Raw genomic sequence first — 230,686 nt, 5'->3', positions numbered from 1 at the left:
TTTGAACTTTGGCACGTTAAGGCCTTTGGCAATTTCCTGCAATTCAGGCAGTTTTTTTGCTTTTAAATCTGAAATTTCAAACATTAAGTATGATATAAATTATACGTTCTAGTATTGGTAAGAAGTGAATTGTTATCTGAGTATTACTAGGGAAAGATTTCCCAAAAGGTAAGTGTAATAACTAATAATCTCACAATATTACGAATTATTTTGCTTGTGACACTGTTTTTTTTCAAAAAGACGTGTATTTTTGTACGGCAAAATGGTATTTAAATAATGATTCAGAGAATACAGACTGTTTATTTATTGATAGTTACCCTAATTACCGGAATACTGCCTTTTTGGGTAAATCTGTGGTCAGATGCGGAAGGGAACGAAATTTTTGCGAAAAATGACCTTTTTATATCAGGTGCATTTTATGTTTCCGCATTGCTTGCGCTTGTTGCTATAGTATTGTTTAAAAATAGAAAAAATCAATTTGTGGTAAACAGGTTGAATATGATATTGAATCTTTTTTTACTAGGATTTTTCGTTTACCGATCGCTAAACTTATCCGGAGAGATCTCGGTCTCGGAGAAGGGTATTGGGATGCTCATTCCTATTATTTCTATCGTTTTCTTGGTTCTTGCAAATAGGGCCATTAAGAAGGATGAGGATCTTGTGAAATCTGTTGATCGTCTACGATAAGCCTAACATCTTAGTAGTATTAGTGCGTAAAACCCGGAGTAGTTACCGGGTTTTTTTATGCTTTTATTTCTAGGAAATATCTACTGTTTTTTGAGTGTATCACAAAAGTATCGCAAGATGCTTAAATGCTGTGATAGACTTTTCATACTTTCTTGAATTCTTCGTGATACCCCCTTTCTATGTTTGTCCCAAGAAACAAAAGAGCTATCGATAGTCGATTGCAACACGGTTTCAAAAACGATAAACAATTTAAATTTTACGATTATGAAAAACAGAAAATTTTCTTTTGCACTAGTAGCTTTTGCCATGACAGCCTTAGTAGTAAGTTGTTCAGATGATGATGTAGAAACTGTAACCGTTACCGAAACTGTTACTGAAACAGAAACGGTTGAAGTAGATTCATCATTACCTGTTGGTGATTTAACCGTAGCGAGTAGTGGAAACTTAACTGCTGAAAGTGGTACACCAACAGAAGGGCTTGTAGAATTAGGAAAGGATACGAACGATACGGACTTTGTTCATTTTGCTGACGATTTTATGACGGAATTGGGTACAGGTACGGTTGGTATATTTTTGTCTACCTCAGAAACTTTTACTGCTGACCCTGCAAACGGAAACCCTGATTTAATGCTAATTGGCAACGTACAGGGTAATGGTGAGATGTACATTAAATTAGATGCTACTCCAGATGCTAAATATACTCATATCATTTTATGGTGTGCTACTGCCAATATTCCTTTTGGAAATGTACAATTACAGTAATTAAAATTTTATAGCCTTTGGGAATAGAAACACATGATTCTGTTTTTCTATGTCTCCCAAAGGCTTTTTTCTTTTTTAGGTATTCGGTTTAATACCAAATAATACCTATTAGTAAAGTAACGGAATTATGAAAAAAAATAAATATATTATCCTCTTGCTGTGCTGTTTTGGAGCACATTTTTTACAAGCACAAAGTGGATGGACACGAGAAGCGAAAGGATTTTATGTGCAAGCTACCGCATCTTACTTTTCCTCTAGCGATTATTATACTACAGAGGGTCGGTTGGCAGATCAAGGTAGTACCTTTAATAGTAGTGGGTTATTGCTATATGGCGAATACGGTATCTCAGACCGATTTACGGCTTTAGTGGACGTGCCTATTGTGCGGTTGAATAGCTTTAGTACTACCGAAACAGTTGGTGGGGTAGGAAATATTCAATTAGCTGTAAAGTATAAACTACTGAAGAATTTTCCCTTGTCTTTGCAGGTAGCTTTAGATATTCCTAGTAATAGCGGTGAGAATTTTGCGCAATCTAAGAGTGCAGATGATTTTGGTCAGTTCAATGAAATTAACCTTCCGCTATCAGATGGAGAGTTTAATGTTTGGACAACTTTAGCTGCTTCTCATGGTTTTGCAAACGGAAAGACATATGCCTCTGCATTTACCAGTGTAAATTTTAGAACAGAATCTTTTAGCAACCAACTTCAGGTTGGGGCAGAAGTAGGTCATTTATTCTTCGATAAGTTGTATTTAATAGGGAAATTGAAAATTCAGGAAAAATTATCTTCAGAAACCAACAATCAAAGTGGTTCTTTCCTGTATGGCGAAGGCACGACTTTTACCAATTTTGGAATTACATCTATGTATAAGCTAACGGACCATTTAAATTTGGTAGCCAATTATTCTGATTATTCGGGTTTTTTAGTGGAGCGCAAAAATATATACGACGGAGGTACCTTCTCTTTGGGACTTTCGTTAGAGTATTAATAGAGAAAAATGAGGGCGGCCAATAGAATTGCTGCCCTATATTTTTATCTTTTTCCAAGTTCTACAACTTCTAAATCTTTTATTTCCTTTCCGTCTATAACAAAACGAAGCATGGTCCTTACCTGGTGAAAACCGTGTTTGCCACAAGCGCCAGGGTTCATATGTAGCACGCCCAATTTTTTATCCATCATAACTTTAAGGATATGGGAATGTCCGGATATAAATAATTTAGGAGGATTCGCTCTGATAATATCTCGGGTTCTTACATTGTATTTAGGGGGGTAGCCACCAATGTGGGTCATAAAAACTTCAACACCTTCACAGAAAAAACGGTCGTTTAGGGGAAATTCTTTTTGAATCACATGGTCATCAATATTTCCATACACAGCTCTTAAAGGTTTTATTTTTTGAAGTGTATCGGTTATTTCCAAAGTGCCAATATCACCCGCATGCCATATTTCATCCGCTTGACGGGCATACTTTAAAATAGTGTCGTCCATGTGTGAATGGGTATCGGAAAGTAATAGGATTTTGGTCATCTAATTGGGAAGAAATTATGTTGTGAGATTTAACCTTATCAATAATTTTTAAGGCCTTGTTCTGTTTGCTTAAAGAGAAGTATCTTTGAGCTTCACAAAATTAAAGGTTTCAGTTGAGATATTTCGTTGAATTTTCATACTTGGGTAAAGACTATCATGGTTGGCAGAACCAACCTAACGCCATTACCGTGCAGGAAGTTCTAGAAAAAGCTTTTTCCACTTTGTTGCGTATGCCGGTAGCATTAACGGGAGCGGGAAGGACGGATGCAGGTGTTCATGCCAAGCAAATGTTCGCCCATTTTAACGTTGATGAAATTCAAGATTTAGATCAGTTCGTATATAGATTGAATTCCCTATTGCCAGAAGCCATTGCGGTGCATGATGTTTTTCTGGTAAACTCTGATGCCCATGCACGGTTTGATGCGGAAGAACGTACTTATGAATATTGGGTGTTGCAATATAAGAACCCGTTTTTAGGTGATTTTGCACATTACATAAAACACACCTTGAATGTTGTGGCAATGAACGAAGCTGCACGTTTACTTCTTCAGTATAATGATTTTGAATGTTTTTCAAAAACGCATACAGATGTAAAGACGTATTTATGCGATGTGAAAAAGGCGGTTTGGGAGTTAAAAGAAGATAGACTTGTCTTTACCATAACTGCAGACCGGTTCCTAAGAAATATGGTGCGTGCCGTGGTAGGTACTTTGCTAGATGTAGGCACAGGTAAAATAAAAGTGGACGATGTTAAATCAATCATAAATAGCAAGAACAGAAGTAATGCGGGGCCATCGGTACCGGCAAAAGGGCTATATTTGACTTCTGTTTTATACCCCAAAAAGAGTATTGAAAAGCATGGATAAAGATTCGGGAAAAGCATTTGATATGCGTTTGTTTAAGCGTCTTTTGGCGCATACGCGTCCGTATCGAACCACCTTTTATGGGGTTGCCCTTGCGGCAATCCTTTTATCGGGCTTTGCAGTGATGACTCCAATAATCGTCCAGAAGATTATTGATGATGCGATTAAATTAGGGAATGAGGAGAAGTTATTAATCCTAACCTTGGCAATGGCCGGTGTTCTCTTAGGGCAGGTTATTTGTCAACTTTTGTTCAATTATTACGCCAACTGGTTGGGTGAATCGGTTATTAAGGATATTCGCATCAAGCTATTTCAGCATATGCTAGGCTTTAGGATGAAGTATTTTGATAACTCTTCATTAGGTGTATTGGTTACTCGTGCAGTTGCGGATATGCAACGAATAGGTGAGATTTTCAGCCAAGGTTTTTTTGTTATCGTCGCAGATTTGCTAAAAATGCTGGTTGCTGCTGTGGTAATGTTAGTAATGAACTGGCGTTTGGCACTTATCGTTTTTGCCATTCTACCATTAATACTTTATGCAACTCGCCTATTTCAAAAGGCTATGAAAGTTGCTTTTGCGGAGGTAAGAGCGCAAGTTTCCAATCTTAATTCATTTGTACAGGAGCGGATTACGGGTATGAAAATCGTACAATTGTTTACCCGTGAGAAAATTGAAAGTGAGAAATTTAGAGTTATTAATGAGAAGCACCAGAATGCTTGGTTAAAAACGGTGTGGTACAACTCCATTTTCTTTCCGATTGCAGAAATTTCTTCATCCATTGCCGTGGGGCTTATTGTTTGGTATGGTGGGCTGCAGAATGTTTCTAATCTTTCTAAAGAGGAATTGGGTACGTTGTTCGCTTTTATACTGTTGATAGATATGCTTTTTCGTCCTTTACGGCAAATCGCAGATAAGTTCAATACGCTACAAATGGGGATGGTAGCGGCAAACAGGGTTTTTAAAATTTTGGATACGCAGAGCAATATTCAAGATTTAGGAACAGTGGTTAAAGACGATGTTAAGGGAGATATTGCTTTTAAAGATGTACGCTTCGGGTACTTGGAAGATGAAGAAGTGCTTCATGGTGTTTCTTTTGAGGTGAAAGCAGGGGAGACCGTAGCTATTGTTGGTGCTACTGGTGCCGGAAAGTCTACTATCATTAATTTATTGAATCGGTTTTACGAGATTAATTCAGGTTCTATCTTAGTTGATGATGTAGATATTAAAGATTTTAGTTTGACTTCGTTGCGATCTCAGATTGCCGTTGTACTCCAAGATGTATTTCTTTTTGCTGATACAATTGAGAATAATATTTCTTTAAAGAGCGATGCTATTAGTCTTGAACAAATTGAAGCGGCGGCCAAAGAGATCGGGGTAGATGAGTTTATTACCAGTCTTCCGGGCAGTTATCTTTATAATGTAAAAGAAAGGGGTATAATGCTGTCTAGTGGGCAACGCCAACTAATTGCGTTCTTGCGCGCCTATGTAAGCAATCCAAGTATTTTAGTTTTAGATGAGGCAACATCATCTGTGGATACCTATTCCGAGCAGTTGATACAAAGGGCAACTGAGAAAATTACAGAAGGTAGAACTTCTATTATTATTGCCCACCGTTTGGCTACCATAAAGAAAGCGGATAAGATTATCGTGATGGATGCCGGAAAAATAGTTGAAACGGGAACACATAAGCAACTGTTGAAAAAAGGAGGGTATTACAGTAGCCTTTATGAGGCTCAGTTTCTTTCTGAGGAAGTGGCTTAATCTATTAAATCATCTTTAATAATAGAACTTAATTCATCCATACTGCCAAAATCGATGAATCTCCCACTTTTAATATACGAGATATTTCCTGTTTCTTCACTAACTACTAATGCTAAGGCATCAGTTTTTTCGGAAATACCAACGGCAGCTCTATGACGAAGACCAAAACGCAATGGTATGTTACGTTCATTGGAAACGGGTAAAATTACCCTAGTTGCAACCACATAGTTGTTTTCTATGACTGCAGCGCCATCGTGCAACGGGCTGTTCTTATAAAAGATGCTTTCTAAAATAGGTTTGTTTACTTCAATATGCATTTTGTCCCCAGAAGATTTGATGTAGTCCAAAGAGTTATTTCGTTCTAAAACAATTAAGGCACCTGTTTTAGTGGAACTCATTTTTTTGCAAGCGGAGATAATGGCATCAACATCCATACTTACTGTAACACCGTCTTGTTTCAAAAACTTAAAATGTTTTATGAAGTTTCTTTTATTGGCAAAGTTGGTAGATCCAATCATTAAAAGAAATTTTCTAATTTCTTGTTGAAAAACAATAATCAAGGCAATAAGGCCTACTTGCATAAAGGCACCCACCAGGCTACTGATCATTTCCATGCCCAGTAGTTCCGTAAGTTTCCAAAAACCCCAAACAATAACGATACCGATAAAAATATTAATAGCTACAGAGCCGCGTACTAATTTGTAGATATAGTATAGCAGTATGGCTACCAGAATAATATCTAGTATATCGGTAATCTTAAATTCAAGAAAATTCAGAAAATCCAATTCGGAGGTGTTTTTGTAAAATTAATGAAAACCATACACTTTTAACAAGGCATTAATTCTTCTGCAAGTTTAACACATTCATACGCTTCTTTAACGTCATGAACCCTTAAAATATTGGCGCCTTTCATTAATGCTGCCATATGAAGTGCCGTTGTGCCGTTTAAGGCCCTCTCTGCATCGGTTTTAAGTACTTTGTAAATCATGGATTTTCTACTTACACCAATTAAAATAGGGTGGTCTAAGTTCTTAAAAAGCTCAAGTTTTTGTAGAATTTCATAATTCTGCTCCGTGGTTTTGGCAAAACCAAAGCCTGGGTCTACCATAATATCTACAATTCCTAGGGCTTTGGCAGCGGAAATTCGCTCTGAAAAATACTGTATCACATCTATTAAAAGGTTGTTGTAGTCTGTTTGTTGCTGCATATTTTGCGGCGTGCCTTTCATGTGCATCATAATATAGGGCGCGTGATGTTTGGCAACGGTAGAAAGCATGTTTTTATCTAATTTTCCTGCAGAAATATCATTTATAATGGCTGCACCTGCATCAAGACAAGCGGAAGCCACTTTGCTTCTGAAGGTATCTATAGATAGAATGATTTCTGGAAAATGTTTTAGTAATAGTTTGGTAAGGGGGGTCATGCGACTTAATTCTTCCTCTTCTGTAACATGGTCGGCACCGGGTCTAGAACTGTAGCCGCCAACATCAATAAAGGTGGCTCCGTCATTCAACATTTTTTCGACTTGCTTTAAAATTGCAGTTTCATTTTGATATTTTCCACCGTCAAAAAACGAGTCCGGAGTATGGTTTAAAATGCCCATTACTTTTGGAATAGATAGGTCTATGAGGTTGCCTTTACAATTTAGAGTCATATGTGGTAAAGTTGAAGCCGTATCCCTTGATTAACCAAGTTTAAAACACGAACTTTGAATAATTCAAAATTTTGAGTGAAATTTACGCAAATTAGAAGGGATAGCCATGCAAAAGACATCCGAAGAATATGATGAGGTAATCAAAACTTGTAGAGACCTCTTTGAAAAGAAAATGAAAGACTACGGCAGCGCTTGGCGAATCTTAAGGCTTCCCTCATTAACGGATCAGATTTTTATTAAAGCGCAACGCATCCGAAGTTTACAAGAAAACGAAATACGTAAGGTAGATGAAGGCGAACGTTCCGAGTTCATTGGGATTATTAACTATTCTATAATGGCACTTATTCAATTAGAGAAAGGTATTGCCGATCAGCCAGATCTTTCCGTAGAAGAGGCCGTATCTCTTTTTGATAAACATGCAACAACCACCAAAACACTTATGGAGAATAAAAACCATGACTATGGTGAGGCTTGGCGAGATATGCGGGTCAGTTCTTTGACAGACTTAATTTTGCAAAAGCTTTTACGCGTTAAGCAAATAGAGGATAATAAAGGTAAAACTTTAGTAAGCGAAGGTATTGATGCTAATTATCAAGATATGGTCAATTATGCAATTTTTGCAATGATTCATCTTGGTGTAACCTCTAAATCATAATATGAAATATCTTGTTGGCATTAGCCGAGTATTTGTAGGTATACTTTTTATCATCAGCGGTTTTATAAAACTGAATGACCCTGTAGGTTTCTCTTTTAAGTTAGAAGAATATTTTAGTTCAGGAGTTCTTGACCTTCCATTTTTTGAACCCCATGCTTTAGCAATTTCTATTTTTGTAGTGATTTTTGAAGTACTTCTGGGGGTAATGCTTTTGGTGGGTTTTAGAGTAAAGTTTACCGTATGGAGCTTACTGTTAATGATTATTGGTTTTACGTTTCTAACATTTTATTCGGCGTATTTTAATAAGGTTACAGATTGCGGCTGTTTTGGGGATGCAATTAAACTTACACCATGGGAATCGTTTACAAAAGATATTATTCTTCTGGTTTTTATCATTATTCTTTTTAAGGGCAGACAGTTTATTACCCCTATTATTGGTGCCAATGCTAAAAGAATTGCAACGCTCGCATCATTAGTGCTTTGTATAGGATACTGTGTTTATGTGTTAAATCACTTACCTGTTATTGACTTTAGGCCCTATAAAATTGGAGCTAATATTACTGAAGGTATGACTGTGCCAGATGATGCACCTAAGCCGATTTATGATTATGCATGGCGGTTTAAGGTTGGGGGAGAGGATAAAATAATTGTAACCCAAGGAGATTATCCGCAGGTAGATGGTGATTTTATTGATGTGGAAACTACAGAAGTACAAAAGGGCTATGAGCCGCCTATTCATGATTTTACCATAGAGCAGGAGGGAGTTAATTTTGCAGATTCACTACTGCAAGAACCTAAGTTGGTAATGATAATAGCGTATGACCTTCATAAGACAAACAGAGACACCTATTCTGAGGTTAAGAAAGTGACGGATAAGGCTATTAAAAAAGGTTACAGGGTAATTGGCATGTCTGCCTCTAATGATGAGTTAAAAGCAGCTTTAATAAAGGATTATAAGCTTAATTTTGAATTTTATTTTACAGATGAGACAGCATTAAAAACTATTGTCCGATCTAATCCTGGTGCATTGGTTTTGGAAAAAGGAACTATAAAACAAAAAGTACATTACAATGATTTAGACGAGTTGATTTTTGATTAATTTTTTAAGTCGACGATTTTAAATTGAACCCCATAGATAACGCAAAAACACTTTAAAAATGAGAAGTAAAATTGTTGCAGGAAACTGGAAAATGAATAAAAACTTGGCTGAAACAGAAGCTTTGTTGACTGAATTGGCGGCTAAATTGCCTGATACACAAGCTGAAGTTATGGTTGCCCCAACGTATGTAAACTTGGCCTCTGCTGTTAAAACTTTAGATTCTTCGGTAATTGAAGTTATTGCTCAGAATATGCATTTTGCTGAAAACGGTGCCTATACAGGTGAGATTTCTGCAGATATGTTGTTAAGTATCGATATTAATACAGCAATAATAGGTCACTCCGAAAGAAGAGCTTACTTTGGTGAAACCGATGAAATATTGGCTAAAAAAGTTGTGACTGCATTGGGTAAAAACATTCGTGTAATGTTTTGTTTTGGTGAAGAACTTGAGGATAGAAAATCAGATAATCATTTTAAGGTAGTAGAAAGTCAATTGAAAAACGCACTTTTCTCTTTAGAGGCTTCTGATTGGAGTAAAATAGTTTTGGCTTATGAGCCAGTTTGGGCTATTGGTACGGGAGAAACAGCTTCGCCCGAACAAGCGCAAGAAATGCATGCTTTTATTCGTAAAACAATTACAGAAGCTTATGACGCGACTATCGCCAATAATGTTTCTATTCTATACGGAGGTAGTGTAAAACCTGCTAATGCAGTAGAGATTTTTGGTAAGCCAGATGTAGACGGTGGTCTTATTGGTGGTGCCTCATTGGTTGCAGATGATTTTGTAGCTATTATAAAGGCAATCTAATTAGAGATATAGTATGAGTTGATAAACCCTTTCCGTATATATGGAAAGGGTTTTCATTTAAGAGTGAAATTGCGATTAGTAAAGTGAAGAAAGTCTATTGAGGTTTTCGTAAGTACAGGAAGATAAACACGACCAAGAATCCGTTCAAAAAAAGGAAAATGTCGAATACCATATATATTGAGTATAATTTTACCGTAGTCCCGTTGCAACCTGGTTCAGATATTTTAATAGCGGAACTTGGTGAGGTAGGTTTTGAGAGTTTCGTTGAGAATGAGGAAGGGGTGTTAGCCTATATCCAAAAGGGTGATTGGAACGAGAATATTTTGGAGTCCGTAGAGATTTTGGATAATGAATTGTTTAAAGTTGAATTTTCAATAAAGGAAATAGAACAAGAAAATTGGAATGCCACTTGGGAAGAGAATTTTGAGGCTATTCAAGTAGCTGATAAGTGTGTGGTTCGTGCTCCATTTCATGAAAAGCCCAATGTGCAATATGATATAGTTATTGAGCCAAAAATGAGTTTTGGTACAGGACATCATGAGACCACACATATGATGCTTCAGTTTATTCTTGAAAATGACTTTGACGGAAAAGATGTTTTGGATATGGGAAGTGGCACCGGAGTCTTGGCGATTTTAACCGCTATGAAAAATGCCAAACATATTGATGCTATTGATATTGATAATTGGTGCTATTTAAATGCAAAGGAAAACGTAGAACGTAATGAATGTGACCATATTTCTGTGTTTGAAGGAGATGCTTCGTTATTGGGAGAACGAAAATATGATACTATAATAGCAAATATCAATAGGAATATTCTATTGGCAGACATTCCTGTTTATGCTGAAAATCTGAAAGAAAACGGAACTCTTTTTTTAAGCGGTTTTTACGAAGAAGACATTCCATTAATATCAGAAACCTGTGTAAAGTCAGGATTAAAATTTGAAAAAAATCTGCAAAAAAATAATTGGGTTGCGGTAAAATACGTATTTTAGAGAGGTATACTATTTTAAATTGATTGTATGAGTTTCAAAGAAAAAGTATCGGAAGAGCTACTGTTAGAGGAAGAAGTAGTAAAACAAAACGAAATTGTTGTTTTTAACGATGATGTAAATACTTTTGACCATGTTATAGAAACCTTGGTTGATGTATGTGATCATACACCCGTTCAAGCAGAACAATGTTCGCTAATTGTTCATTATAATGGTAAGTGTACTGTAAAAACAGGCGAGTATAAAGACTTAGAGCCCCGTTGCGGTAAATTACTTGAAGCAGGACTGAGTGCAGAAATCGTTTAGTTTTATTTTATGGGGTGCCTGTATTAATGGGGTAGCTTATTTCTGAGCAACCCGTAAACAAAAGTACCTAAAGTAGCCGCTGCTATTACTATAAGCATGCTAAAAACACCTGTTCCCAACAAAATATACATTGGTCCTGGGCAAGCACCTGCTAGCGCCCATCCTAAACCAAAAATAGTTCCTCCTAATATATAGCGAACAAAACTTTTATCTTTTGAAGGAAGGTCAATTTCATTACCTTCAATGCTTTTTACTCTAAACTTTTTAATTGCCCATATAGAGATAGCGCCCAGCACTACTGCGGAGCCAATTATACCGTACATATGAAACGATTGAAATTTGAACATTTCGTATATTCTATACCAAGAAACCGCTTCTGATTTAATGAGTACAATACCAAAAAATATACCTACGAATAAGAATTTTAGAAATTTCATATTTAAAAAATTAAGGGGAGTAAGAAGTGTGTCATTATAAGTCCACCAACGAAAAAACCAATTACGGCTATTAAAGAAGGTAATTGTAAGTTGCTCAATCCTGTTATAGCATGACCGGAAGTGCATCCGCCTGCATAGCGCGTACCGAAACCGACAAGAAATCCTGCAACTATTAATAGGGTTAACCCTTTTAGAGATAGCGCATTGCTCCAATCGTAAATTTCTCCTGGTAGTAAGGTCTCTCCTGCGTTTTCAAAGCCCATTTCTTTTAAGTCTAGTACGGTCTGTGGGTTAAGGTCTATTGCAGAACCGTCAGAAAGAAACGTAACGGCAATAAATCCTCCAATAATTGCACCAAGTACTACAGTAAGATTCCAGCGTTGCGCTTTCCAATCAAACTTGAAAAAATCATAGTATTTTCCTGCTCCACCAATACTACAAAACGTTCTTAGATTTGAAGACATGCCAAAAGTTTTTCCAAAATAGATTAGAAAAACCATAACTAATGTAATCAATGGGCCAGAAACGTACCATGGCCAGGGTTGAAGTATGCTGTTCATATTAAAAATTTGTACAAATGTAAAGGTAATCGGCCTAGTGAATGTAATAGATGTTACATAGTGAGATTCTGGTATTGCAACAGCTGTTAGTATTTAATTTAAAAAATAAAACCCCTTAAAACGTGTGTTTCAAGGGGTTTGGAAGTGATCCTGACAAGATTCGAACTTGTAACCTTCTGATTCGTAGTCAGATGCGCTATCCAGTTGCGCCACAGGACCAATAAAAATGCTTTAGTTAGATTTTTTCTGAATGAAAATAAAAAGGAGCTATTTGTAACGACCTTTTTATCTAACGGGGTGCAAATATATTTCTTTTTACATTTACGGCAAAATATAAGTTACATATTAAATGGATTTAAAAACCTTTATTAGAGATATTGACAATTTCCCGAAGGAAGGAGTCGTCTTTAAAGATATAACTCCGCTGTTGGCAAATGCCCAAGCTATGCAATATACATTGGATAAACTTCTTGAAATGGTGGGTGATGTTTCTATAGATAAAGTAGTAGGAATGGAAAGCCGCGGATTTTTTTTCGCACCTCTTTTGGCGCAAAAACTAAATGCCGGATTTGTTCCTGTACGTAAGCCAAACAAATTACCTGCAGCAAAAACCAGTCAGACTTATGATTTGGAATACGGTACCGATACCTTAGAGATTCATAGCGATGCAATTCTCGCTGGCGAAAAAGTACTGGTTCATGATGATGTGCTGGCTACAGGTGGCACAGCAAAAGCTACATGCGATTTAATAAAGCGTCTGGGTGGTGAAATAGTTCAGTGTAATTTTTTAATTGAACTCGACTTTTTAAACGGAAGCCATAAATTAGGTGATATTCCTACAAGAGCTCTTTTGAATTATTAGTCTAAAGCCCGGGTGGTAACAAAATAGCGCCAGCCAATTAAAGCCATCTGAAGTTTTGAAGCTTTAGAAAGGTCTAGCCTTTTTTTGGAAAAGGAGGGGAGTAGTAATTGGTTTACTTTGGCAAGAAATTTAAAAAATGCTTTTTTCATCTGCTAGTTTATCTCATCTACTAACTTATTGAAAATAAAGTAAAAGACCGTCATATGACGGTCTTTTTTGTATATAGGCCTATATGATTTAACTTATGCTATTATCGTGATCAGCGACACTAGGAGTAGTAATAGAATTTTAGCAAGTGTAATCATAATGAGGGTTTTTAGGGTTAATAGATAGTTGATAATAATCGATTATCCAATCAAGATAATTAAAAGAAACACTCATTTCCTAGTGGTTTAATAAGAATTATTCAATTTAAATACGATTATATAAGTTTAATAATGGATATACTTGTTAATTTAAAAATATTTTCTTCGGTATAGTTTATTATTGTAACTTAAAATTGTCATTAACGTATTAATATGTAACATCTGAAGGAGCTTTTTGATAGGCCTTTTCTTTTTTAAGTATATGTTTGGTCAAGAATAGGTGCTTTTTGGTTAAATCCATTCTCTATAGGTGTATTTTTTGTAACCGTAAGTATGGTGTCAACTAGGTTAAAAAGCTGGTCTTATGTTAAAATGTTCCTATATCTTTGTCCTTTAATTTTCTGAAAAATATACATGCAGAACCTTCTTTTTATTGTTTTGGGCCTAATTCTTTTAATTGCAGGCGGTAATTGGCTTTTGAAATCGGCCGTTGCGCTTTCTCTCAGGTTAAATATCCCTAAAATAGTTATTGGTATGACGGTGGTGTCGTTTGCTACCTCTGCTCCGGAATTAATTGTAAGCATAAAAGCTGCTTTAGACGGTTTTCCAGATTTGGCATTGGGAAATGTAGTTGGGTCAAATATTGCAAACCTTGGTTTGGTATTGGGGGTAACAGTTCTTTTGGGAGCCATAGATGTGCGTAAAACTTTTTATACTACAGATTGGCCGGTTATGATGGCTGCCTCTTTGCTTTTCTTTTCTTTTCTTTTCTTTGATGGTGAGTTGCAACAGTATGAAGGTGTTATTATGGTAGTGGCCTTATTTACTTTTTTGGTCTATCTGCTTCGTTTTCAAAAACAAGCCGTTGTAGATGAAGCTCCTGAAGATGATGAACCTTTGCCATTGTATAAATTAGTATTGTTTTTAGGTCTTGGTGGTACGGCCCTTTGGGGTGGTTCAGAATTACTGATAAATGGAGCTGTAGGTTTAGCTACACTATATGGTGTTAGTGAGCGTATAATTGCTGTGACCGTGGTTTCGGTAGGTACGAGTATACCAGAATTGGCTGCATCTGTAATTGCAGTAATTAAAAAGGAGAAAGCTATTTCTCTCGGTAATTTAATTGGTTCTAACATTTTTAATTTATTGGCAGTTCTAGGTATTACATCTATTATTACACCTATTAAAGTGGTAGATGAGGGGTTGTTGAGTAACGATATTTTTTGGATGTTGGGTATTTCTTTTCTTATACTTCCTCTTGTGTTTATTCCTAAAGGTCTTCGTTTAGGTTGGCGAGATGGTATTATTCTATTGGGTATTTATGTCGCTTTTGTTTATTTGACAGTGACTTAGGTTTTATGTATTGTTTCTAGTGCTGTTTACAATTCCCTTAAGTTATCCTTATACAAGCATATTGATATAGTAACTTTATTTAACGCTTGGCTAATATGTGTTTTGTTGTTTTAGTGTCAACTTAAAAACCACTAAAATGAAGAAAATGACTTTTTTGCCAATAGCAGGTTTATCTCTGTTAACCTTATTCACTTCTTGTGATAAATTAGATGATTTTATCGGAGGAGGTCATCATGAAGAAGAAATAAAAAGACCATTGGTTATAGCGCATAGAGGTGCGCAGTCCATTTATCCTGAGCACACGTTAGAGGCGTATGCAAAAGCTATTGAAATGGGTGCGGATTATATTGAGCCCGACTTGGTAATGACAAAGGATAGCTTCTTGGTGGCGCGTCATGAGCCATTTATTTCAGGTACCACTAACGTTGCGGACGTACCCGAATTTGCCGACTTAAAAACCACTAAAAATCTGGATGGTAAAGAAATTACAGATTGGTTTGTTTCTGATTTTACTTTGGAGCAAATCAAAAAATTAAAAGCTAAACAAGCGCGTTCTGATCGTTCGGATAATTTTGATGGTATGTTTCAAATTCCAACAATTGAGGAAATCATCGCCTTGGCAAAATCAAGAAAAACAATAAATGGTAATGATGTAGGTCTTTATCCAGAAATGAAGCATCCATATTTTCATAATGAAATGGGTTTTGCAATTGAGGATGCATTATTAACGGTCTTGTCTAGAGCTGGAATGAACTCGTATGAGTCACCTGTGTTCGTGCAGTGTTTTGAAGTTGCTCCATTGCAGTATATCAATTCAAAGTCTGATGTTAAATTGGTGCAGCTAATTTCAACTTATAATGTAAATGCGGATGGGACTTTAGATTTTAATGTACCAGAAGGCGATTTCATTTCTTACGCAGCACCATTTGATTTTTATGCTAATGGAGATGACAGAACATATGAGTATTTTTCTACGGATGCAGGTATGCGTTTCGTATCATCTTATGCAGAAGGCATTGGTCCGTGGAAACCTTTTGTTATTTCTTTTACCAAGGATGAAAGTGGAACTATCGCGGTGCTGCCAAAAACCGACTTTGTAGTTTTGGCTCACAAGTATGAGTTGCAGGTGCATCCTTATACTTTTAGAAATGAAGATGAGAAATGGAGTAATGGTAATCCAGAAGCTGAGTATCACCTTTTCTTTGATGCAGGTGTGGATGGTGTTTTTACTGATTATACGGATGATGCTGTAAATGCCATACATACGTGGGAGGGAGCTAAGAAAAAGTAAATCTTATTAAGTTTTTTAAACTGAATATAAAAAAACGCCCGAACCAATTGGTTCGGGCGTTTTACATTATGTCAACAACAAAAAATTCTATTTTAATTAAATCTTAGCAGATTTAACTGTTTTGATAATTCTACCGGCAATCTTGTATGGATCACCGTTAGAAGCAGGTCTTCTGTCTTCTAACCAACCTTTCCATCCTTGCTCTACTGTAATAATCGGAATACGGATAGAGGCACCTCTATCAGAAATACCAAAACTAAAGTCGTTTATTGAAGCAGTTTCGTGCTCACCGGTTAAACGTTGGTCGTTAAATTCACCGTAAACAGCAATGTGTTCTTTTACTACTGGACGGAAAGCTTCACATATTTTCTCATATGTTGCTTTGTCACCACATGTTCTTAAAACTTCGTTAGAGAAGTTAGCATGCATACCAGAACCGTTCCAGTCCATGTCTTTTCCTAATGGCTTAGGATGGTACTCAATGTAGTAACCGTGTTGTTCTGTTAATCTATCTAAAAGGTATCTGGCAATCCAGATTTCATCTCCTGCTTTTTTAGCACCTTTAGCAAACAATTGAAATTCCCATTGTCCAGAAGCAACCTCTTGGTTAATTCCTTCAAAGTTCAATCCAGCATCAATACAAAGGTCAGCGTGCTCTTCTACGATATCTCTACCGTGAGTATTTTTACCACCTACTGAACAGTAGTACATTCCTTGTGGAGCAGGGTAGCCACCAATAGGGAAACCTAAAGGAAGTTGAGTAGCAGTATCCATAATAAAGTATTCTTGCTCAAAACCGAACCAGAAATCGTTGTCATCATCATCAATAGTAGCTCTTCCGTTTGAAACGTGCGGAGTACCATCAGCATTCATAACTTCGGTCATTACTAAGTAAGCATCTCTACGTGCAGGGTCAGGGTAAATAGCAACTGGTTTTAACAAGCAATCTGAAGATCCGCCTTCTGCTTGTCTTGTTGAACTTCCATCAAAAGACCACATATCACAATCTTCTAATTTTCCGCCAAAATCATTTACGACTTTAGTCTTGCTACGCATGTTCTGTGTAGGGAAATATCCATCCAACCAGATGTACTCTAATTTTGTTTTGCTCATAATTACGGTAATTAATTTAAATTTAAAGACAAACAAAAATATGTTTTTTGTTGAATTATACTAATTTTTAGGGGGGTAAATGTGGAAAAATTGAGTATTATTTACGATAGCCCTAAATTTAACAGGGTATTTTGTGGTAAGTTGATTATTTTAAGTTTTTATTATTAAATCGGTAATCCTTATTTTAGCCGCACAAAATAAAGTATGAATATGTCTAGACAGCGATTTGATGCTATTGCCGAGAGCAGAAAGAGAGAACGCATAAGTGTTGATGAAAAGGGCCGTAGGTCAGAACTTTATGCAAACAATGTGTTCAATAATGAACGAATGTTGCAGTACCTTACCAAAGATGCTTTGGCTAGTGTACAGGGGGCGATTTTTTCCGGATCAAAAATTGATAGAAAGATTGCAGATCAGGTAGCTGAATCTATGAAATCTTGGGCTATTGAAATGGGGGCTACGCATTATACGCACTGGTTTCAGCCTCTTACAGGGGCTACCGCCGAGAAGCATGATGCCTTTTTTGATTTGATGCCTGATGGTAGGGCTCTGGAGAAATTTGGAGGCGGACAATTGGTGCAGCAAGAGCCGGATGCATCTAGTTTTCCTAGTGGTGGAATACGTAATACTTTTGAGGCGCGAGGGTACACGGCATGGGATCCAACAAGTCCTGCTTTTGTGTATGATACCACATTATGTATACCTACCGTATTTGTTTCGTATACCGGCGAAGCTTTAGATAACAAGGCACCTTTATTACGAGCTTTGAGTGCGGTTGATGAAGCGGCGACGGCGGTTGCCAAGTTTTTTGATAAAACTGTGGTGAAAGTAAATGCAACTTTAGGTTGGGAGCAAGAATATTTTTTGGTGGATAAAGAACTTGCTGCTTCGCGTATAGATATTAGTTTAACGGGGCGTACTTTGGTGGGGCATTCCGCAGCAAAAGGGCAGCAATTAGATGATCATTATTTTGGGGTGATTCCGCTAAGGGCTATTAATTTTATGAAGGATTTAGAAGTGGAGTGTATGCTTCTAGGTATTCCGGTAAAGACTAGACATAATGAGGTGGCGCCCAATCAATTTGAGTTGGCTCCCGTTTTTGAGGAAGCCAATTTGGCTGTAGATCACAACCTTCTTCTAATGGATGTTATGGATCGTATTGCAGATAAACATCACCTTAAAGTTCTTTTTCATGAAAAACCATTTGCTGAAATTAATGGTTCGGGCAAACATAATAACTGGTCTTTAGCTACGGATACTGGTGTTAATTTGTTGAGTCCGGGTTCTACGCCTATGAAGAACCTTCAGTTTTTGACATTTTTTATTAATACCATAAAAGCTGTAGATAGGTATGAAGAGTTGTTGAGGTCTTCCATAGCATCTGCTAGCAATGATCATAGGTTAGGTGCTAATGAAGCACCGCCGGCAATTTTATCCATATTTGTGGGTAAGCAATTAGGTAGTGTATTAGATGAGTTGGAAGGTGTGTCTAAGGGGAAATTATCACCTGAGGAAAAAACGGAACTCAAACTTAACGTTGTTGGTAAAATTCCTGAAATTTTATTAGATAACACGGATCGTAATCGTACTTCGCCATTTGCGTTTACCGGAAATAAGTTTGAAATGCGGGGGGTCGGTTCAAAGACAAATTGCGCCAAGCCAATGACTATTCTAAATACAATTGTGGCCAAGCAGTTGCAAGAATTTAAAAAGGAAGTTGATGCACTGGTAGATAAAAAAAGCCTTAAGAAAGATGAAGCTGTTTTTAATGTGCTGCGAGAATATATCAAAACGTCAAAGCGCATTCGTTTTGATGGTGACGGGTATAGTGATGAGTGGGAGAAAGAAGCTAAGAGAAGAAAATTAAGCAACAATAAGAATACGCCACAGGCCCTGCAAATTTTGACTTCAAAAGAAAGCTTAGATCTTTTTGAGTCTATGGGGGTTATGAGTGAAAAAGAGGTTGCGGCAAGACAAGAGGTAGAGTTGGATGCTTATATTTTGCATATTCAGATAGAAGGCAGGGTGTTTAATGAGTTGGTGTACAATCATATTATTCCGTCTGTTATAGAATATCAAAATATGTTGATTAAAAATGTTCTTGGCTTAAAGGAGATATATGGTGCTGCCCACAGGAAATTGACGGATGGCCAATCTGGAATTATAGAGCAAATTGCGGAGCATATCACAGAGCTTAAAAAACAGACAGACGCTATGACGGATGCAAGAAGAAAGGCTAATAAACTTACTGATACACATAAGAAAGCTTTTGCATATAGTGATAATGTAAAGCCATATTTTGATGAAATACGGATGCATTGTGATAAATTAGAGCGATTGGTTGATAATCGTTTTTGGCCACTGACCAAGTATCGGGAGTTGTTGTCCATTAAATAAATTTAGGCCTCGTTTTTACGGGGCCTTTTTTGTAAAATCTATTCAATTTAAGAACTTTTAGAAAGTTTTTTTTGTCAAGCGATGATTATTCGGTGAATACCTTATTTTTGCCAAAAAGCCGTTATAATGAGTTCGTCTACTAGTGAAAGATACAGCCAAAGAGGAGTTTCCGCCTCAAAAGAAGATGTGCACAATGCAATTAAGAATATTGATAAAGGACTCTTTCCTAAGGCGTTCTGTAAAATTGTGCCGGATTATTTAACGAACGATGATGCGTATTGTTTGGTAATGCACGCAGATGGTGCTGGCACCAAATCATCATTGGCTTATATGTACTGGAAAGAAACAGGTGATATTTCTGTGTGGAAAGGTATAGCTCAAGATGCGCTTATTATGAACATAGATGATCTTATCTGTGTGGGTGCTACTGATAATATTATGCTTTCTTCTACTATAGGGCGTAATAAAAACTTAATTCCAGGTGAGGTAATATCCGAAATCATAAACGGTACTGAAGAGCTTATAAATGATTTGGCGGAGCATGGTCTAACCATCCGTTCTACAGGTGGTGAAACAGCAGATGTTGGGGATTTGGTACGTACTATAATTGTAGATTCTACGGTAACAGCTCGCTTAAAGAAAAAGGACGTTATAGATAATGCTAATATTAAGGCAGGAGATGTAATAGTTGGTTTAGCATCGTTCGGTCAAGCTACTTATGAGAAAGAATATAACGGAGGTATGGGCAGTAATGGACTTACTTCTGCCAGACATGATGTTTTTTCAAAGTATCTAGCTGAAAAATACCCGGAGAGCTTTGATGCTTCCGTACCTGAGGATTTAGTGTATTCCGGCAGTACAAAATTAACGGATAAAATTGATGAAAATGTACCATTGGATGCTGGTAAGTTGGTGTTGTCTCCAACTAGAACCTATGCGCCAATTGTAAAGAAAATTTTGAATAAATATACCTCTGAAGATATTCATGGAATGGTGCATTGTAGTGGCGGTGCCCAGACTAAAATCCTTCATTTTGTAGATGAACTTCATATTATAAAAGATAATCTTTTTCCTGTTCCTCCTCTTTTTAAATTGATTCAAGAACAATCGGGTACGGATTGGAAAGAAATGTATCAGGTGTTTAACTGTGGTCATCGTCTTGAGATTTATACTAATGAGAGTGTGGCCAAAGATTTAATCGCTATTTCAGAAAGTTTTGGTGTAGATGCCCGGATTGTAGGTAGGGTAGAAGCTAGTACTTCTAAGAAACTGACTATCCAGAGTACTTATGGTAAGTTTGTTTATTAAGGTATACGAATCGTTTCAATACTTCGTTGTCTATAGTAAACAGTAGTACTATGGAAAGAAAACACTTTTTGAAAACCTTAGGAGCTAGTGCTGCATTTGCTCTTGCTTTTCCATGTTTGCATGGTTGTTCTAGTGACAATGAGGATGAAATTGAGGGTGAAGGCAACACTCCCGTACCTACCGGAATTGATTTTACTTTAGATTTAGAAGCTTCAGAAAATGCAAAACTTGCAGAGAACGGCGGGTTTATATTGAAAAATTTAGTCGTTGTAGCTAGGAATTCGGAAGGAGAATTTGTTGCAGCTAGTCAAGTTTGTAGTCATCAAGGCTATGAAGAAGTGCGTTTTGTTGATTTGGATGGTGGTATCTTTTATTGTGATGTACACGGGTCTCGTTTTGAGCAAAACGGAACGCCAATCAATAAGGTAGATGGGGCAACAGCAAAAACATTGAAGATTTTTAAAACCGAATTAAACGGTAATATGTTACGCGTATTTGAATAAATGGCATTGATTTTGTCTAAGACATAGTATGAAAAAGTTTTACTTCTTGGTATTTATGATAATTGCAACGTCGCTTTCTGCCCAAAAATGGGAAGATAGCTACCAAGATGCCGTGGCTCTTACAAAAAAGGAAAACAAGAATTTGCTACTTGTTTTTGCGGGCTCGGATTGGTGTGGACCTTGTATAAAGTTAGATAAGACCATATGGCAATCAGAAGATTTTAAAAAATTTGCAGAGACCGATTTGGTTCTTTATAAAGCAGATTTTCCAAGAAAAAAAGCGAATAAACTTAATCAGGAGCTTATAGCTCAAAACAATGATTTAGCGGAAAGGTATAATTCAAAAGGTCATTTTCCTTTAGTTGTTCTGTTGAATGAAGATGAGAAGGTTATTGGAAAAACGGGTTATCTAAAGCTTTCCCCCGCAGAATATATAACACACTTAAAATCTATGTTTGAGTGAGACAGGTGATTTACATACTTACTTTTCTCTTCTTTTCTAGTGGTTTTGCTCAAGAAAAGAAACTTGTAACTGTCCATAAGGCTATGGAGCTTATGGGTACACGGTTTGATGTTACTGTGGTGTCTAGTAATGAGGATTTAGGGTATATAAATATTGAAGAGGCTACAGCAGAGATTCAGAGAATCGAAAATATGATTTCGGCATGGAATCCGGATTCAGAAACTTCATTAATAAATTTAAACGCTGGTGTAAAGCCTGTAAAAGTGAGTCAAGAGTTGTTTATGCTCATTGAAAGGGCGAAGCAGATTTCTGAAATCACTGATGGTGCTTTTGATATTTCTTTTGCTTCCATGGATAATATTTGGAGGTTTGATGGTTCCATGACTGAATTTCCTCCCTATGAAGCGGTTCGTGAATCTGTGAAAAATGTAGGTTACGAAAACATAATTTTGGATCCGTTGGAGAAAACCGTTTACCTGAGTAAAAAGGGAATGAAAATATCCTTTGGAGCTATAGGTAAAGGCTATGCAGCAGATAAGGCCAAGGAGCTTTTAGTGTCTAAACAGGTGCTTGGTGGTATAATTAATGCTGCTGGTGATCTTACAACATGGGGGACGAAAGCAACCGGCGAAAAGTGGTTGATTGGTATAGCAAACCCATTAAGCGATGAGAAGATTTTTTCTTGGCTACCTATTGTTGAGTCTTCCGTAGCCACATCTGGGAATTCTGAAAAATTCGTCATTTTTGATGGGCTTAAATATTCTCATATTTTAGATCCTAGAACGGGCTACCCTTCTTTAGGGATTAATAGTGTTTCAATTTTTGCAAAAAGTGCAGAGTTATGTGACGCCTTGGCTACAGCAGTTTATATAATGGGTAAAGAAGAAGGGCTTGCTTTAATAAACCAGTTAGGTGGTACTGAAGTTATTTTGGTAGATGCCGCTAATAAGGTCTATACGAGCAGTGGTATTCTGTTGGATGAATTGCCTAAAGATTAATTGCTTCACAACTATATATTTCTAAAATATAAAGAAGATGTTATTTGTATTCAGATGAGATAAGCTTTTCATCAAAATGAACGAATATCAATAAATGTACAAATTTGTCGTAAATTCGCATCACAAGTGATGCAAGATAATGATAGATAAACTTAATATAGTAAAGCAGCGTTTTGATGAGGTTTCTGACCTTATTATTCAACCGGATATTATTTCGGACCAGAAGCGCTATGTAGGATTAACCAAAGAATATTCCGATTTAAAAGAGCTTGTTGCAAAACGTGAAATCTACGTTGAGCTTATGGATAACATTCAAGAGGCTGAAGAAATTATAGCTGATGGTAGTGATGCCGAGATGGTAGAAATGGCCAAAATGCAATTAGATGAGGCAAAGGGAGGTCTTCCGCAGCTAGAAGAAGAAATAAAGTTAATGCTCATACCAAAGGACCCTGAAGATGCCAAAGATGTGGTTGTTGAAATCAGGGCCGGTACGGGTGGTGACGAGGCTAGTATATTTGCAGGAGATCTATTTCGTATGTATACCAAGTATTGCGAAGGTAAAGGTTGGAAAACCAATGTTATAGATTTAAGTGAGGGAACTAGTGGTGGTTATAAAGAAATTCAGTTTGAAGTTACCGGTAAGGACGTATACGGAACTCTAAAATTTGAGGCTGGTGTACACCGTGTGCAACGTGTGCCACAGACAGAAACTCAGGGTAGGGTTCATACTAGTGCCGCAACGGTAATGGTGCTTCCCGAAGCCGAAGATTTTGATGTACAGATTGAACCTAAAGATGTCCGAATAGATTTTTTCTGTTCTTCGGGACCAGGGGGTCAGTCGGTAAACACTACGTACTCTGCAGTGCGTCTTACGCATATTCCAACAGGATTGGTAGCGCAGTGTCAAGATCAAAAATCTCAGCATAAGAACAAAGACAAGGCTTTTAGGGTATTACGTTCGAGATTGTATGATCTTGAGCTTGCCAAAAAACAAGAAGAAGACGCTGCAAAACGTAATTCTCAGGTAAGTAGTGGTGACCGTTCCGCAAAGATTAGGACATACAATTATCCGCAAGGGCGTGTTACCGATCATCGTATTGGATTAACGCTTTACGATTTGCAAAATATTATTGATGGTGATATTCAAAAAATTATAGAAGAACTTAGTTTTGTAGAAAATACTGAAAAACTGAAAGAAGCTTCTGAGATTTTTTAACGGACAGCCTTTTTTTTAGAAGCATAACTTTATAGCCGTAGCGTTTCTATGACCACTGAACAACTTGTTGCCCAAATTAGAAAGAAAAAATCATTTCTATGCATCGGTCTTGACACCGATTTGGAAAAAATCCCACCTCATTTGTTAGCCGAGGAAGACCCCATATTTGCCTTTAATAAAGCGATTATTGATGCTACGCATGATGTTTGTGTGTCCTACAAACCTAATATCGCTTTTTATGAAGCATATGGTATTAAAGGGTGGCAATCATTGGAGAAGACCATTAAGTATATAAACAGTAAGTATCCGGAGATTTTTACCATTGCAGATGCTAAACGTGGGGATATAGGAAATACTTCTACGCGTTACGCAAAGGCGTTCTTTGAAGACATGGAGTTTGATTCTGTTACGATTGCTCCGTATATGGGAAAGGATTCTGTTGAGCCGTTTTTAGCTTTTGAAAATAAACATACGATTCTCTTGGCACTAACATCAAATATTGGTGCTTTTGACTATCAGACAAAGTTGGTAGATGGCAAAGAGTTGTATAAAACGGTTTTGGAAACTTCTAAGACCTATGAAAACTCTAAAAATCTAATGTACGTAGTAGGCGCAACAAAAGCGGAGTACCTAAAAGATATCCGAAAAATTATTCCTGAAAGCTTTTTGTTGGTGCCAGGAGTTGGCGCGCAAGGAGGAAGTTTAAAAGATGTCTGTGAAAATGGAATGAACGAAAACGTAGGTCTTCTTATAAATTCGTCGCGAGGAATTATATATGCCTCAACGGGTTCGGACTTTGCAGATGCAGCAAGACACAAGGCTATAGAGCTACAACGTCAAATGGCCGAACTTTTATAATTTCTGAAGAAATTATTTCATCATATTTTCTAAAACTCTCTGAATCTTCTCAGCTTTTTGCTCGAAAAATTCTACCAATTTAGTATCGGCGTATTTCATATCGTTAGCTTTCCCTAAGAAAGTTTGATACTGGTGTTCTAAAAGTGATATCGCGTTTCTGTTTGAAGCGATTGAGGTAACTGTACCTACCTTGCAATATTGATTTTCCATAGTATTAAAATGCTTTGTTACAAATATACGGACAGAAATACGCTTTGGATCTCAATAATCGCTGTATATGGCAAAAATTAAGTTGAATTGATGATTTATTAACAATTCATAAATGGAATGCTTGCGAATCTCTTTTTGTAGTTGTTAATAACTCCTTTTTTCTTGTGGTTTTGTCAAATCCATTTCGTTAAAACAATAAGATATTAACAATCCTTTTTAGGTGGTGTAGGGGTTTGGAAATCAGATTCTTAGTTTTTGCTTGTTTTTCTTGAATTTTTCGTTTTAAGATGTTGTTGTGGATTATATTTTTTGCTCAAACTAAAAATGGATCAAAAGATTTAATACATTGCAAGATTCCTTAATGGAAAAAACGAGAGAACACTTTGCTGAATTACGTAACATATTTACATCAAGAATCAGATTCTTGGGTCACCTTTGTGCATGGAGCTGGAGGCAGCTCTTCTATTTGGTACAAACAACTAAGGGAATTTAGAAAACACTTTAACGTTTTGCTTCTAGACCTTAGAGGTCATGGTGATTCTCAACCTGGCTTAAAAGATGCCTTTAATGATAAATATACTTTTGATTATATAACAGAAGATATCTTAGAGGTGTTGGATTTTCTTAAAATTCAAAAATCTCACTTTATAGGTATTTCTTTGGGTACTGTTCTTATCAGAAATTTAGCAGAGCAATATCCCGAACGAGTGGAAAGCATGGTGTTGGGCGGCGCTATTATTAGGTTGGATATGCGCTTTAGAATTTTAATGGGCTTTGGTGGTCTGTTCAAGTCGTTAGTGCCTTATATATGGTTGTATAAGCTATTTACTTTTGCTATTATGCCAGATGGTAATCATAAAGAATCTAGATTGCTTTTTGTTAGAGAGGCAAAAAAGATGTACCAGAAAGAGTTTGTGCGTTGGTATAAAATGGGTTCACAAATTAATAGATTATTGCGCTTTTTTAGAGCGGGAGATATCAATATTCCAACCTTATATGTAATGGGTGGAGAGGATTATCTTTTTCTTCCATCTGTTAAGAAAATGGTCCAGAAACAAACACAATCTAGTTTATTGACTATAGAACATTGTGGTCATGTGGTGAATGTAGAACAACCACAATTGTTTAACCGCTTTGTCATTGATTTTGTTTCTGATGTAAATAGAGGGTAATTACTTCTTTCTATACTAAACCGAAGCGCTACAAAATTTTCTGATCTTAAATCCTTTCTACCTTAAAGGAAAACAAAAAAACCGGTGCTCCCACCGGTTTTAAACTAACTAACTCAAAAATTACTAACTCAAAAAATTCAGTATCATAATCTCTAATTTTTAACAATCAACAAGGTCTTAGAGATTTGTAGTTTGTAAAGACTACTTATGAATTTAACGGGTTAATTTTCAAGTTATTGTAGGATTTGTGTAAAATATTTTTCATTAGTCTTGTAAGCTAAAAACACGCTTTAAAAGGTCTGTTGTTCTTGATGCTGTATTGTTCCTTATTTCCTTTTCTTCTACGGCAATCATAGTGTAAACTCCGTTAAGTGCTTCTTGAGTAACGTAGTCCGTTAAATCAGGATTTACTTTTTTGGTCAGGGGTATATTATTGTATTTGGTAATAAGGTTGCTCCAGATTTTATCAGCCCCTACTTTGCTAAAAGAATTTTTAATTACCGGGTTGAATTTTGCGTAAAGTTGTGTTTGGGTAGCTGAGGTTAAATATTGTGTAGCTGCATTGTCATTACCTAATAAAATGTTCTTTGCATCATTAAAAGTAATCCCTTTGACTGCATCAACAAAAATAGGGGTAGCTTCACCTACGGCATCTTCGGCAGCTCGGTTTAAAACTTTAAGACCTTCATCGGCTAGGCTACCGAGACCTATGTCTCTAAGGGTTTTGTCTACTTTTTGAAGTTCTTCTGGTAGTAATATTTTTACGGCTTCGTTCTTTAAGAATCCATCTTCTTGAGTAAGTTTGCTCACTTGGCTTTGAATACCCTTGTCCAGGGCTTGTCTTAATCCGGCGGCAATTTGGTCATTGCCTAGTCCTGCTTCGCCCTGCGGTAATTGGTTAACGACCTGTTGAAGTTCGTGGCATGACGTTAGGCTCAATGCGAAAAATAATATGATAAGTTTTTTCATAGTCTTGTTTTAGGGTTTGTATCATGAAAGATATGGGGATATCTTACTCAATAATTTATAGTTAATGGTATTAATACTATAGGAATTCGCTTTAAATATATATTACGAAAAAATCACGGTCTTATTGTTGTAAACCATGGTCTTTCTAAGGATGTGTAGTTTTATAGCTCTTGACAATACTATTTTTTCTAAATCCCGACCTTTCGCAATAAAGTCTTTGATGCTGTGTGCATGGGTTACAGTGGTAACATCTTGCTCTATAATAGGGCCTGCATCTAATTCTTCGGTAACATAATGACTGGTGGCACCTATAATCTTAACGCCGCGTTTATAAGCTGCGTGGTACGGTTTGGCACCAGCAAATGCCGGTAAGAATGAGTGGTGAATGTTGATTATGCGATTAGGAAAGTTACTTATAATTTTAGGGCTAACAATCTGCATATATCTGGCTAAAACAATAAAGTCAACACCGTATTCTTTTAGGAGTCCTAATTGTTTTTCCTCGGCTTCAGCTTTGGTATCCTTGGTTACCGGAATGTGGTAATACGGAATGTTAAACTGATCGGAAATAAATTTAAGATCGGGGTGGTTACTGATAATGAACGGAATTTCAACATCAAGTTCATTTGAGTTAAACCTGCTTAAAATATCGTAAAGACAATGATTGTATTTAGATACAAATAAAGCCATTTTGGGTTTTATACCCGCTTCGTGCATGCTCCACTGCATATTATATCTATCAGCTAATTGATGCTGAAACTCTTGTTTAAAGCTATCGGTAGAAAAAGTGGGATTTTCAAAATCACTGTCCAATCGCATAAAAAACACGTTGGTTTCTTTATCAACATGTTGGTCTAGGTAAACGATATTCCCTTTATGTTGGTGTATAAAGTTAGTGGTAACACTTATGATTCCCGCTTGATCGGGGCAATGAATAAGAATTGTTGTTTTCAAAGTCAATAGTTTAAAATCCAAAATTAAAACTTTAAACTAACAATTTTAGTATAACCTAAATTTTAAAACAAAATGAATGACAAGAAGTTTAATTAAAATAATTGGCCCCTCCATCAGGAAAAGAGCTTCTCCATTTTTTAAAAGAACGTCTAAAACTTTTTATTTCCGTTCTCAGGAGATTTAGGTATTCCTTTTCTTTTACGCCATCATTTTCTAAACCATTGCAATAGGAGTTAATGTTGCGTATCATTATATTAATGAAACTAGCACTCTTCATGCGCTCTATATGGCACCCGCTTATTTCTGCGGATGCAATTTTTTTTGGAATAAGTATAGCATCTGTCAACAAGGAGTCTGCAATGCTATCTCTGTGGCTATTAGATTGATAGAGTTTTAAAAGGTCTTTGTTCAAGGAAACGTACGACGCAATTTCTCTGCTCATATGGCAAAGTTCTAAGGCTTTTTTGTAGACCGGTAAGGTACGAAGGTTCTTGTAAGACATTTTTCTTTCGCTAACAATTAGGATTAATAAAGTTACGGCCAGTTTTGAAGTTTTACCTTTAGAATCAATAGCTATTTTGTATTTTAGCTTTGGATAATAAGCTATTTTTAAAATTAAGGCTCGAAAATGAATATAGATGATTTAAACTGGAAAATACTCAAACGTCTTCAGGCAAATGCACGTGAAACCTTTGCGGATATAGGAAGACAAGTAGGGCTTACAGCGCCTGCTGTGGCGGAGCGAATAAAGAAGATGGAGGACCTAGGAATTATAGAAGGCTATATTACTAAAGTTTCTCACGCCAAGACAGGTCATCACTTAAAAGCAATTATAACTTTACGGGCTTTTATGGGGAAATTAAAGCCATTTTTAGAGACTGTAAAAACATATAAGGAGGTGGTAAACTGTTATCGTATTACTGGAAATGAGAATATTGTTATGGAAGTAGTTTTAAGGGATCAGTTCCATTTAGAGCGGTTTATAGATAAACTTATTCAGTACGGGGAGACACGCACGCATATTATACTTTCTAATGTGGTGTCTAGCGCTCCCATAGGTAAGGATACCTTTTAAAAACAGAAGCGGATTAACAATTACATAACCGGTATATTATAAAAGAAGTGCTAAAAACCAATGAAGAGTTTCTTATATTTAGCATTCCGGTTTTCCGGAGTCAGACTATAGAAAATGAAAATAATAAGTGTTTTACTGGTGCTATTGTCCTCCTATGGGCTGTGGGGTCAAATTAGTGTTGATGATACCAGCTATTCGGTAGAGGAGTTGGTGAAAGATGTCCTGATCAATAGTAATTGTGCAGAAACAACTAATTATACTTCAAAAACCGGTTTAGAAGAAGGTCTGAACGGTATAGGCTATTTTAAGGCCAATGACTCTGGTTTCCCTTTTGAAGAAGGAATTGTTCTTAGTACAGGACGAGCCAAATTAGCCGAAGGTCCTAATAATGATATTCATGATGGAGGGAGTGAAAATTGGCCGGGAGATGCTGATTTGAGGTCTATAACGGGTTCAGATGCACTTTATAATGCTTCTTATATACAATTTGATTTTGTTCCCCATACCAATCACATCAGCTTTAATTTCTTATTCGCATCAGAAGAATATCAGGAAAATTTTCAATGTACATTTGGAGATGTTTTTGCCTTTATATTGACGGATGCGCAAGGTATTTCTACAAATTTGGCGGTAATTCCCAATAATAAGTTGCCTGTTAGCGTAACTACTATCAGGCCTGGAGTAGAAGGAGAGTGTGGTGCTAGAAACATTACTTATTTTGATAAGATAAACGGACTTGGTTCGGCCATATCTTTTCATGGGCAAACCACTAGTTTAACGGCAGAATCTCCTGTAGTGCCCAACAGTTCATATACTATTAAGTTGGTCATTGCGGATAATAGGGATTCAAAAGTAGATTCAGCTGTTTTTTTAGAAGCGGGTAGTTTTTTGTTAGGGTATGATTTAGGCGAAAATAGGACTGTTGCCAGCGGAAACCCAGCTTGCATTAACGAGACTATAGCTTTGGATGCAACCGTAGAAGGTGTTACGGATTACAAGTGGTATAAAAATGATGTTGAAATTACAGATTGGTCAGGGGTTTCCCAGGTAGCTGTTACGGAAAGTGGTGCTTATAGCGTAGAGCTTGTTTTTTCCGAATCGTGTGTGGCTACCGGAACATTGGAAGCTGAATTTATTCCCGCTCCGGTAATTGATGCTGAGCCGGATTCATTGTTTTTCTGTGATGTTGATGCCAATGGTAACGAGGTGGTAGATTTAACGGTTAACGGCCAATATATTCTAGGAGGGCAGGATATTAATGTGTATCAAGTTACTTATTATTTGTCTCTAGAAGAAGCTGAAGCCTTTGAGAATGCCATTGAAAATCCGGAAACCTATGAGCTGAAAAAGGCAAAAGAAACTGTCTATGCAAGGATATCCTCTGGAAACAGTTGTTATGAAGTTACTGCGTTTGAGGTGAGTTTGTTAGGACTTGATTTTCAAACGGAGTTGCAAGAGGAGTACATTCTTTGTTTAGGAGCTAATGCGGAAACTTTGGAACCATTACCGGTTTTAAGTACAGGTCTTTCGCCGGCCATTTATAAATTTACTTGGTATAGGGAAAGTGTTTCAGCAGACAATTTAATAGTAGGCGCAACGGATGCTTCATATACAGCAAGTGAAGAAGGAACTTATGTGGTAAGTCTTCAGAATATTGAATTGGGGTGTGAATTTCCTTTATATACACAGGTAGTTACTTCGCCGCAAGCAGAGGTTTTTGAAGTGGTGTTTATTTCTGATCCTTTTACGGATAATAATATAGTAGATATTACTGCTGAAGGGCAAGGGAGCTACCTTTATAGTGTTGATGATTCTAATTTTTCTTCGGAACATAGGTTCGAAAATTTAAGTCCGGGAGAGCACGTGGCATATATTACGGATATTCATAATTGTAGTGTTCTTTCCAAGGAATTTATGGTAGTGGATTATCCCAAGTTTTTTACGCCTAATGGAGATGGAGTAAATGATGTGTGGTCTATCGTTGGGTTTCCCCAGATTGAAGACCCAGCTGTTAGTATTTATAACCAATATGGAGCGCTGCTCCATCAATTAAACGGAAATTTTGGATGGGATGGTACTTTTAATGGAAAGAATGCCCCTTCCAGTGATTATTGGTTTAAAGTAGAGTATACCAAAGACGGGGGCAGAAAAGAGTTTAAGGGTCATTTCTCCTTAAAAAGATGACAGAATTTCTTTATGTTTCAATAGGTCTTGCTCTATTGTTATATGTTGTTTTGCCCAGTTTTCTATATAAAATGTATAAAAACATGAATTTTATATAGGAGTAAGCGCTCTAATTGTTAATTTTAATTCATGGATTTGGATAAAATAAATGAGTACGCTCAGATTGCCACAGATAAGGCTGTTTTCTACGTGCCTCGAATTTTCTTAGCAGGACTCATTTTATGGATTGGCTTTAAGCTTGCCAAGAAAATAGTAGAGCTTGTTAGAAAAGCTTTGGAGAAAACCGGGTTTTCGGAAACTTTACGCCCGTTTTTATCGTCTATAGTAGGGGTGTTGTTAAAAGGAACGGTTCTTTTTGTTATAGCAACTGTTCTAGGTGCAGATCTCACAGGGCTTTTTGCAATATTGGCAGCTGCTGCTTTTGCGGTAGGTATGGCCCTACAGGGTAGCTTGGGTAATTTTGCTTCTGGTATTTTAATATTGACTCTAAAACCTTTTAAGGTAAGTGATTGGATTCAAGTAGATGATAAGTTCGGTAGAGTGGTAGAAATTGGTATTTTTAGTACAGATGTCCTTACGCCAGGTAATAAAATATTGATTATTCCTAATTCAATGATTACTGAGTCTGTGGTAACTAACTATTCAGAAAAAGGGATGATTAGGTTAGAGTTAGAAGTGACTATGCCTTATGAAGAAAGTTTTCCAAAGGTAAAGCAGGTCCTAAGAGATGCTTTAAGTGAAGTTGAAAAAATACTACCAGAACCGGCTCCTGAAATTGGGATTTTAGATTTTGATTCTCATAACGTACAGCTTATTGTGCGGCCATTTGTTTTGCCAGATGATTTTTGGGAAGTAACCTTTAATGCCAACAAGTCTATTAAAAAGGCCTTTAGCGCTCATGATATTAGAGTGGCTTACTCAGAAGGTGTAGAAATAGGTAAAATAGGAGAATAGGTATATCTTTCTTTATAACTATGATACTTACAGGTAACAAAGATCTTTCAATACCTGTCTTTTGGCTAGATTTTTGATGATTCAATTTTTATGAAAAGAATACTACTATTACTGGCCTTTAGTGCTACGTTTATTGGTTCTGCCCAAAATATCACCTTAAAAAAAGGTGTAGTAATTGATTCGCTCGTGGTTAATGATACCATTCCAGAAACGTTTTCACTATATCTTCCCAAGAAATTTGACGTTTCAAAAACATGGCCTGTAGTGTTTGTTTTTGATATGAACGGCAGGGGAAGGCAAGCTCTGGCAATGGTTAGTGCTGCTGCAGAAGAACAAGGGTATGTGCTTGCTGCCTCTAATAATATTAGTGATACATTGTCTATTGCTAAAAATATTCTGATTACAAGTAGAATGTTTAATACGGTAACCACTATGTTGCCTATTAGAAAGAATGGCATATATACTAGTGGTTTTTCTGCCGGAGGAAGATTTTCTACATTGGTTCCTGCTTTTATAAAGGGTGTTGAAGGGGTAATTGCTTGTGGTGCATCAGTAGCAAATATAGAGGTGCTTACCAGTAGGAATCCATTCCATTATATTGGCGTTGTGGGCGATGAGGATTTTACATATCCTGAAATGCTTACTATAGAGAAGATTTTAAGTAGATTGAAATTTCCTAATCAGTTATTGGTGTTTGATGGAGGGCACGAATGGCCCAATACAGAAAATCTTAGTAAAGCACTGAAAATTTTGACTTTAGCGGCTATGGCTAAAGGGTATGTGCCAAGAGATGAGGCATATATAGATGTAAGCTATACGGAAGATTTTGTTACGGTAAATAGGTTGTATTCGGAAAATAAACCTTTGTTGGCAGATAGTTGGTTGGAAGAAATGTCTGAAATTTATCAGCCTTATGTGGCTTTAGATTCTATAAAAACAAGTAGAAAAACTTTGAGGAAAAGCCGATTATTTAGAGAGCAAAACAGAACTCAGAATTCACTAAATTTAAAAGAGAGTTTAATTAAGGAGGAGTATAATTATTATTTAGAGGAGGATATTATCACTTATAATTATAACAATTTAGGGTGGTGGAAATATCAAATGGAAGAACTTCAGAAATTCCAAAAGAGTCCTGAGGTGCTTCAGCAAAAATTGGGTAAACGTTTGGAAGGATATGTGAAGGCATTGGTTTCTGATAATGTAGATGTGTTAAGCGCAGAAACTCCTGTGGACGGTGAGGCTCTAAATTTTTTATGGATGTTGAAAACCGTTATTGAGCCGGATAATTTTGACAGTTATCTTAAAATAATATCATATACGGCCAAAACGGATGATTACGGAACAGCCCTTTTTTACTTAGAAGAACTTTTGGAAAAGGGGTATGCTAACCGTAGTGAACTTTACGCATTAGAGAATACGGCTTTGCTGCGTATAACGCCAGAATTTAATGAATTGGTTGAAAAATATTTGAAAGAAGCGCGTTATACCATTATTGAGGAATAGTAATTATTAGTCTATAGTAAGGTGCGGAATTTCCTTTAAGTCCCAATCTATGACCAAACCTTTGGCCAAGGCATCTGCCACTTTTTTTCCGTATAAATGCTCGCATAGATATAGGGCGGCTTCAAAACTTTTGGCACCTCCTGCTGAGGTTATGTATTTTTCATCATGAACAAATAGCACACTATCCGCTACTTTTAAATCGGGGAACATTTTTTTGTAGGTATCAATATCACTAGGAAATGTGGTAGAGACTTTTCCTTTAAGTACTCCCGCTTTGGCTAAAACAAAGGCACCATCACAATGGCTTGTCATAAATAAGGCAGTACTATCTGTTTTTCGGACAAAATCTAGCATAACACTATCCTTTAAATCGGTATCTAAATGGTGTTCTGCACTGGGTATTACTAAAATATCTATTGGTGGTAGGTCATCTTTGGTATAATCAAAATCCGGTAATAGGCGTAGGCCTTCAAAAGTAGTAATGGGTTCTAAAGTGTTGGCAACCGTAAATGTATTCATGGCCTTTATGTTTTTGCGAAACTTGGTATGTTGAAAAATATCAAAGGGAGCCGTAAGTTCTGTATTGAAAGTTCCATCCATAATTAGAAATGCCACATTATATCTATCAGGTGAAATTTCAGGAGTCATTCTTTTTGAACTGCGCGTAGACTTTGGCTGCTCTTTTGGTAGGTTGCACGAAAAGAAAAGGCTTAGGGCGAGTAGTATTGGGTAAAGTTTATTCATTTTTTATATTTAAGGTTGAAATGTACAATGGGTTGGTGAAGAGGAATCACTTTATATTGTATTTTTGTGATAAAAATTGATTTTATGCGAGTTCTTATTTTGATTTTCTTCTTTACTATTTTGGGGTGTAAGACTGATAAAAAATATCATGATGCACCAGAGGAAAAAGAGGTGGTTGCTGAGACTAGTGCTCTACAGGCTATTTTAGATTATCAAAAGGAAAAAAATGAAGAGTTTAGGGATCCTGAAACTTCGCCATTGCCGGACCGTTACCGGAAGAATTTTGAAACGTTAGATTTCTTTGCTCCGGACACCACATATGTAATAACCGCTAAATTTGTTCGAACGCCTGAGGCATTGCCTTTTTTGATGCCAAGTACTACTGGTGATTCTTCAGAAGAAACCGTTTATGGTATTGCCCATTTTACTCTTAAAGGAAAGAACCGGCAACTAGAGGTGTATCAAAATAAAGAATTGATGCAGCAAGAGAAATATAGGGATTATCTGTTTCTGCCTTTTACAGATGATACCAACGGAAAACAAACCTATACAGGTGGCAGGTATATAGATTTAACCATACCTGACGGAGATACTATAGTTATTGACTTTAATACGGCGTATAATCCATATTGTGCTTATAATAAAAAGTTTTCATGCCCTATTGTACCTAGTGTTAATAATTTAGATACAGAGATACTTGCAGGAGTTAAAGCTTTTGAGCCTATTAAAAACTGAAAAACCCCAACGTATAACGTTGGGGTCTTTACTTGAATTAGCTTAACTTAAATTATAAACACTTAACCATTATAATTCTGTTTTAGAAAGAGTAGACCGCAGCCAACACAAAAGAAGAAAGACCTCCAATTGGGTTTCCATCATTGTCAATGAATACTTCTTCCGAAGCACTATCTAATCTCAATTCTGGTTTGATGATTAAATCACCAATAGTAGCGCTTCCTGTTAAAGTAACAGCAAAAACACTTGCATCTCCGTCAGCATCAGTTCCACCAACAGCTCCAAAGAAATCAGTTTCAGCAAAATATTCACCTCTTAAACCTATAGAAAAAGTATCCGAAGTCGCTAACTGTGGGTAAACTGCCACACCTGCAAAGCTACCAACACCGTCATCTTCGTCACCATCAAAATAAGCGGCGTTCAATCCTAGGAAGAAAGTGTCAGAAAGATCAAAACCACCTGTGAAATCTACTTCGTAAGAACCGTTATCAATTAAAAGGTTCAAGTATTGACCGCTGTAGCCTAATTGAGCTCCCCAAGCGTACTGTCCTGTTGGGTTAAATTCAGTAAGGTCTGTTGGGTTCATAACGGCTAACATTAAACTGAAATCATCAGACAATGCAAAATCGGCTTTTAAACCCGTGTGTGAAAACGGACCATAAGAGAACAGGTAAGAGGTACTGTAGTTGAAGTTGGCAACCGGAGAAATAACCTCGTAACCTAAGAAAGTATTGAAGTTACCAAAAGTTAAGGTTACGGCATCAGATACATTCCAGTAAGCATATAATTGGTTAACAATGTTTCCGGTAGAAGAATACATTGGAGAAGCAAAAATAGCATCCGTTCCTCTTGGGCCAAAAACTAAATCGGCAACAAAACCAACTTTTTCACCTTCGTAAGCACCAATAACGTTGGCCATACCCAAAGCAAATCCTGGTAGGTTAGCGAATGAACTTCCCGGAGCCTGAGCATCTACTCCGTTAGGAGCATTTAAGTTTGCTCGGTAATACGCATCAACTGAACCGCTAAAAGAAAACTTAGGTTTTGACTCTTCTTCCTCTTCCTGTGCAACAACAACAGTTGCAGAGAAAAGTAGTATTGCTAGGAAAAATAGATTTTTTACGTATTTTGTATTTGTAATCGCTTTCATTTTAATTTTATTTAGTTATCCCTGTTTGGAATGATTTAATTGAAATTTGTTAAGATTTTGAAAGTGTTATATAACGGAGCGTTCTGCAAAACGCTCCGTTTCTAATTAATATACTTAGTCGTTTATGAAATCTGGATAAGCATCCATACCATGTTCGTGAATGTCAAGACCTTCAATCTCTTCTTCTTTACTTACTCTAAGTCCCATTACCGCTTTTAGGGTTCCTAGGATAATGAAAGTACAAACTACACAGAAGACACCTACTATTAGCACACCGTATAACTGTACCATGAATTGCTCACCACCAGCTTTTGCGCCGAAGATTCCTACTGCTAAAGTTCCCCAAATACCACAGATCAAGTGAACTGTAACAGCACCAACTGGGTCATCTAATTTTAATTTATCAATTAAAGCTACACCTAACACAATAATAAGGCCAGCTAAAAATCCAATTATAATTGCTTCGTTAGGAGACATAAGGTCTGCACCTGCAGTAATACCTACTAAACCACCTAAGATACCGTTAAGGAACATAGTTAAATCTAAGTTCTTGTATAGTATAGTTGATAGGATGAAAGCTCCGAAACCACCTGCAGCGGCAGCTAAACTAGTAGTTACTAATACTAGAGAAGTTAATTCTGGGTCAGCTGATAGTACAGAACCACCGTTAAAACCAAACCATCCTAACCAAAGGATAAGAACACCTGCAGTTGCCAATGGTATGTTGTGTCCTGGTATTGCTTTAGGTTTACCGTTTTCGTCAAATTTACCAATACGTGAACCTAACAAAAAGATAGCTACTAATGCAGCCCAACCTCCTACAGAGTGAACTAAAGTAGAACCTGCGAAATCATAAAAACCCCATGAGTCTAAGAAACCGCCACCCCATTTCCAAGCACCTACTATAGGATAAACAAGACCTACATAGATTACTGTGAATATCATGAATGCGCCAATTTTGATACGTTCCGCTACGGCACCAGATACAATAGTTGCTGCTGTTGCTGCGAACATACCTTGAAATAAGAAGTCTGTCCACCAAGTGTATCCGCCATCTGCGTAGTCTGGTGTCATTCCGTTTTCAGGAGCTGCTATACCAAAACCGGCAAAACCGAATATTCCTGAAGATCCTTCTTCAAAACCAGGGTACATCATGTTAAAGCCCCATGCGTAGTAAAGTAAAAGACCACCTGTTATAATAAAGATGTTCTTGAATAATATGTTTATTGTGTTTTTTTGTCTAGTCAGGCCAATTTCTAAAAAGGCGAATCCGGTGTGCATGAAGAATACCAAGGCGGTAGCCAACATCATCCAAACGTTATTTGCTGTAAATAATCCTGCGTCCATTTTATATAAAGTTTAGTTATTGGTTTTTTTTAGTTGATTCCAGCTTGTCCGCTTTCTTTTGTTCGTATTCTATATGCGTCAAGAATTTCTGAAACAAATATTTTTCCATCTCCCACATTACCGGTATAAGCCGCTTCTAGAATGGTATCTACTGTACGCTGAACAAACTCATCGGATACTACTATAGATAGGTATCTTCTTTGAATGTCGCTTGTGCTGTAAGAGATTCCTCTATAGACGTGACCTTGTTTTTCGTTCCCTACTCCGGTTACATCCCAGTAACTGAAGAAGTTGACCTCTATCTGATGTAACGCTTTTTTAACGTCATCAAATTTCGATTTTCTAATGATTGCCTCGATTTGTTTCATAATAATTGTATTAATTAGAGAAACAAATGTATGTTAAAATAATTAACACCCTAAAAAATTTGGGGTGTATGTGGTAATTTTTATATTTATAGGAATTATACCCCCTATTTTTTTAGGGTATCTTAATTAAATTAATGGAAAATGTATTTTTCCCTGATTGGAAATCGAATAATCTGATGGAAAATTGAAAAAAATGGCTAAAAAATGCCATAAGGTTAGATTATCTTAAGCTGAAGACTTAAAATGTTGAAGTTTTGATAGATTGTGAAAAAAGCAAATAATGGCCTTACAGTAGCCTGGAAAGATAAAGTCCTAGAGCAACAGCTAAAATACCGACCACTATACTCGCTATTAGATAGGTAAAGAAACCTATAAATTCTCCTGAAGTCAGAAGTGAGTGTTTTTCAAAAGCAAAAGTAGAAAACGTAGTGAAGCCTCCGCAAAAACCTGTTGCGAATAAAAGCGTCTGGTTTGGAGATAAGTAATTAGTTTTAATTGAAAGGCCTAAAATAAATCCAATCAATAAGCAGCCAACAACATTGACCAAAAACGTGCCTAAAAAGAAATGTTGAAAATGATTGTTAAGGGATTTAGAAACTAGATAGCGAAGTATGCTACCTATGCCACCTCCAAAGAATACAAGTAACAATTGTTTCATCTGCGCAAATTACGTAAATAATTTGTCAGCGTGGTAGTGCTTTCTGCGGATACTTGTTAAACGGCCTTCTTATATTTAGAAGAAATATTGTTTAGTGAAAGAATCTTGGATGATGCGTTTTTAGTTGCACCCTCTTCAGATTTCTTTGCTTCATTAGATATTCCGCTTAGGCTAAATACCATAAACAAAGCATTTGCTCCGATCAAAATTAAAAGTATTGTGAAAAAAGTCATCATGTTTTTACCCCTTTGGAATACATAACGCAAAATTACGCTTATTGTTATGTTATACGCGAAGAAATTACTTTTGGTCGTGAAAAATGATGTTTTTATCGAGACTGTAAAATTTGTCTTAATTTTTAAGGAAATGCTTGATAAAAAGTAGGATAATTACGAAAGACATGAATAGAAGTCCTACCCATTTCACCCCTTTGTAGTTTTTTGCATGTAGTTTTTTGTCTTTTTTGTAAGATAAAAAGATAATAACGATAAAACAGATAGCAAAAAGCGCGGCAAAAACGATTTGTCCGGTCGTGAACATATTCTTTATTTTTGTGCAAAATTACGCTATTATTGGCAGAAAATATTTCTAAATCAATACAACTATATATGAAAAACAAAATAAGTGCGGTAGAACTCTTTCATAACTCTTTTGGGCTTGGGGTATCAGAAACTATGCAAGCAGATTTAGGTGAAGCCAAGAACTTGCTTCGGTTTAATTTAATGGATGAAGAGAATAATGAATATTTAGAGGCTGCAAAAAATGATGACCTAGTGGAGGTAGCAGATGCCTTGGGCGATATGCTTTACATATTATGTGGAACTATACTTGAGCATGGTATGCAGCATAAGATAGAAGAAGTCTTTAATGAAATACAACGTAGTAATATGAGTAAGTTGGGTGCAGATGGTAAGCCAATTTATCGTGAGGACGGCAAGGTGTTAAAGGGCCCTAATTATTTTAAGCCTAATATTTCTGAGATTCTAAAAGGATAATTTAAAATGTGTAAACATAAAAACGGTCGCTAAATTTTAGCGACCGTTTTTGTAACCTTAATATATATTCTTTAAAAATGTGAATGCATTTTATAGACCAACACGCCATCCAAATGGGTCTTCGGAGCGGTTGTATTGAATATCGGTAATGTCTTTCTTTATTTGAGAAGCGTAACTATCTTCAAGTTCTGGCAAATCATAATCTACGTCTCTATAGCCAAATGCTGAAATAGGAGAAACAACAGCGGCAGTCCCTGCTCCGAACATTTCTTTTAGGCTTCCGTTTTTGGCTGCCTCAACAACTTCGGTAACAGTAATTTTCCGTACTTCGGTCGCAATGCCTTTTTTCTCTGCTAGCTGTAAAATACTTTTCCGTGTGATACCATCTAATATACGATCACTGGTAGGACCTGTAATCAAAGTGTCATTGATGCGGATAAAAATATTCATGGCACCAGCTTCCTCAATGTATTCGTGACTGTGGTCATCCGTCCAGATAACCTGGTTGTAACCTTTTTCTACTGCTAACTGAGTAGGGTAGAATTGGCCGGCGTAATTACCACCTGTTTTTGCGTATCCCACGCCACCATTAGCAGAACGAGAATATTTCTCTTCAATAAGAACTTTTACCTTACCTGAAAAATATGCGCCGGATGGTGCAAGGCAGATCATAAATTTGTAGGCATTGGCAGGTGAGGCATGAAAACCGTTGCCCGATGCAAACATAAATGGTCTAATATACATAGAGCTCCCTTCGGTCTGAGGAATCCATTTATCTTCTACCTCCAACAAAGTCTTTAAACCTTCCATGAAAAATTCTTCTGGAATTTCTGGAATAGACATACGTTTTGCGGATATGTTCAATCTTTTGTGATTGTCCAATGGTCTAAAAAGCCATACTTTTTCATCCGTGTCTTTATAAGCTTTCATTCCTTCAAAAATAGATTGCCCATAATGGAATATTTTAGCGGAAGGGTCAAGGCTAATAGGTTGGTAGGGAACTACTTTTGGAGTTTCCCAAGCGCCATTTTTATAATCACAGACCAGCATATGATCGGTAAATACACTCCCAAAAGCGAGATTGTTGAAGTCTACTTGATCAATCTTTGATTCTTTTACCTTTTCGATGCTGATTTTTTGCATGGTCGAGTTCATAACTTTTTGAATTAAAGGATTAAAATTAACGATTTATCCTTATCTGTTCTTCTTTTTTCGTTGAAAAATGACCAGTTTTGCAGTACTTATCTAATTTTTATCGGAAATGCGTCTATTTAACAATTTACTTGCGGTTTTTATGGTGGTTTTGGCCTGCAGAGGGCAAGAAACCCAAAAGGTAACTTATGATGGTGTAGACTATCAAGTTATAGGTGGGGATATAGCAGCAGACAGTGCTATAACCGATGTTGAAATGACACATGAATTTAAAGATATGGTCGTTCAGGATACATTGCGCACAAAATTTAAGGCCGTAGTAACAGATGTTTGTAAAGTTAAAGGCTGTTGGATGAAGTTGCAGTTGGGCGATGGTCAGGAGGCTATGGTGCGTTTTAAGGATTATGGGTTTTTTATGCCAAGTGATATTACTGGAAAAGAAGTCATTGTAAACGGGTATGCTTTTGTAGAATCTATGAGTGTGGAAGATCAGAAGCACTATACCAAAGATGGTGGCAAAACGGAATCTGAAATTGCTAAAATAACTGAGCCCAAGAAAACATACGGTTTTGAAGCGGACGGAGTTTTGATAGAAAATAAATAGTTTGGAGAGAAAGATTATTACCACCGGAGATGGTTCAAAGACTATTCAGATTTCTGATTGGGACGAGCAGTACCACTCAAAACATGGAGCGGTACAAGAGGCGTATCACGTATTCATTAAACACGGCCTTTCTCTTTTTTCTGGTAGAGATGTAAATATTCTGGAAATAGGTTTCGGTACCGGGCTCAATACGCTCATTACGTATATTGAGTCCAAAAAGAATTCCACCAAAGTTGGGTATAGGGGGGTGGATGCTTATCCTGTTTCTGACGAAGAGCTAGAACAGCTAAATTATATTTCAGAATTAAAAGCTGAGGTGTTTACTAATGATTTCCAAAAAATGCATAGCTCTCCGTGGGAAAGTGATATCCAAATTTCAGATGATTTCGTCTTGAGAAAAGAAAAGAAATTTTTTGCTGATATTACGGATGAAAATATTTTTGACCTCGTTTATTTTGATGCTTTTGGAGCACGGGTTCAGCCAGAATTATGGACGGAAGAAATCTTTTCCATAATGTACCGTGCCATGAAGAAAGATGGGGTTTTGGTTACTTATGCGGCAAAAGGAAGTGTAAGAAGGGCAATGTTAGCTGTAGGGTTTAAGGTTGAACGTCTTCCGGGACCTCCTGGAAAAAGAGAGATGTTACGGGCTAGAAAGTAACTTTTTGTTCTAAAAAAAAGTTAATAAATAACGGGTTATCGGTGTTTCTTAACATATGAGCACGCTTTAGTGTTAAATCCGAATTAAATGATAGTCAGCTAGTTTGCAAAAGCTATACCTTTGAATCATGAGAATACTGATTACAGGGGCAACAGGTCTGGTAGGCAGTGCGATTGTAGAGCAATGCCATAAGAATGATATTGCTGTAAATTACCTTACTACTAGTAAAAGTAAAATTACTTCAGAGCCCAAATTTCAAGGTTATTATTGGAATCCAGATAAAGGCGAAATAGATTTAGAGTGTTTTAATGGAGTTTCTGCTATTATAAATTTGGCAGGTGCTACTATTTCTAAAAGATGGACTTCTAGCTATAAGAAGAAGATTGTATCAAGCAGGGTTAATTCTTTGCGCACGTTACACACGGCCTTAGGAAAGGTAGATTCTAATGAGATCACTTCTTTTGTTTCTGCATCGGCTATTGGTAGATATCCGCATTCTTTGAGTAAGTTCTATACGGAGGAAGAAACGGAGATAGATGATAGTTTTTTAGGCGAGGTTGTTGATGTTTGGGAGAGTGAAACGGATAAATTCAGCAGTTTTGGATTTAATGTAGCCAAGGTGCGAATAGGATTGGTAATGTCGTGCCAAGGAGGTGCGCTACCCGAAATGGCAAAGCCGATAAAAAATTATGTTGGAGCGGCATTTGGTAGCGGTCAACAGTGGCAATCTTGGGTTCATATTTCAGATTTGGCACGGATTTTTGTATTCGTTGTAGCGTATAATTTAGAAGGAGTGTATAATGGGGTAGGTCCTAACCCTGTTACTAATACAAAGTTAATAAAAGAAATAGCCAAAGTTCTTGATAGGCCGGTTGTGTTACCTAATATACCACAATTGGTAATGAAGATAATTTTGGGTAAAATGTCTTATCTACTCTTTGCTAGCCAACGTGTAAGTTGTAAAAAGATAGAAGAAGAAGGGTTTAATTTTGTCTACCCAAATGTCTGTGTGGCTTTGGAGGCTATATATAGTAGCAAGGAGTGTTCTAAATCATCTGGTTTAGGAGCTTTGTCCAAAGAGTATGTTTCATAAATTACAAGTAATTTTTTAAGTACAAATAGAACATCCGCTATCTGCGGATGTTTTTTTTTTTTTTTTTGATAAATAAGTTTACTCGATAATTAAGATTAAATGCTCCGAGGTAGTCTACTAATCTAACGGATTGTTGTTTGCGAAATATAAGTAGGTTCACTATGGTTTCTTTTTTTGATGACATTTTGACATTTTTAAAGAAATGGCAGTACTTTTGCCAAGCTAAACACGAGAATTCAAATTGTATCACAATGAGCGATAAACAAAATACAGAAGAGTTTGATGAGGTATTGGATCAAGACCAAACCGAGACAACCTCTGAAAACAATATAGAGCAAGAAGAGCTAAGTGTAGAGGAACAGTTAAGGGAAGACCTTGCTAAGGAAAAGGATAAATTTCTTAGGTTGTTTGCTGAGTTCGAAAACTTCAAAAGAAGAACTTCAAAAGAGCGTATGGAATTGTTTAAAACGGCGGGACAAGAAATTATGGTTTCTATGTTGCCGGTTTTAGATGATTTTGAGCGTGCTCTAAAAGAGATGTCCAAGTCAGAGGATAAAGAAATGTTTAAAGGAGTGGAGCTTATCCGTGTTAAATTCCGCGAGACCTTAAAAAATAAGGGATTAGAAGAAGTAGGTGCGGAAGCAGGTGATGTTTTTGATGCTGATATACACGAAGCTATTACACAAATACCGGCCCCTAGTAAAAAACTCAAAGGCAAAATTGTAGATGTAGTTGAGAAAGGGTTTAAGCTTGGCGATAAAATCATTCGTCATCCAAAAGTGGTTGTAGGAAACTAAAAATCAAGAATGAAGGAAGATTATTATGAGGTACTTGGTATTAGCAAAAGTGCCAGCGCAGCGGAAATAAAGAAAGCCTATAGAAAAAAGGCGTTGGAGCATCACCCGGATAAAAATCCTGGTGACTCCAAGGCTGAAGAGTTGTTTAAAAAATCTGCGGAGGCGTATGAGGTTTTAAGCAATCCTGACAAAAAAGCACGTTATGATCAGTTTGGGCATGGCGCTTTTGACGGTTCTGGTGGTTTCGGCGGTGGCGGCGGAATGAACATGGATGATATCTTTAGTCAGTTTGGAGACATTTTCGGCAGCGCCTTTGGCGGTGGCGGTGGTGGAGGCTTCGGTGGTTTTGGCGGAGGCGGCTTCGGTGGCGGAGGCCAACGCAGAGTCAAAGGAAGTAATTTGCGTATTCGCGTAAAATTGACCCTGGAAGAAGTTGCTAATGGCGTTGAGAAAAAAATAAAAGTCAGAAGAAAAATTCAAGCCAGTGGTGTTACGTATACTACGTGTGCAACTTGTGGCGGTAGAGGTCAGGTAACTAAGATTACCAATACAATTCTTGGTCGTATGCAAACCGCAGCTACATGTAGTACTTGTGGTGGTAGTGGGCAGGTTTTAGATAAAAAACCTAGCGATGCAGATGCGCAAGGATTGAAGGTTTCTGAAGAAACTGTAGCCATTAATATTCCAGCAGGTGTAGAAGATGGTATGCAGTTAAAAGTGCCTAATAAAGGTAATGATGCTCCTGGTAACGGAGTGCCAGGAGATTTATTGGTAGCTATAGAAACTTTGGATCATGATACCTTAAAACGTGAAGGTGATAACCTTCACTATGATTTATATATTAGTTTCTCTGAAGCTGTTTTGGGTACATCAAAAGAAATTGATGCTGTTGGTGGTAAGGTTCGTATTAAATTAGAATCGGGTATTCAATCTGGTAAAATATTAAGACTAAGAGGTAAAGGTATCTCAAGCATTAACGGGTATGGTAGCGGAGATTTATTAGTTCATGTAAACGTTTGGACTCCAAAAGAGTTGAATAAAGAACAGAAAGAGTTTTTTGAGCGAATGCAGAACAATGAAAACTTTGTGCCAAAACCTGAGAAATCTGATAAGTCTTTCTTTGAAAAAGTAAAAGATATGTTCTCATAGTTCATATTTATTACGTTTTAAATAAAAAACGTATATTTGATTTAATATTGGATTACCAATATTAATTTTCTTTTTCATAGCAATTTTTTTCCCATCCTTATTTGTTTAAGGGTGGGTTTTGTTTTTAAGGATATATTGGCAATGCCTTGTAAGGACAAAAAACTATCTTTGACAAAATTGCTTTCATGAATAACATTTTGGTCACTAAGGAAGTCACCAAACAATTTGGGGAATACACTGCTCTAGATAAGGTTTCGTTAGAGATTCCTGAGAATAGTATTTACGGACTTCTTGGTCCAAATGGTGCAGGGAAGACTACACTTATTCGTATCATAAATCAAATTACATTCCCAGATAGAGGAGAGGTTTTGTTTGATGGAAAACCTCTAAAAGCAGAGCATGTAGCCCAAATTGGGTATTTGCCTGAGGAGCGCGGTCTTTATAAGAGCATGAAGGTGGGTGAGCAGGCTCTTTATTTGGCGCAATTAAAAGGATTGTCTAAAGCCGAGGCAAAAAAACGATTGAAATTTTGGTTTGAGCGTTTGGAAATAGGCGATTGGTGGAATAAGAAAATTCAAGAACTCTCAAAAGGTATGGCGCAAAAAATACAGTTCATTGTAACTGTTTTGCACGAACCAAAACTTTTGATTTTTGACGAACCCTTTAGTGGGTTCGATCCCATTAATGCCAATATTATTAAAGACGAAATTCTTAAACTAAAAGAGAATGGAACTTCAATTATATTTTCTACCCATAGGATGGAGTCTGTAGAAGAGCTTTGTGAGTATATAGCATTGATTCATCGCTCAGAAAAAATATTGGACGGTAAGCTATCGGATATTAAGAAGGCTTACAAGAATAATATTTTTAAAGTAGGATTACAGACGGAGAATGCAGAAATGCTTTTGAAAGAGTTAACAGATAAATTCACCATAAATACATCACTATTTGATCCGGAGGATAATCAGTTGAACCTTACGCTTCAGCTTCCTACTAATGATTCAAGAGAGGTGCTGACTTATTTGTCATCCAAAGCAAACATTAATCATTTTGTAGAGACGGTTCCGTCTACAAGTGAAATTTTTATACAAACAGTACAAAGTAAAAGTAAAGCCGTAGATGAATAAGTTATCGCTTATTATAAAAAGGGAATATTTGGCCAAAGTGCGCAATAAGTCCTTTGTAATAATGACATTTTTGAGTCCTATTCTTATGGTTGCTATGGTGGTGCTTGTTGCATATTTAGCCAAAGTGAATGATAATGAGTCTAGGGTTATAGGTATATTGAATGAAAGTGATTATTTTTCTAATGACTTTGTTCCTAGTGAAACCACAACATTTGTAGATTTTACGGATGTTACTCTGGAAGAGGCAAAAGATTCTATTGCCAGCTTGGGTTTTGATGGTCTTTTGTATTTACCCAATGACACTAATTTAAAAACAGTAACCGAGAATTCTTTTTTTTATACAAAAGATGCACCACCTACGCAGGTAGTTGAGCGTTTGGAAAATACCATTCAAGAACGATTGCGTCAAGAACGATTGCATGAAATGGGAATAACAGCTGCAGATTTCGCAAAGATGGATACCCATTTTGAGATGAAAACGGCAACTTTTTCAGGAGAGACCAATCTTAAAGGAATAAACGAAATTAAAGCGTTTATTGGCGGTGGTTTTGGTTATTTGATCATGATGTTCATAATCATTTATGGTGGTTTTGTAATGCGTAGTGTTATAGAGGAAAAAACCAGTAGAATTATAGAAGTGATTATTTCTTCCGTTAAACCGTTTCAACTTATGTTGGGAAAAATCATTGGAACCTCGTTGGCGGGAATCACACAATTTGCTATTTGGATTGTTTCTGCAAGCATTCTTTTATTCATATCGTTTGCTGTTTTTGATATTGATCCCTCTACAATGAATGAAGGTGCTTCAATTGCACCCGCTATGGGGCCTGGTTTGCCATCTGTAGATCAGACAATGCAATTATATGCTCAAGAACTTTTTAAGATTCCGTGGGTGATGCTCATTACTTTTTTTCTCATTTATTTTATATTGGGGTATTTAATTTATAGTTCAATTTATGCGGCAATAGGTGCTGCAGTAGATAATGAAACAGATACCCAGCAATTTATATTCCCTATTATTCTGCCATTAATGCTGGCTATTTATGTTGGCTTCTTTTCAGTTTTCAGCAATCCTCATGGGCCTATTGCAGTTGGGTTTTCTTTATTTCCTTTAACCTCGCCAATTGTTATGCTTATGCGTCTGCCAGGAGGTATCGGAGAAGGTGGTGTGCCGGTTTGGGAGTTGGCCACATCTATTATCCTATTAATCGTTACTTTTATAGGTATCGTATGGCTGGCAGCTAAAATTTATAGAGTAGGTATTCTTATGTACGGTAAGAAACCAACCTATAAGGAATTGTTCAGGTGGTTAAGATATTGAGCATGATTCAAGACACGCAAAGTAAAGTAGAAGAAATAATAGAAGTGGATATTTGGGGAGGGATTAAAGATTTTCTTAATCTAGGACTTAAATATGGAGAAGGAGAGAATACCATAAACATTACCATTGGTCTCCTTTTGCTACTAACGGTTGCTTTTTTATTAACCGGTGTAGTACTTAAGTGGTTCCGTACACTTATAACCAGGCGCATGGCCAGTGATGATCAGCTTAAATTCGTTAGCGTCTTTAAGTTTATTAGGTATGTAGTGTATATGGTCGTTATTCTTTTGACCATGAGTGCAGCAGGTATAGATATAACACTTCTTCTCACAGCTTCAGCGGCACTTTTTGTTGGTTTAGGGCTAGCGCTTCAAGAACTTTTTCAAGATGTTATAGGAGGTATTTTTATTATCATAGATAAATCGCTTCATGTTGGTGATATAATTGAAGTAGATAATAAAGTAGGAAAGGTCTTTGAAATTAAATTAAGGACAACCCGTGCAATTACCAGAGATGATAAAGTTATCATTATTCCTAATCACAAATTCATCAGTGATATAATATATAATTACACCCAAAACCATAAAACTACAAGGGAGCAAATAAAGATTGGAATTGCATACGGCAGCAATGTTGTTTTGGCTACTAAAATCTTAGAAGATATTGCGGCAGGGCAAAAGGGCTTATTAAAAAGTCCTAAACCATTTGTGATTTTTGAAGATTTTGGAGATTCTGCACTGTTATTTTCCTTGAATTTTTATACAGCCGATAGTTTTAATGTCCCCAAAATTAAGAGTGAAATGCGTTACAAATTAGACGCCGAGTTTAGAAAGAGTAATATTTCTATACCTTTTCCGCAAAGAGATATACATATTATTCAACAAAAGCCGTTTCAACATAGTAATGCAACTAATACCGAAGCGAATTAGGGTGAATAGTAAAAAATGTAGTGCCCGTATTGTTTTTTTCCTTTTATGGTCTTTTGTTGGTTTTAGCCAGACACCAGATATTGTAAGGTTAGAGTACATGATGATGCCAAGAAATAATTCTAATGCTGAGCTATCTAGAATGAAGCTATTGGTAAACGTGCCAATAAAGATAAAAGATTCTAATAACTTAGTTATTGGAGCGGAATATAACCGTTTGGCTTATAATTTAGAAAAAGAGCTTCCGTTTAGTGATGCTGGTCTAAAACAGTTTCATGTGGTAGATGTCAATATGGCGTACGTGTGGAAATTTAATCCTAATTGGCGTTTTATAGGTGTAATTACGCCTCGCTTGTCATCCACATTAGCAAACCCTTTGGAGAATGGAGATTTCTCGGTAAACTCTACTATCGGTTTTCTAAAGGAGAAAAAGAAGGTAGCTAAGCCTAGTATAATGGTTATTGGTCTTGCCTATAATTCTACTGTAGCACTGCGGGTGCCCATACCAATTTTTTACTATGAACAACGCTTTCATAAAAACTGGAGTTATGTGGTAGGTATTCCTAAGACCGGAATGAAATATCATTTAAAAGAAAAGCATCAGTTTCAGGCGGAATTTATTTTTGATGGCTATTACGTTAATTTGCAGAATAATATTGTACTGCCAAATACTGTAAGTGCTTCTTCCGTATCATCATCGGCAGCATTGGTTACGGTGGGTTATCAATATAAGTTGGCGGCTAATACATTTCTTTATGCTTACGCCGGTCATACGGTCTTTCAAGATGGAGTGTTGAGAGATGAAGATAGAAATGATATTTTTACATTAAATGACAATCCTAGTTTTTACTTTAGAACAGGATTTAGAATAGGACTTTAAAAATCAAGATACTATGCCCAAAATACTAGTAATTGAAGACGAAGCAGCAATTAGACGTGTGCTGGTAAAGATTCTTTCTGAAGAAAGTGATAGTTACCAGTTGGAAGAAGCGGAAGACGGTCTTAAGGGGCTAGAAGCTGTTAAAAATAATGATTACGATCTTGTGCTTTGCGACATAAAAATGCCAAAGATGGATGGTGTAGAAGTACTTGAAGCTGCGCGAAAAATTAAACCTGAAACTCCGTTTATAATGATTTCCGGCCACGGAGATTTAGATACGGCTGTAAATACCATGCGACTTGGAGCGTTCGATTATATTTCAAAACCACCGGATCTTAATAGGTTATTGACTACCGTTCGTAACGCAGTAGATCGTAAGGTACTAGTTGTAGAGAATAAGAAGCTGAAGAAAAAGGTGAGCAAGAATTATGAGATGATAGGTAATAGCCAAGAGATTACCGTCATACAAGATATGATTGAAAAAGTTGCTCCTACAGATGCTCGTGTGCTTATTACGGGCTCAAATGGTACCGGCAAAGAGTTGGTGGCACATTGGGTTCATGAGAAAAGCCAGCGAAGTGCCGCTCCTTTTATTGAGGTGAATTGTGCGGCAATCCCATCAGAATTAATAGAAAGCGAACTTTTTGGTCATGTAAAAGGGGCATTTACATCTGCAGTTAGGGATCGTGCTGGTAAATTTGAAGCTGCCAATAAGGGAACTATTTTTCTTGATGAAATAGGAGATATGAGCCTTTCTGCCCAAGCTAAGGTGCTTAGAGCACTTCAAGAAAGCAAGATTTCTCGTGTAGGTACGGATAAGGACATTAAAGTGGATGTTCGCGTTATTGCGGCAACAAACAAGAATCTTAAAAAGGAAATAGAAGAAGGTAATTTCCGAGAGGATTTATACCATAGATTGGCCGTAATATTAATACAAGTGCCAGCCTTAAATGATAGACGAGATGATATTCCGTTGTTGATAGAACACTTTGCCAAAAAGATAGCTTCGGAACAAGGTATTGCTCCCAAGACGTTTTCGGCGAAAGCCATCAAGCTTTTAAAAAGTTATGATTGGACGGGAAATATTAGAGAGCTCAGGAACGTTGTGGAACGTTTAATAATTTTAGGAGGAAAAGAAGTTACAGAAGAAGATGTAAAACTCTTTGCTAGTAAGTAAAAGGTACCTTTCGGTCTTTAGAAAATGTTTTTATACTTAATGAGAGAACAATAAGGGCTGAGTCGTGCAGATTACAATCGGTTATCGTCAATAGCAACGGTTCAGTTGGGGTTGGCTTATTTTATATGTGGGCACACTTATTTTTGAGCAATTATAGAATGTACTATTTTTAGAACGCTTGGTTCGTATTAGTTTTTACAATTTTTTAGACGTTCAAGGGCTTTAGCGGTAATCTCTTTGGTCTTTAGGTTATAGTATTTTTTACTTTCTGATAGGTGCGGCTTTAAAAGTTCTTGCTCGCAATTTTCGTAGATATTCTGCGCAAAAGCTTTGGCCTCTATGCAATCTACTGTATTAATAACTTTGTCCAATGAGTTTTTATACTTTAATAAAGAGTTGTCTATTTTCTCTTGTATTTTGGTATTGTCTAGAAAGGCCATAATATGCTCTGGTTCAGGGCTAGCAACATTCATAACTAAATTATTAGATCCGTATATGCTACCATGCTCATCATGATTGGCAATGGCTTGTAGACTTTCTACGCTGAATTGAAGAGCTTTGTTTAATAAAATTCTAGCCCCAGCAATAGAAGTGGCTTTAGTGGCATTCTTTAAGTACTCAATATTTTCCATTGCACTATCTAAGGCATATTCACAACCACAATCTTCAATTTGAGCTTTGGATTTTTCAAGTGCATTTAAGGCCTTAAATGTATAAAACCTAGCCATTTGCAAATCTTTCATAGAAAGTGCTTTCTTGGTTTGATTTTTAACGTAGCCTATGTTAGAGTTAGCATAGTCACAATCCTGAACCGCTCCAAAGGAGAAAGAATAGGAAAAAATAAATGTAAATAGTATAAAGTAAAATAACTTCATTTAGTAAGTTTTGATGCCGTAAAATTTGGGATTATTACAATGTAAAGTTAAGTACATCAGTGCATTAAGATGTAGTTTTTTCGATGGACGACTCGCTTCATTATGTATTTTGGATAAACCGGACAGTTCTGTTGCTAAACGGTCAATTTTTTTAACATTCGCAACCGTTCAACGGTAAAATAGTTTTATATTCAGCCTATGTACAGAAAAGAAATAACCTCATTTAGGGTCAATTCGGACATTGAACTTTCAAAATGTCCCACCAAAGAAGATTTTGGTGCTACCGATAAACAGTTGAAAAAGGATTTAGAAAACATCCGTGAAGAGTTAGGTGACTTTCAGGATACCCTTTACGCACATGGAAAATATAGTGTGCTAATTTGTATTCAGGGTATGGATACTGCGGGTAAGGACAGTCTAATTCGTGAAGTATTTAAAGATTTTAATGCACGTGGTGTTGTAGTGCATAGTTTTAAGGTACCAACAGAACTAGAATTAGGTCATGATTATTTATGGCGTCATTATATTGCGTTACCGGCCAAAGGAAAGTTTGGTGTATTCAATAGGACTCATTATGAAAATGTTCTGGTCACCCGTGTACATCCTGAATATATAATGGGTGAACATATACCGGGAATTCATTCAACTGCGGATATAGATCAGAAATTCTGGGATAAACGCTTTGAGCAAATCAACAATTTTGAGCGTCACATTGCCGAGAACGGAACAATCATATTCAAATTTTTTCTTCATTTATCAAAAGAAGAGCAGCGTTTACGATTATTAAGACGATTGGCATTAAAACGCAAAAATTGGAAGTTCTCTCCTGGTGACCTGAAAGAACGCAAGCTCTGGGATACGTATCAAAAATGTTATGAAGAAGCTATTAATGAAACGTCAAAACCGCATGCGCCATGGTATGTAGTACCAGCAGATAATAAAAAGGCAGCTCGTGTTATTGTGGCTTCTGTATTACTTGAAGAACTTAAAAAGTACAAGGATATTAAGGAGCCTGAGCTTGATGACAAAATAAAGGCCAACTTAGAAATGTATAAAGAACAATTGGAAAAAGAAGCAGAATGAAGAAAGTAATCCTACTCTTATTGAGTATAGGTCTAAGCATAAATGTGTATGCCCAAAGTGAAGATGAACAACAATTAAAAAAAATATATGATTTAGCACTTACAGATAGCAAGGCTTATGATTGGCTTAATTATCTCTCCAATCAAATAGGCGGGCGGTTATCGGGTAGCGTTCAAGCTCAATTGGCAGTCGATTATACCAAAAAGCAATTAGATTCTTTGGGTCTTGATCGTGTATATCTACAACCGGTAATGGTGCCAAAATGGGTGCGTGGAACACCAGAGTTTGCCTATTTTGAAACAAGTCCAGGACTTTCTACGAACGTTCCTATTTGTGCATTGGGTGGCTCTGTAGCAACTCCCTTAGGAGGATTGAAGGCTGAAGTCATTGAGGTACAAGGTGTTGAAGACTTAGAGAGGTTGGGTAACGGAAAAATCGAGGGTAAAATTGTTTTCTATAACAGACCTATGGATCCAACTCTGATCAGCACGTTTGCGTCATATACGGGTTGCGTGGATCAGCGTTATTCTGGTGCAGAAGAGGCTGCCAAATATGGGGCTGTTGGTGTTATTGTTAGATCAATGAATTTACGGTTAGATGATTATCCGCATACAGGTTCTATGGGGTACGGAAATACACCGGTTTCAGAGAGAATTCCTGCTGCAGCCATTAGTACTAAAGGAGCAGAACTATTAAGTACAACTTTAAAATTGAATGCTGATATTCAGTTTTATTTCAAGCAAAATTGCAAACAGTTTGATGATGTTGAATCTTTTAATGTCATTGGCGAAATTAAGGGGAGTGAGTTTCCAAACGAGATAATGGTTGTAGGAGGCCACCTTGACTCTTGGGACTTGGGTGATGGCTCCCATGATGATGGAGCCGGTTGCGTACAAAGTATGGATGTGCTTCGTTTGTTAAAAAAAACTGGGTATAAGCCAAAAAGAACTATTCGTGCTGTCTTGTTCATGAACGAAGAAAACGGTTTAAGAGGAGGTAATAAGTATGCTGAAGTGGCTAGTAATAAAAAAGAAAATCATGTTTTTGCCCTGGAGAGTGATGCGGGAGGTTTTACACCCCGCGGATTCTCTTTTGATTGTTCGGAGGAAAATTTGAAACAAGTACATAGCTGGAAAGGTCTTTTTGAACCTTACTATATTCACCTTTTTGAAAAGGGGTATAGTGGGGCAGATATTCGTCCTTTAAAAAATAGTGATATGGTTTTGGCAGGACTTAGACCAGATTCGCAAAGGTATTTTGTGCATCACCATGCCGAGAATGATACGTTTGAGCATGTAAATAAACGGGAGTTGGAACTAGGTGCGGCAAGTATGGCTAGTCTGGTTTATTTGTTTGATAAATATGGAATTGTAAAGTAGGTATTGAGAACTGCTTTAAAATGGGCAAAGAGTCTTTTCTTGCAGAGAGAAGACTCTTTTTTTTACTTCTAAACTGGGATTTTAGAGTTAGTTGGAGCGGAGGTTTGCAACTAAGATTTCCGAACAAATTTGTTTATCTTTGCCCCTCATTAAAAAAATGAAAAATGCAAGACGGAATCTACGCAAAATTCAATACGGACAAAGGTGAGATATTAGTAAAACTTACTCATGATAAAACTCCGGGTACGGTAGGTAACTTTGTTGCCCTTGCCGAAGGAAAACAAGATAATACTGCAAAAGCTGCAGGAGAGCCTTATTATGATGGATTAAAATTCCATAGGGTAATTCCAGATTTTATGGTACAGGGCGGATGTCCTCAAGGTACAGGTACGGGTGATGCCGGATATAAGTTTGATGATGAATTTCATCCAGATCTTAACCACTCGGAACCAGGCGTACTTTCTATGGCAAATGCTGGTCCTGGTACCAATGGGAGCCAGTTCTTTATAACTCATGTACCAACACCATGGTTAGATAATAAGCATACCGTTTTTGGTAAGGTAGAAAGTGGTCAAGATGTAGTAGATGCTATTGCTCAAGGAGACCAGATAAAGAATGTTGAAATTGTTCGTGTTGGTGATGAGGCCCAAAAATGGGATGCTCTAGCTAGCTTCACAAAATTCAAAAGTTCTAAAGAAGAGCGTCTTGCCGAAGAAAAAGCGAAGCAAGCGGCAGAATTAGATAAAATTGCAGCCGGTTTTGATGAGACGGAAAGTGGTCTTAGATATAAAATGATTCAAAAGGGAAGTGGCGCACAGGCAGAAAAAGGCCAAACTGTATCAGTTCATTATGAAGGTTCTTTATTGAGCGGTCAGGTTTTTGATTCTTCATACAAGCGCAATCAACCAATTGATTTTCAATTAGGTGTTGGTCAAGTAATTCCAGGTTGGGATGAAGGTATTCAACTCTTACAGGTAGGAGATAAGGCAAGACTGGTTATTCCATCTAATTTAGGATATGGTAGTGCTGGTGCAGGCGGAGTAATTCCTCCAAATGCCACATTATTATTTGATGTTGAATTGATGGGAGTAAAATAAATTATACATTTTTAGAATGTGGAGAAGCCTTAACAATACTGTTAGGGCTTTTTTTATTCAGCAATATGTATGTTGAAATTGGTAGAGATTGCAGTAAATTTTCATTCAAAAAGACAAAAGCAATCCAGAGCAGGGTGGTTTGGGCCACTCGGCTAAAGAATTAATAGTCTACTTCTGCCCAACAGTATTTATCGGGAGTTCTTAGCTCTATCTGTGCTCACAATTAGCAAAACAATATTTACTACGAGCAATACGAAAACAATACCAAAAAAAGTAAGCATATTCTATTGTTTGGTTAATTGGGGAAAACCTAGTTTTTTACTAGACGCAAAAAAGTAAAAAGGGTTGCGTCAAAAGCTCAATAGTAAATGTACGAAAAATAGTACATAATTGTATTTTGTCTTACGCTAATTAAAAAAAAGCCCCGTTACCAATGGTAACGGGGCTTTTATATAAAAAAAGTTTATGCGTCTTTCTTAGTCTACTACTTTCACATTTACCGCGTTCAATCCTTTTTTACCTTGTTGTAGCTCAAATTCTACAACGTCACCTTCACGAATTTCATCGATCAAACCAGAAATGTGTACAAAGTGATCTTCGCTTGAACCATCTTCAGTGATAAATCCGTAACCTTTAGAATCATTGAAGAATTTTACTGTTCCTTTACTCATAATACAAAAAAATTAAATTAAATTATGGCGCAAATATAACTATAAAAAATTAAATCAATGATTTTTACTAAGTTATCTTTACTTTATCAGAGAGTTATGTGAGCAGTTTTTACTCTTAACCTAACTTGTCTAACCGCTTTTGTGTGAGTTTTTTAGCGGTTTTGTCTTAGTTCTAGATTGATTGTTTTCTACACATACAGGCAAAGCAGCTACTTTTAAAGTTACAGACTAGTAATTTTATGTTGTAAGAATTTTAGAATTAAAAAGAGCCATCTATTGTGTGCGAAATAGATGGCTTTATAGTCGTTTATGAAGATTTTACAAAGTAGGGTCTGGTGTCATGCGTAAATAAGGTTTTACCTCTTTAACGCCTTTACTGAATATGGTCTTAGCATCTTCCGTAGAAATTGCTGGGCTCACTACAACATCTTCGCCATTTTTCCAGTTAGCTGGTGTTGCTACTTTGTGATTAGCTGTAAGTTGCAGAGAATCTATAACTCGTAGTAATTCGTAAAAATTACGTCCTGTAGAAGCCGGGTAGGTCAACATTAACTTTACCGTTCTATCCGGTGCAATAATGAAAACTGAGCGTACGGTTAAAGTACTGTCTGCTTTTGGGTGTATCATGTCATACAGGTCGGAAACCTTGCGGTCTTCATCTGCTATGATCGGAAATTCTACATTAGTTTTTTGAACCTCGTTAATATCCTTTATCCACTCAACATGAGATGCAGCACCATCAACACTTAACGCAATCATTTTTACATTGCGCTTATCAAATTCGCCTTTAAATTGTGCGGCTGTACCTAATTCTGTGGTACAAACTGGCGTGAAATCTGCAGGGTGAGAAAAAAGAATTCCCCAGCTATCACCTAAATAATCATATAAATTAATTTCTCCTATAGAGCTTTCTGCTGTAAAGTTAGGGGCTTTATCGCCCAATCGTATTGTTGCCATTGTATTCTATTTTTAGATTTGAAATTGTAATCCTATAAAAATAGTAGATTAGTCTAGTACAACCTTACGTTTATGGTTAAAAATGTATTAAAGTTTCCTATTTTTAATCCATGGAAAATAAAGAATTGGAGCGATTGAAATATCCGACAGGAAAATTTGAAAAACCTAATCAAATAACCCATGAGCAAATCCAAGAATGGATTCATGTGCTTGAGATGATTCCTAAAGAATTAGAGAACTTAGTTAAGGATTTAACCGATGAGCAATTAGAGACACCCTACCGGCCTGGTGGGTGGACGGTAAGGCAAACTATCCATCATATATCAGACAGTCATCATAACAGTTACATCCGTTTTAAATGGGCTCTTACAGAGGATAATCCAGTTATAAAGGCGTATGATGAAAAAGCTTGGGCAGAGCTTTTTGATACTAAAACTGCGCCTATACAATTGTCTTTAGATCACCTTAAAGCCGTTCACGGTAAGTTGGTTCATTTGCTAAACGGGCTTTCTAATGTTCAACTAAAGATGACGTTTACACATCCCAGTGGAAATGTTCACGTGCCGTTAGATGAGAATATTGGTCACTATGCTTGGCATGGAAGACATCACTTTGCTCAAATTTTAAATTTAATTGAAAGAAAGGGCTGGTAGTATTACTTTTTCCATTTGATGTTACAACCAATACTGGGTTTTTGATTCTCGTCTATTTTTTTGTTTTGTAAGAGTGCATTAATGGCGTTACGTAAATCTTTTCCTGTTACCGGTATGCCGTTTCCTGGTCTGGAATCATCTAGTTGACCGCGATATGCTAGTTGTAGATTGGCATCGAATAAATAAAAATCTGGTGTACAGGCTGCGTCATATTTTTTGCCTACTTCCTGTGTCTCATCATATAAATAAGGGAAAGTATAACCTTCCTCTACAGCTGTCTGTTTCATAAGATGCGGCGCATCTTGCGGATAATTTTCAACATCGTTACTGGAAATAGCAACAAACCCTATCTCTTTAGCTTCGTAATCTTTTGCTAATTTGGCAAGTTGCGGGTTTATGTGTTTCACAAAAGGGCAGTGGTTGCAAATAAAAGCAATTACAGTTCCTTTATTACCCTTTAATTCGTTAAGATTTACGTGTTCTTCAGTTCGAGTATTCAATAAATTAAAATCTGGGGCAGTTGTGCCAAGCGGAAGCATATTACTGAGTGTTCTTGCCATTTTTTGTGTTGTGTTTAGGAATTAAAGTTATAAAAAGTATTTTGAGTGTCTTTGCTAAACCATAATCTATTTTTACCTTCAACTTTTGTAATAAGATTAATCGCATTAAGAATACTATGGACGAGACTATAAATTGGCAAGATTTTGCAAAAATAGATATGCGTGTCGGGACGGTTTTAAAAGTAGATGATTTTCCAGAAGCAAGAAACCCTGCATACCAACTTCATATTAATTTTGGTGAAGAAATAGGAATTAAGAAAACGTCTGCGCAGGTAACTACCCTATATACCAAAGAACAGCTTTTAGGAACGCAAGTTGTGGCGGTCGTAAATTTTCCTAAAAAACAAATAGCTAACTTTATGAGTGAATGTCTTATATTGGGCGCTGTCAATGGCAAGGATGTGGAGCTTTTACAACCAAAAGCAATTGTTGCCAACGGACTGAAAATATCATAATTGCTTGACCGAAAACTTACTAGATAGCGTACCCCTTAATTTTGACGCCCAAGCGCAATGGGTATTGAATATTTCACTTGCTTTGGTAATGTTCGGGATTGCCCTAGACATTTCTATAGCAGATTTTAAAGGACTTTTTCAAAACCCCAAGCCTATATTTACGGGGCTTTTCAGTCAATTTTTTCTGTTGCCTCTTCTAACTTTTTTATTAGTGTTATGTATTGAGCCTATACCTAGTATTGCCTTGGGAATGGTTATGGTAGCTGCTTGTCCGGGTGGGAATGTATCAAATTTTGTATCTCATATGGCAGGCGCAAATACAGCTTTGTCTGTAAGTTTAACGGCAGCAGCAACTTTGTTAGCCATTGTTTTTACACCTTTAAATCTTCAGTTTTGGGGAAGTTTGTATCCACCAACAAATCAAATTTTAAAAGAAGTGGCTTTATCTCCTTGGCAGATGATTCAATTGGTTTCCTTGTTATTGGGTTTTCCTTTGGTTTTAGGCATATGGGTAAACCACCTGAAACCTCGTTTGGCAAAAAAAATGGGTAAAGTTCTTAAAGTTGTTTCATTGGTCTTTTTTATACTATTGGTATTTTTGGCCTTGTATAACAACCGCGTTGTATTTTATGATTATGTAATGTATGTTTTCTGGATTGTTGTCCTACATAATATATTGGCTTTTTTAACGGGATTTTCATTTGCCAAATTAATGGGTTTATCTAAAAGAAATATACGTTCCATTACTATAGAAACGGGTATCCAAAATTCTGGGCTAGGTTTGCTTTTAATTTTTTCTTTTTTTGACGGCCTAGGCGGAATGGCATTATTGGCTGCTTTCTGGGGAGTCTGGCACTTAGTATCAGGTCTCACACTTGCTGCTTTTTGGAGTTATAAACCAATTAAAACCGAAACACTGACTTGAAGAATATAGGCTATCAATTATTGAAAACCTGGATTAAGACGGGATTACATCTTTATTACGGGAAAATACAAGTTTCAGGGCTGGATAATGTACCTAAGGACAAGCCTGTACTTTTTTTACCAAACCACCAAAGTGCACTGTTAGATGTGTTATTGATTGCGGTAGATTGTAATCGTAAACCATTCTTCTTAACACGTTCGGATGTGTTTACGAAGCCTAGCCTAAAGAAGTTTTTTGCCTATCTAAGAATGATTCCTATTTATAGAATTAGAGATGGGAGGGAGGCCTTAAAAAACAACCAAGCTGTATTTGATCAATGTGCCGAAATTTTTGGGAATGGACATGCTATCGTAATGTTTCCGGAAGCTAACCATAATATTAAACGTCGTGTGAGGCCTTTAAGTAAGGGGTTTACCCGTATTCTTTTCAATGCTGTGGATAGATTGCCGGATACGGATATTCATATTGTTCCCGTGGGTCTTAATTATAGAAGTAATTCTGGTTTTCCTGATCGGGTGGCCATCTATTTTGATGAGAGTATTGTGGTAAATACCCTGTATGATGCCAATGATGTTCAAGGGTCGGTCAATACGGTAAAAGGGATGGTTTCTGACAGGCTAAAGCATCTAACAACACATATAGAAGATGAGAATAACTACGATTCTATTTCAGGACAACTGAATGCTTTGAACGCAGATTTTCTAAATCCGTTTGAAACCAATAAAACCATTGAAACTCTCAATACATCTGTAGCTGCTGATGGTATTATTAAGAAAAAAGAAGGACTCCGGTCACTGACAAAAGCAATATTTGAGCTAGTAAATTTTCCGTTACTTATAGTATGGCGTAAATGGGCAAAACCTAAAGTTTGGGAACCAGAATTTATGGGAACCCTTCGTTTTGGGTTTGCGTTGCTAGCGTACCCTGTGTATTATGCCTTACTCTTTACTGTAGTTACGTTATTAAGTGATAGCCTTGTAGGAGTGATAGTTGTACTGACTTTATTTCTTTACAATTGCCTTTATGTTCGTAGCAATTAAATTAGAGGCTTAAGGACGAATTTGTAGAAATAAAAAACGACCCTGAAAAGGGTCGTTTTAATATAGTTTTATCTGTTTTTAAATATCGTCAAAACTAACATCGGTAAAATTACCTGTTTCAGTAGATTTTAATTCGCCGTTTGTAGTTGTTACTTCCTCTTCTTTCTTAAAGTCTTTTTGGTGGCGTTCAGAGATAACTTCAGCGCCTTTCTCATCAATTATAAAATTCATCATTTCCTCTACGTTGTCTTTAAAGGCTTCAAAATCTTCCTTATAAAGGTAGATTTTATGTTTTTTGTAATGGAAAGAACCATCGTCATGAGTAAATTTTTTGCTCTCGGTGATGGTTAGATAGTAATCGCCTGCCTTGGTACTTCGTACATCAAAGAAATACGTGCGCCTACCTGCCCGTAAAACTTTGGAATGAATTTCCTCCTGGTCCATTGAATCTTTTTCGTTCATCGCGTTTATAGTGTAGTTAATAGTTGTTAATCTTTCAAAAATGTAAAAAAAAAGCCAATACGGCAACAATTTTTCAGTTTTCTTTCTCTGACAGTTGTGTGTAGTACAAATCTTTGTAATATCCTTCAACACTGTTTAAATCAGTGTGGTTACCTTCTTGAAGAAGTTCCCCATTGGAGAGGACCAATACTTTATCAGCATTTTTTGCAGATGAAACCCTATGACTAACTATAAGTGTGGTGCGGTTTTTGGAGGCTTTTTTAAGGTTGTTCAAAATTTCTTCTTCGGTTTCCGTATCTACGGCAGACAGGCAATCGTCAAAAAGATATACTTCTGGTTTTTTTAATAAAGCCCTAGCAATGGACACTCTTTGTTTTTGCCCACCACTAAGAGTAATTCCCCTTTCGCCAAGAACAGTTTCATATTCTTTTTGAAAACCTATTATATTTTCATGTACTACCGCATTCTTTGCAGCCTCTGTAACTTCATCATCTGAGGCATTTTCTTTCCCGAACTTAATATTGTTTTTAATGGAATCCGAGAATAAGAAAGCATCCTGTGGTACAGCACCAATGGCTTTTCTTAAGCTATCAATATTCAACTCTTTAATTGGAGTGCCATCTATTAATATTTCTCCGGAAGTTACATCATACAATCTGGCAATAAGATCTAAGATGGTAGACTTTCCAGAACCGGTTTTACCAAGAATAGCAACAGTTTCACCTTCGTTTATAGTAAATGAGATATTCTTAAGGGCTGTAATTTCTGTATCCTCATAGGTAAAGGTTACATTCTTAAATTCTATTTTACCCTTAATTGGTGTTTCTTCAAGAACGGTATTCTTAATATCTGGAGTTTCATTTAAAAATTCGTTGATTCGTTTTTGTGAAGCTTCGGCACGTTGTACAATAGAGGTTAACCAGCCAATAATAGCCACTGGCCACGTAAGCATATTTACATAAAGGACAAATTCAGCAATAACACCAGAAGATGCTATTTCTCCATTTATATACTGTTTCCCGCCAATGTAGATAACAAAAATGTTACTGATGCCTATAAGTAATATCATAAGAGGAAAAAACCAAGCGTTCACCTTGGCCAAATCCATACTCTTATCTTTTCCCTCTACAGCCAAAGCACTCAAATCGCTATTGGTTTGAGGTTCTAAAGCGTATGCTTTAATTACGGAAACCCCAGAAAATACTTCTTGAGTAAACGTAGAAAGGTTAGAAAGGTATTGTTGTACAATAGTGCTGCGTTCATGTATTACCTTACTTATGTAATAGATAAGAACTGATAAAATAGGTAGAGGAATTAACGTGTATGCTGCCAATGTAGGAGCAGTCATAAACATAATGGGGATGATACAGGCAAATAAAGTGATGGTATTGATTCCATACATTAAAGCAGGCCCCGCATACATACGAACTTGATTAACGTCTTCACTAATACGGTTCATGAGATCTCCCGTTCTATTTTTCTTGTAGAAATTTAAACTAAGAAATTGGTAATGATCAAATATTTCATTTTTAAGGTCATATTCAATATATCTAGAGACATTGATTATGGTCTGGCGCATGAGAAAGGTAAAGAAGCCAGATAGAAGTGCAGCACCTACAATTATTAAAATATATTCTAGGAGAAGACCTTTGGCGGCTGATTCTTCAACCTGCCCATCCATAAATTTTTCGATTACTGTTATCGATTCTTTTACATATCTGGGCATGACCAGTTGCAGCACACGCGCAATAATTGTTATGAACAACCCGGTCAATAATTTGGACCAATATTTTTTGAAGTATTTATTTAGGTGTGCAAGTTCCTTCATGAAGGGTATATACTATAGCTATAGTTAATTGGTCAAAGATAGGGGTTTGGGTATAAACCATATGTTATAAATACCATAAGATGTGGAGTAATTACAAATTAATATCAAATATATACGGCAAACCTGAAACGTTAAATTTACGGTAAGTTTTTATATTTTAAATCCTTCAAGAAGCTTAAAAACAGGGCCTTGCGAGAGTGTTTAGGGATTAAAGTGAAATGTTGTTGGTGTTTCACCGTTTTGTATAGTAGTCTTTTGGGCTTTATTCTTATTTTTGCGTCGTGAAAGTCAAACCAATACTATTCCAAAAAAGTTCTTTAAAATGCTAACACGAAGACATATACGGGTAAAAGTAATGCAATGTATTTATGCCATTACCCAATCTAAAGACGAATCTTTAGAGAAACAAGAAAAATTTCTACGGTTTAGCATAGATAATATGTATACCCTTTATCTTTTAATGCTGAGCTTGATGATAGAGATTCAGCAAAGAGGGTCGGACCAATTAAGGATTTCTTCAAAAAAGTATTTGGCTACGGCTTCGGATAACTTTCCGGACCAGGCAAAGTTTGTTAACAACAAGCTATTGCTTCAATTGGTACATAATGAACCATTAAAAGCAGAGCTCAAAAAGAGAAAGCTAGACAATTGGTATTTGAACGAAGAGTATGTGAAGATTATTTACAACAACATCGTTAAAAGTACTGCCTACCAAGAGTATATGTCTGTAGAAGGCAGTACCTATGCAAAAGACAAAGAGCTCATCATTACTTTGTTCAGAGAGGTTATTGCACCAGATGAAAAAATCTATGACTATTTTGAAGATAACAACCTTACTTGGGTAGACGATATTCCTATTGTAAATACTTATATCCTAAAACAGTTTAAAAAGGTGAATCAAGATCAATCTACTTCTTTCTTTTTACCTCGTTTGGTTAAGGATAAAGAAGATATGGAGTTTGCAAAAAAGCTACTTAGAAAAACTTTGTTGAAAGACGGGGAGCTTACTAAAGAAATAGAAGGTAAAACTCCAAATTGGGATAAAGACCGAATAGCGGATATGGATGCCATTTTATTAAAAATGGCCATTTGTGAGTTATTGAACTTTCCATCTATACCAGAAAAGGTAACTATTAACGAATTTTTAGAGATTGCGAAAGAATATTCTACTCCCAAAAGCAGTATTTTTATCAATGGTATTCTAGATAATTTAGTAAAAGAATACAAAAAGGAAGGAAAGCTTAACAAAATGGGCAGAGGGCTCATTTAAAATAAATGATTAATTTTACCCCAAATTAAAGTTATAGATATGAGAAAAACATTTTTTGCCCTAAGTATATGTTCGCTTTTAGCGTTCGTTTCGTGTAAAGAAAATGCATCAAGTAAAGTGAAATCAGATAATGTTACGGAGGCTGCTGTGCGCGATGAAGCTGGTAAACAAATTCCCGTTATGGTTTTTGAGAAAGCAGAACATGATTTTGGTACTATAGAGCAGGGTACTCCTCAAGAAACTATTTTTGCGTTTACAAACACTGGTAATGCACCTTTGATCATTACAAATGCAACCAGTTCTTGTGGTTGTACGGTACCTAACCCACCAAAAGACCCTATCGCACCAGGTGAAACAGGTGAGTTGGTTGTTAAGTTTAACGGATCAGGTCAAAACCAAGTAACTAAAACTATTACAGTAAACGCTAATACTGAAAAAGGTACAGAGCAATTACGTATTAAAGCATTTGTTAATCCTAAAGGAGCAGCTCCAGTAGGACCAACAAAATAATAACAGATCAGACACTAAAAACATGGGTGATATAGGACAGTTTCTTCCAATGATATTGATTTTTGTGGTTGCGTATTTCTTTATGATACGCCCCCAAATGAAACGTCAGAAGGACGAAAAAAAATTCGCAGCTGAATTAAAAAGAGGCGATAGGGTAATTACAAAAAGTGGTTTGCACGGTAAAATCATGGACTTAAATGACAATGATTTTTCTTGCATATTAGAAACCATGGCAGGTAAGTTAAAGTTTGATCGTTCTTCCATTTCAATGGAAATGAGCAAAAAACTAAATGCTCCCGAAAAGAAGTAAAAATACATTTTAAGTATATGAAAAACACCGCTATTTAATAGCGGTGTTTTTTTTGGTCTTGTGCTACCCTAAATTAGTATATTCATGTTCTCAATTAAACAACTTGAACAATGTACCATAATAGAAGAAACTTTATCAAAAAAAGTTCATTGGCCTTGGCAGGCTCAAGTGCCGCATTTTTATTCCCTATGGAATTATTGGCCACCTTGCGTAAAAAAGTAGGTCCTAATGATCAAATTAATGTAGGACTTATTGGTTGCAAAGGTATGGGGTTTAGTGACCTTACCTCAATGCTTAAAATTAGCGAGATTAGTGTAATGGCGCTGTGCGATGTAGATGAAGCTGTATTAAAAGCTAGAACTGCAGATCTTGAAAAAGCAGGGATTAAAAAACCTATGTGGTACCGTGATTATCGAAAATTATTGGAAAACAAAGATATTGATGTAGTAATTATAGGTACGCCGGATCATTGGCACTGTTTACAATTGACCGATGCACTTACGGCAGGTAAAGACGTGTATTGCGAGAAGCCGATAGCAAACTCTATTCAGGAGGCAAATATCATGTTAAACTATGCGAGTTCTAGTGATCGTATGGTTCAAGTAGGTCAGTGGCAGCGTAGTCAGCCTCACTTTGTAGATGCCATTAATTTTGTGCATTCCGGAAAACTGGGAAGCATTAGACTGGCAAAAGCATGGGCTTATCAAGGTTGGATGAAACCGGTTCCGGTTGTTGCGGATTCAGCTGCTCCGGAAGGAGTAGATTATAAAATGTGGCTTGGTCCGGCACCTGAACGAGCTTTTAATGCAAATCGGTTCCATTTTAATTTTCGCTGGTTTTGGGATTATGCAGGTGGATTAATGACTGATTGGGGCGTGCATTTATTGGATTACGCTTTATACGGAATGAAAGCAGGAAACCCAAAATCGGTAATGGCGCTGGGCGGAAAGTTTGCGTACCCAAATGATGCTTCCGAAACTCCGGATACATTACAAACGGTTTTTGAATATGATAAATTTTCAATCCTTTGGGAGCACGCCACAGGAATTGACGGCGGAAATTATGGACGTAACCACGGTATCGCTTTTATAGGTAACAATGGCACCCTAGTAGTAGATCGCAACGGTTGGGAAGTAATACCAGAAGAAGAGTTTGCAGGTTGGGGTAAAAAGGGAACACCAAAAATAAAAGCTGTTTCATACAATAAAGGCGAAGCAAGCGGACTCGATCTACATACGGCAAACTTTATTGACGCTGTAAAAAGCCGGGACAACTCCAAACTAAACGCACCTATAAAAGTAGGTTACGATGCTGCTATGGTATCGCATATGGGTAATGTTGCTTTTAAAACCGGCAATCGTATCTATTGGGATGACGCTACAGGAAAATTTAAGGAAGAAGAAGCGAACAAATTAATTACCGCCAACTACCAAAACGGCTGGAAACTACCTATGCTTTAAAAATGTAATGCTCCCAAACCTATATTAAACAGGGCTTTGGGAGCTTTTTTTTACCGATATGCGTCGTTCAATCCTTTACCTTCAACAATCATTGGTAAGATTTTCTCTAGACGACTTAGCTTTGTTTTTTCGCGTTTTGCATTTGCAATGTATTCTGCGTATTCTTTTTGTTTGTAGAAAGATAATTCTTTAAAAGAATCTTTAGCTTTCAGTTGAGTTCTAAACGCCTCTTCTAGCTCAATAGGAAGTACCACATTGGTAACCTTCTTTTTTGGACTTTTAATTAATTCAATGCCTTTTTTCTGGTTTTCTATGGCCTCATTAATATATGCTGAAACTTTCATGGCATTGATATCGTCTTCGGAATAAAACTTCCAATGGCGCATGGCTTGGGTTTTCCCCTCTTGGGCATTTTCTAATAGGTTTTCGGAATCGCTTAAAAAGACACCGTTAAAAAACCAGATTCCAAAATGTTTTTTGAACTTACAGATAGCAAGAACATTCTTCTCATTAATAGTGTATGTTGGAATGCTCCATTTGTAAGTTTCTACCAACTCGGTTTGTAACGCCAATTTGCGTAACTGTGCAATACCATTTTTAAAATGATGTTCATTGCCATAATAGGCTGCTACCTTTTCGGATGCATCCATGAACTTGGTTTTTTTAGAGTTTCTTTCCTAAAGATAAGGATTTGACACTATTCTGCCTTTTTTGCCGCCAGTTCACATATTTTAATGATTACCTCAGTAGCCTTTATCATGCTTTCCACAGGAACATATTCATATTTTCCGTGAAAATTGTGTCCGCCTGCAAAGATATTAGGGCAAGGTAGCCCCATATAGCTCAGTTGTGAACCATCCGTTCCGCCGCGTATAGGTTTTATGATAGGAGTAACACGCATGGCCTCCATAGCTTCTTTAACTAATTCTACAATATGAAAAACAGGTTCAACCTTTTCGCGCATGTTAAAATACTGGTCTTTTAGTTCTAGGCTAATACAGTCTCCATGAATAGCATTCAATTTTTCCGCAATATCACGGAGCAGCTGTTTTCTGTTTTCAAAGTAAGACTTGTCGTGATCACGAATGATCATTTCAAACTCGGCATGCTCAATTTCGCCTTGTATATGGTGAACGTGAAAAAAACCTTCCCTGCCCGAAGTGTTTTGTGGGGTTTCTTCAGGAGGTAAAATTTCAAGAAATTCGCTGGCGATACTTATGGCATTTACCATTTTGTTTTTAGCATAGCCGGGATGTACACTTTTACCTTTAATAACAACCTTGGCACTGGCTGCATTAAAATTTTCGTATTCAAGTTCGCCAACTTGGCTTCCATCCATAGTATAAGCCCAGTCTGCGCCAAACTTCTCAACATCAAAATGATGAGCACCACGACCAATTTCTTCATCTGGCGTAAAACCTACTCTAATTTTACCATGTTTTATTTCCGGATGGTTGATAAGGTATTCCATTGCCGTGATAATTTCGGTAATCCCGGCCTTATCATCGGCACCAAGAAGGGTAGTGCCATCTGTAGTAATCAAGGTTTGACCTTTATACTGTAATAAATCCTCAAAATAATCAGGAGAGAGTATGATGTTCTCCATGTGGTTCAGGACAATATCCTTACCATCATAATTCTCAATAATCTGTGGATTCACATTTGTTCCAGAAAAATCGGGAGAAGTATCAAAATGAGAAATAAACCCGATGGTCGGCACATCAATGTTAATGTTGCTGGGCAATGTTGCGGTGATGTAAGCCTTGTTGTCAATAGAAACTTCTTCCATTCCTATTTCCAGTAATTCTTCAACCAGTAAATCTGCTAAATACCATTGTTTTTCAGTACTCGGGGTCGTTTTTGAATTGGGGTCGCTTTGCGTGTCTATTTTGACATACTTTAAAAAGCGATTAATGATATTTTGCATCAGCTTATTTTTAAATCAAAAGTACAAAATTGGGCTTATTAGAAACAAAAGAACCTTTTTTTAAGATTATCTTTTTACTGATTTTCCTACGTTAAAAATAAAAAATACTTAACTTCTCGTTGAATTAACTCAAACTCATGATTATGAAAAAGCAGTATTTTTTATGCTATGCACTCTTTTTGAGTGTTATAGGAATTGCCAGTGCCCAAATATCAGGTACGGTTTTAGATGAAGATGGTGGCCCTCTCCCGGGAGCTTCAGTCGTAATAAAAGGAACGACTACAGGTTCCACGACAGATTTTGACGGTTTATTTTCGATTGATGCGGAAGTAGGCGACAAATTGGTCATCTCTTACATTGGTTATGAAACCAAAGAAGTAACCGCTGCAGCAGGGGGAATGAGTGTGCAACTCTCATCTGGTGTAGCTCTGTCAGAGGTAATTATTGTAGGTTCTCGTAATCCCAACAGAACGGCTACTGAAAGTACGGTTCCGGTAGATGTGATTAGTATGAAGGAACTGAATAGTGTTGCGCCTCAGGTGAACCTGAATCAGATATTAAATTATGTAGCACCTTCCTTCACATCAAATACCCAGACCATTTCAGATGGTACGGATCACGTAGATCCTGCTTCTTTGCGTGGTTTAGGTCCTGATCAGGTATTAGTGCTGATTAATGGAAAAAGAAGGCATACGTCTTCTTTGATCAATGTAAACGGAACTTTTGGACGAGGTAGCGTTGGTACGGATTTAAATGCCATACCCGCAGCAGCAATACAACGTATAGAAGTATTACGGGATGGTGCAGCGGCGCAATATGGTTCTGATGCTATTGCAGGGGTAATTAATATTGTATTGAATAAAAGTGTAAATGAATTAAATACTACCGTTACAACAGGTGCTAATTTCTCTAAGAATGCCAATGATCAAACTGGTGGTGTAGATGGTGCTACTACCAACATTGCGGCAAGTTATGGGGTTCCTTTGGGGGTAAACGGAGGTTTCTTGAATCTTTCCGGTGATTTTGATGTTCGCCAAGCTTATGGTAGAATGAATGAATGGGAAGGTGAAGTTTTTAATCAATATAACGTGGTTGAGCGTTTTGCCGGTAACGATGGTTACAATTTGACTAATTTGTTGGATGATGACGTAACGGATGTTATTCAATACGCAAATCAAGCAGGGATAAACTTGAACGGAGCAACTACAAAAGCTCAGCTTCAGCCTATTTTATCTGCGGATGCTACAGATGCAGAACTTGCGGCTAGAGGGCAGCAACGTAGCGATTACAATATGAGAGTTGGACAATCCGCATTACGCGGTGGACGAATCTTTGCAAACTTTTCTTTGCCTTTAGATGATAATGGAACTGAAGTATACTCCTTTGCAGGAATCAGCTCTAGAACTGGTAATTCTGCAGGTTTTTATCGTCTGCCGAATCAAAGTAGAACTTTTACCCCAGCTTATAATGATGGATTTCTACCTGAAATTAATTCAACTATTAAAGACAGATCATTATCTGTTGGTATAAAAGGAAAAATTAATGAATGGGATGTTGATTTGAGCAACACCTACGGAAAGAACTCTTTCCTTTACACCATTGGAAACACATTTAACGCATCTATGCAAAATGCATCACCCACTATTTTTGATGCAGGTGGTTTTTCTTTTGCACAGAATACAGCAAATTTAGACGTCACTCGCTTTTTTGAAGATGCCATGTCTGGTTTGAATGTTGCTTTTGGAGCTGAGTATCGTGTAGAGAATTATGACATCGTTCAAGGGGAAGAGGCTTCGTATTCACAATATACTGCAGATGGTCAGCGTATCACTTTAGCTTCGCAACAGCCAGCACAAGACTTTTTTGGTAACGGAAGGCCTGGGGGGTCACAGGTTTTTCCAGGATTTAGTCCTGGTAATGAACTATCTCGTGGTCGTAGCAGCGTTGCAGGTTATATAGATATAGAGGCAGATTTCTCGGAGAGATTCTTAGCGAGTTTCGCTACACGTTTTGAGGATTATAGCGATTTTGGTTCAACCATCAACTTTAAATTGGCGACTCGTTATAAAATTTCTGATAATTTAAACATTAGAGGTGCAGCCAATACGGGTTTTAGGGCTCCTTCTTTACATCAGATCAACTTCAACTCTACATCAACTATTTTTGATCAGAATGGTGATCCTCAAGAAGTGGGAACTTTTGCAAATGACAGTCGTGCGGCTAAACTTTTGGGCATTCCAGAATTAAAAGAAGAAACTTCCAGTAGTGTTAGCCTAGGGCTTACAGCAAAGATTCCTGATGCTAATTTGACGATTACTGTTGATGGCTATTATGTTGAAATTAATGATAGGGTAGTCTATACAGGTCAGTTTGAAGGTCCTGGCACAGGAACGGAATTGGACAATCTATTGAGTCAGGCTAACGCAACTGCCGCTTCTTTCTTTGCAAATGCCATTAACACAGAATCTCGTGGATTGGATTTAGTTATTACGCACCAGGCAACTTTAAGTGATAAGTGGAGATTGAAATCCGATCTAGCGGGTACGTTTTCAAAAACCAACCAAATAGGAGATATTAATTCTTCCGAAGTATTGGAAAATGCTGGTCTGGTAGATACGTATTTTCCAGAGGATAGTAGAGTATATTTAGAGGAGGCCGTACCCCGTACAAAGCTTAATCTTTCTAATAGTCTTACGTCTGACAAATGGATTATGTTTTTGAGAAACGTATATTTTGGTGAAGTAACCGAAGCTACTACGGTTGTGGAAAATCAACAAGTTTTTGGTACTAAAATCGTTACAGACCTTTCTATTGGGTACAAAGCAACAGATGCTTTGACCTTGACTTTGGGAGCTAACAACTTATTAGATATCTACCCAGATAGAGCAGAAGAGCAGTTTGGTAATAGAAGCTCAGGACGTTTTGATTGGTCGCGTAGAGCTCAACAATTTGGTATTGGCGGTAGGTTTTTGTTTGCTAGAGTGAATTTTACCCTAAAGTAAAAGATTAGAAATATATAAGAATAAACAGAAAGACTGTCCGAAAGGGCAGTCTTTTTTTGTAATAAGGATGTCATACACAGAGGAAATATAATTTTTCACTTAAATTACTGTTTATATAAACGGAATCGAATTTTAAACAAGATTGTATGTTTCGTAAGTTGTATGGTTTGATAGTGTTTTTGATGTTGTTTTCGGTGGGAAATGCCCAAAATTGCACATTGGATATTGGTGGAAAAAACAATGAGACCATCAAAACTATTTTTCAATTAAACGAGGAGCAGGTAGGAATCATGGAAGCGCTGCAGGGTGAGTTAGCGGTCACAACAAAAAGTTTAGAAGAGCAGATAGAGAAATTATTAGCGCAGCATCCGCAGAGTACTGAAGAAGATCTTATTAAATTGGCAGAAAAGTATAAGGCATTGCAACAACAATTGGTTCAAGTGGCTTATGATAGTGACAAGCAACTTTTGTCCGTTTTTAATATGAAGCAGTACGAGCGTTATCTTCAGCTTTGTAACGAAGCCATACGTATACCAATAAAAGTAGTTCCCAAAACGTACGAAACTCCAATAAAGGAAGAATAAGCGTTAGTAATTTACTATTCAATTTTTTACATCCATTTCAAATTTTAAAAATAGTAGGAAGTAGTTTCTATACTAGGGGTAAGTTTGTATTTTTGCGCAAACACAACCACGTTCATGTATAAGACCTTCCTTCAGCCATTACTTTTCTCGCTAGACGCGGAAAAAGCCCATCATGTTACTTTTTCTTTAGTTCGTTTTCTTTGTAAAATCGGTTTTTCAGGAATTTTTAGAGCTATCTACAAAATAGAAGACCCCCGTTTGGAAAAGGAAGTTTTTGGTATAAAGTTTAAAAACCCTGTAGGTCTGGCCGCTGGTTTTGATAAGGATGCCAAACTGTACAATGAACTATCTAATTTCGGGTTCGGATTTGTTGAGATAGGCACACTTACGCCCAAGCCACAACCTGGAAATCCAAAGACAAGATTGTTTAGGTTAAAGCCAGATCAGGCCATAGTGAACCGAATGGGCTTTAATAATATGGGGGTACAAGACGCCGTGGAGCGCTTAAAGAAAGAACATAAAGTGCTTATAGGGGGTAATATTGGTAAGAACAAGGTAACGCCTAATGAAGATGCCGTTTCCGATTATCTTATCTGTTTTAATGCCCTTTTTGACCATGTGGACTACTTTGTAGTTAACGTGAGTTCTCCCAATACACCTGGACTTCGGGAGCTTCAAGATAAAGAACCGCTTACGGCTCTTTTATTAGAGTTGAAAAAAGAAAACACAAGCTTGGCCTCGCAGAAGCAACAAAAAGAAAAGCCCATTCTTCTAAAAATAGCTCCTGACTTAACGGACGACCAATTATTGGATATTATTGCTATCGTAGACGATACTAAAATTGACGGTGTTATCGCTACCAATACAACTATTGAGCGTAAAGATTTAAAATCTGAAGAATCACTAACCAAAGAAATGGGCGGACTAAGCGGAAAACCATTGACCAATAGAAGTACAGAGGTAATCCGTTTCTTGGCAGATAAAAGCAATAAAGCTTTCCCGATCATTGGAGTAGGAGGCATACACTCAAAAAAAGATGCACTAGAAAAGTTAGAAGCGGGAGCAGATCTAATTCAGTTGTATACGGGTTTTATTTACGAAGGGCCGGGTTTGATAAAGAGGATTAATAAGGCTATTTTGAAGGGGTAGAGCAACAAGGTACGTTTGTACAACTGTTGCCAATATAATTAGAAATTTGTAATTGGTTCGTAATTGGTGTATATTTACACCAAATAAATTTACTCTCATGGCAAGACAGAGCATTTCATTTACACAACCAAATGATGAGTGGTTAAAATCACAGGTTGACACCCAGGAATATTCCAGTAAAAGTGAACTCGTTAACGATTTAATTAGACAGGCAAGAAAGCAGCAAATAGAAATAGACTGGATTAAGGCTAAATTAGATAAAGCCGAGAATAGTGGATTCTCCAATGATAGCAAGGAACAAATTTTAGCGCAAGCCAAGTCATAATTAATGTCTGATTATAGACTAAGCAACGCTGCAAAAGATGACTTGATACGAATTCATCGATATGGAGTAAAAAAGTTTGGAATGGTCCAAGCTGACAAATACTTTGATTCTTTTTTTGAGTACTTCAACATCATTGCTCAAAGTCCCTATTCATTCGAAGCAGTTGATTTTATAAAAAAGGGATATAAGCGGTGTGTATGTGGTGCCGATAGTATTTACTATAAAATTAATGGTAACACCGTAGAAATAATTGCAATTATCGGCAGACAGGATTTAAAAAATATACTTTAAGCTTATAGGCTAAAATGCTGTTGTCCGAACTATCACTAAATAATTCGGTTTTTGGACGAAAAAGTAACAAGGCATTCCTGATTATCTGGGTAGACAGCATACATTAGGAAAAAGACGCTTATTTGAATCAGTAGACAAGTTGGATGAGTCGTTAAGTAAAAATATATTTGGAACAGATGTAAGGCATCCAGCTAAGTGTTTCGTAGGAATTCCAAAAGAGTAGAAGGATGAGCAATTGGAAATTGCGAGAAATGCAATTAGAATTGATGAGAAAATTGTTTTTGAGAATTATAAGCTTTTGATTAGAACCGGAAGGCGAATTTTTAAAAATCCAACAATATTGTAGTATTATTAAAAAAGATATTCAAGTCAAATCGATGCATAATATTTAAAAAAAATATGCATTTAGTTTGTCATGACAAAAGAATTAGATTCTATAAAAAGCTGTATAAAATCAAAAACAAGTGCTATTTAGCCCAATAATCCATCACCAAAACACCGCCTAAATGAGGTCCTAAAACTTCCCCAAAAGCCTTATGGTCTGGGTGGGGTAAGTAAATAGCGCGGTCTTCTTCGCTATTAAAAGTCAGGAAAAAACAGTGGGTGAAACCATCATTTAGCCCTTCGGGGCTATTGTTCAGTCCCCATTCGTAACCTACTATTTGCGGAATTTTAGAAGGTAATGCAGTAAATGCATCCTCAACTTTTTTAATGTCTTCTTTAGAAGTTTCGGGTTTGAATTTAAATAATACTACATGGCGTAACAAGCTGTCTTTTTGCATGGAAGTTTTGTGTATTAGTGGCTTGGAGTTATTTCTACTTTCAAAAGCTACTAAAAGCAATGCTACCAAAACGAGGCTTAAGCTGAATGTAATGTAACTCTGTTTCATGTTGTATATTTTTGTGATGCAACTACTCTCATGGTCAAACCTAAGGGGAATTGCGACCAACTAAAAATTCAGGATACAAATGCATATCATTTTATTCATGCCTGAATTTAGGACAAGATATAAAAAAGAGTAGTTACTTTGGTGCGCACACGAAAGTTTCCAGAGCAATTTTTTGTGATATAAGATTTCAAATAAAAACAAAACAGAATTTCATTACAGTGAATTACGAAACACTCTACACTTTTATGTTGGCTACTGTGGCTTTGTCTATGTCGCCTGGTCCGGATAACATTTATGTATTAATGCAGAGTTTAGTTAATGGTAAAAAATATGGCTTAGCAACTACTGCAGGTCTTATTTCGGGATGTTTGGTACATACCAGTTTGCTTGCTTTTGGTGTCTCTGTCATTATTAAGGAGAGTGAAACCCTGTTTTTTGGAATTAAACTGCTAGGAGCTTTGTATCTCTTTTATCTGGCCTTTAAAGTCTTTAAAAGCAGTGGTAATTTGGAACTAACGGAAGGAGCCGTACCTAAAAAAGGACTTTGGGAGTTGTTTAAGCAAGGTTTTATCATGAACGTTCTTAACCCTAAGGTTACTATTTTTTTCTTGGCATTTTTTCCCGGGTTTCTGTTTAGTGAAGAGATGAGTACCACAATTCAGTTTTATGTCTTGGGGTTACTTTTTATGTTTATATCTTCTATTGTTTTCAGTTTAATAGCTATTCTATCCGGGAGTATTTCGGTGTATTTTAAAGAGAGCTCCAAGGTTGGAGTTTATCTAAAATGGCTTCAAATCATTGTGTTTATTGGTATTGCGGTCTATATCTTAGTATCGGATAATTAATGCTAATTTTGAGTAGGTTTATGAGCCTAGTTGAAACTTACTTAAAATGATGGAAAAGGTAAAGGTTATAGAATGTCCTAGGGATGCCATGCAAGGCATCAAACCTTTTATTCCTACCCATGAAAAGGTAAAATACATTCAATCGCTCTTAGGTTGTGGTTTCGATACTATAGATTTTGGGAGTTTTGTTTCACCAAGGGCAATTCCGCAAATGGTAGATACCGCTGAGGTGCTGTCAAAACTCGACCTATCAAAAACAAAAAGTAAACTCTTAAGTATTGTAGCAAACGTGAGGGGCGCGGAAGACGCGTGCAAACATCCGGAAATACAGTACCTAGGATATCCGTTTTCTATTTCCGAGAATTTTCAGATGCGGAATACCCATAAAACCATTGACCAATCCGTAGAAATTCTTCAAGAAATATTGAACATTGCAGATGCTTCTGGTAAAGAGGTCGTTACCTATATTTCTATGGGTTTCGGTAATCCTTATGGTGACCCCTGGGATGTAGATATTGTTGGGGAATGGACAGAAAAGTTAAGTGGAATGGGTGCTAAAATTTTATCACTTTCGGATACCGTAGGTACTTCCACACCAGAGGTGATAGAATATCTTTTTTCACAATTGATTCCTAGATATCCAGAAATAGAATTCGGGGCCCATTTACATACAACACCTGCCAAATGGCATGAGAAGGTAGATGCTGCATATAAATCAGGTTGCCGTAGGTTTGATGGCGCCGTTCAAGGTTTCGGCGGCTGCCCAATGGCTAAAGATGAGCTTACCGGTAATATGCCTACCGAGAAAATGCTTTCCTACTTCACAACAGAAAAAGCAGATTCAGGTGTTAATTGGATGGTTTTTGAGGCTGCCTACAATAAGGCTACAGAGTTATTTTCTACATATCATTAATTGTCTTTGTCACCACACATTTCATTTAAATAACTGTCTAAGTTTAGTTGAAACAGCGTACCGTCTACCAAATCTTGAACAGCACTCAATTCTTTTTGATTCATAGCTAAAGTAATTTGTGGGGCAGGTGTATCTAGAAGTAGTGACCTACAAGTATCATGTTGTTGGCAATCTATACACGGACTATTACTTTTCATGGTACACTCAATATTTCTTTTAAATTGTACCAGTTCGTTCTGGCTTAAAAGTAGGCCGGTATCCCTAAAAACAATCTGCACCTTTTTTTGGTCTTTAGCGGTGGGGCGTTTCCATTGAAATGCTACGCCAAATGGGTTGTGGTAAATGGGATTAATATCTTCCATAGTGTGGTTCTTAATGTATTTGAGGTTTAATAATAGTTCTCAAGCAGAGTTGTAATGCTTATTCAAAAGTAATATTTTTATTTAGATTAATTATAAATAGTGTAATTATTTCAATTATTGTATAACCAGAAACGGTGTTATCTTTCTTTTTTTACTCTCTCTTACCATCACTATTATTTAGATTTAATAAAAATAATTTTGCGTAGCTAAATCACATGTCTTAGTTTTGCGCTCTATTTAAATCAAGTCTAAATAAATTTCAAACTATATAATGAAAACAGTCCTTTATACATTAGCTATTAGCTCCGTAGTTTTTCTTGCATCTTGTAGTTCAGATGATGATGTTTCAGAAATGAATGAAGATAATATCATGATTAATAATCCTACAAACTATTCTTTTGAGCGAAACGGAGAGAATACAGTAAGCTTTAGTGGGCAAACTACTCGCATATTAATGGCTCAGGAGCTTTTGGGAGGTTTTACAACAAATACGAATACAGCAGAGTCACTGCAAGCAATGTATGCTCATGAAGAAGGGGCAGCAGATTTTGAAGATGCAGATTTAAATACTTCCGATAAAAGTCTACGCAGTAAAACAGCTGCTTCTGTAGATTATTTTTCTACAAATGCTACGGACCAAGCGCTTATTCGTGCTGATTTTGAATCTTGGATAGATGGTCAAGTAAATGAAGTTTTTGCAAATTGGGATGTAACTGCTGAGGCGGGTATTGCAGGTCAATTAGCGGATGGTGAGAAAACACGCTATGTAAATGCTCAAGGTTTAGAATACAACCAATTGTTCGCGAAAGGATTGTTAGGAGCTTTAATGACCGATCAGGCCTTGAACAATTATTTGAGTACAGCAGTGTTGGACGAAGGTTCTAGCCGCGCAGATAATGATGCAGGTACGGTATTAGAGGGTAAGTCATATACGAACATGGAACACAAGTGGGATGAAGCTTATGGTTATGTTTACGGACTTAATGCCGACGCTTCAAATCCAAATGCCGATTTAGGTGCAGATAAATTTCTGAACGAATACATAGGTAAGCTAGAAGAAGATACAGATTTTGCCGGAATTGCAGATGAGATATTTCAGGCATTTAAATTAGGTCGTGCTGCAATTGTTGCTGGTGACTATGATGTTCGTGATGCTCAGGCCGAAATCATTAGAGGGAAAATATCTCAGGTAATTGCTGTTAGAGGAATTTACTATTTACAACAAGCCAAAGCAACTTTAGCTGCGGAAACACCTAACTACGGTAGTGCATTTCATGCGCTTTCTGAAGCCTATGGTTTTATCTATAGCTTACGTTTTACCCGCCAACCGGGTACGGATGGAGCTTACTTTTCTAAAGAGGATTCCAATGAGCTTTTAGAAGAATTGATGGAGGACGGTGTAAACGGACTATGGGACGTTACAGCGGAAACTATTGACGAAATTTCTGAAGATATTGCAGAAGAATTCGATTTTACTGTAGTCCAGGCAGGTGAATAGTCTTACCTGTATAAAGAATTAAAACTTAAGTGTTGAAAAAAAGCAGCTTCTGTTAGGATATAACAGGCTGCTTTTTATATTTTTGCTTACTTAGAATAAATAAAAATAAGGTATGAGAAGGTTTTTTGCCGTTGTAGTTGTGGCAACAATGATTTGGGCTTGTAGTTCTGATGGAGGTACGGACCCAACTGATGATGGAACGGTAGACCCGGAACCGAAACCTGTAAGTTTTGAACGAGGACCTATGCTGGCCAATTGGGCAGACAACATCATCATTCCCTCGTATAAAGCATTTTCGGGTGAAATGACTGATTTGCAAACCTCTTTTGACACTTTTAAAGGTGATTCTAATGAAGCTAATTTTATAGCCTTAAGAGCCTCATGGTTGTCCGCTTATAAAATGTGGCAAAGAGTTTCAATGTTTGAAATAGGGCCTGCCGAAACAGTTGGTCTTCGGTTAAATATGAATATTTATCCTGCAGCTTCTGATAAAATAGACGGCTTTTTAATTTCAGGTACTTATGATTTGGCATTGGCATCTAATAGAGATGCCAAAGGTTTTCCTGCCTTAGACTATATAATTAATGGTTTGGGAGAAACAGATGAGGCTATTTTAGAAAAGTATAACGGAGCTGAAAAAGAAAATTTAATTGCTTATACAGGTAATGTTATTGCAGATATGGTAACGTTAACAGCAGGTGTATTGGCGGAATGGGAATCAGGTTATAGAGCTACTTTTGTAACCAATGATGGTGCTTCTTCAACGGCTTCTGTGGATCGTTTTATAAACGACTATGTTTTTTATTACGAGAAATTTTTGAGAGCGGGCAAAATGGGAATTCCAGTAGGAGCCTTTTCGGAAACCGTACTTCCTCAGAATGTAGAGGCGTATTATAAAGGCGATGTTTCGAATGAGTTGTTTTTAGAAGGTTTAGATGCTGTTCAGGATTTTTTTAATGGTGTACACTACGGGAAAAGCACTTCTGGTGAAAGTTTGGGTTCTTATTTAGATGCCTTGAACACTGTTAAAGATGGTGATGATTTAAAGAAGTTAATAAACGACCAGTTTGATTTAGCTAGAACAAAGGTTGCTGCATTAGCACCTTTTCGTGAAGAAATAGAAAATAGTGTGCCTCCAACCAATATGTTGTTGGCCTATGATGAAGTACAGCGTATTGTACCCTTGTTAAAAGTAGATATGGTTTCTGCCATGAGCGTAAGTATTGATTTTGTTGATGCCGATGGTGACTAGAAAATGAACCGTTTTATTAACAAACATATATCAGCCCCAATAGAGGCCGCCCCTTTGGCGGTCTTTCGCATTTTATTTGGTGTGATGATGTTGTTGAGTATTATAAGGTTTTGGAGCTACGGATGGATAGAGAAATTATACATTCAGCCTAAGTTTTTCTTCTCATATTATGGTTTTGAATGGGTGAAGCCTTTAGGTGTTTATACGTATCTCATATTTATTATTTGTGGCCTGTCTGCCATCTTTGTGGCTTTAGGGTATAAGTACAAATTGGCAATACTAACTTTTTTTATCAGTTTCACCTATATAGAGTTGATGGATAAGACCACCTATCTCAATCACTACTATTTTATAAGTCTACTTAGTTTTTTGATGATTTTTTTACCTGCCAATGCTTATTTTTCTTTGGATGCAAAATATCATCCTAAAAAAGCATTCCAGAAGATTCCTGCTTGGACTATTAACGGTATTAAACTCCTGTTGGGAATAGTATATTTTTATGCAGGTTTAGCTAAACTAAATTCTGATTGGCTTTTAAAAGCCATGCCTTTAAAAATCTGGTTACCTTCTAAATTTGATACACCACTTCTAGGTCAGTTTTTGCATGAAGAATGGGTGCAGTATGCTTTTAGTTGGTTTGGCGCTGGTTATGATTTGGCAATTCCTTTCTTGTTATTGTATAAAAAAACACGGCCGTATGCCTTTGTAGTCGTGGTTGTTTTTCATGTAATGACACGAGTGTTATTTCCTATAGGGATGTTTCCGTATGTCATGATTATCTCTACATTAATATTTTTTGATTCCTCATTACATCATAAGCTTTTAGGGTATTTGAGCAGTCTTTTACATATACCTAAGAATTTATTTGATAATGGTCGAAGCCTGGTAAATCCTTCAACCTTTAAAACAAACGCTAAACGGGTTGTAGTCACATTATTTTTTGCGATTCAATTACTCATGCCATGGCGGTATTTGGTGTATCCGGGAGAATTGTTCTGGACCGAAGAAGGGTATCGGTTTTCTTGGCGAGTTATGCTGATGGAAAAATCAGGTTACGCTCAATTTAAAGTGGTAAGTAAAGATAGCGGAAGGTGGTTTTACGTAGATAATTCTGATTTTTTGACGCCTTTTCAGGAAAAGCAAATGTCCTTTCAACCCGATTTTATCCTGGAATATGCGCATTATTTAAAAGAGCATTTTGAAAGGGACGGACATAAAAACGTACAAATATTCGTAGATAGCCGCGTGGCCTTAAACGGACGGTTAAGTACAACATATATAGACCCAGAAGTAGACCTCGGCCAAGTGCAGGAGTCATTCGAACACAAAAAATGGATAATACCTTTTACTGATGAAATTAAAGGAATTTAGTATTGTATGCTTTATGTTCTTAGCATCGTTTTCTGCGGTTGCGCAGCTTACCATCTCAGGTATAGTAACAGATGATAAGGGTAACGCTGTTGAAGATGCAGAAGTATATTTAAAAGAACTTCAGTTGTTACGAACAGCCAGTTCGGATGGTAGTTTTGAGTTTGCCAACATTCCAGGCGGTAAATATACTGTTGTGGTGTTTGCCTTTGAATATGAAGTCTACGAAAAGGAATTGACTTTTGATACGACCTTCAATCTCAATATTCAACTTCAGCGCATACAGTCGCAAGCGCTTTCAGAGGTTGTTTTAACCGAACGGCGAGAGAAAGTATTTGCCTTAAAACAACTTAAAAAGGTAGAAGGAACGGCCATTTACGCCGGTAAAAAGACAGAGGTGGTTTTATTGGAAGGCTTAACGGGAAACCTTGCGGCCAATAATGCAAGACAAATTTACAGTCAGGTTGTTGGTCTTAATATTTATGACAATGGCGATGCTGGTTTACAGTTAAATATTGGAGGTAGGGGATTGGACCCTAACAGAACGGCCAATTTCAACACCCGCCAGAACGGTTATGATATTAGTGCTGATGTTTTAGGCTACCCAGAAAGCTATTATACTCCACCGGCAGAAGCGCTAGAGGAAATTCAAGTTATTCGTGGGGCTGCTTCCTTACAATATGGTACTCAATTTGGTGGTTTGATTAATTTTAAATTCAAAAAACCGAATCCAAATAAGGAGATAGAGCTCGTTTCCCGCCAAACCGTTGGTTCGTATGATTTGTTTACGAGCTTCAACAGTTTAAGTGGTACAGTGGGTAAATTTAGCTATTACACCTATTTTAACTATAAGGATGGTAATGGCTTTAGACCCAATTCAAACTTTAATAGCAAGAACTATTTTACGCATTTAGGTTATGAAATTTCCGATAGGACAAAAGTAACTTTTGAAACGACCTTCATGCATTATTTGGCCAAACAACCCGGTGGTCTTACAGATGCTCAGTTCTATGAAGACCCTACTTTTAGCAATCGTGATAGAAACTGGTTTGAAGTAGATTGGCGTTTGTACTCGTTACGGCTAGACCACGCTTTTTCGGATAAAACGGACTTTAGTCTAAATGTGTTTGGCCTAAATGCTTCTCGTAGAGCATTAGGATTTAGAACCAACAGGGTATCACAAGAAGATATTATTACCGAACCTAGGGAACTGTTGGTAGATGATTTTAGTAATTGGGGAGCAGAGGCAAGGGTATTAACCAGGTACAACTTGGCGGGCACCGAATCTGCACTTTTGTTAGGTTCTAAAATTTACAAAACGAATAATGACCAAAGACAAGGTCCTGGCTCTGCAGCTGATGATGCAGATTTTTCTTTTGCGGATGCCAACTTTCCAAATTATGAGAGACAATCTGAATTCAATTTTCCGAATTTTAATGTCGCTTTTTTTGGTGAAAACATCTTCAATCTTTCGGATAGATTTGCTGTAACTCCCGGTTTTAGATTAGAACATATTAAAACCGAAAGTATAGGTAGCTACCGCGAAATCACTTTAGATTTAGCCGATAATCCTTTATCGAATAGAGAAATACAAGATGATAATGTTTTTGAGCGAACCTTTTTACTGTTGGGTTTAGGGGCAACGTATAAAGTGTCACCAAGTGTTGAGCTATATGGCAATTTTTCCCAGAATTATAGGTCTGTAACTTTTAGTGATATTCGTGTGGTAAATCCTTCTTTTGAAGTAGACCCGAACATATCCGATGAAGATGGGTTTACGGCCGATTTTGGTGCTCGGGGAAGATTTAAAGATGTTCTTTCTTATGATGTTAGCGTATACGGCCTGTATTATGACAATCGCTTAGGGGAAATCTTAAAGGAAGAAACTCAGGTGAATGCAGTGGGCGAAGAAGTATCCACCGGAAGATTGTTAAGGGCAAGGGGAAATATAGGAACCGCTTTTATATATGGTCTAGAAAGTTTTGCAAATTGGAGTATAAAAGAAACCTTCTTTCCGCAATCGGAAAAGGTGAAGCTAAATTATTTCGCCAATTTGGCTTTGACACAATCCGAGTATCTTTCTTCCGAAAGAAACAATGTAGAAGGTAGTGAAGTAGAATTTATACCCAAAGTAAACCTAAAAACAGGTTTAAACTTTGGGTATGGCAACTTGCTGGGCAGTTTACAGTACACCTATTTTGACAAACAGTTTACGGATGCTACCAATGCATTACAAGATGTAAGTGATAACCAACGAGGTATTGAAGGAGAAATACCTGCTTATGACATTTTGGATTTCTCGCTTTCCTACACCTATAAAAATTGGAAGTTGGAAGCGGGTGTCAATAACCTTTTAGATAATTCATATTTTACGCGTCGGGCTACGGGCTATCCCGGGCCGGGTATTATTCCGTCTGAACCGAGAACATTTTATACAACGCTTCAGGTTAAATTATAAATACGTTCTAAGGATAAAATTCGCTGATGTTCATGTGATTTTATTTTTGGTTTTTATATCCATTTAAAACAAAGGATACAGAAGTAGTTTTTTGATGTGGATTAGAGATATTCTTCAGAAGAATGTGAGTGATTTCTGTAGGTTTCCATTTGGTCGTAATCGAACCTTGATAATAAGGTGATAACCAATTAATTTTACTACATTTGCACGCAATTAAATCTTTAATTGCTATGGAAGCCCACCTGAATAAAATTGTTGGAGAAGGTCTCACTTATGATGACGTACTCTTAGTCCCTGCCTTTTCTGAAGTACTCCCAAGAGAAGTAAATATTCAAACTAAATTTACACGTAACATTACTATAAACGTACCGGTCGTTTCGGCTGCTATGGATACGGTTACGGAATCTCGTATGGCTATTGCCATTGCGCAAGAAGGAGGTATTGGTGTACTTCACAAAAATATGACCATTGAGCAGCAAGCGGTAAAAGTGCGCAAAGTAAAGCGTGCGGAAAGTGGTATGATCATTGATCCTGTTACTCTACCGTTAGACTCTTTTGTTCGTGATGCAAAAGCCAATATGAAAGAATTTAGTATTGGTGGAATTCCTATTGTTGATGGTGAAGGTAAATTAATTGGTATTGTTACCAATAGGGACCTTCGTTTTGAGAAAAATAACGACCGTCCAATTTCTGAGGTAATGACTACCAAGAATTTGGTAACGGTTGGGGAAGGCACCTCATTGGCACAGGCCGAAGATATTCTACAAGAGAATAAAATTGAAAAACTTCCTGTAGTTGATAAGAATTACAAATTGGTAGGTCTTATTACTTTTAGGGATATCACCAAACTAACACAAAAACCTATAGCAAATAAGGATACATACGGAAGACTTCGTGTGGCTGCAGCTATAGGTGTTACACCGGATGCAGTAGATAGGGCAGAAGCTTTAGTTAATGCTGGTGTAGATGCAGTTGTTATTGATACGGCGCACGGTCATACCAAAGGTGTGGTAGCAATTCTAAAAGCGGTTAAAAAGAAGTTTCCAGATTTAGATGTTATTGTAGGTAATATAGCCACGGGCGAGGCAGCCAAATATTTGGTTGAAGCTGGTGCAGATGCCGTAAAAGTAGGTATTGGACCCGGTTCTATTTGTACAACTCGTGTGGTTGCCGGTGTTGGTTTTCCTCAGTTTTCTGCGGTACTAGAAGTATCTGCCGCCATAAAAGGTACAGGTGTTCCGGTAATTGCCGATGGAGGAATCCGCTATACAGGCGACATTCCAAAAGCGATAGCTGCTGGTGCTGATACGGTTATGTTAGGTTCTCTTTTAGCGGGTACGAAAGAATCTCCGGGGGAAACTATCATTTATGAAGGCCGAAAATTTAAGTCGTACCGCGGTATGGGTTCTGTTGAGGCTATGAAAGAAGGTAGTAAAGACCGTTATTTCCAAGATGTAGAAGATGATATTAAAAAACTGGTTCCAGAAGGAATTGTTGGTCGTGTTCCATACAAAGGAGAACTTTACGAAAGTATTCACCAATTTGTTGGTGGTCTTCGTGCAGGTATGGGGTACTGTGGTGCAAAAGACATCAATGCCTTAAAAGAAAATGGTCGTTTTGTTAAGATTACCTCCAGCGGTATCAATGAAAGCCATCCGCATGATGTAACTATTACAAAAGAATCGCCTAACTACAGTAGGTAGGTGTTGACTTCAAATAATATAAAAGAGCCCTCATATAGGGCTCTTTTTTTGCTCTTAACTTTCTTATTTAGTCAAACTCTAGTCGATTTTGACTGAATCTTCTTTTTCGTTCAAAGTATGTATTCGGTAAAGGTCATCAGAAGCTTGTTTCAATTTGCTTAGAAGTGTAGGTTTTAAATTGGGGTTCTCCTTTATATACTCATTGAGTATGGTGTAGGCCTTGGCTGAAGTATGTTTGCCTATGGTATTGTTCAACCATCCCTTAGGAAAGAAAATATCCCCTGTTTTTTGAATTTCCGTTAACAGGTCAAGACTTGCTCTTAAGTTGGTAAGGCTCGTATTTGCACGTAACGGATGATTAAGGTTGCTTAGAGCGTGTAAAACCCAAGATTCTTTTTGTCTATTTTTTTCGTCATGGAGAGATGCAAAGAATTTGTTTCTAACCGTTATATCATTCGATAGGGAAGGGAGCAAGTAATCTAGCTCGGCCTGCTTATCCGGGTTGGTCAAATCTCGTCTGGCTTCCTTTAAAATATTTTCATAATCCGAATGATTGTAAAGTGCTAAACTCATGGCCATTTTGGTATAATCATCTTGATTCAGCTTTAAATCTGAAATGACCCTATCTTTGTTCCAGACCGCAAACAATTGCTTTTTGGAAGCATCAGTATACGCAATGGAGCGAAATGTAGAAAATAGTGTTTTCTTAATGTTTGAAGGTAAGTCTGATTGTAGTTGCTTCCATAGTTGCTTGGCAGGTAAGGGCTGATACAGGTCTCTTTCAGCTGGTGAAAGGTATTTCCAAAAAAGCTGGGATATATATCCGGATAGCAAATTGGATAAGAGTTCGTTTTTTTCTGTTTTTAAACTATGACGATAGAACTCAAGAACAGTAGCTGGTTTGATATTTCCATTTAAACAGTTCTCAAATGTGTTGATATATATGGAGCCACGGGCAACATCATTTTTAATTTCAGGAAGAGTATCACCCATCGCATTATGCATCGGAAAAACTCCATAGCCCATTCCGTTGGAGTTATAAACCATAGCTAAAGGTTTGGGCTTGCCCAACGCATCGTGTAGTTCTACACTGCTGCTCTTCATATCTACGTTCAGATTTATTACACTGTCTTTGTAGACCATGGTCAGGTCAAAGGTTTGTGGCCATACATGGTAGCTATTGTCTTCTGCAGTTTGACTTATTTTAAAAGAAGAGATATTCTCCTTATCATCATATATTATTTGCTCATGAAATATGGGCCGTCCGGCATTGTTTACCCAAACTTCACTCCACTTTTCAATGTCAAAATCCGTGTTGTTCGCAAAAATAGTTATAAGGTCTGTCCATGTAGCATTACCATTGCTATAAGTCTTAATGTACTCTTGAACCCCTTTCCGAAAGGCTTTCTCACCTAAAACATGTTCTAATTGGCGCATCATTATTGGCGCTTTGCTGTAAATAATACTTCCGTAAAGTGAGCCTGCATTGTTTAAGTTTTCTAATTCCTGACGAATAGGATTAGTGCCTTTTGTTCTATCCTCACCATAGGCTCTTGGGTAATGGGTGGTCATAAAAGAGAGGTCATGGTTGACTTGTGGAAAGGCTGGATTAGCAATCTTATCGGCCATAAAATTGGCAAATACTTCCTTCATCCAAACATCGTTGAACCAATCCATAGTCACTAAATCACCAAACCACATATGACTGGTTTCGTGGGCTATCAATTTTAATCTTCTTAGTTTTTGGTTTGAGGTAGAAGATTCATCTAAAAATAATGTGCCTTCTTTATATTGAATAGCGCCTACGTGCTCCATCCCACCATATTGATACCCGGGAATAGTGGCGAAATCCATTTTTTTAAACGGAAAAGGTTGATTCGTATACTTTTCCAAAAAGGAGATGGATTGTTGATGAAGGTCAAAAACAGTATCGGTACTATAGGCTATTTTATCTTCATCCGTTTCCCTATAAATCATAGTCATGTCAAATTCCCCGGGATGCTGTTCCGTAGATTGAAACTCTCCGGCAACAAATGAGAAGAGATAGGTGCTCATAAGGTCGGACGGGGCAAAATGATGGTAATTGAAGCCGTTTTCTTCTTCTGTTGACACTTTGGGCGCTCCGCTAAGCACGGTCCAATCCTTGGGAGCTGAAATGTCCAAAGTATAGGTCGCCTTAATATTAGGTTGGTCAAAACAAGGGAAGAGCGTTCTGGCTCGGTCCGGAACTAAAAGCGTGTATAAATAATCTTCATTTCGGTTTAAAGAAGACTCACCAGCTATAAAATCTATCTTAATTGTATTCGCTCCCTTTTTAAGGTATTTAGGATTTATAGTGATATGTTCTTTTTCATGACTAATACCAACGGAATTACCGTTCGCTTCAATGGACTTTAAGTTAGAGGTACTTTCTTTAAAATCTAAGTATAAAGGAGCGTCTAAATTGGAAATGTTTAAACTCAGCACCAATTTTGCCGGTATTGGTTCTGTTCTTTCTTCTGGAATTTGAAAATTAAGTTGATAGTTGACGTTAGATACTTGCTCTTTTCTATAGTTTGCCAATTCTTTGGAGATCCCATTTTTTAATTCAAATGTTGTACTCGTGGTATTCTTACAGGAAAGTAGCACTAAGCAAGTGATTAAGGAAATAAAGAATGTTTTCATGAACTTTTGAAACTCGGGATTTACTTTGACATAATGAAAGTACTCAAAAGTAAAAACCAATACAAGAGTATTGTGCAAACTAGTTTTTCGCAAAAGAAAGACCCGATACTATTTTACGTAGCATCGGGTCTGTTTATTTTTATAACTACTTCTTTAAGAAGCTTTTATTTGCTTTCTCCAGAATAAGTTTTCCAATCTTGGTCCTTGTAGATATTGTCGCCAAAATAACGGGCAATATTCAAAAAAGGCTCCGGTTTCTGGTAACCAGGTAGCGGAGAGAGCATATTCATTTCTTCGTCCAGAAAAATAGTAGTAGGGTAACTCATTCTTCCCTGCATTAAAGCAGCGGCAAATTCATGGTATCCTTTTCTTCCAGAAGGTATGAATTTATAAGTCTTTCCTTTGAATTCTATAGGGTCTTTTCCTTCTCCATCCAATTTTACCATATAGAAGTTCTCTTTCATATACGCAGCTACTTCAGAATTCTGAAACGTATCCTTGTCCATCTTCTTGCACCATCCGCACCAATCTGTATAAACATCGATAAAAATCTTTTTAGGATTTTTTTCTGTAGCAGCCAATTCTGCTGCTTCGTTCCAGCTCAGCCATGTTACTTCTTGAGCACTACTATTGGTAGCCATTAAACCTATAAAGGCAAATAAGGCAAGCTTTACTGCGGATGTGGAGAATATTTTCATTGTGATTTTTGCGGTATTAGTCCAACTAATGTACCAAAACTAACGAAAATGGAACAAGTTTATTTTGCTACGGCCTTCTCCTTCTTAGGAGAAAACAAATTTTTAACATCTATCTGATGTTTTATAAGGTCGTCAAAAGTCTCTCGCTCTCTAATTAATATAGCTTTGCCCTCGTGCCACAATACTTCCGCTGGTCTAAACCTAGAGTTGTAATTACTGGCCATGGTAAAGCAATATGCACCTGCATTTTTAAAGCAAAGAATATCGCCTTCGCTTATTTCATTAATTCGTTTATTGCTCGCAAAAGTATCGGTCTCACAAATGTAACCTACAACAGAATAGTAACGTTCTCTACCTTCTGGGTTGGAAATGTTCAAGATACGATGTGTGGCTCCGTAAAGCATTGGGCGTATTAGATGGTTAAAACCAGAATCAATACTAGCAAAAACAGTAGAAGTAGTTTGTTTTACTACGTTCACTTTTGCAAGGAAATTACCCGCTTCGCTCACTAAAAATTTTCCTGGTTCAAAGGCAAGTGTTAGTTCTTTACCGTATTCTTTGCAGAATTCATTGAACCTGGAACCTAATTTTTTACCCAGTTCTTCAACGTTGGTTTCAATATCACCATCTTTATAAGGTACTTTAAAACCGCTTCCGAAATCTATAAAATCTAGATTTTTAAAGTTTTTAGCGGTTTCAAAAAGTATTTCTGAGGCGTATAGAAAAACATCAATGTCTAAAATGTCACTTCCGGTATGCATGTGTATACCGTTAATGTTCATATTCGTAACATTAACAATGCGTAGCAAATGCGGAATCTGGTGAATGCTGATACCAAATTTTGAATCGATGTGGCCCACGGAGATATTTGCATTTCCACCTGCCATAACATGAGGGTTGATACGAATACACACAGGAACATCTGGGTGCTTGCTGCCAAACTGCTCTAAAATAGAGAGGTTGTCAATATTAATACGAACGCCCAACTTAGAAGCCTCTTCAATCTCTTCTAAAGAAACGCCATTAGGGGTAAATATGATAGATTCTGGTTTAAATCCTGCAAGTAATCCTAATTGTACTTCTTGAATAGAAACCGTATCCAAACCGCTACCTAAACTGTTCATCAATTTAAGTATAGCTATATTGGATAATGCCTTAGCGGCATAATTAAGTTTTAACTTTTTTACGCTACTAAAAGCACTTGTAAGTCTCTGAAACTGAGAAATTATTTTTTCCGAATCGTAAACGTAAACGGGGTCTCCATAGGTTTTTGCTATATTTAGCAAATCGGCATTATTCATATCCTTCGGTATTTAATGCAAATTTAGCCCGTTAATCTCATATGCGCAAAAAATCTATTACAATTATAAAAAATACAACAAATTGTTATTTTTAAAACAAACTAGAATATGATATAAGTTTGTGGTTCGTCAATTCAGTTGTATTTTTAAACCAAATTTATATTATGAAACTGGCTCTATTACCACTGCAATCTATATTTTTTCCGGGTGAAACCGTGCCACTACATATTTTTGAAGACCGTTATAAGGAGTTGATCAGAGACTGTAGAAAGGAAGCGGTTACCTTTGGAATTCCCGTGTATATAAATGATAGTATGACTTTTGGAACAGAGGTACAATTGGTAGAGATTGTAAACACCTATGATGATGGTAGCATGGATGTAACCTGTGTTGCGCGCCAAGTTTTCCGCATTCTTAGTTTTGAAACTCAAATGGAAGGAAAGCTATATCCAGGTGGTGAAATTCAATTTTTGGATAGTTTAAACGATGCGGACAAATCCTTAAAAAAAGAAGTGCTGGATAAAATTCATGAACTATACGAGCTCATGGGGGTACCTTATACACTATTACCATTAGAAAAGTTCAATAGTTATGTATTGGTCCACAAAATGGGACTTTCGTTTAATCAAGAATATGAATTGGTGCAATTACCAAAGGAATCTGACCGCCTATTATATATGAAGAGGCATTTAAATTCTACAATAGCCATGTTGAGCGAAGTAAACCGAACTAAGAAGACCATAGAGATGAACGGTAACTTCAAGAATTTTGATCCGTTAGATTTTGAAGATTTTAATCTGTAGACATTTTTTTATACACCATAAAAACTAAACTGTAGGGGGTGCAAGCTCATTTTTAGACGAGTAAACTTGGTGTTGAATGAGCTAATCTCTAAAAGAGATTGTATATCCATGCAACTAACTCTATATTTCATTAGTCTAAATCCTTTGCGTTTGCTATTTTTGCTTCTGAATCTAAATATACCTTAATATATGAATCTTCACGAGTACCAAGGAAAAGAGATTTTGGCCAGTTTCGGTGTGCGCATTCAGCGCGGTATCGTGGCCCATAATTCAAAGGAAGCCGTTGAGGCTGCAAAACAACTAACTGCAGAGACCGGAACAGGTTGGCACGTTATAAAAGCCCAGGTACATGCAGGTGGCCGTGGTAAAGGTGGAGGTGTAAAATTGGCCAAAAACCTAAAAGAAGTAGAGGAGATTGCAGGGAACATTATAGGAATGAACCTAATTACCCCTCAGACTTCTGCAGCCGGTAAAAAAGTACACCAAGTTTTAGTTGCCGAGGATGTATACTACCCGGGCGATAGCGAAACTAGTGAGTTTTACATGTCTGTTCTATTAAATAGAGGAACAGGTAGAAATATGATTATGTATTCTACGGAAGGTGGAATGGATATTGAGGAAGTTGCCGAGAGCACTCCACATCTTATTTTTACGGAAGAGATTGATCCTGCTACAGGTCTTTTACCGTTTCAAGCTAGAAAAATAGCTTTTAACCTAGGACTTTCTGGAACTGCTTTTAAAGAAATGACCAAGTTCGTTGCCTCTTTGTACAAAGCCTATGTAGAGAGTGATTCTAGCATGTTTGAAATCAATCCAGTATTGAAAACATCAGATGATAAAATTATGGCGGTAGATGCCAAAGTGTCTATTGATGATAATGCATTATATCGTAGAAAGCAATATGCAGAAATGCGCGACTTACGAGAAGAAAACCCAATTGAAGTTGAAGCTGGAGCGTTAGGATTGAACTACGTGGACTTAGATGGTAATGTTGGCTGTATGGTTAACGGTGCGGGATTAGCAATGGCTACAATGGATTTAATAAAAATGGCCGGTGGTGAACCTGCTAACTTTTTGGATGTAGGTGGTACTGCAGATGCCAAGAGAGTTGAAGAAGCGTTTCGTATTATTTTAAAAGACGAAGGTGTTAAAGCAATTCTTGTAAATATCTTTGGGGGTATTGTACGTTGTGATCGTGTAGCAAACGGTATTGTAGAGGCTTACAAAAATATGGGAGATGCTATTAAAGTTCCTATTATTGTTCGTTTACAAGGAACCAACGCAGAGATTGCAAAAGAGATTATTGATAACTCTGGTTTAGCGGTACATTCTGCAGTTCAGTTTCAAGAAGCTGCGGATAAAGTAAAAGAGGTTTTAGTATAGAATTTACCGTTTTATATAAATTTTAAAGAGGGATAAGCGTCACAGTTTATCCCTCTTTTTTTATGCTCAATTGAGGTCTATTTTCCAATATCCGGATTTGTATGTGGCTCAGGTATAGTCAAAAGCTGAAATATCGTTAGCTTTTGCACCCTTTTTATGACATTACTGTTTTTTAGTGTTAAATTTTAGTAAATAACCAGTATGAGACCTCTATATTGTAATATCTTTAACATGAATTAGTTATCTGAATTAGCAAAACAAAACAACAAACGCCATGAAAAAATCAATTTATGCATTAATGGTGATGATGGTATTCAACATAGGTTATGTTCTAGCCAGCACACCCGAAGTTGAAGTACACGAACCAAAAGCATTAAAAGTTCTTACTTCACAAATTTATGAGATGTTAGGAACAAACGTTATTCCTAATGATATTAGAGGCTCTAAAGCAGAAGTTAGAGTAGCTGTTGATGAAGGAAATTACCTAAGAATTCTTTCTATAGAAACAGAAAACGAAGCTTTGAAGGAATTTTTGAAAAGTGCAATCGATTTTGAGAAATTATCAAAAGGTACTTTTGAAAAAGGTATTGTATACCGTATTCCAATAGAAGTTGCAAAGCGATAAAAAGCTCATTTTATAATTGAAAAAGCGGTCTCTTGTTTATAAGGGACCGCTTTTTTTTATGGTGTGTTTAGTATTGTTAAATTTTAAAAAGCATCCATAATACCATCATAAACCACTTCTCCGTTAATTATATTTAGCCCTTTCTTAAGAGCTGGGTCTGCATCAGTAGCATTTGCCCATCCTAAATTCGCTAGTTTTAATACATACGGTAGGGTTACATTGGTAAGTGCAACGGTAGATGTATACGGGACAGCTCCGGGCATATTGGCAACTGAATAATGTACTACATCGTCAATAATGTAAATAGGGTCTTCGTGAGTGGTTGGTCTCGTAGTTTCTACACATCCGCCTTGGTCTACGGCAACATCTACTATAACTGTTCCTGGTCTCATTTCTTTAAGCATATCTCTAGTAATAAGATTTGGAGCTTTGGCTCCTTTTAAGAGAACACCGCCAATAATAAGGTCGTGTGTTTGTATATGCTTTCGGATATTAAATTCATTAGAGAACTCCGTTATTACATGAGGTGGCATAACATCATTTATATGTCTAAGTCGCTTCATATTAATATCTAGGATAGTGACTTGAGCTCCAAGCCCTGCAGCCATTTTTGCTGCCTGTACGCCAACTACACCAGCGCCTAATACCAATACTTTGCCTGGTGCAACACCTGGTACTCCTCCTAAAAGGACACCTCTGCCTTTTGCTGGTTTTTCTAAGTATTTGGCCCCTTGTTGAATGGCCATTCTTCCGGCAACTTCGGACATAGGGGTTAGTAGAGGTAAGGTGCCATCTGCATCTTCAACCGTTTCGTAAGCAATACATATAGATTTACTTTCTATCATTGCTTTGGTTAATGGTTCACTAGAGGCAAAATGAAAGTAGGTGAAAACAATTTGATCGGGCTGGACTAAATCATATTCTTCGGCCATTGGTTCTTTGACCTTTACAATCATTTCGCTAATACCATAAACTTGTCCTATAGTATCTAAAATGAGTGCACCCGCTTTTTTGTAGTCATTGTCAAAAAAACCGCTTCCATCTCCAGCGTTGGATTGAACATAAACAATATGACCATGTTTAGTTAATTCAAAGACGCCTGCAGGTGTCATGCCTACGCGATTTTCGTTGTTTTTTACTTCTTTTGGGATACCAATTGTCATACTCTTTTTTTAGATAAATTTAGTAAAGATTTTATAAAATTAGTTATCCTCTGAAGTTTGTGAATGGTTATCTATGCCTGCGTATGTGTTAAATTGGCCGGACAGCTCCCTTTCTTTGCTTTTCTTTACTTTTTCAATTAAATATGGAATAAAAGAAACCGTTATCATACCAAAACCTATTAATAGTAAAATTGCAGGGTTGATAAAGAAATCGCTAAAAGAGAAGATTCCTATGGCCAACATGGTAGAAAACGGTAATGATAATGCCAAAATATTAACGGCAAAATTTATATCAAAGGTTGGTTTATCTTGCTTGTCTTCTTCTTCCATAGCGCTAATAGCACTCATATGAGCAAAAGGCCAGAAGCTACATGAGCTTTGTGGGAATACTATTATGAGTAAAACTAATGGTGCGGCTAAGCCTGGGAATAGTAATATAAAAATAGCAGAAAGGCAGAATGTAATACCTGCTCTACGTATTAAAAGAGAGAGGATAAGACCAAACTCACCAGATTTAATACGTACCGCCATACCAATAAACAATAGTATAAGAGGTGTCATTATTACTTTTATGCTCAATGCAGTATTTTGTAAAAAACCAGGTAGTGATTCTAAGTTAAACCCGAAAGACAATAACAAAAGGCCTACGATGATAACCATATTAATGGGCTCTTTTATTAAAGCTAAACCTAATCCCTTTAATTTGTTAGAGGTTGAGGTTTGTAAATCTTTTAAAGCTCTTTTTTGATACCAGTGCATAGCAACCATATAAAGCAGTATCAGAACAAAAATTTTGTTCCCAACATCTGCTAGGGCGGCAAGTGCTACGGAGTCATCTCCTAAATAAATGGCAATGAACGGAAAGCATGAAAGACCTGGTGCCAGTGAAGGCATTAGCATCATGATGGTTCTTCTTTTTGAGTTTTCTTCTTTTGATACGGATGAGTTAAGAAGGTATTTTGAAGCCAGTAACATAACAAGATTAAATGCTAAGGCAAGCAGGGGAAAAATCAATAAAGAACTGTCTAATTTTATTTTTAAAAGGGCAACGAAAATCACGGCCGGTAAGGCAACGCTTAATATAATTACCTTGACGCCTTTAAGGTCTTGTTTCGCTACTTTTTTTTGTAATAGCAGCCCTAAACCAATAATAAGTAAAAGTTCTAACGTGTTTTGAAGGGCAAAATTCATAAGGTGGTTTGTTTAAGAGTTATTGAATGAGTAGGTGAAACAGGGTTGTAAAACCCGTGGAGAGCCGATTAGGGATATCAAGGCAATTGATGATTAAAACCGACTCTCTGGGGGCATTGCATAACTTTAGGCCAGTACTTTTTGTAAAGCAGCACCGAAAAGTTTCATTTCTTCCATAGTACCCATACTAACACGGCACCAGTTTTTGTCCATAATGTTGAAAGCACGAACACCAACACCTTCTGCGGTCATTTTTTCTAAGAATGCTTTTCCTTCCATTTCAATAGGAAAGATTATAAAACTTGTAGATGATGGTACATAGCTATAACCCATTCCGTCTAATACAGAATAAACATACTCCCTACATTCAGAATTCAATTTTCTTGTTTTGTTTGAAAATTCAATATCATCCATACTTGCCATTGCAGCATGAACCGATGGTAATGAAATACCCATACCACCTCTTGTTATCTTTTGAATGATGGCCAATGTTTCTGGTTGAGCAACCATGTAACCTACACGTAAGCCGGCCATACCTTGAATTTTAGAGAAAGTACGTGCAATCATTACATTTTTACCTTCGTTTATTAGAGATACCATACTTTTTTTAGCAGCATCATCTAAAAATCCTAAATAGGCTTCATCTACAAAAATTGGAACTTTTTCAGAAACCCTAGAGCAAAAATCTACAAGCTCTTCATGGTCTGTCATACTTCCCGTTGGGTTGTTCGGGTTACAGATGTATACCAATTTTGTGTCAGCGTCGATTGCAGCTTCCATGGCTGGTAGATCATGAGACCAATCATCTTTTAGTTTAATAGGCTTCCATGTTGCTCCTGTAGCTTCAGCTACTTTTATCAATGACATGTATGCAGGATCCGCAGAAACAATATTCCCTCCATTTTGGAAAAATACCATCGCAGTTTTCTCTAAAAGGTCAGAAGAACCAGGCCCCATCATAATAGTTTCAGTTTTAACACCTTCTAGTTCAGCAATTTTATCGACCAATTCGAACATTTCTTTCCATCCATAACGATTACCTTTTGGTGCATATTTTTGAAAAGCATCAACAGCCATAGGTGATGGTCCGTAAGGGTTTTCATTGGCGTTTAATTTTGCAAGAAGTTCAACAGGTTTGTCTACTTCATAAGGCAAATACTCTTTAAAAAAAGGAGTATATGGAAGATTGCCTTGAGCATCTATGATCACTGGCTCGTTACCAAAGGCTCCATAACTTAAATACGGCGCAGCTATTGCTCCAGCTGCTGTAAGTGCTCCTCGTTTCAACCATGCTCTTCTGTCTAATGTTTTCATAATAATATGTGTTTTAAGTTAAAAAGTTTAAGTTTAATTTGATTCTACAGGTTCTGCGTTCAAGCCCAAATCACTAGACGCTACAATAGTGTCGTCGGTAGCGCTTAGGTAAATGTTTATGTGAGCATCCATGGTCTCGATAGCGTCATAATAAGTCTCATCGGTAATCACGAAAAACTTACTTGATGCAAATTCACCAGTAGATCCGTCTACAGTATCTAAAGTTGTTACAGTAGTGGTTTCTGTTCCAATAGCGCCATCTAGAATAAGTGCAGGGTGCATTAAATCCTCTACTGTATTATACAGGGAAACCTGAACCAAAGTTTGGTCTAAAGTTGTTTTGTAGAAAACTACTCTGCCATAAACATTTGACCCTGATGGGTCAGTAGATTCAATCGTGTATGCTAGATAGGTGCTTAAAGTACCGCCACCTTCAGCTGTAGTAAGTACGGGTTCTAATCTCTCTTGCTCACAGGATAAAAGTCCCAGAGCTACGGTAAAAATTAAGATAATAGTTTTATATGTTTTCATAATCTTCTTCTTCTTAATTGTTAGTTGAAATCATTACAGGGTGATAGTTAATCTTCCAAAGTAATAAGCCCCTGCAGATCCTTGCTGATATTGTGAGTAAAGGTTGAAGCTACGTAGTTCATATCTTAAGATTTCTGGATATTCATTGAAAACGTTATTTCCTCCAACAGTAAGGCTTAAGGTGTCGTTAAATTTATAGGTAAGACCTATGTCTGTAGTGAATTCAGGTGTGAAAAACTGATCGGCATAACCTAGTGTTCCTTCAGGAACTAATGTTCGTAAGTTGTTATCTCTAGTTTGAACCGACCCAAAACGCGTACCTCTAAGCATAGCAGAGAATTTACCCACAGAATAGTTAAGGGTACCTATTATTTTGGAACTTGGCGTACCCGTTTCAAATTGACCGATAAGCGAACGGCTTACGTAGTTTTCTTCTAATTCAGCATCTGTTAAGTTGGTATTTAAATCAGGTAAGTTTACACCTTCAAATTTGTTTTCTCTAAAAGTACCGGCCAATACCAATCCGAGCTTTCCAGCTCCTAAGTTGGTGTTATAGTTAACAACGGCTTCAATACCTTGGGTACTTATATCACCGCCATTGATTCTGAACGTTGCTAAACCACTACCAATCACAGGTTCGAGCGCAGGTGATGACGAAGCATCAAATTCTCCTGTTTCAAAAATTCTATCAAATATGTCAATTTTATAGGCGTCAACTGTTATGTCAACTTTTCCAATTTTGGTCGTGAAACCTAAACTGTAGTTTCTAGATCTTTCTTCGGTTAAAGCACTAACGCCCAAAGCGCGAGAGGCAGAACTGTTATTAGGATAAAGGGTACCATCAAAAGGAACAAGGTCAACGAAGAATGTGTAACTATGCGAGTAGTTCAGTTCTTGTAAAGAAGGAGCTCTAAAACCACTACTGAACGAACCTCTGAAAGAAAAGTTTTCACCTATTTTATAACGTCCAGCAAATTTTCCAGTTAATACGTTACCGAAATCAGAATAATTTTCTACTCTAAGTGCACCAGATACTAAAAAGTTTTCAGTAAGGTCTAGTTCCATATCTACGTAAGCAGCCATAACTGATCTCCAGTTATTGCCTTCGTTTTCTGGGGCATAACCTCTAAAACATTGACAGTTTAATGCGTAATTCTTTACCAATTCTTGACTTACACCTGCATACTCAAGAGATAACGGATTTCCGAATTCATCAATGAAGGGATTTCCATTAAGGTCTTCCAAAGGAAACCCATCAGGACCTATAAGTGCTTGATTGTCTTCTGTTGCTGTAATTACACCGGCATCGCCAGCGGTATAACTTTCTTCTTGGCCAGCTCTAATAATATAATTTTCAAATCTTAATTCTCCTCCAAAAGCGACGTTCAAGCCAGATAGGATATCTTCATAAAAATGAGAAGCATCTAAGTTTATAGTGTTTTGTAAAAAACTATGCGTACCAAGATTCATATCTGTAGGAGAGCCAGAGCCAATACTTGCATTCCATGTATTGAACATTCCGTATTTGGCCCAGTTCGTACCAAATGTGTTACTTAAATCAAAATCATAGTCGCCGATCATACCTGTAATTCCAGTAGCAAGGGAGATGTTATATTGATCATTATAGATTTGTGGTCTAAAACCGTTAGGGTACAGATCATAACTAGATCTGTCTGCTTGTGCGGATCTTCTATAAAAACAGCTGTATGCATCAGAATATTGATAGCCAATATCTCCAAAAGCATAAAAATCAGAAGTTTCTGTTAAAGGAGTTTCCAAATTGAAAGCTAAACTCATATTCGTTTTGGCGGGTAGCCCGCTATAAGAAGCAACATCAATTTGTTCAATATCTCTTGCAGACATAAGTCCTTGAACTGTTTGTAGAGAATTGATAAGATTTGCATCTCCACTTGCTTGTGCTGCAATAAGTTCTGGGTTTGTTATGATTGGTGTACCATTTGTTTCTGTACGGTTGTTCGTTAAGTAAGCCTCATCATATAAAGGAGCGCGCTCAAGAGATAATACACTAGGTCTCACTGTACGTTCCGCTTGTGCTAACATAACGGATGCATTAAAGTAGCCATCATTCTCGAACGCAATACCGTAATTCCCATCAAATTGAAAGTTTTGACCATCCCAGCCATCAAAAGATCTGTTTAGGTCTCTTTCATCTGCTGTTAATTCTGAATCGTCGTAACCAGGCTTATTGGTATATGCACCAGCAGTTAAACTACCTTTAAATTCACCTGTTCCCTTTTTCATAACCATATTAATTACCCCTGCTATAGCATCAGAGCCATATTGGGCAGAAGCACCATCCCTAAGTATTTCAATTCGGTCTACTCCTACGGAAGGTATAAATCTCATATCCACACCGGGACCAGGAGTCCCCGTTTGATTGCCAGCTAAAATAGCTGAAGAGTGTCTTCGCTTACCATTTACAAGAACAAGCATTTGACTTGATGCAAGCCCTCTAAGACTTGGTTGACTAACAAAAGAGGATAAATCACCCCCGCCACTGGTAAATGCAGTAAATGAAGGGGCTGCCGCGGTTAGCATTTGAGATATGTCTTGTTGTGGCATGTTTATAGCTGCTTCAGCAATGTTGATTACATCAACAGGAACAGGAGTGTCTAACTTTGTCCTCCCTTGTCGTCTTGAGCCTACTACAATAGTTTCAAGTAGTTGTTCCGCGGCCATGACCAATGTTATTTTAATTGAAGTCTGACCGTTTATAGGGACCTCTTGGGTGGCATAGCCTAGTGATGATACTACAAGAATAGCATCTGTTGGGGCATCTATAGTGTAATTACCATCAAAATCTGTTAATGTTCCTTTGGTTGTGCCTTTAATTATAATATCTGTGCCAGGCAACACGACACCGAATTCATCTATTACCGATCCGGTAATGGTTGTCTCTTGACTGTATGATACATATATACAGTTTAAAAATAAGAGTGATACTATTAGAGCTTTCTTCATAAGTACAAGGTTTTGGTTGATACTAAACATTGTTCATTTGCCCAACCACACCTTATCCAATCGGGGGACGGTGGTCAAATGCAGATCAAAAGAAAAGTTCCGGATACTTAACGTGTCGGTAGTCATTGTTTATGACGTAACGACACCACAATATTAGTGTGACTTTTTGATTAAAAAAAATACGGAAGCCCTGGAAAACACTGTGTTTTAGGTAGTTATAAGAAGAAAAATTAACGAATTGGTATTTTTGAAGGAAAAATTGAACGATATGACAATTTTCAGATTTTTTAATTTTAAAAATCTAACGATATGTAAATATTGCGTTAAAAAACCATTTTTATGGTATTGAAAATTTGAACTAGGCAATTTTTAATTATATCCATAAAAAAACGGGTTTAATTAGTGAATTATAACTGTTTTTTTAAAATCATTAAACTATTTTTACTAAAACCCTTTAAATGGTAAATTAAATGGAACAATTTTTATGTTAACAAACCTGATTATCAAGGATTGAAGGAAAAATGAGAGGGGAAAATAACCGAGAAAAATACTACAAATGAGAGATAAACTTGATTCAGTAGACCACAAAATATTGACTTTATTATCAGATGATGCACAAATGCCCTATACCGAAGTGGCAAAGCGAGCTGGCATATCGCCAGGAACAGTACATATGCGCACGCGAAAGATGAAAAATATGGGGGTTATTAAAGGAGCCACTCTTAGTTTGGATTATAGTAAAATGGGGTACAAAATGACCGTTTTTTTGGGAATCTATCTAAGGGAAAGCTTTCTATATAAAGTGGTAATAGAGGAATTAGCAAAAATTCAAGAGGTAGTTAAAATTCATCACAGTACTGGTAAATATGATATTTTCATTAAGGTTCATGCAAAAGATAGTTTGCACTATAGAAACCTATATCAAGAAGCTATACTTACTATAGAGGGTATAAGGGGTATTGAATCCTTTATTTCCGTGGAGGAGAACATGAGCAGGCATATTAATTTTGAAAGTTGATTGTTTAAATCATAACTATCTGTTAAAATCTAATTTTTCTAGTAACAATTCAATTCATGCGTCGTCTTTAAGGTAATTCATCAAATCATTTAAAACGACAATTATGAGAAAAATTAGTTTATTCTTGGTAGCTGCAATGCTACTTTCCATGGGTACGGTATCTGCTAACGAAGGAGGGAACAAAGAGTCCGTAAAGAAATTATCAGTACAGATTTACGAAATGTTAAGCTACAATTCCTTAACTAGTAATGAAGTTGACCAAACAGCCTTTGTGCGTTTTACGATAAATGAAAATCGTGAGATTGTAATTTTGTCCGTAGATGCGGCCAATGAAGTTGTTGAGGCCTTTATAAAAGAAAGTCTTCACGATAAAAAAGTAAGTGTTAATGAGTATAAAGAGGGTAGGTCTTATACTTTGCCAGTTCGTATTGACGGATAACTCAATTATGAAAATTTTTAATCCTGGGTACGACTCATCATCGAACTCAGGATTTTTTTTTGTTCTTATATTTTACGTTGGTAATATCATTATTGACCCTCTTCTGCTGCTGAGTCTTAAAATCAGGCCTTTTGGTATGTACAACCTTGGTTTGCTTCACTATTTTTTTAGAAAGTACTTCTCCTGGTGTCTTAGGGTTTTCTTTGGTTCCTCTTAAATGTATGACCAAACCGTTTAAAAAGTTGCGTAGTACCTGATCACCACATTCCATATAATTAGGGTGATCATCTTTTCTGAAGAAAGCGCCTAATTCACTCTTGCTAATATTAAAATCTACAAGCTTTAAAACATCAATTATATCATCATCCCTGAACATCAGGGCTACTCTAAGCTTCTTGAGTACGTCATTATTAGTCATGGCTTTGAATTTTTTAGCAAGGTATTACAAATAAAAGAGAGAACCATGTTCGTGAACCATTATAGTATAAGTCTTGTGTTGTTCTATGACTTGAAAGTATTAAATCAGACAATTTGTTCACTAAATCTTAGGTAAAATGACATAATGGCGCTTTTTAATTGGCCAAAAGGCCATTATGTCATATATTTTTAAGTGGTATGTCGTTTGCTTTAGACCAATCAAATAAAAAGTCTAACATAAAATATATAAGTCATGAGTATAGTTAAAAGAAATAATTTGGTTTTTCCTTCATTAATGAATGAAATTTTTAAGCCTGACTGGTTTGGAGGAATGGAGAATGTGGCGGCAAGTGTACCTGCTGTAAACATAAAGGACAATGAAAAGAGTTTTGGTCTTGAATTAATTGTTCCTGGAAGAAAGAAAGAGGATTTTAATATTGAAGTGGATAATGATCTATTGACAATTTCATCGGAATTGAAGAATGAAGAGGAAGTGAAAGAAGAGAATTATACCCGTCGTGAATTTAGATTTTCATCTTTTAAAAGAGCTTTTACTCTTCCGGAAACAATTGATGTAGATGCAATAAAAGCCGATTATGTTGATGGAGTTCTAAAGGTTGAGTTACCGAAAAAAGAAGAAGCTTTGCCAAAGCCAAAGCGTCTTATTGAATTAAAGTAAAAGTTAGATTGGTTGTTTTGTCGTAAAGGCAAAACGTTTCGTAATCCCGATTTTTAGTCGGGTAGATTTAAGTTTGGTTGGTTAGTTGAAGATGCACCTTAGGTATATTCCTAGGGTGCTTTTTTTGATTAAAAATAATATTATGGGTAGGATTTTTTTATGGGGAAGTGATTTTTTTGTCTGTTTTTTAAGATTTTTTGAAGAGTAGAAAGAGGTAAATATACAGCAACTTTTGTTACTTTTTTGTTTATCTTACTAACAGAAAATGAAGAACGTGAAAGACTCTTTATTTAATATTAAACGTGAAATAAATGCAATTTAGACGTGTCTAAAAATGTAGGTTATATATTTATAATTCAGTAGTTTGAATGTAATTAAGTGTATCCTTTATTTAATATGTTTAGTTTTTTGACTTTTTGGAGAAAAATGTACCGAATTAGGTTTTTTCTTGGAGTATTTTTATTTCATCACGTAGTTTTGCGGCATGCATAAAGTCAAGTTCTTTTGCTGCTTTTTCCATTGCCTTTCTTTTTTCTCTGACCATTTTTTCAATCTGGTCTTTGGTCATATAATCAAGGTCTGGTTCTGCAGCTCGCATCTCCTCTTTTTCAAAGTGATATGTTGAAACTGAATTTTTAGAAAGGACACTATCCAAACTTTTATTCAGTGCTTTTGGAACAAGGCCATGCTCTGTATTATAAGCAATTTGCTTTTCTCTACGATAGTTGGTTTGGTCAATAGTTTTCTGCATGCTATCTGTAATTTTATCGGCATACATAATAGCTCGTCCATTTAAATTTCTTGCTGCTCTACCAACAGTTTGTGTAAGTGATCTATTGCTTCGTAGAAAACCTTCTTTGTCCGCATCTAAAATTGCAACTAAAGAAACTTCTGGTAAATCCAATCCTTCACGAAGTAGATTTACTCCAATCAGCACATCAAAAATGCCTTTTCTAAGATCTTGCATGATTTCTACTCTTTCAAGTGTATCAACATCACTATGAATATAACGACAGCGAACATTTATTCGTGTGAGGTATTTTGCTAATTCTTCGGCCATTCGTTTGGTCAAAGTGGTAACCAGTGTCCGCTCATCCTTTTCCACTCGAACCTGAATTTCTTCAACTAGATCATCAATTTGGTTTTGACTAGGTCTAACCTCTATAATTGGATCCAATAGGCCGGTAGGTCTAATTACCTGTTCTACATACACCCCTTGACTTAGTTGTAGCTCATAATCTGCTGGTGTTGCGCTCACATATAAGGCCTGATTTTGTAGAGCTTCAAATTCTTCAAACTTTAGTGGTCTATTGTCCATTGCAGCAGGGAGACGAAAACCATAGTCCACCAAATTCACTTTACGAGAACGGTCACCGCCATACATAGCATGTACTTGCGGAATAGTAACATGACTTTCATCAATTACCATTAAATAATCGTCCGGAAAATAATCTAGTAGGCAGAAAGGTCTAGTGCCAGGTTGTCTGCCATCTAAATAGCGAGAATAGTTCTCTATTCCCGAACAATATCCGAGTTCACGAATCATCTCTAAATCGAAGCTTGTTCGTTCTTCCAGTCGCTTTGCTTCTAGAGGCTTTCCTATTTCTTTAAAATAATCTACCTGTTTCACCATATCTTCCTGAATCTGGTGAATTGCTCCTTGCAGCACATCAGGAGAAGTAACGAACATATTCGCTGGGTAAATATTCAAAGTATCGTAAACTTCGATTACGTTATTGTTGAAAGGGTCAAAAGCCTCAATTTCTTCAACTTCATCACCAAAAAAGTGAATTCGGAAAGCGTGGTCGGCATAACTAGGGAAAACATCCACAACATCACCCTTTACTCTAAAATTGCCATTTCTAAAATCTGCAGTAGTCCTGGAATACAGACTTTGCACCAATTGATGTAAAAATTTGGTACGCGCAATTACTTGGTCTTTTTTAATTGTGATGACATTTTTCTGAAACTCCACGGGGTTTCCAATACCATACAAACATGAAACCGATGCCACGACCAATACGTCCCGACGCCCAGAAAGTAAAGAAGAAGTGGCACTAAGACGTAATTTTTCTATGTCCTCGTTTATAGATAGGTCTTTTTCAATGTAAAGTCCAGAAGAAGGAATAAATGCTTCTGGCTGATAATAATCATAGTAGGATACAAAGTACTCCACGGCATTTTCCGGAAAGAACTGCTTGAATTCAGAATACAACTGGGCCGCTAATGTTTTGTTGTGGGCAAGGACCAGAGTAGGACGTTGCACTTGTTCTATGACATTGGCTACTGTAAAGGTTTTACCTGACCCCGTAACACCCAAAAGGGTTTGGTACCGTTCTTGACTTTCAATACCTTCAACTAGTTGTTTAATAGCACCTGGCTGATCGCCAGTGGGTTCGAACTCTGAGACTACTTTAAATTTCATCCTTTAAAATTACAAAAGAAGTGCGATTTATAGGAGTTCGATTAAAATATTATAGGTAACTATCGGAGTATGGTAAAATGACCTGTAAATGTTTTGCCTGAATCTGAGTTTTGAAACAAGTACCAATAATCGGTTTCAGGTAGTTTGCGTGAGTCCTCATTGCCATCCCATCCCGTATTTAAATCATTTGTCTTAAAAATAACTCTACCACGTCTGTCAAGGATACTTAATTTCCCGGACTGGCTGCACGGGTTCTTTGTAGCTTTAAACGAATCAAAACGCCCATCTCCATTAGGCGTAATAAATTGCGGAAACTCCACCATGCATGGGTCAATAGTTTTAATCTCAATATCGCATAAATTTCTGTTTATGGTAATCTTAAAACTATTCTCGTCATAGCAGTCATCCCAGCCCGCATGAATGTACAGGGTTTTACTGCTGTAGATAATATCACCGCCTTCAAACCTTTCTCCGTTCGCGCTGGTTTCCGTATAGTAGAAATTGTTTTCACTTAATTCTGGTAATGTGTAACTCGTACAGCTCAGTGCGTCCTCTAAATTGTCTGCAACAGGATTTTTGCAAATAGTGTTTAATATAAGTTCAAAACTTTTTTCATCAGTACAGCCAGAATAGCTATCACCCCTAAAATCATAAATGTACAATGTTACTGGATAGTCAGGAAAATCTGTTGCGTAAAGTGTGGCTCCGGCAGCAAAGGACTGCCCGGTACCGGTTGGGCCTGTGTAATACATTTGGTTTCCTGTTAGGTTTGTTCCCTTAATTGCTGGTAATGTATAACTATCTGTATGTTCTTGCTCTTCCAATTCGTCTATTGTGATTCCTGCAAACCCGGCATCATTGATTTTCCAACCATGGTTCTCTATTAAATTATTTCTAGCTTCTTCTCCGGTACAGTATGTACTGTAGCCTGCTCCGAAAGGATAAAGTTGGGTTTGGACATCCTGTGCACTCCAACCAATTAGTAAGTTGTCATAGTTGGTGGTTGATAGCCCCGCATCTTTAAACATCCAGGATGCATCTCTTAGATTGGAGATATCCCAGGCGCTAATGTCTTGGTCAAAGGAAATAGCTTCTCTGAACATTTCCGATGTTATTACTACCTTGCCCGTAGCCCAACTTCCAATATCTTGATTAAAGGAAGTTGCCCCTAAAAACGTAGCCCATAATTCTTCAACATTTGAAACGTTCCATTTATCTAAGGGTTGATTAAAAGAAACAGCACCCCAAAATGTACCGGTTAAGTCTACAACATTGCCAACATCCCAATTATTAAGTGGTTGGTTGAAAGTGGATGCACCCCGAAATGCTACTTCGAAATTTTGGACCTTGCTAACATCCCAATTGGCCAATGGTTGATTGAATTTATTACAATTCTCGAACAATCCTAAAATAGACGTAATGGTTGAAAGATTCCATTTATTGAATTCTGGAGTACCAATTAAAGATTCACAACCTCGGAACATACTCGCTAAGGATGTAACCTCCGATAAATTGGGAGAATCTGTAGCTAGTACATCTAAATTGGTACAACCGCTAAATGCGCCATTCATTGATTTCCATTTGATATCTCCCCATTGTTCAACGGTAAGAATTTTTTCTTTATCTCCCATATCACGAAAAAATATGTGTGGAAAATCACCTGTAATAGAAACTTCGTATGTTCCTGCAATGGAATAAGTATGTGTAATATCTCCAGTTACATTAGTATCAAGAGTACCATCACCCCAATCAACATTATAATTATAAGTTTCTCCCAAAAAGGTAGGAATGGTAATTTGGTTATCCGCTGAGGTACCAGGGTTATCTGTTTTCCAAGTGGTGATGAATGGTTTCTGGGGGCAATCTAGGCCTGAGTCAGCCATTAGCCAACCAAATTTATCCATTATAATTGTTCTAGCTTCTTCAGCTTTGCAGTAGTAGGTATCATTGGCATCAAAATCTACATTGGATTTTAGATTAAGTTGACTCCACGCTAAAAGCAACGCATCATAATTTTTTGTCGATAAACCTGATTCATTGAACATATGATTGGCATCTATAAGACTAAGAGGTTGCCACTTATTCAAATTTTTATCAAAGGATTTGGCTTTGACAAACATACTAGACATATTCTGCACCTTACGAACATCCCAGTTGCTTATATCTTGGTTAAAAGAATCTGCGAGACCAAACATTGAGTTCATGTCGATGACATTTGAAACGTCCCAAGTTGAAATATCCTGATTAAATGATGAGTTGAAAAACATTCCATCTAATGTTGTGACTTTACCTACATTCCAATTTGATATATCAGAATCAAAAGAAGAATGGGCGAACATGCTTTCCATATTCTTTACGTTGCTCACATTCCATAAATTTAAGTTTTGATTAAAAGAATTAGTCTGTAAGAACATAGAATACATACTATCAACATTTTCTACGTTCCATTCACCAATTGTGGAATTGAAAATATCGGTTCTAATGAACATTCCCGCCATGTTATTGATATTACTGGTATCCCAGTTATTAAATTCTTCTGTGCCTTCAAGTATTCTACAATCACGGAACATATAAGCGGTACTCTGAACATTTGATAAATTAGGAATGTCATTTGCTATAACATCCAAATACCAGCAGTCATCAAAAGCGTTCTCCATTGAGGTCCATACGTTATCTCCCCATTTATTAATTTTTAATAACTTTCCTTTATCTCCAGTAGCATTAAAATAAATTCTAGGGAAATTTCCTGAAATAGAGACTTCATATGTTCCTGCAATGGAATAAGTATGTGTAATATCGCCAGTAACATTAGTGTCAGTATTACCGTCACCCCAGTCAACTGTATAATTATATATTTCTCCAAAAAATGTAGGAATGGTAACCTGATTATCGTCTGATAGACCGTAGTTATCTGTTTTCCAAGTAGTAATAAATGGTTCGTTACCTACTAAAGGCTGCGAATAACCCTCTTTTGCATTTCCTTTAAAAAACACGAAAAGAATACCTATAATAAATAGTTGATAGTGAGGGAGTTTCATATAGCTCTTACGTTTGAGAGCTAATATAGCAGCCTAAATATTTGTTATTGTATAAATTCTATGAGTGGTAGGTTTTATCTTTTAAAGGTTATTTAATAAACGTTTGCTATTGAAATTTAGCAGCTTATTTTTGAAAAAAATTCCCGTACCATTAGCGCTTTAGGGAAAAATGACCTTTGTATTCTTTGCCATCGGTTAAGGTAATTCTAAACCAATAGTCTGAAGAGGGTAGTGGTTGCCCGTTCAATGACCCATCCCATCCAATTGAATTTGAACTGATCTGTTTTATAAGCTTACCATAACGATCATAAATGTTAATAGTTTGATTGTCAATACTGGTACTAGAGCCTGTAATTTGCCATGTATCGTTTGCACCATCTCCATTAGGAGTGAAGAATTTTGGAAAACCTATGACCGAAATATCTTTCTGAGATGTGCCACAGCCGTTTTTATCACGTACGAAAACAGTATAAAATCCTGCCTCTATATTATCAAATCTAGGTTCATCTTGATAGGTCATGCCATCAAGAGAATATTCGTAAACAGAGTCTCCGCTTATTTCAACCTCTACAGTACTTGAATTAGAAAATTGTTCAATATCTATGTTCTCAATAATAACAGGAGCTGATGGCGTAACTAGAAAATCGGCATAATTGATACAGCTTGCGGTCTGATTGTTGTTTTGATATTGAATTTCAACTTCTAAGCTATAATTTCCAGGTTCGGTAATAGTCACCTGCTGAACGCTGCTAATTTCCAGAGGTATTCCGTTTTCAATTTTAAGCCAACTATATCCATCAAAGCCATCTGGAGCGTTAATTAACAAAGGTTCTCCGTCAGCACACACCTCATAATTATCTTCTAGAGTTATTTCGGGTAAATTGTTCACAATGAATTCAATTTCCTCTACACTATTGCATTGGTTATTAGTTTCAAGACGGGTATATAAAAATGTTGAGGTAGTTCTGTAATTTCCGTCAAGCGGATTTTGTTCTAAAGAAGCATCTTCCAAACTTTCATAGAAAGCTACGTCCATCCCGGCATACGTATTCTGGCGGATGCTTTCCAAATCAAAAGTACTTTCAGGGAATTCATCTTCAGGGTTATCAGCGCATGCCATCACTGGGCTGATAGTATTTAGACTTACTGTTGTAGGTTTTACTTCAATTGCTATTTCACCTAAACTATCACAATCACTATTGGCTATTTTATAGTAAATAGTGGTATTAAAAGGAGTTGTATTGATATAAATATTTGGACTCAATATGGGGTTGTTGGCTGTACGATCAGCATCCGTTTCGTAATAGGTAATGGAGGTGGGGTCTAGATTGGGGAATGATTGACTTAAATTAATCTGTGTAATACCATCCAAGGAGTTGTCTTGATCTATATCGCATTGAATTAAATCTACAGAAGTAGGAAATGATGATGAGTTTACTGTTAATGAAATGGGGTAGGTGATATAACAGGAGCTGTTTGAAGTAGCGTTAACACGGGCATAAATAGTTGTGCTTGCGGAAGTAAATACAGTACCGGTAATCTGACCTGTGTTTGCAATTGCTGCCGTTTCATTTGGGTGTAAAGTCAAGCCATATGCAGAGCTGTTACTTATGGCATTTTCAGCATCAGTACTAATATCATTTATAGAAAAATCTGCTTGTCCGCCACCATCCTCATCACAGGTGGTGTATTCAAGATTTGGAGGGGCATCAAATAGTGTGACACCTACGTTAAAATCGACAATTTCAAAACAACCATTGGGGTTTGTTACCCGAGCGTAAATAGTGTTTTTGGTGCCGTTGAAAGTAAATTGAGTTGGGTCGGTGATTGCGTTAGTACTGTCAAATGCTTCATTATATGTGGTAAAATATAAAATGTTGGCTGTAGTACTTGTTGTTATTGAAGCTTCATCTTTTGTTAAATCAATCATAGTATTGGTAGGTGATGCGCAAACTTCAATATCATTTGGCTCAGTAACATCAGGAGAAGGAAGAAACCCTGCTGTACCCGTCCATTCAAGTATAAAGCCACCAGTACCAACAGGTCTATCAATCAATATATAATAATGTTCACCAGCCTTTGCGGGAATTGAAGAAACATAACCATTTCCTAACTCAGCTGGCCCTCCTGAAAAATTTGTTTCTGAATCTCGTAACCCGGTTTCATTATAATTTAATGAAGCTTTTAACGGGTTAGTTGTATTACATCTTATTGGGTCATCAAGGTTTCCACAATCATTATTTGGGCCGAAAACGTAAAAATCATAATCCACAACTAAGTCCGTACTATTTGGAATTATATTGAATGCCAAGTTACCACCTGTGCCAATGGTCAAACTCAACCATAAACTGTTTTCTTCGTAATGTAAACAGGCATTTTCGCCATCTAATTCTTGAGTTCCAAAACCAGTTGCATTACTAGAAATATTGCTATTACCACAAACTACAATGGCATCAATACAGTCATTTGCTTGTTGAGAAATTGCTGAAAAACAAGAAAGGGCAATTGTTAGTGTAAAGAAGAATTTCATAGTGTTCAATTATGTTCTGGGAATGAATATAATCGAAAGGGTAATCTGCTAATAATTCTAACTCATAAATACTAGTAAACTGTGACGTATTTCTACTGGTTTACCAGTAGAAAATTAGATAAGGGGGTATACTATAAATCTCGTTTTTTCAAAAGTGCATAAGAACCATAAATGAAAATGCCTGTCCAGGCTAGTACAATTAATATCTCATACCAGTGAACATGATAGTTGAGTACAATTTTTTCTCCCATTTGGTTTACGGCAGTTTGTACCGCACTTAGTCGGGTAAAAGGTTCTTTGATAAGGTTCCACATGGCATTGAGTGGAAAGAAACCCATAATAACGTCGGTAGTCTCTCCATCAAAAAAACGCCATCTAATAATACCTCGAAATATGGACTCGAATACTTGCCAAAGGATTAGAAAACCTAAAGCGAAGGCTGAACGTTTTACTAAAATACCAAGGAATAAACAGAAAGAGAAAAAACCGACTAGCTTCACGAAAAAAGCCAAAAGGAACTCTAAACCGGAGAAAATGATGCCGATTTCAGTGAAGTTTGAATAAAAAAGACCTAAAACGAGTGAAACTCCAAATACAAAAATAGTTGAAATTAAGGCGAAGGAGATAACCGTTAGAAATTTTGAAAGAATGAATTCCTTTTTAGAGAGCCCATCTATTAAATTTTGTTTTATAGTCTTGTTGCTGTATTCGTTGGCCATCATAGAAACGATAACAATAGCCAAGAACAGTTTAAAAAATGCTGTTATAAAGGTGTTGAAGTGCCATATGTATGGAAAGTTGAAAATACCTTGTTCTGCCAAATGAAATTTAATGGGTCCAATATCAAACTTAACAGCAGCAACTAGTGCTATGGATGTTAAAAGTAAGAAATAGGCTAGAATCAAAACCTTGCTTGCCCGATTGTTCCATAGTTTTATAAATTCTATATGTAAGAGTCGTACCATGGCTTTTAGTTGGATTGGTTTTTAGTCAAGGTTAAGAACTGCTCTTCAAGACTTTCCTTTCTTTTTACGAGATGGGATAAAAATATACCCTGGTCAATAAGTGTTTTGTTAAGTTCACCGGCATTCATCTCTTCTTTTAAAAAGGCAGTAATGCAATCATTTTCTAGTTTAACTTGTCCAAAACTCGCATGTTTTTCCAGATAGGTTTTTAGGTTTTCAAGATTATCAGTTTTCAATTCAAAAAAACCATGACTAGCCAATAAACCATCTACGCGACCGGAATAGAGTTTTTCACCTTTTCGGAGGATAATGACATGACTACAGACTTTTTCAACTTCGTCTAGAAGATGTGATGCCAATAGAATGGTGGTGCCTTGTGAGGCAATTTTTTTAATGATTTCTCGTATTTGGTGAATACCTTGTGGGTCTAGTCCGTTAGTGGGTTCATCTAAAATTAAAATTTCTGGATCGTTGAGTAGGGCAGAGGCAATGGCCAAACGTTGTTTCATCCCCAAAGAATAGGTTCTGAACTTGCTATTTTTTCGGTCTAACAAACCAACAAGCTCTAGTTTTTCCTCTATTTTATCTTCACTAACTTCTTTTATTTTACAGACTAACTTCAAGTTTTGAATCGCGGTCATGTACGGGTAGAAGTTGGGTCTTTCAATAATGGCACCCACTTTTTTTAAAGCTTGATGTGTAGTTGCAGAGCCATCAAACCATTCGAAATCACCCTGTGTGGCGTTAACAACGTTAAGGACAATGCCCAATGTGGTAGATTTTCCACTTCCATTCGGACCCAAAACTCCATAAACGTTACCTTTTTCAATAGTGAAAGAAAGGTCTTTTACAGCAGTAAGATATCCGAATTTTTTAGTGAGGTGATTAACTTTTAAAATGGTGCTCACGTCAAGTGTTTTTTGATTGATTATGTATACTTGACGAGTAAGGTGTCAATTTGTTACATACTTGTAAATAAAAAAGGTAGTACTTTTTAAATACTACCTTTTTTGTTTTTCAAATTGAATGGGTTATCTATACAAGGTAAAATGCCCTACGAACTCTCTTGTATCAGCCTCACCGTTCAATTTAATAATATACCAGTAGTCACCAGAAGGTAAATTACTTTCTTGGTAAAAACCGTCCCATCCGTCTTCATTGTCTTTAAAACGATATACGGTACGGCCATATCTATCATAAATACTGACAAAGATATCCGGGTAAATCTCTATGTTTTTCGGTTTCCAAATGTCATTGGCGCCATCTCCGTTAGGCGTAAAGAAATTAGGGATTTCAATATCTATGAATTCCATGAAAATGCTTTCTGTGGTTTCACAACCATTTTCATCTACAACTGTAACCAAATAGGTGTCCGTTTTAGTGATGTAGAAAACATTGTCGGAACCGTTATTGATATCGCCAAAATAGAAAGTGTAATTTTCTCTTCCGCCAGAAGCAACCGCAGTTATTTGATTGATATTGGTTTCTGACACCGTTAAACCTAATGGGTCAAAAGCTTCAATTTCAAAATCGTAGGTTGCTACGCAGCCATTTGCATGTGAAATAGAAATGTAATGAGTACCCGGTGCCATGTCGCGGAAAAATGGGTTCAGTTGCATTTCGGCCGGGTCAGTAGTATCAAGTCCGAATAATACATCGTTTTCGATACTCAAATCCTCTAGTACAATATTTACATAATTATTAGGTGTGTTTCCATTACAGCCATAAACAGGTTCTACAAATGCGCCAAGGTTAACTCCTGGGTCTACAGTAACCGTTATAGTCTCTTCACAACCTTGTGCATCCTCAATATAAATAATGTATAACCCAGCAGCCATGTTCGCAAAACTCGTTCTATCTTGAACAAAATTCGTTTCGTCTAGCAAGCGTGTGCTATATGGAGCGGTACCGCCAGTGATGGTTAATTGAATAGAACCATTTTCTTCACCAACACATATTTCAGGTGTAGTTATAGCGGATACTTCCAACAATTCTGGTTCAGTTATAGTGGCATCTATCACTTCAAAACACCCATTGGAGTCCTGAGCAATGATTGTATAATCACCCGGAGCTAAATCTTCAAATGTATTATTATCGCTAAATCGGTCCAAATTAGGTGAAATGGCATATTGATATGTGCCTAATCCACCGATCATGTTCACTACAATGCTGCCGTCATCCGCTCCGTTACAAGTAACATTATTGAATGCTGTGTTAGCATTGTCTATTTCAAGAGCGTCCGGTTCGGTTATAGTTATTTCCTCGGACACTTCACAATCATCACTCTGTACCCGTATAAAATACGTTCCAGCCAGCAAATCGGTAAATAGACCGGTTGCTTGGTTCGGACGAATTTCATTGGTGAATGCGGCATCAGAGAACAAAGCATACTGGTAATTGCCTAACCCACCTTGAGCTTCCGCATTAATAACACCAGAGTTATCACCGTTACAACTGATTTCTGGATTAAGATTTTCCGGTATAATCTCTAGCGGAACAATAGCATTGATTATAACTTCATTAGATAGAACGGAAATACAACCGAAGCTATCCTGAACGTAATATTGATACGTGCCTGCCGTTACACCGGTGAATAGATGGGTGTTCGGTCCACTAGTCTCGTTCATGCTATTGAATGGAGCAACTCCCGTAGTGTTCCAAGAATAAGGTCCGGTACCGCCTGAGGCTGTTAGTAATAGTTCAGCATCGGATAAACAACTTAATCTTCTTGCAGTTATCAATTGACCTTCTACTTCAGTAGGCTCAACAATTTCCACAATATCGGTTTCATCCGAACAATTCAAATCGTCCAAAATAGTAATACTATAGAAACCGGACCTTAAATTGGTAAAGGTTGCTGAGGTCTGTGAGCTTGTGGTCTGCAATAGATCTGCACCAGGAGCATCGCTATCATAAGTGTTAAGTATATATCTATAACTTGGCGTAGGATTGCTAATAGATCTTGGTGTAAATTCCGCCGTTATCTCTGCATCGGCATCACCTTCACAAACCAATTCTTTAATAGATTGAATGTTGGCAACTATTGGTTCTGGCGGAGACAATACAAATGCATTGGTAAATAGTACGGTACAACCTAAATTATCTGTTACTTCAACCGTATATTGGCCATCGCTTAACCCTCTGAACAAGTGACTATTTACTTCAGTAACTGGGTATGTTGTACCTGAAGGGTTATGGGTTAAGATGATGTTGTAAGGCGCTTCACCACCATTAGGTGTAATATTGGCGCTACCCATATCATTGGAACAACCCACATCTTTAGTTTCTATAGTGGCTAAAGTAATAGGCGCACTAGGTGTAGTTATGGTAAAGGCACGTTCTTGAGTACATTCTGGGAAACCAACTTGTGCAACTCTAACTATATACTTACCTGCTGCAACCGGTATAGCAGGAGTTGTTCCTGTACCACTGAAAATACCTTCGTCATCGGTTCTGCTGGTTGCTGTTCCATCATCATTAAATACTTCCCAGTCAAAATCACCGGTATAGGTTAAATCCGTAAAGGTCAACTGTATGCTTCCATCCGTACCATGGCAAACGACATCAGATAATTTGTCTACCTCTACATTAAAAGTGTTAGGGTCTTCTATGGTGTGGGTTCGTGTAATTTCACAACCCGTAGTAATATTTCTAATACCTATAGTATAAGAGCCTACTTGTCTGTTCAAAAACTCATTTGATGCTTGATAAGTTGCTGAAGGCAAGATTCTAAATTCATAATTGCCAAGATCAGTAGTAGAATTCGTAAAAGTGCTATTCACATCAATTCTTAAATCTTCGCCACTATTGACACAATCAATTTCTCGGGTTACTACAACCGTAGCATCAACTAAAGCATCATAAGGATTTACGGTGACCGTCTGTTCTGCAGAACATCCTTCATCATCATAAACACGTACAATAACATCGCCACCGGCAACATCTGTATATTCATAAACTAAGCTGCTGCTATTTTGAAGCACATTTGATGTAGCGTTATCTATGAATTCAAAACGGTTGTAAGTTCCACTTCCATTACTAATCGTACTTTGGTCAATGGTAATAGTCGCGTTGTTAGTGTCATTGTCAGTAGTACAACCAAATTGTTCTACAGTTGGAACAGCGAAAGTGATGAGTGCATTTTCACCCACTACAATATTGTTAATGACCGTTGAACAACCATTTGGACCAAGACCTGTGACAGTATACGTATCACCTGGCAAATCTATAAACGATTGCGTAGTTGCATCCCAAGATGTACCGGCTGGCATTGGACTTAAAGTATAGGTTAATGGGTTGTTGCCATTATTGGTTTGAACTATTTCTATGCTACCGTCATTTGCACCTGAACAACTTACATCCGTAGGGTTAGACGTAAATTCTGGTTGTATGGCAGTAGGAACTTCAACAATGAAACTTCTGCTACATTGTGGTGTTGACGTACCCATATCGTAGACATTTACAGTGTACGTATCGGCCGCATCAATTATTGCATTAAACGGACTTGTTGTTAATGCCCGACGCGAAACCTTGATTCCTGCCGAACTGTCTAGAATTTCAAACTCATAATTTCCGGAACCAGTAATGGCTTCAATGGCTATTTCGGCTTCATTACCGGCACCACAACCTAACTGTTTGTCTAAACCTGCTGTAGCCTGTAGGGTAGGGTGAACGTCAATATTTAAGGTAGCGGTACAACCTGAAGCATCCTTAACGAAAACATCATAGTTTCCGGCGGATACTGTGTTGTATACACCTCCATTATTTTGATAGGTACTTCCTCCGTCTAAAGAATATAGAATTGTACCTGTACCGGTTGCATTAACCGTTACCGTTGCATTGGTATTACAATTTTCTACCGTAATATCAACAATAACTGGCGCTGCCGTAAAGCTCATTGTAACATCGGAGAGATTATAAGAGCAACCGTATTGGTCTTCTACAGAAACGGTATATGTACCTGCAGGAGAGTTTGCAGCAATTTCTATTGGATTGTCTCCTGTTGCCGTAATCGGGGTAAATGGACTAGGCCCGGTTATAGTATATAAGTAAGAACCTCCACCACCTTGAATATTGTCTATTTCTATTAATCCCGGGTTTTCACAAGAGATATCTTGAATAGATTGTGGTGTTCCTGTAATGACATCAAGTTCATCTAAAATTTCATTCTCACTTGCACTGATACATTGTTCTGTACCGCCACTATCTATTTGTCTTACTTCAATGTAATACTCGTCTGGTGCTAGGGCTGTAATTGTAATAGTGCTACTATATGAAATTGTTCCGGCACTATCTCTAATAAGCGTTCCGTTAACATTATATAAAAACCATTCCATATTTGGTTCTGTAAAACCATCTTCATCTACAATGGTATAAGTTATAGCTCCATTATTAGAGATGTTACAAGATGGAGTGATATCTGCAGTGATATCCATGGGTAGGCCACCTGCAATTTCATTTACGTTTACGGTACTTTGTCTTATACAACTGGTAGGAGTGTTGTTGTCCCTTACATAGAAAACATACGTTCTACCAGGAATTAAGTTTGTAAACTCATAACTACCATGACCTGCTGGTACGGCACTACCGTCAAGATGAGTACTTCCACCAGTATACCATGTAGCCGTTGAAGCGTCAAAATTGGCAGGGTCGTTAGAGAACGAATATTCGTAACCAGGTATTCCCTCGCCCCCTTGTACTTCTACTTTTAATTCATCACAGTTTTCAACTACGGAAGAGGTGGTTATATCTAAATCATCTAAAGGATAAGGTATAATTTCTCTAGGAAGGTCTGTTTGACAAATTAAATTACTACTACCATCTACTGTGCGAAGCGAAGGGAAGACTTCATCACCGGAAGTATACCCTCTAAATATGGTTGATGATTGCCAAGTAGCTCCTCCATCTGCACTGTATTCGATTGTTCCGGTAAGTCCGGTTGTAACATTGGTAAAATCAAAACCAAAATCAGAAGCAGCACCTGAACAGTCACTGGCATACGCCAAAACAATATCAGCGGTTAGTTCGTCCGGTTGATTTATAACTACGGTTTCGTTTTCCGAGCAACCTGCGTCATCGGTAATAATTACATTATAGGTGCCTGGTGCAAGATTATAATATGTTTTGGTATTGCCAACAACATTGGTTTCTACCTGATCGGGTGTTCCATTGGTTGTATCCACCAAGCGGTAATCAAAAGGTGAAAGCCCATCAGTGATGTTTACTTCAATACTTCCTGTTCCATCATGACATTCAGGATCTGTTGGTACAGCTGTTATTGCTAGAACCGGGTTCGCGGCAACAGTTTCCGAAACCATAGCTTCACAAGCGCCTGTTCCATTGGCTTTATCTCTAGCGTAAATATCATAAGCACCAATATTGGCCAAAGCAATGGTAGTTGTGTTGGAGCTGGAAAAATCAGCATCTGTAACCGTATTTCCCGATGGGATAAAGGCATATTCAAAATTTCCATCTCCTCCTGAAGCATTAGCCGTTAAGGTACCGTCTGCACATGTACTTACATTTGTAACGACCACGCTAAGAGAAACCGTAGGTGCAATAGTAATTGACTGTGTTCCTGAAGCACAGCCATATTGGTCTGTTACCTCAACATCATAGGTTCCTTCAGTCAGGTTGTTGAAGGTATAAGCCAGATCAGTAATTGGAGTAGGGGTTTGCCAGGCTCCTCCATTTATTCTAAACGTATAATTACCATTTCCGTTAGTAACCGTTGCAGTTACCGTACCGTTGCTGGAACCATCATAACACTGTGTTGCCGTTAAATCAAAAGCTACAGGAGTTGGCGCAGTAACCGTTACCGGTGAAGAGGATAAAACCTCACAGTTGTTCTGGTCATTTACTCGTACTAAATAATCGCCAGCAGGAACATTCAAAAATTGAGATGAGGTACTAAAAGTTCTTATGATAGAACCGTCCGTCAACTCCAATTGATATTCATAACCGGGAGTACCTTCGGAAACGGTTGCTTCTAATGTTGCTCCAGTATTAAAACAGGTGAATTCAGCCTCTTGTGTTAAACTTGCTGTTAGCGCATTTGGTGATGTCAAAGTTACGGTAGAAGCTGAGGTTGCCGTACATGAGTTATCATCTGCTTTTCTCACCATTACTCCATAAGTTCCATCTCCTAAATTAGATGGTGTGGTAATTGGAGAAGTAGTTTCAGCTACCCAAGTTGCGCCTCCATCTAATGAATATTCATATCCGAAAGCAGGGTCAAAATTGCTTACTTCAAAACGGATGCTACCATTGTTACTTCCGTTACAGGTAGGATTTGTACTTCCTAAAATATGTACTTCAAAAGCTTTTCCGGTTTCAACAGAAACCGTAATGTCCTGTGTTTTTTCACAAACCTCTGGCGTTTGGGTTGCTTGAATGTCATCTAAGACCAAGAAGTTTCCATCGTCACTATCTAAGTTGGTACGTAATAGAATTCCGGCAACTGTATTTGTTCCAGGGTTAAAAGTAACCTCTCTTAAGTGCCAATCATCCGCATTGTTATTCTGAGGGATGGCCGTAGTGGCCTGACTACTTATAACTGTGCCAGAACCATCCACTAGCTCCACAAGGACTTCCGGGTCACGACCAGGAGTACCATCAATTTGTAGGTTGTAAGCATAGAAAGAAATAGTTATATCTTGATTAGCAAGTACATCCACTCCTGTTCTAGACCATAGAACGTTATTGTTTCCGGCAGAGGTACTTACACCTATGGCCATAAATCTACCATCGGTAAGACCAGTATGGTCATTAGGACTTCGCCATGTGGTGTTAGGGTTGGTAACTCTATCGGTAACTGCGTATTCGGCATTTACCAAAATTCCTGCAGGACCTAAATTACAATCGGTATCCGTGCCGTCTTGTGGCTCATAACAATATCCAGGGCCTATTTCTGCAATTTGAGTGGTAACTCCAGTCCCAAAATTTTCAAGCAATAAGGTACTTTGGTCAGCAGCTACAGTACTTGTATACCCAACGGTAACAGTTTGTGTGCCTGCAATTACATTGTTAAAAATGTTGTTATCTACAGGTGAATTGTCCGTTCCGTTCAGTTTATAGGTATATGTAAAATCTGTTGTGTTAGATGGGGTAATGGTAATGATTCCGTCTCCGTTACAATCGTAAGTAATAGCATTGCCAAAACTAGGGTCTGCAATGGTACTTGGTACGGTTATTTCTAAGTCCGTTTCACAACCCAGAGCATCTCTTACGGCTAATTGGTGAGTTCCTGCAGCCAAACGGTTTTCGTCAATGGCACTAAAAGTACTACCTCCATCAAAGCTATATTCATAAGGAGCTTGTCCTCCGGCCGTATTCAGGATTTTAACCAGAGCGGTAGGAATTGTAGCGCCAGAAGTGTCGCAAGAAGCGTCTTCAATTATTGCTGCAGAAGTGGTAAGTCTAAAAGGCTGAACAACTTCATATTCTATAGATTCTTCACAACCGGTTCCGCTAGCACCGCTAGAGTCAAGTACGGTAATCGTATAATTCCCTGCCGATATATTGTTGAAAAAGTTTTCGGTTTGATAAGTTGAACCACCATCAAGACTGTATTGATATGGAGCAATACCGCCCGTAGCGTTGATCGTTAATACAGATGTTGATGAATCTGCACAGGTAATATCCGAATTAGAAGCCGTGATGCTCACTGTACCTAAATCCTCTATTGTAACTACGTTTGATAGTCCATAACAACCGTTATCATCTTTAATCACAAAAATGTAATCGCCATCCTGATTAGGGACGTAAGTAGAAGGAGAGCCTTCGTAACCAAATAAAAATGTAGCGTTAGGAGTGAAATCTGAATCAGGAATAGTCGTTTCATCAGCGTATGGAGCTACGCCATCTTTACTGTAAATAGCATACGCATAGCCAGTAGTTCCTCCCGATGGAGTTAAGTTGATAACCCCGGAGCTACAGGTAATATCATTTTGCGTCGTCGCAGTCAATTCTAATTTCGGGATTTCGCCTACCGTGATGGTACGCTCGTCTCTACAACCATCCGTAGTCGTAGTTACAATTACATAGTCGTCCGCAGCAAGACCGGTGAACGTATGTGTGTTATCCGAAGAAACTAAATTATTGGCAACCAAAGATCCTGCATTTCCACTACCATCATCCAAAAACAGTTCATAACTGTATTCTGGAGAAACGTTCAATGCTTGTAGGCTAATGGTTCCTAAATTGTTGCAATCAACAGGCGTAGTACTTGGGGTAACATCAAAAACTCTTTCTGAGATACCAATTTCTTTTGTTTCGAATACACAACTGTTCTCTATTGGAGTGCCAGTTGATGGGTCTAGTTGTGTAACCTGAACCTTATATGTTCCACTTGTGGCAATATCAAATATCGGACCTTGACCCGCACTGAACGGAACGGAAATAGAATTGTTCTCTACATCAAATAATTGGTATCCGTATCCACTTCCTAAATCAACAACACGTATAGAACCATCCGTATTACAGATAATATCAGAGGAATTAGGCGTGGGAATATCAAGTGTATTTTGGTAGGCATTAAAATAGAACCTACTAAAACATCCATTTGTATAAGCGATAACAACTCTAAACTTACCACCTTCATTGATGGTAAAGTTGTCTTGAACCGCTTCTTCTGACCAAGTACAGGTTCCGTTAGTGTTGGCGCAATCATCTGCAACAGCATCACAACTACCTTCATTAAGTTTTTCCCATGTAATACTTTGGGCATCGGTAATACCTAATTGTATGAATGCGCTGTCCGTTGTACCACAAAGAAAGATATGTGGCATAGAATTACCATCTATAGTACATTCAACAATTTCTCCTTGGATGTTGTTGTCAGGATTACTGTCACCATTCACCTGATTGAAATATTCTATAATCGGGTTGGTTTGGGTTTCTCCAAAACGTTCTACGGTAATACGTTCCGTATGGTTTGAGCAGCCGTTGGTAGCTGTCTTTTCAACTATATAATTTCCAATGGTAGTAACTACTAAAGTGCTAGAAGTACCATCATCTAAAATAGTGTCACCAGAATCTATTGATCCGTTGTTATTATTGTCTATCGCCCAAGTATAGGTGTCAAAACCTGAACCGGCGGTAAGAGTAGCATCTGCTCCACAAAGTTGTACGGTACGTGCTGCATTACAATTTGTAAATGCGTCCGAGACATTGTTTGTTGCCACCTCTAGAGTGGTGGTACAAGCCCCGGCAGGGTTGCTACCATCTGAATCGGAAAAAGTATTGGTGTTCAATGTACCTGAATAGGTTGCAAGAGCATGATTCTCCAATTGAGCGGCACAAGCAGCAACAAATTCCGAACAGTCACCGGAAATGGAAACTTTAATCTTTATTTTATATTCAGGATCGCCAACCTGAACCAAATTATCAGGAATGCTAAAATTTATAGTTTGTGTATTTACGTCATACGTATTTGTAACTCCTGGAGCATCTCCAATATCTATATTATCTAATGTAACATTATTAGGAAGTACATTTTCAATAGTGAAATTGGTAGCATCATCATCTCCTGTATTTTGAAAGCGTATCACGTAGTTAAAGGTGTCTCCTAGACTTACATCTTGCCCGTTAATATCCGTACCGCTCAATAATTCAGAAGTATTGCCCAAAACAATGACCGGTGCGTAAACTTGGTTGTAAGAAGCGGTATTTACGGTACCATCGTTAGGGTCAACCACAGGAACTCCCGTTCCATATTCACCGCCATCACCACCGTCAGCAGTATCATCTTTATAAAATTCGTTGGCATCACTACAGCCATCATCGTCACTATCTAGGTCCAAATGATCTGGATACCCGTCCATATCGGTATCTAAATTCGCACAAAATCCGGAAAAGGAAGCTGTATTGTAGGATAAAAAGGCAACATCTGCATTAGAACTTAATTGTAGTCGTAGGTATGCCACGTCAGCCAAATTAGCGGTAGGTATACCAAATTCTGATAATTCTACTGTTGCTAATCGGTAATCTCTTGTGGTGTTATTATAGAAAATACTTCCGTTCGCGTGATAGATATCTAATCTGTACGAACCAACCACACTGGCCAGTGCCCCGCCACTATAGGCTTGCACACGTACAGCATTTCCTAGAGGAGCACCTGTAGCATCATAAAGACTTACAACATGACCAACACCATTGGGGTCTGCAACTTGCGTTAATAATATATCTGGTATACCATCACCCACATTAGTCGCTACAATAGGGTCTATTTCATAAGTCCATGTGTCGCCGATGTTAACAATACCGGAACCAAGGTCCAATCCGTTTTGCCCGTGGGTCAACAAAGGATTTAATGGGTCTGTGGTAGGATCGTTGATAATCGTTAAGCCTAACGCGTTATCATTATTTCCATCATTTAAATTGGCTTCAAAGGTTGCTTCGCCATAAATATTGTTAGAAGGTGTCAAGGCCATCCAGCTAGATTCTGTTGCCGAAATGTCCGCAATTCCATCATTATTCGAGTCTATGCCGTCTGATAAACCATTCCCGTTAGCGTCATAAAGGTTATCGTCTGCAACCCCAGTGGTAAACGTGGTTCCTCCGGTGGTGAATGCCAATAATTCATGGGATAAGTTTGGCAATACTGGATTTCTTGAAGTTGTAGAACTTCTCCAAAAACCAGAGAAATTGGAGAAAATTTCTGTTACCGCAGTACCACCTTGTGCGGTGCTTGATGGTGAAGTAAAGTTTACATCATTAGATATGATACACATTTGTTCAACAGCGTCATAAATACCATCATTATCATCATCTAAATCAACGCTATCTACAACCCCGTCATTATCAAAATCGTTATGTACTATTATTCGGGCAGAGGGCTCATCCCTTGTCGTATTGGCATCCGTTTGATCTTGGGAATTGGTGGCTGTATTTACGAGGTTGAGTAAAGGCAAGATGTCTATTTCATCTGCAGTTACTTCTAAGGTTAAAAAGGCAACTTCGCCAGGTTCTAATGTTCCAATATTCCAAACAGACCCGTTCCAACTTCCTGTTATAGTAGAAGCATTAACTAAAGTTAACCCCTCGGGAATATTGTCGGTAATCCGTAAATTAGTAATATCTCTAAAATATAGGTTTTCTGCCCGTATGGTAAAGGTGGCATTTTCTCCTTCTTTAATTTCAGGTTTATCTACGGTTTTTTCTATTAGAACATCGGGTTCACAATAAAAAATTTGAATAGATTGAGAGTCATATGTACATGGTCCTTTGGTACCTCTTACAAAATAATCACCTGCAATTGTTGCGGCATAATCAAATGAATTTGCCCCTGGAATCAGTTCCCCATCAAAATACCATTGATAGGCGTCAAAGTTATCGTCAGAAGCTTCGAAAATACTGGAACCTGAAAAACATTCTCCAACAGTTCCTCCATTAATTTCCAACCTAACTTCGGGTACGGTATCAAAACCGGAAAAATAACCGGCAACACCCTGAGCACCATTAAACCCGAAAAAACCGATAGCCATTGGCCCGGTTGATGTTACACTAATATCTCCATCTAAATTGGGAATATAGAATGTTTTCCAATCTGCAGAGCCAGCAACTGCGCTAGAAGCAGGCTTTGATACTTCTGTACCATTTTCAAATACTTTAACATTTGCGTCCGATGTATTTACTGATGCAATAATCGTTAGTCCTCCAGTCACCGTACTTCCTGCAATATTTCGAATATTTGGAATGTTATCCATTTTATCCGGTAACAAACAGTTTACAGGAGCAACAAAATTTAATCCTTGAGTATAAAGGTTACTAGATCCGGCCATTGATTGATAGGCATATACATCTTTTGATGTTTGCACGAACATATTGGCGCCTACCGTATTGGAAGAGTAATAAGAACTAGGTATTTTAAAGTATTCGCCATTGTTTATAGTTGCGACTGCAGTTGCATTACCATTTACGAATATTTGCGTGTTGTCTGCTGTTGCAATTACCAAAGGAAATTCTGTAAGCCCATTGGTATTACCGTTACCTCTAATAAATACGTAATCTTTTCCTAATTTATTAATAGGCACGGGTTGATCTATTCCGGCATCCCTATGGCTTTGCCCGTCTTGACTACCAAAGTTTATAGAACCGTTACTGATTACAATGTCCTTTGTAGAGGCTATTGATGCTCCGATCCAACCATCTTCATGTGCCTGAGTATGCGTGTTACCGATATAGGTTTCATATACAAAAGATTCGTTAGCATCTAATGTTATGGTATGAGAGTTTGCAGTAATACCTGCTCTATTATTTCCAACTCTAAACTCACAACCCGGATCATAACCAGATAATACTATGGTAGTATTATCTTCTGTTGCCATGATTCCCAAAGTATTTGATTTTGAAGAATGTGTACCTTTATTGGTAACGCCGCCCCATTTAAAATTGGTACCCATTGCCTGTCTACCCTTTGCGGTCAATGATGCAGCTTGCGAGCCAGACTTACCTCTATAATTGACATAGAACTTTTCTCCACCAGGCGCTTCAAATCGTAAACCACTATTCGTTAATACTATTCCTGTATTACTATTGTTTACTAAGGTGATATTGTTATCACCATTACCTAAAGTCCAAACACCTGGGGTCAGATTATTAATGCTAAAAGTTCTTTCTACAGTTGTAGATGTACCTCGGTACGCATTTACCGTAAATGAGGTTGTTTCCGGAGTAGATAAGTAAATAGCTTGGTTTTGTATTCCAGCATTATTTTGCCCCTGCTTCATGGGTGGTAAATAGTGCAGGTCACTTAATTGCGAGAATCCAGAAATTGCGTTGAAAGCAATAAAGAAAAAGAGTATACCTTTTAAGTAGGGCTTAAGCAGTGATTTCATTGGTTTGGTTAATTTGGAACGATAAACAAAATAACCAACGTTTAACCTTACGTCTAAATTAATGTTGCCAATGTGCCAAAATTTGTTGTTTTATGTATGAAATCTATAGTGGGGGATTATATTATTAGCTCGAAATGTTTATTTTGTAAGTAAATTTGAAGTATGTCAGACGAAAGATTAATGTCCAAAAAGAAGCCAGCCTACCCAGTATGCAAAAAATTGGACCAATATTTAGGTCATTACAGCCGTAAAATAGAGATACCTATTTTTTATGAAGATTTATTACGGTTTGCGGGTTCTGTGGTGGTCTATGATGCTGATGATGAGGATACTTTGTGGATACGGGTGTATTATTCTGAGTTTGATAGGATTGAAATTGATAATAGCCTGAAAAAAGTGTACTCCATTCTTCATTCTGATGGTAGCGATAATATTCATCAATATTTGAATGTAGATGCGGTAGATTTTTGCACTTTCGGTAACTCCAAACCTTTCCGTATCAAGGTAAGAAATATTTTAAATGATAACTTCACTTATTTCTATGTAAAAAAGACGGATGCTTCCCGTATTTACGGGCTTGAGCTAGAGCATATGCTTTCGCCTTATAACCTTAATTTTTTGGTGTATAAAGATACTCTAATAGAGGAGCATATTGCGGGAATTCCGGGTGATGTTTTTATAAAGGATATGCTGCCCAATTGCACTGAATCCGAGAAGTCACAATTGGCAAAAGAGTTCGTGAAATTCAATGAACGTTGTATGATTCGTTTGTTAGGTGATATGAGGTCCTATAACTATGTAATTGTACCCGTGCATGACTTTGATCACGTGGTGTACCGCATACGGGCAATAGATTTTGACCAACAGTGTTTTGAAGGAAAATTGAAGGTGTATAGGCCTCAGTTTTTTAAGGAAAATTTTCAGATGGTAGAGTTGGTTAGAAAAAAATTAAGACGAGATTCCGTAGACCAATATAAGTTAGAAGAAAGGTCTATTGTGGCCAAACGAATTCTTAGTTCTGGAGCACGTATAAAACGGTTGCGAGGTATAGTGAAGAAGGATGTTATTTCTACCCAAGAGAATATTGAATTGTTGCGTGAGGCAATTTATGAACTTACCCTGGATCAACAGTTTAGGAAATGTGAAACTATGGGAGAAGTATTAGATTTAGCGCTGAATTTTGTGCGCCGTAATTATGAGGATGTGAGTATGAAACAAATATTGGAACAGCGTATTAAAATATAGTAATAAAAGGAGGTCGTGATGCTGAAAAGTAAAACCGTTTGTCAACACCACGACCTAACTACTAATTTTTTTCCTCTTTATTAAAATATACTAGATAGTAGTACATTTGGCGTTCCTCATCCCAGCCTTTTTCCACGAATTTTTCTGCAGATTCTGGGTTTATAAAGTCTAACTTGATCTGTATGTTGGTATCAAGGTTTATAACGTTCTTTATTTTCTTACGAGCATCAGATACCGCTTTGTTGGCAATATCAAAATTTGAAACATCCTCAATACTAAATTTAGGACCTTTTTCTACTTTGTAATTTTTGAACTCGGGAATTAATTCAGGGTTTTCCATTACCTCGTTTAAAAAACCTGATTCTTCAAACTCATCATTTTTAGCAAAATGATTCACGGCACGGTTCATAAAAAGCACCTCTTGTTGCTTGTCCTCTGCCGGTAAAACCACGTCTTTTGCAAAATTCTGACAGAACTTTAAATAGTTTTTAGTGTAGAAATTTTCATCTGCTAGTGCCTCTACATCCAAGAAGTTTTCCAACCAATATTTAGTATCGTAACGGTTACTGTCTACTGAAAGAATTTTATATCCTTCCTCTTTATTCACATTAAAAATAAGACAGCCTTTATCTAATTTATTGATGTTTATACCCTGTTGGATTACAATATCTAGGTTGCTTCCTTTTTCTTCAAACTGAAGAAAGTCGTGCTTAAGCTCACTCTTAAAGATACCCACGGCTTCGGTCTTAACGTTATCTAGCATTACGTTAGTAAGGTAAGCCACATATACCTCACCACTTTTTATATGCGGGTGGTTAGACTGCTCAAAAAGGTGTTGCGCTATTTTTTTTGAGTTGAGGTGCATACTTTCAGGGTCAGCAAAAATGTCTGAAACTATTTTGTGAAGCTCATTAAACTCAACATCTACGTCATTTACTAGGTTAAAGTAATTCTCTTCCTTTTCACGAAAAGGTTTGAAAAAATATTCTTTCAAAAGACCAGTGGTCTCATCGTTCAAAGAAAAAGGTTCTTCAGAAAGGAAGATGCCTTCGCTTTTATTTTTATTACCCACACGGTGTAGGGAAATTGTTTCAATTTGGGTAGGGTATAGGTTAATCATAGTTTAATAGCTGTTTTAATTCTTGATTTAATCCAGATTGCCTATAATCAAAAGGCTAAATAGAATTGTATTGATGTATTTTATGAAGTTGAAAAGTAATGGATTTAATTCCAGTTTTCATCAAAATCAAGGTCATCATAATTATCAAAGGTATCGTCAAAATCAAATTTTGGTTTTGACTCAAAATTCTTTTCTGGTGGTGTTTCGGGAAGCTCTCCAAAACTGAATAATAAATTAGGGTATGCAACACCAGATTCCGGTTCAACAATATCTGCAAGCTCTACGTAGAATGTCCACATGCTTAGAAAATCATAAACATAGATAAGCTTAGGGGCATCTTCGGTCATGACATCCTCTAAAAAGGTTTCGTTCATCAATCTCACGTCCGAACCGTTATCGCTCATATCAAAAAGGGCGATTTCTTCATCTTGGTTCCACTCCTCATCACAAGTGTAAAAAGAGGCCATTTCATTGCCTAAAAACCCAAAAGACTGTGCAATAGAATTATGAAACTCTTCCATGGAAGTGCTCGCTTCTATCTCAAGGTCTCTAAAGATATCTTCTTTGGCATCTAAGATGATACGTATTTTGTAAATCATAACCGCAATTTTTAAGGGTGGACAAAGTTACAAAGATTTATAGCTTTTTTTAGCACTTATAGCTTCTAAAAGTAAATAAAACTGAACCCCAAAAAGTAAGCTGGCCAATACCAGATGTATAGGTTGCGAAGCGAACGGAAAATGGAAGTAATACATAGCAATGCCTGACATTGCTTCTATAAATAAGAATAATAATACCCAATTAATTTTAGGAAAATTAAGCTTGTACTTATAAATGCGTTGTGCTAGAAAAACATTCAACAATACTATTACTATTGAAAGGGACCGGTGAACGTAAAAATGCCAATCAGCATTCGCCAACCATTGGCTTTTGGCAGCATCTCCAAAAATATCCATGCGTTCGTCTACAAACTGTCTTACTTGTGTGCCCAAGACTACTTGAATTAAGGTCATGAAAAGCACGAAAGATAAAAGCGGAATAATGTCTTTGTAGGTTTTTGGTTTATCGCCAGATGCTTTGGTCATATAAATAATATAGAGTAAAAAGGCTACTATAACCAGAGCCATTACCATATGTACGGTAATTTTAACAGGCTCCAAGAGCGAATAAACTACAGTTGCGCCCAACCAAGCCTGGAAGCCCATACCAAAAACTACCAGCCAAGACAGAATGGTAATGTTCTTATTTGTTTTAAAGAGACGAATGGACATGATAGCCAATACAAACGTTGCTAAACCGGCTAACGCACCAAACAGACGGTTAATGTACTCTATCCAAGTATGGGCGGCGTTAAATTGGGCATAGTCATGTTTAGTATAGGTTTGCCATTTAGTTTTATCAAAAGTAGAACTGGTTTTAAAAGCTTCACTTGCCACTTGAAGGGTCTCATCTACAATTATAATTTGTCCCTTTTTAATATCGGTGTCAGGTTTCCACTGTAGTTCTGAAATTTCAGTAGGGGGGATATAGTGACCAAAACATTTAGGCCAATCAGGACACCCCATACCACTGCCTGTTCCTCGAACCACTGCACCGGCAATAATAACGAGATATACAAGAACCAAAGCTACTTTTGCAACCTGTCTGAAATTTTTCTGCATAGGTGAATTTTCCTTTGTGCAAAAATAAGGTTACTTAAAGAATTTTAAGGGAAATTGAGCTATTTCTTGAACAAGAAAATAGTTATTTTTCCATGACAATGAATTCAGAACGTCTGTTTAGTTGATGTTCTCTTTCTGGACATCTAATACCGTTTGCACATTTGTTTAATAATTGGGTTTCACCGTAACCCGTACCTGAAATGCGTGATGGGTCAATGCCTTTTGAAGTTATATATTGAACAGTTCTCATAGCTCTGCGCTTGGATAGCCACAAGTTGTAATCGTCTCCTTCACGGCTGTCGGTATGAGAACCTACGGCAATTTTTATATCAGGCCTTTTACTCATATAATCCACAACCTTGTTTAACTCGGCATAGGCATCTTTTCGTAAATAAGAACTGTTTAGGTCAAAGTAAATAGGGGTAAGCTTTAAAACTTTTACCAAATCTGAACCTACATCCGCAACCTTGGCAGATTGTTCCAATTCTAAACGGGTATCTTTAATTTGTTTTTTGTCGCTACTGGTCAGCATATAAAGGCTACCTACTTCATAACCATCTTTGCTGCCAGATAGTTGGTACTGCTTTTCTTGACACGGTATGCGCACGGTATAAGAACCATCCGAAGCTGTTATAGTTTCTCCTATTTTTTCACCTTCGTAGTCAAAAACTTCAATTTGTGTTTCGGCCAAAGGCATATCAGAATCTTTGTCTACGGCCCTACCTTCTATAAAAGTAAAACAATCCGTATCACTTCGTTTTAACCTAAATATGTCATCATTACCAATACCACCTTTTCGGTTTGAGGCAAAATAACCATTCTCTTCGGATAAATCCATTACCAAAGAAAAGTCATCTTCAGGGCTATTTATTGGGCTACCCAAATTTGTAGCTTTATTTTCTTTGTTTAAATCGACTTTAAAAATATCGAGCCCCCCAAGACCTGGGTGACCATTTGAGGCAAAATATAAAATGTCTGAATCAGCAATAAAGGGGAAAGTTTCCTTTCCTTCTGTATTAATTTGAGGCCCAAGATTTATGGGGTCTCCAAAACTACCGTTTGATATAACGTTTACCACATAAATATCTGATGCTCCCATACCACCGGGCATATCTGATGCAAAGTAGAGTTTAGTACCATCACTACTTAAAGAGGGGTGGGCAACGGAGTAATCTGTACTGTTAAAGGGGAGGTCTTCTGGTTCTGACCATGAGTCTCCATTTCTAAAAGCTCTATAAATTTTAAGTCTGCTGATTCCTTTTTTATCCCGTTTAAATGATTTTTTGGAAAAATTATTTCTAGTAAAATATACGGTTTCGCCATCTTTAGAAAAGGTTGTGGAGGACTCATTTGCCTTTGTGTTCAGTATTTCTGAAAGACCTGAAAGCTCACTTATTTTGCCTTCTTCTGAAACTTTTGACTGATATAAGTTTGTGTATAATAATGTGTTGTATTTCTGAACTTCAAGGTCCCTAGCGGTAGTGAAAACAAGATTTTCTTGAAAATATGAAGGCGCAAAATCTGACTCTTTTGAATTGAGAGTAGCCAAATTTTCTATAGTATATTGCTCCTTAGGTATCTGTATGTCCTTTAAATAATTGGTGTTATTTGCAAAGAGGTTTGCACGAGTGTCATTGTTCTTAATACGTTGAAATTTCCCCATCCATTCATCAGACTCATCGTATCTTTTAACGCTCTTAAGGGCTAGCGCATAGCGATATAGATAATCTGGGGATACAGCCACTTCTTTATTTTTTAAAAGTTTTCCATACCAAAATGTAGCTACATCGTAATTAGCACTATGGTAATTTGCGTTCCCTAATTTTTTGTGAATGGTGACCTGGTCATATCCTTTTTTCAGCAAAGAGGAGTAGGATTCTATTTCTTGCATATATGCATAGTGGTCAAAGTTATCGGCATCGGCCGCTTTCTTGTCTCGTTGAGCGAAACAGCTAGAACTCCCTGCGGTCACAAGGATTAGAATAAGTAGATATGTTGATTTTATACTCATATCTAAAAGAATCTTGGGGTTAGGTCAATTTTAGAATTCTTTATGAATTCATACCTAAGGAATATTTCAAAAGAACCATCATTAAACTGTGTGCCACCTAAGGAAGATGTTTCTCTGTCATAGGCAAGGCCTAGCATAAACTGTTTGCCCATTTGAAATCCAAAGAGAGCACTTACTGCCGCATCTAAGCGATAAGCAGCACCTAAAGTAAATTTTTCACTTAGGAGAAAGTTGGCGGAAAGGTCAACCTGAAGTGGGGCACCAGCAACAGCCTTTACAAGGTAGGCAGGTTTAAATTTTAAAGAAGAATTGAGGTCAAAAACATATCCGGAAATTAGATAAAAGTTCATACGCTCAGAAGCTATGACCGAGTTATTATTATCTGGACTTTGAAAGTGCTCTGTCTCTAAAAAGTCGGGAACCGATAGCCCTACATAAAATTTATTAGAATGAAAATAGACTCCAGCGCCTATGTTCGGGGAAAATTTCTTGTATAGCTCATCTTCTACGGACGGAGCTAGACTTGCGCTATAGTTTCTCAGTTTATTAAAATCTACGTTCAATAGGTGTCCGCCTGCCGTGATACCAAATGAAAGTTGATATTTTTCAGAAGTGGGTAGGCTATATGAAAAAGCAAGATTAAAATTGGTGTTTTGGTTGGTGTTGTTGCCAATCTCATCGTGAACGATAGAAAACCCTAGTCCAACTTTGTCATTATATGGGCCTTGAATATTAAAAGTTTGGGTGCTAGGGGCGCCATCTAAACCCACCCATTGCGACCTGTGTAATAACGAAACACCCAGAACATCCCTAGAGCCAGCATATGCGGGATTTACTGTTAAGGTGTTGTACATATACTGCGTGAATTGCGCATCTTGCTGGCTAAAGCAATTGAGCATCGCTACAAGTAGAAACAGAGCTGTAAGAATTGTTTTTTTCATGTTTAGCGTATCACATATAAGTATCCTTCTTTCATCTTGTCTTCTCCTTTGGATACATATTTTATTTTATAGAAATAAACACCAGCAGGCAATTTTTGATTTTCCATTATGGTAATTCTTCCTCTAGATAATCCATCAAATGCATTATTCTGATTATCGTAAACAGAACTCTCCCAAACTAGAATTCCCCAACGGTTAAATATTTCAACGTGATTGTCCGGAAAACGGTCAATGTTTATAATTTTAAATGCGCCATTTAAAATATCTCCGGGTCTTACAATATCTAATTCAACGAATAATTCACACGAAATATTATTTGGAGGTGTACCGCCAATTGAATCGCATGGGTCAAGGGGGTCAGTGTTGTCTTTTACTTCTTGACCATCATTTATAGTATCGCCATCTGTATCTGGGTTGGTGGGATCAGTACCCCTATCTATTTCCTGTGCATTTGTAAGATTGTCCATATCGCAATCCTCCATATTCCATAATCTAGACGGTACAAGGGTTTGACTTTCAATGACAAAATCGCAACTGTCTAATGGATCGGTATTATCAGATACTTCTTGTCCGTCTGTAACGCCGTCACCATCTGTATCAGGATTAGTAGGGTCGGTACCTAATAAATATTCTTCTTCCTCCGTTAGATTGTCATTATCACAATCGCTAGTAGACAGTGGTATTCCGCCAATAGAATCACAATCATCAAAAGGGTCGGTTCCATCAATTATTTCATTACAGTCCAATACGGTATCTCCATCAGAATCAAGATCAGAAATCACAACTGTAACTGTTGAAGATGTCTCACCATTGCATATATTTCCTGGGATAGTATAGGTGTAAACTCCAGCGTTGGCACCTTCAGGATTGGGATTCCATGTACCACGGGTGTCGTTTGTTTGTAAAAGGGATAAAAGTTGACTTTGGGTTACCGTTGTATTAGGACATATGGTGAGTGTAGCATCTGTTCCTGCATTAGTTTGATATTCTTCGGTAACGGTTACAATTGATGTAGCATTTTCGCAAACTGAGCTTGAAATCGTATAGTTGTACGTTCCCGCACTTGCCATTGCGGGTGACCAGGTTCCGCCAGAATTCGGAGTTCCACCAAGTTCTGCAAAAAGTTGAATTTCTGTAACCGTAGTTCCTTCACAAATGGTCAGGGAACCATCGGTACCTGCATTAGGCAAAGGTTGTTCCGTTACCAGGACTTCTGAGGTAACATCACCGGTACACGGTGAAGTCGCTCTTACGGTATAGGTATAAGTTCCCGCACCTGCCATTGCGGGAGACCAGGTTCCTCCTGAATCAGGAGTTCCATCTAGTTCTGCAAAAAGCTGGGTTTCTGTAACTGTCGTTCCTTCACAAATGGTCAAAGCACCATCGGTACCTGCGTTCGGTAAGGGTTGTTCGGTCACCACGACTTGGGAGGTATCGTCAGTTGTACAAGGCGAAGTTGCGGTCACGGTGCATCGGTACCTGCGTTCGGTAAGGGTTGTTCGGTTACCACGACTTGGGAGGTATCGTTAGTTGTACAAGGCGCAGTTGCTGTTACGGTGTAAGTATAGGTTCCCGCACCCGCCATTGCCGGGGACCATGTTCCACCAGAATCGGGAGCACCTAATTCATCGAAAAGTTGAGATTCTGTAACTGTCGTTCCTTCGCAAATGGTCAGAGTTCCGTCGGTTCCCGCATTTGGATTAAGTTGTTCGGTCACCACGACTTGGGAGGTATCGTCAGTTGTACAAGGCGAAGTTGCGGTCACGGTGTAAGTATAGGTTCCCGCACCGCCCATTGCCGGTGACCATGTTCCACCTGAATCGGGAGAACCTAATTCATCGAAAAGCTGGGTTTCTGTAACGATAGTGCTTTCACAAATGGTCAGAGTTCCGTCGGTACCTGCGTTCGGTAAGGGTTGTTCGGTCACCACGACTTCCGAAGTATCGTCAGTTGTACAAGGCGAAGTTGCGGTCACGGTGTAAGTATAGGTTCCCGCACCGCTCATTGCTGGAGACCAAGTCCCACCAGAATCGGGAGAACCTAATTCATCGAAAAGTTGAGATTCAGTGACTGTCATTCCTTCGCAAATGGTCAAGGCACCGTCGGTACCTGCGTTGGGTTGAGTTTGTTTTGACACCACGACTTCCGAGGTATCATTACCTGTACACGGAGAGGTAGCTGGCACGGTATAGGTGTACGTTCCAGCACCCGCCATTGTCGGGGACCAAGTCCCGCCAGAATCATGAGTTCCTATTTGAGCAAATAATTGTGATTCTGTAACAGTCGTTCCTTCACAAATGGTCAAAGTACCGTCTGTACCTGCATTCGGTAAGGGTTGTTCGGTTACCACGACTTGGGAGGTATCGTCCGCGGTACAAGGCGAAATAGCCGCAACGGTATAGGTATAGGTTCCTGCACCGCCCATTGCCGGGGACCAAGTCCCACTAGAATCGGGAGAACCTAGTTGAGCTAATAATTGGGATTCTGTCACTATCGTTCCAGCACAAATGGTCAAAGCACCATCGGTTCCCGCGTTCGGTAAGGGTTGTTCTGTCACCACGACTTGGGAGGTATCATCAGTTGTACAAGGCGCAGTTGCTGTTACGGTGTAAATATAGGTTCCAGCTCCTGCCATTGTCGGGGACCATGTTCCACCAGAATCATGAGTTCCTATTTGGGCAAATAATTGGGATTCTGTAACTGTTGTTCCTTCACAAATGGTCAAAGTTCCGTCGGTTCCCGCGTTCGGTAAGGGTTGTTCGGTTACCACGACTTGGGAGGTATCGTTAGTTGTACAAGGCGCAGTTGCTGTTACGGTGTAAGTATAGGTTCCCGCACCCGCCATTGCCGGGGACCAGGTTCCCCCGGAATCGGGAGAACCTAGCTCATTGAAAAGCTGAGATTCGGTGACTGTTGTTCCTTCGCAAATGGTCAAAGCACCATCGGTACCTGCGTTGGGTTGAGCTTGTTCTGATACCACGACTTCCGAAGTATCATCGGTTGTACAAGGCGCAGTTGCTGTTACGGTGTAAATATAGGTTCCCGCACCGCCCATTGCCGGTGACCAAGTTCCACCAGAATCGGGAGAACCTAGTTGAGCTAATAATTGTGATTCTGTGACTGTTGTTCCAGCACAAATGGTCAAAGTTCCGTCGGTACCCGCGTTCGGTAAGGGTTGTTCGGTCACCACGACTTGGGAGGTATCGTCAGTTGTACAGGGTGAGGTAGCCGCAACAGTATAAGTATAGGTTCCCGCACCGCCCATTGCCGGTGACCAAGTTCCACCAGAATCGGGAGAACCTAGTTGAGCTAATAATTGTGATTCTGTGACTGTTGTTCCTTCGCAAATGGTCAAGGCGCCATCGGTACCTGCATTCGGTAAGGGTTGTTCGGTCACCACGACTTCCGAGGTATCGTCAGTTGTACAAGGCGAAGTTGCGGTCACGGTGTAAGTATATGTTCCCGCACCGCCCATTGCCGGGGACCATGTTCCACCAGAATCGGGAGAACCTAGTTGAGCAAATAATTGGGACTCTGTAACTGTTGTTCCTTCACAAATGGTCAGAGTTCCGTCGGTTCCCGCGTTCGGTATGGGTTGTTCTGTCACCACGACTTCCGAGGTATCATCAGTTGTACAGGGTGAGTTAGCCGGCACGGTGTAGGTGTAGGTTCCGGCACCGCCCATTGCTGGAGACCAAGTCCCACCAGAATCGGGAGAACCTAGTTGAGCTAATAATTGAGTTTCTGTCACTGTTGTTCCTTCGCAAATGGTCAAGGCACCATCGGTTCCCGCGTTCGGTAAGGGTTGTTCGGTTACCACGACTTGGGAGGTATCGTCGGTTGTACAAGGCGAAGTTGCTGCAACGGTGTAGGTGTACGTTCCAGCACCCGCCATTGCCGGTGACCAAGTTCCACCAGAATCGGGAGAACCAAGTTGAGCAAATAGCACAGTTTCTGTAACTGTCGTTCCTTCACAAATGGTCAGAGTTCCGTCGGTTCCCGCGTTCGGTAAGGGTTGTTCGGTCACCACGACTTGGGAGGTATCGTCAGTTGTACAAGGCGCAGTTGCGGTCACGGTGTAAGTATAGGTTCCCGCACCGCCCATTGCCGGGGACCATGTTCCACCAGAATCGGGAGCACCTAGTTGAGCAAATAATTGTGATTCTGTGACTGTTGTTCCTTCGCAAATGGTCAAAGCACCATCGGTTCCCGCGTTCGGTAACGGTTGTTCTGTCACCACAACTTGGGAGGTATCGTCAGTTGTACAAGGCGCAGTTGCTGTTACGGTGTAAGTATAGGTTCCCGCACCCGCCATTGCCGGGGACCAAGTTCCTCCAGAATTGGGGGAGTTGCCTAGTTGATTAAAAAGTTGAGTTTCTGTTACGATAGTACCTTCGCAGATGGTTAGCGAACCATCAGTTCCTGCATTTGGTAAAGGTTGTTCCGTGACTACGACTTCGGAGGTATCATTACCTGTACACGGTGAGGTAGCCGGCACGGTATAGGTGTACGTTCCAGCACCCGCCATTGCCGGTGACCAGGTTCCACCTGAATCGGGAGAACCTAATTCATCGAAAAGTTGAGATTCGGTGACTGTTGTTCCTTCGCAAATGGTCAAAGTTCCGTCGGTACCTGCACTTGGCAAGGCCTGTTCCGAAATGGATACCGTGGCATGTTGTTCGTATCCTTTACTATCTCTTATTCCATAAACAAAACTGTCAGAACCTGTATATCCAGTAGCTGACGTATAGGTTATAAAGTCATCTGTAGGGGTGGATGGTGTACCGTTATTATCGACTACTGCTGTTCCTGATGAAGCAGAGGTAACAATAAAAACACTTCCAGAAGCAGGTCCGTTTCCTCCAAAATTATCGTTTGAAAGAACATTAATATCTATAAAACCTTCTTCACAAACAGAGGCAGCATCATTTGTGGTAGTTGGGAAATATGTTATGGTCGGGTCATCCACAATATTTCCATCAGTATCAATACCATCATCAGAAAGGTCATCTACATCATCCGTTCCATACGGACTATCAGCAAGGACAGTAACTTGATTACTAACCCCTCCAGCTTCTATAGCAGTTGAGTTTAAGGCGAAACTTGCTAGGTAGGTGGCAGTTTCGGTAGCAAGAAGTGTTCCTTCAGGGGAACCCATAGATGACGAGTCAAAGGTTGGGCCACTTGTTAATGTCAACGTATTTAGGTCTATATCTGTAAACGTATCCGTTAGATCAATAGCATTTAATGTTACATTTCCCGTGTTTTCAACAGTGATGGTATAATCAACAGTATTTCCTACACTTACTGGGTCTCCAAAATTTTCAACAGCCGTTTTGGTTACTTCAATTTCAGGTTCTGCAATTATGAGATCGGTAAGTACAAATTCTACTTCATCGGAAGCTGCCGAAAATATAAGGAAACCTCCTGTAACATCAACATTCATCTCAGTAGATTGAGTCACATTTTCAACTCTTAAGCTTCCTCCTCCCGTTCCAGTATTGGAGCCATTGATGCACTCCCCACCACCACTGAAAAGCAACGCGTTACCATCAATGTTAAAAAGAGTAGGGGTAGATTGAAATATTGGTCCGTTGGAGCTTAGTTCCGTCCATGTGGTATTGGTAATATTGAAGTTGCCCGTGGCTGTACCACTTCCAAGAAATGGAATTACAGAGAAAGTGCCCACCTTATCAGCATGTATAATTGGATTTACAATCCAAACCGGTGAGTTAGTTACGGCATCAAAAAAATAGAAATTGAGTGTGCCAGGATCATTCGAACTCGCAGAAATTTCCAGAGAAGGACTTCCAAATACCGCGGGGTCACTATACGTTGCTGCACTGGTACAACCCATGATTTCTGGCCCTAAAATACTAACACCATTGGATACTCTACACTCAACGCGTACAAGACCATCATTGGTTAGGGATTCCCATACAGTGGGTGAAACCGTTGTCCAATTTGTGGTTTGTTGAGCTGTTGCCGTATAGGCCAGCATCAATAGGAGTAATACTCCGAATTTTTTTTTAAAATGATTAGCCAATAGGGAACATATTTCATAAAACCTCTAGAATAGTCAAAAAAACGCGACTATTGTAAATAAAGACTTACAAGGATGTAGTGTAAATTTAACAGGCTTAGAAGACCTTGCAAATTATATGTTGTATAGTGTGAAAAACTAGATGTAAAGGCTTGCTATTATGTAGGATAACCTAGTTCAACTATTGAATTTTTGAATCTTTTTAAGAAAATTGAAATAAAGAATACTATAAATAAGGTTTAATCTTCCACAAAAAAATGGGCTAGTAAGCATGTGTGATACTTTAATATTTAGAAGAACCTTGGTGCTATGGTTCTTCTTCCGAATCGCGAGCGAAACTCATATCTGAGCACTATTTCAAACGACCCGTCATTGAAGCGAGAACCGCCTAATTCCGTTACTTCCCTGTCATACGCGAGGCCTAATAATATCTGGTCAGATGCTTGAAAACCAAAAAGAGCACTTAGAGCAGCGTCCCATCGGTAACCAGCACCTAAAATGAACTTATTATTGAACATAAAATTAGCTGATACATCTACCTGCAACGGAGCTCCGTTTACCGCCTTCATCAATAATGTAGGTTTAAATTGCCATCTTTGATTCAGGTCATAAACATAGCCTGTTATTAAATAAAAGTTCATGCGTTCCTTTGCTAAAAAAGAAGAGCTAGAAGCATCTCCATCAAAATGTTTTGTAGCCAAGAAATTAGGGACAGATAGACCCACGTAGAAACGCTCGTCGTAATAATATACACCTGCTCCAAAATTTGGAGAGAATTTATTGTCAATATTGGTTAGACCAGTTCCAGAAACTTCATTGCTATAATTGGATAATTTGCTAAAATCCAAGTTTAGAATATGTGCACTAGCCTTTAATCCAAATGCTAGTTTTGCTTCCCTTGAAATTGGAACGGTATATGAAAAAACACCATCAAAGTAGGTTTCTTGACTTGTGCCGTTTCCTATATCATCATTAACAATAGATAGTCCTATGCCCACTCTGTCCGATACCGGTGTATGAAAATTAAGGGTTTGGGTTTTAGGGGCGCCTTCTACACCAACCCATTGTGAACGATGTAATCCTGCTATACTAAAAACACCACGAGAGCCTGCATATGCCGGGTTTATGGCCATTGGGTTGTACATGTATTGTGTGTACTGAGCATCTTGCTGAGCGCTAAGATCACAGATAGATGTAGCGGTTAGGAGTACAATCAGGAGGAATTTTTTCATGACTTTTTTATTGGATAAAAAGGGGACAGTCTGGTATCTACCATTGTAAAGGTATCTATTTTTCTTAATTACAACTATTGTTATTGTTGAGTTCCTAAATATATCGGTGCAATAAAACTACTGGTTTTCAATGTATAAAATACTTTAAACCTAAGACTGTGTTGCGATAGGGTTTCAACACTAAAACGTTAGAATTTAAGGTGTATTGTAAACGTTATTTCTAGTCTTTTCTTTTTAGCTATGGAGTGAATTCTCAATTAGCTTTCAAGATGGGGTAAGGCCAATTGCCTTGCCCTTTGCAAGCATAAATTCTTTTGCTGCTTCGTATTCATTAGGAATTTCACCTTCAAGAATGGCCTCTTTAATTGCTTCTTTAATAATTCCTATTTCCTTTGATGGTTTTAAGTTGAAGGTTTTCATAATTTCTTCTCCGCTTACAGGAGGTTGAAACTTACGTATGTTATCTCGTTCTTCTACTTCTATAATTTTTTGGCGAACAACCTTAAAATTGTTCTTATACCTTCTTTGCTTTTTTGGGTTCTTGGTAGTAATATCCGCTTCGCAAAGCGTCATGAGGTCCTCTACATTTTCGCCGGCATCAAAAACCAAACGGCGTACTGCGGAATCTGTTGCATAATCCTCTGAAAGAACAATGGGTCTGGAGCTCATAAGTACCATTTTTTGGACGAATTTCATCTTGTCGTTCAATGGCATTCGCAATCGCTTAAAAAGCTTATATACCATTTTTGAACCCACAAATTCGTGCCCGTGAAAGGTCCACCCTATTTTTTTGTGGAATTTTTTTGTGGGTGCTTTGCCTATATCATGTAACAGGGCGGCCCAGCGTAACCAAAGGTTATCCGTAGTTTCTGAAATATTATCTACCACTTCTAAGGTATGCCAGAAATTGTCTTTGTGCCGTTGCCCTTCAATTTCTTCTATGCCTTGTAATGCAACTAATTCAGGAAGAATATAGGAAAGAAGAGCTGTTTTGTTAAGTAGGGAAAAGCCAATGGAAGGTCTATTGCTTGCTAAAATTTTGTTCAGCTCGTCTACAATACGTTCTTTGGAAATTATTGTAATACGTTCTTTGTGCTCCGTAATTGCTTGTAAAGAGTTTTCTTCGATTTTAAAATTCAATTGAGTAGCAAAACGGATGGCGCGCATCATGCGCAATGGGTCGTCAGAATACGTAATACCGGGCTCTAGTGGCGTACGAATAATTTTTTTCTCTAAATCGGCAACCCCATCAAAAGGGTCTAAAAGTTCACCGTAGTTTTTTTGATTCAAAGATATTGCAAACGCGTTAATGGTGAAATCACGTCGGTTTTGGTCATCGGCCAACGTACCGTCTTCAACAACAGGCTTCCGGCTATCTCTATGATAGCTCTCTTTACGGGCCCCTACAAATTCCAACTCAATATCTTCATGCCGTAACATAGCCGTTCCAAAGTTTTTGAAAATACTAACGTTCGGTTTTTCTTTAAGTAAAGAAGCTACTTTTTTTGCCAATTCTATACCGCTACCAATAGCTACAATATCTATGTCTTTGTGCGTACCTCTCTCTAGCAGATAATCTCTTACAAACCCACCAATTACATAAGAATCTATTCCAAGTTCATCCGCAGCTTGTGAAACGATTTTAAAAATAGGGTTAGAAAGCGCTTGTGTATGGTTCAAAAGTTCAATTTTTAAATACTAGTGCTTGCCAAAGAAGCATTAAATATATTGCGTTATAAATTACTTCCGAATAATCTTAACGGTACCATCATTTCCTAGTTTTATAATAGCTGAGGGTACTGCCGATTTTTGTTCGGGCTGCAAATTTACCACATAGTCCACACCTTTTAAAATTACAGGGTCTATTTCGTCAAAACTTTTGGGAGTAGGGCACCCAGAAATGTTAGAAGATGTAGAAACAATCGGTTTTTTGAACTTATTTATGAGATATCTGCAGAACTTGTCCGAAGCTATTCTCACAGCCAAGGTATTGTCCGCAGCAACTAAATTCTTAGCAACCCCTTTAGGTTTGTCGTAAATTATGGTTGTGGGTTTAGTAGAAAGGTCTATAATGTCATAAGCGACCTCTGGAACCTCTTCAATAGTACGTTCTAACATGGCATCATTGGCAACTAAACAAATAAGAGCTTTGCTGTCTTCTCGTTGTTTTAAATCGTATACTTTCTTAACAGCCGCTTCGTTTGTTGCATCACAGCCAATACCCCATACGGTGTCCGTAGGGTAGAGGATGAGACCACCGTTTTGAAGGACTTCTGTGCATTTGTTGATTTCTTTTTGCATGGTTTAAGTGGTATTAGTTTTTACTCGGAAAAAGTAGTGACTGGGTATTTGCCATCATATGATTAAAAGAAAAGGTATCAGTTATCCTTTGCTTTAAAAGTTCTGGTTCAAATATTATTTTCCTTTCCAATATGGCCTGTATACCAGTGGACATGGCTGTTACATCATCAATTTCTGTTAATATGCCGTAAGTGCCATTATCGAGTAATTCTTCACTGCCAGGAACTTTGGAGGATACTATAGGTTTACCATAGCTTAGAGATTCTAATAATACGTTAGCCATACCTTCTTCACGAGAGCAAAGTAAAAAGACATCTATATTTTGAAAGAACTGACCCATATTACTAACATGGCCTAGAAAATGAATACGTTCTGAAAGTTCAGGGTAGTTAGAAAGAATTTGGTCCATATCCAGTTCAAACCCACCTGTGCCCGCATGAATAATATGCGTGTTTTTAGGAAGTTTCTCAAGAATTTTAGGAAGGAGGTCAAATCCTTTTCTATAATTCAGCCAGCCTGCAACGCCTATAATAAAGCGATTTTCAGGTAGATTTAATTTTTCTATAGGGCCCCAATTTGCAACTGTCTGAAGTTTAGGTAACTCTATGCCGTTATAAATTCTAATTAAATTGTCTTGATTGAAATAGGAACTATTCTGTAATAAATCTGTTTTTAGGGAATCGCTATTCACTAAAACCTTTGCTTTAAAAGTTTTGAATACAAGACTGTACTTAAGGCCGGTTCTAATTTTTCTAATATTACCAAGGTATAGAATTATATTAGGTACTTTTTTTATGTGAGCCGCTAATGACACTAGCCACCAATCGCGCTTTAAAGCTGCAAAAACCGTTAGTGGTTTAACTTTTTGTATTATCTTGATGTAATTGCGGACGACGGAAAGGTTTAAATCACCACCACGTTTTGTAATTGTACGGATTGTAACATTATCAATATTCGCAAATCTATCCTCAAACGTATTTTTCAATAGTACAACGGTGATATTATATCCGTTTTGGCTAAGGAAAATAGTCCTGAGCAATACATTTTTTTCAATACCACCCCAATTTTTCGTAGGGCAGAAAAAGATTATATTTTTTGGGTTGACTTTCATTTTTTTCCTGCCGAGTTCAGACGTTTTAGTTCTTTAAATCTACTGTAGACACCAACCGCATTTAGGTAGGAGATAACAATACCTTTTTTACCGTCCAAGAACCCCAACCTAAGAATATAGTGGTTGAAAAATTTCCATGCGGGTCTTAATACAGAATGATACCATCTAGCTGTTTTACCTGCTTCAAAGGCCTCTCTGGCCTTCATTTTTCCGTACTTAACCATCTTGGATTTGTATTCATCATAATTGTTGAATGAATAATGTATTAGTCGGTTTTTTAATGTTTTAGAATTACCGTTTACCTCTAAAGTTTCATGTACTATTCGATCAGAAACGAACTGCACTTTATCTTTTTGAAATAAGCGATAATTTTTGTCTGTTTGCCATCCACTAAAACGGAGTACTTTATCCTGATACATGAAAATTCGCAGAAAATAATAGGCAGCTGCACAGTCGGTTTTATTTTCTATTTCTTCTATAATTTCTTTTTCAAGTTTAGGAGTTACCCTTTCGTCCGCATCCATAAAAAGCACCCAATTATAAGCCGCTTGGTCTAAGGCAAACTGCTTTTGGTCTGTGTAATTCTTAAAGGGCCGCTGTATAAGTTGAACATTGGAATGATTTTTAATGATTTCAACAGTACGGTCTGTGCTGAAGGAATCAACAACAATGATTTCATCACAAAATGATAGGTTCTGTAAAACAGCTTCTATGTGTTTTTCCTCGTTTAAGGTAATTAGTAAGCCCGAAATCTTTTCCGTCCTATTCATATTTCAAGTATGCTTCTATTTCCTTTAATTTTTTCGACTTTTCAAACTGATCAATTACAAATTTCCTGCCAGCAGCACCCATTGAAGTAATTAATGATCTATTATTATATAGTTTTTCAATAGCTTTAACAAAGCTTTCTATATCGTTAGGAGGAGTTAATAGACCGGTTTTTTCGTGTAAAACTACCTCCGGGTTACTACTAGTATTAAAAGCAACGGATGGCCTTTCCGATAGCGCAGCTTCTGCAAGAACGTAGCCAAAACCTTCCCAATGAGAAGAAAGTAAAAATACATCACCATGTGAAATGAATTCATAGGGCTTATCTACAAAACCACAAAGTTCTACATGGTTTGATAAACCTTCATTTTCTATCCTAGATTGTAGTAAACTTTTTAGACGTCCGTCACCACCAATTATCATTTTAAATACCACTCCTTTTTGCATTAGCCTTTTTGCAACATCTAGTAAAAATCCTTGGTTTTTTTGAAACTCCAAACGGCCTAGGTTAACTAGGGTAATTAGTCCGTTTTGAGCATGGGACCTTTCCGTATCTAGTTGCTCGGGAATAGCTACACCGTTATAGATAACCGTGATTTTTTCTTTTGGAAAAAGCTTGGGATTGTTCTCTAAAATGGTGTTTTTGGTAGCTACAGAATTTGCAAGTATTTCTGTAAGTACGTTTTTGAAAAGATACCGATTGGAAAAAGTGTTTTTGATAGGTATGGCACTACCTCGCCTATAAATAATTCTTTTAATGTTCAGTTCTTTTGCAATTGGTCCAGCAATTTTCACATCGCTCGATAAATTCATGACTATGGTATCTACAGCTTGGCTTTTGAGGCAATTTTTAACAGCTAACCTTTTAATAGGGTTAATGAAACTAAGGTTTGATAGTTCAATAGTTTTATGGGGAATATCCGTAGTTTTAAGTTTTTGTGAAAGGACACTTTTAGGATGTGCAACCACAAAAACAGGAACCCCTTTTTCATGAAGATACTGGCTTACTTCAAAATGCCATTTTTCTCCTCCGCCCCAAGATTTGACCGTATTAAAAAAACAAATACAACCCATTTACGCTAGCTTTTTATAGAGAGCAACTAGATTGGCACCCACGTTCTCATCATTAAATCTTTGTACATAAGAAAAGCCTTTGTCTGTCATTTCTTTTCTCAGTTCTGGATTATCGTATAGTTTTTTAATATTTTCTTGAATTTCCTTAGTATTATCTGGGTCAATATAAAGAGCATCAGGTCCGGCCGCTTCTGGGAAACAGCCTCCTTTTGTAACAATAACAGGAATCTTGCTAAAAAGAGCCTCAATTAACGGTATTCCAAATCCCTCGCAATAAGATGGGTAGCAAAGCAGAGTGGCGGCTTGATAGAGTATAGCTAAATCTTGTACCCCAATTTTCTTTACAAATGTTACCTGATCTTGCATTTGGTGTTCAGTAATATATCTGCGAACCTTTTTTGCATAGGATTTTTCGCCTCCCACCAAAGCCAAATGATAGGTAGTGCCTTTAATAGCTTTGATTATTGCCAGTACATTTTTACGTTCTTGTATAGTGCCTACGTTTAAAATAAATTGCTTAGGTAGATTATGTTCTGCTCTAACCTTCTCTTTTTCTTCTTGGGAATAAGTAGTTTTAAATGCACTGTGACAACCTTGGTAGACTACTGTAATCTTATGAGGTGAAACCTTTAAAAATTTAATGATATCTCTTTTGGTCTGTTCACTTATAGCCACAATATGGTTTGCGGCATGTACAGCGTAGTAAAACTTTAGTTTATATATTATCCGATCCCAAAATTTATAATATTGAGGGTGGCTTATGAAAATAAGATCATGTATGGTGACTATTTTTGAAGTGCCCCGTTTTTTGAACTGAATGGGTATTTCTCCTGATAGTCCGTGATACCAATCCAATCTCAAATCGTTTATCTGGTTCCATTGCCCGAACAAGCGCCATAGCGAAGGGAAGTTTTTCCAAAACCAACCCGATGGATAAACTATTGTTGATTTTTCTAAGGCAACTTTCCTATCTATGCTAGGAGTTTTGGTATTGAAAAGATAAAACTCTTCAAGTTCGGGGTAGGAATTTAAAATACGTAGAATATCCCGTCCATAGTTTCCTAGACCAGTTCTGTTGTGAAAAATTCTTTTGGCATCATAACCTATTCTCATTCGTCGGTGTTCTTCTATATAGAGATAAAATTACATATATTTTTCATAAACCATTTTCGTCTTCTGCGCTGTTCTTTCCCAGGTAAAGGTAGTTGCAAATTGTTTAGCTTGTTTTATTTGGTCTTCGGTTATTGTTGATAGGCGTTCTATACCTGCCGCAATGTCTTCGGGTTTAAATGGGTTTACTAAAGCGGCATGATTCTTTGAGGTTTCGGGAGCAGCTCCTGTGTTACTGGTCAAGACGGGCAATTCAGCTAACATTGCTTCTAATATAGGAATACCAAAGCCTTCATAGAATGTGGGAAACAAAAAAGCAGCTGCATTTTTATAAAGTGCTGCTAGCTTCTCAGAACTTAGATAACCAGTTATCACAATTTTGTTTTCTAAACTGTTCTCTTTAATAAAGTTGAACACAGGGGAATAATGTTTTGATTCAATTTTCCCAGTGATTATTAGTTTTTTATTCTGACTCTCTTTTGATAAAGCATAACCTTTAATAAGGTTAAGTGTATTTTTTCTTAAGGAGACCCCTCCTAGGGATATGAAATATGTTTTTGGGGCAACATTAAATTCCTTTAGTAAATCATTATTTGTTTTGTTGTTTTGTTGAGCTTTTAGTGAGGGAGCTAACGGAATTGCATGTATTCTGTCTTCAGGATAATTAAAAAATGAAAGAAAATCTTGCTTTGTAGCTTCGCTCACTGTAATGATTACATCGGCCTTTTTACTAAAATCTTTGAAAAGTGCCATTCTCTTTTTTTCAAAGTATGGTGTAGTTAACTCATATGATTTAAATTGGGGTAAGTGTACTGCTAAATCATGTACAGTGGCAACTTTTAAGGACGAACTAAAATTTAGAAAAGGAGAGTGTAGACTATGTGCCACATCAAACTTTGTAGTGGTTAGGGCAAAATTGTTTAGATGCCAAAGGTGTTTGTTGTTTAAGAGATTTTTCTGGAAGTCAGATTTTTTTTTGAACTTTCTCTTTAACCTAAAAGCTAAATAGGGGTCAATAGCATCTATATCTTTTAATGAATTGTATAAATTATGAATGTAAAAAGGAATACCAGTGTAGTTCTTAAAAAAGAGAGAAGAACTTTCCAATGCAATTTTCATTACCCGTTGTTTGCGAACAAAAATAGTACATAGGTATTAGCTAGCTGCCATCTCTACGTTGTTAAGTTTATATTTTTCGTTGGTAGTAACAGTATTTTTTGCCTTAGTGGCTGTAAGCGCTTGTAATTTTGAAAGTTCATCATATCTTACATATACGCTCAATGCATTTAAATAGCAGACAGTAAACCCTTTATGTAAATCTATAAAACCTAGTCTTATAAAGTAATTGTAAGCAAATTTCCATGTAGGTTTCCCTATCAATTTAAATAGGTTGCAAGAACGTTTTTTAGAGTGTAGTTCTTTTGCTTTCAGTTTGCCGTAATGCACCATTTTGGCTTTGTAGTCTGAATACCCTTTGTAGCAATAATGGACTAATTTTTCCTTGAGTACACCTGTTTTTCCATTAATTTGTAAAGTTTCATGTACTAATTTGTGTTGAGCAAATCGACATTGACTTTTCTTAAAAAGTCTAACGTTTTTATCGGTTTGCCAACCGCTATAATTCAGCTTACTGTCCTTGAACATAAACTTTCTATAAAACCAATACGCATCTAAAGCATTTGGTTTTTGAATGGTTTGGGTTATCTCTGTACGTAAAGAGCGAGGCACCACTTCATCGGCATCAACAAATAAAATCCAGTCATTTGAAGCTTTATCTAAAGTAAATGATTTTTGATCGGTGAAATTTTTAAAGGGACGCTGAATAACACGCACATTGGGTAATGCTTCTAAATATTCGAATGTGCCGTCTGTACTATAGGAGTCAACCACGATAATCTCATCTGCAAAAGAAACGGAAGCAATACACTTTTTAATGTGCTCCATTTCGTTATATGTTATGACTAATGCCGTAAGTTTATTGTCAGAATTATTCAAAATCAATCGAAAATTTAGATTATGTTCGGTTTTAACTCGCTAGATTATAACTTAAAAAGTAGTTATAAATTGTTTTAATAGGTACTTTTCTTACAGGTCTCTAATAAACTAGACTAAAGAATTAGAAAAGGTTGCGTACAAATGACAGTATTTTATAAAAAAAGCCCATAGTCGCTAGTTGTAAACGACTATGGGCAAGATTTTAGATTTAGCGTGGTTTACACCGCTACATCATATTCTCTTAAGGCATCGTTTAACGAGGTCTTTTTATTTGTACTCTCTTTTCTAGTGCCAATAATCAATGCACAAGGCACTTGAAACTCACCGGCAGAAAATTTCTTAGTATAACTCCCTGGTATAACAACTGAACGAGCAGGAACCCTACCTTTAGTTTCAACAGGTTCATCGCCAGTAACATCTATAATTTTTGTAGAAGCGGTAAGAACCACATTTGCGCCTAAAACAGCTTCTTTTTCAACGCGAACACCTTCAACAACAATACATCTTGATCCAATAAATGCATTGTCCTCAATTATTACAGGTGCAGCCTGTAAAGGTTCTAATACACCACCAATTCCAACACCTCCACTTAAGTGAACGTTTTTGCCTATTTGAGCGCAGCTGCCCACAGTGGCCCATGTATCCACCATAGTGCCCTCTTCTACATGAGCACCAATGTTTACGTAACTTGGCATTAAAATAGTGCCGGCGGAAATATATGCACCATGACGAGCAACAGCATTTGGGACTACACGAATACCTTTGGCCTCGTATCCTCTCTTCAACGGAATTTTATCATGATATTCAAAAATACCAGCTTCAAGAGTTTCCATTTTTTGAATGGGAAAATAAAGAACTACACCTTTTTTAACCCATTCATTAATTTGCCAGCCGTCCGAAGTTGGTTCTGCGCACCTTAATTTACCTTGATCAAGAAGGTTTACTACTTCTCTTATGGCGTCCTGGGTGGCGGCTTCTTTTAAAAGCTCTCTGTTGTCCCACGCATTTTCTATTGTCTTTCTTAATTCGGTCATCTTTTCTTACTAATTAGAATGTTATATTTAAAGAGGCTGTTAAACCGGTTTTCACTTTCTTATCGCAGTATTTTACACAAATGGATTTTGTGTTTCTCAATACACATTTAGGTGCAAATATAGGTGTCAAATATGATTTTGGGTTTCAATTTTACGGTTATAACAATTTATAGGTTATTTTTGCAAAAAATAAATAAGGATTGGGAAGATTGCTTGCATTGGATTATGGGAAGAAAAGAACGGGTATTGCCGTTACTGATGAGTTGCAGTTAATAGCTTCGGGTTTAACAACTGTTCGTACCTTTGAACTAATAGATTTTTTAAAAGAGTATACACAAAAGGAAAAAGTACAGACGTTTATAGTTGGTGAACCACGCCAAATGGATAACACACCAAGTGAGTCAGAAGCTTTAATAAGTCCTTTTTTAAATCGATTAAAAAAAGTTTTCCCAGATATACCAGTAGAGCGACACGATGAGCGTTTTACTTCAAAAATGGCTTTTCAGACTATGATAGACAGTGGTCTCAAAAAGAAACAAAGAAGGGATAAGGCCTTAGTTGATGAAATTAGCGCAACAATTATTCTTCAAGCCTATTTAAATAAAATTTAGATGATATTACCAATTATCGCTTATGGCGATCCCGTATTAAGAAAAGTAGGCAGTGACGTGCCTAAAGATTATCCAAAATTAGAAGAGTTGATTGAAAATATGTGGGAGACCATGTACAATGCCAATGGGGTAGGCTTGGCAGCACCTCAGATAGGGCTACCTGTACGGTTATTTTTGGTTGATACCACTCCTTTTTCTAAGGACGATGACCTTTCTGAGGAAGACCAAAAGAAATTAGACGGTTTTAAAAAGGTATTTATCAATGCATATATTGATGAAGAAACAGGTGAAGATTGGCCTTTTAGTGAAGGTTGTTTGAGCATACCGGACATTCACGAAGACATAAAAAGAAAAGATACGGTTACCATTACTTACGTAGATGAAAATTTTAAAAAACATACAGAAACGTATGATGGTCTTTTGGCGAGGGTTATTCAGCATGAATACGATCATATAGAAGGTATTTTGTTTACAGATAAGCTTTCACCTTTAAAAAAGCGCATGCTTAAAAGTAGATTAACCAATATCTCTAAAGGAAACATTAGAGCAGATTACCGCATGCGTTTTCCTAACCAGAAAAAAGGACGTTAAAATTTTATCGTAATCCGTTGAAAAGTGCAATATTTGCGCTCCTAAAATGTAAATTTTTATATGAGTTTAGATAAGATCTTATCCATTGGGGGAAAACCAGGCCTTTACAAATTGGTAACACAGACCCGAACAGGGTTTGTAGCAGAATCGCTTATTGATAAAAAACGTATTACTGTTGGTATGCGTAGTAACGTAAGCATTCTTTCTGAAATTGCAATTTATACACTAGATGAAGAGCTACCATTAAGAGATGTATTTTTGAAAATACAGGTGAAAGAAAAAGGAGGCAAAACCTCAGTAGCCCACAAAGCTGAAAAAATAAAGTTGGAAGAATATTTCTTTGAAATTTTACCTAACTATGATGAAGATAGGGTGTATGCCAGTGATATTAAAAAAGTGATTCAGTGGTATAACATTCTTCACGAGAATGATATAACAGACTTTTCAGGAGATAAAGACGGTACTTCGGAAGAAGAATAGGACAAAGTCTTTTGAAAATAGATTTTTTCTTAAACCCTCCATACGGAGGGTTTTTTTGTGCCGTATACTCAGTACGGAGAGAGATTGGAGTATTTAAACGGCTATATTTTTTGTAAGATAAATCTTTATTTAAATGAAGGAATAAATTGTAAATAACTGAATTACAGGTTTTTCGATATTTATTTCATTATTAAATCGTTATCTTAGCTAGTAACAAGCCAACCAAACACATACCAAATTACATGTTCTGTTTAGTATATACCTCTGTAGCTAATACTGATTTTGGACTGCAGGAAACTCAAAGAATGCTTGAAAAAGCACAAGAATTTAATAGGCAAAATGACATTACCGGATGTCTGCTTTTTTTCAAAGGAAGGTTTATACAGTATCTTGAAGGAGAAGAGACTATGATTAACGAGCTCTTTGAAAGAATCAAAACTGATAGTAGGCATAAAGAAGTAGCGTTCTTGTCAGGAAATAAAATTCATAATAGGGAATTTCATGACTGGCAGATGGCTTTTGAACATCTTAAAGCAGAAAACAGCAACCTTCAATACCTGAAGTTGTTAGTAAGTACCTTTTTTGAAAATCCAGAGAATTCTTTATCTCCCAACCCAACTTCGGTTGAATTTTGGAAAGCGACTAAGTTATTATTAGCTACAAAGTATGCTGATAAAAACGTATAGGATTCCCTAGGGGATTTTGTTTTGAGATAAGTTGAACAACAGAGTTGATTGTTTTAATCTTTTTGAATTTGCTTATAAGTGTATTTACTTTTTTTCCAATCAATTAATGGAGATGGATAGTATTTAACATTCATACGGTCTAAAAATGGCGCTTGATTGGCCAAGCGAACCTTATAGTTTTCCCAATCCCTGTTTTCAGGAATAGACCAACTCAATTCTGAATAACCTATAGCACGCGGAAAAGCTAGATACTCTAACTCATCAATATTACTGATAGTTTCAGACCAAAGTGGAGCCTCTAAACCTAAAATATTTTCTATAGGAATTCCTTCATATTTCTCTGGCGCCCAATTATAGGCTGTATCGGTAGGGATGTAAGCGGCCCAGTGTAGACCATGCTTAGAAAGCGTGTCATACTCCATATCTAGATATGCTTTTTTAGCGGGAGACATGATAATTTTCATATTCTTTTTTAGGGCCAAGTCTGCATTATCTTTACTGGACCAAAATTGGGAGATTGATGTGGAATCTATATCTGCGGTAGCAATTTCATCCCATCCAATCATTTGTTTACCATACTTCTGAACTATTTTTTCTACTTTCTCAACAAAGTAGGTATAGTCTTTCTTCTTGGTTACGTGACTTTCATCTCCACCAATGTGAAAATAGGGGCCAGGGGTGATTGCGGATAGTTCTCTAACTACATCATCAATAAAGGCGTAGGTAGTATCTTTTCTTGTGTCAAAAGTGCTAAAACCAACGCGCATACCTGTATATAGTTTTAGTTTTTTACCATTCCCATTTAAAAAAGGATATGAAACGGAAGCTGCGTTGGTGTGTCCTGGCATGTCAATTTCCGGTACAATAACCATGTGGCGTTCAGCGGCATAATTTACGATATCAGTATATTCTTCTTGGGTATAAAAGCCTCCGGATTTCCCTCCAACTTCTGTGCTGCCGCCAACTTCGGTAAGTTTGGGCCAAGATTTTATTTCTATTCGCCATCCCTGATCATCAGAAAGGTGTAAATGAAGTACGTTATATTTATAGTAGGCTAGAAGGTCTATATACTTTTTTACATCTTCTACGCTAAAGAAATGCCGTGCCACATCTAACATGCTTCCTCGGTATTCAAAAATTGGATTATCAATAATTTTTCCGGTAGGAATGTTCCATACATCATATGCTGCAATGGTATCTAGTGGTTTTTCCGGTATAATTTGTCGTATGGTTTGTACACCTCTAAAAGCACCTGCTGCGGTATTTGAATTTAGAATAATGGTATCTTTTGTAATGTAAAGTTGATAAGCTTCTGGCGCATTCAATTCCAAACTGTCAGATTGATTAATGTAGATAATCCCTTCTCGGTCAGGAATTTCTTCAATGTTCACCGGAATATCTAATGAGGTTTTAGCATGTATCTTTTCAGATAAAAATTTTCCTACTTCAGGAAAACCATCTGCATTTTCAGAAGTATAAATCGCGGTAAATTTATCCAAAGCAAACCCTGAGTTTGTAGGGATGACCTTCATGGGCATAGGAATCATATTTTCCATGGCCAAATCTGTTTGCGGTAAGTTTAAAACGCGTTTCTTTTTTTTGGGCTCACAAGAACATAGGGCTACAAAAATGCAGCTAATGAATAAGGCTTTGATCAAGTTAGATTTCATCTACTAATTATTTAGAGTTGGGGATTTTGAATATCTAGTTTACGTGGTTTTTCAATGCGGTATACCATATTTCATACCCTTTTGAATTCATATGTAGACCGTCTGAAACAAAAATATCTTGCTTTACTTTTCGTCCGTCTAGCATCGGTTTCCAAACATCAACATATTTTAACCTTCCATCCGTCAATGTCATTTTTTCCATTTTCCGATTCAGCCTCTTGTATTTCCTTCTCAGTTTCCATCGGGAAATACTGGGTTTTGCCGAAATAAAGACTATTTCTGTCTGCGGATTGTTAGCGAAAATTAAATCCCGTATTTGGGCTATGGTACTAATAATTTCTTTGGGTCTTTTTTTGCTCTGGATGTCATTATCACCTTCATAAATAAAAACCTTTTTAGGCTTGTAATTTAGAATTAGGTCATTGGTAAATTGAAGCAAATCTACCGCTTGTGAGCCTCCAAATCCTGAATTGATAACTTGATGATTGGGGAAACGTTGCTGTAAATCTTTCCAAACACGAATGCTTGAACTACCCGTAAATACAATGCTTTCTTGCGAAGCATCATAAAGTGAATCATATTTTTGCGTAATAGCTTGCACTTCTTTGGAAAAAGAACTTTGTGCATTAGAGACAATTCCTGATAGTAAAAGTAAGATTAGATAAACTCTCATTTATTCAGATTTTAATATTGAGGTAATTCCCTCCGCCACGGACCAATCATAAAAACGTTGAATCCAATTATCCGAGGGTAAGCCTTGTTCTTTCATGCCAAAACCATGACCGCCTTTTGAGTACATATGTAATTCGGAAAGTTTACCGGATTTAATCCATGAGTTATAAATTTCAATACTTCCTGGAGCCAGTCCTAATGGGTCATCACTAGCGCAAACTATTAGCATTTTAGGGGCATTTTTTGGTGCTTCCTGAACGGGGTAAGCACTGGTCCATGCATACACAGGAACCAAAAAATCGGGACGACTATTTTCGTTATAATTATACGCTACACCCATAGTCACCGCACCTCCAGCGGAAAAACCCATGAAACCAATTTTACTAGGGTCTAGTTGATATTTTTCTGCATTTTCTCTGACATAAGAGACAGCCGATAGTCCGTCTGCAACAGATAATGGCATAACGGGAGCAACTCTTTCTCCAATTCTGGTTGGGTTTGTTTGGCCTTCTTCGCTAACTTCTTGAACAGCATCTTCCCCTGTTGGTACAAGTCGGTATTTTAAAACAAAGGCGGTAATGCCTTTGTCTGTAAGCCATTTAGCAACATCTCTTCCTTCACTATTGATACTTAGGGCATATAATGCACCACCAGGAGCTATTATTACAGATGTACCACTTGGGTTTTTAGGCTGAAATACTTGGATTGTGGGAATGGAAACATTGGTAACGACTTCCGTTTTCCAAATTTCGGAAAAGTATTGTTTTTCTTCGTGAGTCCAGGTTACGGTAGAGCTTTTTTCATAGGGTAATTCAATAAATTCTTGAGCTAAACCAATCTGAAAAACGGTTAGAAATGATAGTATAAGGCTAAACTTCTTCATGTTATCAATTTTTTTATTTCTTATAAATTGAATTTAATCTATCATTTTATTCTTATACAGAAAGAGCAAGGTAGGCTAAAGCAGCTATAAAAGCACCAAATAATGGAGCTATAATAGGAATCCAAGCGTACCCCCAATCGCTAGAGCCTTTTCCCTTTAACGGCAAGATAGAATGTAATAATCGCGGACCAAAATCTCGTGCTGGGTTAATGGCATACCCTGTTGGGCCTCCAAGGCCAAAACCTATACCCATTACCAATAGAGCCACCGGTAAAGCATCTAAGGCGCCAAGAGAAATAGCTTCTTCCCCAAAAGAGCCACCAGCAATAAAGAATATACCAAAAACTAAAGTGAATGTTCCAATGGCCTCGGTAACAAAATTCCAAAATGGACTGCGAATGGCTGGTCCTGTGCAAAAGGTAGCTAGTATAGCACCTTGGTCTTCCGTGGCATCATAATGTTTTTTATAGGAAAGCCAAATCATAAAATTTCCCATCATAGCACCTAAAACTTGAGCTACCATATAGCCAGGTACTAACCCCCAACTAAATTTTCCTGCCGTAGCCAGGGCTAGGGTTACGGCGGGGTTTAAATGAGCATGACTAACATCGGCACTTACGTAGACACCTATGAAAACTGCAATACCCCATGCTAACGAAATGCCCGTCCAGCCCGTATCAGGACCTTTTGTTCCTTTTAAAACTAGATTGGCAACAACACCGTTGCCAATAAGTATGAGTAAGGCGGTTCCGATAAATTCATAGAGGTAAATAAGCATAGTTGAGTTGTTTTAGTTGGTGAAAAGATAGTGAAAAACAAATTTTCATTGCTGTTGAGAGCATATGAAAACAATGATGTATAGGGATGTTAAGTGTAATGATTTGATTTAAAGAAACTTCTTGAGAAAGTAGGTCAAACATTAAATTGACATAGATGATGGTTTAAGTGTTTGTAAAAAAGCACGTTCCATTCTTGAGCAGTAAGCGGGCCAAAAGCATGTGATTCTTTATTTTGAAAATGGGCAGAGCCCAACTGTTGGGTTTTTTCTAAATAAGCGACCAGTTTTTGTTTTTCTGATTCAAAATCTCGTTCGTCTGTAATTAGAAATTCAGGAGCGGTACGCCCGTTCCTTTTATACGGTTTTGGACCAACCACTGTGTTTTTTGCTAAAAGTTTAATTATAAACTTTTTAAAGCCAGTAGGTTTTCGGTATTTGTCCGTATAAGTCATGTCATAGGCTACATTGCAGTGGGCCATCATTTGGCCTACATTCATCTTTCCCCATAAATTAGGGCTGTCAGAATTGAGGTTGTTAATTCGTAAAACTAGCTCGCTTACATCCTTTTTGTCAAATACATTTTTCATATTACCCATGGTTTTAGGAAGGTTTTGGCCTTTTAGACCTGATGGAAAGATATTAAAAAAACGAACCTTTTGGTTCTCTTTTGTTAGATATATTCAGGGCCAAAATAATAATATGGAAAAAAACGAAGGTGTTAACAAATATTTAAGATGGTACATCGTGTACACATTAAGAGTGTGCAGTAGTTTTGCTGCCAGATGAAAAAATGGTTTTCAAAATATTTTTTATCTCTGTGTATTCTTCTATTAGGCGTTTGTAGCCAGGCAACGGCAAATTCAGCTTATGGGAATGGTATAGATATAAATACAGGACATCATATTGAAAATGATGCTACAACTGTTAAACCAGAGGAGTATATTCCATCTGGCTTAACATCGTATTCTTCTGAAAAACAACGTAATAGCAAAATTGAAGTTACGGATGAGCAAGAAGAAGAGGAAGAAAATGAACCAACGTTATCTGAAAAAGAATTAAGGGAATATAACTCTTCTTCTATATTTTCTAGGTTTTACAAAACGGGTTATTTTTTTCACCTGATTAAGAACCAATTTACTTTTTACGAGCATTTTACCTACCTGTCTACTTATAAGACACTACACCTTATATTCAGCGTTCTACAGCTGTGATTTTGAGGCTACGTTCGGCACATTCTATTACGTCGGACTTTTCTTTTTTAGTGCTAAGCGGAAAATTAAGGGCACTAGAAAAACCACCTCAATGATGTTCTAAAACATCAACATAAACCATTATCAAAACTAAAAATATTAAGTAATGAGAAGAATTTTCATGCTCATAAGCTTGTCTGCGCTATTGTTTCATTCAAGTTGTCAATCAGAGAAAAAACATAAAGAAAAAGAAGCAAAATATCTAGTTACCAATCCCATAATGATGGATACTACAATAACTAAAAATTATGTCTGTCAAATACATTCTTACCGAAATATAGAACTTAGGGCCCTAGAGAAGGGATATTTAAAAACCATTTTTGTGGACGAAGGGCAGCACGTTAAAAAAGGCCAGCCTATGTTCAAAATTATGGATAAAGTCTACAAATCTGAGTTGCAGAGGGCCGATGCCGAAGCAGAAGTAGCTAAAATTGAATATAACAATACCCAATTATTGGCAGATAGCGACGTAGTATCTCCTAATGAACTTGCCATGAGCAAGGCCAAATATGAAAAAGCGAAAGCAGAGGTTGCTATGGCCCAAACACATTTGGGTTTTACGGATATTAGAGCTCCTTTTGATGGAATAATAGACCACCTTTTGGTAAGAGAAGGTAGCTTATTAGATGAAGGAGAACTCCTGACCTCTCTATCGGACAATAGCAAAATGTGGGTTTACTTTAATGTATCCGAAGCGGAATATCTGAATTATGCTTTAAGCGGAAATTCTGAAAATAAAGTCAAGGTAGAACTACTTATGGCCAATAATCAGAATTTTGACCAAGTAGGAACCGTAGAGACCATAGAGGGCGAATTTAACAATGAGACCGGAAATATTGCATTTAGAGCCACTTTTCCTAACCCTAGTGGTCTTTTACGGCACGGGGAAACAGGTAATATTCTAATGAAACTGCCATTAAAAGATGTCTTGATTATTCCTCAAAAAGCAACATTCGAAGTTCTTGATAAGAAATTTGTGTTTGTGCTTGATGATAATAATATAGTTCATAGAAAAGAAATAACGGTTAGCTCAGAATTACCACACTTGTTTGTGGTACAAGATGGATTATCTAAAGACGATAAAGTTTTACTTGAAGGTATTCGATTGGTAAAGGAGGGTAGTCACATAGAGCCTGATTTCATGGCACCCAAAAAACAAATGGCTCATCTTGATCTCTACGCGGAGTAATATCGAACCTTAAATACCAAAAATATGTTCAGTAAATTTATAAAACGGCCAGTTCTGGCTATTGTAATTTCGGTAATTATTGTTTTTGTGGGGCTCTTGTCCATTAAACAATTGCCTATATCACAGTTTCCGCAAATTGCCCCTACAACAGTAAATATATTCATTGCATACCCGGGAGCAAGTGCAGATGTATTGGTGAAATCTACTCTAATACCAATTGAAACGGCCATTAACGGAGTACAGGATATGCGCTATATTGCATCTGATGCCACGAGTGCAGGAGAAGGAACCCTTCGTATTATTTTTGAACCCGGAACCGACCCAAACGAAGCGGTAGTAAGGGTAAAGACCAGGGTGGATCAGGTTATGCCTCTTTTGCCTCCATTGGTCCAAAGAGAAGGTGTAATCATTACACCAGTGCAACCTAGTATGTTAATGTACGTGAATCTCTTTAGCTCTTCTAAAAAGAACGATGAAAAGTTTTTGTACAACTATGCCTATACCAAAATAGTACCTGAGATTCAGCGTATAACCGGTGTTGCCAGTGCTAAAATATTGGGTAGTAGAAAATATGCCATGCGGGTTTGGTTAAAACCGGACCGTATGCGTGCGTACAATATTTCCGCAGAGGAAGTTTTAGAGGCCATGGATGAGCAAAGCGTTATTGCCAGGCCGGGGCGTTTGGGGCGTAGTTCGGGTAAAAAATCCCAGGCGCTGGAGTATGTTCTTACTTATGAGGGCCGCTATAATGAGGCGGATCAGTATAAGGATATAATTATAAAGGCTAACGAAGAGGGGGAGATACTCACGTTAAAAGATATTGCAGATGTAGAATTGGGAAGTGAGTTTTTTGACATATACTCCAATTTAGATGGGAAACCATCGGCATCTATAGTTCTTAAGCAGACTTTTGGGAGTAATGCCAGTGATGTTATTGATTCCGTAAAAGATAAATTAAAGGAACTCAAAGAAAACTTGCCTCCTGGCATTGATTACCAAATTAGTTATGATGTATCCAACTTTTTAGATGCTTCTATAGAACAGGTTGTTCATACGTTGCGTGATGCCTTTATTTTGGTGGCAATCGTTGTGTTTCTTTTCTTAGGAGACTGGCGTTCTACTCTTATTCCTATAATTGCCGTACCTGTATCTTTGATAGGGGCATTTTTTGTAATGCAGCTCTTTGGACTGTCCATTAACTTAATAACTCTCTTTGCCCTGGTTTTGGCGATTGGTATTGTAGTGGATGATGCCATTGTTGTTGTGGAGGCGGTCCATGCCAAGATGGAGGAAGAACATCTAAAGCCGTATGAAGCGGTCAAACAGGTGATTGGGGAAATTGGGGGAGCTATTATAGCTATTACCATGGTAATGGTTTCTGTATTTGTGCCTATCTCTTTTATGACCGGTCCTGTAGGGGTGTTTTATCGCCAGTTTAGTATTACCATGGCGGGTTCCATTATTATTTCGGCTATCGTAGCACTTACACTTACTCCGGTATTGTGTGCCATGATATTGAAAAATAACCACGGTGAAAAAAGAAAAAAATCCCTTGTTGACCGTTTTATAGATTGGTTCAATAGAGGGTTTGAAAAACTTACAGGGAGGTATGTAAATGTGCTGAAATATATTGTAAACAGGCGCGTGGTTACATTTGGTCTTCTAATAGCGTTTTGTGTGGGTATATTCATTACCAACGAAACCTTGCCGGCAGGTTTTATTCCCAATGAAGATCAAGGAACTATATATGCCATTATTCAGACCCCACCGGGTGCTACATTGGAGCGTACCAATGAGGTAGCCCATAAATTACAGACATTATGTGAGGAAATGGATGCGGTAGAATCAGTGTCGTCATTAGCGGGTTATGAGATTATGACAGAAGGTCGTGGGTCCAATGCGGGTACCTGTTTGATCAATTTAAAACCTTGGTCTCAACGTCACGAATCCGTACATGAGGTCATGGAGGAACTTGAGGAAGAGAGTAAGGATTTAGGTGCGGTCATTGAGTTTTTTGAACCACCAGCGGTACCTGGTTTTGGTTCTTCGGGTGGTTTTTCTATGCGTCTTTTGGATAAAACCGATAATACGGATTATCATGAATTTGAAAAGATAAACAATGAATTTATTGATGCGCTTAGTAAAAGGGAAGAGCTTACCGGGCTCTTTACTTTTTTTGCGGCTAATTACCCTCAATATGAGCTAATAGTTGATAATAAAGCGGCAATGCAAAAGGGAGTTTCCATTGGTAAGGCTATGGAAAACCTGAATATTTTAATTGGTAGTACCTATGAGCAAGGCTTTATAAAGTATGGGCGTTTCTTTAAGGTGTATACGCAAGCGGCACCAGAATATAGGCGTATGCCATCTGACCTGGAACAACTTTTTGTGAAGAACGAAAAAGGTGAAATGGTGTCTTATTCTTCGTTTATGAAGCTTGAAAAGCGTTTGGGGCCTAATGAGATTACACGCTACAATCTGTATAATTCAGCTGCTATTAGAGGTCTACCTGCTGCTGGGTTTACTAGTGGAGATGCCATTAAGGCCATTCGTCAAGTAGCAGAAGAAAGTCTGCCCAATGGTTTTGATATTGCTTGGGAGGGTCTTTCATATGATGAGGCTCAAAGAGGTAATGATTCCATATACATATTTGTAGTGGTATTGATTTTTGTTTATTTGGTCTTAGCCGCTCAATACGAAAGCTTTCTGTTGCCATTGGCCGTGATTTTATCTCTTCCAGTTGGGATATTCGGATCATTCCTGCTCCTTAAGGGTATGGGCCTCGCTAATGATGTATATGCTCAAATAGGTTTGATTATGTTGGTGGGTTTATTGGGTAAAAATGCGGTGCTAATCGTAGAGTTTGCGGTCCAAAAAAGAAATGAAGGTGCAACTATTCTTGATGCGGCTATTGAAGGTGCAAAAATGCGTTTCAGACCTATATTGATGACTTCTTTTGCCTTTGTGGCAGGGCTGATTCCTTTAGTAGTAGCAACTGGTGCCGGAGCCATAGGAAACCGAACCATAGGAGGTTCAGCCATGGGAGGTATGTTGTTGGGTACGTTGTTAGGTGTTTTAATAATACCTGGCCTGTACTACGTCTTTGCTAAAATGGCTGATGGTCGTACTCTTATCAAAGACGAAAATACCGAACCTTTTTCGGAAGGTTTCATTAGAACTTCAGAAGAGCAAAGTGTTACACAAGAAGAGATGAGTAAGCTTCGTAGAATGATAAAAAGAATCCTATCTCTAAAGAAAAAATCAAAAAACTAAAAGATGATACGACATATTAAAATTGTGGTTTTCCTGTGTGCAGTCGTGATATTGCATTCATGTGTACCCACTAAAACCGTTCGTGAAGCGGATACTACAGTTCCCGATCAATATGAGGGTGCAACCGGTGATAGTTCCAATACCGCTTCGGTAAAGTGGAGGGATTATTTTAAGGATGAACACCTTAGTTCCCTTATTGAAATTGCACTACAGAACAATCAAGAACTCAATATTGTGCTGCAGGAAATAGCAGTGGCGCAGAGTGAGGTAAAGGAGAAAAAGGGGGAGTACCTTCCCTTTGTTAACCTACAGGCCGGTAGCGGATTGGAAAAGGTTGGCCGATATACCAGTCAGGGAGCAAGTGATGCGAATAATGATATTCGGCCGGGTGAGGAATTTCCAGAGCCTTTAGGTGATTTCTTAATTGAAGCTCGGGCCAATTGGGAGATAGATATTTGGCATAAGCTAAGAAATGCCAAAAAAGCTGCGGTTATGCGTTACCTATCTTCGGTAGAAGGACGGAACTTTATGGTAACCAATCTTATCTCCGAGATAGCAAATTCATATTATGAGTTGTTGGCTCTGGACAATCAAATGGCTATAATAAAGCAGAACATAGGTATTCAGAGCAATGCTTTAAAAATTGTAAAAATTCAAAAAGCAGCGGCAAAAGCAAATGAACTGGCTGTTAAAAAGTTTGAAGCAGAAGTTTTTCACACCAAGAGTTTACAGTTCGAGATTCAACAGGAAATCGTCCAAAAGGAAAATGAAATCAATTTCTTGTTAGGGCGATACCCCCAGCCTATAGCTAGGGATTATGACGGATTTGAAACCTTGGTTCCGGAAACAGTGCACTTAGGCCTGCCTTCTGAATTACTGGCAAACCGTCCGGATGTAAAACAGGCAGAACTTGATTTATTGGCGGCAAAGCTAGATGTAAAGGTTGCTAAAGCAAGATTTTATCCTTCTCTAGGGCTATCTGCAGGAATTGGGTTTCAGTCTTTTAACACGGAGTATTTGTTAGAGACTCCTCAATCTCTTATTTATTCGGTATTTGGGGAATTAACGGCACCTTTGATCAATAGAAATGCAATTAAAGCGGCATATACCGGTGCCAGTGCTAAGCAGCTGCAAGCGGTCTATACTTATGAACAGACCATTTTGAATGCGTATGTAGAGGTTGTAAATCAATTGGCGAAAATAGATAATTTCGAAAAAAGTTACGATTTAAGGTCTAAAGAGGTTGATGCACTAACAGCTTCGATTGATATTTCAAACCGACTTTTTAGGTCTGCCAGAGCAGATTATATGGAAGTTTTGCTTACACAACGTGATGCTCTAGAAGCTCGGGTAGAACTTGTAGAGACCAAGCAAAAACAAATGAACGCGGTAGTTAACGTGTACCGTGCTTTAGGTGGAGGTTGGAATTAGTTTTAGGAATACAATAGTGTAATTGAAAAAGCCATTTCACCTTATGTGAAATGGCTTTTTTATGTTTTAACGAATGGAAAACTATCGTACACCATGCACGTTCATGGCTAATGTATAAACAGAATCCATTGCTGTAATAAAAAGTATGTTTTGGTCAGGTCCGCCAAAAGTTACATTGGCCGTCCAACTTTCGGGAACCGCAATATGTTCTATTTGTTCACCTTTGGAATTAAATACGGTAACCCCGTCTCCGGTAAGATACACATTGCCTTGGTTGTCTATGGTCATACCATCAGAGCCCATATCGGCAAACAATTTTTTGTTAGATAAAACTCCATTGGAAGATATGGTGTAGACGTAGGTCTTTTTTGCACCATTATCCGAAACGTATAAGAGTTTACCATCTGGTGATCCAATTATTCCATTAGGTTGTTCAAAATTATCATCGGCTACAATTTTTGGCGTTGAGCTTCTTTTTGAAAGGTAATATACCCTTCTGGCGGTTTGTTCCGGTTCCGTATGTTTCCACCAAGACCTTTTGTAAAACGGGTCGGTAAAATAAATCCCTCCCACTAAATCAACCCAAATGTCATTGGGGCCATTTAACTTTTTTTCTTCGTAATCATCAATTAGTACGGTTATTTTTTTATCGGGAGCAATACGCCAGAGTTCGTTTTTCTCATCGGCGGCAGCCAAAAGATTACCGTCATGGTCAAAATAGAGTCCGTTTGCACGTCCTGAAGGCTTCATATAGTCCGTAACGGTATTGCTTGCAGCATCCCATTTTACAATTCGGTCATTGGGCTGGTCCGTGAAATAAATATCTCCGTTCGCATCAACTGCAGGACCTTCGGTAAATTTATATTCATCGGAAACCAATGTTAACTCTGCATCTTTGGCAATGATGTCTTCGGCTTTCTTTTGTTGTGCTTTGCAAGATGAAAAGCCTAATAAAATAAATGCGGATAATAGGGAAGGTATGCTGTAGTTTCTCATATTATAATGCTTTTAAAAATGTCATGTTCTCCTTCATGCTTTCCATTGGGGTACTTGTATATTCTTCCTGTTCTATAAAAATATGTTCTACACCTGAGGCCGATTTATTCGCCATCATAGTAGCGATATCAAGACCTCCTTTTCCAAATTCGGTACTGATTTTTTCATTCATATCCATATCCTTCAAATGCCATAGCGGAAAACGCTTAGGGTATTTTTTAAAATAATGTAAAGGGTCTTTTTCAGCAACGACCACCCATCCTAAATCTAATTCCATATATACCAGGTCAGGGTCTGTATTATCCATTAAAACATCATAAAGGACTTCGCCTTTATCAGACTCAAATTCATATTCATGATTATGATAACCGAATTTCAACCCCAATTTTTTACAAGCTTTTCCAGCTTCGTTAAAAGCATCGGCCACTTTTTTATAATTCTCAATATTCTGACCTTTACTAGGCAGGGAAGAGCAAATAACATACTCTTGACCGGATTCAACGGCTTGGCGCATGGTATCATCAAAATTTTTGTCCAAAGCCACATGGCCACTGCAAAGTTTCATATCTAAGCTGTCGCAAGTTTCTTTCATTTCTTTTGGTGAAAGTCCATAATATAAGCCTTCTTTACTTCGTGCGGATTCTATTTTTTTTATACCGATGGACGCAATCTGCTCTAGTGTGCCTTTGGCGTCTTTGGCCATTTCATCGCGAAAAGTATAGAGTTGCACACCAAATTGTTCATTGGGTGGTGTAGTAAAACCCATGGTAGGCAATAAAAGGCTTCCGGCGGCGGCCAAGCCGGATTGCTTCAAAAAAAATCTTCTGTTTGTGTGATTCATAATTGGGTCTAGTTGAGTCTTTCTAAAGACTTCTAAAATACTCTAAATTTTCCACACGTTAAAGGGTGGGTCTTTGTACTTTTACGCAAATTTTTGGGTATGAACACAAGACAGCAAAAACTAGAGGCATTTGATCGTTTGTTGACCATTATGGATGAGCTGCGTGAGCAGTGTCCGTGGGATAAAAAACAGACTATGAAAACTCTGCGTCACCTGACTATAGAAGAGACGTATGAGCTTGGTGATGCTATCCTTGATGATGATTTGGAGGAAGTAAAAAAAGAGTTGGGCGATGTTCTGCTACATATTGTTTTTTACTCAAAAATTGGGAGTGAGACCAATGATTTTGATATAGCGGATGTTTGCAACGAAATTTGTGAAAAGTTGATTAACCGCCATCCACACATTTACGGAGATGTAGAGGTAAGCAGTGAGGAAGATGTAAAGCGCAATTGGGAGAACATTAAGCTTAAAGAGGGTAAAGGTAAAAAGAGTGTTTTGGAAGGGGTACCTAATAGTTTACCTGCATTGGTTAAGGCTAGCCGTATCCAAGAAAAAGTAGCAGGCGTTGGTTTTGATTGGGAAAAACCCGAACAGGTTTGGGAAAAAGTACAGGAAGAACTGGCCGAATTGCAAGAAGAGGTGAGAATAAATGATCAGGATAAAATGGAATCCGAATTTGGTGATGTCATGTTCTCAATGGTGAATTATGCACGTTTTCTGAATATTAGTCCAGAAAATGCCTTGGAGCGTACTAATAAGAAGTTCATAGGGCGTTTTCAATATTTAGAAGCGAAAGCCAAGGAACTAGGAAAGGACATGAAAGATATGACGCTTTCCGAGATGGATGTTTTTTGGGACGAAGCCAAATTAGTGGAGAAGTAATATTCAAAAAATAAACCGACGAATAGGAGAAATATACTCGGTTTCACCTTAAACCAATCAGTTTTGTTTCAGCAATACACAAAAGAATTTAGGTATAATATAAAGCTATCGGTACCCGTAATATTGGGGATGTTAGGGCATACGTTTGTACAATTGGCAGACAATATTATGGTAGGTCAATTGGGGACGGCAGAATTGGCTGCGGTTTCATTGGGCAATAGTTTTGTTTTTATAGCAATGTCATTAGGGATTGGCTTTTCTACCGCTATTACTCCTCTGGTGGCAGAGGCAGACGGAGCGGGTAACAAGGCAGATGCAAAAAGTGCGTTAAAGCATGGTTTGGTCCTGTGTACGGTACTTAGTCTGGTTTTGTTCGGGATTATATTATTGGCAAAACCCTTAATGTATTCTATGCGGCAGTCCGAAGAGGTTGTCTCTTTAGCCTTGCCCTATTTGGATTTAGTAGCTTTTTCATTGGTGCCTTTAGTTGTTTTTCAGGCATTTAAGCAATTTTCTGAAGGACTTTCGCAAACCAAATACCCTATGTATGCCACGATTATGGCTAATGTGGTGAATATAACAATTAATTACTTATTGATTTTCGGTTCGTTCGGTTTTCCAAAAATGGGAATCGTAGGTGCGGCTATTGGTACGTTGGTTTCCAGGTTTTTAATGGTTGCTTATATCTGGTACCTGCTCAAGAGTAAAAAGAAATTCCATGACTATGTAACGGGATTCAATTGGAAGAATATTGAAAAAAAGGTAATCAAGAAAATTATAGACCTTGGTTTTCCATCGGCATTACAAATGTTTTTTGAGGTGGCCATTTTTACCGCTGCGATATGGCTAAGTGGAGTTTTGGGGAAGAATGCCCAAGCTGCCAATCAGATAGCCTTAAACTTAAGCAGTATGACTTTTATGTTCGGAATGGGGCTGGGAATTGCTGCTATGATTAGAGTAGGAAACCAAAAGGGGTTACGCAATTTTGTGGAATTAAGACGTATTGGGAAATCTATATTTTTTCTCACATTGCTATTGGAAATTGTTTTTGCGGCATTATTCTTATTGGGTAGGCATTGGTTTCCAACGCTATATTTAGATTTAGATGACGCTTTGAACGTGGTAGATAATATAGAGGTAATTGCCTTAGCTGCCGAGCTATTACTTGTTGCTGCTTTTTTTCAAATATCGGATGGGGTACAAGTGGTGGTTTTAGGTGCGCTACGTGGTTTACAAGATGTAAAAATACCAACACTCATTACCTTTATAGCCTATTGGGCAATAGGTTTCCCCGTAAGTTATTACTTAGGTTTGCATACGGAATTAGGAAGTACAGGTATTTGGATTGGTTTGTTGACCGGACTGAGTGCATCGGCTGTTATGTTGTATATTCGCTTCAATTATTTAACCAAAAAGTTAATAGTAAATTCATAAGATGGAATTCCCAAAGTTTTTGTTAGGAGATAACACAGATTATCCTACCGCTATATTTATTGTTCATACTGAATATCCTCGTTTTATCATCAATTTAGAAAATGATGAAGTGGAGTGGTTGGAAGACTTTTCTGCAGAAGATGAAAAAGAATTAGAATCTGAAGCTGAGGGGCTTATAGAACAAGCAACAGCCTTCTATGACCGAGAAGTTGCGAGATACGAAGAGTAGAAAGCATGTGGCAAGAACTTATTCAACATGATAAAGACCTGTTTCTATTTCTAAATAATTTAGGAACCGTACAATGGGATGCATTTTGGTTGTTCATTTCTAATAAGTTCAGTGCAATACCGCTTTACGCTGCATTATTATTCTTGGTATTCAAGACATTTGGACTAAAAAGAACACTGGTACTTTTAGTGGCCGTAGCGCTATTAATCGTAGTAACGGACCAATTAGGTAATTTCTTCAAATACGGGGTACAACGTTTACGCCCGTGCCATGACCCAAGTTTAGAGGGGCTGGTAAGGTTGGTGAAATCTTCGTGTGGAGGTAAGTTCGGTTATTTTTCTGCACATGCCTCTAACAGTTTTGCGGTTGCATTTTTCTTTACCTTACTACTTAAGCATAAGTATAGGTACATAGGGTTGTTTTTAATTTCATGGGCGCTTTTAGTGGCTTACAGTAGAATTTATTTAGGAGTTCACTTTCCTTTAGATGTATTAACGGGTGCGTTAATAGGGTTGTTTTTTAGTTGGTTGTTTTCAAAGTTATATATATTTGCAATTGAGAAATACTTAGATGATATCTAACCTAAGATACAGGTTTTTATTAGTACTAATTGTTCTGGTATACATAGCCGGAATGTTCGTGACGCTTTTTGAGAACGATTCCGCTCAGTTTGCTGTAATGGCCATGAGAATGGTACAAGAGAACGATTTCATCAACCTTATAAAAGGAGGCACTCAGTATCTAGATAAACCGCACTTACACTTTTGGCTAGCGGCCTTATCCTTTAAAATTTTTGGTCTTTTTGAATGGGCCTATAGAATACCGGCTATACTTGTTACATTACTTGGAGCCTATAGTTGCTACGGGTTAGGAAAACTTCTTTACAATACCAATACGGGAAAATTGGCGGCTCTAATTTTTATGACCGCACAGACTATCGTTTTGTCGGTAATTGATGTTCGTACAGATGCTGTTTTGGCTTCGTTTACTATTCTTGCTATATGGCAGTTTACGGCTTATGTTGAAAAAAGAAGCCTGCTTTCCATAGTTATTGGCGGATTGGCTGCAGGTTTGGCATTTTCCGCAAAAGGGCAAATTGCACTATTTGTAATTGGTGTAGCGCTAATATGTCATTTGGCATATACTAGAAAATGGGAAAGTGTTGTTAGCTGGAAAGTCTTGGAAGGACTTGCTTTTTTTAGCCTTGCCATTGCACCTATGCTTTATGCGTATTATCATCAATTTGATCTGCATCCGGAAAAGGTAATTCGAGGAACTTCTAATCGTAGCGGTATCCTTTTTATTTTCTGGGAACAGAGTTTAGAGCGTACGGGAGGAACTATGGGTGAGGCTTCCAAAGATTATTTTTTCTTTTTCCATACCTTTTTATGGGTCTTTCTCCCTTGGACGATTCCTGCAATTTTTGCTTTTGGATCAAGAATACGTAAGCTGTTTAAATCAAAATTCACCTATAACCCTAATTATGATTTTTTAACCATAGGGACTATAGCAGTATTTTTTATCGTGGCTAGCATCTCCCAATTTAAATTGCCACATTATCTTAATATAGTCATTCCGTTATTTGCCGTACTAACGGCGTCCTACATTAATCAGGTTATTCGAACAAAGAAGAAGAAAACGCTTAAGTTACTTTTGGGTTCGCAATATTTTGTTCTAAGTATAGTCTTCATTGCGGTGGTGTTTATTTGTTTTTATGTATTTCCGTTTGAAAACATATTTGTTTCTAGTATTCTGATGATTTTCTGTCTGATAATAATTTACTTTTGTTTAAAAAAGGAAGCTTATTTTCTGCGAATCATAACATTGTCAGTATGCAGTTCTTTATTGTTAAACGCTGTATTGAACCTTCATTTTTATCCCAATTTACTAGAGTATCAAGCCGGGTCTAATATGGCTGAGATAGTAGCGGATGAAGATATTCCAGTTGATGAAATCTATAAAATTTCTAATTATCATACCTGGTCACTCGATTTTTATAATCGATATCCGGTACAGTACACCTCCCTCAAGGCAATTGAAAATGAGGAAAATGCATGGCTCTATGCAAATGATAAGGATTTAGAAAGCATAAAAGCTGCTGGTCTTGATTGGGATCAACAGTTTACTGTGAAAGACTTCCGTATTTCACGGTTATCAGGTAGTTTTTTAAACCCGTCCACTAGAAAGGGGAAACTAAAAAAAATGCACCTTATCCATATCAGATAACGAGTGTATGAAACGGTTAGGGTTGGATTTGGTCTGCTATAGCTACATCCTTTACTCGGTAAGGTCGTTTCTTTTGTGATTCGTAATACGTACGTATCAAAAGCTCCATAACAATACCGATAGTAAATAGTTGAATACCGGCTAGGATAAACATCATACCGAACGTAAGCAATGGTCGTGAGCCAATATCCTCTCCCAGTCCAAATTTCACCACTAATAAGTATAGGTTGGTGATTATGCCTATTAAAATAAGAATGACACCAAAAATACCAAAGAAGTGGATGGGCCTCTGAAAGTACTTTCTAATGAAAAGCAGCAACATGATGTCTGCAACTACTTTAAAGACACGTTCCAATCCATATTTGGAGCTTCCTGCATGCCTAGCATGGTGTTTTACGGGAACTTGTTTAATGCGTGCTCCCTCAAAATGGGCCAACAAGGTTATAAAACGGTGCATTTCACCGTACAGGTTTAGGTCTTTTGCAATTTCCTTTGTGAAAACTTTTAAAGCACAGCCATTGTCCTTTATATCAAGTTTTGCCGTACGCCTAATCACGGCATTTGCTATTTTTGATGGGATTTTTTTTACAAAAGAATCTTTTCTTTTGGCACGAATACCGGTAACTACGTCATAATCATCGTTAACGACATAATGCAGCATGCCCGGAATATCCGATGGGTCGTTCTGCATATCACCGTCCATGGTAATGATATATTCGCCTTGGGCGTAATCAATACCTGCAGCTAAAGCTAGACTCTGTCCGTAATTTCTCTTGAGGCTGATAAGATGAACTTTATCATCTTTCATATCTTTAATTACCTTTCTTGTGCCATCAAACGAAAAATCGTCTATGTACACAATCTGATAGTTATAGCCAGTTAGACTTTCATGTATTTTTTCTGTGAGTAAGACAACATTTTCAGACTCGTTAAAAACGGGAATGACAACAGATAACAGGGATGTGGTAACTAAATCCATTAAGATATAAGATATTAGCTGACAAAATTACGGTATTTAATTAAGAACGACTTTTAAAAACGGCTATCAATTTATCGGCGGCTAAAAAAGGAGAAATTTCTTTTGCAGCTATTTGTCTCAAAAACTCGTCTATTTTGCTTTTTACCTGTGTATGAGTATAGAAGTCGGATTTTAAGCGTTGTTCTATGGTATCATAAAGCCAATTCTTATTCTGTTGTTTGCGCCTGTTCTCAAAAAAGCCTGTTTCTTTGGCTTCTTTTATATATTCGGAAATTGTGCTCCAAACCTTCTCAACGCCTGTATTTTCTGTTGCGGAGCAATATAAAACTTTGGGTCTCCAGCCATTTTCTTTGGGTGGATATAATTTTAGGGCATTTTCAAATTCGTTTTTGGCAATTTTTGCATTCGCAATGTTATTACCATCGGCCTTATTGATAACAATGCTATCGGCCATTTCCATAATACCGCGTTTTATGCCTTGAAGTTCATCGCCTGCACCGGCTAGTTTTAGAAGAAGGAAAAAATCTACCATACCATGGACTGTAGTTTCATTTTGGCCAACCCCTACGGTTTCAATTAAAATAACAGAAAAACCTGCTGCTTCACATAAAATAATACTTTCTCTTGTTTTACGGGTAACCCCACCTAAAGAAAGTCCGGAAGGTGAAGGACGAATGAAAGCGTTTGGGTCTTTTGCCAGTGTTTCCATTCGTGTTTTATCCCCTAGAATACTTCCTTTACTTTGACTACTGGTTGGGTCTACGGTAAGTACGGCAACTTTGTTACCTTGTGACGTGAGTAGTTGTCCAAAAGTTTCAATGAATGTGCTTTTTCCTACTCCAGGGACTCCCGTAATACCAATACGAATGCTTTTAGGTTGTTTCTTTAAACATAGGGAAACCACCTCATTGGCTTCTGCAGTATGTTTTGAATGATTGCTTTCAATTAAAGTAATTGCTCGTCCAAGAGCAGTTTTGTCCCCCTTGCATAAGGCTTGAACCAATTTAGAAGGTTCCATAGGACTCTTCCTTTTTTTCTGAATTTCAGAAATACCTTTTTTATCTGTGTTTTTAGAATTGTCCAAATTTATTTACTAATGGGTACCTTAACTAGTGTTCTGTCCCAAGACATTAGCATATAGAGCTCATGCTGCATATCAAAATCTATTGTGAAATTTTCTATGGTTTCTGAGGTCTGCTCGGTAGGTATTTCAACTTCTATAAGGTCTTCTTCTATGATTCTGGTGGTTTCTTTTCCTCCACTTAAAATAGATACGCCCCAAGTAGGAATGTTTTTATTGAAGATAACTGACCAACTCTGTCGGCTAGGTCTAGTCCACAAAGAATATGTGCCAGCAGGAAGGTTTTTGCCTTCTATTTTAATATCGGTTTTAGTAGAAAATGTAGTAGGTTCATTCGCTCCAGTGCGCCAAACAACATCGTAAGGTACAAGTTCTCCAAATATAATTCTATCCTTTTTGGAGGGGCTAGAATAGTTTACGGATAAATCCAAACCATTTTTATCATAGGTAACCGTTTGTTCGGGACTATGTTTTTTGGTTTGAGTACGCATATAAGGGCTCACTACAAAAAAGAATAGAATACCTAATACTGCAAATACTATAAGAATCCATTTTAGAAATTTCATTGTAGAACAATTGGTTACTCTAAGTTACGAATTAGGTGCGTAATCGATTCTTTTTTTGACCATAAAGATGGTTTTCACAATAATTTAATAATCCATTTTAAGTTTTCACAAATGCTTGGCTTAACTTCATAAAGTAATCAAAACTTATACATAATGAAAACTATTTTTAAAACGGAAGCGACAAATACAGGAGGTAGAACTGGTCATGTAAAAAGTGATGATGGTGCCGTAGATTTAGATATTAAGATGCCTGGTGCGGATGGAAAAACTGATGGCAAATCTACCAATCCAGAACAACTATTTGCTGCAGCATACTCAACTTGTTTTGCGGGGGCTCTACAGGCTGTTGCAAAAGAACATGGTGTAGATGATTTGGGTGATTTTAGCGTAACGGCAATAATTGGTTTCAATAAAGGTGAAGATGGCTTTTTTATAGATGCAACTTTGGATTGTTTGTTGCCCACTGTGGATAAAGAAAAAGGCGAAGATTTAATTAATGCTGCTCATGAAATATGTCCTTATAGTAAAGCTACAAGAGATAATATTACTGTTGAATTGAATTTGATGGTTGAAGCATAGAGTATGTTTTCTGATTTTTTATGCCCTAAGGAAACTAATTTCTTAGGGCTTTTTTTATGCTATTTAACCGAAAAGTGATACTGGGCTATGTTTCTGTATTTTTCTCCAGGTTTTAATACTGAACTAGGAAAATTAGGCTGATTGGGGGCATCGGGAAAGTTTTGTGTCTCAAAACAGATACCGGGAAATTCTGGAGGTGTATAGACAATTAGCGCAGGCTGGTTGGTTTGTATGGTCATGATAATTCCAGATTTTTTAGAGCTAACTCTGGCAGCTAAATTGGTTTTTGGATGAATGGCAAAGGGTAAATCTAAAGGTGTACTACCCAAACGTCTTTCCTCTAGAAAATTATAGGGGGTTCCTTTTACGGATACAAACTTTCCTGTAGGCAGCTGGTTTGTATTACTTTCTGTAAAGTGTGTACAATTCATTTGTAACAGATAGTCTTCTATGCCCTCTTCTTTATCTAGTTTAAAATAAGAATGATTAGTAAGGTTTAGTACCGTTGTACGGTCTGTTTCTGCCTTATGTTCAATAATTAAAGCATTGTCTTTTATCTTATAAGTCAAGGTCACTTTTAAATTTCCAGGATACCCTTCTTCTAAATGCTTACTGAAATAGGACAGTTTTATAAAAGGTTCGGGACCATTATTTACCTCTTCAAACTTCCAGGTCTTTTGTGCAAAACCCTGTTTTCCTCCGTGTAAATGAACTCCATTTAAGTTATGCAGAGGATAGCTTTCTTGGTCCAAGACAAAACCACCTTTAGAGATTCTTCCTGCATATCTGCCCACACAAGCCCCTAAGCACTTTTTGTCATTTTTATAAGCGCTAGGGTAGTTAAGGCCCACAACCACATTAGTGTAGTTTCCGTCTTTACCTTTAACTAATAATTTTTGAATGACAGCACCGTAATCTAGAACGATTAAGATGATATTTTCGGTTTGTATTGTAACTTGTTTCAAATGGCTATAATTAAAATCTTGACAAAATTATGAGTTTTTTGCAACACAAGAGTATTTCTTTCGTCCTTATAATAGAACAGATCTAAAACTGACAACGAAACCAACCAATGTTTCAGATTGATTTAGTAGAACAATGTAAAAAGAATAACAGGAAGGGACAGATGCAACTGTACCGGCAGTACTGTGATGGTATGTTCTGCGTTGCAATGCGGTATGTAAAAAATACCAAAGATGCTGAAGATGTTTTACAAGAATCTTTTATAAAAGCCTTTCAAAAAATAGAACAATATGAGGGGAATGTTACGTTTGGTGCATGGCTTAAAAAAATTGTAATAAATAAGAGTATAGATTTTCTGAAATCTAAAAAACATCAAACTGTTCCGTTTCAAGAAAGCCATATGCCTCTAGAGGAAGATGACAATTGGAATGTAAATGATGATATCACTTTAAATAATATTAAATGTGCGATGGAAGAATTGCCTGAAAAATATAAATATGTAGTTATGATGTATTTGATGGAAGGATATGACCACAGTGAAATATCCCAAATATTAGACCTGACGGAAACTACTTGTAGAACTAGGCTTTTGAGGGGGAAAGGGTATTTAAAACAGTTATTGAAAGAGAAGAATTATGGCGCAAGACATTAGAAAACTTTTCGAAATCGAGGATGAGAAGGAAAACCCTAAATTAAGGAATGGCCATGAAGAGCGATTTCTTAAAAGATTAGGAACGGAATTGCCACAAGAGAAAAGAAAAACATTGCCTTATATAAAGATAGCAGCTTCCATTCTTTTTCTATTAGGATTGGGAGTTTACTTTATTGGGGGTGAAAAGGCCTCTGGTCCAGAGGCGGTTATTGTTGAGAAGCAACCAAAGGCTAAACCGGCAGAAAGCCTATCCTTGGGAGACCTTTCTCCTGATTTAAAAAAAGTAGAGAACTATTATATGGCTAGTATAAATTTGGAGATTTCGGGGCTCGAGGTATCAGATAAGAACAAAGCACTGATAGATAGTTTTATGGGTGAATTGAAAGAATTGAATGAGGAATATGGTAGGCTGAGCGAGGAATTGAATGAAATAGGACCTAATAATCAGACCATTACAGCAATGGTGAAGAATCTTCAATTGCGTTTACAGTTATTGCATAGGTTGAAAGAAAAAATAAATCAGTTAAAATCATCAAAAAATGAAGCAGTTACAGAGACTAATGTTTAAGTCCCTGATGGTTGTCCTATGTCTCATCAGCATAGGGGCCAATGGGCAAACAAAAGAGAGGGTATATTCAGAAAATTTTAAGGTTGTAGATAATGCCGTTCTAGATATTAATACCAGTTATGCCGATATTGAGTTTGACACATGGAGTAAAAACCAAGTGAGTATTGAAACTACAGTTCAACTAGAAGGGGCAACAGATAAAGAGGCGGAAGCCTATTTTGAAAAAGGAGGTTTTTCTATTACGGGAAATAGTAGAGAAATAACTATTACAACTCAGAGTGATAATGCATGGCAAGGTCCTTCTTTTATAGATATGGAGGATTTAAATATTGAAATGCCCGAGTTTGACTTTGACTTCTCGGAATTAGTAGCGATGCCCATGCCTCCTGAACCTCCAATGCCACCAGCACCAAACCCTAATTTTGATCATGAGGCTTTTGAAAAAGAAGGGGAGGCCTACCTTAAAAGATGGCAAGAGGGTTTTCAGAAGAATTTTGGAGAACCTTATCAGAAAAAGATGGAGGAGTGGCATCAAAAAATGGAAGTAAAACATAAGGAGATTAACGAACGACGCGAAAAGGAGTTTGAGCAACGAATGGAAGCTCATAACGAACATATGAGAGGTAAGTTAGAAAGGAAAGCAGAACAGAAGAAAAGAAAGGCTGTAGTCATAAAAGAACGGATGGAGGCAAAAATGGAACATGAGCATAATGATGAACACTCCCTAAATACTTTTTATTTTAAGAGTAAGGGAGAAAATAAGAAGTTTAAGATAAAGAAAACCATAAAGATTAGAATGCCAAAATCAACTAAGATTAAAATGAATGTGCGCCATGGAGAGGTCAAACTTGCAGAGCATACAAGTAATATAAATGCTACGCTATCACATGCTAAATTATATGCGGCAACTATAGATGGTAATGAAACCAAAGTAATGGTTTCGTATTCTCCTATTCGTGTTGAAAAGTGGAATTATGGTCAATTGCAGGCAAATTATTCAGAAAATGTTGATTTAGATGAAGTATTGAATCTTAGATTGAGTGCCAAGTCTTCCGAAGTAACTATTGAAAACTTGGTTAAAACAGCTTTTATAAATAACAGTTTTGGCCCCTTACTGATACGTACTATTGCAGAGGAATTTGAAACACTAGATGTTTCACTTCAAAATGCAGAATTTGTTTGTAGGCTGCCAAATAAAGAGGGAAATATTTATATGAATGGAACAGCATCTGAATTCGTAGTTCCTCCTAACTTAAAATTAGATAAAACTACAAATCATAATAGTGTGGTTTATAAGGGTAGTATAGGTAATAAGCAATCAGCTAAGTCCATCAATATCAATTCTCAGTATAGCGAAGTAATTCTTCAATAAATTTAGAATATCCCAAACGATGTTATTACCTTAAAAAAAACAGCCTCAAAGGGCTGCTTATTTTTAGTAGGAAAAAGATACTCGGTTTAATGAGTTTCATCTTTTAAATACTCTTTAAAATTTTGTTTAAAACGGTTCAGCCTTGGTACAGATACATTAGTAATGTATGAGTTATTAGGGTGTTTTCGCTCATAATCTTGGTGATAGTCCTCTGCATCGTAGAATTTTGTAAACCTGGTAACTTCTGTTGTAATAACATCCCCGTCATAAACGTCTTGGTCTTTTAAGGCTTTTATATAACCTTCAATAATCTGTTTTTCTTTGTCGTTTTTATAAAAAGCAACGGATCTATACTGGGCTCCGCGATCTGGTCCTTGTCTATTTAATGTGGTAGGGTCGTGAGAGCCAAAAAACACCTGGACTAAGGCTGTAAACGAAATAACTTTTGGGTCGTAATAAACTTTAACAGCTTCTGCATGGCTGGTCATACCACCGCCTACTTGTTCGTAGGTTGGGTCCTTTTCGGTGCCCCCAGAGTATCCTGAGACTACTTCTTTAACTCCTTTTACACTTTCAAATATCGCTTCTACACACCAAAAGCAGCCACTAGCAAAATATGCTGTTTCAAAATTTTCAAGATCTTGATTTGTTAGTTTTAATATTTCTGTTTTTGCTAAAGACTCTTGAATTGGTTTTTTCTTCTCAACATGTGATTGACAAGAAGTGCCCACTAAAAGGGATATAGCTAGGAGTATCGATTTAAACATCATTCTATTTTCTTTTAAGGAATTAGTATAATATATATACGATTCCTTACTGGTAAAGGTTCAAAAAAAATAGGTCTTCAGAGAATATTCTCTAAAGACCTATTAAAATTCAATTGAGTTTTTTTAATCTAAAACGACTTCTCCATTACCAAAAATTTCAATACCAGAAATTTTAGGCTTATTAACGGTAGCTTCAAAAGTAATTGTTAACTCACCATCTGCAACTTCAATATCGTACATACGGTTTCCAGCAGATAATGCGCCATGCTCTTTATAAAGATCATAACCTGTGAAAATTGCTTCATCTTCCATGGTAATATTAAAGATTCTGCGTCCTGTACCATCATCTTCACCTAATCCTTCAGGGTTTTGAACACCCCAATAAACTTCTGCAAAGTAGAGTTTAACCGTATATGTACCATCTGTAACAGGAATTTTATAGGAAAAAGGACCTTTAACATCTGTATTATCAGTTATTCTCTCTGTAGTATAGAGTTCAGGCATATCTGTATTCGTTATACTTGAAGCCTCTACATTAGGATTGTTATATGCTTCGGTAGGACCATCAAAATATTGGTCGGCAAGAAAAGTAACATCTCCAAAAGTTATTTCGTCTCCTCCACAATTGATTCTTAGTAAAGTAGGACCGGCTGCTTCTGTTGACTGTTCCGCTTCTTGTGCTGGATTCGATTGGTCTGGGTTAAAAGTGATATCTACAGTGCTCGTTAAGTCCGTACCATCTAATGTTCCGGATACTGTTATCGTTTCTTCAACTTCACCGCTTACAGTTGCGGTATATGTTCCATCTGCGTTATCAGTTATTTCAGATACTGTGGCTGATCCAGTAGCAGATAGTGCAACGGTACCTCCGCTTGCGCTTAGTTTTTTTCCATCGGTATCCGCTAATTGTACGGTTACGGTTGAAGTGCTTACTCCGTTAGCATGAGCAGCAGCTGTAGCATCTATAGTTGTATTTTCATTAGTAGGGTCCGCTACCTGTTCTGGGTCTGGATCCGGTTTCGGATCTGGGTCAACTTGTTCCTTGTCTGTTCCTCCGTCATCGCTGCTACATGCTGCAGGTATCATAATAAACGATACAAGTAACATTGAGAACAGAAAAAATCGTGTAATTAAATTACGTCTCATAATTAGTGATTTTAAATTAATCCATTTTCTTTTTCAAAAGAATGCGCAAATTATTCATTTAGATTTATCACTCCAATAATATTAACTAATAATCGACAAAAGTTAATTGTTGATCGTTCGTTCATCGATAGTTGCTGTAAGTGTAGTAATACATGTATCTTAAGTTTCTGCTACTCTTATGTAAGAAACCTATTAATGTAGGTAAATGGGCATTCTTGTTTATAACTATATATTTTATCTGAGTTATATAGGTGATACTAAATAGTTAAACCTTTATAATTACGACATTTTATTGAAAAATGATTTTTAGATATTGAAAAATGTATTTGTTTTCCGATTAAAAACACTTAATCTCGGTAAGGTGTTTTTAAGGTGGATTACGTTCATCGGTAGTTTTTTACACTTGAACCGAAGTCGTGCAGATAACCGAAAATTAGGTGTTCTTCAGCGAATGGAACCTAGGTAGGGTAGGGCTTGAGGCGTTTTATTTATATAAAACGTCAAGTCATGAAAACTATCGCAACTTTAATTTTTGTTCTTTTTATCGGAGTAACTGCTCAAGCTCAAACAGCTACTGAAGAGGTTAAAGTTGATACGATTGAAATGAGTATTGTTACTGAAACTTCTACTGAAGAAGTTAGCTTAGAAAATACAGTTGAGGTTGCACGTTTATACAAGAGGGATAATGCTAGAGTAACTAAGGCGCTTTCTTTTACTACAAAAAGAAACAAAGCTAAAATGGCTTAATGAATTATATTGTTTAATAGCTATAACTTTAAAACGCAAGACTGATTTTCGTTTTTCAGGAACAACTTTCTAAACTCCAATAGGTAAATTTTAGAGTGTTTTTTGCTATTCTTTACAGGTTTACGGTATCAATAAAGGCCTCTATATCTTCAAAGCTTTCCTTTTCGTTGTCATACCTGTCTATATGCATTAAGATGTATAGGATTATCTCCAATTGTTTTGAATTGTATTTGATCTAAAAGGGGATGAGGTCATTTCTAGAGTTTGGTGAGTTCAACCATACTATTGAAAAATGGGAAGCTAACAAAATGAGGTTAACGAGTCATAAGTTCAAATACTAAATCATCTTTGTTCATTAATATCCCAAATACCTTCTAATGGTTATACCGTATAATCGTAATAACCTTGGGGTTTTGTATTTTTCTTCTCTCTATGATATTATATAATGATGGATTATAAATTAACAAATTAGAAAAATCAAATAGAAGTAGAATATTGTATTAAGGGTATTATCGCTTTTTTGATGTATAAAAATTCACTTATTTTTCGACTAAAAACACTTAATCTCGGTAAGGTGTTTTTAAGGTGGATTACGTTCATCGGTGGTTTTTTACACTTGAACCGAAGTCGTGCAGATAACCGAAAATTAAGTGTTCTTCAGCGAATGAAACCTAGGTAGGATAGGGTCTGAGGCGTTTTATTTATATAAAACGTCAAGTCATGAAAACTATCGCAACTTTAATTTTTGTTCTTTTTATCGGAGTAACTGCTCAAGCTCAAACAGCTACTGAAGAGGTTAAAGTTGCTACGATTGAAATGAGTATTGTTACTGAAACTTCTACTGAAGAAGTTAGCTTAGAAAATACAGTCGAGGTTGCACGTTTATATAAGAGAGATAATGCTAGAGTAACTAAGGCACTTTCTTTTATTACAAAAAGAAACAAAGCTAAAATGGCTTAATCAATTGCTTTCTATTTTAAAGCTTTGAAATTTCCCATTTGTTTAAAACCAGTTTTTTTGTCATGAGTAAACTTCAGATAAACGCTTATTTGTTCTCGCTCTTTTCGGATGTCTAAAATTACTGTTGTTCAGCGATTTAAGATGAGTACTGTGACAGCATATAGTTATCTTTATAATACCCAAATTTTTATTTATGAAGCCTATTGTAATTGTGCTATTTGTTATAAACTTAGGAGTTTTTACTCCGGCAAACACAATAGTCAATGTTGAAAATCACGTTTTTAAAGTGGGTTATATTCTGGTTGATAGCCCTTATGATATTGAAATTATTAAGAAAAGTGAAATTAGTGCCAATAACAACTTAGTATGTTTGTACAAGTTAAAAGAATATAGAATAATGAAAGCTTTGACTTTTACCCCTCAAATAGATAAGCCGCTTTTAGTATAAATTTTAAAACACTTCCTATGATGTTATTTGTTCTATTAACAGTGATTGCTTTGATTTTGAGTCATATTCTTTTGTTCCCAAAGACAAAAGGAGTACTACGTTCTTTAAAATCTCCAGTAAAGAAATAGTATATTCTTTAGATAAGGCTTACGCAACACTCGTCACCTGATCTCTTATTTCCTTGAATTTTATAGTATAGTGTGTACCTTTTTGACTAAGATCCCGTATTATTGAGCCTTGCAGTTGGCGCGATAAATTGTGTATGAGTTTGAGTCCAAGAGATTTTGAGTTCTTATGAGTTATGTCTTCAGGAAAGCCCTGGCCATTATCTCCCAAATTTAAAATGAACTCATTATTGTCCGTTTTTCTAAGTTTAATGAGTATCTCCCCCTTACTTTCATCTACAATGCCATATTTAAGAGCGTTGGTGACGGTTTCGTTAATTAATAGGCCTAGAGGTATAGCAGTGTCTATATTCAATTTTACATTAGGTATATCTATGTTTAAAGTAATGTTACTACTAGTTCCTTTAATGGATCGCACTAAATATTCTGCAAGTTCTTGTACGTAAGATTTATATTCAATTTTAGATAAATCTTCTCGCATATAGAGCATTTCATGTACTATAGCCATAGTAATTACTCGGTTTTGACTGCTTTTTAAAAGACTCTTAACGTCTTTATCTACAATGCTTCTAGATTGAAGACTTAGTAAACTAGAAACAGTCTGCAGGTTATTTTTTACCCTATGATGAACTTCTTTTATTAAAGTTTCTTTTTCGCGTATTTTTTCTTCTAGTTCGTTCTTGGTTTTATATAAATTATGATGCGCCTGTAATAAGTTCTTTCCAAAAACACCACCAAGTAGATATACAGAAAATAATACACTAAGTAAGGCAAATAGATTTTTTGAATCTTCAGGCACCGCATTTTTCACAAAGTTGAAATCGGCAACATTTTGCAGATAAATCAGCACAATAATTAATATATTCAAGTTAAGGTAAAGTGTACCGTACGCTTTGGTAGTAACATATCCCGCAACTACTATTAATGCTAATACAAAAATAAATGGGCTATTTATTCCCCCGCTGTATAGAGTTACTATGCTAGCTCCGGCTAGTGTCATCATTGAAACAACATTGTACGTAAGCGTAAGGCTCTTATGATATTTGTATAAAAGGATATTTATTAGATTTAAAATACCGAATGCAAGGAAAGTGCAGGGTATAACACCTTTAATGTTCAGGAAAAAATAGCATATCGCGGCAAAAATAAGAGAAAATACAGATGAGTAGTAATTGACTTTTAGTACTAGTCTTACCTTACTTTTTAGTTTTTTTTCTAAATCGGTACTTTGCTGCATAGAAGGCAATCTATTTTTTCTCTTTCGTAACTATAGGTGACAAATTTCTTAGTGAGGTAAATCTAAATAGGTTTTATCGTACAATCAACAATAGTAAGTTAAATACTACCTTTTTAGCAAAGTATTTAACATTTTTCAACGTTTTTTTTGAGGTTTTAAATCCGTAAGTTGCGAAATCTGTATTACTTTTTTTTGTTCAATACTGCGTCTTGCTCCAATACCAATGAGAATAGACATAGCTCCATCTCTTATGCCTGCAGTTCTGCCATAAGGATCTTCTGTATCTGTGGTCTTGAATATTTTGTCTTGCAAACGTTTGTCACCACCACCGTGCCCCTTTTTTTCCATAGGAACTTGTATGGTTTCGTGTTCGTGCCAAAGTTTATGCACTATAATAGGCTCGTAAGATAGCTCTTCTTTATTGGTTTGTGCCATTTCATTAGTATGTTTCTCGGCTTCGGAAATGGTATTGATTTTATGGTATGGTATATCCTGTGAAGCTTCAATACGTCCTTTTGTACCGTTAAATGCCACCCTCCAGCCTTCAAAGGGAGAGTAGGTGGTAAGCGAATAATTGAGGGTGGTATTATCTGCATACTTTACTTGGGCAGACATTTTATCATATATATCTATGTCTTCTCGGAATAAGCAATTATCCCGTATGTATCCATCTTCATGTTCGTGATCAACATAAAGTTCCTTCATAAATTCGTCTTGAGAAATATCCCAATAAAAATCACACTCTTTAGCATGATTACAGTTTCGGCAATTATCTCCTCTAAAAGGGCCATTTTTTCCGTAGAACTCTAAATCTCCATAGGCGAATACTTCGTTAGGTTCGGAGTCTATCCACCAATTTAATAAATCAAAATGATGCGTGGCCTTGTGAACCCAAAGAGAGCCGCTGCTTCCCATTTCTCCATGCCATCTTCTAAAGTATGAAGCACCATGGTAGGTATTCAGGTACCAATTAAAATCTACAGAGACTAAATCGCCAATAGTCTTGTTCATCAAGAGTTCCTTAATTTTTGTAGCATAAGGACTCCATCTATAATTGAAACCAACAATTAAGTTTTTATTTGACTTTTTTTCGGCATCTAAAATAGCTTGGCATTTTGTTTCATCTACTGTTAGAGGTTTTTCTGTGAGTACATCACACCCCATTTCTAGACCTTTTATTATAAATTGATGATGGGTGGAATCTTTGGTAGTAACGATGATGAGATCTGGGCGCGTGTCTTTCACCATTTTCTCAAAATCAGTGAAAATAGGACATGAAACAGCTATGTATTTTTTACCGTAAGCAAGTCTACTTTCATTTATATCCGAAAGGCCTACAAATTCTATAATATCTGAATATTGATCCACTAATCTTTTTCCCCAAAATGTAATACCGCGTATTCCGGTACCAACTAGGGCAATTTTTAGTTTTTTTGATGAACCAAAATTGAAGGCATGGAGGGGCAAAGCGGTACTTGCAGCTAACATACTGATTGAGGACAAAAAATTCCGGCGAGATTTTTTCATGTTTAAGGATACTAGTTCCCTTTAAAGGTATTGAATTTTAAAGAAAAACGAGCGGCCTATTGTTCTCTATAGATTTAACCATTTATTCCAGGTAGATGACGGTCCTTATCTTTAAAAGTGATGTGGTAGCCAGTTCCTTTGTTGGTTTGAATACGTGTAACAGAACCCCTTAATTGCCTACCTAGGTTATGCATAAGTTTAAGCCCTAGCGATTTGGTGGTCTTATGGTTTATTTCTTCTGGAAAACCTATTCCGTTGTCAGTAATATCTAGAAAATAACTGTGAGATTCTTTATTGTTTTCTTGGAGAAGAATATCTATTTGACCGGCCGTATTTTCCGGAAATCCGTATTTTAATGAATTTGTGACGGCTTCATTAATAAGTAAACCTAAGGGTATAGTTGTGTCTAAGCCAAGATTAACTTCTGGCATATCTATATTTATGGTAATATCAAGGTTTTTGCTGTTGGCCGATTTTATTAAGAAATCGGTAAGTTCTTTCAAGTAAGGCTTAAAAGCAATTTTAGATATATTGTTTTGCATATAAAGCATTTCGTGAATCATAGCCATAGAATTTATTCTAAGTTGACTGCTGATGGCGAGCTCTTTTATTTTATTGTTATCAGTGTTTTTGGATTGCAAACTTAGAAGGCTGGATACGGTCTGTAAATTGTTTTTTACTCTATGGTGAACCGTTCTAAGAAGGACTTCTTTTTCGGCTATGCCTGCTTCTATTTTTGATTTTGAAGCTTCTAATCTCTCATGGGTTAACAAAAGGTGTTTGCCAAAAACACCAAGCAATAAATAAGAACAAAAAACTATAGATATTAAGCTATACAGCTCTTTTGAGTTCTCAGGTATTTCATTAGTTACAGATCCGAATTCGGTTATGACGTAGATTCCAATAATTGCTAACAATACAATTGTTAAATATATTTTTCCGAAAATATGAGCTGTCATGTAGCCTCCCAAAATTATGATACTGAACACAAAAATAAACGGACTGTTAATACCTCCGCTATATATGGTTACGACAATAACGCCAATCAGGGATAAGCCAGAGCTAATTAATGAGGTGATGAGTAGTTTATTATATTTTTTATATAAAAACGTGTTAGTAAGGTTCAATATGGCATATAGAATGAATGTAGCTGGTATATAGCCTAAAACACCCATAGTATAAATTAAAAATATGCCTATTAAAAATGCCAGAGCAGATGAAGAGTATGCAAAGTTGATCAACAGCCTACTTTGGCTGTCTAATCTGCTTTGAATTATGTTCATATAAGGCATTACTATTATGGTTGAAGCAGAAGTAGGAGATTAGAATAGTAACAACATAGTTAATGTAACTATATCACAATTCTAAGGGATACATATTATAAAAAAGGTAAAGTTGGGGCTTCGGGTAGAAAACTACAATTTTATTATGAATTCTCTCTCTTTATGCGAAGGAAAAATCTAATTTAGAATAGAGAAAGATAAAATGGAAAATATTATGATAAGAGCAATATAGCACTTATGTGTTAAATTGACTTGCAATATCTTGAAATACTAGCTTATATGTTGTGCCTTCTTCTGTTGGAAGTCGTTCTATTGTACCTTGTAGTTGTCTTGCAAGATTGTGAATTAGTCTCAATCCTAACGTATTGGAGTTTTTGAAATCATAGTCTAAAGGAAAACCCGTCCCATTGTCGGCAATTTTAAGTATAAACTTGTTTTGATATCGCTTTTCAATCTCAATGGTTATTTTGCTTTCATCTACATCTCTAAACCCGTATTTAATGGAATTTGTTACAGTTTCATTAATCAATAGACCAAGAGGAATGGCGGTATCAATACTTAACAATGTATCTGGGATGTTAATGGTAACATCTATCTTTCTGTCTTTTTGCTCAACCGTTCGTAGAAGGTATTGGGTTAGCTCTTGAACGTAAGACCCAAATTCAATTTTAGAGAGATTATCCCGAACATATAGCATTTCATGAATCATAGCCATTGCCGTTACTCTGTTTTGACTGCTTTTGACCAATTCCTTTATTTGTTTATTAGGTGTATTTCTAGCTTGTAAGTTTAAAAGGCTAGAAACGGTTTGAAGATTGTTTTTAACCCTATGATGTACCTCTCGCAGCAGATTTTCTTTTTCGTCTACGCTTTTTTCAATTCTAGCTTTTGATTTGTAAAGATTGTGATGAGTGTGTAGCAAATTTTTGCCGAGAACACCACCCAATAAATAGACTGAAAATAGTATACTGATTAAGCTGAATAAATTTCTATAGGTCTCAGGAACCTCGTTCACTATGAAGTCAAAATTAGAATAATCAATTAGGTAAATGAAAATTATGGAGATTATAATAAGATAAAGGTAAATTTTACCAAAAACTCTTGTGGATATATAACCTGCAAGAACAATTAAGCCTAGAATAAAGATAAATGGACTATTGATACCACCACTAAATAGTGTAATTACAATAGTACTTAAAAATGAAAGTACCGAAGTAAAGATTGCCATTGTAGTTAGGTTCTTATGTTTATTAAAGGCAGCAATATTCAATAAATTTAGAACTAAATAGAAATAAAAAACATAAGGTATGGTTCCTTGCATATGAAATGCATACGAACAGATTAGCCCAATTATTAGGCTAAGAGCAGATGATATATAGTTGAACTTTAGGAGTAACTTGGTCTTGTCACTAATCCTGTTCAGACGTATTTTTGGCTTTCGCATGTATACTACTTTGGGTATTCATTTTCAAAAAAAGAAGTGAGCCCGCTTGATATATGCGACACTTCATTAGAGATACAGGCTGTTTTTGTTGTACAGAAAATGTATTTCTAGAAGTTAAATTCTGAACAAATTACAACTTTAATTGCTTAATTAACTGCAACTTAAGCTTTGGGGATAATTTATTCAAAGCCCTGCAATAGTAGATACTATAGTATTGAAGTAACGTTTTACTCGTTAAGCGGGCAAAAAAAACGGCAACTTATCTCTAAGTTACCGTTTAATATTGTAATAAGTGTTATTTGTTAATTCTCAATTAGAACCCATTCTCCGTTTTCGATAAGTGGTTCCGCTTGTTTGTATTTTACCGTTTTACTTTCACCAGACATTACATTTTTAATCGTAACTCTATCGTTACGCCCAATTTTTGGTCGTTCACGAACGATGGTCTCTGTAACTTGTGGACGTTGACCTTGTGTTTGTCCCGCTGCACGGTTCTGAGCAGCTAATTCATCGCTATTTGGAATTTCTTCTTTGCTGGTCTGAAGATTTTCCTTTGGTCTACTAACATTTCTAGCTTCCTGGATCTGATTAGGGTTTTCACTTGGCAATTCCCCTTTAAACAAGAAAGAAACTACTTCTTTGTTAACCTTGTTTATCATCTCTTTAAAAAGCTCAAAAGCTTCGAACTTATAAATCAATAAAGGGTCTTTTTGCTCATGAACAGCCAACTGAACAGATTGTTTTAATTCATCCATCTTACGCAAATGCGTTTTCCATGAATCGTCAATAATGGCTAGGGTTATATTTTTTTCAAAATCCGTTACTAATTGCTTTCCATTACTTTCGTAAGCGCTTTCTAAATTGGTAACCACATTAAGCGTTTTGATACCGTCCGTAAAAGGAACTACAATACGTTCAAACTTATTGGCACTATCTTCATAAACCTTCTTAATGACAGGAAATGCCGTAGCGGCATTACGCTCCATTTTTTCTTGATAATACTTATAAGCGTTAGAGTATACCTTATTGGCAATATCTTGAACACTCATTTTTGTAAAATCTGCTTCTGAAATTGGAGAGGTTATAGAGAAATACTTTATCAGCTCAAATTCAAAATTCTTATAATCACTTGCAGCTTTGTTGGTGTCGGCAATAACTTCACAAGTGTCATACACCATATTGGCGATATCAACTTTTAGACGTTCCCCTTGTATAGCGTGGCGTCTTCTTTTGTAGACAACTTCACGCTGGGCATTCATAACATCATCATATTCTAAAAGACGCTTACGAACACCAAAGTTGTTTTCTTCTACCTTTTTCTGTGCTCGCTCAATAGATTTGGTCATCATGGAGTGTTGAATAACTTCTCCATCTTCTAAGCCCATCTTGTCCATCATCTTAGCAACACGATCAGAGCCGAACAAACGCATTAGGTTGTCTTCTAACGACACATAGAACTGCGAGCTTCCAGGATCACCTTGACGACCAGAACGACCTCTTAACTGTCTATCAACACGTCTAGAATCATGTCTTTCTGTGCCTATAATAGCTAATCCGCCTGCTTTTTTAACTTCATCACTCAACTTAATATCTGTACCACGACCAGCCATGTTAGTTGCTATGGTAACAACACCAGGATTACCGGCCTCTGCAACTACGTCTGCTTCTTTTTTGTGAAGTTTTGCGTTCAGAACGTTGTGATTAACTTTTCTAATGGTAAGCATTCGGGATAACAACTCGGAAATTTCAACCGAAGTTGTACCTATCAAAACGGGTCTGCCTGCTTGAGAAAGTTTAGTGACTTCGTCAATAATGGCATTATATTTTTCTCGCTTGGTCTTGTATATTAAGTCATGTCTATCATCACGGGCAATAGGTCTGTTGGTTGGTATTTCCATAACATCCAGTTCATATATTTCCCAGAATTCACCTGCTTCGGTAACCGCCGTACCGGTCATACCGGACAGCTTGTTATACATTCTAAAATAGTTCTGTAGCGTAACGGTAGCAAAAGTTTGTGTAAGGGCTTCTATTTTTACATTCTCTTTCGCTTCAATAGCCTGGTGAAGTCCGTCTGAATAACGACGCCCGTCCATAATACGACCGGTTTGTTCATCAACTATCATCACCTTGTTATCCATTACCACATATTCCACATCTTTTTCGAAAAGCGTATAAGCTTTTAAAAGTTGGCTCATGGTATGAATACGCTCACTTTTTACTCCAAATTCTTTAAAAAGCTCTTCTTTAAGTTCGGCTTCTTTTTCAATGTCAAGATTCTGGTTTTCTATCTTGGCTATTTCTCCACCAATATCTGGCATTACAAAGAAATCTCTGTCTTGTTCCCCTGAGATGTAGCTTACACCTTTTTCAGTAAGCTCAATTTGATTGTTCTTTTCATCAATAACGAATAATAAGTCCTCGTCTACAACAGGCATTTCCCTGTTATTGTCCTGCATATAATAGTTTTCGGTCTTCTGGAGCAGCTGCTTAACACCTTCTTCGCTTAAAAACTTAATAAGTGCCTTATTCTTTGGAAGACCTCTATGTACACGTAACAATAAGAAACCACCGTCTTTGGTGTTTCCTTCTTGAATCAATTTTTTGGCTTCCGCCAAAACACCTGTTAGGTGTTGTCTCTGCTTGCTTACAATATCTCCAACCTTTGGTTTAAGGTCATTAAATTCATGACGGTCTCCTTCTGGTACCGGACCTGAAATAATAAGTGGCGTACGTGCATCATCTACCAAAACGGAATCCACCTCATCTACAATTGCGTAGTGGTGTGGGCGTTGTACCAAATCTTTTGGCGTATGTGCCATGTTGTCCCGTAGGTAGTCAAAACCAAATTCATTGTTTGTACCGTACGTAATGTCTGCATTGTAAGCAGCTCTTCTTCCTTCTGAATTAGGGCGGTGGTGATCAATACAGTCCACTGAAAGCCCGTGGAATTCAAAAATAGGGGCCATCCAAGCGCTATCTCTTTTTGCCAAATAATCGTTCACGGTAACCAAATGCGAGCCATGACCAGCTAAGGCATTAAGGTACAAGGGTAAGGTTGCCACTAAGGTTTTACCTTCACCGGTATGCATTTCCGAGATTTTACCTTGATGCAGAGCAATACCCCCTATCAACTGTACATCATAATGAATCATGTCCCAAGTAACCTCTTTACCTGCGGCGTTCCATGAGTTTTTCCAAATGGCATTATCTCCATCTAGAGTTACATAATCCTTTGAGCCGGATAATTCACGGTCGTATTCTGATGCAGTAACTTGTAAAGTTTCATTTTGGGTAAAACGTTTAGCTGTTTCCTTAACTACGGCAAAAGCAATGGGTAGAATCTCATTAAGTGTTTTTTCACTTACGTTATATGATTCTTCCTTGAGTTTATCTATTTCAGCGTAAATGTCTTCGTTCTTATCAATATCCGTAGACGCTTTTACTTCTTCTTCTAATTCACTTATCTTTTTTGTGAATTCGCTAATGTCTTCGGCTATTTTAAGCTTAAAAGTGTTAGTCTTCTCACGTAATTCATCATGACTTAACCCCTCTAATTGTTTTTCAAAAGACCTAATTTGTTCTACAAGAGGTTGTAGTTCTTTTACGTCTTTTTCGGATTTATCACCTACGAATACTTTTAATATCGAATTTAAAAAACTCATTTCTAGCTATTTAGTATTAGACCGTTTTTGAGAAATTGATTGCGGTAGGGCATTATTTCTACAATGTACCTGTAGTGTATTTCTTTGCAAAAGGTATTCCAGTTTGAAACCTATGTACATTTTACCTAAATGCCTGCCAAAATTACATAAAAAAAAAGCCTCGATAGAGACTTTTTTGTTTCAATTAACGTAATATTTCTAATATTCGTCCTCGTTCCAGAGATAATCTTCTTCTGTAGGGTAGTCTGGCCAGATTTCTTCGATGGATTCGTAAATCTCACCGCCTTCTTCTTCCATAGACTGAAGGTTCTCGACCACCTCAAGGGGCGCACCTGTACGGATTGAGTAATCTATCAATTCGTCTTTTGTTGCGGGCCAGGGTGCATCACTTAAATATGATGCTAGTTCTAATGTCCAATACATTTCAGTTATTCAATTTAAATTTTTGCAAAAATAATTTTTATATACACATAGCCAAGGAAATGAGGCTATTTTATCATCATTATTTTTGTATTAATAGTTTGATAACGAAGAATTAAACAAATTATTAGAGAATAGCAAATTAAACTGAAACAAATATTTTACAATCGTCCTTTATTTGTCCTTTTCTGTATTCTCTGGAATCCATTTTATTTCTTCCGCTTGTAAGTTTTTTGACAATATACGTGCCAATACAAATAAATAGTCGGAGAGTCTGTTTAAAAATAACAATACATTCTCGTTAAAAGGTTCATTTTCATACAGGAGTGTACTCATACGTTCTGCTCTTCGGCAAACCGTTCTGGAAATATGACAGTATGACACTGTGGTATGACCGCCAGGAAGAATAAAGTGTGTCATTTGGGGCAAAGCAGCATCCATTACATCTATTTTTTTTTCCAATAACTCAATGTCTTTCGCTGTTATTTCTGAAATGTTGAGGCGTTTTTTTCCGTTTTTAAGCGTCGCTTTTTCAGGGTCGGTAGCTAAAATTGCGCCTACAACAAATAGTTTTTCTTGAACTTTAGTCAACGTTTCTTTTGATCTACTATCTATTTCTTGATCCCTAATAAGGCCTATCCAAGAATTAAGCTCGTCTACGGTGCCATAACATTCTATGCGAACATGGTGCTTTTTAACCCTTGTGCCGCCTATTAGGGCGGTAGTGCCTTTATCACCTGTTTTGGTGTATATCTTCATTTTTAAGGGTTTACTTGGTGGAAGTAATTATAAATGATTACTCTTCTTGGTTGTTCTCTTTTTTAATCGATTCTTTACGCTCGTAAGTATCCATGAACTTGCGGGATTTTCGATCTTTGGATTGCCTACGATTGTTCATTGATATTAAAATGTATATGATAGCAAGAGCCCCTAGAATATAATAAATAGTATTGTTGTACATGATTGCAATTTAATCTAAAATTAGCGTTTAAATCCGAATTTTAAAATGCTCTTTTACTTGTTCCCTTCGAACGAAAATAGCTCCGCAATAAAACATATCAACCGTTACGGTTACTTTGGGATTTTGTTTTAAAGTTTTCCAAATAGCTTCATTTTGATCAGACAGGTAGATACCATCTATTAAAAGCATAGTATTGTTGTTGAGATTTTTCTCTTCAGAGATAATTTTTTTTGCTTGCTTGATTGCATCTTTAGGAAGAAAAATAATATCTGCTGCTGCCGTTACAAATTCAGTATTGGGAAAGTTTCTAAGGATTATTTCTCTTAAGCCAATTTCACTATCTGGAAGCATGATTCGCTTTGCTTCAAAATAAGCAATACTTTTCAAAAGAATATTTAAGCTTTTAGGGTTCTTGTATTTCTGTTGGGAATATAGGCATTTTGTGACGTAGCTATATATAAAAGGAGAGTGCACCCCATGTTGATTGGTTGATTTAGATAAGAATTTTAGACGTTTTCGTAACTTTTGCACGTAGAACTATTTTTGGCGGAATTACCCCTCCATTTGCGCAGAAAGTTCAAACCAACGTTCTGTCTTAGCGTCAATAGCTTCGTTGATTTCTTTTAAATCTATGGAAAGCTTATCTATATCTTCACCACTTAATGAACTATCAGCAAATTTGTTCTGGACGGTAACTTTTTTTGTTTCTAGTTTTTTAATGTCCTTCTCTAAATTATTATATTCTTTCTGTTCTAAATACGGTAGTTTAGTCTTAGGATTGCTCTGCTTCTGCTCGGACTTAGTTGCCGTTACTTCTTTTGTATTGGCCTTCTCTTCCCTGCTTTCCAGCACTTTACTGTCTTCGTATATTCTGAAATCAGAATAGTTTCCAGGAAAATCTTCTATAACGGCGTTCCCTCTAAAGATAAATAGGTGATCTACAATTTTATCCATGAAATACCGGTCGTGAGAAACCACAATTAAACACCCAGGAAAGTCTAAAAGGAAGCTTTCAAGAACATTTAGCGTAACAATATCCAAATCGTTGGTAGGTTCATCAAGAATTAAAAAATTAGGGTTTTGAATAAGAATTGTACATAAATACAATCGTTTTCTTTCTCCACCACTTAATTTATCTACAAAATCATACTGTTTTTTTCTGTCAAAAAGAAAGCGCTCCAATAGCTGTTGTGCAGAAATTTGGCGTCCTTTCATAAGAGGGATGAAATCTCCAAATTCGCGGATAACATCAATAACCTTTTGACCTTCTTTTATATTGATTCCTTTTTGGGTGTAATAACCAAATTTAATGGTATCGCCCACAATGACCTTTCCAGCATCCGGTTGGTCCGATCCGGTTACAATATTCAAAAATGTGGATTTGCCTGTTCCGTTTTTACCTATAATTCCTATGCGTTCTCCTTTAGTGAACGTATAATCAAACTTATCTAAAATAGGTTTTCCGGGATATGATTTTACAAGTTTGTGAAGTTCAAGAATCTTACTGCCCACACGCTCCATATTAATTTCTAGCTGAACCTCGTGGTCATTCCTGCGTTGGCTAGCTTTTTCTTTTATGGCACTAAAATCATCTATTCGTGATTTTGATTTAGTGGTACGTGCTTTAGGTTGCTTTCGCATCCATTCCAATTCTTTTTTAAAAAGACGTTCGGATTTATGTTGTTCAACAGATTCTTGCTCAATACGGGCCTCTCTTTTATCTAGGTAATATGAGTAATTGCCTTTATAGGGGTAAAGTTGGCCGTTTTCCAGTTCTATAATTTCATTACATACTCTTTCTAAGAAGTAGCGGTCGTGCGTTACCATAAAGAGACTAATATTCTCTTTGGCAAAGTATTCCTCTAGCCACTCTATCATTTCAAGATCTAAGTGGTTGGTAGGTTCATCAAGAACTAATAAATCCGGTTTATTTATGATGGCATTGGCCAATGATAAACGCTTTTTCTGTCCACCAGAAAGTAAACCTACCTTAGCATTTAAATCATCTAATTTTAACTTATAAAGGATTTGTTTGTAGAGTGTTTCAAAATCCCAAGCATCAAAACGATCCATTGCTTCAAAAGCAGTTTGGTACGCATCTGCATCTTCTGTATTGTGCAATGCCTTTTCGTAGGCATTTATCACCTGAAGTATTTCATTGTCCGATGCAAAAATAGTCTGCTCTACCGTTAAATCAGGATTAAAATCTGGTTCTTGGTCCAAAAATGAAACACGAATACCTTTTCGGTAATTCACTTGACCGGAATCTGGACTATCCAAACCGGACATTATATTTAAGATGGATGTTTTTCCTGTTCCGTTTTTAGCTATCAAAGCAATTTTCTGGCCTTTATTGATACCAAAGGAAAGATCACTGAACAAGACACGCTCGCCATATGATTTTGAAATATTTTCAACTGTAAGTAAGTTCATGCAATTATGCGATTTTTGGCTTGTGATAAGACCAGAATAAAAATAAATACCGTGCGATAAGGGCTGCCCAAATAGCCAATATCAAAGGGGAAAAAAGCTGTACACCCAACATCCATAAAAGTCCCGAGATAATAATCAACCCGGCTAGGAAAATAGCGTATTTGGCAATCCAATTGGGACCTCTCTTTTGAGCAACTACAAAAGCTATAATTAGGTTTGGCGGAAATGCCCACAAGAAATTAAAATTACCGGCAGTGGCACTATGGTCCGTAAAAAACCAAAGAAAAATGATAAGCAGACCTATAAGTCCGGTGGAGAAAAACAGGGTAAAATCCAGCCACCTTCTTCGGGTATTATTCTTGAAATCAAAATAAGTTAAAGTTAATACTACAATCAGGAATACAATTAACCAGAGTTCTGGAGAAAGAAAAAAGTTGGAACTAGATTCTTTAGGCGCCTGTTTAAGTAACGCCTTGGACTGTGCTACTAAAGGTTTACCATTTAGTTTGGCTACGTTTAGCTGTTCTAGAATATAATCCGGTAAGAACATATGTTCTTTGGCGGTGGCAACATCGTCTATTACCGAACCCAGCGCTAGGTCTATACCAAAACCGGACCATGAATTTATTTTAACCTTTTGGCGTATCAGTTGCCGGTGCGTATACAATTCGTTCAGGTAATTTTTATCAAAAATGAGTTTATCACCATAAACCTCTTTAAGTATGTCCCATATTTTTGTGGCACAGTTGTTATAGAAAAAATCGTATTTATAATCCCTGTTTTCCGGAAGGTAATTATTTTCAAGAAAATTGAAAAGCTCTTGGCGTTCGATCAGTGTTAACTCCAGTTTTTGGCTTTTTACCCAACGATTTTCATACTTATATTCTTTTAAAAAATAGGGAAAACTTTGTCTGGCAAGTGTGTAATCCAATTTTCCACGGGTAAATTTCATGTAAAAATTAGGCGTGGTAAAATCAAACGTACCATAATTGTAAATAGCGTTAATACCTAGGCTAGAATCTTCAATCCGGATGGCACTATGTCCAAAGGTTGAGTACAGTTCGCTACCAGGGCCACAGGTAATCACGCTTATTTTGGATAAGGGAGTCAATTCAGGTGCTTGGGCAGCGCCCAAAACCGAAAAGCTGAAAAGTAATATGAAGAGTAATTTTTTCAATTCCATTTCTGTTTTTACTGAATTTGGTTGCGCAAATATCCGAATAAATAATGGTCTAACATGATTGATGTTAAATTGTGTTATTTTTACCCCAAAGCAAATGATTTCATGAAAAAATATATTCCTAATCTTATCACCTTATTAAATGTTTTCTGTGGATGTGTAGCTACGGTTTTTGCGGCGTCTAACCAGTTGGAAATGGCAGCATTATACGTTTTTTTAGGAATTTTCTTTGATTTTTTTGATGGATTGGCGGCGCGGGTTTTGAACGTTCAAAGTGAGTTAGGGGTGCAATTGGATTCTCTTGCGGATATGATTACAAGTGGGCTTGTACCTGGAATTGTAATGTTTCAATTGTTGAATATGGCTAATTTTGGCAGTTGGTCAGAAGGTGGTTCGGCATATTCTTTTATGAGTTTGATGGATTATATTCCCTTGTTCGGGTTTTTAATCACCCTAGGCTCGGCCTATCGACTTGCAAAATTTAATATAGATGAAAACCAAGTGTCTTCTTTTGTAGGTCTACCAACACCGGCAAATGCTTTGTTGATTCTTTCTTTAGCATTGATTTTACAGTATCATGACAATGATACGCTAAACGGAATAATTCTTAATACGTGGTTTTTGGTCTTTATGACGATTTTAAGTACGTACTTACTAAATGCTAATATTCCATTATTTGCCTTAAAGTTCAAAACATGGAGTTTTAAAGATAATGCGGTGCGATATATCTTTATAATCATTAGTGCCGTTCTTTTGCTGACATTGCGCGTATTGGCCGTGCCCGTAATTATCGTTTTTTACGTGGGCGCATCTTTAGTTTCTAATTTGAGCGAGAAAAGCTGATTTTTAGAAGTCCAGCTTCTTTTTACGAAGCTCAAAGTTTTGACCTAAATACACTTTACGGACCATTTCGTCTGCAGCTAAATCTTCAGGAAGCCCTGATTTTAAGATGCCACCTTCAAACATAAGGTAAGACCTTTCTGTAATAGCTAAAGTCTCTTGAACGTTGTGGTCAGTGATAAGAATGCCAATGTTCTTGTCTTTAAGTTGAGCTACAATACGTTGAATGTCTTCAACGGCAACAGGGTCAACACCGGCAAAAGGCTCGTCCAATAAAATAAACTTAGGGTCGGTAGCCAACGCACGTGCTATTTCTGTACGTCTACGCTCGCCACCGGAAAGTAAATCTCCACGGCTTTTACGAATGTGTCCTAAGCTAAACTCTTCTATGAGAGATTCCATTTTCATCAGCTGTTCCTTTTTGCTGAGTTTGGTAAGTTGAAGTACACTAAGAATGTTTTTTTCTATACTTAGCTTTCTAAAAACAGAAGCTTCCTGTGCTAGATACCCAATGCCGTTTTGGGCTCTTTTGTACATGGGGAAGTTGGTAATATCCGTTCCATCCAAATAAATATTGCCTCCATTTGGCTTTACCAAGCCAACGATCATATAGAAAGAAGTGGTCTTTCCGGCACCATTGGGACCAAGTAGCCCTATGATTTCCCCTTGGTTTACTTCCAAGGAAATACCCTTAACTACTTTTCGGCCGCGGTAGGCCTTCATTATATTTTCAGCTCTTAACTTCATCTTAGCAATTTCGTATTTTTTGTTTTGAGGGTCTATTTTGTTGACCATCAAAAATTAAAGAAACGGGAAACTTTTGAAATAGCCTTGCGTTTACGTTTTCTTTAACCCTTTTTCTCTTGCTTTTTTCTCGCGTTTAGCCTCTTTTTTCAACACCACTTTTGATATATAGATACTTACTTGGTATAAAAAGATTACCGGTACCGCTACAATAATCTGGCTGGTTACATCTGGTGGAGTGATTACCGCAGAGAGTATTAAAACGACCACCAAGGCAATTTTCCTGTATTTTTTAAGTATTTCGGGAGTCACCACGCCCACTTTTGTCAAAAAGTATATAATTATAGGCAGCTCAAAAAGAACTCCACAGGCAATCACTGCCGTTCTAACGGTACTGATATAGGAGTCAAGGTCAAATTCATTTAAAACTATTTCACTTACTTGGTAGGTGCCCAAGAAGTTGATAGATAGTGGGGCAACCACATAGTATCCAAAAAGGACACCCATGAAAAAGAGAAACGAGGCAATAAAAATAAAACCTTTTGAATGCCTTCTTTCATTGGGGTGAAGTCCTGGGCTAATAAACTTCCATAGCTCATAGAGAACATAGGGGAAGCCTACAATAAAGCCCACCCATATAGCTGTCCAGATATCGGCAGAAAATTGCCCGCCCATTGTACGACTCTGTATAGTAAACGGAAGTTTGTCGGCACAAAAGGCAGAATCAAAATCCAAGTAGGTGGCAATTTCACAAAATAACCGGTATGTTGGGAAATCCATTTTAGAGGGTCCAAAGATGACAGTGTCAAAAATAAAACCACTCATTACAAATGCCACTGTAGCTAGTATGATTACTGCTAAGACCGATCGTATTAAATGCCATCTTAGTTCTTCTAAGTGGTCTAAAAACGACATTTCATCGGGGGACTTCGTATTTTCCTTCGCCATTATAATATACCTTCGTTGATCAAGTTGTGCAAATGTACAACACCCATATATTTTTTACCATCTACACCCAATAATTGTGAGATACCCTTTTCTTGCATGAGCTCCAAGGCTTCTATGGCAAGAACATCTACGGATATAGTCTTTGGGTTTTTACTCATTATATCTTTTGCCGTTAGGCCACTAATATTATCGTACTTGTTGAGCATGCGTCTAATATCACCGTCCGTTACAATACCTACTATTTCCTCGTTCTGGGTAACCGCGGTTACGCCAAGCATTTTTTCGGAAATTTCTACAATTACTTTTTTAACCTCCGCATCAATATGTACTTGTGGCTTTTGATTGGTTCCTACAATATCCGAAACCCTTAGGTACAAACGTTTTCCTAAAGAGCCGCCGGGGTGATATTTAGCAAAATCCTTACTGCTGAACCCTTTTAGTTGAAGCAAACAGATGGCAAGCGCATCTCCCATAACAAGTTGGGCAGTGGTACTGGTGGTGGGCGCTAAGTTGTTTGGGCAAGCTTCTTTTTCTACGTAAGTATTTATTATAAAATCTGCTTCTTTGGCCAAATAAGATTCGGTATTGCCGGTCATGGCTATAAGTTTGTTGGTTCCTCTTTTTACAAGGGGTATTAACATTTTTATTTCCGGGGTACTACCACTTTTTGAAATGCAGACCACCACATCATCTTCTTGAATGGTTCCAAGGTCTCCGTGAATGGCATCACCGGCATGCATAAAGATGGCCGGTGTTCCCGTAGAGTTTAATGTTGCGGTAATTTTAGAGGCAATTATAGCACTTTTGCCTATGCCGGAAACAATAACCCTTCCTTTAGACTCAAGAATACAATTTACTGCATCCGAAAATTCTTCGTTTAATAGAGTGCTCAAATTATATATAGATGCACTTTCTGTTTCTATCGTTTTCTTGGCTGTCGCAAGAATAGCTTTGCTATTGTTCAAACTATGAAAAAGGTTAAAATTCTGTTATGATTATGTGCTGGTAATCGACAAATACGTTCGTTTTGAATAAAACTATTCCAAAACCGGAATGGTTTCTAAAACTTTGTTTTATATTTAAGATTACAAAATTACATAATCTTGACGTATAGCTAATTTAATACCCTTAAATATATTTTGACTAAATTAGAGTCCCCCGTAACGAAAAGTATGATATTTCAACAATTAAGATACAATTACCTAAAGTTTTTTACGAAAGATGGCAAAAGATAAAAATGTTTTGAAAAAAACTGATTTGCATGCTTCGTTAAAAAAACATTTCGGTTTTTCTGAATTTAAGGGTTTGCAGGAGGGTGTTGTTACGAGCCTTTTAGAAGGAAACAACACTTTTGCTATAATGCCTACGGGTGGAGGTAAATCACTTTGTTACCAACTTCCGGCATTAATGAAAGAAGGTACGGCCATTGTGGTTTCGCCTTTAATAGCATTAATGAAAAATCAGGTAGATGCTATAAGAGGTATTTCCGATCAGTTTGGTATTGCCCACGTACTCAATTCTTCATTAACAAAAACGGAGGTTAGGCAGGTTAAACAAGATATCAGAGATGGTATTACAAAGCTTTTGTACGTTGCACCGGAATCATTGACCAAAGAGGAGTATATTGAATTTCTTCAATCTGTAGAGCTGTCTTTTGTAGCTGTAGATGAGGCACATTGTATTTCTGAATGGGGCCATGATTTTAGACCAGAGTATAGAAATTTAAGGAATATTGTCAATAGATTAAATGAAAATATTGCGATAATTGCACTTACTGCTACCGCTACTCCAAAGGTTCAAGAAGATATTATTAAAAATTTAGGCATAACTGATGCCACCACGTTTAAAGCGTCTTTCAATAGACCCAACCTTTTTTATGAGGTACGTCCTAAAACAGCCAATGTTGATTCTGATATTATCCGTTTCGTAAAGAAAAATACAGGAAAATCCGGAATTATATATTGTTTGAGCAGAAAGCGTGTGGAAGAATTGGCACAAGTGCTTCAGGTAAACGGAGTTAGTGCTGTACCTTATCACGCAGGTTTTGACGCAAAAACCCGTTCAAAATATCAAGATATGTTCTTGATGGAAGATGTAGATGTAGTTGTTGCTACTATTGCTTTTGGGATGGGTATAGATAAGCCGGATGTTCGTTTTGTGATTCATCATGATATACCTAAAAGTATTGAGAGTTACTATCAAGAAACGGGTAGGGCAGGTAGAGATGATGGTGAAGGGCATTGTTTAGCGTTCTACGCGTACAAGGATATAGAGAAGCTGGAAAAATTCATGTCTAATAAACCGGTTGCTGAACAAGAAATTGGTAATGCTTTGTTGCAGGAGGTTGTAGCCTATGCAGAAACATCTATGTCACGTAGAAAATTCATGCTTCATTATTTTGGAGAAGAGTTTGATGATGTGAATGGTGATGGAGCAGATATGGATGATAATACCAGAAATCCAAAAGAGAAACAAGAGGCTAGAGAAAATGTAATTAAGCTTATAAAAGTAGTGAAGGCTACTCATGAAAAGTTTAAATCTAAAGAAGTTGTACGAACCCTTTTAGGAAAGGTGAATGCCTTGATTACATCTCATAAATCAGATGAAAAAGAGGAGTTTGGAATAGGTAAGGATAAAGATAAAGAGTACTGGATGGCATTAATACGCCAGACGCTAGTTGCCGGTCTTCTAAAAAAGGAGATAGAGCAGTATGGAATATTGTGTGTAACAGATGAGGGTAAAGCGTATTTAAAGTCGCCTGAGTCTTTTATGATGACGGTGGATCATACGTATACCAAAGAGGGGAACGATGCTATTGTAAGTGCGGCAAAAGCAGGAGTTTCTGATGAAAAGCTGTTGAAACAACTTAAGAATTTGCGTAAAAGTCAAGCGGATAAGCTTGGAGTGCCTCCATTTGTAGTTTTTCAAGATCCATCGTTGGAAGATATGGCAATGAAATATCCTGTAACTCAAGAAGAACTTACCACTATTTATGGTGTAGGTGAAGGAAAAGCCAAAAAATATGGAAAACCTTTTATTGCATTTATAGCAAGTTATGTTGAAGAGAATGAGATTATTAGGCCAGATGATCTTGTAGTAAAAAGTACTGGTGCAAACTCTGCTCTTAAATTATACATTATACAAAATGTTGACCGCAAACTGCCATTAAGTGATATTGCATCAGCAAAAGGAATTGAGATTCCTCAGCTAATTAAGGAAATGGAACAGATTGTTTTTAGCGGGACAAAGCTGAATTTAGATTACTGGATTGATGAAGTGCTTGATGAGGATCAACAAGAAGAAATCCATGATTATTTCTTAGAAGCCGAAACCGATGACCTCGAAGAAGCCATGAAAGAGTTTGATGGGGATTATGAAGACGAAGAGCTACGCTTATACCGACTGAAATTCATTAGTGAGGTAGCGAATTAAGCATAAACATTAATTTTATAGACATAGGGCAGGCTAGAAAGCTACATTGGCATTTCTTGTCTGCCTTGTTTTTTACTGATAATTTAATTATAAAACTGCTTTCTCCAGAAGTTGAAATTTCATTGTAGTGGCATTCATAGAAGCTTTAGTACCAATAGGAAATGTAAAGTTGTTCTCTACATGCCCAAAACTCATACCGTAAGCGGCAGGAATTCCTAAGGGTTTAATTCTATCTAGAATCACCTCTTTTAACGAAAAGGAATCAGGGTTGGTAGAATCGTTGCAGCCGGCACAAACACCAATTAGAATGCCTGCGGCCTTTTTAAAAGTTTTTCCTTCTATCAATTGGGTAAGCATGCGGTCTATACGGTATGGTGCTTCTTCTACATCTTCAATACAAACAATGGCATTTGTGAAATCTATTTCATGTGGCGTGCCAATTAATGCATTGATCAGGGTAAGGCTACCTCCCACAATTTTTCCAGTAGCTGTGCCCGGAGTAATTGTATAGCGTTCAAATTCTGGGTTGGTGGTAAATTCAGGTTTTAGAAGATCAACGTTTTGTATTTCTAATTGTTGTTTTGGGAACATGACTACCTTTTCTAATTGTCTGATGCTGTACGGGTCATTTAAAGTGCTACCAACTGGTCCATGAAAGGTTACTAGTCCAGTTTCCTGATGAATACCGTTTAGTAGTGCAGTAATATCACTAAAGCCAATAAATGTTTTAGGGTTCTGTTTGATGTTCTCATAATCTATCATTTGCATAATTCGGGTACAACCGTATCCACCACGAGCACAAAGAATACCGTCAATTTTTGGATTAGCAAACATTTCATTTAGGTCTTTGGCCCGTTCTTCATCGGTATTACTTAAGTAGCCGTAGTTACCTATAATTCTATTGGTATAATAAGGCTTGAAACCCATTGACCTTAGCGTCTTTTTAGCTTCTTCCAAAATGGAGGACTTAATGGCGTAACCAGGAGCGATTAGCCCAATAGTGTCTCCCTTTTTCAACCGTTTAGGTTTAATCAAGGTGTTCTCTAAGTTAAGGTTGCTGTTTGCTATGCCAAGATTTGGCAACAAGGTTGCAGCCGTTCCGCTCAATGCTGCTCCTATAAACTTTCTTCTGTTGGTCATACGTTTTATTTGAGTATGAATTTAAACAGAATCATAAAAAAAATCGATCATTTGACCGATTTTGTATACTTTGTTTTTTTTATTCATTCTAAGGAATAGAAGTTCCCCCATCAGAATTTGCCCTTCGCAGTTGACGTTGAATTTTCTTTATAGCGGATTCAATAGACTTCTCTGGTTCAATAATATTGTATTGGCCCCAAAAATCAGGGTCGGCAAATCCGATAGCTTCATCACTTAGAATAATAGAGGTTTTAATTCTATCCTTTGCTTTTGGAAACTCGGTGGCCATGTTTTTCTTCCAGTCGGTGACAGCCATTTCACAGGTCATACTATAAATAGAATTGAATAGTCGTTTATCCCAATTTATCTTAAACTCTAGGAGAACATTGCTATAAGAGTAATACCATTTCCCATTTTTTTCGCGGTAATCTACTCGGTAGGCTACATCGGTTGGCCATACTTGGGCGTTTCTAGGTTTCCTTCTAACAAATAGCCGTGCTGCCAAATCTTTATCTGTAATATTAAGACTGTAGATGGCACTCGTAAGAATTTTATTTTCGGCATCTATATAGAGTTTTCCTTTGTATAATGGATCTATAACTTGTGAATTTTGCTCAAAACTAATGACATAAACTAATTTGTCATTAACTCGTGTAGAATGATCAAATTTAAAGATATAATGATCCAGAGTTTCTTGTGAGAAAATGTATTCGGGATACTTCATGATATCCACAAAAAGCGCATTGAAAGGTCCTCCCTGTAGTTTTAGTGCTACAGTATCCAACTTATCATAATCCGTGCTTTTTCTGGCCTTGTATAATTTTACACCGTCTTTTTTGAAAGAACTATAGGGTGTTTTGTAAATGTTTACCACGGCCTCTGAAAGGGATACATTTTTTCTGCGTTTCTTAATGGTTTCCCTATAAAATGCTGTCATTAAGGTAGGGTCATCAAAATAATTTTCTCCTTTCTTTTTGAGTACATCACGTACTAGAGCTTCGGCATCTTTAGGAACTTCAATATTTACCTCAGGTAACGCTGTAACCGAAATATCCATCATAATTTTGCTCTTCTCTTTATCGAGTTGAGCTAAGGGGATAGTCTTTGTACTGTAGCCTAAAAAGGACACAATGACATTTGCATCACCCATATCATTAGGGATTTTTAGGGAAAATTCTCCTTCTGCATTTGTAATTGTACTAATGTTAGATTCTTCTATAGCCAGAGAAGCGAATACTAAAGGTTTCTTAGATTTTGAATCTTGAACCTCGCCTTTATATAGCGTGTATTCTATTTCTTGCTGTGTATTATCTTGAAAGAAAGCAGAAGCATCTTGAGTGCCTGCTACCATGCCCAATAACATTATAAAAAATGCCGAGACCATGAATTTTTGAGTGTTCTTTTTGTGTTTTTGTATCATGACGTTATCTTTTAAAGGCACGATTTTTTCGTCGTTATCTCTAAGTTAGTGATTTTTAGTGGAATAAGAGTCAATAAACTAATTTATATTATAAATGGAGTTTTGATTCAGTAGACTACTGAAATTATAGTATTTACGCCTAGAATAAGACTTTCATAGATTGATTTTGGGATAAGGTTCTTTGCCGTTTTTAGGTTGCTATACAGTAAAATAAACCCAATTAGGAGTGTGTTTTTGATGAAGAAGATACGAGTCTGTTTATTTCCTCTAGTTCAGCATTGGTCAAGTCTCGCCATTTCCCAACGGGAATGTCTAATGTAATGTTCATTATACGTATCCGTTTTAATCGTTCCACATTGTAGTTAAGATATTCGCACATGCGTCTGATCTGTCTATTCAGACCTTGTGTTAGTATTATTTTGAATTCATATTTACCTATTTGCTCCACTTTACATTTGCGAGTCACGGTATCTAGAATAGGAACGCCATTTTGCATACGCTCTATAAAATCTGAAGTAATAGCGTGGTCAACAGTAACTAAATATTCCTTTTCGTGATGGTTGCGAGCACGTAGAATTTTGTTGACAATATCGCCGTCATTGGTAAGGAAAATAAGGCCCTCACTGGGTTTATCCAGTCTGCCAATTGGAAAAATCCGTTTTGGATAATTGATGTAATCAATAATATTGTCTTTTTCAACTCTCGTGTCAGTCGTGCAGACAATGCCAATAGGTTTGTTAAAAGCTAGATAGACAGGTTTATCTTTTGGTTCGGAAATTAATTTACCATCTACATGAACTTCATCACCATCAGTAATTTTCGTGCCCATTTCTGGCACCTTTCCGTTTATAGTTACACGGCCTTGATCAATTAGTTTATCAGCCGCGCGGCGTGAACAATAGCCAACTTCACTTAGGTATTTGTTAATTCGGGTCTGCTTGGGTTCTTGCACGCTTCTATATTTTAAGAATGCAAATTTACGGGATTCTAGATTGGTATACTAAAAAGAAATATTTAAGATTAATGCGTGTGCAAATTCGGTATTATAAATTTACCTTTTTGCCATCATTCGTAAAGTAAACCAGCCCAAAACTACAACTACAATACCCATTACGAGCCAAAGCCAAGTCTTGCTTTCAAATAATGGTTTTTCCACATTCTTTTTCGGCTTTGAAATTTCTTGAGCATCACCCAAATCTAGAGAAGGTGCATTTTCAGGAATAGAAGATGTTATTTGTTGAATGTCATACTGAGGACGTTGTGCATTTTTATTGCCATAAACTAAAAAATAATAGGCCTCATTATCAAAACGGATAAGTAGTTCATGGGTGTACCCTTTTACCGTAGCGGATTCTATCTGTAATGCTTGATTGTCATTGTTTTCAACAATAACTCTGAGTTTTTGTGCTAGTGTGCTGGTAAATTTAAAACCTATAGTATCAATTGAGGATAGTGTGCCTCTGTAAAGATTTCTGTAGGTGTATTTTAGGCCTTTTTCTGTTTGAATGCTGTCTGATATATATTGAAGGGTTATTGGTCTGTAATAATCTACCTTGTCCAATACATTCAATTTTAAGAAACTTATGGGTAATCTTTGGTTTACATCAATATCTACAACCGTGGTTTTACCTTTTTGAGTAATATTCATAAAGGTAGTTGGGTAGGTGTTATACGAAGCGTTCACAGAACCATCCAAGCTTATTTTTGCTTGGTTTAATTCTGGTTTTACCTTGCTCTTAATAAGTAAACGATAGTATCTGTACTTGGATAAAGGGAAGTTTAAAGTGCTAAAGTTGTAATTGGTTTGTTCATTTTTAATGGAGAGAATGCGATATTCATCCAGTATTTGAAACCACTTGTTTTGAGTTTGACTGCCTTCAAGAACAATGTGCCAATTAAAATTGGTTTGGTTAAACTGAAGATTTATTTGGTTTATGGGTTCCGTAGTGGGAATTTCATAAGTGTAGTAATAACCTTCCTTATTGGAAGCGGTATTCAAAAGTTTAAATGCCGTTTCTTTTGTACTATTCTTTTCAGAAGCTATTTTGAGAATATATGGCGCTTCAAGGGTGTCTTTTTCGGTTACGCCATAAATGCGAATGTCCGAAAGGGCATCATTTGCTTCATTAAATACCTGATTGGGTAAGGGTACGGTATGCCATTGTTCGGAAACACCTTTTAATTCTTGCTTGTACTCATACGTAGAGAGTTGACCAAAAGCCATGGAGCAAGACCATAATCCGAAGAAGATCAGTAGTTTATTTTTCAGTTTCATCTGAAATAACATTTTTGTATTTGTTGTATAGAAAAGAGATTATAAGAAGCAGAACACCCAGAGAGACAAAAACAATAGTTTTTGAAATGGTATTAAGCGATGCTATGTCATATAAAAAGAGCTTGGCAAGGGTAACGCCAAATAATGAAATAGCGCCAATCCGAAGGTATTTTCGTTGTTTGTATATGCCAAGGCCAATGAGCAGTAGCGCATATACACCCCACAGTATGCTAAGACCTAGTTTATAAGATTGGTCAGAACCTGCTAGATCCATCCAATTTAATAATTCACTGCTAAGAATCCATAGAATAGAAATGTGCGTTATGATTTCAATAGGAATTTTTAAGTTCATATTCATAAATGCACGTTTGGATAGTTTAACGAGTGCAACCCATAGCAAAGCAAAAAATGCAAATGAAACATACCTAATAATAATATTCATTGTGCCAATTTCATAGTATTCAGAAAGTTCACGGTCTATATAGCTTTCACGTAATTCACTCAAAATATAGAGTCCCGCAGTTAGAAAAAGGAAACTAACGGCAACACCTGTCACTAGAGTGCTAATACCCAGAATTCTATTTTTTATCTTTTTGATGTTTACAAAAGCTAATAGGGCTACAAAGAAAAAGGTGAAGTTAAAAAGCCAGATACTAGCTAAATCTTTTAAATCGTAATTGTGCTCGGAATAGTCGTAGGTATCGTCGGGCTTTATAATTACTTCTGAATCTGCAAATAAGTTATTCCAGTATAGCTCAATTTCTAAGTAAATGGACATATAAGAAACAAGTAGTAAAATAATGGGAATCACAAAAGACATAACCACTGGTAGTTTAGGGGCAGGTTTTTCTTGTGACGAAATCCTGAATTTCTGATTTATCCAATTAATGAAGCCAAAAGCAGCTAAAAATAAGACAGAGGTTAAAAAGTAACTATTCAATATGGATTTTAAATCATTGTGTGAATAGTAGCTTTCATAGCCTATACTCCAATCTTCGGTAAGGCTTGTAAGTGCCAATACCATAAGAGGGTACGACAAATATTCGTAAAAGGAAACGTCCTTAGTGCGACCTATATAAAAAAGTAAAGCTGCTTGTAACGTCCATAATAAAGTAACCCAATTCCCATCTAACTGCACAGGTACGGCAATAGTTATAAATACCAGTACTAAGCCCGCAACTAAATGAAATAGATTTTTATCGGCTAGTTTTTTCTTGAACAAGACAATGCTTACCGCAAAATGGATAATGGCATTTGCCAACGTAAAGGCGCCCAATAAGTCCTTTCCAGTCTCATGACCGCTTAAAAGATTATATCCTAAACCAAAGAAAATAAAAGAATTTAAAAGGAGTAATACAATGTCGCTTTTCAGGAATTGTTCTTTCTTAATCAATTTATAAGCTAGAAAAGCTGCATAAAAAATGGCAAAGAATATGGTTAGATAAATAAAGGCAAGCGTAAAATGCTCCGATGTTTTATAGGAGAAAATCATCCATGAAGCATAGATTAAATAGGTAAATATAAATGCCGAATAAAATAAAGGTTTCCAGTATTTTTTGAATGAAATAACGAGAATCCCTACGTTAATGATTGCCATATAGGCAAATAAGGTAGATACGTTTCCTGAATTATTACTCAACAAAAATGGAACGGCATAGGCACCTACAAGACCAATATGTGCAATAACCTGTTTGTTATAGTTTAATGCCGCAACTACCCCAAAAACAGTGAAAACAAGCATCAGGGCAAAGGCCATTAATTGTGGAAACAATTCATAAAAACTGTAGGCTGCAAAAGTGATAAAATAGAGAATGGCTAATGCTCCGCTCACCAAAACGGCGCTATAATTTTCATATTTGGTTTTCAGTTTTATACCAAATCCTAACAGAGCTAAACCTGAAAGATATCCTAAAATAATGCGAGTAAGCGGACTGATCAATTCGTTCTCAATAGAATATTTGGCACCGATAGCCACGCCAATAACGGTTATGGCAATACCAATTTTATTAATTAGGTTTTCACCTATGAATTTTTCAAGATTAGATTTAGCCTTTGGTTTTTGTATTTTTTTAGGTGTTGCCGACTGTGTTACTGGTTCTGCTGTAGGAGGTTCAATAGGAACTTCCGTAGTTTTTTTAATTTCCTCCTGTTTACTTTCAGTAGATACAACTGCATCTGGAATTTCAGGAGCTTCTGGTTTTTCTACGGTAGACTCAGGAAGGACTTTTTTGGCAGCAAGTTGATCTGGGCTAAGTTTCTTTACAGCTTCAATTTCTTTGTAGAGCGCCATTAATTCTTTGGCGAATCCTTCTTGTTTGCTAAGAAGTAGCTCAAGCTTTTGGTTTAGCTGATCTATTCGGTCTTGGTGGTTGGGCATGTTGAGATTCCTTTATTGTGGCTCACTAGTTTCTATTTGAGCAACAGAACTAACTTAGATAACGGAAAATCAAATAATTTATTGATAGAAATTCTACTTATATATGAGGTACAGGTATGAGGGAGCTAAGCTAAGAAATGAAGAGTTTTTAGTTTAATTAACATTAAACTTTTAGTATTGTCTACTGGTCTACTATTTTCGGTTTAACTCAAAATCATAGAGTTGCCTCCCCAATTCGGCTAAAAACGGAATGCCTACTTCTTCGTATTCATACGTGTCATCATTAAAAATACCGTTTTCATTGACCAATAAAGTAGCGGTAACCATAAACTCTACGTTGTTTTTTGTGTCTTTAATATAAGCACAGTCAGTTAACGTGCCATAGGCGAAGCCTACTTTGTTATAGATTTCAATAGTATCTGGGATATTACTTTTTGTGTCTCCGTACATGAAGAATTTACAGTAACCATCATAGTATTCACTTTTATCATAACCTACTTTTCTGGGAACAGTATGCATCGCATTCAATAAAATTTCGCGTTGTTCTTTGCTAAGGTGAAAACGCTCTTCAGGAGTGAAATTTTCAGGGAACATTATTCGTTTTAAAAGAGCGTCCTGAGCTTCAATAGGGTAGTAGTTCTTCATGCTGAAATCGAAGGCTTCAACCATTAGGTCTTCTTCTTCATAAAAGCCTTCTCCTTTCAGTATATTTTTAAGCTCTAATGGTTTTGGGTATGAACTTATGTGCTTTGATAACATACGCACGGTGCTATCGTTCTCATAAATTATTAGAGGTTTTGTAGTGGTATTGTCATTATCAATTCCTAGTCGCTGCCATATCCTAACGGGCGCAACACCTTTTCTTTTTAAAACCGAATTGATGGTGTCCTGGCCTAAAAATTCAATTAATCTGTTATTGGCATCATTATCACTAACCGCAAATATTTGTGAAATAACTTCGGAGAAAGTAGTTTCAATAGAATCTCCTTCAACGTAAAAGCGAGTGTTGAGGTTCAAGGAATCCATTTGGTTTAAACGGGTAAGTGCTACTACGGCAGTCGGAAATTTCACCGTGCTAGCAGGGTAAAAGTAGTTGCTTGAATCTACTTGAAAATCAAAATCGGTAAAATACACTTGGTCGTCTTTTCTGTCAATTTGGGTGTATCGTATTTGAACTTCATGTTGCTCTAAATTGTCCATCACCTTTTTTATTTTTGGAACGTCAGATGTCAGTATAGCATCTAGTGGGGCGCTTATTTTTTCTTGTTTTTGAGGTGCACAAGAAATAGAAAGTAATAGAGTTGTAATAATAAGAGCAACTTTTTTTAACATGCTTTTTATAGGGTTTGAATAAAAAGAAGTGGTAGTATTTAGTTTTCTGTGGGGTCAATATAAACCTCTCCACGGTGCGGTTTTAGTGCATCTCTAACAGATATCATTTCGGCTTCATCAACTACCATAAATGCAATGCTGTACATGTCATTAAAATCTTGGGAACCGGTTATATTATGGTTTGTCTTTTCAATTGCAATAAATTCTTTTAGGTGTATTACATGGTGTTCCGCTGTTTTTTGTGCGGTCGGGCCTCTAAAATCCCATATCAATTTTATCTTTCTACTCATAAAATACGCGTTCTTTACTCGATAATCGAGATTAAATACTCTGAGACTTGCCTCAAAATTAGGGTGTGTTCCTTTTAATACCTCGTGGGCTTGCCCCGGGATAGTTTACTTTGTGTATGTGCTAAAACAATTTCAATTTAAGTTTTTAACCATTATTCTAAGCTAAGTTTTCGATGTAATTGAAATAACTACGAGGTAAAAGTAGTATCGTTTCAATTAAAACAAGTCTTCAGTGAAAGCTATTTTTTAAAACAACGCTTAATGTGTAGGTAACGGATTACATATGGAAATAAAAAGTCTGTTAAGAGCTAGAACGTCTATTGCGCACCATATCAGATTTGTTATTTTTGCCCCATGAAATTAAAAATAATACCATTGCGCTATTTGGTTCGTTGTTCGACCGTTATGGCCATTATAGTCCTTTTTGTGGGCTGCGGTTCTTTTTTAGCAAAAGACGAACCTGGATATTTGGCACGCGTAGGGGAGAATTATTTGTATCGTGAGGATGTAGCAAAATTATTGGCTAAAGGTATTTCTAAAGAAGATAGTGCCTCTTTTGTGACAAATTATATCAACAATTGGGCATCTAAGCAATTGTTGTTGGAAAAAGCTAAAATTAATCTTCCAGAAGAGAAATTGGCAGAGTATGATGTTTTGGTAACAGATTATCGTACGGACCTATACACCAGAGCGTATAAAGAGGCATTGGTGCAGCAAGGTGGAGATACTGTAATTAGCAGTTCTCAATTAAATGGTTTTTATGAGCGGGAGAAGGAAAATTTTAAATTAAAGGAAAAGATTGTAAAACTCAGATTTGTGGAGTTGCCCACACAATTTTTGAATAAAGACGATGTAATAAGTAAATTGAAGCGTTTTAAAAAGAACGATATTGCATATCTAGATTCCATAGGGGTACAGTTCAAGAAACTCAACTTCAATGACTCTATATGGGTAAGCGCTACAAGGATTATTGAAGAAATACCCCCACTAACCTTTGAAAATGCCAGTAAACACCTAAAAAAATCACAATTTTTTGAGATGGAGGATGCAAACGGGGTATATTTGGCAAAGGTTACCGATGTGCTTGATATTAATGACGTCGCTCCACTATCTTTTATTGAACCCACGATCAAGCAGGTTTTACTAAGTAGAAGAAAACTCGATTATTTAAGAAAACTGGAAACAGAAATTATAGATGAGGCTATTAAAGAGAAAGAATTTGAAGTTTATGAGCAAGGTGAGTAAGTACATTACCATTATCGGATGCCTTTTGATTACAGGAGGTGCTTTTGCTCAGGAAACTGAAGAAGTTGTTGAAAGCCAAGAAGAAGCTGTATTGGATGCTGAAGCTAGCGTAGAAATGGACTCGGTTAAACCAGTGAACAACTTTAAAAAAATTAAATTAGATGGTATTTCTGCGGTTGTAGGTGATTATGTTATCCTAGAATCGGATATAGAGAAAACTTTAATCGATTTAAAAAGTCAAGGAGTTTCTACGGCAGATGTTACCCGTTGTGGGCTTTTGGGTAAATTAATGGAAGACCGTTTGTATGCCCACCAGGCCGTACAGGATAGTCTCTTGGTTTCAGATGATGAGATTGCGGCAACCACTGATCGTCAAATACAATCTTTTGTACAACAGACAGGTTCTATGGAGAAACTGTTGAAGTTCTACAAAAAAGAAGATGAAGCTAGTCTTCGTGAAGACATTAATAAAATTAACAAACTAAGAATGCTTTCTGAGAAAATGCAGTCTAGTATTGTTGAAAAAATAGAAATAACACCAGAAGAAGTCCGTCAGTTTTTTAATAAAATTCCAGAAGATGAACGCCCGGTTTTTGGTGCAGAAATGGAAATTGCTCAAATTGTAAAAGCCCCAAAGCCTACAGAAGAAGAAGTTCAAGATGTGTTGGATAAGCTTAACGAGATTAAAGCAGATGTAGAGGATAATGATGCAAGTTTTAGTGTAAAAGCCATTTTGTACTCACAGGATCCAGGCTCAAAATCAAAAGGTGGTTTTTATAGCATAACAAAGGATACTGGGTTTGATAAGACTTTTAAGGATGTAGCATTTAGTTTAGCGGAAGGTGAAGTTTCGGACCCTTTTGAAACGCAGTTTGGGTATCACATTATTTTTATTGAAAAAATAAGAGGTCAAGAATTAGATTTACGTCATATTCTGGTACAACCTAAGATTTCTCAAACAGCTTTGGATGAAGTGAAATCTGAGTTGGATACTATTCGTAAGCACATCATGGAAGGTAAATATTCCTTTGCGGATGCCGCACGTAATTTTTCGGATGAAAAGGAAACGAAGTTTGATGGAGGTCTTTTAAGAAACCCTACCAATTTTGATTCTCGTTTTGAGTTGACAAAAATGGATCCTACACTGTACAACCAAGTTCGTAGTCTTAAGGATGATGAAATCTCTTATCCGTTACTGGAAGAAGATCCAAGAGGTGGAGGTCCTAAATATAAAATCCTAAAGGTTACGAACCGGTATGATGAACATACTGCTGATTTTTCTAAGGATTACATTAAAATCCAACAATTGGCTAAAACTGAAAAGCAGTATAAAGCTATTAAAAAGTGGATGGACGAGCATATAGAAGATACCTATATTAGTGTGAACGAAGACAACAAAGACTGCGAATTTGCCAATAACTGGGTAAAAGAATAAGTGCATGTCGGACGTTCAGGCAATCAATCAACTTGTAGAAAAACATCAGGCGCTTAAAAAGGAAATTGCCAAGGTCATTGTAGGCCAAGACAAGGTAATAGACCAAATTCTTTTAAGTATTTATACGGGTGGTCACTCTTTGCTGATCGGTGTTCCTGGATTGGCAAAAACTTTAATGGTGAATACCATAGCCCAAACCTTAGGATTGGATTTTAAACGTATTCAATTTACTCCGGATTTAATGCCAAGTGATATTCTTGGTAGTGAGGTTCTTGATCAAAATAGAAACTTTAAATTTATAAAAGGACCTATTTTTGGAAACATCATTTTGGCCGATGAGATCAACCGCACGCCACCTAAAACTCAAGCGGCTTTGCTTGAGGCGATGCAAGAGCGTGCAGTGACCATTGCAGGACAACAGCATAAGTTAGAACTTCCTTATTTTGTTTTGGCTACTCAGAACCCTATTGAACAAGAAGGTACGTACCCACTTCCGGAAGCTCAGTTAGACCGTTTTATGTTTGCTATTGAGCTGAAATACCCTTCTATAGCCGAAGAAATAGAAGTGGTGAAAAGCACTACTTCAGATAGATCGGTAACAGTTCAGGCTTTATTCAATGCGAAGGAAATATTAGAGGTTCAACAACTGGTACGTCGTATTCCAGTTCCGGACAATGTGGTAGAGTATGCCGTAAAGTTGGTAAATTCTACACGTCCAAATTTAGATTCGGCAAGTGATTATGTTAAACAATATATAGATTGGGGAGCAGGTCCTAGGGCATCACAAAATCTTGTTTTGGCAGCTAAAGCACATGCAGCAATACAAGGTAAATTTTCTCCCGATGCCGAAGATGTCCAAGCTGTGGCAACTGGAATTTTGAGACATAGAATTATCAAAAATTACAAAGCAGAGGCCGAAGGTATTTCGGAAGAAGCTATTATTGCTAAATTACTCTAGCGAAAAATTAACATATCTGCTATAAATTCATAAGTTTTCTGGCTTTCTTCCCTTAGTTAGTGCAAGCAGAAAGCAATCTACTGATCAATTTCTAAAAAAGGTGTGAATCCTAAGGTAAAAGTTTTATTTGCGCTCCATATTTTCTTAGTTTTACGGGATTGAAACAACTCAAACGAATTCGGTAATGACATCTCATAAGGTAACGGTCAGAGGGATATTTTTCCATTTGATTATTACACGTTAAAACGGTGGGGTTAATGCTGTTTTCAACCTTTAATTTTAGTTGTGAAAATATAGTGTGAAATTGATGGTGAACAATTTAGACTATTTTTTTATAGCTGATTTAACACTCAAACCATTTTTTAAATGAGCATTTATAAGGATTACCTAAAGGAGATCGAAGAGCGTAAAGGTCAAGGTCTTCAGCCAAAGCCAATTGATGGTGCTGAATTACTTAGCAAAATTATTGAGCAAATTAAAGATGTAGAGAATGAGTACAGAGAAGAATCTCTAAACTTTTTTATCTATAATGTTTTACCTGGTACAACTAGCGCTGCCGGAGTGAAAGCTAAATTTTTAAAAGAAATTATTCTTGGCGAGTCAGTTGTAAAAGAGATTACACCGTCTTTTGCTTTTGAACAATTATCCCATATGAAGGGCGGACCTTCAATAAAGGTATTGTTAGATGTCGCGTTAGGATCAGACGAGAATTTAGCCAAACAAGCGGCCGAGGTTTTAAAAACGCAAGTTTTTCTTTATGAGGCAGATACCTCTCGTTTAGAAGTGGCCTTAAAAAGTGGTAATACAATTGCAAAAGACATCATAGAAAGCTATGCCAAGGCAGAGTTTTTTACAAAGCTTCCAGAAATAGATGAAACTATTGATATCGTAACATACGTTGCGGGTGTAGGTGATATTTCTACAGATTTATTATCGCCAGGTGGTGATGCGCACTCAAGATCTGATCGCGAGTTACATGGTCAATGTATTTTTGAGCATAATAAAGACATGCAAAAAGAAGTATTGGCTTTAAAGGAACAACATCCAGATAAGCGCGTAATGCTTATTGCAGAAAAAGGAACAATGGGGGTGGGTTCTTCAAGAATGTCTGGTGTAAATAATGTAGCATTATGGACAGGCGTACCTTTTAGTAAATATGTTCCATTTATTAATTTTGCTCCAGTAATTGCTGGTACTAATGGTATCGCTCCAATTTTTTTAACAACAGTTGGTGTAACAGGAGGTATTGGTTTAGACCTTAAAAACTGGGTTATCCAAAAAGATGCAGAAGGAAAAACAATTCGTGATGAAGATGGAGAACCGGTATTAAAGGAAATGTATTCTGTAAAGACCGGAACAGTGCTTACCATTAATACAAAAGAGAAAAAATTGTATCATGGTAAGATTGAATTAAAAGATATTTCTGCAGCATTTACTCCGCAGAAGATGGAGTTTATGAAAGCAGGTGGTTCTTATGCCGTTGTTTTTGGTAAAAAATTACAAACATTTGCTTGTAAAACTTTAGGAATTGATGTTCCTCAAGTATATGCAACTTCAAAAGAAGTTTCTATAGAAGGGCAAGGATTAACTGCGGTAGAGAAGATATTCAATAAAAATGCAGTCGGTACTTCAGGAGCTACATTGCATGCAGGTTCTTACGTTCGTGCTGAAGTAAACATTGTAGGTTCACAAGATACTACAGGTTTAATGACATCCCAAGAATTAGAGATGATGGCTGCAACGGTTATTTCTCCAATTGTGGATGGCGCATACCAATCTGGTTGTCATACAGCTTCAGTTTGGGATGATAAATCGAAAGCGAATATTCCAAGATTAATGAGCTTTATGAACGACTTTGGTTTAATTACTGGTCGTGATCCTAAAGGGAAATATTTTCCAATGACAGATGTTATTCATAAAGTATTGAACGATATTACGGTGGGTGATTGGGACATCATTATTGGTGGAGATTCGCACACACGTATGTCTAAAGGTGTTGCTTTCGGTGCAGATTCAGGTACAGTTGCATTAGCATTGGCTACAGGTGAGGCGTCCATGCCAATTCCTGAATCGGTTAAAGTAACCTTTAAAGGACAAATGAAATCTTATATGGATTTCCGTGATGTAGTACATGCCACACAACAGCAAATGTTACAACAATTTGGAGGCGAAAACGTATTCCAAGGTCGTGTAATAGAGGTTCATATTGGAACGTTGACTTCTGACGAAGCATTTACGTTTACGGATTGGACAGCAGAAATGAAAGCGAAAGCATCTATCTGTATTTCTGAAGACGATACCTTAATAGAGTCATTAGAGATTGCAAAAGGTCGTATCCAAATCATGATCGAAAAGGGTATGGACAATGCAAAGGGTGTACTTCAAGGACTTGTTGATAAGGCGGAAACTAGAATTACGGAACTTAAAACAGGTATTAAGCCATCTTTAAGACCAGATGCCGATGCTAAATATCATGCAGAAGTAGTTATTGATTTAGATGAAATTGCTGAACCAATGATTGCAGATCCAGATGTAAATAATGAAGATGTTTCTAAGCGTTATACGCATGATAATATTAGGCCATTATCGTACTATGGTGGAACTAAAAAAGTAGATTTAGGTTTCGTAGGGTCTTGTATGGTTCATAAAGGAGATATGAAAATATTAGCTCAAATGTTGAAAAATGTTGAAGCGCAAAACGGAAAGGTAGAATTCAAAGCTCCTTTAGTAGTTGCTCCTCCAACATATAATATTGTTGATGAGTTGAAGGCAGAGGGTGACTGGGATGTACTTGTAAAATACTCAGGCTTCGAATTTGACGATAGCGCACCAAAAGGTTTGGCACGTACCAAGTACGAAAACATGCTATACCTAGAGCGCCCAGGTTGTAACCTTTGTATGGGTAACCAAGAAAAGGCAGAACCAGGAGATACGGTAATGGCAACATCTACACGTTTATTCCAGGGTCGTGTAGTAAAAGATACTGGCGAGAAAAAAGGTGAATCTTTATTATCATCCACACCCGTTGTTGTATTATCTACAATCTTAGGAAGAACTCCTACAATGGCCGAATATGAAGCAGCTGTTGATGGTATTGTTTTAACGAAGTTTAAACCTTCTACCAAGCAATTGGTGCGGTAACAATACTTTTAATTATAATTTATTTAAAGCCTGAGTATTCGTACTTGGGCTTTTAATTTTATTCGATAATCCAGATTAAACGCTCCGAGGTTTGCCTCGTAATCACGGTGTATTTCTTTTAATGTCTCGTGGGCTTGCCTCGAGGTATTTTACTTTTTATAATCATTCTTAATTTCATATGTGCTCTTAAAATCAGCCTACATTTCGTATCTTGTACAAGTAAGATAGATTAACAATTATTATAAATAGTTTTTATGGCTTTTGACATAGATATGATTAAAAAAGTCTATGCTTCCATGGCGGAACGTGTAGACAAAGCAAGAGAGATTGTAGGTAAGCCACTTACACTTTCAGAAAAGATTTTATACTCTCATTTATGGGATGGTAGTCCAACAGAAGCGTTCACCAGAGGAAAAGATTATGTTGATTTTGCTCCGGATCGTATCGCTTGTCAAGATGCTACGGCACAAATGGCTCTTTTACAGTTTATGCAAGCTGGGAAGCCAAATGTGGCGGTGCCAACTACGGTACACTGTGACCACCTTATTCAGGCAAAAAGTGGTGCGGCTTTAGATTTAAAATCGGCTAATAGCACTAGTGCAGAAGTTTTTAATTTCTTAGAGTCTGTATCTAATAAATATGGAATCGGATTTTGGAAGCCAGGTGCTGGTATTATTCACCAAGTAGTACTTGAAAATTATGCTTTCCCTGGCGGAATGATGATCGGTACGGATTCCCATACCGTTAATGCAGGTGGTTTAGGTATGGTAGCTATTGGTGTTGGTGGAGCAGATGCTGTTGATGTTATGGCAGGAATGGCTTGGGAGTTAAAATTTCCTAAATTAATAGGTGTTAAGTTAACTGGGAATATTTCTGGTTGGACCTCTGCAAAAGATGTTATTCTTAAGGTTGCTGGTATTCTTACCGTTAAAGGTGGTACAGGAGCAATTGTTGAATACTTTGGAGAAGGAGCTAAGAACCTTTCTTGTACCGGTAAAGGTACTATTTGTAATATGGGTGCTGAAATAGGGGCAACCACTTCAACTTTTGGTTATGATGATTCTATGGAGCGCTACTTAAGGGCTACAGATAGAAATGATGTGGCAGATGAAGCTAATAAGGTACGAGAGTACTTAACTGCAGATGACGAAGTATACGCTAACCCAGAGCAATATTTTGATGAACTTATAGAAATCAATCTAGACGAGTTAAAGCCTCATTTAAATGGTCCTTTTACTCCAGATTTAGCTACGCCAGTAGGTCAATTAGGAGAGAAAGCTAAAGCTAATGGCTGGCCTTTAAAGGTAGATTGGGGATTAATAGGTTCGTGTACAAACTCTTCGTACGAAGATTTAACGAGAGCAGCATCTATAGCTAAACAAGCTGTAGATAAAAAGATTAAATCAAAATCTGATTTTGGTATTAACCCGGGATCAGAGCAGATTCGTTATACAGCAGAGAGAGATGGTATCCTTGAGGTTTTTGAAAATCTAGGAGCTACGGTCTTTACTAATGCTTGTGGACCATGTATTGGTCAGTGGGACAGAAGTGATTTAAAGGGTGAAGAGAAGAACACCATAGTTCATTCGTTCAATAGAAATTTTTCCAAAAGAGCAGATGGTAACCCAAATACGCATGCCTTTGTTGGTTCTCCTGAAATGGTGGCTGCAATAGCAATATCTGGTCGTTTGGATTTTGACCCTATGAATGATACGTTGCTTAATGAAGATGGAGAGGAAGTTAAATTAGATATGCCGTTAGGTATAGAATTACCTCCGCAAGGATTTGCTGTTGAAGATGCTGGTTACTTAGCTCCAGATGCAGATGGTTCCGGTGTAGAGGTTAAAGTTTCCCCTGATTCTGAAAGGTTACAATTATTGGAGCCATTTACGCCTATAAAAGACGAAAGTTTAATAGGTGCTAAATTATTGATCAAGGCTTTCGGTAAATGTACAACAGACCACATTTCCATGGCCGGTCCTTGGTTACGTTTCCGTGGTCATTTGGATAACATTTCTAATAACTGTTTAATTGGTGCTGTTAATGCATTTGGTAAGAAGACCAACTTTGTAAAGAACCAATTAACAGGTGAGTTTGCAGGTGTCCCTGATACGGCACGTGCATACAAAGCAGCAGGTGTAAGATCTGTAGTTGTGGGTGACCATAACTATGGAGAAGGTTCCTCTCGTGAACATGCGGCCATGGAGCCAAGACATTTAGGAGTTGCAGCGGTAATAGTAAAATCTTTTGCTCGTATTCATGAAACAAACCTTAAAAAACAAGGTATGTTAGGATTAACTTTTGCCAATGAGGAAGATTATGATCTAGTGCAAGAAGATGATACATTCAACTTTGTTGATATTTCTGAGTTCGCTCCAGATAAGCAACTAACGTTAGAGTTGGTACATGCAGATGGAAGCAAAAATGTAATTAAGTTGAACCATACATATAACCAACCTCAAATAGATTGGTATAGAGAAGGTTCTGCATTGAACGTCATTAAAAAGGAAAATGCAGCTTAGTCAATATTGAAATAGTATATAAAAGCTCCCGTTAATTAGCGGGAGTTTTTTAGTTTTAGCCCTAGCTAATACTTTTTATGAAAAGAAAAACATTCTTTACGCTCATTATCATGGCCTTTGTGCTTTCCTTTTTTGTAACTCCGGTAGGGTATTGGGGCAAGGTGTGGCTTATGCGTTTATTTGCTTCACCTCCAGAGGTTATTAATGTAGAGGAAAGAAATGTAGTTGAAGGATACGATTGGAAGCTAAAGGATGCCAATTGGGACTATTTCAACTTTAATAAATCCGAAGGAAAAGTACTGTTCATTCACTTTTGGGCTTCATGGAATACCCCCAGTGCCGCAGAGCTAAAGGGTATTCAAGAGCTTTATAACACTTATTCGGACAGAGTCGATTTTTATATTATTACGAACGAGGAACGAGAGCCTGTAGAAGAGTTTATGGCAAAAAATAAATATATTTTTCCCGTAACCTATAGAATTGTAGGTGCCGATGCACCCTTTAAGATACCCGAGATTCAAGGTACTTATATAATAGATAAAAATGGAGCTATTGTGGTGAATTCTAAAGAGACCCATGATTGGGATAGTAGCACGGTTACCCAACTTTTAGATTCGCTAGTTGCTAAACCTTGAAGGCTAAAATTAAATATCTGGGTTTTGGAATAGTATTGATATTGACCTCTGTTATCTTGCTTACTCCTGTTGGACCTAAATTAAGAAATTATGCTGGCCGGATTCTTTCCTATGGGGCGGTAAAGTTAAAAGCAGATAAGGCCGTACCTGAGGATGCATATGATTGGGAAGTAACCGATTTAGATGGTGAAGTACATTCTTTTCAAGATAAAAAGGGAGAAGTGGTCTTTTTAAATTTATGGGCAACCTGGTGTAAACCTTGTTTGGAAGAAATTCCGGATCTTCAGATGCTGTTTAATGATTACGGTAATAAAGTAAATTTCATGTTGGTAAGCCAAGAAGAGTTTGGTCGGGTCATTAATTTTGTTCAGAAGAGAGGCTATAACCTTCCTTTTTATTATAGCAAAAATCAAGTTCCTGAAATATTTAGATCGTCTACAATACCTACTACTTATATTTTGAACAAAGACGGTAAAATTGTTATGGCTGAAAATGGAGCTGTGGATTGGAACGGTGATGAAATCAGGGAGCTTTTAGATAAACTCATTACGGAATAGGATGGAGGTCATGATTTGTTCTTGAAATACTTAAAAGGAACAATCAACATACCAAAGCACTCACCATCTCCTTTTTCTAAATGTTTATGGTGCATTTTATGTCCTCTACGAACGCCTTTTGCATACCAATGGTCTATATTGCGGAAAAGCTTAAATCTTTGATGAATGAAGATGTCATGAACCAAAAAATAGGCAATACCATAAGCTAGAATTCCAAATCCCAAAGGCCAACCGTACCAAAAGGATGTTTGTGCGCCTAGGTAAAAAAGTATCATACTTACAATGGCATAGAATATAAAAAAAGCATCGTTTCTTTCAAACCAAGAACCGTGGTCCTTTTTGTGATGGTCCTTATGTAAACTCCATAGAAAACCATGCATAACATATTTATGGGTAAACCAAGCCATAAATTCCATGAAGGAAAATGTGCCAAAAAATAGGGCTATCCAAATAACTGTTTTCATTCTAAACCAAATTCAATTTATAGTTTACATATGATTTTGCCAAAACACCAAATTTTTCATAGTTGGGAACGCGAATTCGAACTTTTCTAATTTCTAGAGAAGGAGTGCGCTGTAACTTTTTTAACAGTTGGTAATAGTACTTATATGCGGTATATACGCCAAATTTAGCTTCGTTAGGTAATTGCAATATACCGGAATACGCAAGTTGAAAATCGGCTTTAATTTCATTAACAATCCGGGTTTTTGAAGCTTCGTCGAGCATTGCTAAATCTGTATTTGGGAAATAGCTTCGGTTTAAATCTTCAAAATCACTTTTAAGATCGCGTAGGAAGTTCACTTTTTGAAAAGCAGAACCCAAAGCCATTGCAGTCTTTTTTAGGTGATTGTACTTCTCTATATCACCCTTTACAAAGACTTTTAAACACATCAGGCCCACTACGTCTGCAGAGCCATAAATGTACTCTTTATATTCTTCGTCAGTTTTGTAAATGGTCTTATGGAGGTCCATTCTCATACTCTTCATAAAAGCGGCAACCAGTTCATAGGGTATTTCATATGAATGATAGGTATGTTGAAACGAATTTAGAATAGGGTTTAGGCTAATGCGTTGTTCCAAAGCATCTTTAAGACTCGCTTCAAACTGATTAAAGAGCTTCTCTTTGTTATACTGATCGAAGGTGTCTACAATTTCATCTGCGAAACGGACAAAACCGTAGATGTTATAGATATCGGCTCTTATTGAAGGAGATAACATTTTTGTGGCCAGTGTAAAAGAGGTGCTATAAGATTCTGTAACTATCTTGCTACATTGGTAGGAAACTTTATCAAAGAGGGCTTTCATAGTGTTGGCTTTTAGACGTTCTTGTTAATTAATTGAGAGACGAGTTTGCCTGAAATTAAAGCCGGGGGAACCCCAGGACCTGGTACGGTCAGCTGGCCGGTAAAATATAGGTTATTTACTTTTTTACTTTTTAAATTGGGTCTTAGAAAGGCGGTTTGACTTAATGTATTGGCCATGCCATACGCATTTCCTTTATACGAGTTGTATTGCTCTACAAAATCGTTCACACAGAAAGACTCTTTAAAAAGTATATTTTGTTTCACACTTTGTTGTGTACGTCTTTCAAACCGGTCTATGATGATATCAAAATACTGTTTTCTTAGTTCTGGTGTATCTGTTAAATTTGGAGCAATAGGAATTAGAAAAAAACCGGTTTCAAAGTTTTCTGGTGCCATACTTGAATCTGTCACTGATGGAAAATTAGCGTAGAACAAAGGATCTTCTGGCCAACTGGGTTGGTCATAAATCTCTTTTGCATGACGTTCAAAATCAGTGTCAAAGAAGAGATTGTGATGTTCTATATTTTTCAATTTTGTGTCAAAAGCTACGTAAAATAATAATGAAGAAGGGGCAAAGGTCTTCTTGTCCCAATAGGTCTCAGAATATTGACGGTATTGTGGTTCTAGCAGTGATTCCGAATGGTAATAGTCCGCTCCGCTTAAAACAATATCGGCAGGAATGTTTTCCCCATTTATAGTAACTCCGATGGCACAATTGTTTTTCACCTTTATTTTATGAGCAGGAGATTCAGTATGTATGGTAACACCTAACTCTTTGGCTAGATTTTGCATAGCCTTTACAACTTCATACATACCACCTTGCGGGTGCCAAGTACCCAGGCCAAAGTCGGCATAATTCATAAAATTATAGAATGAAGGTGTTTTATTAGGTTTTGCTCCTAAAAAAAGAACTGGGAATTCTAGAGTAGATATTAACTTTTTGTTTTTAAATTTTTTACGGACTTCGCCACTAATGGTCTTAAAAAATTGATCCACACGCAATGCCGTTTCAGGAGTAACAAGTTCTAAAGGAGAAAGCCCTGGGCGAAGTACCACCTTGTTAATAGCAATATCATAGTTTTTTTGAGCTTTTTCAATGAAGTTTCTGAGGTGCGAGGCGCTTCCAGGTTCAATACGTTCAAATTCCTTACATATATCATCCATACAATCCCCAATGGTGATGTTGTCATCTGCAAAGAAAATTTTGTAGGCAGGACTTAATTTATTTAGCTGATAATAATCTGCTGTCTTCTTTCCAAAATCATTAAAGAATGCATCAAAAATATCGGGCATCCAATACCAACTAGGTCCCATGTCAAATGTAAATCCATCCTTAATAAGCTGTCTAGCTCTGCCACCTATAGTTTTATTTTTCTCATAGATTGCTACTTCATGACCTGCTTTTGCTAAGTAGCATGATGCAGACAATGATGAGAATCCTGAACCTATTATGGCAATTTTTTTTTGCATTATTATTTTTGAAAAAAGTGTTTAAAGTCGGTTAATAATTTTGTTTATAGATGTAAATATTTCGACTGAACCTGGTAAACTACTAGTATCTATATGTTGGGTTTGGTGTCCTAACAACCAGAGTTTTGTGCTTGGGTATTTAGAAGAAATCGAATTGAATTGGCTAATGTATTCGTTAATTTTATCCTTTGCAGGAGACACGGTAAAATAGGATAGAAAAGTGGTGTTTTCAAAAGTCTTCATGACTTCTTCTAAATTCTCTAATGGAACAGTTTGCCCTAAATAAATTGACTTATACCCACGGGACACAATTTCGTAATTTAAATATAGAAGACCTATTTCGTGTATTTCGCTTTCCGGTAAATAGGCTACAAATGTGGTATTACTGTTGAATACACCTTTTTCCTGTAGCTCCTGAGTGTTTATTAAGATTTTTTGTTTTATGAGGTTGGACATAAAATGTTCATGTGCAGGGCAAATGGTATCTGTTTGCCATAATAGTCCTAACTCATTTAAAAGAGGTATAAAGACTTCTCTAAAAATTTCTGAAAAAGATTTCTCAAGAAGAAGAGTTTGGTAAGTTTTGGAAAAAAGCTGTTGATCAAAATTGATCATAGCTAGTTTAAAAGTGTTTAAGACCTGACTCTTATTACTTTTTGAAGTTAGCTCGGTTACAAGCTCAGGAATTTTAGTCTCTTTTAAATTAGCAATTTTAGATATTTTATGTCCATTACTATAGAGAAGCGTAATGTTTAGAAGTTTTTGTAGGCTTTCCAGACTGTACCTTCTAATGTTGGTATCTGTCCGTTCTGGAGAAAGTAGGTTATATCTTTTTTCCCATATTCTAATGGTGTGTGCTTTAATACCCGAAAGATTTTCTAGGTCCCGTATGGAAAAGGTTTTTTTTAAAGTGTTCATTATTTATGTAAAAATGTTAAACAAAATTACTAATTTTTCTTCTTGGTAAGCGTTAAAAGTGTGCTCTTTCACTGAAAAAATTGATTAGATAAAGAGAAGATAAGAAATCTAGTCATAAAAAAAACCATCAATGGGATTCATTGATGGTTTAATGTGCGCACGAGAAGACTCGAACTTCCACGGCCTAGTGGCCACCAGCCCCTCAAGCTGGCGCGTCTACCAATTCCGCCACGTGCGCATGAGGGTTTTATTATATTTTTAATAAGATATGCATATCTCCAAATTAATATGAACCTTATCCAAACAGGCTGCAAATATCTGCAAAATTTATAATGTTTTCAAACAAGTTTTGTAATTACACCATGAAGCCCAGTTAACTTGTTGATGGGTAGTTGATTATTCTGCTAAACTACTATGATGTCTTTAGGGTAACAGCAGTATAAATATGATTAGTGAATTGGATTTAGCCGTAAATTGTTCACTATATGAGCGTTTTGGAAAATCGTTTATCCAATATAATTTTCCATTCGTCTACAGTTATCTACCATTCGCCTACAGCTCGTTAAAATTGTATTATTTAATTTGGAGATTTGTATTCAACTTAAAATAAAGGGTTATGGATATTTTATTAATAGAAGACGATGCAATTGAGGTAATGAAATTACAGCGTACTGTAAAGAAATTAGAACTAAAGCATAATATTATTGAGACCAAAAATGGAGAAGATGCTTTAGAAATCTTAAAATCAGGTAACAGGTTGCCAGATATTATTTTACTAGACCTTAATATGCCCCGAATGAACGGTATTGAATTTTTGAGCATTCTTAGAGCTGATGATGTCTTAAAATATCTTCCTACAGTTATTCTTACAACATCTGAGAATAGAGCAGATTTATTAGAATGTTATAAAATTGGAGTAGCAGGTTACGTAATCAAGCCCTTAAAATATGAAGAATATGAGTCTAAACTACATAAGGTTCTTCAGTACTGGGACATCAACCAATTGGTGAAAGGCTAACAAAATATCGTATTTCACAACAAAAATTATTTGATACATACTACTTTTCCTACTTTTAATTAATAAATTTAAGAGCATGAAAGGAATTGTATTCACAGAATTTTTGGAAATGGTAGAGGACAAGTTTGGTCTTGAGACTCTAGATAACATCATAGAAAATGGAAATTTGCCGTCTGAGGGCATTTATACGTCCGTTGGGACGTATGATTTTAATGAGATGGTTACACTTATAACCAACTTAAGTGAAGAAACTAAAATTCCGGTTGGCGATCTCATATATGCTTTTGGGCTTTACCTATTTGCAGGTTTGGCAAACTCTCATCCTGAAGTCATAAAAAATTATAATACTCCACTTGGGTTATTGTACTGTATAGAAGATCATATACATGTGCATGTTAAAAAGCTGTACCCAGATGCAGAGTTACCAAGTTTTAAGGTTTTAGATAAGACCGATACCACAATAACCATGGTTTACTCTTCATCAAGAGGACTGTATCGTCTAGCCCATGGTCTTATAGAAAAAGCTTTTGAACATTTTGGAGGCACCGCTACAATCACGTACGACGTGTTAAAAGAGGATGGTACCGAGGTGAAATTTGATATTGTTCAAAATGGATAGTAGCAAAGAGGTACAACTTCTCAAAAAGGCACTAGAGAGGCAGAAAAAAGCAAGACAACAAGCCGAGAGAATCCTAGAACAAAAATCTACAGAATTATATGAAACAGCGGCCCGTCTTAAAGAGGCCAATGGTAAACTCGAAAATCTCTTGACTGAAAAGGTCTCTGAGCTAGATGGTGTATTTGTAAATATCATTGACCCTTACGTGGTAATGGACCTTACGGCCAATGTTATTAAAATGAATGGTTCCGCAAAGGAATTTTTAGGGTATGACTACACTAAAGAGAGAGTAAATCTAACAGATCTTGTGCACCAAGACTATCTTCAATATACTGCTGAGTCTTTCAAATACCTTTTAAAAGTAGGAACATTAAAAAACTACCGGGCTAAAATAAATGTAAAGAACGGAGATGAAAAATGGATTGAGATCAACAGCAGTTTAATCTACAATACAAAACAAGAGCCCATTGGTGCTCAGGGTATTATTAGAGATATTACCCAAGAAATGGAAATTAAAGAACTACTTGGCCAACAGAGAAAACAGCTAGATATTATTGTAGAAAGTTCACCATTGGGTATAATTTTAAGTGATGGTGGTCAAATTATAAAATCTAACAGTACGTTTACGGAACTTCTTGGGTATACGGAAGCAGAGTTTAAAACAATGAATCTAAGTGAGTTTTCTAAGGACATAGAAGGTACACCTACGAGTGAAATTATGAAGCAACTGTCCGAAGGTGAAATTGACGGAGCAATTGCAATAAAAAGATACTACAAAAAGGAAGGGGGCTGCTTAGTAGGAAAGACTTCTGTAAGCGCAGTTAGAGACTACAAAGGTTCTTTAAAGTACGTCTTGGCAATGGTTGAAGATATTACTAGGGAGCGGGAAGCCGAAGAGCGATTGAACTATGAGCGCGAAAAATATGCTAGTATAATAGCTAACATGAACCTTGGCCTAATAGAAGTAGATACTAATGACGTTATACAGCTTGTGAACCAAAGTTTTTGTGCTATGAGCGGATATACGGAAGAAGAACTCTTAGGAAAAGTAGGAAGTGAAGTGCTTCGTGTTCAGAACAAGAATATTCTAGAAAAAGAAAATGAGAAACGCATAGAAGGCGAGTCAAATTCATATGAATTAGAGGTTTTTGATAAAGCCGGAAATAAGAAACATTGGTTGGTAAGTGGCGCACCACGTTATGATAACGAGAAGAACTTAATTGGATCAGTTGGTATTCATTTGGATGTTACCGAGCAAAAGATTCTTGAAAATCAGAAAGAACAACTCCTAAAAGAACTAGAACAAAGTAATAAAGGACTTCAGGAATATGCACATATTGTATCCCATGATTTAAAGTCGCCATTACGTAGTATAAGTGCATTGGCTACATGGATTCAAGATGATTATAAAGACGTACTTGATGAAGCGGGGCAACAGAACTTAACATTAATGCAGGAGAAAGTAGCGTCAATGGATAAGTTAATTCAAGGTATTTTGGAATACTCAACAGCCAATGATTCGGCTTTGGATAATTCTAGTGTAGATTTGAACGTAGTAGTGGAAAAAATCAAAGAAAGTATATTTATTCCTGATCATGTAGCCCTAGTAGTTCCAAAAGTTCTACCTACAATTATAGCAGATAGTACAAAAATGCATCAGTTGTTTCAAAACATACTTTCTAATGCCGTTGTACATATTGAAAAAGAAAAAGGTCTTGTAGAAGTGTTATTTGTAGAAAACGTAACCCATTGGCAGTTTTCTATTAAGGACAATGGTGTGGGTATTCCCAAGGAGTATCACAAGAAAATATTCGAAATTTTTCAATCTATAGGAGCTAATGAAAGGTCTACAGGTATAGGACTTTCTATCGTTAAAAAAATTATTGATCGCTATGAAGGCGAAGTATGGGTGGAGAGTGAAAAAGATATGGGTACTGAATTTCACTTTACCATTAAGAAAGAACCAACCAACCTGAATAGTTGAAATGAAAGTAACACAAGCAGTAAAAGAAGCAAAGCAGCCGTTTAAGATTTTATCAGGTGAAAATCATACGTTAAAAGAACCATTAGTTCTGGTCTTCGGAAATAGATTTGCATTAGAAGACGGCAACCTTTTTAGTGAAGTAAAAGAGCTCTTTCCGGGAGGTCATATTGTTTTTGGTAGTACTGCGGGTGAAATTATTGAAGATTCTGTACGTCAAGGTTCAGTATCCTTAACGGCTATTGAGTTTGAGAAATGTAGTTTTGTTATAAAGAACCGTAATGTATCTGATATAGATGATGACCATTTGCTAGGCGAAGCTATTCTTAAGGAGTTTCCAAAAGAAGGGCTAAAACATATTTTTTTAATATCTGAGGGTAGTTCCGTAAATGGCAGCGCCTTGATCGGAGGTTTTGAAGATGCTAGAATAAACCATATAGGTCTTTCTGGTGGTTTGTGTGGTGATGATGACCGTTTTGAAAGAACGCTTGCCTCATACAATGAGAGTGCTAAAGAAGGAGAGATAATTGCTATTGGTTTCTATGGTGAGTCTTTAGAAATTACGAGCGCCAATTATGGCGGATGGACCCCTTTTGGTCCTGAACGTATTATTACAAAATCAAAGGACAACGTACTTTATGAGTTAGATGACCATCCCGCCTTGGATTTATATAAAAAGTATCTAGGAGATAAAGCCAAAGAATTACCAACTTCTGCGTTACTTTTTCCTTTAAGTGTACGCATTAATGAAAAAGAGGAACCTTTAGTTCGTACCATTCTTACCATAGATGAAGCGGCTAATACAATGACTTTGGCCGGAGATGTTCCTGAAGGAGCACGGGTTCAATTAATGATGGCCACTGTAGATGACATTGTAGATGCGGCAAGTGTTGCGGCACAATATGCCATGGACAATAGAAAGAATGAACCAGAATTAGCTATTTTAATTAGCTGCGTGGGTAGAAAGCTGGTCATGGATCAAAGAACGGAAGAAGAAGTAGAAGAAGTAATATCTGTTATAGGTAGTAGAGCTGCAGTAACAGGGTTTTATTCTTATGGAGAAATGGCGCCCTTTACAGGTCAAGAGGCATGTAAGTTGCACAACCAAACTATGACCTTAACTTTATTTAGCGAATAATGCACTCTCTATTAAAAAGACAACTTAAAAAAAGCTTGCCCGCATATCTTAGCGAAAATAAGGATATGCAGAAGTTTTTGGATGCTGTAGAGATGTCATACCAGAATTATGATGAAAAATTAAGCATGATACAAAGGGCTACTACTATTAGCTCCGAAGAATTGTTTCATGCCAATAGAGAGCTTACCAAAGAAGCTCAAAGACAAAAGAAAATTTTGGCATCATTAGAATTGGCAATGGAGAGCTTAAATTCTAATTTAAGTAGTGAGGACCAATTTGGGAGTGGAGCTAAAAAAGAATTTGATGTAGAAAAATTAGCACAGCATATTAGTAAATTGGCCGCTCAGGTAAGCGAAATTACCGAAGAGAAAAATATACTTTTAAAAGACCTAGAAACACAGAATGATTCACTTAACAATTATGTGCAGATGGTATCACATGATTTAAAGTCGCCTATTCGGAATGTAAATGCTCTTTTGAGTTGGATTCATGATGACAATCAGAATAGTTTAACAGATGAGAGTAAGGAAAATATAGAACTGGCATCAAGTAATCTGGTAAAAATGGATAATTTGATTAACGGGATTTTAGAACATGCCACCATTGGAACAAGTATGGAATCTAGAATGAATGTAGATATCAATCTTCTTTTAAAAGAAATTGAAAGTTATGTGCCGTTACAGGAAAACATGACTTTAGAGTATGGTAATGACTTTCCGGTTATACATATAGAAAAACACCTGATTGAGCAGATTTTTGCTTATTTAATTACAAATGCCATTGCCGCTACCAAGCATCTTAAGAGAGGCATAATCACTATAAAATTTGAAGATGACAATCAATTTTGGAAGTTTTCGGTAATTGATAATGGAAAAGGTATTCCGGTTAGGCACCAAACCTCCATATTTGAAATGTTTAAGAAACTAGAGAATAATGATAGCGCTGCTGGTGTAGGTTTGGCCTTGGCTAAAAAAATTGTCAGATTATATCAAGGCTCTATAGAACTAGTATCAGAAGAAAATATGGGGGCGAATTTTTCGTTTACATTAAAAAAAGATAGCAATGGAACAACCAAACCTTAAATACATAAAAGAACTATCTGGAGATGATATTGAGTTCGAACAAAAATTTATTTCTATTTTGAAGGATGAATTTCCGGTGGAATTCAGTACGTATATAAAACATGTAGATAGTAATGAAACAAAGGAATCTGCTGATATTGTTCATAAATTAAAGCACAAGTTCAATATTTTGAGCATGGAAGAAGCGTACAGATTTGCAGTTACATTTGAAGAGCAATTACGTGCTGGTAAGATTGAAATGGATTCTGATTTTAGAGCAATATTAACCAAAGTTGAAGACTTTCTTAAAACCCTTTAATAGTATGACTTGTATTATCGTAGACGATGAAGCAACAGCCCGCGCCATAGTAGCAAAACACTGCTCCTCGGTTACGGACTTAAACGTTGTGGGCGAGTTTGATAATGCCATAGATGCCATTAAGTTTTTAAATCAAGAAGAAGATGTAGATGTCGTATTTTTGGACATTCATATGCCTGGTTTCAGTGGAGTTGATTTTGTTCAAACTTTAAAAAATTGTCCTAAGGTTGTATTAACTACTTCTGATACGGAGTTTGCAATTGAAGCTTACGAATATGAATCCATTGTAGATTATATGGTTAAGCCATTAACTGCAGAGCGTTTTGTAAAATCAATTCAAAAGGTTAAGAACGCACTTGAAAAAAAGACGCCTACTATTTCAGATTCTAATCGCGGAAAAAATACGAGTGTAGAAGCGGAGCAAGATTTATACATCAATATAGACAAAAGGTTGATAAAACTGCACTTCCATGAAATACTAGTGGTAAAGGCGCAAGGCGATTATATTGATATTACAACAGAAAATAAAGAGTATCGGGTTCATACTACCCTTAAAAAAATAAAAGATAAATTACCTAATAAAACATTTCTTCAAATACACAGGTCTTACGTTATTAACTTCACTAAAATTATAGATATTGAAGACAATAGCGTCCTTATTAAAAAGATGGTCATTCCCATTAGTCGATCAAATCGACCAGAACTCATGAGGCGTCTGAACTTGGTTTAAAGTATTTCTACATTTTTGTGCCATTCGTCTATAGGTTAAGGTGATTCACCGTAAGAGCTTTCTTATTTTTCAATTTCAGATGTAAATTTGTATAAGAATATTAAAGCTATCAAATATGAAAGCAAATCTCTTATATATATTAAATTCTAAAGGGGCTACTATACGTTTAGTAGGTGTACTTCTATCGGTCATAATAGGTATTGTTTTGGCTATTATGAGTATCTGGAATTATTAAAAAAAAGCTAGATGGCGTGCAGTGGGGACGTAGTACATCTTATTCGCTCTTGTTCTTAACTACGAGAAGTAAAAATATAAATGAGCGTAATAGCTTGTAGGAATTATTCTCATATATTGGGTTCTTGAGAATATGTTTTGTATCAGGACAATCTTTTTTAATTAAAGGATTGTCTTTTTTTATGTGTATCCTAACCTCTTGATAAGAGGAGTTACTTAGCTATTTTTTTATAAAATAAAGGCTTCTTGGTCATTAGCCACTTCAGCTTTAGACCAATTTCGGTAAACTCAAAACCTGCGGCAGTTGCAGAGGCAATGTTACTGTATTTTCCATATAGGTTACCACTGAAGCGTTTTGAAAATTTATGTGTTACACCTGCTTCGGCCCTAAATATTATTGTATTTGGGTCTTCTTCTACTTGCTGTAATCCTGTTGCTGCACTCATCATGTACGTAGTGTTTTCAGAAAACTCCCCTCTTAAATCACCAAATAGTTCTACCGCTTGGTACTTTTCCGGACTAAAGTAAATAGTAGGTACTTGATTGGCAAAAGAGAGATATTGATAATTGACACCCACTTTTAGTGCAGGTTTGCGCAAGACATTGTAGTATAAAGAAGTGAACAAAAGTTTTCTAATATTATCGTCACTTTGGGTGGTGTAAATTGCTTGAGTGTACCAGCCAAGATTAAAATTGGTACCTAAATTATAGTTAAGACCATAATGGTTCATGATAATTTCACGCTCAATAAGGTCTGCATTAAAGCTTTGAATCTCTCTCTTATAATTAAGTTCAAGATTTTGCAATTTAAAGGGCTGCGTCAAGAGCTTCACGTCAATAACAGGTTGGGTATAAGATTCTGAATCAAAACTAGATTTATTTAATCCTAAAACGACTTTAAAGGTCGTTTTAGGAAGCAATTTATAATCTAGACCAGCA

201 protein-coding genes and 2 tRNA genes (2 of these 203 only partly in view) are annotated in these 230,686 nt (G+C 37.1%); 103 read left to right on the top strand and 100 right to left on the bottom strand.

Annotated features, from left to right (window positions below; genetic code table 11):
* A protein-coding gene (gene rho / locus IWC72_RS01260; protein ID WP_194524456.1) for a transcription termination factor Rho crosses the window boundary here: on the bottom strand, positions 1–84 show its 5' end (the start). 1,533 nt of this gene lie to the left of the window's left edge; the window shows 84 of its 1,617 coding nt (coding positions 1–84); the start codon lies at positions 82–84; its stop codon lies off the left edge, out of view.
* 192 nt (positions 85–276) lie between these two features.
* On the opposite strand from rho, the gene IWC72_RS01255 reads away from it, so the two are divergent.
* The 3 genes from IWC72_RS01255 (at position 277) to IWC72_RS01245 (ending at position 2,437) form a co-directional block, all read left to right on the top strand.
* Entirely contained in the window at positions 277–687 is a 411-nt protein-coding gene (locus IWC72_RS01255) for a DUF4293 domain-containing protein (protein WP_194524455.1), read from the top strand.
* 264 nt (positions 688–951) lie between these two features.
* A complete protein-coding gene (locus tag IWC72_RS01250) occupies positions 952–1,449 on the top strand; it encodes a DM13 domain-containing protein (protein WP_194524454.1) in 498 nt (165 codons plus the stop codon).
* Positions 1,450–1,576: 127 nt separating this feature from the next.
* Positions 1,577–2,437 (top strand): hypothetical protein, encoded by an 861-nt coding sequence (locus IWC72_RS01245; RefSeq protein WP_194528562.1) that lies wholly within the window; start codon positions 1,577–1,579, stop codon positions 2,435–2,437.
* A gap of 44 nt (positions 2,438–2,481) precedes the next feature.
* Here the strand turns inward: IWC72_RS01245 and IWC72_RS01240 are convergent, their stop codons facing one another.
* Positions 2,482–2,976, bottom strand: coding sequence for a metallophosphoesterase family protein (locus tag IWC72_RS01240; RefSeq protein ID WP_194528561.1), 495 nt, complete (start codon positions 2,974–2,976; stop codon positions 2,482–2,484).
* Between the two features lie 113 nt (positions 2,977–3,089).
* Between IWC72_RS01240 and truA the strand changes: the two genes are divergently transcribed.
* Both truA and IWC72_RS01230 read left to right on the top strand, forming a co-directional pair.
* Positions 3,090–3,842 carry a tRNA pseudouridine(38-40) synthase TruA gene (gene truA / locus IWC72_RS01235; RefSeq protein WP_194528560.1) on the top strand — a complete coding sequence of 251 codons (753 nt, stop codon included), beginning with the start codon at positions 3,090–3,092 and terminating at the stop codon, positions 3,840–3,842.
* Positions 3,835–5,601, top strand: a complete 1,767-nt coding sequence (locus IWC72_RS01230; protein WP_194528559.1) for an ABC transporter ATP-binding protein — start codon at positions 3,835–3,837, stop codon at positions 5,599–5,601. The genes truA and IWC72_RS01230 overlap by 8 nt, the downstream gene beginning before the upstream one ends.
* Here IWC72_RS01230 and cdaA read toward each other — a convergent pair.
* Positions 5,598–6,386, bottom strand: a complete 789-nt coding sequence (gene cdaA / locus IWC72_RS01225; RefSeq protein WP_194524449.1) for a diadenylate cyclase CdaA — start codon at positions 6,384–6,386, stop codon at positions 5,598–5,600. The genes IWC72_RS01230 and cdaA overlap by 4 nt on opposite strands.
* A gap of 41 nt (positions 6,387–6,427) precedes the next feature.
* On the bottom strand, positions 6,428–7,255 hold the full coding sequence (gene folP / locus IWC72_RS01220) for a dihydropteroate synthase (protein WP_194528558.1): 828 nt from the start codon (positions 7,253–7,255) through the stop codon (positions 6,428–6,430).
* 106 nt (positions 7,256–7,361) lie between these two features.
* On the opposite strand from folP, the gene IWC72_RS01215 reads away from it, so the two are divergent.
* The 5 genes from IWC72_RS01215 to IWC72_RS01195 all read left to right on the top strand — a co-directional run bounded on the left by IWC72_RS01215 (position 7,362) and on the right by IWC72_RS01195 (position 11,115).
* On the top strand, positions 7,362–7,910 hold the full coding sequence (locus IWC72_RS01215; protein ID WP_194528557.1) for a DUF1599 domain-containing protein: 549 nt from the start codon (positions 7,362–7,364) through the stop codon (positions 7,908–7,910).
* 1 nt (position 7,911) lies between these two features.
* Positions 7,912–9,009, top strand: coding sequence for a BT_3928 family protein (locus tag IWC72_RS01210; protein ID WP_194528556.1), 1,098 nt, complete (start codon positions 7,912–7,914; stop codon positions 9,007–9,009).
* A gap of 58 nt (positions 9,010–9,067) precedes the next feature.
* Positions 9,068–9,817, top strand: a complete 750-nt coding sequence (gene tpiA / locus IWC72_RS01205) for a triose-phosphate isomerase (RefSeq protein WP_194524445.1) — start codon at positions 9,068–9,070, stop codon at positions 9,815–9,817.
* Positions 9,818–9,975: 158 nt separating this feature from the next.
* Entirely contained in the window at positions 9,976–10,812 is an 837-nt protein-coding gene (gene prmA, locus IWC72_RS01200; protein WP_194528555.1) for a 50S ribosomal protein L11 methyltransferase, read from the top strand.
* A gap of 27 nt (positions 10,813–10,839) precedes the next feature.
* Complete coding sequence (locus tag IWC72_RS01195; RefSeq protein ID WP_194524442.1) at positions 10,840–11,115, top strand: ATP-dependent Clp protease adaptor ClpS; 276 nt, start codon at positions 10,840–10,842, stop codon at positions 11,113–11,115.
* Positions 11,116–11,138: 23 nt separating this feature from the next.
* Here IWC72_RS01195 and IWC72_RS01190 read toward each other — a convergent pair whose 3' ends face one another.
* The 3 genes from IWC72_RS01190 to IWC72_RS01180 form a co-directional block, all read right to left on the bottom strand.
* Positions 11,139–11,552 carry a DUF6691 family protein gene (locus IWC72_RS01190; RefSeq protein ID WP_194524441.1) on the bottom strand — a complete coding sequence of 138 codons (414 nt, stop codon included), beginning with the start codon at positions 11,550–11,552 and terminating at the stop codon, positions 11,139–11,141.
* A gap of 2 nt (positions 11,553–11,554) precedes the next feature.
* Positions 11,555–12,112 carry a YeeE/YedE family protein gene (locus IWC72_RS01185; RefSeq protein WP_194528554.1) on the bottom strand — a complete coding sequence of 186 codons (558 nt, stop codon included), beginning with the start codon at positions 12,110–12,112 and terminating at the stop codon, positions 11,555–11,557.
* Positions 12,113–12,257: 145 nt separating this feature from the next.
* Positions 12,258–12,331 (bottom strand) — tRNA-Arg (locus tag IWC72_RS01180).
* Between the two features lie 130 nt (positions 12,332–12,461).
* Between IWC72_RS01180 and IWC72_RS01175 the strand changes: the two genes are divergently transcribed.
* Entirely contained in the window at positions 12,462–12,974 is a 513-nt protein-coding gene (locus IWC72_RS01175; protein ID WP_194528553.1) for an adenine phosphoribosyltransferase, read from the top strand.
* Here the strand turns inward: IWC72_RS01175 and IWC72_RS01170 are convergent.
* Entirely contained in the window at positions 12,971–13,123 is a 153-nt protein-coding gene (locus tag IWC72_RS01170) for a hypothetical protein (protein ID WP_038238648.1), read from the bottom strand. The two genes, IWC72_RS01175 and IWC72_RS01170, sit on opposite strands and share 4 nt — an antisense overlap.
* 570 nt (positions 13,124–13,693) lie before the next feature.
* Here IWC72_RS01170 and IWC72_RS01165 point away from each other — a divergent pair.
* Positions 13,694–14,632 carry a calcium/sodium antiporter gene (locus IWC72_RS01165; protein ID WP_194528552.1) on the top strand — a complete coding sequence of 313 codons (939 nt, stop codon included), beginning with the start codon at positions 13,694–13,696 and terminating at the stop codon, positions 14,630–14,632.
* Between the two features lie 136 nt (positions 14,633–14,768).
* Positions 14,769–15,923, top strand: a complete 1,155-nt coding sequence (locus IWC72_RS01160; RefSeq protein ID WP_194528551.1) for a glycerophosphodiester phosphodiesterase — start codon at positions 14,769–14,771, stop codon at positions 15,921–15,923.
* Between the two features lie 96 nt (positions 15,924–16,019).
* On the opposite strand, the gene IWC72_RS01155 is transcribed toward IWC72_RS01160, so the two are convergent.
* A complete protein-coding gene (locus IWC72_RS01155; protein ID WP_194524436.1) occupies positions 16,020–17,036 on the bottom strand; it encodes a glutamine synthetase beta-grasp domain-containing protein in 1,017 nt (338 codons plus the stop codon).
* 210 nt (positions 17,037–17,246) lie between these two features.
* On the opposite strand from IWC72_RS01155, the gene IWC72_RS01150 reads away from it, so the two are divergent.
* From IWC72_RS01150 to IWC72_RS01115, 8 genes are all read left to right on the top strand, one after another.
* Positions 17,247–19,433, top strand: a complete 2,187-nt coding sequence (locus tag IWC72_RS01150; protein ID WP_194528550.1) for a glutamine synthetase III family protein — start codon at positions 17,247–17,249, stop codon at positions 19,431–19,433.
* A gap of 126 nt (positions 19,434–19,559) precedes the next feature.
* Positions 19,560–20,741, top strand: coding sequence for an AIR synthase related protein (locus IWC72_RS01145; protein ID WP_194528549.1), 1,182 nt, complete (start codon positions 19,560–19,562; stop codon positions 20,739–20,741).
* A gap of 50 nt (positions 20,742–20,791) precedes the next feature.
* A complete protein-coding gene (locus tag IWC72_RS01140) occupies positions 20,792–21,244 on the top strand; it encodes a QcrA and Rieske domain-containing protein (RefSeq protein WP_194528548.1) in 453 nt (150 codons plus the stop codon).
* Positions 21,245–21,272: 28 nt separating this feature from the next.
* Positions 21,273–21,707 carry a thioredoxin family protein gene (locus tag IWC72_RS01135; RefSeq protein ID WP_194528547.1) on the top strand — a complete coding sequence of 145 codons (435 nt, stop codon included), beginning with the start codon at positions 21,273–21,275 and terminating at the stop codon, positions 21,705–21,707.
* The gene (locus IWC72_RS01130) at positions 21,704–22,705 is read left to right on the top strand and encodes an FAD:protein FMN transferase (protein WP_317171375.1); all 1,002 of its coding nucleotides are present in this window, start codon (positions 21,704–21,706) and stop codon (positions 22,703–22,705) included. Before IWC72_RS01135 ends, IWC72_RS01130 begins: the two co-directional genes overlap by 4 nt.
* Before the next feature lie 139 nt (positions 22,706–22,844).
* Complete coding sequence (gene prfA, locus IWC72_RS01125) at positions 22,845–23,921, top strand: peptide chain release factor 1 (protein WP_194524431.1); 1,077 nt, start codon at positions 22,845–22,847, stop codon at positions 23,919–23,921.
* 48 nt (positions 23,922–23,969) lie between these two features.
* The gene (pyrF, locus tag IWC72_RS01120) at positions 23,970–24,779 is read left to right on the top strand and encodes an orotidine-5'-phosphate decarboxylase (protein WP_194524430.1); all 810 of its coding nucleotides are present in this window, start codon (positions 23,970–23,972) and stop codon (positions 24,777–24,779) included.
* A gap of 593 nt (positions 24,780–25,372) precedes the next feature.
* A complete protein-coding gene (locus IWC72_RS01115) occupies positions 25,373–26,161 on the top strand; it encodes an alpha/beta fold hydrolase (RefSeq protein WP_194528546.1) in 789 nt (262 codons plus the stop codon).
* Between the two features lie 264 nt (positions 26,162–26,425).
* On the opposite strand, the gene IWC72_RS01110 is transcribed toward IWC72_RS01115, so the two are convergent.
* From IWC72_RS01110 to IWC72_RS01100, 3 genes are all read right to left on the bottom strand, one after another.
* Entirely contained in the window at positions 26,426–27,130 is a 705-nt protein-coding gene (locus IWC72_RS01110; protein WP_194524428.1) for a DUF4197 domain-containing protein, read from the bottom strand.
* A 102-nt stretch (positions 27,131–27,232) separates the two neighbouring features.
* Complete coding sequence (gene purU, locus IWC72_RS01105) at positions 27,233–28,084, bottom strand: formyltetrahydrofolate deformylase (RefSeq protein ID WP_194528545.1); 852 nt, start codon at positions 28,082–28,084, stop codon at positions 27,233–27,235.
* A gap of 88 nt (positions 28,085–28,172) precedes the next feature.
* Complete coding sequence (locus IWC72_RS01100) at positions 28,173–28,526, bottom strand: hypothetical protein (RefSeq protein ID WP_317171374.1); 354 nt, start codon at positions 28,524–28,526, stop codon at positions 28,173–28,175.
* 186 nt (positions 28,527–28,712) lie between these two features.
* Here IWC72_RS01100 and IWC72_RS01095 point away from each other — a divergent pair, with 186 nt between their 5' ends.
* The 4 genes from IWC72_RS01095 (at position 28,713) to IWC72_RS01080 (ending at position 33,800) form a co-directional block, all read left to right on the top strand.
* On the top strand, positions 28,713–29,159 hold the full coding sequence (locus IWC72_RS01095) for an Lrp/AsnC family transcriptional regulator (RefSeq protein WP_194524425.1): 447 nt from the start codon (positions 28,713–28,715) through the stop codon (positions 29,157–29,159).
* Positions 29,160–29,273: 114 nt separating this feature from the next.
* A complete protein-coding gene (locus tag IWC72_RS01090) occupies positions 29,274–31,343 on the top strand; it encodes a T9SS type B sorting domain-containing protein (protein ID WP_194528544.1) in 2,070 nt (689 codons plus the stop codon).
* Positions 31,344–31,472: 129 nt separating this feature from the next.
* Positions 31,473–32,297: a mechanosensitive ion channel family protein gene (locus IWC72_RS01085; RefSeq protein ID WP_194524423.1), complete on the top strand. Its 825-nt coding sequence runs from the start codon at positions 31,473–31,475 to the stop codon at positions 32,295–32,297.
* Positions 32,298–32,387: 90 nt separating this feature from the next.
* Positions 32,388–33,800 carry an alpha/beta hydrolase gene (locus IWC72_RS01080; protein ID WP_194528543.1) on the top strand — a complete coding sequence of 471 codons (1,413 nt, stop codon included), beginning with the start codon at positions 32,388–32,390 and terminating at the stop codon, positions 33,798–33,800.
* 6 nt (positions 33,801–33,806) lie between these two features.
* Here the strand turns inward: IWC72_RS01080 and IWC72_RS01075 are convergent, their stop codons facing one another.
* Positions 33,807–34,544, bottom strand: a complete 738-nt coding sequence (locus IWC72_RS01075; protein WP_194528542.1) for a DJ-1/PfpI family protein — start codon at positions 34,542–34,544, stop codon at positions 33,807–33,809.
* A gap of 84 nt (positions 34,545–34,628) precedes the next feature.
* Here IWC72_RS01075 and IWC72_RS01070 point away from each other — a divergent pair, with 84 nt between their 5' ends.
* The gene (locus IWC72_RS01070) at positions 34,629–35,279 is read left to right on the top strand and encodes a DUF1684 domain-containing protein (protein WP_194524420.1); all 651 of its coding nucleotides are present in this window, start codon (positions 34,629–34,631) and stop codon (positions 35,277–35,279) included.
* A gap of 82 nt (positions 35,280–35,361) precedes the next feature.
* On the opposite strand, the gene IWC72_RS01065 is transcribed toward IWC72_RS01070, so the two are convergent.
* The 4 genes from IWC72_RS01065 to crcB all read right to left on the bottom strand — a co-directional run bounded on the left by IWC72_RS01065 (position 35,362) and on the right by crcB (position 38,802).
* On the bottom strand, positions 35,362–36,429 hold the full coding sequence (locus tag IWC72_RS01065) for a porin (protein WP_194524419.1): 1,068 nt from the start codon (positions 36,427–36,429) through the stop codon (positions 35,362–35,364).
* Between the two features lie 114 nt (positions 36,430–36,543).
* Positions 36,544–37,776: an ammonium transporter gene (locus IWC72_RS01060; RefSeq protein WP_194524418.1), complete on the bottom strand. Its 1,233-nt coding sequence runs from the start codon at positions 37,774–37,776 to the stop codon at positions 36,544–36,546.
* A 29-nt stretch (positions 37,777–37,805) separates the two neighbouring features.
* On the bottom strand, positions 37,806–38,144 hold the full coding sequence (locus IWC72_RS01055) for a P-II family nitrogen regulator (protein WP_194524417.1): 339 nt from the start codon (positions 38,142–38,144) through the stop codon (positions 37,806–37,808).
* A 286-nt stretch (positions 38,145–38,430) separates the two neighbouring features.
* On the bottom strand, positions 38,431–38,802 hold the full coding sequence (crcB, locus tag IWC72_RS01050) for a fluoride efflux transporter CrcB (RefSeq protein ID WP_194524416.1): 372 nt from the start codon (positions 38,800–38,802) through the stop codon (positions 38,431–38,433).
* A gap of 608 nt (positions 38,803–39,410) precedes the next feature.
* Between crcB and IWC72_RS01045 the strand changes: the two genes are divergently transcribed.
* Positions 39,411–39,797, top strand: a complete 387-nt coding sequence (locus IWC72_RS01045) for a pyrophosphohydrolase domain-containing protein (protein ID WP_194528541.1) — start codon at positions 39,411–39,413, stop codon at positions 39,795–39,797.
* A 90-nt stretch (positions 39,798–39,887) separates the two neighbouring features.
* Here the strand turns inward: IWC72_RS01045 and IWC72_RS01040 are convergent, their stop codons facing one another.
* Complete coding sequence (locus tag IWC72_RS01040; protein ID WP_194528540.1) at positions 39,888–40,952, bottom strand: branched-chain amino acid aminotransferase; 1,065 nt, start codon at positions 40,950–40,952, stop codon at positions 39,888–39,890.
* A 106-nt stretch (positions 40,953–41,058) separates the two neighbouring features.
* Between IWC72_RS01040 and IWC72_RS01035 the strand changes: the two genes are divergently transcribed.
* The 10 genes from IWC72_RS01035 (at position 41,059) to IWC72_RS00990 (ending at position 50,684) form a co-directional block, all read left to right on the top strand.
* Positions 41,059–41,553 (top strand): DUF4920 domain-containing protein, encoded by a 495-nt coding sequence (locus IWC72_RS01035; RefSeq protein WP_194528539.1) that lies wholly within the window; start codon positions 41,059–41,061, stop codon positions 41,551–41,553.
* Between the two features lies 1 nt (position 41,554).
* Positions 41,555–42,214, top strand: a complete 660-nt coding sequence (gene mnmD, locus IWC72_RS01030; protein WP_194528538.1) for a tRNA (5-methylaminomethyl-2-thiouridine)(34)-methyltransferase MnmD — start codon at positions 41,555–41,557, stop codon at positions 42,212–42,214.
* Positions 42,215–42,341: 127 nt separating this feature from the next.
* Positions 42,342–43,307, top strand: coding sequence for a TIGR01777 family oxidoreductase (locus tag IWC72_RS01025; protein ID WP_194524411.1), 966 nt, complete (start codon positions 42,342–42,344; stop codon positions 43,305–43,307).
* Between the two features lie 251 nt (positions 43,308–43,558).
* On the top strand, positions 43,559–44,104 hold the full coding sequence (locus IWC72_RS01020; protein ID WP_194528537.1) for a nucleotide exchange factor GrpE: 546 nt from the start codon (positions 43,559–43,561) through the stop codon (positions 44,102–44,104).
* 9 nt (positions 44,105–44,113) lie between these two features.
* A complete protein-coding gene (gene dnaJ / locus IWC72_RS01015) occupies positions 44,114–45,253 on the top strand; it encodes a molecular chaperone DnaJ (protein ID WP_194528536.1) in 1,140 nt (379 codons plus the stop codon).
* A gap of 185 nt (positions 45,254–45,438) precedes the next feature.
* Positions 45,439–46,380, top strand: a complete 942-nt coding sequence (locus tag IWC72_RS01010) for an ABC transporter ATP-binding protein (protein ID WP_194528535.1) — start codon at positions 45,439–45,441, stop codon at positions 46,378–46,380.
* Positions 46,373–47,701 (top strand): ABC transporter permease, encoded by a 1,329-nt coding sequence (locus tag IWC72_RS01005; protein WP_194524407.1) that lies wholly within the window; start codon positions 46,373–46,375, stop codon positions 47,699–47,701. The genes IWC72_RS01010 and IWC72_RS01005 overlap by 8 nt, the downstream gene beginning before the upstream one ends.
* A gap of 2 nt (positions 47,702–47,703) precedes the next feature.
* Positions 47,704–48,630: a mechanosensitive ion channel family protein gene (locus tag IWC72_RS01000; protein WP_194524406.1), complete on the top strand. Its 927-nt coding sequence runs from the start codon at positions 47,704–47,706 to the stop codon at positions 48,628–48,630.
* Position 48,631: 1 nt separating this feature from the next.
* Positions 48,632–49,507: a DUF6268 family outer membrane beta-barrel protein gene (locus IWC72_RS00995; RefSeq protein ID WP_194524405.1), complete on the top strand. Its 876-nt coding sequence runs from the start codon at positions 48,632–48,634 to the stop codon at positions 49,505–49,507.
* Positions 49,508–49,520: 13 nt separating this feature from the next.
* Positions 49,521–50,684 carry a sigma-54-dependent transcriptional regulator gene (locus IWC72_RS00990; RefSeq protein WP_194524404.1) on the top strand — a complete coding sequence of 388 codons (1,164 nt, stop codon included), beginning with the start codon at positions 49,521–49,523 and terminating at the stop codon, positions 50,682–50,684.
* Positions 50,685–50,872: 188 nt separating this feature from the next.
* Here IWC72_RS00990 and IWC72_RS00985 read toward each other — a convergent pair whose 3' ends face one another.
* Positions 50,873–51,559: a hypothetical protein gene (locus IWC72_RS00985; RefSeq protein WP_194528534.1), complete on the bottom strand. Its 687-nt coding sequence runs from the start codon at positions 51,557–51,559 to the stop codon at positions 50,873–50,875.
* 198 nt (positions 51,560–51,757) lie between these two features.
* Here IWC72_RS00985 and IWC72_RS00980 point away from each other — a divergent pair, with 198 nt between their 5' ends.
* From IWC72_RS00980 to IWC72_RS00970, 3 genes are all read left to right on the top strand, one after another.
* The gene (locus IWC72_RS00980) at positions 51,758–52,642 is read left to right on the top strand and encodes a PPK2 family polyphosphate kinase (protein WP_194524402.1); all 885 of its coding nucleotides are present in this window, start codon (positions 51,758–51,760) and stop codon (positions 52,640–52,642) included.
* On the top strand, positions 52,639–54,021 hold the full coding sequence (locus IWC72_RS00975; protein WP_194528533.1) for a M28 family peptidase: 1,383 nt from the start codon (positions 52,639–52,641) through the stop codon (positions 54,019–54,021). Before IWC72_RS00980 ends, IWC72_RS00975 begins: the two co-directional genes overlap by 4 nt.
* 164 nt (positions 54,022–54,185) lie before the next feature.
* Positions 54,186–55,118, top strand: a complete 933-nt coding sequence (locus tag IWC72_RS00970; RefSeq protein WP_194524400.1) for a peptidylprolyl isomerase — start codon at positions 54,186–54,188, stop codon at positions 55,116–55,118.
* A gap of 476 nt (positions 55,119–55,594) precedes the next feature.
* Here the strand turns inward: IWC72_RS00970 and IWC72_RS00965 are convergent, their stop codons facing one another.
* Entirely contained in the window at positions 55,595–55,789 is a 195-nt protein-coding gene (locus tag IWC72_RS00965) for a cold-shock protein (RefSeq protein ID WP_013994176.1), read from the bottom strand.
* A 318-nt stretch (positions 55,790–56,107) separates the two neighbouring features.
* Positions 56,108–56,746 carry a peroxiredoxin gene (locus IWC72_RS00960; protein ID WP_194524399.1) on the bottom strand — a complete coding sequence of 213 codons (639 nt, stop codon included), beginning with the start codon at positions 56,744–56,746 and terminating at the stop codon, positions 56,108–56,110.
* Between the two features lie 110 nt (positions 56,747–56,856).
* On the opposite strand from IWC72_RS00960, the gene IWC72_RS00955 reads away from it, so the two are divergent.
* Positions 56,857–57,399, top strand: a complete 543-nt coding sequence (locus tag IWC72_RS00955; protein ID WP_194528532.1) for a YfiT family bacillithiol transferase — start codon at positions 56,857–56,859, stop codon at positions 57,397–57,399.
* Between the two features lie 2 nt (positions 57,400–57,401).
* Here the strand turns inward: IWC72_RS00955 and IWC72_RS00950 are convergent, their stop codons facing one another.
* On the bottom strand, positions 57,402–57,959 hold the full coding sequence (locus IWC72_RS00950) for a thioredoxin family protein (protein WP_194524397.1): 558 nt from the start codon (positions 57,957–57,959) through the stop codon (positions 57,402–57,404).
* A gap of 116 nt (positions 57,960–58,075) precedes the next feature.
* On the opposite strand from IWC72_RS00950, the gene IWC72_RS00945 reads away from it, so the two are divergent.
* Genes IWC72_RS00945 through IWC72_RS00935 form a run of 3 tightly spaced genes read left to right on the top strand, consistent with a single transcriptional unit; the run spans position 58,076 to position 60,379 of the window.
* Positions 58,076–58,414 carry a tRNA-binding protein gene (locus IWC72_RS00945; protein ID WP_194524396.1) on the top strand — a complete coding sequence of 113 codons (339 nt, stop codon included), beginning with the start codon at positions 58,076–58,078 and terminating at the stop codon, positions 58,412–58,414.
* Between the two features lie 4 nt (positions 58,415–58,418).
* The gene (locus IWC72_RS00940) at positions 58,419–59,339 is read left to right on the top strand and encodes a bile acid:sodium symporter family protein (RefSeq protein WP_194528531.1); all 921 of its coding nucleotides are present in this window, start codon (positions 58,419–58,421) and stop codon (positions 59,337–59,339) included.
* A complete protein-coding gene (locus IWC72_RS00935) occupies positions 59,336–60,379 on the top strand; it encodes a lysophospholipid acyltransferase family protein (protein WP_194528530.1) in 1,044 nt (347 codons plus the stop codon). The genes IWC72_RS00940 and IWC72_RS00935 overlap by 4 nt, the downstream gene beginning before the upstream one ends.
* 78 nt (positions 60,380–60,457) lie before the next feature.
* Here IWC72_RS00935 and IWC72_RS00930 read toward each other — a convergent pair whose 3' ends face one another.
* Together IWC72_RS00930 and IWC72_RS00925 are read right to left on the bottom strand one after the other, a co-directional pair.
* Positions 60,458–60,841, bottom strand: a complete 384-nt coding sequence (locus IWC72_RS00930) for a PUR family DNA/RNA-binding protein (RefSeq protein ID WP_194524393.1) — start codon at positions 60,839–60,841, stop codon at positions 60,458–60,460.
* A gap of 73 nt (positions 60,842–60,914) precedes the next feature.
* Positions 60,915–62,669 (bottom strand): ABC transporter ATP-binding protein, encoded by a 1,755-nt coding sequence (locus IWC72_RS00925; protein ID WP_194524392.1) that lies wholly within the window; start codon positions 62,667–62,669, stop codon positions 60,915–60,917.
* A 322-nt stretch (positions 62,670–62,991) separates the two neighbouring features.
* Between IWC72_RS00925 and nusB the strand changes: the two genes are divergently transcribed.
* The 4 genes from nusB to IWC72_RS00905 all read left to right on the top strand — a co-directional run bounded on the left by nusB (position 62,992) and on the right by IWC72_RS00905 (position 66,219).
* Positions 62,992–63,939 (top strand): transcription antitermination factor NusB, encoded by a 948-nt coding sequence (gene nusB / locus IWC72_RS00920; protein ID WP_194524391.1) that lies wholly within the window; start codon positions 62,992–62,994, stop codon positions 63,937–63,939.
* 39 nt (positions 63,940–63,978) lie between these two features.
* On the top strand, positions 63,979–64,449 hold the full coding sequence (locus tag IWC72_RS00915) for a DUF1573 domain-containing protein (protein ID WP_194524390.1): 471 nt from the start codon (positions 63,979–63,981) through the stop codon (positions 64,447–64,449).
* A gap of 22 nt (positions 64,450–64,471) precedes the next feature.
* Positions 64,472–64,759, top strand: coding sequence for a preprotein translocase subunit YajC (yajC, locus tag IWC72_RS00910; protein ID WP_194524389.1), 288 nt, complete (start codon positions 64,472–64,474; stop codon positions 64,757–64,759).
* Positions 64,760–64,869: 110 nt separating this feature from the next.
* Positions 64,870–66,219, top strand: coding sequence for a Gfo/Idh/MocA family protein (locus tag IWC72_RS00905; protein WP_194528529.1), 1,350 nt, complete (start codon positions 64,870–64,872; stop codon positions 66,217–66,219).
* A 50-nt stretch (positions 66,220–66,269) separates the two neighbouring features.
* Here the strand turns inward: IWC72_RS00905 and IWC72_RS00900 are convergent, their stop codons facing one another.
* Together IWC72_RS00900 and pepT are read right to left on the bottom strand one after the other, a co-directional pair.
* On the bottom strand, positions 66,270–66,869 hold the full coding sequence (locus tag IWC72_RS00900) for a YdeI/OmpD-associated family protein (protein WP_194528528.1): 600 nt from the start codon (positions 66,867–66,869) through the stop codon (positions 66,270–66,272).
* Positions 66,870–66,916: 47 nt separating this feature from the next.
* Entirely contained in the window at positions 66,917–68,146 is a 1,230-nt protein-coding gene (gene pepT / locus IWC72_RS00895; protein WP_194528527.1) for a peptidase T, read from the bottom strand.
* A 143-nt stretch (positions 68,147–68,289) separates the two neighbouring features.
* On the opposite strand from pepT, the gene IWC72_RS00890 reads away from it, so the two are divergent.
* The 5 genes from IWC72_RS00890 (at position 68,290) to IWC72_RS00870 (ending at position 73,497) form a co-directional block, all read left to right on the top strand.
* Positions 68,290–71,148: a TonB-dependent receptor gene (locus tag IWC72_RS00890; protein WP_194528526.1), complete on the top strand. Its 2,859-nt coding sequence runs from the start codon at positions 68,290–68,292 to the stop codon at positions 71,146–71,148.
* Positions 71,149–71,294: 146 nt separating this feature from the next.
* On the top strand, positions 71,295–71,732 hold the full coding sequence (locus IWC72_RS00885; RefSeq protein ID WP_194528525.1) for a hypothetical protein: 438 nt from the start codon (positions 71,295–71,297) through the stop codon (positions 71,730–71,732).
* Between the two features lie 114 nt (positions 71,733–71,846).
* On the top strand, positions 71,847–72,881 hold the full coding sequence (locus IWC72_RS00880) for a quinone-dependent dihydroorotate dehydrogenase (protein ID WP_194528524.1): 1,035 nt from the start codon (positions 71,847–71,849) through the stop codon (positions 72,879–72,881).
* A 97-nt stretch (positions 72,882–72,978) separates the two neighbouring features.
* Positions 72,979–73,206, top strand: a complete 228-nt coding sequence (locus IWC72_RS00875) for a ribbon-helix-helix domain-containing protein (protein WP_194528523.1) — start codon at positions 72,979–72,981, stop codon at positions 73,204–73,206.
* A gap of 3 nt (positions 73,207–73,209) precedes the next feature.
* Positions 73,210–73,497 carry a type II toxin-antitoxin system RelE/ParE family toxin gene (locus IWC72_RS00870; protein ID WP_194528522.1) on the top strand — a complete coding sequence of 96 codons (288 nt, stop codon included), beginning with the start codon at positions 73,210–73,212 and terminating at the stop codon, positions 73,495–73,497.
* A 467-nt stretch (positions 73,498–73,964) separates the two neighbouring features.
* On the opposite strand, the gene IWC72_RS00865 is transcribed toward IWC72_RS00870, so the two are convergent.
* Positions 73,965–74,387 carry a Dabb family protein gene (locus IWC72_RS00865; protein WP_194528521.1) on the bottom strand — a complete coding sequence of 141 codons (423 nt, stop codon included), beginning with the start codon at positions 74,385–74,387 and terminating at the stop codon, positions 73,965–73,967.
* A gap of 218 nt (positions 74,388–74,605) precedes the next feature.
* Between IWC72_RS00865 and IWC72_RS00860 the strand changes: the two genes are divergently transcribed.
* Positions 74,606–75,232 (top strand): LysE family translocator, encoded by a 627-nt coding sequence (locus IWC72_RS00860; protein ID WP_317171373.1) that lies wholly within the window; start codon positions 74,606–74,608, stop codon positions 75,230–75,232.
* A gap of 46 nt (positions 75,233–75,278) precedes the next feature.
* On the top strand, positions 75,279–76,145 hold the full coding sequence (locus IWC72_RS00855) for a hydroxymethylglutaryl-CoA lyase (protein ID WP_194528520.1): 867 nt from the start codon (positions 75,279–75,281) through the stop codon (positions 76,143–76,145).
* Here the strand turns inward: IWC72_RS00855 and IWC72_RS00850 are convergent.
* Complete coding sequence (locus IWC72_RS00850; RefSeq protein WP_194524379.1) at positions 76,142–76,507, bottom strand: hypothetical protein; 366 nt, start codon at positions 76,505–76,507, stop codon at positions 76,142–76,144. The genes IWC72_RS00855 and IWC72_RS00850 overlap by 4 nt on opposite strands.
* A 271-nt stretch (positions 76,508–76,778) precedes the next feature.
* Between IWC72_RS00850 and IWC72_RS00845 the strand changes: the two genes are divergently transcribed.
* The 5 genes from IWC72_RS00845 to guaB all read left to right on the top strand — a co-directional run bounded on the left by IWC72_RS00845 (position 76,779) and on the right by guaB (position 84,786).
* A complete protein-coding gene (locus IWC72_RS00845; protein WP_194528519.1) occupies positions 76,779–78,005 on the top strand; it encodes a DUF4856 domain-containing protein in 1,227 nt (408 codons plus the stop codon).
* 112 nt (positions 78,006–78,117) lie between these two features.
* Positions 78,118–79,257, top strand: coding sequence for an imelysin family protein (locus tag IWC72_RS00840; RefSeq protein WP_194528518.1), 1,140 nt, complete (start codon positions 78,118–78,120; stop codon positions 79,255–79,257).
* Between the two features lie 3 nt (positions 79,258–79,260).
* On the top strand, positions 79,261–80,628 hold the full coding sequence (locus IWC72_RS00835; protein WP_194528517.1) for an HTTM domain-containing protein: 1,368 nt from the start codon (positions 79,261–79,263) through the stop codon (positions 80,626–80,628).
* A complete protein-coding gene (locus IWC72_RS00830; RefSeq protein WP_194528516.1) occupies positions 80,609–83,083 on the top strand; it encodes a TonB-dependent receptor domain-containing protein in 2,475 nt (824 codons plus the stop codon). Before IWC72_RS00835 ends, IWC72_RS00830 begins: the two co-directional genes overlap by 20 nt.
* A 230-nt stretch (positions 83,084–83,313) precedes the next feature.
* Positions 83,314–84,786: an IMP dehydrogenase gene (gene guaB / locus IWC72_RS00825; protein WP_194528515.1), complete on the top strand. Its 1,473-nt coding sequence runs from the start codon at positions 83,314–83,316 to the stop codon at positions 84,784–84,786.
* 78 nt (positions 84,787–84,864) lie between these two features.
* Here guaB and IWC72_RS00820 read toward each other — a convergent pair whose 3' ends face one another.
* The 3 genes from IWC72_RS00820 to lysA all read right to left on the bottom strand — a co-directional run bounded on the left by IWC72_RS00820 (position 84,865) and on the right by lysA (position 89,449).
* Positions 84,865–87,450: a M1 family metallopeptidase gene (locus IWC72_RS00820; RefSeq protein WP_194528514.1), complete on the bottom strand. Its 2,586-nt coding sequence runs from the start codon at positions 87,448–87,450 to the stop codon at positions 84,865–84,867.
* 164 nt (positions 87,451–87,614) lie between these two features.
* On the bottom strand, positions 87,615–88,148 hold the full coding sequence (locus tag IWC72_RS00815) for a thioredoxin family protein (protein ID WP_194528513.1): 534 nt from the start codon (positions 88,146–88,148) through the stop codon (positions 87,615–87,617).
* Positions 88,149–88,207: 59 nt separating this feature from the next.
* Entirely contained in the window at positions 88,208–89,449 is a 1,242-nt protein-coding gene (gene lysA / locus IWC72_RS00810) for a diaminopimelate decarboxylase (RefSeq protein WP_194524371.1), read from the bottom strand.
* A gap of 164 nt (positions 89,450–89,613) precedes the next feature.
* On the opposite strand from lysA, the gene IWC72_RS00805 reads away from it, so the two are divergent.
* From IWC72_RS00805 to IWC72_RS00795, 3 genes are all read left to right on the top strand, one after another.
* Entirely contained in the window at positions 89,614–90,252 is a 639-nt protein-coding gene (locus IWC72_RS00805; RefSeq protein ID WP_194528512.1) for an LON peptidase substrate-binding domain-containing protein, read from the top strand.
* Between the two features lie 189 nt (positions 90,253–90,441).
* The gene (sucC, locus tag IWC72_RS00800; protein WP_194524369.1) at positions 90,442–91,635 is read left to right on the top strand and encodes an ADP-forming succinate--CoA ligase subunit beta; all 1,194 of its coding nucleotides are present in this window, start codon (positions 90,442–90,444) and stop codon (positions 91,633–91,635) included.
* A 274-nt stretch (positions 91,636–91,909) separates the two neighbouring features.
* Positions 91,910–92,260 carry a hypothetical protein gene (locus IWC72_RS00795; protein WP_194524368.1) on the top strand — a complete coding sequence of 117 codons (351 nt, stop codon included), beginning with the start codon at positions 91,910–91,912 and terminating at the stop codon, positions 92,258–92,260.
* A gap of 83 nt (positions 92,261–92,343) precedes the next feature.
* Here the strand turns inward: IWC72_RS00795 and ald are convergent, their stop codons facing one another.
* From ald to IWC72_RS00770, 5 genes are all read right to left on the bottom strand, one after another.
* Positions 92,344–93,423 (bottom strand): alanine dehydrogenase, encoded by a 1,080-nt coding sequence (gene ald, locus IWC72_RS00790; RefSeq protein ID WP_194524367.1) that lies wholly within the window; start codon positions 93,421–93,423, stop codon positions 92,344–92,346.
* 39 nt (positions 93,424–93,462) lie between these two features.
* Positions 93,463–94,614, bottom strand: coding sequence for an AEC family transporter (locus IWC72_RS00785; protein WP_194524366.1), 1,152 nt, complete (start codon positions 94,612–94,614; stop codon positions 93,463–93,465).
* A gap of 126 nt (positions 94,615–94,740) precedes the next feature.
* Entirely contained in the window at positions 94,741–95,928 is a 1,188-nt protein-coding gene (locus IWC72_RS00780; protein ID WP_194524365.1) for a pyridoxal phosphate-dependent aminotransferase, read from the bottom strand.
* A gap of 33 nt (positions 95,929–95,961) precedes the next feature.
* Positions 95,962–96,459, bottom strand: coding sequence for a hypothetical protein (locus IWC72_RS00775; protein ID WP_194524364.1), 498 nt, complete (start codon positions 96,457–96,459; stop codon positions 95,962–95,964).
* 33 nt (positions 96,460–96,492) lie between these two features.
* On the bottom strand, positions 96,493–99,441 hold the full coding sequence (locus tag IWC72_RS00770) for a TonB-dependent receptor (protein WP_194524363.1): 2,949 nt from the start codon (positions 99,439–99,441) through the stop codon (positions 96,493–96,495).
* Positions 99,442–99,997: 556 nt separating this feature from the next.
* On the opposite strand from IWC72_RS00770, the gene IWC72_RS00765 reads away from it, so the two are divergent.
* Positions 99,998–100,459, top strand: coding sequence for an Lrp/AsnC family transcriptional regulator (locus IWC72_RS00765; protein WP_194524362.1), 462 nt, complete (start codon positions 99,998–100,000; stop codon positions 100,457–100,459).
* 103 nt (positions 100,460–100,562) lie between these two features.
* Positions 100,563–100,898 (top strand): hypothetical protein, encoded by a 336-nt coding sequence (locus IWC72_RS00760; protein WP_194528511.1) that lies wholly within the window; start codon positions 100,563–100,565, stop codon positions 100,896–100,898.
* Between the two features lie 46 nt (positions 100,899–100,944).
* On the opposite strand, the gene IWC72_RS00755 is transcribed toward IWC72_RS00760, so the two are convergent.
* Positions 100,945–101,316, bottom strand: a complete 372-nt coding sequence (locus IWC72_RS00755; RefSeq protein WP_194524360.1) for a DUF1456 family protein — start codon at positions 101,314–101,316, stop codon at positions 100,945–100,947.
* A gap of 252 nt (positions 101,317–101,568) precedes the next feature.
* Here IWC72_RS00755 and IWC72_RS00750 point away from each other — a divergent pair, with 252 nt between their 5' ends.
* Positions 101,569–101,994 (top strand): Hsp20/alpha crystallin family protein, encoded by a 426-nt coding sequence (locus IWC72_RS00750; RefSeq protein WP_194528510.1) that lies wholly within the window; start codon positions 101,569–101,571, stop codon positions 101,992–101,994.
* A 436-nt stretch (positions 101,995–102,430) separates the two neighbouring features.
* On the opposite strand, the gene uvrB is transcribed toward IWC72_RS00750, so the two are convergent.
* The 6 genes from uvrB to IWC72_RS00720 all read right to left on the bottom strand — a co-directional run bounded on the left by uvrB (position 102,431) and on the right by IWC72_RS00720 (position 124,790).
* Positions 102,431–104,419: an excinuclease ABC subunit UvrB gene (gene uvrB, locus IWC72_RS00745; RefSeq protein ID WP_194528509.1), complete on the bottom strand. Its 1,989-nt coding sequence runs from the start codon at positions 104,417–104,419 to the stop codon at positions 102,431–102,433.
* A gap of 59 nt (positions 104,420–104,478) precedes the next feature.
* Positions 104,479–107,457 (bottom strand): BspA family leucine-rich repeat surface protein, encoded by a 2,979-nt coding sequence (locus IWC72_RS00740; RefSeq protein WP_194528508.1) that lies wholly within the window; start codon positions 107,455–107,457, stop codon positions 104,479–104,481.
* 151 nt (positions 107,458–107,608) lie between these two features.
* Positions 107,609–109,987, bottom strand: coding sequence for a T9SS type B sorting domain-containing protein (locus IWC72_RS00735; protein WP_194528507.1), 2,379 nt, complete (start codon positions 109,985–109,987; stop codon positions 107,609–107,611).
* Positions 109,988–110,118: 131 nt separating this feature from the next.
* A complete protein-coding gene (locus IWC72_RS00730; RefSeq protein WP_194528506.1) occupies positions 110,119–110,952 on the bottom strand; it encodes an ABC transporter permease in 834 nt (277 codons plus the stop codon).
* Positions 110,953–110,957: 5 nt separating this feature from the next.
* On the bottom strand, positions 110,958–111,860 hold the full coding sequence (locus IWC72_RS00725; protein WP_194528505.1) for an ABC transporter ATP-binding protein: 903 nt from the start codon (positions 111,858–111,860) through the stop codon (positions 110,958–110,960).
* Positions 111,861–111,983: 123 nt separating this feature from the next.
* On the bottom strand, positions 111,984–124,790 hold the full coding sequence (locus IWC72_RS00720; RefSeq protein ID WP_194528504.1) for a T9SS type B sorting domain-containing protein: 12,807 nt from the start codon (positions 124,788–124,790) through the stop codon (positions 111,984–111,986).
* 162 nt (positions 124,791–124,952) lie between these two features.
* Here IWC72_RS00720 and IWC72_RS00715 point away from each other — a divergent pair, with 162 nt between their 5' ends.
* Positions 124,953–126,035, top strand: a complete 1,083-nt coding sequence (locus tag IWC72_RS00715) for a hypothetical protein (RefSeq protein ID WP_194524352.1) — start codon at positions 124,953–124,955, stop codon at positions 126,033–126,035.
* 61 nt (positions 126,036–126,096) lie between these two features.
* Here the strand turns inward: IWC72_RS00715 and IWC72_RS00710 are convergent, their stop codons facing one another.
* The 17 genes from IWC72_RS00710 to IWC72_RS00630 form a co-directional block, all read right to left on the bottom strand.
* The gene (locus IWC72_RS00710; RefSeq protein WP_194524351.1) at positions 126,097–127,155 is read right to left on the bottom strand and encodes a nucleoid-associated protein; all 1,059 of its coding nucleotides are present in this window, start codon (positions 127,153–127,155) and stop codon (positions 126,097–126,099) included.
* Positions 127,156–127,259: 104 nt separating this feature from the next.
* Positions 127,260–127,754, bottom strand: coding sequence for an IS1096 element passenger TnpR family protein (locus IWC72_RS00705; RefSeq protein ID WP_194524350.1), 495 nt, complete (start codon positions 127,752–127,754; stop codon positions 127,260–127,262).
* A 27-nt stretch (positions 127,755–127,781) separates the two neighbouring features.
* Positions 127,782–128,816, bottom strand: a complete 1,035-nt coding sequence (locus IWC72_RS00700) for a COX15/CtaA family protein (RefSeq protein ID WP_194528503.1) — start codon at positions 128,814–128,816, stop codon at positions 127,782–127,784.
* Between the two features lie 82 nt (positions 128,817–128,898).
* On the bottom strand, positions 128,899–130,827 hold the full coding sequence (locus IWC72_RS00695) for an OmpA family protein (RefSeq protein WP_194528502.1): 1,929 nt from the start codon (positions 130,825–130,827) through the stop codon (positions 128,899–128,901).
* Between the two features lie 2 nt (positions 130,828–130,829).
* On the bottom strand, positions 130,830–131,768 hold the full coding sequence (locus IWC72_RS00690; protein ID WP_194524347.1) for a PorP/SprF family type IX secretion system membrane protein: 939 nt from the start codon (positions 131,766–131,768) through the stop codon (positions 130,830–130,832).
* A 2-nt stretch (positions 131,769–131,770) separates the two neighbouring features.
* Positions 131,771–133,234: a gliding motility-associated C-terminal domain-containing protein gene (locus IWC72_RS00685; protein ID WP_194528501.1), complete on the bottom strand. Its 1,464-nt coding sequence runs from the start codon at positions 133,232–133,234 to the stop codon at positions 131,771–131,773.
* Entirely contained in the window at positions 133,231–137,814 is a 4,584-nt protein-coding gene (locus IWC72_RS00680) for a DUF7507 domain-containing protein (RefSeq protein WP_194528500.1), read from the bottom strand. Before IWC72_RS00680 ends, IWC72_RS00685 begins: the two co-directional genes overlap by 4 nt.
* A gap of 287 nt (positions 137,815–138,101) precedes the next feature.
* Complete coding sequence (locus IWC72_RS00675; RefSeq protein ID WP_194524345.1) at positions 138,102–139,043, bottom strand: PorP/SprF family type IX secretion system membrane protein; 942 nt, start codon at positions 139,041–139,043, stop codon at positions 138,102–138,104.
* Between the two features lie 264 nt (positions 139,044–139,307).
* Positions 139,308–140,723 (bottom strand): CCA tRNA nucleotidyltransferase, encoded by a 1,416-nt coding sequence (locus tag IWC72_RS00670; RefSeq protein WP_226979457.1) that lies wholly within the window; start codon positions 140,721–140,723, stop codon positions 139,308–139,310.
* A 60-nt stretch (positions 140,724–140,783) separates the two neighbouring features.
* The gene (locus IWC72_RS00665) at positions 140,784–141,344 is read right to left on the bottom strand and encodes an L-threonylcarbamoyladenylate synthase (RefSeq protein ID WP_194528499.1); all 561 of its coding nucleotides are present in this window, start codon (positions 141,342–141,344) and stop codon (positions 140,784–140,786) included.
* Positions 141,345–141,357: 13 nt separating this feature from the next.
* Positions 141,358–142,455 (bottom strand): glycosyltransferase, encoded by a 1,098-nt coding sequence (locus IWC72_RS00660; RefSeq protein ID WP_194524343.1) that lies wholly within the window; start codon positions 142,453–142,455, stop codon positions 141,358–141,360.
* Complete coding sequence (locus IWC72_RS00655) at positions 142,452–143,225, bottom strand: glycosyltransferase family 2 protein (RefSeq protein WP_194524342.1); 774 nt, start codon at positions 143,223–143,225, stop codon at positions 142,452–142,454. The genes IWC72_RS00660 and IWC72_RS00655 overlap by 4 nt, the downstream gene beginning before the upstream one ends.
* Entirely contained in the window at positions 143,218–144,297 is a 1,080-nt protein-coding gene (locus IWC72_RS00650; RefSeq protein WP_194528498.1) for a glycosyltransferase, read from the bottom strand. Before IWC72_RS00650 ends, IWC72_RS00655 begins: the two co-directional genes overlap by 8 nt.
* On the bottom strand, positions 144,298–145,410 hold the full coding sequence (locus tag IWC72_RS00645; protein ID WP_194524340.1) for a glycosyltransferase family 4 protein: 1,113 nt from the start codon (positions 145,408–145,410) through the stop codon (positions 144,298–144,300).
* A 30-nt stretch (positions 145,411–145,440) separates the two neighbouring features.
* Positions 145,441–146,526: a glycosyltransferase family 4 protein gene (locus IWC72_RS00640; RefSeq protein WP_194524339.1), complete on the bottom strand. Its 1,086-nt coding sequence runs from the start codon at positions 146,524–146,526 to the stop codon at positions 145,441–145,443.
* Positions 146,527–146,562: 36 nt separating this feature from the next.
* Complete coding sequence (locus tag IWC72_RS00635) at positions 146,563–147,402, bottom strand: glycosyltransferase family 2 protein (protein ID WP_194528497.1); 840 nt, start codon at positions 147,400–147,402, stop codon at positions 146,563–146,565.
* Between the two features lie 218 nt (positions 147,403–147,620).
* The gene (locus IWC72_RS00630; RefSeq protein ID WP_194524337.1) at positions 147,621–148,436 is read right to left on the bottom strand and encodes a 2,3,4,5-tetrahydropyridine-2,6-dicarboxylate N-succinyltransferase; all 816 of its coding nucleotides are present in this window, start codon (positions 148,434–148,436) and stop codon (positions 147,621–147,623) included.
* 200 nt (positions 148,437–148,636) lie between these two features.
* Between IWC72_RS00630 and ruvX the strand changes: the two genes are divergently transcribed.
* From ruvX to IWC72_RS00610, 4 genes are all read left to right on the top strand, one after another.
* Complete coding sequence (gene ruvX, locus IWC72_RS00625; RefSeq protein WP_194528496.1) at positions 148,637–149,047, top strand: Holliday junction resolvase RuvX; 411 nt, start codon at positions 148,637–148,639, stop codon at positions 149,045–149,047.
* Positions 149,048–149,638, top strand: a complete 591-nt coding sequence (def, locus tag IWC72_RS00620) for a peptide deformylase (protein ID WP_194524335.1) — start codon at positions 149,048–149,050, stop codon at positions 149,636–149,638.
* A 60-nt stretch (positions 149,639–149,698) separates the two neighbouring features.
* Complete coding sequence (locus IWC72_RS00615; RefSeq protein ID WP_194524334.1) at positions 149,699–150,118, top strand: DUF5606 family protein; 420 nt, start codon at positions 149,699–149,701, stop codon at positions 150,116–150,118.
* Positions 150,119–150,360: 242 nt separating this feature from the next.
* The gene (locus IWC72_RS00610) at positions 150,361–150,804 is read left to right on the top strand and encodes a BLUF domain-containing protein (RefSeq protein ID WP_194528495.1); all 444 of its coding nucleotides are present in this window, start codon (positions 150,361–150,363) and stop codon (positions 150,802–150,804) included.
* Positions 150,805–150,857: 53 nt separating this feature from the next.
* Here IWC72_RS00610 and IWC72_RS00605 read toward each other — a convergent pair whose 3' ends face one another.
* The 5 genes from IWC72_RS00605 to IWC72_RS00585 all read right to left on the bottom strand — a co-directional run bounded on the left by IWC72_RS00605 (position 150,858) and on the right by IWC72_RS00585 (position 155,394).
* Complete coding sequence (locus IWC72_RS00605; protein WP_194528494.1) at positions 150,858–152,474, bottom strand: family 20 glycosylhydrolase; 1,617 nt, start codon at positions 152,472–152,474, stop codon at positions 150,858–150,860.
* 34 nt (positions 152,475–152,508) lie between these two features.
* The gene (locus IWC72_RS00600; protein ID WP_194528493.1) at positions 152,509–153,147 is read right to left on the bottom strand and encodes a GDSL-type esterase/lipase family protein; all 639 of its coding nucleotides are present in this window, start codon (positions 153,145–153,147) and stop codon (positions 152,509–152,511) included.
* Entirely contained in the window at positions 153,148–154,029 is an 882-nt protein-coding gene (locus IWC72_RS00595) for an alpha/beta hydrolase (RefSeq protein ID WP_194528492.1), read from the bottom strand.
* A gap of 52 nt (positions 154,030–154,081) precedes the next feature.
* A complete protein-coding gene (locus tag IWC72_RS00590; protein WP_194528491.1) occupies positions 154,082–154,807 on the bottom strand; it encodes an MIP/aquaporin family protein in 726 nt (241 codons plus the stop codon).
* A gap of 134 nt (positions 154,808–154,941) precedes the next feature.
* Entirely contained in the window at positions 154,942–155,394 is a 453-nt protein-coding gene (locus tag IWC72_RS00585; RefSeq protein WP_194524328.1) for a DUF1569 domain-containing protein, read from the bottom strand.
* 195 nt (positions 155,395–155,589) lie between these two features.
* Here IWC72_RS00585 and IWC72_RS00580 point away from each other — a divergent pair, with 195 nt between their 5' ends.
* The 4 genes from IWC72_RS00580 to IWC72_RS00565 all read left to right on the top strand — a co-directional run bounded on the left by IWC72_RS00580 (position 155,590) and on the right by IWC72_RS00565 (position 161,950).
* Positions 155,590–156,018, top strand: a complete 429-nt coding sequence (locus tag IWC72_RS00580) for a hypothetical protein (RefSeq protein WP_194528490.1) — start codon at positions 155,590–155,592, stop codon at positions 156,016–156,018.
* A gap of 145 nt (positions 156,019–156,163) precedes the next feature.
* On the top strand, positions 156,164–157,246 hold the full coding sequence (locus IWC72_RS00575; protein ID WP_194528489.1) for an efflux RND transporter periplasmic adaptor subunit: 1,083 nt from the start codon (positions 156,164–156,166) through the stop codon (positions 157,244–157,246).
* Between the two features lie 24 nt (positions 157,247–157,270).
* Positions 157,271–160,519 carry an efflux RND transporter permease subunit gene (locus IWC72_RS00570; RefSeq protein WP_194528488.1) on the top strand — a complete coding sequence of 1,083 codons (3,249 nt, stop codon included), beginning with the start codon at positions 157,271–157,273 and terminating at the stop codon, positions 160,517–160,519.
* 3 nt (positions 160,520–160,522) lie between these two features.
* Positions 160,523–161,950, top strand: coding sequence for a TolC family protein (locus IWC72_RS00565; RefSeq protein ID WP_194528487.1), 1,428 nt, complete (start codon positions 160,523–160,525; stop codon positions 161,948–161,950).
* An 81-nt stretch (positions 161,951–162,031) separates the two neighbouring features.
* Here the strand turns inward: IWC72_RS00565 and IWC72_RS00560 are convergent, their stop codons facing one another.
* Positions 162,032–162,946 carry an SMP-30/gluconolactonase/LRE family protein gene (locus tag IWC72_RS00560; RefSeq protein ID WP_194528486.1) on the bottom strand — a complete coding sequence of 305 codons (915 nt, stop codon included), beginning with the start codon at positions 162,944–162,946 and terminating at the stop codon, positions 162,032–162,034.
* A gap of 1 nt (position 162,947) precedes the next feature.
* On the bottom strand, positions 162,948–163,787 hold the full coding sequence (locus tag IWC72_RS00555) for a sugar phosphate isomerase/epimerase family protein (protein WP_194528485.1): 840 nt from the start codon (positions 163,785–163,787) through the stop codon (positions 162,948–162,950).
* Between the two features lie 99 nt (positions 163,788–163,886).
* Here IWC72_RS00555 and mazG point away from each other — a divergent pair, with 99 nt between their 5' ends.
* The 5 genes from mazG to IWC72_RS00530 all read left to right on the top strand — a co-directional run bounded on the left by mazG (position 163,887) and on the right by IWC72_RS00530 (position 168,561).
* Complete coding sequence (gene mazG, locus IWC72_RS00550) at positions 163,887–164,672, top strand: nucleoside triphosphate pyrophosphohydrolase (RefSeq protein WP_194528484.1); 786 nt, start codon at positions 163,887–163,889, stop codon at positions 164,670–164,672.
* A gap of 63 nt (positions 164,673–164,735) precedes the next feature.
* A complete protein-coding gene (locus IWC72_RS00545) occupies positions 164,736–166,106 on the top strand; it encodes an MATE family efflux transporter (protein WP_194528483.1) in 1,371 nt (456 codons plus the stop codon).
* 1 nt (position 166,107) lies between these two features.
* Positions 166,108–166,335, top strand: a complete 228-nt coding sequence (locus IWC72_RS00540) for a hypothetical protein (RefSeq protein ID WP_194524319.1) — start codon at positions 166,108–166,110, stop codon at positions 166,333–166,335.
* A 5-nt stretch (positions 166,336–166,340) separates the two neighbouring features.
* Entirely contained in the window at positions 166,341–166,916 is a 576-nt protein-coding gene (locus IWC72_RS00535) for a phosphatase PAP2 family protein (RefSeq protein ID WP_194528482.1), read from the top strand.
* On the top strand, positions 166,906–168,561 hold the full coding sequence (locus IWC72_RS00530; RefSeq protein WP_194528481.1) for an ArnT family glycosyltransferase: 1,656 nt from the start codon (positions 166,906–166,908) through the stop codon (positions 168,559–168,561). The genes IWC72_RS00535 and IWC72_RS00530 overlap by 11 nt, the downstream gene beginning before the upstream one ends.
* A gap of 16 nt (positions 168,562–168,577) precedes the next feature.
* Here IWC72_RS00530 and IWC72_RS00525 read toward each other — a convergent pair whose 3' ends face one another.
* The 3 genes from IWC72_RS00525 to IWC72_RS00515 are packed head-to-tail and all read right to left on the bottom strand — an operon-like array spanning position 168,578 to position 171,187.
* Positions 168,578–169,540 carry a glycosyltransferase family 2 protein gene (locus IWC72_RS00525; RefSeq protein ID WP_194528480.1) on the bottom strand — a complete coding sequence of 321 codons (963 nt, stop codon included), beginning with the start codon at positions 169,538–169,540 and terminating at the stop codon, positions 168,578–168,580.
* Positions 169,541–169,580: 40 nt separating this feature from the next.
* The gene (gene meaB, locus IWC72_RS00520) at positions 169,581–170,624 is read right to left on the bottom strand and encodes a methylmalonyl Co-A mutase-associated GTPase MeaB (RefSeq protein WP_226979456.1); all 1,044 of its coding nucleotides are present in this window, start codon (positions 170,622–170,624) and stop codon (positions 169,581–169,583) included.
* 2 nt (positions 170,625–170,626) lie between these two features.
* Positions 170,627–171,187: a DUF2911 domain-containing protein gene (locus IWC72_RS00515; RefSeq protein ID WP_194524315.1), complete on the bottom strand. Its 561-nt coding sequence runs from the start codon at positions 171,185–171,187 to the stop codon at positions 170,627–170,629.
* Between the two features lie 153 nt (positions 171,188–171,340).
* On the opposite strand from IWC72_RS00515, the gene IWC72_RS00510 reads away from it, so the two are divergent.
* Entirely contained in the window at positions 171,341–171,766 is a 426-nt protein-coding gene (locus IWC72_RS00510) for an organic hydroperoxide resistance protein (RefSeq protein WP_194528479.1), read from the top strand.
* Between the two features lie 59 nt (positions 171,767–171,825).
* Here IWC72_RS00510 and IWC72_RS00505 read toward each other — a convergent pair whose 3' ends face one another.
* Positions 171,826–172,731: an aldose epimerase family protein gene (locus IWC72_RS00505; protein ID WP_194528478.1), complete on the bottom strand. Its 906-nt coding sequence runs from the start codon at positions 172,729–172,731 to the stop codon at positions 171,826–171,828.
* 107 nt (positions 172,732–172,838) lie between these two features.
* Here IWC72_RS00505 and IWC72_RS00500 point away from each other — a divergent pair, with 107 nt between their 5' ends.
* Genes IWC72_RS00500 through IWC72_RS00490 form a run of 3 tightly spaced genes read left to right on the top strand, consistent with a single transcriptional unit; the run spans position 172,839 to position 175,321 of the window.
* Positions 172,839–173,381, top strand: coding sequence for an RNA polymerase sigma factor (locus IWC72_RS00500; RefSeq protein ID WP_194524312.1), 543 nt, complete (start codon positions 172,839–172,841; stop codon positions 173,379–173,381).
* Complete coding sequence (locus IWC72_RS00495) at positions 173,365–173,949, top strand: hypothetical protein (protein WP_194524311.1); 585 nt, start codon at positions 173,365–173,367, stop codon at positions 173,947–173,949. The genes IWC72_RS00500 and IWC72_RS00495 overlap by 17 nt, the downstream gene beginning before the upstream one ends.
* A complete protein-coding gene (locus tag IWC72_RS00490) occupies positions 173,921–175,321 on the top strand; it encodes a hypothetical protein (protein ID WP_194528477.1) in 1,401 nt (466 codons plus the stop codon). The genes IWC72_RS00495 and IWC72_RS00490 overlap by 29 nt, the downstream gene beginning before the upstream one ends.
* An 86-nt stretch (positions 175,322–175,407) precedes the next feature.
* Here IWC72_RS00490 and msrA read toward each other — a convergent pair whose 3' ends face one another.
* Positions 175,408–176,091, bottom strand: a complete 684-nt coding sequence (gene msrA, locus IWC72_RS00485) for a peptide-methionine (S)-S-oxide reductase MsrA (RefSeq protein ID WP_194524309.1) — start codon at positions 176,089–176,091, stop codon at positions 175,408–175,410.
* 120 nt (positions 176,092–176,211) lie between these two features.
* Positions 176,212–177,234, bottom strand: coding sequence for a malectin domain-containing carbohydrate-binding protein (locus IWC72_RS00480; protein ID WP_194528476.1), 1,023 nt, complete (start codon positions 177,232–177,234; stop codon positions 176,212–176,214).
* A 507-nt stretch (positions 177,235–177,741) separates the two neighbouring features.
* On the opposite strand from IWC72_RS00480, the gene IWC72_RS00475 reads away from it, so the two are divergent.
* The 3 genes from IWC72_RS00475 to IWC72_RS00465 all read left to right on the top strand — a co-directional run bounded on the left by IWC72_RS00475 (position 177,742) and on the right by IWC72_RS00465 (position 179,389).
* Positions 177,742–177,981 (top strand): hypothetical protein, encoded by a 240-nt coding sequence (locus IWC72_RS00475; RefSeq protein WP_194528475.1) that lies wholly within the window; start codon positions 177,742–177,744, stop codon positions 177,979–177,981.
* A 720-nt stretch (positions 177,982–178,701) separates the two neighbouring features.
* Positions 178,702–178,941: a hypothetical protein gene (locus IWC72_RS00470; RefSeq protein ID WP_194528474.1), complete on the top strand. Its 240-nt coding sequence runs from the start codon at positions 178,702–178,704 to the stop codon at positions 178,939–178,941.
* Between the two features lie 193 nt (positions 178,942–179,134).
* Positions 179,135–179,389 (top strand): hypothetical protein, encoded by a 255-nt coding sequence (locus IWC72_RS00465; RefSeq protein WP_194524306.1) that lies wholly within the window; start codon positions 179,135–179,137, stop codon positions 179,387–179,389.
* 147 nt (positions 179,390–179,536) lie between these two features.
* On the opposite strand, the gene IWC72_RS00460 is transcribed toward IWC72_RS00465, so the two are convergent.
* The 11 genes from IWC72_RS00460 to IWC72_RS00410 all read right to left on the bottom strand — a co-directional run bounded on the left by IWC72_RS00460 (position 179,537) and on the right by IWC72_RS00410 (position 193,667).
* A complete protein-coding gene (locus IWC72_RS00460) occupies positions 179,537–180,517 on the bottom strand; it encodes a sensor histidine kinase (protein WP_226979455.1) in 981 nt (326 codons plus the stop codon).
* Positions 180,518–180,886: 369 nt separating this feature from the next.
* Positions 180,887–182,278: a Gfo/Idh/MocA family oxidoreductase gene (locus tag IWC72_RS00455; protein ID WP_194528472.1), complete on the bottom strand. Its 1,392-nt coding sequence runs from the start codon at positions 182,276–182,278 to the stop codon at positions 180,887–180,889.
* A 74-nt stretch (positions 182,279–182,352) separates the two neighbouring features.
* Complete coding sequence (locus IWC72_RS00450) at positions 182,353–183,561, bottom strand: sensor histidine kinase (protein WP_194528471.1); 1,209 nt, start codon at positions 183,559–183,561, stop codon at positions 182,353–182,355.
* A gap of 235 nt (positions 183,562–183,796) precedes the next feature.
* Entirely contained in the window at positions 183,797–185,005 is a 1,209-nt protein-coding gene (locus IWC72_RS00445) for a sensor histidine kinase (RefSeq protein WP_194528470.1), read from the bottom strand.
* 302 nt (positions 185,006–185,307) lie between these two features.
* The gene (secA, locus tag IWC72_RS00440) at positions 185,308–188,670 is read right to left on the bottom strand and encodes a preprotein translocase subunit SecA (protein ID WP_194528469.1); all 3,363 of its coding nucleotides are present in this window, start codon (positions 188,668–188,670) and stop codon (positions 185,308–185,310) included.
* 198 nt (positions 188,671–188,868) lie between these two features.
* Entirely contained in the window at positions 188,869–189,093 is a 225-nt protein-coding gene (locus tag IWC72_RS00435; RefSeq protein ID WP_013994285.1) for a DUF2795 domain-containing protein, read from the bottom strand.
* 171 nt (positions 189,094–189,264) lie between these two features.
* The gene (locus IWC72_RS00430) at positions 189,265–189,849 is read right to left on the bottom strand and encodes a cob(I)yrinic acid a,c-diamide adenosyltransferase (RefSeq protein ID WP_194528468.1); all 585 of its coding nucleotides are present in this window, start codon (positions 189,847–189,849) and stop codon (positions 189,265–189,267) included.
* A 37-nt stretch (positions 189,850–189,886) separates the two neighbouring features.
* A complete protein-coding gene (locus IWC72_RS00425) occupies positions 189,887–190,051 on the bottom strand; it encodes a hypothetical protein (protein WP_194524299.1) in 165 nt (54 codons plus the stop codon).
* Positions 190,052–190,078: 27 nt separating this feature from the next.
* Complete coding sequence (locus IWC72_RS00420) at positions 190,079–190,438, bottom strand: hypothetical protein (protein WP_194524298.1); 360 nt, start codon at positions 190,436–190,438, stop codon at positions 190,079–190,081.
* 165 nt (positions 190,439–190,603) lie between these two features.
* Positions 190,604–192,484, bottom strand: coding sequence for an ABC-F family ATP-binding cassette domain-containing protein (locus IWC72_RS00415; protein ID WP_194528467.1), 1,881 nt, complete (start codon positions 192,482–192,484; stop codon positions 190,604–190,606).
* Between the two features lie 4 nt (positions 192,485–192,488).
* The gene (locus IWC72_RS00410) at positions 192,489–193,667 is read right to left on the bottom strand and encodes an Lnb N-terminal periplasmic domain-containing protein (RefSeq protein WP_194528466.1); all 1,179 of its coding nucleotides are present in this window, start codon (positions 193,665–193,667) and stop codon (positions 192,489–192,491) included.
* Positions 193,668–193,769: 102 nt separating this feature from the next.
* Here IWC72_RS00410 and IWC72_RS00405 point away from each other — a divergent pair, with 102 nt between their 5' ends.
* Complete coding sequence (locus IWC72_RS00405) at positions 193,770–194,507, top strand: CDP-alcohol phosphatidyltransferase family protein (protein ID WP_194528465.1); 738 nt, start codon at positions 193,770–193,772, stop codon at positions 194,505–194,507.
* 3 nt (positions 194,508–194,510) lie between these two features.
* Here the strand turns inward: IWC72_RS00405 and lptB are convergent, their stop codons facing one another.
* The 3 genes from lptB to IWC72_RS00390 form a co-directional block, all read right to left on the bottom strand.
* Positions 194,511–195,251: an LPS export ABC transporter ATP-binding protein gene (lptB, locus tag IWC72_RS00400; RefSeq protein ID WP_194528464.1), complete on the bottom strand. Its 741-nt coding sequence runs from the start codon at positions 195,249–195,251 to the stop codon at positions 194,511–194,513.
* Positions 195,252–195,341: 90 nt separating this feature from the next.
* A complete protein-coding gene (tatC, locus tag IWC72_RS00395; RefSeq protein ID WP_194524293.1) occupies positions 195,342–196,196 on the bottom strand; it encodes a twin-arginine translocase subunit TatC in 855 nt (284 codons plus the stop codon).
* Positions 196,196–197,161, bottom strand: coding sequence for a KpsF/GutQ family sugar-phosphate isomerase (locus IWC72_RS00390; protein WP_194528463.1), 966 nt, complete (start codon positions 197,159–197,161; stop codon positions 196,196–196,198). Before IWC72_RS00390 ends, tatC begins: the two co-directional genes overlap by 1 nt.
* 256 nt (positions 197,162–197,417) lie before the next feature.
* On the opposite strand from IWC72_RS00390, the gene recQ reads away from it, so the two are divergent.
* On the top strand, positions 197,418–199,628 hold the full coding sequence (gene recQ, locus IWC72_RS00385) for a DNA helicase RecQ (RefSeq protein WP_194528462.1): 2,211 nt from the start codon (positions 197,418–197,420) through the stop codon (positions 199,626–199,628).
* Between the two features lie 87 nt (positions 199,629–199,715).
* Here recQ and IWC72_RS00380 read toward each other — a convergent pair whose 3' ends face one another.
* The 7 genes from IWC72_RS00380 to IWC72_RS00350 all read right to left on the bottom strand — a co-directional run bounded on the left by IWC72_RS00380 (position 199,716) and on the right by IWC72_RS00350 (position 208,462).
* Positions 199,716–200,768: a S66 peptidase family protein gene (locus IWC72_RS00380; protein ID WP_194528461.1), complete on the bottom strand. Its 1,053-nt coding sequence runs from the start codon at positions 200,766–200,768 to the stop codon at positions 199,716–199,718.
* 88 nt (positions 200,769–200,856) lie between these two features.
* Positions 200,857–202,188, bottom strand: a complete 1,332-nt coding sequence (locus IWC72_RS00375) for a carboxypeptidase-like regulatory domain-containing protein (RefSeq protein ID WP_226979454.1) — start codon at positions 202,186–202,188, stop codon at positions 200,857–200,859.
* 220 nt (positions 202,189–202,408) lie between these two features.
* Positions 202,409–203,140 (bottom strand): 23S rRNA pseudouridine(2604) synthase RluF, encoded by a 732-nt coding sequence (gene rluF / locus IWC72_RS00370; RefSeq protein WP_194524289.1) that lies wholly within the window; start codon positions 203,138–203,140, stop codon positions 202,409–202,411.
* A gap of 99 nt (positions 203,141–203,239) precedes the next feature.
* Positions 203,240–204,463, bottom strand: a complete 1,224-nt coding sequence (locus tag IWC72_RS00365) for a DUF3999 family protein (RefSeq protein WP_194528460.1) — start codon at positions 204,461–204,463, stop codon at positions 203,240–203,242.
* Positions 204,447–206,840, bottom strand: coding sequence for a DUF2339 domain-containing protein (locus tag IWC72_RS00360; protein WP_194528459.1), 2,394 nt, complete (start codon positions 206,838–206,840; stop codon positions 204,447–204,449). Before IWC72_RS00360 ends, IWC72_RS00365 begins: the two co-directional genes overlap by 17 nt.
* 192 nt (positions 206,841–207,032) lie before the next feature.
* Entirely contained in the window at positions 207,033–208,172 is a 1,140-nt protein-coding gene (locus tag IWC72_RS00355) for a serine hydrolase (RefSeq protein WP_194528458.1), read from the bottom strand.
* A 38-nt stretch (positions 208,173–208,210) separates the two neighbouring features.
* Positions 208,211–208,462 carry a hypothetical protein gene (locus tag IWC72_RS00350; RefSeq protein ID WP_194528457.1) on the bottom strand — a complete coding sequence of 84 codons (252 nt, stop codon included), beginning with the start codon at positions 208,460–208,462 and terminating at the stop codon, positions 208,211–208,213.
* 354 nt (positions 208,463–208,816) lie between these two features.
* Between IWC72_RS00350 and IWC72_RS00345 the strand changes: the two genes are divergently transcribed.
* The 7 genes from IWC72_RS00345 to IWC72_RS00315 all read left to right on the top strand — a co-directional run bounded on the left by IWC72_RS00345 (position 208,817) and on the right by IWC72_RS00315 (position 218,955).
* On the top strand, positions 208,817–209,707 hold the full coding sequence (locus tag IWC72_RS00345) for a peptidyl-prolyl cis-trans isomerase (protein ID WP_194524284.1): 891 nt from the start codon (positions 208,817–208,819) through the stop codon (positions 209,705–209,707).
* Positions 209,691–211,142 (top strand): peptidylprolyl isomerase, encoded by a 1,452-nt coding sequence (locus IWC72_RS00340; RefSeq protein WP_194528024.1) that lies wholly within the window; start codon positions 209,691–209,693, stop codon positions 211,140–211,142. The genes IWC72_RS00345 and IWC72_RS00340 overlap by 17 nt, the downstream gene beginning before the upstream one ends.
* A 4-nt stretch (positions 211,143–211,146) precedes the next feature.
* Complete coding sequence (locus IWC72_RS00335; RefSeq protein WP_194524283.1) at positions 211,147–212,100, top strand: AAA family ATPase; 954 nt, start codon at positions 211,147–211,149, stop codon at positions 212,098–212,100.
* 366 nt (positions 212,101–212,466) lie between these two features.
* A complete protein-coding gene (locus tag IWC72_RS00330) occupies positions 212,467–215,241 on the top strand; it encodes a bifunctional aconitate hydratase 2/2-methylisocitrate dehydratase (RefSeq protein ID WP_194524282.1) in 2,775 nt (924 codons plus the stop codon).
* Between the two features lie 254 nt (positions 215,242–215,495).
* On the top strand, positions 215,496–217,763 hold the full coding sequence (locus IWC72_RS00325) for an aconitate hydratase (RefSeq protein ID WP_194524281.1): 2,268 nt from the start codon (positions 215,496–215,498) through the stop codon (positions 217,761–217,763).
* Positions 217,764–217,840: 77 nt separating this feature from the next.
* The gene (locus IWC72_RS00320; protein WP_194528456.1) at positions 217,841–218,398 is read left to right on the top strand and encodes a TlpA family protein disulfide reductase; all 558 of its coding nucleotides are present in this window, start codon (positions 217,841–217,843) and stop codon (positions 218,396–218,398) included.
* Complete coding sequence (locus IWC72_RS00315; protein ID WP_194528455.1) at positions 218,395–218,955, top strand: TlpA family protein disulfide reductase; 561 nt, start codon at positions 218,395–218,397, stop codon at positions 218,953–218,955. Before IWC72_RS00320 ends, IWC72_RS00315 begins: the two co-directional genes overlap by 4 nt.
* An 8-nt stretch (positions 218,956–218,963) precedes the next feature.
* Here the strand turns inward: IWC72_RS00315 and IWC72_RS00310 are convergent, their stop codons facing one another.
* From IWC72_RS00310 to IWC72_RS00290, 5 genes are all read right to left on the bottom strand, one after another.
* The gene (locus IWC72_RS00310) at positions 218,964–219,419 is read right to left on the bottom strand and encodes a sterol desaturase family protein (RefSeq protein ID WP_194524278.1); all 456 of its coding nucleotides are present in this window, start codon (positions 219,417–219,419) and stop codon (positions 218,964–218,966) included.
* A gap of 1 nt (position 219,420) precedes the next feature.
* A complete protein-coding gene (locus tag IWC72_RS00305; RefSeq protein WP_194528454.1) occupies positions 219,421–220,260 on the bottom strand; it encodes a phytoene/squalene synthase family protein in 840 nt (279 codons plus the stop codon).
* A gap of 11 nt (positions 220,261–220,271) precedes the next feature.
* Complete coding sequence (locus tag IWC72_RS00300; protein WP_194528453.1) at positions 220,272–221,729, bottom strand: phytoene desaturase family protein; 1,458 nt, start codon at positions 221,727–221,729, stop codon at positions 220,272–220,274.
* Between the two features lie 21 nt (positions 221,730–221,750).
* Positions 221,751–222,647 carry a MerR family transcriptional regulator gene (locus IWC72_RS00295; RefSeq protein ID WP_194524275.1) on the bottom strand — a complete coding sequence of 299 codons (897 nt, stop codon included), beginning with the start codon at positions 222,645–222,647 and terminating at the stop codon, positions 221,751–221,753.
* A gap of 154 nt (positions 222,648–222,801) precedes the next feature.
* A tRNA-Leu gene (locus IWC72_RS00290) sits at positions 222,802–222,885 on the bottom strand.
* Positions 222,886–223,263: 378 nt separating this feature from the next.
* Between IWC72_RS00290 and IWC72_RS00285 the strand changes: the two genes are divergently transcribed.
* The 7 genes from IWC72_RS00285 (at position 223,264) to IWC72_RS00255 (ending at position 229,513) form a co-directional block, all read left to right on the top strand.
* Entirely contained in the window at positions 223,264–223,665 is a 402-nt protein-coding gene (locus IWC72_RS00285) for a response regulator (RefSeq protein ID WP_194524274.1), read from the top strand.
* A 76-nt stretch (positions 223,666–223,741) separates the two neighbouring features.
* Positions 223,742–224,284 (top strand): heme NO-binding domain-containing protein, encoded by a 543-nt coding sequence (locus IWC72_RS00280; RefSeq protein WP_194524273.1) that lies wholly within the window; start codon positions 223,742–223,744, stop codon positions 224,282–224,284.
* The gene (locus IWC72_RS00275; RefSeq protein ID WP_194524272.1) at positions 224,277–226,268 is read left to right on the top strand and encodes a PAS domain-containing sensor histidine kinase; all 1,992 of its coding nucleotides are present in this window, start codon (positions 224,277–224,279) and stop codon (positions 226,266–226,268) included. The genes IWC72_RS00280 and IWC72_RS00275 overlap by 8 nt, the downstream gene beginning before the upstream one ends.
* Position 226,269: 1 nt before the next feature.
* The gene (locus IWC72_RS00270; protein WP_194524271.1) at positions 226,270–227,403 is read left to right on the top strand and encodes an FIST signal transduction protein; all 1,134 of its coding nucleotides are present in this window, start codon (positions 226,270–226,272) and stop codon (positions 227,401–227,403) included.
* A 65-nt stretch (positions 227,404–227,468) separates the two neighbouring features.
* Positions 227,469–228,485 carry a sensor histidine kinase gene (locus IWC72_RS00265; protein WP_194528452.1) on the top strand — a complete coding sequence of 339 codons (1,017 nt, stop codon included), beginning with the start codon at positions 227,469–227,471 and terminating at the stop codon, positions 228,483–228,485.
* Positions 228,466–228,783 carry an Hpt domain-containing protein gene (locus IWC72_RS00260; protein WP_194524269.1) on the top strand — a complete coding sequence of 106 codons (318 nt, stop codon included), beginning with the start codon at positions 228,466–228,468 and terminating at the stop codon, positions 228,781–228,783. The genes IWC72_RS00265 and IWC72_RS00260 overlap by 20 nt, the downstream gene beginning before the upstream one ends.
* Before the next feature lie 4 nt (positions 228,784–228,787).
* A complete protein-coding gene (locus IWC72_RS00255) occupies positions 228,788–229,513 on the top strand; it encodes a LytR/AlgR family response regulator transcription factor (RefSeq protein WP_194524268.1) in 726 nt (241 codons plus the stop codon).
* Between the two features lie 446 nt (positions 229,514–229,959).
* Here the strand turns inward: IWC72_RS00255 and IWC72_RS00250 are convergent, their stop codons facing one another.
* On the bottom strand, positions 229,960–230,686 hold the 3' portion of the coding sequence (locus tag IWC72_RS00250) for a tetratricopeptide repeat protein (protein WP_194528451.1). Its footprint extends 1,334 nt past the window's final position; 727 of the gene's 2,061 nt are visible here — the last part of the coding sequence; the start codon falls outside the window, past its right edge; the stop codon is at positions 229,960–229,962.

This window comes from Zobellia roscoffensis, assembly GCF_015330165.1.
Lineage (GTDB): Bacteria > Bacteroidota > Bacteroidia > Flavobacteriales > Flavobacteriaceae > Zobellia > Zobellia roscoffensis.
The sequence above is the reverse complement of the archived record's forward strand: the minus strand, read 5'-3'. Positions and strand labels throughout refer to the sequence as shown.

What these genes read in the sequence shown, in the direction of transcription:
- IWC72_RS01255 (WP_194524455.1), top strand. Translation starts at nt 277, where the DNA reads ATGATTCAGAGAATACAGACTGTTTATTTATTGATAGTTACCCTAATT.
- IWC72_RS01250 (WP_194524454.1), top strand. Translation starts at nt 952, where the DNA reads ATGAAAAACAGAAAATTTTCTTTTGCACTAGTAGCTTTTGCCATGACA.
- IWC72_RS01245 (WP_194528562.1), top strand. Translation starts at nt 1,577, where the DNA reads ATGAAAAAAAATAAATATATTATCCTCTTGCTGTGCTGTTTTGGAGCA.
- IWC72_RS01240 (WP_194528561.1), bottom strand. Translation starts at nt 2,976, where the DNA reads ATGACCAAAATCCTATTACTTTCCGATACCCATTCACACATGGACGAC.
- IWC72_RS01230 (WP_194528559.1), top strand. Translation starts at nt 3,835, where the DNA reads ATGGATAAAGATTCGGGAAAAGCATTTGATATGCGTTTGTTTAAGCGT.
- folP (WP_194528558.1), bottom strand. Translation starts at nt 7,255, where the DNA reads ATGACTCTAAATTGTAAAGGCAACCTCATAGACCTATCTATTCCAAAA.
- IWC72_RS01215 (WP_194528557.1), top strand. Translation starts at nt 7,362, where the DNA reads ATGCAAAAGACATCCGAAGAATATGATGAGGTAATCAAAACTTGTAGA.
- IWC72_RS01210 (WP_194528556.1), top strand. Translation starts at nt 7,912, where the DNA reads ATGAAATATCTTGTTGGCATTAGCCGAGTATTTGTAGGTATACTTTTT.
- tpiA (WP_194524445.1), top strand. Translation starts at nt 9,068, where the DNA reads ATGAGAAGTAAAATTGTTGCAGGAAACTGGAAAATGAATAAAAACTTG.
- prmA (WP_194528555.1), top strand. Translation starts at nt 9,976, where the DNA reads ATGTCGAATACCATATATATTGAGTATAATTTTACCGTAGTCCCGTTG.
- IWC72_RS01195 (WP_194524442.1), top strand. Translation starts at nt 10,840, where the DNA reads ATGAGTTTCAAAGAAAAAGTATCGGAAGAGCTACTGTTAGAGGAAGAA.
- IWC72_RS01190 (WP_194524441.1), bottom strand. Translation starts at nt 11,552, where the DNA reads ATGAAATTTCTAAAATTCTTATTCGTAGGTATATTTTTTGGTATTGTA.
- IWC72_RS01185 (WP_194528554.1), bottom strand. Translation starts at nt 12,112, where the DNA reads ATGAACAGCATACTTCAACCCTGGCCATGGTACGTTTCTGGCCCATTG.
- IWC72_RS01175 (WP_194528553.1), top strand. Translation starts at nt 12,462, where the DNA reads ATGGATTTAAAAACCTTTATTAGAGATATTGACAATTTCCCGAAGGAA.
- IWC72_RS01170 (WP_038238648.1), bottom strand. Translation starts at nt 13,123, where the DNA reads ATGAAAAAAGCATTTTTTAAATTTCTTGCCAAAGTAAACCAATTACTA.
- IWC72_RS01165 (WP_194528552.1), top strand. Translation starts at nt 13,694, where the DNA reads ATGCAGAACCTTCTTTTTATTGTTTTGGGCCTAATTCTTTTAATTGCA.
- IWC72_RS01160 (WP_194528551.1), top strand. Translation starts at nt 14,769, where the DNA reads ATGAAGAAAATGACTTTTTTGCCAATAGCAGGTTTATCTCTGTTAACC.
- IWC72_RS01155 (WP_194524436.1), bottom strand. Translation starts at nt 17,036, where the DNA reads ATGAGCAAAACAAAATTAGAGTACATCTGGTTGGATGGATATTTCCCT.
- IWC72_RS01150 (WP_194528550.1), top strand. Translation starts at nt 17,247, where the DNA reads ATGTCTAGACAGCGATTTGATGCTATTGCCGAGAGCAGAAAGAGAGAA.
- IWC72_RS01145 (WP_194528549.1), top strand. Translation starts at nt 19,560, where the DNA reads ATGAGTTCGTCTACTAGTGAAAGATACAGCCAAAGAGGAGTTTCCGCC.
- IWC72_RS01140 (WP_194528548.1), top strand. Translation starts at nt 20,792, where the DNA reads ATGGAAAGAAAACACTTTTTGAAAACCTTAGGAGCTAGTGCTGCATTT.
- IWC72_RS01135 (WP_194528547.1), top strand. Translation starts at nt 21,273, where the DNA reads ATGAAAAAGTTTTACTTCTTGGTATTTATGATAATTGCAACGTCGCTT.
- prfA (WP_194524431.1), top strand. Translation starts at nt 22,845, where the DNA reads ATGATAGATAAACTTAATATAGTAAAGCAGCGTTTTGATGAGGTTTCT.
- pyrF (WP_194524430.1), top strand. Translation starts at nt 23,970, where the DNA reads ATGACCACTGAACAACTTGTTGCCCAAATTAGAAAGAAAAAATCATTT.
- IWC72_RS01110 (WP_194524428.1), bottom strand. Translation starts at nt 27,130, where the DNA reads ATGAAAAAACTTATCATATTATTTTTCGCATTGAGCCTAACGTCATGC.
- IWC72_RS01100 (WP_317171374.1), bottom strand. Translation starts at nt 28,526, where the DNA reads ATGAGCAGAGAAATTGCGTCGTACGTTTCCTTGAACAAAGACCTTTTA.
- IWC72_RS01095 (WP_194524425.1), top strand. Translation starts at nt 28,713, where the DNA reads ATGAATATAGATGATTTAAACTGGAAAATACTCAAACGTCTTCAGGCA.
- IWC72_RS01090 (WP_194528544.1), top strand. Translation starts at nt 29,274, where the DNA reads ATGAAAATAATAAGTGTTTTACTGGTGCTATTGTCCTCCTATGGGCTG.
- IWC72_RS01085 (WP_194524423.1), top strand. Translation starts at nt 31,473, where the DNA reads ATGGATTTGGATAAAATAAATGAGTACGCTCAGATTGCCACAGATAAG.
- IWC72_RS01080 (WP_194528543.1), top strand. Translation starts at nt 32,388, where the DNA reads ATGAAAAGAATACTACTATTACTGGCCTTTAGTGCTACGTTTATTGGT.
- IWC72_RS01075 (WP_194528542.1), bottom strand. Translation starts at nt 34,544, where the DNA reads ATGAATAAACTTTACCCAATACTACTCGCCCTAAGCCTTTTCTTTTCG.
- IWC72_RS01070 (WP_194524420.1), top strand. Translation starts at nt 34,629, where the DNA reads ATGCGAGTTCTTATTTTGATTTTCTTCTTTACTATTTTGGGGTGTAAG.
- IWC72_RS01065 (WP_194524419.1), bottom strand. Translation starts at nt 36,429, where the DNA reads ATGAAAGCGATTACAAATACAAAATACGTAAAAAATCTATTTTTCCTA.
- IWC72_RS01060 (WP_194524418.1), bottom strand. Translation starts at nt 37,776, where the DNA reads ATGGACGCAGGATTATTTACAGCAAATAACGTTTGGATGATGTTGGCT.
- IWC72_RS01055 (WP_194524417.1), bottom strand. Translation starts at nt 38,144, where the DNA reads ATGAAACAAATCGAGGCAATCATTAGAAAATCGAAATTTGATGACGTT.
- crcB (WP_194524416.1), bottom strand. Translation starts at nt 38,802, where the DNA reads ATGAAACAATTGTTACTTGTATTCTTTGGAGGTGGCATAGGTAGCATA.
- IWC72_RS01045 (WP_194528541.1), top strand. Translation starts at nt 39,411, where the DNA reads ATGAAAAACAAAATAAGTGCGGTAGAACTCTTTCATAACTCTTTTGGG.
- IWC72_RS01040 (WP_194528540.1), bottom strand. Translation starts at nt 40,952, where the DNA reads ATGAACTCGACCATGCAAAAAATCAGCATCGAAAAGGTAAAAGAATCA.
- IWC72_RS01035 (WP_194528539.1), top strand. Translation starts at nt 41,059, where the DNA reads ATGCGTCTATTTAACAATTTACTTGCGGTTTTTATGGTGGTTTTGGCC.
- IWC72_RS01025 (WP_194524411.1), top strand. Translation starts at nt 42,342, where the DNA reads ATGAGAATACTGATTACAGGGGCAACAGGTCTGGTAGGCAGTGCGATT.
- IWC72_RS01020 (WP_194528537.1), top strand. Translation starts at nt 43,559, where the DNA reads ATGAGCGATAAACAAAATACAGAAGAGTTTGATGAGGTATTGGATCAA.
- dnaJ (WP_194528536.1), top strand. Translation starts at nt 44,114, where the DNA reads ATGAAGGAAGATTATTATGAGGTACTTGGTATTAGCAAAAGTGCCAGC.
- IWC72_RS01010 (WP_194528535.1), top strand. Translation starts at nt 45,439, where the DNA reads ATGAATAACATTTTGGTCACTAAGGAAGTCACCAAACAATTTGGGGAA.
- IWC72_RS01005 (WP_194524407.1), top strand. Translation starts at nt 46,373, where the DNA reads ATGAATAAGTTATCGCTTATTATAAAAAGGGAATATTTGGCCAAAGTG.
- IWC72_RS01000 (WP_194524406.1), top strand. Translation starts at nt 47,704, where the DNA reads ATGATTCAAGACACGCAAAGTAAAGTAGAAGAAATAATAGAAGTGGAT.
- IWC72_RS00990 (WP_194524404.1), top strand. Translation starts at nt 49,521, where the DNA reads ATGCCCAAAATACTAGTAATTGAAGACGAAGCAGCAATTAGACGTGTG.
- IWC72_RS00985 (WP_194528534.1), bottom strand. Translation starts at nt 51,559, where the DNA reads ATGAAGTTATTTTACTTTATACTATTTACATTTATTTTTTCCTATTCT.
- IWC72_RS00980 (WP_194524402.1), top strand. Translation starts at nt 51,758, where the DNA reads ATGTACAGAAAAGAAATAACCTCATTTAGGGTCAATTCGGACATTGAA.
- IWC72_RS00975 (WP_194528533.1), top strand. Translation starts at nt 52,639, where the DNA reads ATGAAGAAAGTAATCCTACTCTTATTGAGTATAGGTCTAAGCATAAAT.
- IWC72_RS00970 (WP_194524400.1), top strand. Translation starts at nt 54,186, where the DNA reads ATGCAAGACGGAATCTACGCAAAATTCAATACGGACAAAGGTGAGATA.
- IWC72_RS00965 (WP_013994176.1), bottom strand. Translation starts at nt 55,789, where the DNA reads ATGAGTAAAGGAACAGTAAAATTCTTCAATGATTCTAAAGGTTACGGA.
- IWC72_RS00960 (WP_194524399.1), bottom strand. Translation starts at nt 56,746, where the DNA reads ATGGCAACAATACGATTGGGCGATAAAGCCCCTAACTTTACAGCAGAA.
- IWC72_RS00955 (WP_194528532.1), top strand. Translation starts at nt 56,857, where the DNA reads ATGGAAAATAAAGAATTGGAGCGATTGAAATATCCGACAGGAAAATTT.
- IWC72_RS00950 (WP_194524397.1), bottom strand. Translation starts at nt 57,959, where the DNA reads ATGGCAAGAACACTCAGTAATATGCTTCCGCTTGGCACAACTGCCCCA.
- IWC72_RS00945 (WP_194524396.1), top strand. Translation starts at nt 58,076, where the DNA reads ATGGACGAGACTATAAATTGGCAAGATTTTGCAAAAATAGATATGCGT.
- IWC72_RS00930 (WP_194524393.1), bottom strand. Translation starts at nt 60,841, where the DNA reads ATGAACGAAAAAGATTCAATGGACCAGGAGGAAATTCATTCCAAAGTT.
- IWC72_RS00925 (WP_194524392.1), bottom strand. Translation starts at nt 62,669, where the DNA reads ATGAAGGAACTTGCACACCTAAATAAATACTTCAAAAAATATTGGTCC.
- nusB (WP_194524391.1), top strand. Translation starts at nt 62,992, where the DNA reads ATGCTAACACGAAGACATATACGGGTAAAAGTAATGCAATGTATTTAT.
- IWC72_RS00915 (WP_194524390.1), top strand. Translation starts at nt 63,979, where the DNA reads ATGAGAAAAACATTTTTTGCCCTAAGTATATGTTCGCTTTTAGCGTTC.
- yajC (WP_194524389.1), top strand. Translation starts at nt 64,472, where the DNA reads ATGGGTGATATAGGACAGTTTCTTCCAATGATATTGATTTTTGTGGTT.
- IWC72_RS00905 (WP_194528529.1), top strand. Translation starts at nt 64,870, where the DNA reads ATGTACCATAATAGAAGAAACTTTATCAAAAAAAGTTCATTGGCCTTG.
- IWC72_RS00900 (WP_194528528.1), bottom strand. Translation starts at nt 66,869, where the DNA reads ATGGATGCATCCGAAAAGGTAGCAGCCTATTATGGCAATGAACATCAT.
- pepT (WP_194528527.1), bottom strand. Translation starts at nt 68,146, where the DNA reads ATGCAAAATATCATTAATCGCTTTTTAAAGTATGTCAAAATAGACACG.
- IWC72_RS00890 (WP_194528526.1), top strand. Translation starts at nt 68,290, where the DNA reads ATGAAAAAGCAGTATTTTTTATGCTATGCACTCTTTTTGAGTGTTATA.
- IWC72_RS00885 (WP_194528525.1), top strand. Translation starts at nt 71,295, where the DNA reads ATGTTTCGTAAGTTGTATGGTTTGATAGTGTTTTTGATGTTGTTTTCG.
- IWC72_RS00880 (WP_194528524.1), top strand. Translation starts at nt 71,847, where the DNA reads ATGTATAAGACCTTCCTTCAGCCATTACTTTTCTCGCTAGACGCGGAA.
- IWC72_RS00875 (WP_194528523.1), top strand. Translation starts at nt 72,979, where the DNA reads ATGGCAAGACAGAGCATTTCATTTACACAACCAAATGATGAGTGGTTA.
- IWC72_RS00870 (WP_194528522.1), top strand. Translation starts at nt 73,210, where the DNA reads ATGTCTGATTATAGACTAAGCAACGCTGCAAAAGATGACTTGATACGA.
- IWC72_RS00865 (WP_194528521.1), bottom strand. Translation starts at nt 74,387, where the DNA reads ATGAAACAGAGTTACATTACATTCAGCTTAAGCCTCGTTTTGGTAGCA.
- IWC72_RS00855 (WP_194528520.1), top strand. Translation starts at nt 75,279, where the DNA reads ATGATGGAAAAGGTAAAGGTTATAGAATGTCCTAGGGATGCCATGCAA.
- IWC72_RS00850 (WP_194524379.1), bottom strand. Translation starts at nt 76,507, where the DNA reads ATGGAAGATATTAATCCCATTTACCACAACCCATTTGGCGTAGCATTT.
- IWC72_RS00845 (WP_194528519.1), top strand. Translation starts at nt 76,779, where the DNA reads ATGAAAACAGTCCTTTATACATTAGCTATTAGCTCCGTAGTTTTTCTT.
- IWC72_RS00840 (WP_194528518.1), top strand. Translation starts at nt 78,118, where the DNA reads ATGAGAAGGTTTTTTGCCGTTGTAGTTGTGGCAACAATGATTTGGGCT.
- IWC72_RS00835 (WP_194528517.1), top strand. Translation starts at nt 79,261, where the DNA reads ATGAACCGTTTTATTAACAAACATATATCAGCCCCAATAGAGGCCGCC.
- IWC72_RS00830 (WP_194528516.1), top strand. Translation starts at nt 80,609, where the DNA reads ATGAAATTAAAGGAATTTAGTATTGTATGCTTTATGTTCTTAGCATCG.
- guaB (WP_194528515.1), top strand. Translation starts at nt 83,314, where the DNA reads ATGGAAGCCCACCTGAATAAAATTGTTGGAGAAGGTCTCACTTATGAT.
- IWC72_RS00820 (WP_194528514.1), bottom strand. Translation starts at nt 87,450, where the DNA reads ATGAAAACATTCTTTATTTCCTTAATCACTTGCTTAGTGCTACTTTCC.
- IWC72_RS00815 (WP_194528513.1), bottom strand. Translation starts at nt 88,148, where the DNA reads ATGAAAATATTCTCCACATCCGCAGTAAAGCTTGCCTTATTTGCCTTT.
- lysA (WP_194524371.1), bottom strand. Translation starts at nt 89,449, where the DNA reads ATGAATAATGCCGATTTGCTAAATATAGCAAAAACCTATGGAGACCCC.
- IWC72_RS00805 (WP_194528512.1), top strand. Translation starts at nt 89,614, where the DNA reads ATGAAACTGGCTCTATTACCACTGCAATCTATATTTTTTCCGGGTGAA.
- sucC (WP_194524369.1), top strand. Translation starts at nt 90,442, where the DNA reads ATGAATCTTCACGAGTACCAAGGAAAAGAGATTTTGGCCAGTTTCGGT.
- IWC72_RS00795 (WP_194524368.1), top strand. Translation starts at nt 91,910, where the DNA reads ATGAAAAAATCAATTTATGCATTAATGGTGATGATGGTATTCAACATA.
- ald (WP_194524367.1), bottom strand. Translation starts at nt 93,423, where the DNA reads ATGACAATTGGTATCCCAAAAGAAGTAAAAAACAACGAAAATCGCGTA.
- IWC72_RS00785 (WP_194524366.1), bottom strand. Translation starts at nt 94,614, where the DNA reads ATGAATTTTGCCCTTCAAAACACGTTAGAACTTTTACTTATTATTGGT.
- IWC72_RS00780 (WP_194524365.1), bottom strand. Translation starts at nt 95,928, where the DNA reads ATGAAAACATTAGACAGAAGAGCATGGTTGAAACGAGGAGCACTTACA.
- IWC72_RS00775 (WP_194524364.1), bottom strand. Translation starts at nt 96,459, where the DNA reads ATGAAAACATATAAAACTATTATCTTAATTTTTACCGTAGCTCTGGGA.
- IWC72_RS00770 (WP_194524363.1), bottom strand. Translation starts at nt 99,441, where the DNA reads ATGAAGAAAGCTCTAATAGTATCACTCTTATTTTTAAACTGTATATAT.
- IWC72_RS00765 (WP_194524362.1), top strand. Translation starts at nt 99,998, where the DNA reads ATGAGAGATAAACTTGATTCAGTAGACCACAAAATATTGACTTTATTA.
- IWC72_RS00760 (WP_194528511.1), top strand. Translation starts at nt 100,563, where the DNA reads ATGAGAAAAATTAGTTTATTCTTGGTAGCTGCAATGCTACTTTCCATG.
- IWC72_RS00755 (WP_194524360.1), bottom strand. Translation starts at nt 101,316, where the DNA reads ATGACTAATAATGACGTACTCAAGAAGCTTAGAGTAGCCCTGATGTTC.
- IWC72_RS00750 (WP_194528510.1), top strand. Translation starts at nt 101,569, where the DNA reads ATGAGTATAGTTAAAAGAAATAATTTGGTTTTTCCTTCATTAATGAAT.
- uvrB (WP_194528509.1), bottom strand. Translation starts at nt 104,419, where the DNA reads ATGAAATTTAAAGTAGTCTCAGAGTTCGAACCCACTGGCGATCAGCCA.
- IWC72_RS00740 (WP_194528508.1), bottom strand. Translation starts at nt 107,457, where the DNA reads ATGAAACTCCCTCACTATCAACTATTTATTATAGGTATTCTTTTCGTG.
- IWC72_RS00735 (WP_194528507.1), bottom strand. Translation starts at nt 109,987, where the DNA reads ATGAAATTCTTCTTTACACTAACAATTGCCCTTTCTTGTTTTTCAGCA.
- IWC72_RS00730 (WP_194528506.1), bottom strand. Translation starts at nt 110,952, where the DNA reads ATGGTACGACTCTTACATATAGAATTTATAAAACTATGGAACAATCGG.
- IWC72_RS00720 (WP_194528504.1), bottom strand. Translation starts at nt 124,790, where the DNA reads ATGAAATCACTGCTTAAGCCCTACTTAAAAGGTATACTCTTTTTCTTT.
- IWC72_RS00715 (WP_194524352.1), top strand. Translation starts at nt 124,953, where the DNA reads ATGTCAGACGAAAGATTAATGTCCAAAAAGAAGCCAGCCTACCCAGTA.
- IWC72_RS00710 (WP_194524351.1), bottom strand. Translation starts at nt 127,155, where the DNA reads ATGATTAACCTATACCCTACCCAAATTGAAACAATTTCCCTACACCGT.
- IWC72_RS00705 (WP_194524350.1), bottom strand. Translation starts at nt 127,754, where the DNA reads ATGATTTACAAAATACGTATCATCTTAGATGCCAAAGAAGATATCTTT.
- IWC72_RS00700 (WP_194528503.1), bottom strand. Translation starts at nt 128,816, where the DNA reads ATGCAGAAAAATTTCAGACAGGTTGCAAAAGTAGCTTTGGTTCTTGTA.
- IWC72_RS00695 (WP_194528502.1), bottom strand. Translation starts at nt 130,827, where the DNA reads ATGAGTATAAAATCAACATATCTACTTATTCTAATCCTTGTGACCGCA.
- IWC72_RS00690 (WP_194524347.1), bottom strand. Translation starts at nt 131,768, where the DNA reads ATGAAAAAAACAATTCTTACAGCTCTGTTTCTACTTGTAGCGATGCTC.
- IWC72_RS00675 (WP_194524345.1), bottom strand. Translation starts at nt 139,043, where the DNA reads ATGAAAAAATTCCTCCTGATTGTACTCCTAACCGCTACATCTATCTGT.
- IWC72_RS00665 (WP_194528499.1), bottom strand. Translation starts at nt 141,344, where the DNA reads ATGCAAAAAGAAATCAACAAATGCACAGAAGTCCTTCAAAACGGTGGT.
- IWC72_RS00660 (WP_194524343.1), bottom strand. Translation starts at nt 142,455, where the DNA reads ATGAAAGTCAACCCAAAAAATATAATCTTTTTCTGCCCTACGAAAAAT.
- IWC72_RS00655 (WP_194524342.1), bottom strand. Translation starts at nt 143,225, where the DNA reads ATGAATAGGACGGAAAAGATTTCGGGCTTACTAATTACCTTAAACGAG.
- IWC72_RS00650 (WP_194528498.1), bottom strand. Translation starts at nt 144,297, where the DNA reads ATGGGTTGTATTTGTTTTTTTAATACGGTCAAATCTTGGGGCGGAGGA.
- IWC72_RS00645 (WP_194524340.1), bottom strand. Translation starts at nt 145,410, where the DNA reads ATGAGAATAGGTTATGATGCCAAAAGAATTTTTCACAACAGAACTGGT.
- IWC72_RS00640 (WP_194524339.1), bottom strand. Translation starts at nt 146,526, where the DNA reads ATGAAAATTGCATTGGAAAGTTCTTCTCTCTTTTTTAAGAACTACACT.
- IWC72_RS00630 (WP_194524337.1), bottom strand. Translation starts at nt 148,436, where the DNA reads ATGACCGAATTAAGAAAGACAATAGAAAATGCGTGGGACAACAGAGAG.
- def (WP_194524335.1), top strand. Translation starts at nt 149,048, where the DNA reads ATGATATTACCAATTATCGCTTATGGCGATCCCGTATTAAGAAAAGTA.
- IWC72_RS00615 (WP_194524334.1), top strand. Translation starts at nt 149,699, where the DNA reads ATGAGTTTAGATAAGATCTTATCCATTGGGGGAAAACCAGGCCTTTAC.
- IWC72_RS00610 (WP_194528495.1), top strand. Translation starts at nt 150,361, where the DNA reads ATGTTCTGTTTAGTATATACCTCTGTAGCTAATACTGATTTTGGACTG.
- IWC72_RS00605 (WP_194528494.1), bottom strand. Translation starts at nt 152,474, where the DNA reads ATGAAATCTAACTTGATCAAAGCCTTATTCATTAGCTGCATTTTTGTA.
- IWC72_RS00600 (WP_194528493.1), bottom strand. Translation starts at nt 153,147, where the DNA reads ATGAGAGTTTATCTAATCTTACTTTTACTATCAGGAATTGTCTCTAAT.
- IWC72_RS00595 (WP_194528492.1), bottom strand. Translation starts at nt 154,029, where the DNA reads ATGAAGAAGTTTAGCCTTATACTATCATTTCTAACCGTTTTTCAGATT.
- IWC72_RS00590 (WP_194528491.1), bottom strand. Translation starts at nt 154,807, where the DNA reads ATGCTTATTTACCTCTATGAATTTATCGGAACCGCCTTACTCATACTT.
- IWC72_RS00585 (WP_194524328.1), bottom strand. Translation starts at nt 155,394, where the DNA reads ATGAAAAATGTATTTGACAAAAAGGATGTAAGCGAGCTAGTTTTACGA.
- IWC72_RS00580 (WP_194528490.1), top strand. Translation starts at nt 155,590, where the DNA reads ATGAAAAAATGGTTTTCAAAATATTTTTTATCTCTGTGTATTCTTCTA.
- IWC72_RS00575 (WP_194528489.1), top strand. Translation starts at nt 156,164, where the DNA reads ATGAGAAGAATTTTCATGCTCATAAGCTTGTCTGCGCTATTGTTTCAT.
- IWC72_RS00570 (WP_194528488.1), top strand. Translation starts at nt 157,271, where the DNA reads ATGTTCAGTAAATTTATAAAACGGCCAGTTCTGGCTATTGTAATTTCG.
- IWC72_RS00565 (WP_194528487.1), top strand. Translation starts at nt 160,523, where the DNA reads ATGATACGACATATTAAAATTGTGGTTTTCCTGTGTGCAGTCGTGATA.
- IWC72_RS00560 (WP_194528486.1), bottom strand. Translation starts at nt 162,946, where the DNA reads ATGAGAAACTACAGCATACCTTCCCTATTATCCGCATTTATTTTATTA.
- IWC72_RS00555 (WP_194528485.1), bottom strand. Translation starts at nt 163,787, where the DNA reads ATGAATCACACAAACAGAAGATTTTTTTTGAAGCAATCCGGCTTGGCC.
- mazG (WP_194528484.1), top strand. Translation starts at nt 163,887, where the DNA reads ATGAACACAAGACAGCAAAAACTAGAGGCATTTGATCGTTTGTTGACC.
- IWC72_RS00540 (WP_194524319.1), top strand. Translation starts at nt 166,108, where the DNA reads ATGGAATTCCCAAAGTTTTTGTTAGGAGATAACACAGATTATCCTACC.
- IWC72_RS00535 (WP_194528482.1), top strand. Translation starts at nt 166,341, where the DNA reads ATGTGGCAAGAACTTATTCAACATGATAAAGACCTGTTTCTATTTCTA.
- IWC72_RS00530 (WP_194528481.1), top strand. Translation starts at nt 166,906, where the DNA reads ATGATATCTAACCTAAGATACAGGTTTTTATTAGTACTAATTGTTCTG.
- IWC72_RS00525 (WP_194528480.1), bottom strand. Translation starts at nt 169,540, where the DNA reads ATGGATTTAGTTACCACATCCCTGTTATCTGTTGTCATTCCCGTTTTT.
- IWC72_RS00515 (WP_194524315.1), bottom strand. Translation starts at nt 171,187, where the DNA reads ATGAAATTTCTAAAATGGATTCTTATAGTATTTGCAGTATTAGGTATT.
- IWC72_RS00510 (WP_194528479.1), top strand. Translation starts at nt 171,341, where the DNA reads ATGAAAACTATTTTTAAAACGGAAGCGACAAATACAGGAGGTAGAACT.
- IWC72_RS00500 (WP_194524312.1), top strand. Translation starts at nt 172,839, where the DNA reads ATGTTTCAGATTGATTTAGTAGAACAATGTAAAAAGAATAACAGGAAG.
- IWC72_RS00495 (WP_194524311.1), top strand. Translation starts at nt 173,365, where the DNA reads ATGGCGCAAGACATTAGAAAACTTTTCGAAATCGAGGATGAGAAGGAA.
- IWC72_RS00490 (WP_194528477.1), top strand. Translation starts at nt 173,921, where the DNA reads ATGAAGCAGTTACAGAGACTAATGTTTAAGTCCCTGATGGTTGTCCTA.
- msrA (WP_194524309.1), bottom strand. Translation starts at nt 176,091, where the DNA reads ATGATGTTTAAATCGATACTCCTAGCTATATCCCTTTTAGTGGGCACT.
- IWC72_RS00480 (WP_194528476.1), bottom strand. Translation starts at nt 177,234, where the DNA reads ATGAGACGTAATTTAATTACACGATTTTTTCTGTTCTCAATGTTACTT.
- IWC72_RS00475 (WP_194528475.1), top strand. Translation starts at nt 177,742, where the DNA reads ATGAAAACTATCGCAACTTTAATTTTTGTTCTTTTTATCGGAGTAACT.
- IWC72_RS00470 (WP_194528474.1), top strand. Translation starts at nt 178,702, where the DNA reads ATGAAAACTATCGCAACTTTAATTTTTGTTCTTTTTATCGGAGTAACT.
- IWC72_RS00465 (WP_194524306.1), top strand. Translation starts at nt 179,135, where the DNA reads ATGAAGCCTATTGTAATTGTGCTATTTGTTATAAACTTAGGAGTTTTT.
- IWC72_RS00460 (WP_226979455.1), bottom strand. Translation starts at nt 180,517, where the DNA reads ATGATGACACTAGCCGGAGCTAGCATAGTAACTCTATACAGCGGGGGA.
- IWC72_RS00455 (WP_194528472.1), bottom strand. Translation starts at nt 182,278, where the DNA reads ATGAAAAAATCTCGCCGGAATTTTTTGTCCTCAATCAGTATGTTAGCT.
- IWC72_RS00450 (WP_194528471.1), bottom strand. Translation starts at nt 183,561, where the DNA reads ATGAACATAATTCAAAGCAGATTAGACAGCCAAAGTAGGCTGTTGATC.
- IWC72_RS00445 (WP_194528470.1), bottom strand. Translation starts at nt 185,005, where the DNA reads ATGCGAAAGCCAAAAATACGTCTGAACAGGATTAGTGACAAGACCAAG.
- secA (WP_194528469.1), bottom strand. Translation starts at nt 188,670, where the DNA reads ATGAGTTTTTTAAATTCGATATTAAAAGTATTCGTAGGTGATAAATCC.
- IWC72_RS00435 (WP_013994285.1), bottom strand. Translation starts at nt 189,093, where the DNA reads ATGTATTGGACATTAGAACTAGCATCATATTTAAGTGATGCACCCTGG.
- IWC72_RS00430 (WP_194528468.1), bottom strand. Translation starts at nt 189,849, where the DNA reads ATGAAGATATACACCAAAACAGGTGATAAAGGCACTACCGCCCTAATA.
- IWC72_RS00425 (WP_194524299.1), bottom strand. Translation starts at nt 190,051, where the DNA reads ATGTACAACAATACTATTTATTATATTCTAGGGGCTCTTGCTATCATA.
- IWC72_RS00415 (WP_194528467.1), bottom strand. Translation starts at nt 192,484, where the DNA reads ATGAACTTACTTACAGTTGAAAATATTTCAAAATCATATGGCGAGCGT.
- IWC72_RS00410 (WP_194528466.1), bottom strand. Translation starts at nt 193,667, where the DNA reads ATGGAATTGAAAAAATTACTCTTCATATTACTTTTCAGCTTTTCGGTT.
- IWC72_RS00405 (WP_194528465.1), top strand. Translation starts at nt 193,770, where the DNA reads ATGAAAAAATATATTCCTAATCTTATCACCTTATTAAATGTTTTCTGT.
- lptB (WP_194528464.1), bottom strand. Translation starts at nt 195,251, where the DNA reads ATGAAGTTAAGAGCTGAAAATATAATGAAGGCCTACCGCGGCCGAAAA.
- tatC (WP_194524293.1), bottom strand. Translation starts at nt 196,196, where the DNA reads ATGGCGAAGGAAAATACGAAGTCCCCCGATGAAATGTCGTTTTTAGAC.
- recQ (WP_194528462.1), top strand. Translation starts at nt 197,418, where the DNA reads ATGGCAAAAGATAAAAATGTTTTGAAAAAAACTGATTTGCATGCTTCG.
- IWC72_RS00380 (WP_194528461.1), bottom strand. Translation starts at nt 200,768, where the DNA reads ATGACCAACAGAAGAAAGTTTATAGGAGCAGCATTGAGCGGAACGGCT.
- IWC72_RS00375 (WP_226979454.1), bottom strand. Translation starts at nt 202,188, where the DNA reads ATGATACAAAAACACAAAAAGAACACTCAAAAATTCATGGTCTCGGCA.
- IWC72_RS00365 (WP_194528460.1), bottom strand. Translation starts at nt 204,463, where the DNA reads ATGAAACTGAAAAATAAACTACTGATCTTCTTCGGATTATGGTCTTGC.
- IWC72_RS00360 (WP_194528459.1), bottom strand. Translation starts at nt 206,840, where the DNA reads ATGCCCAACCACCAAGACCGAATAGATCAGCTAAACCAAAAGCTTGAG.
- IWC72_RS00355 (WP_194528458.1), bottom strand. Translation starts at nt 208,172, where the DNA reads ATGTTAAAAAAAGTTGCTCTTATTATTACAACTCTATTACTTTCTATT.
- IWC72_RS00350 (WP_194528457.1), bottom strand. Translation starts at nt 208,462, where the DNA reads ATGAGTAGAAAGATAAAATTGATATGGGATTTTAGAGGCCCGACCGCA.
- IWC72_RS00345 (WP_194524284.1), top strand. Translation starts at nt 208,817, where the DNA reads ATGAAATTAAAAATAATACCATTGCGCTATTTGGTTCGTTGTTCGACC.
- IWC72_RS00340 (WP_194528024.1), top strand. Translation starts at nt 209,691, where the DNA reads ATGAGCAAGGTGAGTAAGTACATTACCATTATCGGATGCCTTTTGATT.
- IWC72_RS00335 (WP_194524283.1), top strand. Translation starts at nt 211,147, where the DNA reads ATGTCGGACGTTCAGGCAATCAATCAACTTGTAGAAAAACATCAGGCG.
- IWC72_RS00330 (WP_194524282.1), top strand. Translation starts at nt 212,467, where the DNA reads ATGAGCATTTATAAGGATTACCTAAAGGAGATCGAAGAGCGTAAAGGT.
- IWC72_RS00325 (WP_194524281.1), top strand. Translation starts at nt 215,496, where the DNA reads ATGGCTTTTGACATAGATATGATTAAAAAAGTCTATGCTTCCATGGCG.
- IWC72_RS00320 (WP_194528456.1), top strand. Translation starts at nt 217,841, where the DNA reads ATGAAAAGAAAAACATTCTTTACGCTCATTATCATGGCCTTTGTGCTT.
- IWC72_RS00310 (WP_194524278.1), bottom strand. Translation starts at nt 219,419, where the DNA reads ATGAAAACAGTTATTTGGATAGCCCTATTTTTTGGCACATTTTCCTTC.
- IWC72_RS00305 (WP_194528454.1), bottom strand. Translation starts at nt 220,260, where the DNA reads ATGAAAGCCCTCTTTGATAAAGTTTCCTACCAATGTAGCAAGATAGTT.
- IWC72_RS00300 (WP_194528453.1), bottom strand. Translation starts at nt 221,729, where the DNA reads ATGCAAAAAAAAATTGCCATAATAGGTTCAGGATTCTCATCATTGTCT.
- IWC72_RS00295 (WP_194524275.1), bottom strand. Translation starts at nt 222,647, where the DNA reads ATGAACACTTTAAAAAAAACCTTTTCCATACGGGACCTAGAAAATCTT.
- IWC72_RS00285 (WP_194524274.1), top strand. Translation starts at nt 223,264, where the DNA reads ATGGATATTTTATTAATAGAAGACGATGCAATTGAGGTAATGAAATTA.
- IWC72_RS00280 (WP_194524273.1), top strand. Translation starts at nt 223,742, where the DNA reads ATGAAAGGAATTGTATTCACAGAATTTTTGGAAATGGTAGAGGACAAG.
- IWC72_RS00275 (WP_194524272.1), top strand. Translation starts at nt 224,277, where the DNA reads ATGGATAGTAGCAAAGAGGTACAACTTCTCAAAAAGGCACTAGAGAGG.
- IWC72_RS00270 (WP_194524271.1), top strand. Translation starts at nt 226,270, where the DNA reads ATGAAAGTAACACAAGCAGTAAAAGAAGCAAAGCAGCCGTTTAAGATT.
- IWC72_RS00265 (WP_194528452.1), top strand. Translation starts at nt 227,469, where the DNA reads ATGCAGAAGTTTTTGGATGCTGTAGAGATGTCATACCAGAATTATGAT.
- IWC72_RS00260 (WP_194524269.1), top strand. Translation starts at nt 228,466, where the DNA reads ATGGAACAACCAAACCTTAAATACATAAAAGAACTATCTGGAGATGAT.
- IWC72_RS00255 (WP_194524268.1), top strand. Translation starts at nt 228,788, where the DNA reads ATGACTTGTATTATCGTAGACGATGAAGCAACAGCCCGCGCCATAGTA.